This is a genomic window from Burkholderia catarinensis (genome assembly GCF_001883705.2).
GTDB classification, from domain to species: domain Bacteria; phylum Pseudomonadota; class Gammaproteobacteria; order Burkholderiales; family Burkholderiaceae; genus Burkholderia; species Burkholderia catarinensis.
This window is the reverse complement of record NZ_MDEQ02000004.1, coordinates 170437-399188: the sequence shown is the minus strand read 5'-3', so window position 1 is coordinate 399188 and position 228752 is coordinate 170437. Positions and strand designations below refer to the sequence as shown.

216 protein-coding genes, 3 tRNA genes and 2 pseudogenes (1 of these 221 running past the window's edge) are annotated in these 228752 nt (G+C 65.6%); 82 read left to right on the top strand and 139 right to left on the bottom strand.

Features of this window, described 5'->3' with window-relative positions; all coding sequences use genetic code 11:
* Positions 1-129: 129 nt before the first annotated feature.
* The 8 genes from BFF94_RS09095 to mltG form a co-directional block, all read right to left on the bottom strand.
* Entirely contained in the window at positions 130-1305 is a 1176-nt protein-coding gene (locus BFF94_RS09095) for an AAA family ATPase (RefSeq protein WP_219139224.1), read from the bottom strand.
* Positions 1306-1341: 36 nt separating this feature from the next.
* Entirely contained in the window at positions 1342-2514 is a 1173-nt protein-coding gene (locus BFF94_RS09090) for a mechanosensitive ion channel family protein (RefSeq protein ID WP_219139223.1), read from the bottom strand.
* Positions 2515-2603: 89 nt separating this feature from the next.
* Positions 2604-2960 carry a Rap1a/Tai family immunity protein gene (locus BFF94_RS09085; RefSeq protein ID WP_006485939.1) on the bottom strand — a complete coding sequence of 119 codons (357 nt, stop codon included), beginning with the start codon at positions 2958-2960 and terminating at the stop codon, positions 2604-2606.
* A 118-nt stretch (positions 2961-3078) separates the two neighbouring features.
* Entirely contained in the window at positions 3079-3786 is a 708-nt protein-coding gene (locus BFF94_RS09080) for an ankyrin repeat domain-containing protein (protein ID WP_128842005.1), read from the bottom strand.
* Between the two features lie 43 nt (positions 3787-3829).
* Positions 3830-4609, bottom strand: coding sequence for a TatD family hydrolase (locus BFF94_RS09075; protein WP_128842006.1), 780 nt, complete (start codon positions 4607-4609; stop codon positions 3830-3832).
* A gap of 141 nt (positions 4610-4750) precedes the next feature.
* Entirely contained in the window at positions 4751-5779 is a 1029-nt protein-coding gene (locus BFF94_RS09070) for a DNA polymerase III subunit delta' (RefSeq protein WP_219139222.1), read from the bottom strand.
* A gap of 20 nt (positions 5780-5799) precedes the next feature.
* On the bottom strand, positions 5800-6420 hold the full coding sequence (gene tmk, locus BFF94_RS09065; RefSeq protein WP_034181217.1) for a dTMP kinase: 621 nt from the start codon (positions 6418-6420) through the stop codon (positions 5800-5802).
* Entirely contained in the window at positions 6420-7439 is a 1020-nt protein-coding gene (gene mltG / locus BFF94_RS09060; RefSeq protein WP_128842831.1) for an endolytic transglycosylase MltG, read from the bottom strand. Before mltG ends, tmk begins: the two co-directional genes overlap by 1 nt.
* 77 nt (positions 7440-7516) lie before the next feature.
* Between mltG and ygfZ the strand changes: the two genes are divergently transcribed.
* Both ygfZ and BFF94_RS09050 read left to right on the top strand, forming a co-directional pair.
* The gene (ygfZ, locus tag BFF94_RS09055; protein WP_219139221.1) at positions 7517-8551 is read left to right on the top strand and encodes a CAF17-like 4Fe-4S cluster assembly/insertion protein YgfZ; all 1035 of its coding nucleotides are present in this window, start codon (positions 7517-7519) and stop codon (positions 8549-8551) included.
* A gap of 76 nt (positions 8552-8627) precedes the next feature.
* Positions 8628-9473, top strand: coding sequence for an NRDE family protein (locus BFF94_RS09050; protein ID WP_128842832.1), 846 nt, complete (start codon positions 8628-8630; stop codon positions 9471-9473).
* A 16-nt stretch (positions 9474-9489) separates the two neighbouring features.
* Here BFF94_RS09050 and BFF94_RS09045 read toward each other — a convergent pair whose 3' ends face one another.
* The 4 genes from BFF94_RS09045 to BFF94_RS09030 form a co-directional block, all read right to left on the bottom strand.
* Positions 9490-9930 (bottom strand): GNAT family N-acetyltransferase, encoded by a 441-nt coding sequence (locus BFF94_RS09045; RefSeq protein ID WP_128842833.1) that lies wholly within the window; start codon positions 9928-9930, stop codon positions 9490-9492.
* 42 nt (positions 9931-9972) lie between these two features.
* Positions 9973-10932 carry an alpha/beta hydrolase gene (locus BFF94_RS09040; protein ID WP_128842834.1) on the bottom strand — a complete coding sequence of 320 codons (960 nt, stop codon included), beginning with the start codon at positions 10930-10932 and terminating at the stop codon, positions 9973-9975.
* 153 nt (positions 10933-11085) lie between these two features.
* On the bottom strand, positions 11086-11565 hold the full coding sequence (locus BFF94_RS09035) for a PaaI family thioesterase (RefSeq protein WP_128842835.1): 480 nt from the start codon (positions 11563-11565) through the stop codon (positions 11086-11088).
* The gene (locus BFF94_RS09030; protein ID WP_128842836.1) at positions 11562-11876 is read right to left on the bottom strand and encodes a Dabb family protein; all 315 of its coding nucleotides are present in this window, start codon (positions 11874-11876) and stop codon (positions 11562-11564) included. The genes BFF94_RS09035 and BFF94_RS09030 overlap by 4 nt, the downstream gene beginning before the upstream one ends.
* 178 nt (positions 11877-12054) lie before the next feature.
* On the opposite strand from BFF94_RS09030, the gene BFF94_RS09025 reads away from it, so the two are divergent.
* The 4 genes from BFF94_RS09025 (at position 12055) to BFF94_RS09010 (ending at position 16268) form a co-directional block, all read left to right on the top strand.
* On the top strand, positions 12055-13287 hold the full coding sequence (locus BFF94_RS09025; RefSeq protein WP_128842837.1) for a tyrosine-type recombinase/integrase: 1233 nt from the start codon (positions 12055-12057) through the stop codon (positions 13285-13287).
* Between the two features lie 263 nt (positions 13288-13550).
* A complete protein-coding gene (locus BFF94_RS09020; RefSeq protein ID WP_128842838.1) occupies positions 13551-14378 on the top strand; it encodes a DNA adenine methylase in 828 nt (275 codons plus the stop codon).
* A 16-nt stretch (positions 14379-14394) separates the two neighbouring features.
* Positions 14395-15072, top strand: coding sequence for a hypothetical protein (locus tag BFF94_RS09015; protein WP_128842839.1), 678 nt, complete (start codon positions 14395-14397; stop codon positions 15070-15072).
* A gap of 17 nt (positions 15073-15089) precedes the next feature.
* A complete protein-coding gene (locus BFF94_RS09010) occupies positions 15090-16268 on the top strand; it encodes a DGQHR domain-containing protein (protein WP_128842840.1) in 1179 nt (392 codons plus the stop codon).
* 64 nt (positions 16269-16332) lie between these two features.
* Here BFF94_RS09010 and BFF94_RS09005 read toward each other — a convergent pair whose 3' ends face one another.
* Together BFF94_RS09005 and BFF94_RS09000 are read right to left on the bottom strand one after the other, a co-directional pair.
* The gene (locus tag BFF94_RS09005) at positions 16333-16989 is read right to left on the bottom strand and encodes an SOS response-associated peptidase family protein (protein ID WP_128842841.1); all 657 of its coding nucleotides are present in this window, start codon (positions 16987-16989) and stop codon (positions 16333-16335) included.
* A gap of 12 nt (positions 16990-17001) precedes the next feature.
* Complete coding sequence (locus tag BFF94_RS09000; protein WP_128842842.1) at positions 17002-17370, bottom strand: hypothetical protein; 369 nt, start codon at positions 17368-17370, stop codon at positions 17002-17004.
* A gap of 130 nt (positions 17371-17500) precedes the next feature.
* Between BFF94_RS09000 and BFF94_RS08995 the strand changes: the two genes are divergently transcribed.
* The 6 genes from BFF94_RS08995 (at position 17501) to BFF94_RS08970 (ending at position 20823) form a co-directional block, all read left to right on the top strand.
* A complete protein-coding gene (locus tag BFF94_RS08995) occupies positions 17501-18127 on the top strand; it encodes a hypothetical protein (RefSeq protein WP_219139220.1) in 627 nt (208 codons plus the stop codon).
* A gap of 90 nt (positions 18128-18217) precedes the next feature.
* Positions 18218-18634, top strand: coding sequence for a PAAR domain-containing protein (locus tag BFF94_RS08990; protein WP_128842844.1), 417 nt, complete (start codon positions 18218-18220; stop codon positions 18632-18634).
* A 3-nt stretch (positions 18635-18637) separates the two neighbouring features.
* Positions 18638-19141, top strand: coding sequence for a DUF4123 domain-containing protein (locus BFF94_RS08985; RefSeq protein WP_128842845.1), 504 nt, complete (start codon positions 18638-18640; stop codon positions 19139-19141).
* On the top strand, positions 19134-19610 hold the full coding sequence (locus BFF94_RS08980) for a hypothetical protein (RefSeq protein WP_246637253.1): 477 nt from the start codon (positions 19134-19136) through the stop codon (positions 19608-19610). Before BFF94_RS08985 ends, BFF94_RS08980 begins: the two co-directional genes overlap by 8 nt.
* On the top strand, positions 19567-20100 hold the full coding sequence (locus tag BFF94_RS08975; protein WP_246637252.1) for a restriction endonuclease fold toxin 5 domain-containing protein: 534 nt from the start codon (positions 19567-19569) through the stop codon (positions 20098-20100). Before BFF94_RS08980 ends, BFF94_RS08975 begins: the two co-directional genes overlap by 44 nt.
* A gap of 12 nt (positions 20101-20112) precedes the next feature.
* Entirely contained in the window at positions 20113-20823 is a 711-nt protein-coding gene (locus BFF94_RS08970) for an immunity 52 family protein (protein ID WP_128842846.1), read from the top strand.
* Between the two features lie 39 nt (positions 20824-20862).
* On the opposite strand, the gene BFF94_RS08965 is transcribed toward BFF94_RS08970, so the two are convergent.
* From BFF94_RS08965 to BFF94_RS37800, 28 genes are all read right to left on the bottom strand, one after another.
* On the bottom strand, positions 20863-21654 hold the full coding sequence (locus tag BFF94_RS08965; protein WP_128842847.1) for a DNA adenine methylase: 792 nt from the start codon (positions 21652-21654) through the stop codon (positions 20863-20865).
* A gap of 167 nt (positions 21655-21821) precedes the next feature.
* On the bottom strand, positions 21822-22316 hold the full coding sequence (locus BFF94_RS08960) for a DUF2514 family protein (protein ID WP_128842848.1): 495 nt from the start codon (positions 22314-22316) through the stop codon (positions 21822-21824).
* Complete coding sequence (locus BFF94_RS08955) at positions 22313-22807, bottom strand: glycoside hydrolase family 24 protein (protein ID WP_128842849.1); 495 nt, start codon at positions 22805-22807, stop codon at positions 22313-22315. Before BFF94_RS08955 ends, BFF94_RS08960 begins: the two co-directional genes overlap by 4 nt.
* 2 nt (positions 22808-22809) lie before the next feature.
* Entirely contained in the window at positions 22810-23094 is a 285-nt protein-coding gene (locus BFF94_RS08950) for a phage holin family protein (protein ID WP_124616770.1), read from the bottom strand.
* 75 nt (positions 23095-23169) lie between these two features.
* Positions 23170-24219, bottom strand: a complete 1050-nt coding sequence (locus BFF94_RS08945; protein WP_124647115.1) for a phage late control D family protein — start codon at positions 24217-24219, stop codon at positions 23170-23172.
* A gap of 9 nt (positions 24220-24228) precedes the next feature.
* Positions 24229-24435, bottom strand: coding sequence for a tail protein X (locus BFF94_RS08940; protein ID WP_124616774.1), 207 nt, complete (start codon positions 24433-24435; stop codon positions 24229-24231).
* On the bottom strand, positions 24410-25288 hold the full coding sequence (locus BFF94_RS08935; protein WP_128842850.1) for a phage tail protein: 879 nt from the start codon (positions 25286-25288) through the stop codon (positions 24410-24412). The genes BFF94_RS08940 and BFF94_RS08935 overlap by 26 nt, the downstream gene beginning before the upstream one ends.
* A 10-nt stretch (positions 25289-25298) precedes the next feature.
* Positions 25299-27746, bottom strand: a complete 2448-nt coding sequence (locus BFF94_RS08930; protein WP_219139218.1) for a phage tail tape measure protein — start codon at positions 27744-27746, stop codon at positions 25299-25301.
* 80 nt (positions 27747-27826) lie between these two features.
* Positions 27827-28129 carry a phage tail assembly protein gene (locus BFF94_RS08925; RefSeq protein WP_128842853.1) on the bottom strand — a complete coding sequence of 101 codons (303 nt, stop codon included), beginning with the start codon at positions 28127-28129 and terminating at the stop codon, positions 27827-27829.
* Positions 28130-28215: 86 nt separating this feature from the next.
* Positions 28216-28719, bottom strand: coding sequence for a phage major tail tube protein (locus BFF94_RS08920; RefSeq protein WP_128842854.1), 504 nt, complete (start codon positions 28717-28719; stop codon positions 28216-28218).
* Positions 28720-28729: 10 nt separating this feature from the next.
* Entirely contained in the window at positions 28730-29899 is a 1170-nt protein-coding gene (locus BFF94_RS08915; protein WP_219139217.1) for a phage tail sheath subtilisin-like domain-containing protein, read from the bottom strand.
* Between the two features lie 75 nt (positions 29900-29974).
* Positions 29975-30727 carry a tail fiber assembly protein gene (locus BFF94_RS08910; protein ID WP_128842855.1) on the bottom strand — a complete coding sequence of 251 codons (753 nt, stop codon included), beginning with the start codon at positions 30725-30727 and terminating at the stop codon, positions 29975-29977.
* 15 nt (positions 30728-30742) lie between these two features.
* Positions 30743-32689: a phage tail protein gene (locus BFF94_RS08905; protein ID WP_128842856.1), complete on the bottom strand. Its 1947-nt coding sequence runs from the start codon at positions 32687-32689 to the stop codon at positions 30743-30745.
* Positions 32677-33255 (bottom strand): phage tail protein I, encoded by a 579-nt coding sequence (locus BFF94_RS08900; protein WP_128842857.1) that lies wholly within the window; start codon positions 33253-33255, stop codon positions 32677-32679. The genes BFF94_RS08905 and BFF94_RS08900 overlap by 13 nt, the downstream gene beginning before the upstream one ends.
* Positions 33245-34141 carry a baseplate assembly protein gene (locus BFF94_RS08895; protein WP_128842858.1) on the bottom strand — a complete coding sequence of 299 codons (897 nt, stop codon included), beginning with the start codon at positions 34139-34141 and terminating at the stop codon, positions 33245-33247. The genes BFF94_RS08900 and BFF94_RS08895 overlap by 11 nt, the downstream gene beginning before the upstream one ends.
* Positions 34138-34473, bottom strand: coding sequence for a GPW/gp25 family protein (locus BFF94_RS08890; RefSeq protein WP_128842859.1), 336 nt, complete (start codon positions 34471-34473; stop codon positions 34138-34140). The genes BFF94_RS08895 and BFF94_RS08890 overlap by 4 nt, the downstream gene beginning before the upstream one ends.
* The gene (locus BFF94_RS08885) at positions 34473-34673 is read right to left on the bottom strand and encodes a hypothetical protein (protein ID WP_128842916.1); all 201 of its coding nucleotides are present in this window, start codon (positions 34671-34673) and stop codon (positions 34473-34475) included. The genes BFF94_RS08890 and BFF94_RS08885 overlap by 1 nt, the downstream gene beginning before the upstream one ends.
* A 60-nt stretch (positions 34674-34733) precedes the next feature.
* On the bottom strand, positions 34734-35414 hold the full coding sequence (locus BFF94_RS08880; RefSeq protein ID WP_128842860.1) for a phage baseplate assembly protein V: 681 nt from the start codon (positions 35412-35414) through the stop codon (positions 34734-34736).
* A 3-nt stretch (positions 35415-35417) separates the two neighbouring features.
* Entirely contained in the window at positions 35418-35942 is a 525-nt protein-coding gene (locus BFF94_RS08875; protein WP_128842861.1) for a hypothetical protein, read from the bottom strand.
* Positions 35932-36462: a phage tail protein gene (locus BFF94_RS08870; RefSeq protein ID WP_128842862.1), complete on the bottom strand. Its 531-nt coding sequence runs from the start codon at positions 36460-36462 to the stop codon at positions 35932-35934. Before BFF94_RS08870 ends, BFF94_RS08875 begins: the two co-directional genes overlap by 11 nt.
* Before the next feature lie 3 nt (positions 36463-36465).
* Complete coding sequence (locus BFF94_RS08865; RefSeq protein ID WP_128842863.1) at positions 36466-36753, bottom strand: head-tail joining protein; 288 nt, start codon at positions 36751-36753, stop codon at positions 36466-36468.
* Position 36754: 1 nt separating this feature from the next.
* The gene (locus BFF94_RS08860) at positions 36755-37750 is read right to left on the bottom strand and encodes a major capsid protein (RefSeq protein WP_128842864.1); all 996 of its coding nucleotides are present in this window, start codon (positions 37748-37750) and stop codon (positions 36755-36757) included.
* A gap of 73 nt (positions 37751-37823) precedes the next feature.
* Complete coding sequence (locus BFF94_RS08855) at positions 37824-38168, bottom strand: head decoration protein (protein WP_128842865.1); 345 nt, start codon at positions 38166-38168, stop codon at positions 37824-37826.
* A 29-nt stretch (positions 38169-38197) separates the two neighbouring features.
* Positions 38198-39274 carry a head maturation protease, ClpP-related gene (locus BFF94_RS08850; protein ID WP_128842866.1) on the bottom strand — a complete coding sequence of 359 codons (1077 nt, stop codon included), beginning with the start codon at positions 39272-39274 and terminating at the stop codon, positions 38198-38200.
* Entirely contained in the window at positions 39271-40764 is a 1494-nt protein-coding gene (locus BFF94_RS08845) for a phage portal protein (RefSeq protein WP_128842867.1), read from the bottom strand. Before BFF94_RS08845 ends, BFF94_RS08850 begins: the two co-directional genes overlap by 4 nt.
* Positions 40761-40967 carry a phage head-tail joining protein gene (locus BFF94_RS08840; protein WP_128842868.1) on the bottom strand — a complete coding sequence of 69 codons (207 nt, stop codon included), beginning with the start codon at positions 40965-40967 and terminating at the stop codon, positions 40761-40763. The genes BFF94_RS08845 and BFF94_RS08840 overlap by 4 nt, the downstream gene beginning before the upstream one ends.
* 13 nt (positions 40968-40980) lie before the next feature.
* Entirely contained in the window at positions 40981-43023 is a 2043-nt protein-coding gene (locus tag BFF94_RS08835; protein WP_246637255.1) for a phage terminase large subunit family protein, read from the bottom strand.
* Complete coding sequence (locus BFF94_RS37800) at positions 42968-43498, bottom strand: MarR family transcriptional regulator (protein ID WP_246637251.1); 531 nt, start codon at positions 43496-43498, stop codon at positions 42968-42970. The genes BFF94_RS08835 and BFF94_RS37800 overlap by 56 nt, the downstream gene beginning before the upstream one ends.
* A gap of 153 nt (positions 43499-43651) precedes the next feature.
* On the opposite strand from BFF94_RS37800, the gene BFF94_RS08830 reads away from it, so the two are divergent.
* Entirely contained in the window at positions 43652-43852 is a 201-nt protein-coding gene (locus tag BFF94_RS08830) for a hypothetical protein (RefSeq protein WP_128842870.1), read from the top strand.
* A 487-nt stretch (positions 43853-44339) separates the two neighbouring features.
* On the opposite strand, the gene BFF94_RS08825 is transcribed toward BFF94_RS08830, so the two are convergent.
* The 5 genes from BFF94_RS08825 to BFF94_RS08805 form a co-directional block, all read right to left on the bottom strand.
* Positions 44340-45113: a zinc finger-like domain-containing protein gene (locus BFF94_RS08825; protein ID WP_128842872.1), complete on the bottom strand. Its 774-nt coding sequence runs from the start codon at positions 45111-45113 to the stop codon at positions 44340-44342.
* 222 nt (positions 45114-45335) lie between these two features.
* Positions 45336-47843, bottom strand: coding sequence for a virulence-associated E family protein (locus tag BFF94_RS08820; protein WP_128842873.1), 2508 nt, complete (start codon positions 47841-47843; stop codon positions 45336-45338).
* A gap of 278 nt (positions 47844-48121) precedes the next feature.
* Positions 48122-48505, bottom strand: a complete 384-nt coding sequence (locus BFF94_RS08815; RefSeq protein ID WP_128842917.1) for a hypothetical protein — start codon at positions 48503-48505, stop codon at positions 48122-48124.
* Positions 48492-49034: a phage regulatory CII family protein gene (locus tag BFF94_RS08810; protein ID WP_128842874.1), complete on the bottom strand. Its 543-nt coding sequence runs from the start codon at positions 49032-49034 to the stop codon at positions 48492-48494. The genes BFF94_RS08815 and BFF94_RS08810 overlap by 14 nt, the downstream gene beginning before the upstream one ends.
* A gap of 85 nt (positions 49035-49119) precedes the next feature.
* Positions 49120-49323, bottom strand: coding sequence for a hypothetical protein (locus BFF94_RS08805; protein WP_246637250.1), 204 nt, complete (start codon positions 49321-49323; stop codon positions 49120-49122).
* A gap of 35 nt (positions 49324-49358) precedes the next feature.
* Between BFF94_RS08805 and BFF94_RS08800 the strand changes: the two genes are divergently transcribed.
* The 7 genes from BFF94_RS08800 to BFF94_RS38415 all read left to right on the top strand — a co-directional run bounded on the left by BFF94_RS08800 (position 49359) and on the right by BFF94_RS38415 (position 53099).
* Complete coding sequence (locus tag BFF94_RS08800; protein WP_246637249.1) at positions 49359-49970, top strand: helix-turn-helix domain-containing protein; 612 nt, start codon at positions 49359-49361, stop codon at positions 49968-49970.
* Positions 49915-50379, top strand: coding sequence for a hypothetical protein (locus tag BFF94_RS08795; protein ID WP_128842875.1), 465 nt, complete (start codon positions 49915-49917; stop codon positions 50377-50379). Before BFF94_RS08800 ends, BFF94_RS08795 begins: the two co-directional genes overlap by 56 nt.
* A 129-nt stretch (positions 50380-50508) precedes the next feature.
* Positions 50509-50727: a hypothetical protein gene (locus BFF94_RS08790; protein WP_128842876.1), complete on the top strand. Its 219-nt coding sequence runs from the start codon at positions 50509-50511 to the stop codon at positions 50725-50727.
* Positions 50728-50777: 50 nt separating this feature from the next.
* Positions 50778-51140 carry a beta-hexosaminidase gene (locus BFF94_RS08785; RefSeq protein ID WP_128842877.1) on the top strand — a complete coding sequence of 121 codons (363 nt, stop codon included), beginning with the start codon at positions 50778-50780 and terminating at the stop codon, positions 51138-51140.
* Complete coding sequence (locus tag BFF94_RS08780) at positions 51140-52438, top strand: pyridoxal phosphate biosynthetic protein PdxJ (RefSeq protein ID WP_128842878.1); 1299 nt, start codon at positions 51140-51142, stop codon at positions 52436-52438. Before BFF94_RS08785 ends, BFF94_RS08780 begins: the two co-directional genes overlap by 1 nt.
* Positions 52435-52881 (top strand): hypothetical protein, encoded by a 447-nt coding sequence (locus tag BFF94_RS08775; protein ID WP_128842879.1) that lies wholly within the window; start codon positions 52435-52437, stop codon positions 52879-52881. The genes BFF94_RS08780 and BFF94_RS08775 overlap by 4 nt, the downstream gene beginning before the upstream one ends.
* Before the next feature lie 14 nt (positions 52882-52895).
* Positions 52896-53099: a helix-turn-helix transcriptional regulator gene (locus tag BFF94_RS38415; protein ID WP_201260380.1), complete on the top strand. Its 204-nt coding sequence runs from the start codon at positions 52896-52898 to the stop codon at positions 53097-53099.
* A 663-nt stretch (positions 53100-53762) separates the two neighbouring features.
* On the opposite strand, the gene BFF94_RS08765 is transcribed toward BFF94_RS38415, so the two are convergent.
* Positions 53763-54677, bottom strand: a complete 915-nt coding sequence (locus BFF94_RS08765) for a hypothetical protein (protein WP_128842880.1) — start codon at positions 54675-54677, stop codon at positions 53763-53765.
* 544 nt (positions 54678-55221) lie between these two features.
* Complete coding sequence (locus BFF94_RS08760) at positions 55222-55497, bottom strand: hypothetical protein (RefSeq protein ID WP_219139216.1); 276 nt, start codon at positions 55495-55497, stop codon at positions 55222-55224.
* Positions 55498-56190: 693 nt separating this feature from the next.
* Here BFF94_RS08760 and BFF94_RS08755 point away from each other — a divergent pair.
* Both BFF94_RS08755 and BFF94_RS08750 read left to right on the top strand, forming a co-directional pair.
* Positions 56191-56520, top strand: a complete 330-nt coding sequence (locus tag BFF94_RS08755) for an Arm DNA-binding domain-containing protein (RefSeq protein ID WP_246637254.1) — start codon at positions 56191-56193, stop codon at positions 56518-56520.
* Positions 56521-56688: 168 nt separating this feature from the next.
* The gene (locus BFF94_RS08750) at positions 56689-57612 is read left to right on the top strand and encodes a recombination-associated protein RdgC (protein WP_128842882.1); all 924 of its coding nucleotides are present in this window, start codon (positions 56689-56691) and stop codon (positions 57610-57612) included.
* Between the two features lie 441 nt (positions 57613-58053).
* On the opposite strand, the gene BFF94_RS08745 is transcribed toward BFF94_RS08750, so the two are convergent.
* Positions 58054-58668 carry a trypsin-like peptidase domain-containing protein gene (locus tag BFF94_RS08745; protein ID WP_128842883.1) on the bottom strand — a complete coding sequence of 205 codons (615 nt, stop codon included), beginning with the start codon at positions 58666-58668 and terminating at the stop codon, positions 58054-58056.
* A gap of 44 nt (positions 58669-58712) precedes the next feature.
* Positions 58713-59012, bottom strand: a pseudogene (locus tag BFF94_RS08740) (VapE domain-containing protein); the annotation flags it as partial.
* Positions 59013-59658: 646 nt separating this feature from the next.
* Between BFF94_RS08740 and BFF94_RS08735 the strand changes: the two are divergent.
* Entirely contained in the window at positions 59659-61800 is a 2142-nt protein-coding gene (locus tag BFF94_RS08735; RefSeq protein ID WP_219139215.1) for a glucosidase family protein, read from the top strand.
* Positions 61801-61962: 162 nt separating this feature from the next.
* On the opposite strand, the gene BFF94_RS08730 is transcribed toward BFF94_RS08735, so the two are convergent.
* The 3 genes from BFF94_RS08730 to pncA all read right to left on the bottom strand — a co-directional run bounded on the left by BFF94_RS08730 (position 61963) and on the right by pncA (position 65493).
* A complete protein-coding gene (locus BFF94_RS08730; protein WP_128842884.1) occupies positions 61963-63363 on the bottom strand; it encodes a sensor domain-containing diguanylate cyclase in 1401 nt (466 codons plus the stop codon).
* 263 nt (positions 63364-63626) lie between these two features.
* Positions 63627-64805, bottom strand: a complete 1179-nt coding sequence (locus BFF94_RS08725) for an acetyl-CoA C-acyltransferase (protein WP_128842885.1) — start codon at positions 64803-64805, stop codon at positions 63627-63629.
* A 55-nt stretch (positions 64806-64860) separates the two neighbouring features.
* Complete coding sequence (gene pncA / locus BFF94_RS08720; protein ID WP_128842886.1) at positions 64861-65493, bottom strand: bifunctional nicotinamidase/pyrazinamidase; 633 nt, start codon at positions 65491-65493, stop codon at positions 64861-64863.
* 92 nt (positions 65494-65585) lie between these two features.
* On the opposite strand from pncA, the gene BFF94_RS08715 reads away from it, so the two are divergent.
* Positions 65586-66638: an RNA-guided endonuclease InsQ/TnpB family protein gene (locus BFF94_RS08715; RefSeq protein WP_128842887.1), complete on the top strand. Its 1053-nt coding sequence runs from the start codon at positions 65586-65588 to the stop codon at positions 66636-66638.
* A gap of 59 nt (positions 66639-66697) precedes the next feature.
* Here BFF94_RS08715 and BFF94_RS08710 read toward each other — a convergent pair whose 3' ends face one another.
* Entirely contained in the window at positions 66698-68782 is a 2085-nt protein-coding gene (locus BFF94_RS08710) for a 3-hydroxyacyl-CoA dehydrogenase NAD-binding domain-containing protein (RefSeq protein ID WP_128842888.1), read from the bottom strand.
* Positions 68783-68971: 189 nt separating this feature from the next.
* Positions 68972-70615 carry a 3-(methylthio)propionyl-CoA ligase gene (locus tag BFF94_RS08705; RefSeq protein WP_128842889.1) on the bottom strand — a complete coding sequence of 548 codons (1644 nt, stop codon included), beginning with the start codon at positions 70613-70615 and terminating at the stop codon, positions 68972-68974.
* Between the two features lie 149 nt (positions 70616-70764).
* Between BFF94_RS08705 and BFF94_RS08700 the strand changes: the two genes are divergently transcribed.
* The 6 genes from BFF94_RS08700 to BFF94_RS08675 all read left to right on the top strand — a co-directional run bounded on the left by BFF94_RS08700 (position 70765) and on the right by BFF94_RS08675 (position 75117).
* Complete coding sequence (locus BFF94_RS08700; protein ID WP_128842890.1) at positions 70765-72333, top strand: protein adenylyltransferase SelO; 1569 nt, start codon at positions 70765-70767, stop codon at positions 72331-72333.
* Between the two features lie 45 nt (positions 72334-72378).
* Positions 72379-72810, top strand: a complete 432-nt coding sequence (gene msrB / locus BFF94_RS08695) for a peptide-methionine (R)-S-oxide reductase MsrB (RefSeq protein WP_128842891.1) — start codon at positions 72379-72381, stop codon at positions 72808-72810.
* A gap of 129 nt (positions 72811-72939) precedes the next feature.
* Positions 72940-73470 (top strand): septation protein A, encoded by a 531-nt coding sequence (locus BFF94_RS08690; RefSeq protein ID WP_128842892.1) that lies wholly within the window; start codon positions 72940-72942, stop codon positions 73468-73470.
* Between the two features lies 1 nt (position 73471).
* Entirely contained in the window at positions 73472-73780 is a 309-nt protein-coding gene (locus BFF94_RS08685; RefSeq protein WP_219139214.1) for a BolA family protein, read from the top strand.
* Between the two features lie 18 nt (positions 73781-73798).
* Positions 73799-74581, top strand: a complete 783-nt coding sequence (locus BFF94_RS08680; protein ID WP_128842893.1) for a peptidylprolyl isomerase — start codon at positions 73799-73801, stop codon at positions 74579-74581.
* Positions 74582-74790: 209 nt separating this feature from the next.
* Positions 74791-75117, top strand: coding sequence for a hypothetical protein (locus tag BFF94_RS08675; protein ID WP_128842894.1), 327 nt, complete (start codon positions 74791-74793; stop codon positions 75115-75117).
* A gap of 271 nt (positions 75118-75388) precedes the next feature.
* On the opposite strand, the gene BFF94_RS08670 is transcribed toward BFF94_RS08675, so the two are convergent.
* From BFF94_RS08670 to BFF94_RS08660, 3 genes are all read right to left on the bottom strand, one after another.
* A complete protein-coding gene (locus BFF94_RS08670) occupies positions 75389-76135 on the bottom strand; it encodes an SDR family oxidoreductase (protein ID WP_128842895.1) in 747 nt (248 codons plus the stop codon).
* A 138-nt stretch (positions 76136-76273) separates the two neighbouring features.
* Positions 76274-77020 (bottom strand): SDR family NAD(P)-dependent oxidoreductase, encoded by a 747-nt coding sequence (locus tag BFF94_RS08665; RefSeq protein ID WP_128842896.1) that lies wholly within the window; start codon positions 77018-77020, stop codon positions 76274-76276.
* A gap of 48 nt (positions 77021-77068) precedes the next feature.
* Positions 77069-78031: an SDR family NAD(P)-dependent oxidoreductase gene (locus BFF94_RS08660; RefSeq protein WP_128842897.1), complete on the bottom strand. Its 963-nt coding sequence runs from the start codon at positions 78029-78031 to the stop codon at positions 77069-77071.
* 127 nt (positions 78032-78158) lie between these two features.
* Here BFF94_RS08660 and BFF94_RS08655 point away from each other — a divergent pair, with 127 nt between their 5' ends.
* On the top strand, positions 78159-78791 hold the full coding sequence (locus BFF94_RS08655; RefSeq protein WP_128842898.1) for a TetR/AcrR family transcriptional regulator: 633 nt from the start codon (positions 78159-78161) through the stop codon (positions 78789-78791).
* 536 nt (positions 78792-79327) lie between these two features.
* Here the strand turns inward: BFF94_RS08655 and BFF94_RS08650 are convergent.
* Both BFF94_RS08650 and purL read right to left on the bottom strand, forming a co-directional pair.
* Positions 79328-79873, bottom strand: a complete 546-nt coding sequence (locus tag BFF94_RS08650) for a GNAT family N-acetyltransferase (RefSeq protein ID WP_128842921.1) — start codon at positions 79871-79873, stop codon at positions 79328-79330.
* Positions 79874-79878: 5 nt separating this feature from the next.
* Positions 79879-83943 (bottom strand): phosphoribosylformylglycinamidine synthase, encoded by a 4065-nt coding sequence (gene purL / locus BFF94_RS08645; RefSeq protein WP_219139213.1) that lies wholly within the window; start codon positions 83941-83943, stop codon positions 79879-79881.
* A gap of 327 nt (positions 83944-84270) precedes the next feature.
* Here purL and BFF94_RS08640 point away from each other — a divergent pair, with 327 nt between their 5' ends.
* The 3 genes from BFF94_RS08640 to pgi all read left to right on the top strand — a co-directional run bounded on the left by BFF94_RS08640 (position 84271) and on the right by pgi (position 88903).
* A complete protein-coding gene (locus tag BFF94_RS08640) occupies positions 84271-85572 on the top strand; it encodes an FAD-dependent oxidoreductase (protein ID WP_128849140.1) in 1302 nt (433 codons plus the stop codon).
* Between the two features lie 52 nt (positions 85573-85624).
* The gene (locus BFF94_RS08635) at positions 85625-87169 is read left to right on the top strand and encodes an NAD(P)H-hydrate dehydratase (RefSeq protein ID WP_219139212.1); all 1545 of its coding nucleotides are present in this window, start codon (positions 85625-85627) and stop codon (positions 87167-87169) included.
* Positions 87170-87280: 111 nt separating this feature from the next.
* Positions 87281-88903: a glucose-6-phosphate isomerase gene (pgi, locus tag BFF94_RS08630; protein WP_128842791.1), complete on the top strand. Its 1623-nt coding sequence runs from the start codon at positions 87281-87283 to the stop codon at positions 88901-88903.
* Between the two features lie 76 nt (positions 88904-88979).
* On the opposite strand, the gene BFF94_RS08625 is transcribed toward pgi, so the two are convergent.
* Entirely contained in the window at positions 88980-89681 is a 702-nt protein-coding gene (locus BFF94_RS08625) for an ABC transporter ATP-binding protein (protein WP_128842792.1), read from the bottom strand.
* On the opposite strand from BFF94_RS08625, the gene BFF94_RS08620 reads away from it, so the two are divergent.
* Positions 89680-90354, top strand: coding sequence for an arylesterase (locus tag BFF94_RS08620; RefSeq protein ID WP_128842790.1), 675 nt, complete (start codon positions 89680-89682; stop codon positions 90352-90354). The two genes, BFF94_RS08625 and BFF94_RS08620, sit on opposite strands and share 2 nt — an antisense overlap.
* Before the next feature lie 79 nt (positions 90355-90433).
* Here the strand turns inward: BFF94_RS08620 and BFF94_RS08615 are convergent, their stop codons facing one another.
* The 7 genes from BFF94_RS08615 to tig form a co-directional block, all read right to left on the bottom strand.
* Positions 90434-92368 (bottom strand): SurA N-terminal domain-containing protein, encoded by a 1935-nt coding sequence (locus BFF94_RS08615; RefSeq protein WP_128842789.1) that lies wholly within the window; start codon positions 92366-92368, stop codon positions 90434-90436.
* A gap of 324 nt (positions 92369-92692) precedes the next feature.
* A tRNA-Asp gene (locus BFF94_RS08610) sits at positions 92693-92769 on the bottom strand.
* A 23-nt stretch (positions 92770-92792) separates the two neighbouring features.
* A tRNA-Val gene (locus BFF94_RS08605) sits at positions 92793-92868 on the bottom strand.
* A gap of 207 nt (positions 92869-93075) precedes the next feature.
* On the bottom strand, positions 93076-95499 hold the full coding sequence (gene lon / locus BFF94_RS08600; RefSeq protein WP_006489349.1) for an endopeptidase La: 2424 nt from the start codon (positions 95497-95499) through the stop codon (positions 93076-93078).
* A 197-nt stretch (positions 95500-95696) separates the two neighbouring features.
* Positions 95697-96968 carry an ATP-dependent Clp protease ATP-binding subunit ClpX gene (gene clpX / locus BFF94_RS08595; RefSeq protein WP_006489345.1) on the bottom strand — a complete coding sequence of 424 codons (1272 nt, stop codon included), beginning with the start codon at positions 96966-96968 and terminating at the stop codon, positions 95697-95699.
* Positions 96969-97132: 164 nt separating this feature from the next.
* The gene (gene clpP / locus BFF94_RS08590; protein ID WP_006496351.1) at positions 97133-97786 is read right to left on the bottom strand and encodes an ATP-dependent Clp endopeptidase proteolytic subunit ClpP; all 654 of its coding nucleotides are present in this window, start codon (positions 97784-97786) and stop codon (positions 97133-97135) included.
* Between the two features lie 140 nt (positions 97787-97926).
* Complete coding sequence (gene tig, locus BFF94_RS08585) at positions 97927-99273, bottom strand: trigger factor (protein WP_128842788.1); 1347 nt, start codon at positions 99271-99273, stop codon at positions 97927-97929.
* A gap of 390 nt (positions 99274-99663) precedes the next feature.
* On the opposite strand from tig, the gene BFF94_RS08580 reads away from it, so the two are divergent.
* Together BFF94_RS08580 and BFF94_RS08575 are read left to right on the top strand one after the other, a co-directional pair.
* The gene (locus BFF94_RS08580) at positions 99664-100833 is read left to right on the top strand and encodes a glycerate kinase (RefSeq protein ID WP_219139211.1); all 1170 of its coding nucleotides are present in this window, start codon (positions 99664-99666) and stop codon (positions 100831-100833) included.
* Between the two features lie 62 nt (positions 100834-100895).
* Positions 100896-101345: a MarR family winged helix-turn-helix transcriptional regulator gene (locus BFF94_RS08575; RefSeq protein WP_128845936.1), complete on the top strand. Its 450-nt coding sequence runs from the start codon at positions 100896-100898 to the stop codon at positions 101343-101345.
* 170 nt (positions 101346-101515) lie between these two features.
* Here BFF94_RS08575 and BFF94_RS08570 read toward each other — a convergent pair whose 3' ends face one another.
* Together BFF94_RS08570 and BFF94_RS08565 are read right to left on the bottom strand one after the other, a co-directional pair.
* Positions 101516-102514, bottom strand: coding sequence for a 2-dehydropantoate 2-reductase (locus tag BFF94_RS08570; RefSeq protein ID WP_128845939.1), 999 nt, complete (start codon positions 102512-102514; stop codon positions 101516-101518).
* Positions 102515-102614: 100 nt separating this feature from the next.
* Positions 102615-103760 carry a helix-turn-helix transcriptional regulator gene (locus BFF94_RS08565; protein ID WP_219139210.1) on the bottom strand — a complete coding sequence of 382 codons (1146 nt, stop codon included), beginning with the start codon at positions 103758-103760 and terminating at the stop codon, positions 102615-102617.
* Between the two features lie 302 nt (positions 103761-104062).
* Here BFF94_RS08565 and BFF94_RS08560 point away from each other — a divergent pair, with 302 nt between their 5' ends.
* The 4 genes from BFF94_RS08560 to BFF94_RS08545 all read left to right on the top strand — a co-directional run bounded on the left by BFF94_RS08560 (position 104063) and on the right by BFF94_RS08545 (position 107807).
* Positions 104063-105109, top strand: coding sequence for a porin (locus BFF94_RS08560; RefSeq protein WP_128845945.1), 1047 nt, complete (start codon positions 104063-104065; stop codon positions 105107-105109).
* 21 nt (positions 105110-105130) lie between these two features.
* Positions 105131-106339: an MFS transporter gene (locus BFF94_RS08555; protein WP_219139209.1), complete on the top strand. Its 1209-nt coding sequence runs from the start codon at positions 105131-105133 to the stop codon at positions 106337-106339.
* Between the two features lie 16 nt (positions 106340-106355).
* Positions 106356-107465: a histone deacetylase-like amidohydrolase gene (locus tag BFF94_RS08550; protein ID WP_128841816.1), complete on the top strand. Its 1110-nt coding sequence runs from the start codon at positions 106356-106358 to the stop codon at positions 107463-107465.
* A gap of 111 nt (positions 107466-107576) precedes the next feature.
* Positions 107577-107807 (top strand): hypothetical protein, encoded by a 231-nt coding sequence (locus BFF94_RS08545; protein WP_006487995.1) that lies wholly within the window; start codon positions 107577-107579, stop codon positions 107805-107807.
* A gap of 105 nt (positions 107808-107912) precedes the next feature.
* On the opposite strand, the gene BFF94_RS08540 is transcribed toward BFF94_RS08545, so the two are convergent.
* Entirely contained in the window at positions 107913-108206 is a 294-nt protein-coding gene (locus tag BFF94_RS08540; RefSeq protein ID WP_128841817.1) for a hypothetical protein, read from the bottom strand.
* A gap of 194 nt (positions 108207-108400) precedes the next feature.
* Positions 108401-108487, bottom strand: a tRNA-Leu gene (locus BFF94_RS08535).
* 237 nt (positions 108488-108724) lie between these two features.
* On the opposite strand from BFF94_RS08535, the gene hpnD reads away from it, so the two are divergent.
* Positions 108725-109558 (top strand): presqualene diphosphate synthase HpnD, encoded by an 834-nt coding sequence (gene hpnD / locus BFF94_RS08530; RefSeq protein ID WP_128841818.1) that lies wholly within the window; start codon positions 108725-108727, stop codon positions 109556-109558.
* 10 nt (positions 109559-109568) lie between these two features.
* Here the strand turns inward: hpnD and BFF94_RS08525 are convergent, their stop codons facing one another.
* From BFF94_RS08525 to BFF94_RS08515, 3 genes are all read right to left on the bottom strand, one after another.
* Complete coding sequence (locus BFF94_RS08525; protein ID WP_219139208.1) at positions 109569-110789, bottom strand: DUF1501 domain-containing protein; 1221 nt, start codon at positions 110787-110789, stop codon at positions 109569-109571.
* 67 nt (positions 110790-110856) lie between these two features.
* Positions 110857-112359: a DUF1800 domain-containing protein gene (locus BFF94_RS08520; RefSeq protein WP_219139207.1), complete on the bottom strand. Its 1503-nt coding sequence runs from the start codon at positions 112357-112359 to the stop codon at positions 110857-110859.
* 134 nt (positions 112360-112493) lie between these two features.
* Complete coding sequence (locus BFF94_RS08515; RefSeq protein ID WP_128842126.1) at positions 112494-112772, bottom strand: hypothetical protein; 279 nt, start codon at positions 112770-112772, stop codon at positions 112494-112496.
* 258 nt (positions 112773-113030) lie between these two features.
* Between BFF94_RS08515 and ompR the strand changes: the two genes are divergently transcribed.
* From ompR to BFF94_RS08495, 4 genes are all read left to right on the top strand, one after another.
* A complete protein-coding gene (gene ompR, locus BFF94_RS08510; protein ID WP_006478565.1) occupies positions 113031-113765 on the top strand; it encodes an osmolarity response regulator transcription factor OmpR in 735 nt (244 codons plus the stop codon).
* Positions 113766-113804: 39 nt separating this feature from the next.
* Positions 113805-115166: an ATP-binding protein gene (locus tag BFF94_RS08505; RefSeq protein ID WP_128842128.1), complete on the top strand. Its 1362-nt coding sequence runs from the start codon at positions 113805-113807 to the stop codon at positions 115164-115166.
* Positions 115167-115355: 189 nt separating this feature from the next.
* Complete coding sequence (locus tag BFF94_RS08500) at positions 115356-115904, top strand: peroxiredoxin (protein WP_096471153.1); 549 nt, start codon at positions 115356-115358, stop codon at positions 115902-115904.
* A 76-nt stretch (positions 115905-115980) separates the two neighbouring features.
* Positions 115981-116508, top strand: coding sequence for a carboxymuconolactone decarboxylase family protein (locus tag BFF94_RS08495; protein WP_128842129.1), 528 nt, complete (start codon positions 115981-115983; stop codon positions 116506-116508).
* Positions 116509-116643: 135 nt separating this feature from the next.
* Here BFF94_RS08495 and ispF read toward each other — a convergent pair whose 3' ends face one another.
* A complete protein-coding gene (ispF, locus tag BFF94_RS08490; protein ID WP_128842130.1) occupies positions 116644-117129 on the bottom strand; it encodes a 2-C-methyl-D-erythritol 2,4-cyclodiphosphate synthase in 486 nt (161 codons plus the stop codon).
* Between the two features lie 28 nt (positions 117130-117157).
* Positions 117158-117868 (bottom strand): 2-C-methyl-D-erythritol 4-phosphate cytidylyltransferase, encoded by a 711-nt coding sequence (gene ispD, locus BFF94_RS08485; protein WP_219139206.1) that lies wholly within the window; start codon positions 117866-117868, stop codon positions 117158-117160.
* A gap of 108 nt (positions 117869-117976) precedes the next feature.
* Between ispD and mfd the strand changes: the two genes are divergently transcribed.
* The 4 genes from mfd to BFF94_RS08465 all read left to right on the top strand — a co-directional run bounded on the left by mfd (position 117977) and on the right by BFF94_RS08465 (position 124700).
* On the top strand, positions 117977-121447 hold the full coding sequence (gene mfd / locus BFF94_RS08480) for a transcription-repair coupling factor (protein ID WP_128842131.1): 3471 nt from the start codon (positions 117977-117979) through the stop codon (positions 121445-121447).
* 94 nt (positions 121448-121541) lie between these two features.
* Positions 121542-122762, top strand: a complete 1221-nt coding sequence (gene argE / locus BFF94_RS08475) for an acetylornithine deacetylase (RefSeq protein WP_128842132.1) — start codon at positions 121542-121544, stop codon at positions 122760-122762.
* Positions 122763-122822: 60 nt separating this feature from the next.
* Positions 122823-123842, top strand: a complete 1020-nt coding sequence (locus tag BFF94_RS08470) for a threonine/serine dehydratase family protein (protein ID WP_128842133.1) — start codon at positions 122823-122825, stop codon at positions 123840-123842.
* Positions 123843-124271: 429 nt separating this feature from the next.
* On the top strand, positions 124272-124700 hold the full coding sequence (locus BFF94_RS08465; RefSeq protein WP_246637248.1) for a DUF3574 domain-containing protein: 429 nt from the start codon (positions 124272-124274) through the stop codon (positions 124698-124700).
* Between the two features lie 84 nt (positions 124701-124784).
* Here BFF94_RS08465 and BFF94_RS08460 read toward each other — a convergent pair whose 3' ends face one another.
* Positions 124785-127304, bottom strand: a complete 2520-nt coding sequence (locus tag BFF94_RS08460; RefSeq protein WP_162285556.1) for a penicillin-binding protein 1A — start codon at positions 127302-127304, stop codon at positions 124785-124787.
* A gap of 443 nt (positions 127305-127747) precedes the next feature.
* Here BFF94_RS08460 and BFF94_RS08455 point away from each other — a divergent pair, with 443 nt between their 5' ends.
* The 4 genes from BFF94_RS08455 (at position 127748) to BFF94_RS08440 (ending at position 131127) form a co-directional block, all read left to right on the top strand.
* Complete coding sequence (locus BFF94_RS08455; RefSeq protein ID WP_128844677.1) at positions 127748-128428, top strand: PspA/IM30 family protein; 681 nt, start codon at positions 127748-127750, stop codon at positions 128426-128428.
* Positions 128429-128508: 80 nt separating this feature from the next.
* The gene (locus BFF94_RS08450) at positions 128509-129678 is read left to right on the top strand and encodes a tetratricopeptide repeat protein (RefSeq protein WP_219139205.1); all 1170 of its coding nucleotides are present in this window, start codon (positions 128509-128511) and stop codon (positions 129676-129678) included.
* Between the two features lie 237 nt (positions 129679-129915).
* Complete coding sequence (mscL, locus tag BFF94_RS08445; RefSeq protein WP_128844683.1) at positions 129916-130347, top strand: large conductance mechanosensitive channel protein MscL; 432 nt, start codon at positions 129916-129918, stop codon at positions 130345-130347.
* A gap of 333 nt (positions 130348-130680) precedes the next feature.
* Entirely contained in the window at positions 130681-131127 is a 447-nt protein-coding gene (locus tag BFF94_RS08440) for a hypothetical protein (RefSeq protein ID WP_006402711.1), read from the top strand.
* A 66-nt stretch (positions 131128-131193) separates the two neighbouring features.
* Here BFF94_RS08440 and BFF94_RS08435 read toward each other — a convergent pair whose 3' ends face one another.
* Positions 131194-132087, bottom strand: coding sequence for an NAD(P)-dependent oxidoreductase (locus BFF94_RS08435; RefSeq protein WP_219139204.1), 894 nt, complete (start codon positions 132085-132087; stop codon positions 131194-131196).
* Positions 132088-132223: 136 nt separating this feature from the next.
* Here BFF94_RS08435 and BFF94_RS08430 point away from each other — a divergent pair, with 136 nt between their 5' ends.
* Together BFF94_RS08430 and BFF94_RS08425 are read left to right on the top strand one after the other, a co-directional pair.
* The gene (locus BFF94_RS08430; RefSeq protein WP_021160372.1) at positions 132224-132433 is read left to right on the top strand and encodes a dodecin; all 210 of its coding nucleotides are present in this window, start codon (positions 132224-132226) and stop codon (positions 132431-132433) included.
* Positions 132434-132654: 221 nt separating this feature from the next.
* Positions 132655-133584, top strand: coding sequence for a LysR substrate-binding domain-containing protein (locus tag BFF94_RS08425; protein WP_128843922.1), 930 nt, complete (start codon positions 132655-132657; stop codon positions 133582-133584).
* A gap of 82 nt (positions 133585-133666) precedes the next feature.
* Here the strand turns inward: BFF94_RS08425 and BFF94_RS08420 are convergent, their stop codons facing one another.
* Positions 133667-135079: an 8-oxoguanine deaminase gene (locus BFF94_RS08420; RefSeq protein WP_128843921.1), complete on the bottom strand. Its 1413-nt coding sequence runs from the start codon at positions 135077-135079 to the stop codon at positions 133667-133669.
* Between the two features lie 510 nt (positions 135080-135589).
* On the opposite strand from BFF94_RS08420, the gene uraH reads away from it, so the two are divergent.
* Both uraH and BFF94_RS08410 read left to right on the top strand, forming a co-directional pair.
* Positions 135590-135943: a hydroxyisourate hydrolase gene (gene uraH / locus BFF94_RS08415; RefSeq protein WP_047900958.1), complete on the top strand. Its 354-nt coding sequence runs from the start codon at positions 135590-135592 to the stop codon at positions 135941-135943.
* Between the two features lie 53 nt (positions 135944-135996).
* Positions 135997-137190 carry a urate hydroxylase PuuD gene (locus BFF94_RS08410; protein ID WP_128843919.1) on the top strand — a complete coding sequence of 398 codons (1194 nt, stop codon included), beginning with the start codon at positions 135997-135999 and terminating at the stop codon, positions 137188-137190.
* A 104-nt stretch (positions 137191-137294) separates the two neighbouring features.
* Here BFF94_RS08410 and BFF94_RS08405 read toward each other — a convergent pair whose 3' ends face one another.
* Entirely contained in the window at positions 137295-137705 is a 411-nt protein-coding gene (locus BFF94_RS08405) for an ACT domain-containing protein (protein ID WP_128843918.1), read from the bottom strand.
* A 120-nt stretch (positions 137706-137825) separates the two neighbouring features.
* Positions 137826-138230, bottom strand: coding sequence for a RidA family protein (locus BFF94_RS08400; RefSeq protein ID WP_128843917.1), 405 nt, complete (start codon positions 138228-138230; stop codon positions 137826-137828).
* A gap of 152 nt (positions 138231-138382) precedes the next feature.
* On the opposite strand from BFF94_RS08400, the gene BFF94_RS08395 reads away from it, so the two are divergent.
* Entirely contained in the window at positions 138383-139348 is a 966-nt protein-coding gene (locus BFF94_RS08395) for a LysR family transcriptional regulator (RefSeq protein ID WP_128843916.1), read from the top strand.
* An 81-nt stretch (positions 139349-139429) separates the two neighbouring features.
* Here the strand turns inward: BFF94_RS08395 and BFF94_RS08390 are convergent, their stop codons facing one another.
* From BFF94_RS08390 to BFF94_RS08340, 11 genes are all read right to left on the bottom strand, one after another.
* On the bottom strand, positions 139430-139942 hold the full coding sequence (locus BFF94_RS08390) for an ureidoglycolate lyase (RefSeq protein WP_128843915.1): 513 nt from the start codon (positions 139940-139942) through the stop codon (positions 139430-139432).
* Positions 139939-140952 (bottom strand): allantoicase, encoded by a 1014-nt coding sequence (gene alc, locus BFF94_RS08385; RefSeq protein ID WP_128843914.1) that lies wholly within the window; start codon positions 140950-140952, stop codon positions 139939-139941. The genes BFF94_RS08390 and alc overlap by 4 nt, the downstream gene beginning before the upstream one ends.
* 62 nt (positions 140953-141014) lie before the next feature.
* Positions 141015-141536: a 2-oxo-4-hydroxy-4-carboxy-5-ureidoimidazoline decarboxylase gene (gene uraD, locus BFF94_RS08380; protein ID WP_128843913.1), complete on the bottom strand. Its 522-nt coding sequence runs from the start codon at positions 141534-141536 to the stop codon at positions 141015-141017.
* Complete coding sequence (gene puuE, locus BFF94_RS08375) at positions 141533-142486, bottom strand: allantoinase PuuE (protein WP_128843912.1); 954 nt, start codon at positions 142484-142486, stop codon at positions 141533-141535. The genes uraD and puuE overlap by 4 nt, the downstream gene beginning before the upstream one ends.
* Before the next feature lie 149 nt (positions 142487-142635).
* Positions 142636-143427, bottom strand: coding sequence for an aspartate/glutamate racemase family protein (locus BFF94_RS08370; protein WP_128843911.1), 792 nt, complete (start codon positions 143425-143427; stop codon positions 142636-142638).
* 10 nt (positions 143428-143437) lie between these two features.
* On the bottom strand, positions 143438-144922 hold the full coding sequence (locus tag BFF94_RS08365; RefSeq protein WP_128843910.1) for an NCS1 family nucleobase:cation symporter-1: 1485 nt from the start codon (positions 144920-144922) through the stop codon (positions 143438-143440).
* A gap of 149 nt (positions 144923-145071) precedes the next feature.
* Positions 145072-145776 carry a GntR family transcriptional regulator gene (locus BFF94_RS08360; protein ID WP_128843909.1) on the bottom strand — a complete coding sequence of 235 codons (705 nt, stop codon included), beginning with the start codon at positions 145774-145776 and terminating at the stop codon, positions 145072-145074.
* Positions 145777-146084: 308 nt separating this feature from the next.
* On the bottom strand, positions 146085-147023 hold the full coding sequence (ldcA, locus tag BFF94_RS08355) for a muramoyltetrapeptide carboxypeptidase (protein ID WP_128843908.1): 939 nt from the start codon (positions 147021-147023) through the stop codon (positions 146085-146087).
* A gap of 107 nt (positions 147024-147130) precedes the next feature.
* Positions 147131-147727 carry a tRNA adenosine(34) deaminase TadA gene (gene tadA / locus BFF94_RS08350; RefSeq protein ID WP_128843907.1) on the bottom strand — a complete coding sequence of 199 codons (597 nt, stop codon included), beginning with the start codon at positions 147725-147727 and terminating at the stop codon, positions 147131-147133.
* On the bottom strand, positions 147724-148125 hold the full coding sequence (locus BFF94_RS08345) for a DnaJ family domain-containing protein (RefSeq protein ID WP_012328731.1): 402 nt from the start codon (positions 148123-148125) through the stop codon (positions 147724-147726). Before BFF94_RS08345 ends, tadA begins: the two co-directional genes overlap by 4 nt.
* 146 nt (positions 148126-148271) lie before the next feature.
* Complete coding sequence (locus BFF94_RS08340) at positions 148272-149177, bottom strand: LysR family transcriptional regulator (RefSeq protein WP_372454159.1); 906 nt, start codon at positions 149175-149177, stop codon at positions 148272-148274.
* 171 nt (positions 149178-149348) lie between these two features.
* Here BFF94_RS08340 and BFF94_RS08335 point away from each other — a divergent pair, with 171 nt between their 5' ends.
* Both BFF94_RS08335 and BFF94_RS08330 read left to right on the top strand, forming a co-directional pair.
* Entirely contained in the window at positions 149349-150581 is a 1233-nt protein-coding gene (locus BFF94_RS08335) for an MFS transporter (RefSeq protein WP_128843905.1), read from the top strand.
* Between the two features lie 152 nt (positions 150582-150733).
* The gene (locus BFF94_RS08330; RefSeq protein WP_128843904.1) at positions 150734-151066 is read left to right on the top strand and encodes a winged helix-turn-helix transcriptional regulator; all 333 of its coding nucleotides are present in this window, start codon (positions 150734-150736) and stop codon (positions 151064-151066) included.
* A 77-nt stretch (positions 151067-151143) separates the two neighbouring features.
* Here the strand turns inward: BFF94_RS08330 and BFF94_RS08325 are convergent, their stop codons facing one another.
* The 9 genes from BFF94_RS08325 to BFF94_RS08285 form a co-directional block, all read right to left on the bottom strand.
* Positions 151144-152841: a formyltransferase family protein gene (locus BFF94_RS08325; RefSeq protein WP_128843903.1), complete on the bottom strand. Its 1698-nt coding sequence runs from the start codon at positions 152839-152841 to the stop codon at positions 151144-151146.
* Positions 152842-152965: 124 nt separating this feature from the next.
* The gene (locus BFF94_RS08320; RefSeq protein ID WP_128843902.1) at positions 152966-155758 is read right to left on the bottom strand and encodes an amino acid adenylation domain-containing protein; all 2793 of its coding nucleotides are present in this window, start codon (positions 155756-155758) and stop codon (positions 152966-152968) included.
* A 130-nt stretch (positions 155759-155888) separates the two neighbouring features.
* Positions 155889-156755: a DMT family transporter gene (locus tag BFF94_RS08315; protein ID WP_128843901.1), complete on the bottom strand. Its 867-nt coding sequence runs from the start codon at positions 156753-156755 to the stop codon at positions 155889-155891.
* 102 nt (positions 156756-156857) lie between these two features.
* Positions 156858-158078 carry an ATP-grasp domain-containing protein gene (locus tag BFF94_RS08310; RefSeq protein ID WP_128843900.1) on the bottom strand — a complete coding sequence of 407 codons (1221 nt, stop codon included), beginning with the start codon at positions 158076-158078 and terminating at the stop codon, positions 156858-156860.
* Positions 158079-158162: 84 nt separating this feature from the next.
* Positions 158163-158504 carry a RidA family protein gene (locus BFF94_RS08305; RefSeq protein WP_372454163.1) on the bottom strand — a complete coding sequence of 114 codons (342 nt, stop codon included), beginning with the start codon at positions 158502-158504 and terminating at the stop codon, positions 158163-158165.
* 168 nt (positions 158505-158672) lie between these two features.
* Positions 158673-160208, bottom strand: coding sequence for an asparagine synthetase B family protein (locus BFF94_RS08300; RefSeq protein WP_128843898.1), 1536 nt, complete (start codon positions 160206-160208; stop codon positions 158673-158675).
* A gap of 46 nt (positions 160209-160254) precedes the next feature.
* Positions 160255-161610 (bottom strand): carboxyvinyltransferase, encoded by a 1356-nt coding sequence (locus BFF94_RS08295; RefSeq protein WP_128843897.1) that lies wholly within the window; start codon positions 161608-161610, stop codon positions 160255-160257.
* A 38-nt stretch (positions 161611-161648) separates the two neighbouring features.
* Positions 161649-162947 carry a carboxyvinyltransferase gene (locus BFF94_RS08290; RefSeq protein WP_128843896.1) on the bottom strand — a complete coding sequence of 433 codons (1299 nt, stop codon included), beginning with the start codon at positions 162945-162947 and terminating at the stop codon, positions 161649-161651.
* A gap of 1162 nt (positions 162948-164109) precedes the next feature.
* A complete protein-coding gene (locus BFF94_RS08285) occupies positions 164110-165321 on the bottom strand; it encodes an MFS transporter (protein WP_128843895.1) in 1212 nt (403 codons plus the stop codon).
* A gap of 330 nt (positions 165322-165651) precedes the next feature.
* Here BFF94_RS08285 and BFF94_RS08280 point away from each other — a divergent pair, with 330 nt between their 5' ends.
* Genes BFF94_RS08280 through BFF94_RS08260 form a run of 5 tightly spaced genes read left to right on the top strand, consistent with a single transcriptional unit; the run spans position 165652 to position 169738 of the window.
* Positions 165652-166422: a GntR family transcriptional regulator gene (locus tag BFF94_RS08280; RefSeq protein ID WP_128843893.1), complete on the top strand. Its 771-nt coding sequence runs from the start codon at positions 165652-165654 to the stop codon at positions 166420-166422.
* Positions 166419-168158, top strand: a complete 1740-nt coding sequence (locus tag BFF94_RS08275; protein WP_128843892.1) for a fumarate reductase/succinate dehydrogenase flavoprotein subunit — start codon at positions 166419-166421, stop codon at positions 168156-168158. The genes BFF94_RS08280 and BFF94_RS08275 overlap by 4 nt, the downstream gene beginning before the upstream one ends.
* Before the next feature lie 11 nt (positions 168159-168169).
* Entirely contained in the window at positions 168170-168415 is a 246-nt protein-coding gene (locus BFF94_RS08270; protein ID WP_128843891.1) for a 4Fe-4S dicluster domain-containing protein, read from the top strand.
* 43 nt (positions 168416-168458) lie between these two features.
* A complete protein-coding gene (locus tag BFF94_RS08265; RefSeq protein WP_219139203.1) occupies positions 168459-169463 on the top strand; it encodes a HEAT repeat domain-containing protein in 1005 nt (334 codons plus the stop codon).
* A complete protein-coding gene (locus BFF94_RS08260) occupies positions 169460-169738 on the top strand; it encodes a gamma-butyrobetaine hydroxylase-like domain-containing protein (protein ID WP_128843890.1) in 279 nt (92 codons plus the stop codon). Before BFF94_RS08265 ends, BFF94_RS08260 begins: the two co-directional genes overlap by 4 nt.
* A gap of 164 nt (positions 169739-169902) precedes the next feature.
* Here BFF94_RS08260 and BFF94_RS08255 read toward each other — a convergent pair.
* Positions 169903-170491, bottom strand: a pseudogene (locus BFF94_RS08255) (2'-5' RNA ligase family protein).
* 251 nt (positions 170492-170742) lie between these two features.
* Here BFF94_RS08255 and BFF94_RS08250 point away from each other — a divergent pair.
* Positions 170743-171360, top strand: a complete 618-nt coding sequence (locus tag BFF94_RS08250; protein ID WP_128843889.1) for a 3'-5' exonuclease — start codon at positions 170743-170745, stop codon at positions 171358-171360.
* 101 nt (positions 171361-171461) lie between these two features.
* On the opposite strand, the gene guaA is transcribed toward BFF94_RS08250, so the two are convergent.
* The 5 genes from guaA to BFF94_RS08225 all read right to left on the bottom strand — a co-directional run bounded on the left by guaA (position 171462) and on the right by BFF94_RS08225 (position 177135).
* The gene (gene guaA, locus BFF94_RS08245; protein ID WP_128843888.1) at positions 171462-173081 is read right to left on the bottom strand and encodes a glutamine-hydrolyzing GMP synthase; all 1620 of its coding nucleotides are present in this window, start codon (positions 173079-173081) and stop codon (positions 171462-171464) included.
* 107 nt (positions 173082-173188) lie between these two features.
* Entirely contained in the window at positions 173189-173788 is a 600-nt protein-coding gene (locus tag BFF94_RS08240; RefSeq protein WP_219139202.1) for an Asp23/Gls24 family envelope stress response protein, read from the bottom strand.
* A 6-nt stretch (positions 173789-173794) separates the two neighbouring features.
* Complete coding sequence (gene guaB / locus BFF94_RS08235; protein WP_128848600.1) at positions 173795-175255, bottom strand: IMP dehydrogenase; 1461 nt, start codon at positions 175253-175255, stop codon at positions 173795-173797.
* Between the two features lie 278 nt (positions 175256-175533).
* Entirely contained in the window at positions 175534-176340 is an 807-nt protein-coding gene (locus BFF94_RS08230) for a DUF2182 domain-containing protein (RefSeq protein WP_219139201.1), read from the bottom strand.
* 30 nt (positions 176341-176370) lie between these two features.
* On the bottom strand, positions 176371-177135 hold the full coding sequence (locus BFF94_RS08225) for a DUF899 domain-containing protein (protein WP_219139200.1): 765 nt from the start codon (positions 177133-177135) through the stop codon (positions 176371-176373).
* Positions 177136-177249: 114 nt separating this feature from the next.
* Here BFF94_RS08225 and BFF94_RS08220 point away from each other — a divergent pair, with 114 nt between their 5' ends.
* The 3 genes from BFF94_RS08220 to BFF94_RS08210 all read left to right on the top strand — a co-directional run bounded on the left by BFF94_RS08220 (position 177250) and on the right by BFF94_RS08210 (position 180311).
* Complete coding sequence (locus tag BFF94_RS08220) at positions 177250-178470, top strand: helix-turn-helix domain-containing protein (protein WP_219139199.1); 1221 nt, start codon at positions 177250-177252, stop codon at positions 178468-178470.
* A gap of 31 nt (positions 178471-178501) precedes the next feature.
* Complete coding sequence (locus BFF94_RS08215) at positions 178502-179188, top strand: Vgb family protein (protein WP_128848351.1); 687 nt, start codon at positions 178502-178504, stop codon at positions 179186-179188.
* 139 nt (positions 179189-179327) lie between these two features.
* Positions 179328-180311, top strand: a complete 984-nt coding sequence (locus BFF94_RS08210) for a DMT family transporter (RefSeq protein ID WP_128848354.1) — start codon at positions 179328-179330, stop codon at positions 180309-180311.
* A gap of 63 nt (positions 180312-180374) precedes the next feature.
* Here the strand turns inward: BFF94_RS08210 and BFF94_RS08205 are convergent, their stop codons facing one another.
* Together BFF94_RS08205 and BFF94_RS08200 are read right to left on the bottom strand one after the other, a co-directional pair.
* Positions 180375-180698: an RnfH family protein gene (locus BFF94_RS08205; protein ID WP_128848357.1), complete on the bottom strand. Its 324-nt coding sequence runs from the start codon at positions 180696-180698 to the stop codon at positions 180375-180377.
* A gap of 4 nt (positions 180699-180702) precedes the next feature.
* On the bottom strand, positions 180703-181140 hold the full coding sequence (locus BFF94_RS08200; RefSeq protein ID WP_114177364.1) for a type II toxin-antitoxin system RatA family toxin: 438 nt from the start codon (positions 181138-181140) through the stop codon (positions 180703-180705).
* 98 nt (positions 181141-181238) lie between these two features.
* On the opposite strand from BFF94_RS08200, the gene smpB reads away from it, so the two are divergent.
* A complete protein-coding gene (smpB, locus tag BFF94_RS08195; RefSeq protein WP_128848360.1) occupies positions 181239-181685 on the top strand; it encodes an SsrA-binding protein SmpB in 447 nt (148 codons plus the stop codon).
* A 259-nt stretch (positions 181686-181944) separates the two neighbouring features.
* Here smpB and BFF94_RS08190 read toward each other — a convergent pair whose 3' ends face one another.
* The 3 genes from BFF94_RS08190 to ppsA all read right to left on the bottom strand — a co-directional run bounded on the left by BFF94_RS08190 (position 181945) and on the right by ppsA (position 185870).
* Positions 181945-182880 carry an SPFH domain-containing protein gene (locus BFF94_RS08190; protein WP_128848364.1) on the bottom strand — a complete coding sequence of 312 codons (936 nt, stop codon included), beginning with the start codon at positions 182878-182880 and terminating at the stop codon, positions 181945-181947.
* A 33-nt stretch (positions 182881-182913) separates the two neighbouring features.
* The gene (locus tag BFF94_RS08185; RefSeq protein WP_069745078.1) at positions 182914-183348 is read right to left on the bottom strand and encodes an NfeD family protein; all 435 of its coding nucleotides are present in this window, start codon (positions 183346-183348) and stop codon (positions 182914-182916) included.
* A 122-nt stretch (positions 183349-183470) separates the two neighbouring features.
* Entirely contained in the window at positions 183471-185870 is a 2400-nt protein-coding gene (gene ppsA, locus BFF94_RS08180; protein ID WP_128848367.1) for a phosphoenolpyruvate synthase, read from the bottom strand.
* Positions 185871-186245: 375 nt separating this feature from the next.
* On the opposite strand from ppsA, the gene ppsR reads away from it, so the two are divergent.
* Positions 186246-187061, top strand: a complete 816-nt coding sequence (ppsR, locus tag BFF94_RS08175) for a posphoenolpyruvate synthetase regulatory kinase/phosphorylase PpsR (protein WP_128848370.1) — start codon at positions 186246-186248, stop codon at positions 187059-187061.
* Positions 187062-187154: 93 nt separating this feature from the next.
* On the opposite strand, the gene BFF94_RS08170 is transcribed toward ppsR, so the two are convergent.
* The 16 genes from BFF94_RS08170 to rpsB all read right to left on the bottom strand — a co-directional run bounded on the left by BFF94_RS08170 (position 187155) and on the right by rpsB (position 202795).
* Positions 187155-187937 carry a TrmH family RNA methyltransferase gene (locus BFF94_RS08170; protein ID WP_128848372.1) on the bottom strand — a complete coding sequence of 261 codons (783 nt, stop codon included), beginning with the start codon at positions 187935-187937 and terminating at the stop codon, positions 187155-187157.
* Positions 187934-188578 carry a ribonuclease HII gene (gene rnhB, locus BFF94_RS08165; protein WP_219139198.1) on the bottom strand — a complete coding sequence of 215 codons (645 nt, stop codon included), beginning with the start codon at positions 188576-188578 and terminating at the stop codon, positions 187934-187936. The genes BFF94_RS08170 and rnhB overlap by 4 nt, the downstream gene beginning before the upstream one ends.
* Entirely contained in the window at positions 188575-189744 is a 1170-nt protein-coding gene (lpxB, locus tag BFF94_RS08160) for a lipid-A-disaccharide synthase (protein WP_128848375.1), read from the bottom strand. The genes rnhB and lpxB overlap by 4 nt, the downstream gene beginning before the upstream one ends.
* A gap of 3 nt (positions 189745-189747) precedes the next feature.
* A complete protein-coding gene (gene lpxA, locus BFF94_RS08155; protein WP_128848377.1) occupies positions 189748-190536 on the bottom strand; it encodes an acyl-ACP--UDP-N-acetylglucosamine O-acyltransferase in 789 nt (262 codons plus the stop codon).
* Between the two features lie 58 nt (positions 190537-190594).
* A complete protein-coding gene (fabZ, locus tag BFF94_RS08150) occupies positions 190595-191062 on the bottom strand; it encodes a 3-hydroxyacyl-ACP dehydratase FabZ (RefSeq protein ID WP_128848380.1) in 468 nt (155 codons plus the stop codon).
* Positions 191063-191191: 129 nt separating this feature from the next.
* Positions 191192-192298: a UDP-3-O-(3-hydroxymyristoyl)glucosamine N-acyltransferase gene (lpxD, locus tag BFF94_RS08145; RefSeq protein WP_128848382.1), complete on the bottom strand. Its 1107-nt coding sequence runs from the start codon at positions 192296-192298 to the stop codon at positions 191192-191194.
* Between the two features lie 16 nt (positions 192299-192314).
* Entirely contained in the window at positions 192315-192812 is a 498-nt protein-coding gene (locus tag BFF94_RS08140; RefSeq protein WP_174390159.1) for an OmpH/Skp family outer membrane protein, read from the bottom strand.
* A 64-nt stretch (positions 192813-192876) separates the two neighbouring features.
* Positions 192877-195186 carry an outer membrane protein assembly factor BamA gene (gene bamA, locus BFF94_RS08135; protein WP_128848387.1) on the bottom strand — a complete coding sequence of 770 codons (2310 nt, stop codon included), beginning with the start codon at positions 195184-195186 and terminating at the stop codon, positions 192877-192879.
* A 61-nt stretch (positions 195187-195247) separates the two neighbouring features.
* A complete protein-coding gene (gene rseP, locus BFF94_RS08130) occupies positions 195248-196618 on the bottom strand; it encodes an RIP metalloprotease RseP (protein WP_128848389.1) in 1371 nt (456 codons plus the stop codon).
* Between the two features lie 11 nt (positions 196619-196629).
* The gene (locus BFF94_RS08125) at positions 196630-197826 is read right to left on the bottom strand and encodes a 1-deoxy-D-xylulose-5-phosphate reductoisomerase (protein WP_128848392.1); all 1197 of its coding nucleotides are present in this window, start codon (positions 197824-197826) and stop codon (positions 196630-196632) included.
* A 15-nt stretch (positions 197827-197841) separates the two neighbouring features.
* Entirely contained in the window at positions 197842-198663 is an 822-nt protein-coding gene (locus BFF94_RS08120; protein WP_219139197.1) for a phosphatidate cytidylyltransferase, read from the bottom strand.
* Positions 198657-199439, bottom strand: coding sequence for a polyprenyl diphosphate synthase (gene uppS / locus BFF94_RS08115; protein WP_048248626.1), 783 nt, complete (start codon positions 199437-199439; stop codon positions 198657-198659). The genes BFF94_RS08120 and uppS overlap by 7 nt, the downstream gene beginning before the upstream one ends.
* 49 nt (positions 199440-199488) lie before the next feature.
* The gene (gene frr, locus BFF94_RS08110; RefSeq protein WP_128848394.1) at positions 199489-200049 is read right to left on the bottom strand and encodes a ribosome recycling factor; all 561 of its coding nucleotides are present in this window, start codon (positions 200047-200049) and stop codon (positions 199489-199491) included.
* 91 nt (positions 200050-200140) lie between these two features.
* Complete coding sequence (gene pyrH / locus BFF94_RS08105) at positions 200141-200854, bottom strand: UMP kinase (RefSeq protein WP_128848396.1); 714 nt, start codon at positions 200852-200854, stop codon at positions 200141-200143.
* A 156-nt stretch (positions 200855-201010) separates the two neighbouring features.
* A complete protein-coding gene (tsf, locus tag BFF94_RS08100) occupies positions 201011-201892 on the bottom strand; it encodes a translation elongation factor Ts (protein ID WP_128848398.1) in 882 nt (293 codons plus the stop codon).
* A 162-nt stretch (positions 201893-202054) separates the two neighbouring features.
* Positions 202055-202795 (bottom strand): 30S ribosomal protein S2, encoded by a 741-nt coding sequence (gene rpsB, locus BFF94_RS08095; protein ID WP_128848401.1) that lies wholly within the window; start codon positions 202793-202795, stop codon positions 202055-202057.
* 378 nt (positions 202796-203173) lie between these two features.
* Here rpsB and map point away from each other — a divergent pair, with 378 nt between their 5' ends.
* From map to BFF94_RS08080, 3 genes are read left to right on the top strand one after another with little or no spacing between them, the layout of a single operon-like run.
* Positions 203174-203989 carry a type I methionyl aminopeptidase gene (map, locus tag BFF94_RS08090; RefSeq protein ID WP_014896732.1) on the top strand — a complete coding sequence of 272 codons (816 nt, stop codon included), beginning with the start codon at positions 203174-203176 and terminating at the stop codon, positions 203987-203989.
* Between the two features lie 45 nt (positions 203990-204034).
* A complete protein-coding gene (locus tag BFF94_RS08085) occupies positions 204035-206611 on the top strand; it encodes a [protein-PII] uridylyltransferase (protein WP_128848404.1) in 2577 nt (858 codons plus the stop codon).
* A 16-nt stretch (positions 206612-206627) separates the two neighbouring features.
* Positions 206628-208718 carry a pseudouridine synthase gene (locus tag BFF94_RS08080; RefSeq protein ID WP_219139196.1) on the top strand — a complete coding sequence of 697 codons (2091 nt, stop codon included), beginning with the start codon at positions 206628-206630 and terminating at the stop codon, positions 208716-208718.
* An 80-nt stretch (positions 208719-208798) separates the two neighbouring features.
* On the opposite strand, the gene def is transcribed toward BFF94_RS08080, so the two are convergent.
* The 5 genes from def to BFF94_RS08055 form a co-directional block, all read right to left on the bottom strand.
* Entirely contained in the window at positions 208799-209332 is a 534-nt protein-coding gene (gene def, locus BFF94_RS08075) for a peptide deformylase (protein ID WP_128845194.1), read from the bottom strand.
* Positions 209329-211404, bottom strand: coding sequence for an NAD-dependent DNA ligase LigA (gene ligA / locus BFF94_RS08070; RefSeq protein WP_128845196.1), 2076 nt, complete (start codon positions 211402-211404; stop codon positions 209329-209331). The genes def and ligA overlap by 4 nt, the downstream gene beginning before the upstream one ends.
* A 166-nt stretch (positions 211405-211570) precedes the next feature.
* Positions 211571-212845 carry a cell division protein ZipA C-terminal FtsZ-binding domain-containing protein gene (locus BFF94_RS08065; protein ID WP_128845199.1) on the bottom strand — a complete coding sequence of 425 codons (1275 nt, stop codon included), beginning with the start codon at positions 212843-212845 and terminating at the stop codon, positions 211571-211573.
* Between the two features lie 85 nt (positions 212846-212930).
* Complete coding sequence (smc, locus tag BFF94_RS08060; RefSeq protein WP_219139195.1) at positions 212931-216443, bottom strand: chromosome segregation protein SMC; 3513 nt, start codon at positions 216441-216443, stop codon at positions 212931-212933.
* 139 nt (positions 216444-216582) lie between these two features.
* The gene (locus BFF94_RS08055; RefSeq protein WP_128850743.1) at positions 216583-217524 is read right to left on the bottom strand and encodes a DMT family transporter; all 942 of its coding nucleotides are present in this window, start codon (positions 217522-217524) and stop codon (positions 216583-216585) included.
* A 159-nt stretch (positions 217525-217683) separates the two neighbouring features.
* Here BFF94_RS08055 and dapC point away from each other — a divergent pair, with 159 nt between their 5' ends.
* From dapC to cls, 6 genes are all read left to right on the top strand, one after another.
* Positions 217684-218916, top strand: a complete 1233-nt coding sequence (gene dapC / locus BFF94_RS08050) for a succinyldiaminopimelate transaminase (protein ID WP_128850746.1) — start codon at positions 217684-217686, stop codon at positions 218914-218916.
* A gap of 46 nt (positions 218917-218962) precedes the next feature.
* Positions 218963-219790: a 2,3,4,5-tetrahydropyridine-2,6-dicarboxylate N-succinyltransferase gene (gene dapD / locus BFF94_RS08045; protein ID WP_006759623.1), complete on the top strand. Its 828-nt coding sequence runs from the start codon at positions 218963-218965 to the stop codon at positions 219788-219790.
* Positions 219790-220158, top strand: a complete 369-nt coding sequence (locus tag BFF94_RS08040) for an ArsC family reductase (RefSeq protein WP_128850749.1) — start codon at positions 219790-219792, stop codon at positions 220156-220158. The genes dapD and BFF94_RS08040 overlap by 1 nt, the downstream gene beginning before the upstream one ends.
* 90 nt (positions 220159-220248) lie before the next feature.
* Positions 220249-221388, top strand: a complete 1140-nt coding sequence (dapE, locus tag BFF94_RS08035; protein WP_128850752.1) for a succinyl-diaminopimelate desuccinylase — start codon at positions 220249-220251, stop codon at positions 221386-221388.
* 11 nt (positions 221389-221399) lie between these two features.
* A complete protein-coding gene (prmB, locus tag BFF94_RS08030; RefSeq protein WP_128850755.1) occupies positions 221400-222308 on the top strand; it encodes a 50S ribosomal protein L3 N(5)-glutamine methyltransferase in 909 nt (302 codons plus the stop codon).
* A 106-nt stretch (positions 222309-222414) separates the two neighbouring features.
* Entirely contained in the window at positions 222415-223854 is a 1440-nt protein-coding gene (cls, locus tag BFF94_RS08025; RefSeq protein WP_219139194.1) for a cardiolipin synthase, read from the top strand.
* 63 nt (positions 223855-223917) lie between these two features.
* On the opposite strand, the gene BFF94_RS08020 is transcribed toward cls, so the two are convergent.
* Positions 223918-224397, bottom strand: a complete 480-nt coding sequence (locus tag BFF94_RS08020) for a glutathione peroxidase (RefSeq protein WP_128850757.1) — start codon at positions 224395-224397, stop codon at positions 223918-223920.
* Positions 224398-224533: 136 nt separating this feature from the next.
* On the opposite strand from BFF94_RS08020, the gene BFF94_RS08015 reads away from it, so the two are divergent.
* Entirely contained in the window at positions 224534-226465 is a 1932-nt protein-coding gene (locus tag BFF94_RS08015) for an ATP-binding cassette domain-containing protein (protein WP_219139193.1), read from the top strand.
* Positions 226466-226615: 150 nt separating this feature from the next.
* On the opposite strand, the gene BFF94_RS08010 is transcribed toward BFF94_RS08015, so the two are convergent.
* From BFF94_RS08010 to alr, 3 genes are all read right to left on the bottom strand, one after another.
* Entirely contained in the window at positions 226616-226882 is a 267-nt protein-coding gene (locus BFF94_RS08010; protein ID WP_128850760.1) for a DUF2866 domain-containing protein, read from the bottom strand.
* Positions 226883-227027: 145 nt separating this feature from the next.
* A complete protein-coding gene (radA, locus tag BFF94_RS08005; RefSeq protein ID WP_128850763.1) occupies positions 227028-228404 on the bottom strand; it encodes a DNA repair protein RadA in 1377 nt (458 codons plus the stop codon).
* A gap of 11 nt (positions 228405-228415) precedes the next feature.
* A protein-coding gene (gene alr / locus BFF94_RS08000; RefSeq protein WP_128850765.1) for an alanine racemase crosses the window boundary here: on the bottom strand, positions 228416-228752 show its final stretch. The gene runs 734 nt beyond the window's last position; 337 of the gene's 1071 nt are visible here — the last part of the coding sequence; the start codon falls outside the window, past its right edge; its stop codon occupies positions 228416-228418.

The window sequence follows — 228752 nt, the reverse complement described above, 5'->3', positions numbered from 1 at the left end:
ATTTTATGGGCGTTGTTACAGACAGGATACATTCCGCTCGCCGAATCCGATCGCACCGCGTCGGGCGCGGCCGGACCGATCCGGCCCGCCCAGGCGACGATTGCGGCCGAATGCACGCCACCCTGCCCGTCAACGCGACGGCCACTTCCATGCCGGCAAGTCGCGCGTGTCGGCATCGACGAGCGCGGTCGCGCCGAGCTGCTTGTCGAGCACCAGCGATTCGCAGCCGGCCTCGCGCTCGAGCGTTGCGATGAGCCGCGCCGCATGCGACACGACGAGCACCTGCGAACGCCGCGCGGCCTGCGCGATCAGGCGGCCGAGCGCCGGCAGCAGATCCGGATGCAGGCTCGTCTCCGGTTCGTTCAGCACCATCAGCGCCGGCGGCCGCGGCGTCAGCAGCGCGGCCGCGAGCAGCAGGTAGCGCAGCGTGCCGTCGGACAGCTCGGCCGCCGCGAGCGGCCGCAGCAGCCCCGGCTGGCGCATCAGCACGTCGAAGCGGCCGCGGCCGCCCGGATTGTCGATCTCGACCGACGCGCCGGGAAACGCGTCGTCGAGCGCCGCATCGAGCGCCGCGCCGTCGCCGATTTCGCGGATCGTCTGCAGCGCGGCGGCCAGGTCGGCACCGTCGTCCGCGAGCACCGGCGTATGGGTGCCGATGTGCGACTGGCGTGCCGGCGCCTGCGCATCGGTCCGGAAATGGTCGTAAAAGCGCCACGAGCGGATCCGTTCTCGCACCGCGATCATCTCGGGCGCGCCGGTCGGATCGGCGAATTCGGTCATCATGCTGTCGAAGCTGGCAACCGGCTGTGGAATCGTCTGCCAATCGCCCGACGCGGTGCGCGCGCGAATCTGCGCGCCCTGCCGGTCGACCAGCAGCGTCGACGGACGCAGCAGCGCGCCGCCCCAGATGCATTCGCGCTTGACCACCGGATCAAGCCCGAACTGCGAGCGGCTCGGGATCGGCAAACCGAGATCGATCGAATAGCCGAAATCGTCGCACGCGAAACCGAGCTTCAGGCTCACGGGCCCCTGGCGCACCGTGCCGGTGACCGGCGCGTCACCGGCCAGCATCGCGCGCGAGAAGCGCTCGGGGCCGGCCCACAGCGTCGACGGCAACCCGCCCTCGCGGGCGAGCGACGGGATCACGCGGCCCTGCGCGGTGTCGGCGAGCAGCCGCAGCGCGCGGTACACGCTCGACTTGCCGCTGCCGTTCGGCCCCGTGACGACGTTGAGCGCCGCGAGCGGCACGATCAGCTCGCGCAGCGAGCGGTAATTGGCGATGGCGAGCGTCTTCAGCGCGGTCATGGGGACAAGGAATGGCGGACAGGCACCGGGCCGCTGTCAGCGGCCTTCGGCGGCCTGCGGGTCGGCTGCGGTGTTGGCCGCCGTGCTGGCGGCGGGCGACCGCGCGTGCGGCCGTTCGGGATTCGGCGCGTCCGGCGCGGAGTGATGCGGATACAGCTCCGTCCGGCTGCGCGGCAGGCATTGCGGATAGCGGTCCTGCAGGTACGCGATCAGCCCTTCGCGCACGCGGCAGCGCAGATCCCAGCACGACGACGAATCGGCCGCGCTGACGAGCGCGCGCAACTGCATCGTGCGCTCCGTCGCGTCGGTCACCTGCAGCACCTGCACGCGACCGTCCCACTCGGGCGCCGCATGGACGAGCCGCGCGAGCTCCTCGCGCAGCGGCGCGAGCGGCGTGCGGTAGTCGACCGACAGGTAGACCGTGCCGATGATCTCCGAACTGCTGCGCGTCCAGTTCGTGAACGGGTTCTCGATGATCCACTGCAGCGGCACGACGAGGCGCCGCTGGTCCCACAGCCGCACCGACACGAACGAACCGGTGATTTCCTCGATACGCCCCCACTCGCCCTGGATCACGACCACGTCGTCGAGCCGGATCGGCTGCGTGAGCGCGATCTGCAGCCCGGCAATCAGGTTGCCGAGTACCGGCCGCGCGGCGATACCGGCGACCAGGCCCGCGACGCCGGCCGACGCCAGCAGGCTCGCGCCCACCTGGCGCACGTTCGGGAACGTCATCAGCGCGGCGCCGGTGCCGATGATCACGATCAGCACCATCACGGTCCGCACGAGCACCTTGGCCTGCGTATGGATGCGCCGCGCCTGGAGGTTGTCGGCCGTATCGATCGGATGCGCCCGGATGATCGCGTCGCCGACGCCGGCCGCGAGTCGCACCAGCAGCCAGGTGAGCGATACGATGGAGCCGACCGCCGCCGCGGTGCGCATGCCGCGCACGAACGACATGCCGTCGTCCGCCTGGACCCACAGGAATTCGAGCGCCAGCAGCGCGAGCACGACGAGCGACGGCTTGTCGATGTAGCGCAGGATCGCGCTCATCAGCGGATACGGCTGCGCGATGCGCTTGACGATGCGTGCGCCGAGACGGTGCGCGACCGTGACGACCAGCACGACGATGACCGACACGAACAGCGTGCCGAGCCACGAATGCAGCGGCGCATCGGTGATGCGCTGCAGTTCCTCGATTGAAATCATCGGCGCCCGTCGGTTATGAGGCACTCACGCCTCGTCCTGGATGCGTCGGCGACGTCCGGGCAATGCACGCGCCCGGACACGGCATCAGATCAGTTGCCGCTCCTGCAGGGAAACGCCTTGCCGAGGCCGAGCGACACCGCGGTGCTCGCGTTGTAGTCGGCCAGCTTCGGATTTTCCGCGATGTACTTGCGCACCGCGTCGGTCATCTGCTGCGCGCGGATATCGGGCGGCAGGCAAAAATACTGGCCGACACGCGGCCCCGTGGTGCCGCCGATCGCGTCGATGGTGTTGTAGACGCCGTCGGCGGCGCCTTCGATATAGGCCGCGCACGACGCTCGCGACTTGACGTCCGTCTTCGCGCACAGCCGGTCGAGATCCGCGCCCGTGAAAGCCGCCGCCGACAACGGCACGGCAAACGCCGCGGCACAAAACATTGCGCGCAACATGGTGTTCCTTATGTCAATGCGGCCCGAGACCGCCTGCTGCGTTGGCCGGCGCGGCGCCGGGCGCCCTGCTCCGGCCGGAATCCGGCCGGGCGGGCACCGTCTGCCGCACCAAAAACCGTCATTTTGCACTCTTTTGCGCGTCTGCCGGCGCCGACGCGCCGATGCGCACCGTCCGCTTGCTCAGGATCGCGATCGCGTCCGGCGCGTTGTAGTGCTTCGCGAACTCGAGCGCGGTGATGCCGAGCTGGTTCTTCACCTGCGGATCGGCACCCTGGTCGAGCAGCAGCGTGACCGTCGACGCATGGTTGCCGCGTGCTGCCATCATCAGCGGCGTCGTGCCGTTCGGCGATGCGGTATCGATATATGCGTCGTGATCGAGCAGCAGCTTGACGACCGCGTCCTGGCCGTTGGTTGCCGCGTAGTGCAGCGGCGCCCAGCCCTTCTTGCTGACTTCCGCACCCTTGTCGATCAGCAGCTTGGCAAGGCCGACATCGCCGTTCAGCGACGCGAGCATCAGCGCGTTCTCGCCGGCCTTGTCGGTCTTCTCGAGGTCGACGTTCGGCGTCGTGGCGATCGCCGCCGCGACCTTGTCGGACTTCTCGCGCGCGGCGATCACCAGCAGCGGGTCGCCGTTCGGTGCGAGCGTGTTCGGATCGAGGCCGTTCTTCAGTTGCTTGCCGATATCGGCGATGTCGTCGAACTTGACCGCCTTGACGATCGCGTCGAGCGACTCGGCATGCGCGCCGGCGGCGGCGAACAGGCCGCTCGCGACCAGCGCGGCGGCGACGAGTACGCGTTTGGGCAGATGATTGGTCGGCTTCGTCATTGTTGTGGGCTCCTTCCCTGGGTTGTCGGCTGTGTGCGCGTCGTTAGCGGGCGATCTTGAACAGCCGGAAAAAGTTCTGCGTCGTCGCATCGGCCAGCGCCTCGACGGCGATCCCGCGCTCGGATGCGATAAAGCGTCCGACATGGCTGACGTACGCAGGTTCATTCGGCTTGCCGCGATAAGGCACCGGCGCGAGGTACGGCGAATCGGTCTCGATCAGCAGCCGGTCGAGCGGCACGCGCCGCGCGACGTCCTGCACGTCGGTCGCACTCTTGAACGTGACGATGCCCGACAGCGAGATATGGAAGTTCTGCGCGAGCGCCTGCTCGGCGACGGGCCACGGCTCGGTGAAACAGTGCATCACGCCGCCCGGCACGTCCGCGCGCTCCTCGGCCATGATCCGCAGCGTGTCCTCCGACGACGAGCGCGTATGGATGATCAGCGGCTTCATCGTCGCGGTCGCCGCGCGGATGTGCGTGCGAAAGCGTTCGCGCTGCCATTCCATGTCGGCGATCGAGCGGCCTTCGAGGCGGTAGTAGTCGAGGCCCGTCTCGCCGATCGCGACGACCTTCGGGTGCGCGGCCAGCTCGACGAGCTCCGCGAGCGTCGGCTCGCGCGCGTCCTCGTGATCGGGATGCACGCCGACCGACGCATAGACGTTATCGTGCGCGCCCGCGATCGCCAGGACCTCCGGCAGCGTCTCGAAATCGACGGACACGCACAGCGCGTGCGTGACGTCGTGTTCGCGCATGTTCTCGAGAACGGCCGGCAGGCGGTCGGCCAGGCCCTTGAAATTGATATGGCAATGAGAGTCGACGAACATCGTGTTTCCTGAATACGTAAGGCGGGCGCTCATGCGCTCGCCGGCGTGCCGCAACGGGCGGCGTTCGCGGGCCGGCCGGCCACGGTCGCGTCGCGGCGTGAGCCGGTCATCGTTTCAAAACCCGCAAGAAACAATGCCGGATCACGCGAACATTTCCCGATATCCGAGAAACAATTCCTCGAATACGAGCCGCGCGTTGAGCGGATGGTTCTCGACTGTCCGCTGCCGCGTCACGGCCTTCATGAAGCGCGCGAACGCGTTCGCGTCGACCGATTCCGCGCAGCGCGCGAGCGCCGCCGCGTGCATCGGGAAGTAGCGCGGCGTGCCCGCCATCCGCTGTGCGAGCAGATCGTACAGCCAGCGCTGCAGCCAGCCGAGCACCAGCGGCACCGGCAGCTTCTGCAACGTCTCGCCGCACGCGAACGGGTCGCATGCCGCACCGGCCGCGAGCTGCCCGAGCGTGTAATCGCGCAGCGGGCGGTTCTCGTCGCTCGCGAGCGCCAGCGCGGCGAGCGGCGCGCCGCCGACTTCGGCGAGCAGCGCGCTCGCATGGTCGACGCCCTGCGCCGCGAGCCAGGCCGCGGCCGCGTCGGGCGCCGGCACGGTCATCGGCCACTGCCGGCAGCGGCTGATGATGGTCGGCAGCAGGCGGTCGATGCGTGCCGACACGAGCAGGAACACGACGCCGGACGGCGGCTCCTCCAGCGTTTTCAGCAACGCGTTCGACGCGGCGACGTTGAGCGCCTCGGCCGGATACAGCACGACGACGCGCGCGCCGCCGCGGTGCGAACCGACCCCGCAGAAGTCGAGCAGCGCGCGCACTTGCTCGATCTTGATTTCCTTGCTCGGCGCACGCGTCTTCTTGCCGCCTTCGTCCGCGTCGGCCGGCTTTGCATCGTCCGCGGCGCCCGGCGCCTCGCCCGCCAGCGCCTCGGGCAGCACGATCCGGTAATCCGGATGGTTGCCCTGCGAGAACCAGGTGCAGGCCGCGCAGGCGCCGCACGGCTCGCCGTTCGGCTGCGGCGATTCGCACAGGAAGCCTTGCGCGAGATGCTGCGCGAACTGCAGCTTGCCGATTCCGGCCTGGCCATGCAGCAGAAGCGCATGCGGCCATTGCGCGCGCAGTTGCTGCAGGCGGTTCCAGTCGTCGGTCTGCCACGGATAGATCATGTGGTGCGTTCCTTGCGAATTTACAGCGCGGCGAGCACGCGTTCGAGCTGCCGGCGGATCTCGGGAATCGACTGCGTCGCGTCGACGATCGCGAAGCGGTGCGGCGCTTCTTCCGCACGCCGCAGGTACTCGCCGCGCGTGCGCGTGAAGAACGCGTCGGACTCGCTTTCGAACTTGTCGGGCATGCGCGCGGCGCCGCGGCGCTCGCTCGCGACCTGCGGCGCGACATCGAACAGCACCGTGAGGTCGGGCTGGAAACCGCCCTGCACCCAGCGCTCGAGCGTCTCGAGCTTGTCGCGCGGCAGCCCGCGGCCGCCGCCCTGGTACGCGAACGTCGCGTCGGTAAAACGATCGGACACGACCCAGTCGCCGCGCGCGAGTGCCGGCTCGATCACGAGCGCGAGATGCTCGCGGCGCGCGGCGAACATCAGCAGCGCTTCCGTCTCGAGATCCATCGGCTGGTTCAGCAGGATCTCGCGCAGTTTCTCGCCGAGTTGCGTGCCGCCCGGCTCGCGGGTGACGACGACTTGCCGGCCGGCCGCGGCCAGCTTGCCCTGGAGGCGTTCGCAGAACCATTGCAGGTGGGTGGTCTTCCCCGCCCCGTCGATGCCTTCGAACGTGATGAATTTACCGCTCGCCATTATTGACCTCGTATGTACTTGTCCACGGCCTTGTTGTGGTCGCCGAGCGTGTCCGAGAACACGCTCGTGCCGTCGCCCTTCGCGACGAAATAGAGCGCGCTCGTCGGGGCCGGATTGATCGCCGCCTGCAGCGCGGCCACGCCCGGCAACGCGATCGGCGTCGGCGGCAGCCCGCGTCGGGTGTAGGTATTGTAAGGAGTGTCGGCCTGCAGGTCGCGCTTGCGCAGGCGCCCGTCGTACGCGTCGCCGAGCCCGTAGATCACCGACGGATCGGTCTGCAGCGGCATGCCGATGCGCAGCCGGTTCGCGAACACGGCCGCGACGAACGCGCGGTCGGCCGCGTGGCCCGTTTCCTTCTCGACGATCGATGCGATCGTCAGCATTTCGTAAGACGTCTTGTACGGCAGGCCCGGCACGCGCGCCGCCCAGGCCTCGTCGATGCGCGTCTGCATCAGATGGTACGCGCGGAGGTAGATGTTCAGGTCGCTCGTGCCCTTGTCGAACAGATACGTATCCGGGAAGAACAGCCCCTCGCCGCTGCCGCGCTGCACCGCGTTGTCCGGCGCGCCGATCGCGCGCAACAGCTCGGCGTCGCTCATGCCGGCCGTCGAGTGCGCAAGATCGGGGTTCGCGTCGAGTTCCGCGCGCATCCGCTTGAAGGTCCAGCCTTCGATGACCGTCGCGACGTACTCGTTCACGTCGCCGCGCGCGATCTTCTGCAGGATCTCGTAAGGCGTGATGCCGGTCTTGAATTCGTAGTTGCCGGACTTGAGCCGGCTCGACAGCCCGAGCACGCGCGTGATCGCGACGAAACCGAGCGGCTCGACCGGCACGCCGCCGCGCCGGAGCTGCAGCGCGACACTCTTCACGCTGCTGCGCGGCTTGATCGTGACGTCGAGCGATGCCGAGCCCAGCAACAGCGGCCGGTTTGCCCAGTAATACCCGCCGCCCGCGCCGGCAGCGGCCACGACGACGGCCAGCGCCACGATCGTCGCGGCGCATTTCTTCAGTAGGGACATGGAAACGTGACTCAGGTAAGACCCATATAATACTTGCTCGCCTCCGTCAAAGTCAGGGTTGACTGTTCCCTCATTCCATGAGCACACCGTTCGCTTCACCGGCTGCCCAGGCCGCATCTGCCTCGCTCCCCGTTTTCCCCCGCCCGTCCGATGCCGATTTCGACGCGCCGGGCGCCTGCATGCCGCTTCCGCAATTCGGCGTGATCGACGTGGCCGGCGACGACGCCGCGACGTTCCTGCACAGCCAGCTCACCAACGACATCGAGCACCTCGATGCCGCGAGCGCGCGGCTGTCCGGCTATTGCTCGGCGAAGGGGCGCCTCCTCGGCTCGTTCCTCACGTGGCGTGCCGGCCACGGCGTGCGCCTGCTCGTGTCGAAGGACGTACAGCCCGCCGTGCAGAAGCGGCTGTCGATGTTCGTGCTGCGCGCGAAGGCGAAGCTCACCGACGCGAGCGACGCGCTTGCGGTGGTCGGCTTCGCGGGCGACGTGCGCGACGCGCTGTCGGGCATTTTCGATGCGCTGCCGGACGGCGTGCACGTGAAGGTCGACGGGCCGGCCGGCGCGCTGATCCGCGTGCCCGATGCGGCCGGCCGCAAGCGCTACCTGTGGATCGGCCCGCGCGCGGAAGTCGACGCGCGCCTCGCTGCGCTCGCCGGCACGCTGCCGGTCGTGTCGCCGGCCGTGTGGGACTGGCTCGACGTTCGCGCGGGCGAGCCGCGCATCACGCAGCCGGCCGTCGAACAGTTCGTACCGCAGATGGTCAATTTCGACGTGATCGGCGCCGTTAACTTTCGCAAAGGGTGCTACCCGGGCCAGGAAGTGGTCGCGCGCAGCCAGTATCGCGGCACGATCAAGCGCCGCACCGCGCTCGCGCACGTCGCCGGCGAGACCGATACCGTGCATGCCGGCGTCGAGCTGTTCCACAGCGACGATCCCGGCCAGCCGTGCGGGATGATCGTCAACGCGGCGGCCGCGCCCGCGGGCGGCGTCGACGCGCTCGTCGAGATCAAGCTCGCCGCGCTCGACAACGGCACCGTGCACCTCGGTTCGGCCGACGGTCCGGTACTCGCGTTCGACGCGCTGCCGTACGCATGGCCGACGGAAGCGTGACGCACTGACAACCCGTTCGCGCGCCGGCTCGCGAGTCGCAGCCGGCGCCCGATGTTTCCTGCGAGAGATTCGCCCGATGTGTCTGATTGCCTTCGACTGGCAGCCCGATGTCGCCGCCGGTCCCGTCTTTACCCTCACCGCCAACCGCGACGAGTTCTTTCGCCGCACGAGCGCGCCGCTCACGTGGTGGGAGGACGTGCCGGGCGTACTGGCCGGCCGCGATCTCGAAGCGGGCGGCACGTGGCTCGGCGTATCGCGCGACGGCCGTTTCGCCGCGCTGACGAACTACCGTGCGCCGTTCGACATCCGTGCGGGCGCGCCGACCCGCGGCAAGCTCGTGTCCGATTTCCTCCGCGGTCCGTCCGTCGCGCCGCTCGATTATCTCGGGCAGCTTGCCGAGCACGCGGCCGTGTACAACGGCTTCAACCTGCTCGTCGGCGACTGGACGCGGCGCGAACTCGCGTGGTTCTGCAACCGCGCGCCCGAGGGCGAAAGCAGTGTCGCCGCGCCCGTCGCGATCACGCCCGGCGTGCATGCACTGTCGAATGCGCGACTCGATACGCCCTGGCCGAAAGTGGTGCGCAAGCGTGCGGAGCTCGGCACGCTGCTCACCGACAATCCGACCCCGTCGCTCGACGAACTGATCGCGCTGATGCGCGACCCGCATGTCGCGGACGACGACGCGCTGCCGCACACGGGCATTCCGGTCGAGCGCGAGCGCGCGCTGTCGGCCGCGTTCATCGAGACGCCCGAGTACGGCACGCGCGGCACGACCGCGCTGCGCGTCACGCTGAAGGAAGGCGTACGGCTGACGGTCGAGATCAAGGAGCGCTGCGACGACGACGGCTCGCACCGCACCGTCCGCCCGGGCAGTTTCGAACGCGCATTCACGTTCGACCTCGACACGACGCGGCCGCGCTGAACGCGCGTGCCCCGCGCTACGGCGCGCGCGTCATCTCGACGTGCGGCACGCCGGCTTCGACGAACGGTTCGCCGACCGCCGCGAAGCCGTGCCGCAGATAGAACGGCACCGCCGAACCCTGCGCGTAGAGCCGCACGGCGGTTTCGCCGCGACGCCGCGCGGCATCGAGCAGTGCGTTCAGCACGGCTGACCCGGCGCCCTGCCCGCGCACGTCGGCCAGCACCGCGACGCGGCCGATCGTGCCGGACGGCAGCAGCCTCCCCGTCGCGATCGCGCGGCGTATTCCTGTCGCCGCATCGACCCGGTATGCAACCGCATGGAGCGACAGCGGATCGTCGTCGTCGAGTTCCCATTCCGGCGGAATCTGCTGCTCGCGCACGAACACCGCGTCGCGGATCCGCGCAGCGTCGCCGCCCAGTACCGTCCAGTCGCCCGTTTCCACCACGCCGTCCGTCATCGCTGCCCTCCATGCGGCGCGCACGCCGTCAAGCACCCGCCGTCAAACGTCGTCGAATGCAGCCTTCAGCGCCGCGACCGCGTCGGCATGTGCGGCCCGTACCTCGGGCACGTAGCCGCCCATCTTGAAGAATTCGTGGATCATCCCCGGATAGCAGACCAGCGTGACCGCGTTGCCCGCCGCACGCAACTTGTCCGCATACGCGGCGCCCTCGTCGCTCAGCGGATCGTACTCGGCCGTCGCGATCCACGCCGGCGCGACGCCCGCGAACGACGGCGCACCGCGCGTGCCGTCGAGCGGCGCGAAGCGCCAGTCGTCGCGGTCCGCCCGATCGCGCACGTATTGCGTGAAGAACCACTGGATCGTGTCCTGCGACAGCAGGTAGCCGTTCGCGAGCCGCGCGTGCGAATCGGTGTCCTGGTAGCCCGTCACGCCCGGATAGATCAGCATCTGCAGCGCCAGGCGAATGCCCGCATCGCGCGCGAGCACCGCGCAGACGGTCGCGAGCGTGCCGCCCGCGCTGTCGCCGCCGACCGCCAGCCGCGCGGCGTCGATGCCGAACGCGGCGGCCTCCCGATACAGCCACCGCAATGCGTCGTCCGCGTCGTTCACCGCGGTCGGGAACCGGTGTTCGGGCGCGAGCCGATAGCCGACCGACAGCACCGCGCATTGCGCCTCGTGCGCAAACATCCGGCACAGCGCGTCGTGCGTGTCGACGCTGCCGACCGTGAAGCCGCCGCCATGGTAGTAGACGAGCGCGGGCAGCGGCTCCGCGAGGCTCGGCGCGACCGGCAGGTACAGCCGCGCGCCGATCGTGCGTCCGTCGCGCGTCGGCACGACGCATTCCTCGACCGAATGCATCGCCGCCGGCGCGACGTCGAGAATCGGCGCGCTCTTCTCGTACGCGGCACGCGCCTGCTGCGGCGTCTGGTGGTGATAGGACGGACGTTTCGCGCGCTCGATCATGTCGAGCACCTGGGCGATCTTCGGATTCAGCGGCATCGGTGAGGACGGCGCCGGTGCGGCGCCGTGAACGGACAAGCGGACATGATGCCACGCCCGCGTCGGGCGGGCGCGACGCGCGGTGCACCGGAATCCCGTGCCGAAAAACAAGACGGCCCTGCCTCGAAGAGACAGGGCCGCGCAGCCGGGCGCCTACGCGTCGCTCGGGCCGGGTTGCGCGTCCGGTGCCGTGCGCGAGCGTTGCCGCTTGATGTCGCGGCCCACCGCGAGCCGCCGCATGTACTTGAACGTGCCGAGCGCCTTCGCGACGAAGTTGCCGTCGCTGTCGCGCACTTCGCCTTCGCAATAGGCCATCGTCGTCGAGCGATGCATCACGCGACCGTAAGCGCGCAATTCGCCGCGGCCCGGCTGCATGAAGTTCACCTTCATCTCGACCGTGACGACACCGATGCCGTCGTCGGTCAGGCTGCGTGCCGCCATCGCGAGCGCGATGTCCGCAAGCGTCATCGTCACGCCGCCGTGCGCGATGCTCCACGTATTCATGTGCCGCTCTTCGAGCGGCAGCACGATCTCGCTCGCACCGTCCTTCGCGGACACGAGTTGCACGCCAAGCAGGTCGACGAACGGGCTTTCGATCGACGGGCCTTCCGTCGGGGATGCCGCGTCGCTCATCGTACGCTGTCGACGACGTAGTCGACGCACTCGCGCGATTCGGCCACCGCGACGACGAATTTCTTCACTTCCTGGTGAACCGGGTGCACCTGGTACGCGTCGAGCGCGGCCTTGTCCGTGAAATCGGACACGAGCACGATGTCGGAAGTCGCGTCGAGGCCCGGCGTCGCCAAGCCGACGTCGATCTGCAGGATGCCCGGCACGAGGTCGCGGCAGCCTTCGAGCTTTTCCTTCAGCTTCAGTGCATTCTGTGCGCGCGTCGCGCCTTCCGCCGATTCCTTCAACTTCCACATGACAATATGCCTAATCACTTCGTTCGCTCCAGTTCGTGTTGGTTCGTGAATTCTGCCGAAACCCTTACCAGTTGGGCGTTCTACGCCCTTCCACCGTTCGCTGACGTTCGCCGGAAATCGTGTCCAGCCGAGAAAAAAGGGGGTATAAAAGGGGGTATCATTTCGACCATCCAGAGACGATACCCCCTTTTTCACCGTGCCACTTACCGACATCAAGATCCGACAAGCGAAGGCAGGCAACAAGCCTACCAAACTTACCGACGGCAATGGACTGTATCTGTTGGTGAAGCCGTCCGGCTCCAAGCTCTGGCGATACAAGTACAGAATTGCTGGGAAGGAGAATCTCTTCGCGATCGGCGAATATCCCAACATCAGCCTTCAAGACGCCCGCGCGGTACGCGATGATGCCCGTGAACTCGTCAAGAAGGGACTGCACCCGTCCCATGCGCGACAGGAAGTCCTGTCGGCGCGTATCAACGAAGGCAAAGCAACTTTTCGAGCAGTCAGCGACGAGTGGTTGGAGAAGAAGCGGAAGACGTGGACTGAGCGACACTTTGGCGAGATTCTGCGCATGCTCGAAGCCGATGCGTACCCGTACATTGGGAACCGGCCCATGCGCTCTGTTACCGCTCACGATGTGCTTGCTTTGATGCGCCGGGTCGAAGAGCGTGGCTCCCCTTCCGTAGCAATCAAACTGCGCCAGTACGTATCCAACGTGTTCCAGTATGCGGTGATCACGCTCCGGGCAGATACTGACCCCGCGTCCGTGTTGCGTGGATCAGTCCTGAAGCCTCCGACAGAGAATGCACGACCGTTGAGTCGCGAAGAACTGAAGAGGCTCTTTCGACAGCTTCCGACCTACAAGAGCAGACGAACCGCGCTTGCGATTCGATTGCTGATGATGCTATTTCCGAGAACGATCGAGCTTTGCCGGGCGCGATGGGAAGAAATCGACCTAGGGACCGCAGAATGGAAGGTGCCCCCGGAAAAAATCAAATCTCGACGTCTACACATCGTTCCGCTTCCCAAGCAAGCGCTGGGACTGCTGCGCGAGTTGCAGGAGATGTATGGAAATCGCGGGTATATCTTGCCAATTCTTCATAGCAATCGAAAGCGTCCACACATGAGTCGCGCAACGATCAATCGGGCGATCGACTACATGGTTCCGGACAACCCCGAACCGATAACGGGCCATGACTTTCGAGCAACTGCGTCGACCAACCTCCATGAAATGGGATGGAAGGACGAGGTCGTTGAAATGCAGTTGTCGCATAAAGACAAGGACAGGACTCGTTCGACGTACAACCATGCCAAATACTTGCCGGAACGTCGGGAGATGATGCGAACGTGGGCAAACTGGCTCGAGGAAGTCGAGAAAGAGGCACTTCAAGAAGGAGGTACGGCAAGCGCACCTAGCAAGGACCGATGATGCTGCTGTACCCGCCGCACCGCAACAGCCCACGTAAGCGTTGAGTTCCTGATGTTACAAACGCCCCCGATCATCGCACCAGCTCACAACCGGTAGAGCTTGCGAACTCGGCTCGGTCGACATGATCCTGGGCGGATCGTCCGTCGTACGCACGACGACACACGACCTCCGAACACAAACAGTTCGATATCGCCTCCTGATTCGATATCATGCGTGGAATCCGAGGCACCGCCTCGTCAAACGAAGCTGAGAAAGCAAGCTGAATGCCAAATCAAAACGAACAATCTCTGGGCGCGGGGATCACGCCGTTTCTCAAGTGGGCCGGGGGTAAGCGCTGGCTGGCGCAGACGTGCCTAGAACTGTTTCCGCAGACTTACGGGACTTATTTCGAACCGTTCCTTGGCGGCGGCGCAATGTTCTTCAAGCTCCGTCCTCACAAGGCGGTGCTGGCTGACATGAACCGCGAGCTAATTGAAACATACTCAGCGATAGCCGAAAACTACCAATCTGTCCATCGGCGCATTCGCAAGTACCATGACATGCACTCAGTAGAACAATACTACTCGGTGCGCGCCCTAGCCCCACGCAATCGTAACGATTTGGCCGCCCGGTTTATTTATTTAAACCGCACCTGCTGGAATGGACTCTACAGAGTCAATAAGAATGGTCAGTTTAACGTTCCGATTGGGACGAAGAGCAACGTATTACTTGATACAGATGACTGGCCGACAGTCTCGGCAGCGCTAAGGCAGGCAAAATTACTTGTTTCAGATTTTGAGCCAATCATTGATCAAGCAAAAAGAAATGACATTGTGTTTGCCGATCCACCCTACACGGTAAAACACAACAACAACGGCTTTATCAAATACAACGAGAATATTTTTGCGTGGCAAGATCAAGTCCGTCTGCGAGACGCACTTTTGCGAGCCAAGAAGCGCGGGGCACATATTTTTTGCACGAATGCCGACCACAGTTCTATTCGAGAAATATATGAGGAGCAGTTCACCGTTACAAGCGTTGCGCGAGGAAGCGTAATTTCGGGGAAAGCAGATGGCCGAGGGAAAACTTCGGAATTGCTTATTACCGCCTGAACCTAATATCAAATATATGAGCACATCGACCAAAAATAAACTGGGGAAATTTCTCGAACTTAGAAAGAAAATTCCAATTTTCGGACATATCTTCGAGTGTCGACTGAAAGACTTCTGGGATTCCGTCGTCGAATATTCGAATACCCTCCTTTGGTCAACAATGCCATTTTGGTTAGGCGCACTCATACTTTTTTATCAAAAACAGAACGGCAATAGAAGTTTAATTGACACATTCACCGGCACATTCAGTAACGGCGAACTTCTGGTTTTCACCATCGGTGCAGTCACCCCGATTACATATCTAACATTACTAGAAGACCCGAAAGGCTCATTTCCGCATCGCCTCTCGCTCGGCACGCTTGCGATGTTTCTCATAGTAATTTGTGCATCGCTTTTTGCATTACAGAAAAGCCAAGTCGGCACAAAGGGAAATCTTGTCTACTATTCATCCCTCGTTTTTGCCGCAATAGCGATTACACTGCGATATGTGTCAATCCTCTACAATAAAACAAAATTTCCAGTAACCACGGAAAACGATCTTGTTGCAAATGGGCAAAAATTCGTTCACGATTTTATGATGGCCACAGACGTAACGGTATCGGAGCATCCGGTAGCTGCACCATCAACTGGTCAAGATGATTTCGACCGTCGGTTCGGGGATGCCACCGGCGGCAATCCCGCTAACGGTCGTTGACGCGAGAGGCTTGCCATATGATCACCGAATCCGAAAAAGAACTGGTCTTGCCTTGCCTCCGCCTAAAGCAACCCATGGGCGAATTCTATGTATGCAAAATTTCCGCTAAAGATCTTTGCGATATCACGTATTTCGATATTCGCCAGATGCTTGGCGATAGAGAAATGGACACTTACATCGGAATTCAACGGAAAATCGATCCATCACGAGTTGTTGGACTGCAGTCATACGTCAACACGATGGATGCATGTTTTCCGACGTCAATCGTTCTTTCGGTAGACGAACAGTGTGCCGTATATAACGATGGAACATCTACACTCACCCTCAAAAATGATCCAGATCCCGAAGACGAGGGTGGCCAAACTCTCTATCGAGGGATCGCAAAAGTAATTGATGGCCAACATCGGATCGAAGGACTGCGGGGGCTTGTCGACGGCCAATTTGAATTGACGGTTAGCATCTTTGTCGGCCTTGACGTCGAAGACCAGGCATATATATTCTCAACGGTTAATCTTGCACAAACAAAAGTAAACAAAAGCCTTGTTTACGATTTATTTGATTTTTCGAAATTCAGAAGCCCGCAACGCACTTGCCACAATATCGTAATCGCACTTGACCGGCGAGAGGGCGGGCCATTCTATCGTCGGATTAAACGGCTCGGTAGTGCTACGGCTGGTCGTCACGGCGAAACGTTGACGCAAGCTACGTTTGTTGAGGCGATTATGCCTTTCGTTTCGTCACAACCCGCACTTGATCGGGATCGAATAAAACGAAATCTTCCACTCCCACGTGCGGAAGGTACGGAAAACACGAAGCTTATATTTCGCAATCTCTTTGTGGATGAAAAAGATATCGATATTGGCGTAATTCTATTCAATTACTTTACCGCCGTGAGCTTACGCTGGCCCAATTCTTGGAATTCGACGGAACGTGGCAACATACTTAACAAGACAAACGGCTTCAAAGCACTTATGAGCTTCCTGAGACGAGTCTATGTTTCACTTCGTCACAAGAGCGTAGTTCCGACAGTGGAAATGTTCTCAGAAATTTTCGACAGAATGGATCTGCAAGATGGTGAATTCACCACCGAACACTATCCTCCGGGCACAAGCGGCGAAAGTGAGCTACGGAAAACACTCTTAGCTCAATCGAAATTGGACGAGAATTTTTCGCCACGTCAGCCAAACCTCATTTAACCAGGCCGACATCCGCTATACGCGTTCAGCAACTTGGGGCCCGACAATTACGTGGGGCCCCAAGTTACTTTGGCGCAGTCGTCATCAGTCGCGGAGGGAACAACTGCAGCATCGCGCGCGCGGCTTCAACGTTCTTCGTGTGTAGCCATTCGTCATAGTCGGCAGGCCGCAATATGACCACCGACCGCTTTTCGTCGCCGGGCTTGTGCATACGCCCCATGACAGCATGTCCGTCCGCGTTGACGGTCATCATGGTCATACCGACCAGAGTCCGGCCGTCATCACCATCGTAGCGCCGCCAGATGCCGGCGACGCAATACGATTGCCAATCTGTTAGTCCGATCCGTTGCCAGACATTCCGGCCGGTCTCGTAACAAGGCTCGTATATCCACCGGACCGGGATCAAGCAGCGCTGACCAGATCGCCACGCTTTGCCGTATAGCCGCGACTCGCCGACCGTTTCTGAACGCGCATTGACCGTGTCGAGCTTTCTCCGCTTCTTCCCATTGTCGTCGACACGCTCAGGTTGCATGAACTTCGGCCAGAACCCGAACACGGCCTTCACGACGCCAAAGCCGTCCCCGTCCGCCCATGCGATCGGCGCCGCATAGTCCGGGTACACATCCGGCTCCCAAGGGTCGCGACGGTACAGATCGCCGATACCGATCTTCAGCTCGTTGATGCCTGGATCTTCGTCTGGCGCTTTGTAGTTTGTGCACAAGGTTCACATCCTCTACTCGTTCGAGATGCCAGAGTTCGCCTCGTCAAAATCCGGGTCCGGCGGAAATGTAATCTGGTCCATCGGCATGACCGGGCCGCTCAACCACTCGTCCAGCGCCGTACAGATGATGCCGTAGTAAAAGTCGTCGAATCCGGAGCCTTCGGGCTGGCCCGCTGCGTCAGGGAACAAGCCTCGACCTACCTCGACCTGATGCTCGCAGAAGCCGTATTTCCCCATGACGACATCCTTGCTCAAATCACTGTAGCAACGGGCGCTATACGACACGACGCTGATCGACATGAGGCTGATGATCTCGTATTTGGCATCCGCGATACACATCTCAACGAATGCCCTTTGCACCGCTGTCATGGGTCGTGACATGCCCCCTCCATCCGATGGACTGGCTTCTACCGATCTTACTGCGCTGTCCGTCGCTCCCTATTTTTGAGACTTGACGGCACCATCTTGGCACGCGATAAACTGTATATCCATACAGTGTTACCCGCGCATCATGATACTGCCCCCATTCGATCCGCCACAGTTCGACGCGATGTCGACGTGGTGGCGCACGTGCACGTATGCCGACGTCCACCGGCTGATTCTCGAAGTGCTACACCTGCGAATCACGCTGCGCGAGATGGGCACCCTTACCGGCGATGCTACGCGCATGATCGCGTACCTCGAACGGGCCGACGAGTTGAAATACGCGGCACCGTTGCGCCGCTTGTCGATCAAGATCGACAAGGAGATCACGCGAGCAGGCAGGATGGGGAACCCGCGCGCATCCGTTGCACCGTTCTCCGACGAGTGGCGCGCCCGCGAAGCCATGAAATGCCAGCTCCATGACGCCCCCGGAGAACCAGATCCCGGCTCCGACAAGGCAACGAAGTTGCCTGAGTTCCAGCGACTGACATGGGAGGAATTGCGCGACGCGTGGAGCGTGGCCAACTTCAAGAAAAGTCGCACGCTGACGCTTGAACAGCGCTTTGTGCTGGAAGTCGTGCATGTCCGCCGAACGCTGCGACTCATGGAGAAAATGGTCTGCGCTGCCGAACTGGAATTGAAGAAGAACGGCTATCCCGACTCGTTCGCGCTCGACCAGCTCCGCCGCATGATCGACGGCGCTCGCTTCGATTGACAATAGTTGACTGACTGCCAGTGAGCCAACGGTCAGCCGTTCTCCCGGAAATGGTAAATTCATACGAAAACCACACCTACGAGAGAACATATGGCCCGAGCCATGATCTGCGTCGGCGACACGACGACGCACGGTGGCCGCGTGCTGGAGGGCAGCGCGACCGCGACCATTGACGGAAAGCCCATTGCCGGTGTCGGGCACAAGGTACTTTGCCCGCAGTGCAAGGGGGTCTTTCCGATCCTGCCCGCCACCGGACGACAATACTCGAACACCTTTGATGGGCGAGAAACAGCCATCGAGGGCATGAAGACCGCGTGCGGGGCGACACTGATCGCCTCGCAGTCGTCCGCGACGCTCGACGACGTCGGATCTGGAGAAGCGTCGACTGGCGGCGCAGTTGCTGCCGTCGCTGCCACTGCAGCAGCGCTCGCACCCTCGCCGACGCTCTGTCTCGAATGCCTGAAAGCTGCGGCCGAGAACGCCGCGACGATGATCGCGCGCGGGTAGTACATGACAGAAAACTCGATCGAAGCGTTCTTCTTCAAGCGGCAACAGCAGTTGACCATGCAGGTGCATCTCTACGCACTTGTCGACGGTCTGCTTTACGCGGACGCGGCCAATGGGTCAACGCCTCAACGATCACGGTCGGCTGTAGCCGTATTCGACAGCACGCCTGACGCGTCGCTCGCCGACGCAGGGCCTTGGCTTTTCGACTACGCAGGTGCGGCCGGCAACACCCGGCGGATTCTTTCCGCAATGGCCAGCAGGCCGACGGGCGTGTCCTGGCTGATCAGCGCCTATCCGATTGAATCGCTCGCTGACGAGCTGCGCAGCCGCCTCGACGTACGCTTGCCGGACGGAAGCACAGCCCTGCTCCGCTTCTACGATGCCCGCATCATGGCCGACATGGCGTCGCTGATGGAATCCACGCAGCGCATGCGGTTCTTCGTCTCGACATTCGACTGGCTCGTCGAAGTGAATGGAAAACTGAAGGGAGTGCACCCGCATGCTTGAACTGACAAGCGAACAGGTCGCTGGCCTTGCCGAGATCGACGCGCGCGGGTACGTCGAGCGCGTCCGACAGGATCTCGTCAAAGCCGATCCGAAACTTGCCGATGACAGCACGCTGTCCGCGCGGCTCTGGAACGCATACGTTGCAGCTCGACAGCTTGGCATTCGCGTCGACGAAAACGTCGAAGCGTTTCTCCACGTCGAAGCATATGCACCGAGTTTCTATACGAAGCCGGCGACACGTACATGGCTCACCCGCCCTGGACGATCGCCAGACGAACGCTTTCACGACTATTTCCGCGTCATGAAATGGCGCATCGAACATCCGGAATACGACAGGAGATCACCCGATGGCGGGATTCGCGGTACCGATAATCGAAGCAGCAGCGGCGGAGCTTGGGCCGGTATTGGCGCGAGCTGGCGTCGCCTTGTTGGGCGGACTGGGGCTGGCGGGGACGGCGAGCCTGTCTAGCGATACGCCGAAGGACGAGAGCAAGGCCAAGACGGACGCCAAGGCCGTGCCGCGTACCGGAGAGAAATGCAAGAAGTGTCCGCCGGAAGAATCTGGACAGCCTTTACGAAGAAACCATCACATGTCGGCACATGCTCGCACGTACCAAGGCCGCATCACCGGGCGGCCGTATAACGTCGACGAGGGGTGGAGCGAGGAATGGGTGTGGCTCGGAACTGATTTCGACGGATTCGTGCCCGCCGAGTGCTTGCTGCAAGAAGCAAAATCACTTTACGCCAAGTTTTTAGAGCGCAACAAATACGGCGAACTTCAGCCGCGTGAATGGTTCGACGGTCACGAAGACCTTCAGAATGCCTTGATCCGGCAAGCGAAAAAGGTGAACGCAAACCCTCCAGCTCGCCTGAAATGGTACTTTGAAGAAGCTGATACGCAGGAGTTCATGCTTCCCTACTTGACCACCTACCGAGTACAGTCGGTCGTGCAACCGTAATCCGAGACGAATATGGACTTCAGGCTTCAATTCAAGGACGCAACGCTCGATCCGATGAACTTCGAGCTGGCACTATCACGCATTCAAGTCGTGACGACCGAGCTGGCCCAGATCGACCCAAAGTTTAGCCGCTGGTACGCACGCGGGAAAAGCCGCGACGAGGCGTTGCTCTACCCCGCGTTCGAAGACGGGGCACCATCAACCGCAATCCAAGCCGTACTGAAGCATAAGTTCGCAGCAGATCCAACGACAACATATGTGGCGTTATGGGACGGCAACGAAGGCGACGCGCGCGGCGCGACCCTCGCATGCCATCTCAATGAGGCAGGCACTTATAATTCGTTTGAGCTATCGATGTCGGACTCGGCAGTCCTCGACAATCTCGATGTGGTGCTCAGAATCGTTCGCTCCATCGTTACGGCGTTCGACCCGGCCTACGTCACGGTCTCCCCGCGAAGCTACGTGGCAAAGCAAGTTTTCGACGACAAACCCGGCGTCGGCTGGATGCTTTACCTGCCAACTGTCATAACACAGCAGCAGGTTCCTGAGGCCCGCGAGATTGTTCCAGTCCCGGAGGCCGGCAAGGCCCAGACTGGCACAATCATCGTCAGCACAATCGATGCTCCGTTCTCGATGCAGAATCCCGAGCACATCGAGACGGCAAATCGCATCGAGGTCCGGCTCGTCGACCAAGATCTCCTGCCAGCATTCGCCGACTTGTAAGCGCGATGCCGGCGCAATAGTCCGCGCCGGCATCATCGGTTAGAACAGCCCCACAGGCTGCGCAGCGTCATCCCAACTGAAGATGATCAGCTCGTTTCGTTCGGCAGCCCTCCCTCCCCCGCCTACGGTGTACTGGATCGGCACGGTCTCGATGTGAAACCCGTCGAACACACGCCGAATATCGGGATGGTCGTTGAGGCTCACGATCGCGCGCCCCTTGATCGACCGCAGACGCTGCGCCATCTTCTCGTACTCCGAGAACGGAAACGCCACGCCGTACCCTTCCGTCTCGTAATACGGCGGATCCAAATAGAACAGCGTGTGCGGCCGATCATAGCGATCGATGCACGCAGCCCAATCCAGACGCTCGATGAACGAGTTTGCGAGCCGCAGGTGGGCCGCTGACAGATCCTCCTCAATGCGCAGCAGGTTCAGACCGGGCGGCGTTGTCGTCGCCGTGCCGAACGACTGCCCCTCCAGCTTCGCCCCAAAGCAACTTTTCTGAAGGTAGTAGAACCGTGCCGCACGCTGGATATCGGTGAGCGTTTCCGGGATCGTGTGCTTGAGCCATTCGAACACCTGCCGGCTCGTCAGCGCCCACTTGAATTGCCGCACGAACTCCTCCAGGTGGTGCTGCACGACGCGGTATAGGTTGATCAGCTCGCCGTTCACGTCGTTGACGACTTCGACCTTTGCCGGCGGACGCATGAAATACAGCGCGGCCCCGCCCGCGAACACCTCGACATAGCAGTCGTGCGCAGGAAAACGCGGGATGATGTGATCTGCCAGACGGCGCTTGCCGCCGATCCAAGGAATGATGGGATTTGCCATTGTGAAAGCCGTTTTTAAACTTGGTGTAGAATCCGGCCCGCCTACGTAGGTAAGCAGGGCCTTGGCTGATTCACTGGCGTAGACAGTGGAAAGGCGACCGGGTCAATGCGCGAACATTTCCCCGGTCGCCCTGTTTCTTTCGAGACCACCCGGCCTCGATCGCCGCTCTATCGCGGCGGATTGGTTTGTGTGTCGGCGGTCAACGCGTCGTAACTACGCTCGCACTGCTGGCCGGCGATACCTCGCTCGTCAGCGATCCTCGCCAGCTCTCCCGCGCGCTCGTCAGCCCGGCCGAACACGTCGGCAAGCAGATCGAGGGCGTCGCCGGCTGTCGTGCTTCCGGCCGAAGCGCCGGCACGCCGGACGTCGGCAACGAGCGCGGCGACTTGCCGGCGCAACCCATCAGCAGCTCCATCAGCAGCAGCGGCATCAGCCACCGCTTGATCACGTTCTTTCGCAGCATCGGTTGCGATCTCCTGTTGTGCCCCCAATCGGCGGCGAAACTCGTTACGCTCGTTCACAAGGTCGTCGATCTGCCTCGCCTGATCCGCAACCTTCGCGGACTGGTCAGCGTCACGATGCCCCTTGAAATATCCGCAGGCCGAGCCGGCAATGACGCCGGCAACGACGAGCAGCCAGATACGCGGATCGATCCAGGTCATGCGATCACCTCCCCGCCGGCCGCGCGATACGCGGTCAGCAAATGCTCGATGTCGTTCTCATGCTGACCGTACCCGGCCCCCGGCAGACTGGCCCACACCTTCGACACCTTCGCGACGGCTTCTCGAAACCGCCCGACATCGATCAACGGTAACGCTCCATGCTCGCGAAGCTGCTGCAGCGCGTACCGATCCTGCGACACCGGCGCGAAGTCCGGCAGCTTCATTTGCGCCTGATAGATCCGCCACCAGCGCGTGAGGATCTGGTAACGGCCGGCCGCCGTCGACGGAACGCGGATCTGCCGGTTGAGGACGTTCGGATGCGTCGCGTAGCTCGAAAACAGCAGAGGCCGCGATGCAGTCGACCCGACCAGCACGTTGTACCCGTCGTCCGACTTCGCGAGCAGCGCCGAGCTGATCTCGCTTACCGCGATTGCATCGAGAAACGCCACGCGGTTCTTTCCGCCTGCGGCGGCAACACTGATTCGCGCCATCGTCACTTCCCCCCAAACACACGCTTTGCATTTCGACGCAGCAGCACCTCGAGGTACTGCGACCCCACAATGCCGAGCGCGCTCCCCAGACCGAGCAGCGCAATCGGCGGCAGATCCGGGATCTGCAGCAGCGCAATGCCGGCCACCATCGACGTCGCCGATCCGAGCATGGCCCGGCCTGCAACGAGCCGAAAAGTCAGTTGCTCCCCGCCTACCAACACCTTCGCGATGCCGATCAATCCGCCCATGATGATCAGCTCCAGAATCGTCTTTTCGTGGTCTTGCATCGGTTCCCCTTCCCGATAAAAAGAAAGGCCGCCACGGTTGCCCGTGAGCGGCCTGTAAATAGGATGCGCGACGCGTTACTGCGGCGCCGGCACCACCAGAGTGATTTTCTTGCCCGACTTCTTCTTGTGCCCGACCTTCGCCTTCCCCTTGTTCCCTCCGTTCAATGAGACGACCGTGATCCACCCGCGCGACGCGAACGTGTGTTCGACCGACTCGATCAGAAACTCGCCGTCCACACCGGTCTTGAACCCCTTCAGCGCGACCGTCTTTTCCGCCGACAGATCTGCTCGGCCGCGCATCGTCAGCCGACTCGTCGACGTATGGCGGTTGAGCGTCGCCAGTCGCGACGTCGCACCGGCCTTCGCGGCTTCCGGACTGGCGAACGCATGCCGTTCGGTATGCACCGCGGACGCACCTGGCGGGGCATCCGGATTCGGGATCGTCAGATCGATCTTCTTCCCCGTCTTGCGGTCGTGCACCTTCGTGCGAACGGCCGCAAAGCTCGCGCGATCCGGGAAGTTGATGTCGTAGTCGAGCAGATCGCCGGGCGTGAGCGTTACGATCGGCAGCGGCTTGCCGCTCGCGCTCTTACCAGCGCCGCGAGGCAGCACGATCAGCTTGCCGGCCTTGACCGTCGCCGTCGCGCCGTAGAGGCGAGCAACGCGCGTGATGAAGTGCAGATCGCTTTCGCCAAACTGGTCGATACGCGGCACGACGACGTCGACGTCACACGCGGCCGACCACTTGTTGCGACGCGCAACGTCGCCAACGATGTCGGCCAGCTTCGCATTCGACCAGCTCCCATTTCGCTGCGTTTTCGACGTCGCGCGCATGTTCGCCGGCTTGCCCTTGATCACAACGCTGGCCGGCGGCCCACGCACACCGACCTCGTCGACGGCATACTCGCCGAGCATCGACAGCCCCTGCCCCTCCCATCCGATCGACACCTTCAACGTCGCGCCCTTCGGAGGAAACTCGATGCGGCCGTCGCGATCGTCGAGCGTGATCGTGCATTCATCTGCGTCTAGACCGGGTTTGTCGATCGCCCGAATCTCGAGCACGCGATCCTGAATGACCTTGGTCACGTCCGAGCCGTTCGCGACGACCTGAAAGATCGCTTCCATCGCACCTCCCTACGTCCATAGCTGGACTGACTCGACGCGCGGCGCGTCGAGATCCGGCATCAGGATCTCGACGCCGGACGGGAAAGGCTGCGGTCGATTCGCCAGCCCCGGATTCGCGTCATAGACGGCCTCGACGGTGCCCTGCAGCGTTCCATAGAAGCGATAGCAAAGCGTGTCGAGCACGTCACCGTCAGACGTTCTTAAAGTCTTCGCCATAGCGGCCGAACTCCACCGAGAATGTTTGTTTGCGCGGCATGCCATCGGCGAGCAGCGCGTCCTGCTCCTCCTCGATCGCCTGCAACAGCCAGCGGCCGAGCACTTCGCCGTCGCCGGTCGTGAGCTGCACGGGCTTCATCCGGCCGCCGATCGCTCGCAAGCGGGTGATCTGCTTCGTGCCGGCCCCGAGCGCCGGGAATACGACACCCGACAGCGTGATCGTCTCGCCCCCTTCGCTGACAGGCTGCAGCGCCTCCTGACGATTCAGCCGCTCCTGAGACGCCACGCGATACCGCGTCGCCCGCCGCAGCTTGTCGTGAGCGGCCGTCGACAGGTTGAAGTGGAACGCGTCGCCGGCATCGGTCGTCATCGTCATCAGGTGCGGCGTGCTCGACGAGGCACCGTCGACCAGACCCGACAACATCGAGCCGACGCCCGTCGACTTGATCACGTCGAGCACCGCCGAGTCCTTCAGGCCGACAGCCGCATTGAATTGATTCCACGCCCCACCAAGCGCCGACTTCACGCTGTCGGCGGCAGCCCGCACAAGGGGAAAATTCGATCCGTCGACAGCCTTCAAAATCGAGCCGATCGACGCCTGCGTCGCGTTGAAGCTGCGCACGACAGCGCCGACCTGTGGAAACAGATCGGACGCGACGGACAGCGCGCTCGTCGCGCCTGTCAGCAGCTCGGCTGCGCTGCTCAGATTGCCGGTTGCGAGACGCTGCAGCATGTCGACCGTCGCCATGCTGGCCGCACGGTTCCGATCGAATATGCGAACCATCTGCCGCACGCGCTCTGTCGCGATCCCCGCCTGCGTTGCCGCCCCCGTGATCTGTCGAATCACGTCCATAGCACCTCCCTTACATATGCGGCGCGTCGAACATTGCCGTTCGACTGTTCGTCTTGCGCTGCTGCTCCTCCATCATCCGCGTCAACTGCGGACTGACCTGCGCGAGAAACTTGTTAGCCATGTCGGTATCGCTCGCTTCGATCTTCACGTTGAAGACTGGCGCAAACGTGTTCTTTTGATCGATACGCGGCCCGAAGCGGGCATCTGCCGCCGGAGTCTCTGCAGCCTTCGCCGCCTTGGCAGCCGCTTCGGCGTTCGCGGGCGTCTCATCGGGCTTCTGGCCCAGAAACTTGCTCGCGATGGCGCTCAGTGCCTTGTCGCCCACAAACGTCCCGAGTGCCCCGCCAAGCACGCCGACGACGGCCGATCCGATCGGCCCGCCGAGCGCTCCGATCGTCGCCCCGACCTTCGCGCCGATCACGCCACCCGCGAGACTGCCGGCGATGCCGGCGAACCGGGTGGCCTTCCGCTCATTCGTATCGGTGCTCGACGCGACGGCGTACGCTTCGCGAGCCGCAAGGCCAAACTTCAGCACGGTCCCCGCCACGGCCAGCTTCCCTGCCCACGGCGCAACCCGACCGAATAAAGCACGTCCCGCGTTGAAGATCCTCCCGATTCGCCCCGCCCGAGCTGCCGCACGACGCGCAGCTCGACGCGCGGCTCGCCCACCCCCCCCCAGGTCGCCAAGCCCACCACCATCGAAGCCACCGCCGGGCATGTTCACGACGAACACGCGCTGCACGCCACCAGCGGCACCGGCAGCACCGGCCGCCCCGCCAAGCGCATCCAACGCACGCCCGACCGCCCCACCCGCAGCCCCCGTCCTCCCTGCGGCCCCTCGACCACCACCACGCGCCAGCAGCGTGCCGCGCGCGATATCGAACAAGCCACGCCCGATGCCCCAAAGTGCCTTTGCTCCGCGCACCGCGAGAACCGTGCCGGCAATGCCGACGACAGCAGCTGTCGCCTTCGGAGCGCTATCCGCTGCGGACCGAATACCGCTCCCGGCCCCCTTCGCAGCATCGCCAACGCGATCCGTGATCGGACGCAGCGCGTCGCCGATGCTGCGCATCGCGTCGTCCCATTGCTGCCCGACCTCGCTCCAGACCTGTTTGGACGTCTCGCGCCGCGCCTCCAGATCCTTCTGGATTTCACCGCTCGCCTGCTGCGCGTTTCGCTTCAGGCTCGAATACAGCTCGGCGTTCTGCATGTAGGCCGTCAGCGCCGCCTTGACCTGCATGTCATTGAACAGATCGCCCGTCTTCATTGTCTCGGCGAACGCGGCCATCTGCGTCTGACGCTTGGCCGGGTCCATCTCCGAATTGAACTGCTTCGCCGCTGTCGCGAGCTGCTTCGCCTTGGCCGGGTCGACCCGCTCGATGTACGCGCGGGCGAGCACGAATGACGCCTCCAGCGTCGACCACCCCTTGCCGATCGCCTCGCGCATCTTGGCCTGATAGTCGACGCCGGCCTTCGCATAGTTGCGCTCGGTCTCTCCGGAACCGATCTTCGAGAACCAGTTTTTCAGGTTGTTCGCCGCTTCGTCGGAGCTGCCGGCCGTCTTCATCTGCACCTGCAGCATGGCCCCGAGCTGCGTCACCGAGTCCTGCCCCGTAATGCCGATCTTCTTCATCTCCGCGAGCAGCACCGGGAACCACCGCGCCATGTCGACGGACTCGAACGACCCTTCCTTGCCCAGATACGCGATCGCTTCGAGCGCCTTCGACATCTGGCGCGGGTCGACGATCTCCGCGTTTTGCTGCAGCGCTTGGATCATCTTCGCGGTCTCGACCGTCGTCGCCCCTTGGCCGATCGAGAATTTCGCGACCAGCGGCGCGAAGTTGAGCGCCTTCCCGAGATCCATACCGCCCGCGACCATCTGGTTGACGGCATCAGCCAGCTCGTTGCGGCCGATGCCGTTCGCCCCGGCGTCGCGTCGAATACGCGCGCCCATCGCCGCCTCTTCCTGCGTGCGCGCGATGCCGGCCTTGATCGCGATGTCGCGGATGATCGCCTGATAGTTCGCAGCGATCGTCGCTGGCACCGCGACCGCCGCCGTCAGCTTCATCGCGTCACCGATCACGCCACGCCCGGCTTCTTGCCCGGCAGCCAGCCGCTCGTGTCCGGATGCCTTCAAATCCAGCCCCCGAGCCGTCCGGCCGAGCCGCGCATACGCGCGATCGAGCCGGTCGACCTCGATGCCGGCGTCACGCAGCGCTTTCAGATTGGCCTCCAGCTTGCGACGGATACCATCTGCCGCGCTGTCGCCCGCCAAGTGCAGCCGGCGGAACTCGTCCTGCAGGCGCATCGTCTCGCCGATCTGGCGCTGCCAGAGCCGCGAGTCGCTCGCCCGCTTCTTCATCGCATCGATCTTCGACGACGTATCGGTGATCGCCTTCCCGAACGTCGCCGACACGGCACCGCCGATCACGATGCCAAGCGCTAAGTCTTTCGCCATCTCGGCTCCCTCAATCCGTCAACCACCAGAGCATGTCGTCGACCGTCATCTCGTCGATCGACGTCGGCGACATGCCGTATTCACGCACCAGCCGATTCGCCAGCGCCTTCAGCGTTTTTCGGTCCAGTTTTGCGTACGGGTCGAAAGGAGTAGTAGGCGTCCTGCACGCGCTCGTAATCGGCCATATCCATCGCATCGAGATCGCTCGGCGCAACTTCGGCGAGCGATGCGAACAGGATCAGCTCCTGCTCCTCCGTATCGTTCGGCGCGAGCTTCTGCGCACCGCGCATGTCGCGCACCTTCGGGCGGCGCATCGTGAAGGTGTCGCACTGGACGCCGTTGAGATTGATCGGATAGTCGAGCTTGATCGTGACCTTTTCCATTGCGAATCCTGAAATGAAAAATGGCGAGCCGTCGGCTCGCCATTGATTGAATAAAGTAACTTTGCTGCGTGTCCGTCGAATGACGGTTACATGCCGAGTCCCTTACGGACTTCGGCGAGCTGATCAACGCCGTTGATCACGCGCTTGCACGCGAAGACGTCGATCTCATGCACGATCGCGCCGTCGATCTCCAGCTTGTAGTAATCGCACGACACGCTAAATTTTGCTTCGACCTTGTCGCCCGGCTTCCAGTCGCCCGGATCGACTTCGTACAGCATGCCACGCAGGTAGACAGCAACTTTCTTCGTCTTGCCACGGCGGTCCATGAAGACCGAGCGAAATACGCCATTGAACGCGCCCTGATCGACCAGCCCGAAGAACCGCAGCACCTCATACTCCATCGTCGCCATAGCAAACGACGCGTCGAGCGCTTCCATACCCTGATCGACCTTGACCGTCGCGTCCATCCCGCCCGCGCGGTAGTCGTCAGTCTTGATTTTCAGCTTCGGGGGCGTCATGCTCGTCGCGCGCCCCGCGTAGCTACGTCCGTCGACGAACGTGTTGCAGTTGTACAGAGTTTCCGGAATCATCGCCCCTCCCTTAGATCTGGTTATCCAACACTTCGGTCAGCCACTGGTTCGTGACTTCGAAGCGGAAAATCGGGTTCTCGGCCGGCGGGACATCCGTGAAGCGAATGTTCCAGTACACCTTGCCGTCTTCGAGCTGGCTCGCCGTGTTCAGCTCCGGGTCCGGGTAGACCTCGAAGTTGATCACTGCACCCTGTCGCTTCAGGTCGCGCATGAAATCCCGCAGCCCCTCGGTCACGTCGCTAACGTACGTCGTCGTGATGCCGCGATCGACCGCCCACTTGTGGCCGGCCTGCACCGCGTCCATCACGATGTCGAGCGTGCGCACGCGCGTGACGAACTTCCATTTCGGATCGGCCGACAGCGTGCGGTTCCCCCACAGGCGGAACCCGCCGTCACGAATGATCGTCGTGATGTTCGCGTTGTTCAGCAGGTTCGCGCGACACGTCTCGTCACCGTCGAGGTATTCGATCGGCCGGCCCGTGCCCGTGATCTCGACGATCTCCTTGTTCGACGGCGACGCCCAGAAGCCGATCTTCGCGTCGGTCTGACAGAACAGCCCTGCGGCATACGTCGACGCCGGCAGCGAGATCTCGCCGTTCGTCGCGTTGTCCCATGCCTTCGCGCCGGGGTCGACCATGTAGAGGCGCTTGCTGCCGAAATTCTTCGCGTACGCGATCGCTGCCTCGTCGTCTGCGTTCGGGCCATCGATCACTGCAACCGCACGCAGTTTGCCGGCGAGCGAATCCGCCGCCGTTGCGACGGGTTGCTTCGACGTGTGGCCGGGCGCGATCAGAAGGCGCGGCTGCGCATTGAAGCGAGACTTCGCATCGAGCAGCGCCTGCATGCCGGTGCGTGCGCCGCCGGCCGAGACGCCGCCGATGATCGCCGACGTGAGCTGCGCCGCGTCGGCCGCTGCCGGCACACCGACCGCGATGACGACCGCGCTGCTCTGCGCGTAGATCGCGCGGGCCGCTCGCGCGATCGGACTGCTTTCGCCGAACGCCTGCACCGCCTCGCGATAGCTCGTCAACTGCACCGGCACGTTCGGCTGCGCAAGCTCGGGACCGGGCGTGTAAGTGTCGGTCATGCCAACGACCGACGACGACGGCACCGCGATCGTGCGCGGGCCACTGTCGACGATGGTCGTCGTGATGCCGTGAAAAAAGGAAGTCGCTGCCATGCGGATCTCCGGAAATAAAAAAAGCCGCTCATCGGAGCGGCTGGAATTGAAACGACGCGGGCTGCGTCGGCAAAGTTACTTTTCGACAGGCTTGTCCGAGTCAGGCGGCGGCTCCGCTTCGACGACACGATCCGGCGTCGCGGCCTCGGCCGCAGCGCGATCCGCTTCCGCCTGCTTCGCCGCAGCCTCGCGCTGCGCTGCCTCCTCAGCCTCACGCGCCGCTTTCTCGGCGCGTTCGGTCTCGACTTTCACGAGAATCGCCTGCGGGTCGGGTTCGGCCGGCCAGACGATGTCATTCGGAAACGCCGGAGAATCGACGACGCCGGACAGGGCCATCTGGTAGTCGGCCCACGCGTCGAACGTCGCGGCCTCGAGATCGGACAGTCGCCCCGTGATCCGGGCATCCGATTTGCCAAGGTTCTGCCGCCGGGCTTTCTCCAGCCGCGCGAAGAAGTCATTCATGGCAGCTTCGCGCGCCTTGTCTGCGACGATCTGCTCGTCGATAGTCCATGTGCCGTCTCGCCACACGTGCGCATCGGACGGGCGTGGCACTTCGGTCAGCCCCACGTCTTCCGGCGTCACGCCGGCGACAGTGATCTCAGCGGTAGCGCCCGACTCGGTGCGATAGAGGCGAATGCCACGATAGTCCGGCAACATCTGCCATTTTTCGTCACGCCAGAACGGCCAGGTGCACGGCGCACGCTCGGGCAGCGGTTCGAGCGTGCAGAAGGCGGGAATCAGATACCGGCCGGAATTCATCGGGTCGATATCCGCGAGAAAGCTCACGACGTATTGCCCGGTCAGGCTATCGAATTGATTGCAAAGCATCCTGTACCTCGTCAGTTAGAAAGCGCGGATCATGGCGAGAACCGCGACGTTGCGCATGCGCGCTTCTGCGCCACCATCGGCTGCAATGCTGATCGTGTGGGCGTGTGCACCACCGCCACCGATGCCGACGTTGTGGGCGTGGTTACCCGACCCGTCGGTATCGAAAACGTGCGCATGATTGCCGGCAGGTCTCGTATTCGGCTGCGCCGTGTTGTCGATGGAGAAAAGGCTCGAAGCACCGCCACGGTCAGTGTCACCACCATATTGCGGGACGATGTAATCCAGTTGGTGGGCGTGCTCGCCCGCGCCTGCGGTCGAGCCATGGTGGCCGTGCCAGCCCTGTGTGTCTGTCCAGGCGCCGTGCACATGATCTCCGACCGCACTTGCCGAAGCACCGTGCGCGTGCGAGCGGTTCTGGCTGTCCTGCCACGTCCCGACTCGCCGGCCGGGATCGGCACCGCGCCCCGCATCCGCACACCGAATACCCTCACCGCGAAACTCGGGGATACGGAACGTCGTTGCCCCATCTCCGTTCGAATATGATCCGAAGTTCCCGTTCGCCCAATCCTTGTCCTCGACCAGTGCGCCGCTACCTTGGGCATACGCCCACAACGCTGGATAGTCGGCACGATTCAGGACCGCACCGTTCAGGACAAGGCAGCCTGCGCGCGGCGCAGTTCGTGATTCGAAAATGATCTGCCCGATCGACGCCGATGCGATCGCGTCCACGACGAAAGCCGTCGACGCCGCATTGCTCGACCGGTCGCCGGCCGCAGGCGTCGGAACCTGCACTGAACGATCGAAGATCGTGCCTTTGTTGGCCGTGAACCGTACGTTGACCAATCCATTGCAGCTCACGCCGAACTCACCATCGGTGATGTGATACATGCCCGTGTCAGGTGCACCGTCCTTGTCGAACGTCAGCGACGGATTCTGAGGCGTGCCCTCCGACAGGTAAATCCGGGCCCCTGCAGCCAGCCAAAGCGCCCCCTTGAGGGTCCCGCCACTGTTCAGATCCAGTGGCGTCAGGTTGCCTGAATGCCATGCAGGCTTGCCGTTGATGCGGAACGATCCGTCTGCCGCGTAGTACTGGAACGACCCGGCGTTGCCTCCCCACCAACCTGCCGAATCGGCATTGCCGTAGAAGTAGCCGCTCGCCGCCCCCACCCGGATTCGCCCTTCGGCGGCCTGCGGTGCCACGGACAGATCCCCACCGACCTTCGTACCGAGACCAGTCCCGTCGATCGTGACGACACCCGTGTCCAGTGACCACGCAAACGGACGGTACGTGTTCCAGGTGCCCAGCGGATCGCCCTTCTTCGTCTGCAGCCAGTACGCGGATGTGCCGTCATGGCGCAGCAGCACCCCATAATCGCCATCCGTCGCACGGAGATGCCCACCATCGGGCCCTTCCATCCCGGTAATTTGAACGCCGTTCGCAAACGAAGCGCGGTAGGCAACCTGCAAACCATCCCGACCATTGTCAGCCGTCGTGCCGAGAAGCAATCGCCCCTCGGGCGTGAAGCGGCCACGTTCCTTACCGCCCGAGATCAGCGAAAGCCAACCGCCTGCGCCAAGCGTCAGGTTGTTGCCGAGCATGACAACGTAGGGCACGCCGTTCGCGCCGAGCTGAAGATGACCATCTGCCGGCGAGAACATGCCCGTATCGGGATCAGCGTCGAACGCATACCCGACGTTCTTCGGATTGTTTCCCGTGATCGCGCCGGGCTTCCCAAGCAACGCCCCCGACACCGCACCACCCGACTTATCCAGCTTATCGCTGCCGAGTCCCGCGACGACCTTGTCGGCCGCGTCCGCGCGATCCTTGAGGTAGCGCGTGCGATTCCCAAGTTGCTTTGTCGGCAGGTTGTCGACCCCATCGGGACCACCCTGTACGGGGTCCGACGTCTCGAACTGATAGACCCCGTCCTCCCACTTACTTTCTTCTTTCAGATTGGCCATGTACCGATCACCCCTCGCGTAAATTGACCATTGCGCGTCGCGACACCGTTGTGTCGGATCGCAACCTCAGAAAAGTCGAGCCATGCGAGCCGGCTGCGGGCCGGTGCGTAGCGCTCGATTGCCCGCTTCAGGTTCTCGCCCTGATCTCGCGTCACCGGCCGCCGCAGCGTCACGATGTACTCGGCCCACGCCGTCGAGCCGCCATGCAGATACCGACCGTTACGCTTGAACGACCCGTCCCGGCGTTTGATCTGCCGCCCCTCCTGAATGTCGATCTCGCCGAAGCCGAGCCGCCGCACGATCTCGCGGATCGCCCACGGCGTGCCCTTCTTCTGATAGATCGCTAGAGACGACTTGATCAGCGCGCGGCGAGCGTCTTCGGATTCGGCCAACTCCCACCCGTCGACCGCGAGCGACCAAGCAAGCCACGGCAGGAATGCGGCCGGGCAGCGGTCCGCATCCCAGAGCGTACGGATCACGTCCGGATCGACGCTCGGCCGCATCACCTGTGCGAGCGCCGCTTCGAGCGTCGTCTGGTTTGTTGGCAGCAGCGCTTCAGTCGTCATCGTTCACCTTCGGGTTCAGCACGATCGACGTGCACCGCGCGAACTGATCGATTGCGCACACAACGTCGGCTGCCGGCAGCTTCAGATCGACACGCACAACGCCCGATTCCTTCGGATGCAGCGCCCCGGTAACTGCCGATCGCGGCATGCCTACACGCAGGCCTTCGCCGGCAGCAATGGCGATGTCGAGATCCTTCCGACGCGCGGCGAGCACAACGCCCGGATCTGGCCCGCGACCGACGTATACGTCCGCGACGATCGAATAATTGACCGGTCGAGCGGCCACGACCAGCAGCGTGTCGTTGAGCGGCCGGCGATCTTCCGGCGAAAGCGCACGGCGCACCGTGTCGAGCAATGCAGCACTCGCGATCCCGTCGTTCGAATACGACTTCACCACCACGCGCACGACGCCCGGCTCAGGACGGTCGACGCGCACGTCGGCGACGTCCCCTGACGCATCCATTGCGAACGACCGATACGAGCCGAACGGCCCGGCCGTCGACGCGCGCTCGATACCCATCTGCGTGCGCAACCGCAAGCGATCATCGCGCTCGACTGTCGCGGGAACCGGCGGATGCGCCTCCGGATCACCGGGGTCCACGATCTCCCGCTGCAAATTCCAGAGCACCGCCAGGTGTTCAAGATCCCCGCCCGTCGAATACGCCAGCAGCACGGCACGACCTGCGTCATTGACGCGCGCTCGAAACCGAACGTCCTCGTACGCGGCCAGCTCCAGCACCTTGACGACCGGATCGGATTCGAGCGCAGCCGTCCAATCCGGATAGATGCGCTTGAAGTGCTCCAACTTGCGCTGGTACAGCTCCTCGAAGTCGAGCGTTTCGACGAGATCCGGCGGATCAAGCGCCGACAGATCAATCACTGTCATATCGTCACCTCGAATACAACATCGTCGCCTTCGTACTGCCCGGCGATTCGAAAAGTTACTTTGCCGTCCACAACCGACAGCGCGTTGACGCGATCCAGCGCAATGCGCGGCTCCCACCGTCCGATTGCGCGTGCGGCTTCGGCCTGTGCAGCAGAGATCCAACCGCGTGTCACGGGCAGATCGACCATCGCCGGGAGATCCGAGCCGTAATCGGGACGCTCGCGGCGAGTTCCCTTGCGCGTGCTGAGAATGTCCGCGATGCTCTGCACGAGATGATCGAGACCGCCGATCAGTCGGCCCGTACGGCGACACATACCGACCAGCGCAACCATCAGATCACCTTCGCGTCAACGCGCCTGAAGTCTGCGCGGTCGTCCATGTACCGGATGTGCGCCGGGTCCGTCACAGTCGCCTTGCCCGCCAACACCGCGACGTAAGAGCCATCCGGAAACACGATCACGCGACTGCGAAACTCGGTATCGATGTACGTCACGGGCGCTACCGCCCCGCCTTGCTGCGCGTCTTTCGCCATAACCACCCCCACAAACGAAAAACCCCGCACGGGGCGGGGTCCAAAGTTACTTTGCTGCGCTCACACTGGCGGGCCAACAAGCTCGCCGTCACCTTGCTCACGGTGACTGTGCTTCGTGAGCGACTTACCGCCGGCAACAACGTCTTCGGTATATTCGGCACTGCCCGCGATCTTCATCGCGATAACGCCGCCCTCGCCCGCCTTGCCCTGCATACCGCCGTTGAACGTGAGCATTTGCTCGGTCGTCGTGTTGCCTGTGAACGTCGAGTCCGGAATGTCCGCCAGCAGCTTCGCGCTGCGCAGCGTCGCACCGTCCGCCTTCAGCTCGAACTCCGTCCCGCCGATGCGAAACACGATCCGACCACCGGCCGGCACCGACAGCACATATTCATGGCTCGCATGGTTGTACTGCTCGAATGCGCCGTCCGGGAAGTCGGTCGCGGTCTCGTCTGGACTCGACCGACCGGACCCGCCGTGCTGCGCCGTGTAGTACCCCGGTGCGACGAACGCCCCCGCTAGATCTCCGGACGGTGCCCACAGCGCGACCTCTTCGTCGACGGACGGCGGACGCCACTGCCGGACCTTGCCGGCCGCACCCGCCTGCCATTTGATCCAGTCGCTCACCCAATCACCGACACGCACCTTCACGCGCGGCGGGTCGTACGTGATCGCCTCGACGACCGCGGACTGCGTCAGACACGCCATGCGGCGATCCATCTCGCCAAGCTCGAAGTCGCTCACACGTCACCCCGCTCCCTGATCCGCCGAATTCCAGTAACGGTCTTCGTGCCCCGGTCCGGTCTCCGGATCGACGCCCCACAACACCGCGCGCCCCTTCGTCGGCGGCTCGTACGCGTCGCCCAGGTCGAATTCGTGCACCCACTCGACGAGCCAAACGAGATACGTGTCCAGCTCGGGCCGGAACGGATCTTCACCGGCCGAGCCGACCTGTTTGCCGGGCGTCACGGGCAGCCCCCACGTTGCGCCGTGCACTTTCTGCAACACGCGGGCGGACAGCTCGCGCACCTGGACGTCAGCATCCTCGACCAACGGGTCGACGATCACGCGGGCCTGCATACGCGCGATCAGCGGCACACGCCCCGTTCCGTCATCGTGCCCCGGCTCCAGCTCCGACAGCTCGATCGCAACGAACGGCGTGTCGATCGCCTTGCCGATCTTCGGATACGCATGGATGCGTTCCAGATCCGGCAGCCGTTCGCGCAGGCCGGCCTCAATGCCGTCGTGCAGTTGTTTCAGGTTATCGAGCACGGTTCATCGCCTTTTGCAGTTCATAGTTGACCTCTTGCCGCAACACCGTCATCAGTCGCGCTTCGCACGCGCGGGCGGCCCGTCGAAACGCCGGGTCGCCCGTTTGCGACCACTCGACCGTCACGACCTCGAACGGCGTTCGCGCCTTCCCGGTCCGACGGAAGATCGGCCCGTCCGGCTGACGCGTCGTCTTGCGCCATGCGCCCTCGAACAGCGATTTACCGGCCCGGATGCCCTTCTTCGTGCGTCGGACCGCACCGAGTCGATGCGCCTCGATCGGGTTCAACCCGAGCCACACCTTCCCGGTATCGGCCGATCGCATGAAGAAGTACATCCGCTGCCGTAGCAGCTTTTGCTGGATGCCCGTCGCGTTGCCGACCTCCTTCGCGGTCTGGCTCCTGATCCATGCGCCGGTCTTCCGCAGCGTCCGACGCCATGCCGCCTGCATTGCTGCAGGCGGCAGGCCCGCGAGCGCTTCGAGCGCCCCCTTCACATCGATCTCGATCTTCAGCAGATCCACGCGTCACCTCAGAATCAGGATTGTCCAGCCCGTACCTGCCGGGCGGATCTCGAGGACACGGAAGCGCTCGCCACCCGCTTCGACGATGCTGCCTTCGCGTACGCGGGCCGCGTCGTCGTCCGTGATGTCGAGGATCGGCGCAACGAGCTGCGTGCGTTGCGTCCCGAGATCAGGGCCGAGCCACGGCGCCTTGAACATGCCTTGCAGCGGTTTGCCGTCGATCTTCACATCGTCCGACAGGTCTCGCTTCACGGCCGTGTCGACGTCGGCCATCAGATCCCGGAACGCCATGTCACGCCTTCAGCTTGATCAGCGCCTTCGGGCGCGTGCACAGGTGGATCGGGTTCGACTGCGCCTCGATCTCGACACCCTTGCCGAAGTCCATCAGCTCCTGTTTCGCGTAGTACGGAATGCCGGTCGTGTTGACCGACTCGACGTAGTCGGCCGGCGCGAAGCGCGAGATGAACAGGTCCGGAACACCTTCCGGAATCGCATGTGCCTCGTCGTCCGCCACATAGCCAACGTCACCGACGCGGCCACGATAGCGCTCGAACGTGCAACCGCCGAAGTCGAACGCTTCGCGCGCGTCGCCCCGCAATTGCGCCGCCATCACCGAAGCCAGATACGTCTCCTTGACCGACTTCGCGCTGATCAGCTTGTTCCAGAACACTCGACCGCAGAGCACGCGCACACCCGTGTACGTCGTCGCGCCAAGCGCATCTTCGATCGCGTCCTGCACCTCGATGCACTTCGTGCGAAGCTCCGTATCGGCCTTGCCCAGCTCGAACGGAATCACCGTCTGCTCGATGTCGAAGTACTTCCACAGGTCGATCAGCACCCGCTTGCCGTCCGCATCCAGCACCGCCCCCTTGATCGCACCGATGCGATGGAATTCATGCGTCGCATCGAGCTGGCGACGCATCTTCGCGAGCCGGCGATTCACGACGGTCTGCAGCGCCTCCAGCTCGGTCTCCGAACCGAACGCGCGCAGATTCTGGATCTCGTCCGCCTTGATCACTGCACGCTGCGGCAGGTGGACGGCGTTGATCGGAATCATGCTGCGCTTGCTGCCGCCCACCACGGCGGCCGGCGAACCGCGCTCGCCGGCCGCTACGAGTGCGAGCGTGTCGCCGTCGCGCTCGATCTGGATCGTCGTCGTGGTGATGCCGTCCTCTTCGAACAGCCCGAGCGTGCCGATACGGCCGGGCACATACGGCTGCTCGTTGATCGCGGCACTCAGGGACGACAGCGAGAACGCATCGTCTTGAAACAGGGCGATATCCGCCATACAACCTCCGACATGAAAATGGATACAAAAAAGGCCACGCGGTCGGCGTGGCCTTGAATGGGGTACGTTGTGATCAGCGGACGATCACGTGTCGCTCGGCGAGATCGCCACGACCGGCCGCGTCGAGGCCCGTCAGAAGCCCGCCAACGACTTCGGCGAGCCGGACGACACCCGTCGCCGGTCGTGGCGCTTCGGACGCCGCCAGCGGCGCATAGAGGATCGCTGCGGCGACTTCCGAACCGTCGTTTGCTGCGTTGTCGTACGGCGCATATTCGCCGGTACTCGTCACCCCGAGCACCTGGCCAGACGACAGCGCCGCACCCGCCTTCACGACGATCCGCTCGCGCGAAATCTGCCCGTTACCCTCCGACACGAGAAATTCGGCCGGGAGATTTGCCTGTACCTTCCAGTTCGACATGTGTTTCCCCTCCTCGGGTTACGTCAAAGTTACTTGCCGCTCTTGCGAGCCGCGTAGATGGACGCCGCACGCGGCGCATTCGCGACCACGGGCGCGTCTTGCGACGCAACCGGGGCAGCACGATGGTTGATCGGCTTCTGCGAGGCCGTCACACGCTCGAACAACCGCGCGCGCACCTGATCGGCCGTCAGCCCGTCTGCAACGAAGCCGGCCGTCAGCTCGGTCAGGCTCGCGGCCAGACAGATACCTGCGATGTCCTGTGCGCTGCGGATCGCCGCGTCGACAGTCGCGCGATCGCGCAGGCCGGTCGCCAGCACGATGCCTTCGGCGCAGTGCTCGATCCGCGCATCACGACATGCTGCGTACACGTGCGACGCCAATGCGGTCACGTCCGGCGTTGCCGGCGGCTGCGGCGCAGGATCAGCCGGCGGATTCGGCTTCGGATCGGACGGCGGCACCTCGCCGTCGTCCTCCAGCACCGCGCGGATCTCGGCCGGCACGGCCGAGAAGCGAGCGGCGAGTCGCGCCGCGCCCGCGTACGCCGCGATGCGGATCGGGTCGACAACTGCATCGCAGAAGCCTTGCTCCTTCGCCTGCGCCGCCGTGAGCCAGGTCTCCGCGTCCATGATCACGCGAACCTCCTCTTCGGTCCGGCCGCTGCGCTCAACGTAGGCCGCCAACATGCTGTCGGACGTGCTATCGAGTAGGTCAGCGAGCTTGCGCAGATCCCCGGCCTCGCCGGCCGCGACCGTATGCGGGTTGTGAATCATCAGCCTCGCGTTCGACGGCATCTCGATCGTGTCGCATGCCATCAGAATCAACGATGCGGCCGACGCGGCGACGCCGTCGACGCGCCCCGTCACCTTGCCAGCATGTCGACGCAGGGCGTTGTAGATCGTGAACGCGTCGAACACGTCCCCACCCATCGAGTTGATCGCAACGACGATCGACGCTGCCGTCACCGCTACCTCGTCGAGCTTCGCGACAAACAGATCGGCATCGGTGCCCCAGAATCCGATGTCGCCGTAGAGCCGAATCTCGACCTCCTGCTCGCCACCCGCGTTCGCTTGCGCGCGGATGTCCCACCAGCGCTTCTTCCCTTTCATTCGCCATCCCCATTAGAAAGATCGCTCGCCCCGTTGACCGGATCGAGCGTGTCATATCGAATCCCGAGCCGGCGCTCGCGAGCGAGATCGTCCGCGTTCTCCCGGTCGACCTGCTCCGGATCATCACCACGCGAGAGCACCGCACCTGTCCGGCTCGCCAGCCCGGAGCGAATCTCCATCCGCTTCGCCGTGACGTCCTGCACCGGATGGATATACGGCCAGCCCTGCGGCACCCACCGCACCCGCAAATAGTCGCGACGGCGTCGGTAGTAGTCCGGCATCGGCATCGCACCCGACAACGCACACGCATCGACCCACCAGCGCCAGACCTTCCGGCAAAACTGATGAATGAACACGTTCCACTGGATCTGCTCGATCGACCGCCGGAACTCGTTCAAGATCACCCGCAGCACGCGATCGCTCACATCGCGCAGATCGCCGGTCATGACCTCGTACGGCATGCCCACCGACGCCGCAGCGGCCATCAGTTGCTGACGCATGAACGGACCGTAGTCCGTCCCCGCTCCCGGCGGCTCTGCAAACGTGACGCTTTCACCCGGAGCCAGCTCCTGCATGCTTCCCGGTTCGAGCGATACGACTGGCGAAAAGCCGTCGACGTCGTACTCCATCGCAGCGCCTGTAACTGGATCGCCCATCAGGCCCGGCTCGGCAGGCGGCTTCGTGATGAAGCCGGCAAAGAGGTTGCTGACCTCCTGCCGGAACAGCACTGCGTCGTCGAAGTTGTCCAGCGACTTGAGCCGCAACAGCACGGTCGACAGCTCGGGGACGCCGCGCACCTGGCCGGGCCGAAGCGCGAGGAAAACGTGCGCGATCTCGTCGGCCGGCACGCGCACGGTCTGCATGCTGGTCGTCGATGCGCGTCCGTACTCGCCGGGATGACGCTGCAACAGGTGATACGCGACACGTCGGCCGTCCGCATTGAACTCGACGCCGTTGATGATCTCGCCACCGCCCGGCACGATCTCGTTCTTCTCCATCGGCAGCAGATCCCCTTCGAGAAGCCGGATCTGCATCGGGACCGCCAAGCCCTCGCTCGGGCTGCGCAACTGGCGACGCACCAGCACCTCGCCGTCGCCGAAGAACGCACGTGCAGCGAGCGTCTGCACGCCCCCCATGTCGAACAGATCGTCCGCGTCGATCTCCTCGCAGCTATCCTCCCAAAGTTGCTTTTGCATCTTGCGCACCGCGTCGGTCGGATGCTGCGGGTGCGCTTGGATACCGTTCCCGATCGTGTTCGATACGAGTCGAGCGATCGCCGTCTTCGCCCACGGATCGTTGCGGATCGCGTCGCGAGCGCGCGACCGCAACAGCGGCAGGTTTTGCACCGCCGCCGCATTCGGTCCCGCGCCCGACGCCCGCCACGACTTCGCCCGTGCGCCCGACGTGCTCGCCGACTCGTAGGCCGCCGCCTTCAGCCGCGTCGGCACCACGAACCCGCGCCGTGCGAGTGACGGATAGCCCGACTTCATCGCACCCCCTTGCCTGCGTGACGAATCCGGACGATCGACGAACGTCCGGCCGCACCGTTCAGGTCCCGAATGATCTCGGTGCGGGCTTCGCGCAGCTCGCCGATTGAGCGATATTTAACTCGCCGGTCGGCATACTGGACTTCCAGCTCGCCCTTCGCGATTGCCGACTGGATGCGCTCCAGATCCTGCCTTGTGTATCCCATGCGATTCCCTCGTTTAGCGGCGCTTCAGGTACGTCGACCGACCAACACGACGGCCCTGAATGCGCGAAACCCCGCTCGGCGGCGGGGTTTCGGCGGGTTTTACTGTAGGCGGCGACGGCCGCGGCGTCACGATAATCTCGGGCGCGTCCGGCGGATCGGGCGGCACCTCGGCAGGCAGCGCCGAGGGTAACGCCTCCAGCACCGGAACCGCATCGAATAGCGAGACCTGCGACGCACGATGCTGCTCGACCTGCCAGTGCGCCTCGGTCATCAGGTGTACCTTCACGCTGCGGGCCGCGTGCAACGCGTACCCTTCGCAGTCCAGCGCCTCGTTTCTCGGGCTGATTTTCTTCCACACGCGCTTACCGCCACGTGGACCCGGCACCTTTACCTCTGCGGTGAGCTGCGACAGGTAGTCGCTGCGGACCCCGCTGTACCAGTGCATGCGACCCGGCCCGTCGCCTTCGAGCTTCAGCCGGTTTTCGAGGATCAGATCCTTCGCCCGGCTCACGCCGACCATGTATGGGCGCAGCCCATATTTCGCCGCCTTGCTGTTATTGCGCGTCGAGTCGATCGACGCCTTCGGAACGCTGAAGATCTCCGCGTCGACGTTGCTACTGCCCTTGACGGCCATCACGTTGTAACCGGCCTGCTGCGCCGCGCGCACGTACTTGTATACCGCGTCCGACGTCGAGCCGTCCGACGAGTCGATCGACGTTGCACGTACGCGCAGCATCCAGCCGTTCTCATGCCGGTACGCGTGCGACAGCAGCATCGTCAACGCGCCCCATACACCGCCCGTCATCGGGTCTTGCTGCTGCTCCGTCACGTTGCCGTAGATCTCGCCCCACAAAACGAGCCAGCTTTCCTCTCCGCGCCCCCACGCACGCAAGACGATCGCGAGGCGGTCGTGCTGCACGTCGACGCCAAGCGTCAACAACAGACCGCCGACCGGCACCGTCAGCTCCGCGTACGGCAGCGCACGTTGCGCGAGCACGTCCAGCTCGGGCAAATCGGTCTTGTACTTGTACGCCCGGCCCTGCGAGTTGTTCACGAACGAACGCATCTTCGTATCGTCGCCCTCGCGCAGCGCCTTGTCGGCCGTCAGCCACTTCTTGACCAGCTCGGCCATGTTCGAGCCGGGGAACGGCGACACCAGCTCGTTGATGCGGAAGCCGGCGACGCCATGAAACGGTGCCGTCGCAACCCATCGCCCGCGACGCACAGCGCGAATACGCGTTGCGTCATCCCACAACGAGCCGCAATGCGGGCAGGTGTAACGGGCCGACTCCGGTTGTGCGCGGCCGTAGACCTCATGCGCGACGTCGGCGCCTTCGCTCCAGGTGACGTTTTCCCACGCCAGCTCATGCTCCTCGTCACAATCAGGGCACGGCACCAGATACACGCGCTGATCTGACGCTGCATAGCCCTGCTGAATACGCGACAGGCCGTCGACGGTCGGCGTGCCGCCCAAGATCATCTTGCGTCGCCGGTCCGAATAGCTCTTGTTGCGCTCCTCCAGCAGCGTGATCGAATCGCCTTGCTCGCGCACGTTCGTGTTCGCGTCGTCCGGCTCCTCGACGGCGACGACCGGGGCCGGCGTCGACTTCACATCGTCCGGCGCATTCGACGTGATGAACTTCAGGAAGCCGCGCGCGAACGTCTTGTGATCCCACAAATTGTTTTTGTCGCGGGCCGCGTGAACCGGCAGCTTCGCCGACAGGCGAGGCGTCACCTCGACCATCGGTTCGAACTTCTCCAGATTGAACTTCTTCGCCGTCTTCTCTTTCGGGAACATGATGATCATCGGACACGGGTCGACGTCGATCCGTTTGCCGATGTAGTTCAACAGCACGCCGTCCGTCCACGCAACCTGCGCCGACTTCATGCACACGACCTTCTGCACGGTCGGATCGTCCAGCGCTTCGTGCATGCCGAACACCCACGGCGTGATGTTCGGGTTGTACCGGCCGGGGCTGGCCGATCCCTTCGCGCTTAACCTACGTCGTTTGCGCGCCCACTCCGTCGTCCCAATCTTCTCCGGCGGGCGCAGCATCGTCGCGATCCGGCGAATCACCGCGTGGACTGTCTGGGTCGTATTCAGAAAGCTGCTCAAGGCATCCATATATGTGCTCGTTCAACCATTCGACGTCTACCTCAACGCCGTATAGCGTGTGCAGCTCCAGCACCAGCTTGTCGGACAGCGACAGCAGCTCGGTTTGAAATGCGCCGACCATCAGGCCGTACGCCTGTTCGAGCTGCGCCGCATTGACGAGCTGCCCCTTCTTCTCGGCCAGCGTCAGCAGCTTGATCTCACGATCGACGCGCTCCGTCATCGCGCGCTCCGCGACGAGATCGATCCCGGTCTCGCTGGAGCGGCCAGCCGCAACCTCACGCAAGTGCCGAATGTAGGCGATGCGGATCTCGTCGATTGACACCGCGCGGTAATCGAGCCGGACCTTGTCGACGAACCGCGAAACGGCCGACTGATCAAGGTCGAGATGGTCGGCGATCTGCTGCTGAGTCGGCATGAATATGACCCCCTATGGAAACTCGCCAGTAGAGAAAAAACGCGGGTGCGAGCCCCCGCGTACCGGGCCCCCCTCAGGGTCCCCATTCTTTCGGCACGCGACACGTTAGCGTCTGATACGATTGATCGCTCATCCACTTAGAAGGAGACCAGTATGACCACAAGCTTCGCGCGCTCGGACGCTTCAAGCCATGCAGTAGCACTCGTGAAAGCGGCTCTCGAAAGCGGTGCAATCAAGCTGAATGGACCGATGGGGTTGGACGGTCCTGCGCATTACGCCGCGCAAGATGCTCAGTACCTCGCCACTCTGATCAATGACCTGGCAGAGAAAATCAAATCGCCGAACTTCAACTAAGCCGAGCAATCGGGAGCCCTGCGTGCAGCGTCCCGCAGGGCTTCGTCACGTCGAACCGTAAAATCTCCACGCAGCCGTATCCGCTGCTTCACGATGACCTGCCCGGTCCATCACCCACACGACGCGGTCCATTACATCTTCAAACACGAAGCACCGCGCCGTAACGCGCCCCATGCTTCGATCTTCATCCCACGTCGACCAGACCTCGCTCGGCCCGGCGCTCGTCGACTCGATTCGCATTTCAGCGCCCCAATGCAAAAAGCCCTGAGGGCTTTCGCACTCAGGGCTTCAATATTCATTTCGCAAGGGCGAACGCCCTCCCAACAGATCCCGACTGACAGTTATCGTTGTTGGTCGCGGCGCTCCCGCGATTCAGTACGCCTGTCGGGCGATTGTTGCGACACGAGTGTGCGGTCGCTCACGTATCCAGTGACGCGGTAAAGGATGTGCAAAGTTTACGCGATCCGCTCTTGAAATGGAATACGTTTCATCCTCGCAATTGCCGACGCAATGTGTCGTACACCGATCCATCTACCGTATCCAACAGCGCGAGCATGTCGTGAAAGCGCCACGACCAATTCTTCCTGTACTCATCGAGCGATACACCGAGCGCGTGCGCCCGGCCAGCATCGTCAACCTGCCGCTTACCGGAACCGGAACAGACGGGGCAGATGTGCCGTCCCTTCGCATCCGAAACCGGCGACGCGGCGATCCGCCCCATCCCGCCGCAGTCGTCGCATGGTTCGTACTCCCGGAAGACCAGCGGCCCGTTACGCCCTTCGAAGAACGGAATCCGCTCCTCCGAAACACACACCTTCCCGCTGCCCCCACATACATCGCACGCGTGCGTTGCTGTCGTGACTGGTCGTGCACGACGCACAACACCACGCCCCTCGCACTCGACGCACTGATCGTTCACCCACTCGTCCAGCAACCGCAGCGCGAACCGCTCGACGATGTCGACGTTCGATCGCTCGACAGCATGCCCCGCACGTTGATCGCGACGCTCGTCGCGCGAGAGGCCCGTGAACCGCGCACGCTTGAATCGGCCCGACGTCCGGATCATCTGCGCCAACAGCAACGTTGCACGTCGAACCATCGCAGGCGTCGGCAGCGGCCCGGCCTTGATTCGGGCCAGCGAGCTACCGAGATCGTTCGCAAAGGCGAGCGCGCCCAAAGTAACTTTAGGATCGGCAATCGGGTCGGTGAACTGACCACGAACGCTCATAGCAACGCCTACCCGCTCTTTCAAATCGATCATCACTCTCTCCTATTCGTCCTAATGTCCTAATGTCCCAAGGGATAAGGCTTGCGGGGGTGCGCGCCTGCGACATGCGCGACATGCGCCGCTCACGTCGCGCATGTCGCGCCCCTGCACCCGCGCCCGAGACCGCGCCTTGGGACATTGGGACATGGGACGTCCGCAGCGCGCCACGACGGGGCAAGTGGCGCGCTTACCGTGCAGGCACAGCGCGCCAAGCGGTCACAGCGGACTGTCGTCATCACCCGCCGCGACCAGTTCGCGTTCCGCTTCCAGCTCTTGCTCTTCCTTCACGTAGTACCAGCCGCGCGATCCGGTCGACTCACGCTTGCGCACCCAACCTAGCGACTTCAACGCCTTGCCGATACGGCGCTGTTCCGCCAACGTCCACTTCGACGTATCAAGCTTCAGGATGTCCGCGAGGATCTCTTCCATCGTCGTGCGCGACACGAATTCCAGGGCCTTCGCGATCTTGTCCTCGTACACGTCGCCTTCGTAGCGCTCTGCCTGCTCGATCTCGAACAGCGGGCGTTCATGCTCTTCGACGTGCCACACGACGCCCGAGCGATACAGGTGTACGGCTTCCGCCCAAAGCTGTTCACGAACGGCCACAATGCCGTCAATGTCGACCAGGCCGCCGACACGCAGCGGCCAGTAGCGCCGGTTGCCCGACTCGTCCTTCAGGTACGTGTCGAAGTTGACCGAGCCAGCGAACACGCATTGACGCGGGACGTCGGTCGCACGCTTGCCGTAGAAGTTGCGGAACCGGTCGACAGCCGTCGCGAAGAAGCTCTTCACCGCCGACGAGTCGGCCTTGTTCAGCGAGTCCAGCTCGGCCAGCTCGATCACCCACTTGCCGGCCAGCACCGCGTACGTGTCTTTGTTGCCGATCTGGATCGGCGTATCGGTGAACCACGGTGCGCCGGCCAGCACCTTCAGCGCGGTCGATTTACGATGCCCCTGCTTGCCTTCGAGGATCAGGACGTTGTCGACCTTGCAGCCCGGCTCCATCACGCGCGCGACGGCCGCGATCATCCACTTCATGAACGCGAGCTGCACATACTCGCTGTCGGCCACGCGCAGGTATGTCGACGGCATCGATCGCACGCGCGACACGCCGTCCCATTTCAGCCCTTCGAGGTATTCGCGCACGTCATGGAAGTGGGTCGCGTCCGCCACCAACAGGACCGCGTTCATCACGATATCGGTACGCACCGAGAGGCCGTAGCGCTGCGACAACCAGAGAACGCAGCGCTGATCGTCCATGTCGGTCCACTCGCCGATCACACCCTGCGGGAACGGCGGCGCTTTGCGCTTCATCACGCGGCCACCGAAGTCGTCCTGCTCGATGACGCCCTGCCATGCCTTGTGGTTCGACAGGATCAGGTGCACGTTGCCGAGCGTCGGCAGCAGCGTGCCCTTGTCCGACCGCGCCAGATCCTGCTCCCACGTGTGTGCGCCGTTCTCTGCGTCACGGCCATCCCATTCCGGCTGTTTCGCGGCAGCGGACGTCGCGACGAGTTTCGTCGGCGTGACGTCCGCGGTCGACACGTCGACTGTCGCCGGCCGGATCTCTTCGTTCGCTGGCGCGATGACGCGCAAGATTGCCGCCTGTACCTGCGCCCCGACAGCGTCCGAGCCTTCTTCAACGTGCAGGTCGTTGAAGTCGGTCAGCTTGCGCTCGCCGCGATTCGCGAATGCCGGATAGACGACGCTGACGTCGTCGACCGTCGCTGCCGCCTCATACGCACGCTTCAGGCCCGTGTTCTCGAACCGCTTACGGCGCTGCGGCATCACGTCGTTGCCGTAGCTCACTTCGACGTACGGAACGCCGTTGTCGTCACGACGTCGCGACACGGCGATCATGTACCACGTATTCTTCGCCTCGATCCGCACCGGGTCGGCACCAAACACCAGCTCGCCACGGAAAGCGAATTCGTCGGCGAGCCAGTCGCGAACGCGCTGCTCGATCTTCCAGTCGTCGTCGGCGCAGACCAGCACGTGCACATCCGGATACGTCGCTCGCAGGTAGCGCACGGCCGGGAGGATGCCGCCCGCATCGAAGCAGATATCGACGGCGAACGCATCGTCGATCGCCATGCGGATCGCACGCGCGGTTGCATAGCCTTCGGCGACCAGCACGATCTGGTCGTCTGCGCCGACCTCACCGAGTAGGTACGAAGCACCCTTCTTTTCCATGCCCTTGTTGAAGCGCTTCGCGCCGTCCGGCGTGATCTTCTGCAGGCCGACGAGACGGGCGTCGTCGCCATACTGATACATCGGCACGAAGATCGTGCCGTCCGCGTCGAAACGCACGCCTTCGGCCGTGATGCGCTTGCGGCCCAGGTACGCGGATTCGCCATGCTCGGCTGCACGGCTCCACTGATCCCGCGCGCGGTTCGCGGCGAGCTGCGCCTGTCGTGCATCTCGTTCGGCCTGCTCGCGCTCGGCGGCTTCCTGCCGTCGACGCGTCTCCGCGAGCACTTCCTCGCTCATCGGTGCGCCACTCCACTCGAATCGCTCGGTGCCCGGATCGTCGCCCGAGAAATGGCCGAACGTACCGCCGTAACCGATCACCGCGCCCTTGCTGATGACCTCTCGCAGCTGATACCAGTATTTCTTGCGCGGCCCGTACCGATGATGTTTGCCGTCAGCGACCGGATGGCCGGCGGGCAGGTCAGGATGCCCCGCCGCACGCAATTGCTGAGTGATCTGGTCCAGTGTTGCCATACAATAATTCCCTCCATCAAAGTCACTTTGGCCGCATGTCGCGGCCAGATCACGATTCGTTGAGCTGCGCCGGCAATCGACGCAGCGCCCTGTTAGCTCGCACGCCGAGCCGCATCCAGCTCAAGGAGGCGGCGGTCGCGCTCGACCTTGTGTGAAAAGCTTCGCCATACGCTTCGCCCGGCCACATAGCACTGCCGTCCACTCGGCGAGCGGCTGTACTGCGATGTGCCGCGTCGCAACGCGCTGCTGATTCCGTTCACGTTCACAGGGGTCTCCGGTTATTTGCCGCGCAGTCGACACCACTCGGCCGACATGGAATCGTCGAACGCAGTAAGGTCCAGCGCGCAGAGACGATCGGTAAGCTGGTCGCGGAACGCATGTCGTTCCGCTTTGGTTGCGAGCGCGGCGCATGCGCGCGCGGCTCGCTCGACGAACAAATGCACGCGCCCCGCTGCGCTCGCTTCCGCAAGAATCGGATCAAGGCGATCGGGGAACGTGGCGATCAGTTCGGATAGCAAGCGCCCCGCTTCGGCGGGGGCGTATTCGAATCGGGATGCGAGTGTCGTTACAGCACATGCCAATTGCTGCTCAGGCGAGCAGCAGAGGCCGATCTGTTCACGCGCGGGCCGACAGCACCCCATGCCGGGCTTAAACCGCTCCATGACGACGACGGCGACGTGCAGCGAGGTTGCGAGCAGCATGAATCAGGCGCTGGAACAGGCGCTGGCCCTTGCGGCCCGTCGCGATGATCTTCTCCGCGTCGTGATCGTCGATCCGCTGATCCGCCAACGCGCGCGTGACGCCATCAGCGACGAGTCCGACATGCGCCTGCAGGTGCAACGCTGTCGAAACGAGATGCAACGTGCCGGGCTCACCGGCATCGTCCGCGGCGTGGTCGTCGACGTGTTCAGCAACCAGCCCGAAGCGCGCGTTCAACGCATGCAGCGCGTCGAGCGCATACACCTCGCCCTCGGCCTTTTCCTGCATCCATTCAATCAGCAGCTCGAACATCTCCATCGACAAGCGGCTGTCGCCGACGCCACGCAAACGCAGACGAAGCGATTCCGAGGTGATGTTCTTACCGCGTCGGATCGTGAGGTGGTTAGCCGCGTCGGCGACACCGCCGGGCGTGTTTCGAACGGACGTATAGAGCACGTCCAGCCATTCGGTACTGTCGTATCGGCAGGTCATTTCGGATATTGAGCTGAAGCGGCTTTCATCCTGTCGCAGATCACATCCCGCGATTACGATTCGGCCAATGGATAGGTGGACGATGTCAATGCACCGCAGGCTGCGCAGCGCCCGCGACCGGATGGTCGGAAAAGTGGTCGTAGAGGATCTGGACCGTCGAAACGCGCGGATCGCGATGGATGCGCAGCGCGATCTTTGTCAGCGTCTGATAGGGGATGCCGCACTGGCGGGAAATGTCCGGCCACGCACCTTTGGCTGCGTCAAGGTTGCGCAGCACGGTAGCGAGCATCGGTTCTTTGTTGTTCCGCATTGGACGATCCTTGGATGATGGCCGCCCAAATAATATCCCATTCGGGATATTCACTCAACACCTACCGCCCACGCAATATCTCGCAAGGGATTGACCTTTCCCGGCAATATGCAGCCATGAATAAGATGCCGCTTCGGAAAATCTTGGCGCGGAACATTCGCCGGCACATGGCGGCGAACGAAGACATCCGCACGCAAGTGCAGCTCGCCAAAGCCGCTGGCGTGGCGCAGAGCAGCGTTGCTCGCGTGCTTAAGGGCGAAGTAGACACCCAACTTTTTGTTATTGAAGCGCTTGCGGACGCCATCGGCGTGCCACCTGGGTCGCTCCTTATGGACGACGAAGTCGAGCAGGAATTGCTGCGATTCAATCGATCGCTCGTGGCCGCACTGCCCGCCCCAGAGAAAGCCAAGATCGAGAGTTACATCGAGTTCGTTTTAAGCCAGTCGGAAGCCGTTCACACTGAAAGCGACGGCTCGCTCAGCATCTCGGAAGAAGTCCCCGCAACAAACGAGTCTAGGCGCCGCGCGGGTGTGGCTGCTCAACGTCCATTATCAAATGAAACGGTGAGCAATGAGAAACCACGCCGCGAAACAGCATTCCGAGAGACCAAAAAGCACCGCCGATAACGTCTACCATCTTCCGAATCACGACCTCAATCTTCGGCACCGGGCAATTCGCGAGCACCTTCGTGACCAGTTAGCTCGGCACACCGAAGAGTCGATCGTCGCAATCGCCTGCGTGACAATGCAGGCCGACGGAACGATCAGCATCTCCGCCAAAGGAATCGAAGCCGATCTCGCCGACGACATGCTCGACGGACTGGGACACCTGTCGGCCCGCATTCGCCACCACACCAAGGGAAAGCCAAAGCCCGGCAGCCGGCAAGGCGGGTATGCCGCAGTCGCCCTAATGGCAGCTATTGCGCTGCTCGCCTTCGCATACGTCAACGAGATACCGTGGCTCGACTGCGCCACCGTACTCGCCGGCCAGCTACTCGCCCCGTTTAGCGGCCGAAAGCACACCCCACGCCAGTAATCCCGTCACCCCGCCATCCCCTGCGGGGTATTCTTCGCGCAAAATATCCCTATAGGGATTGACATAGAAATATCCTAACGGGGATACTTCGGCTGTCGCGTCGCTCGACGCTCAACCGGAGATCCCACCATGAAACCTACCGATCTGAACGCGGAAGCCCGTCACGACTGGCTCCGCGACGAGCAAACACCCCGCTTTACCCCGTCCGAACCTGCCCGCCAAAGCAACTTTGAAAAGTCGCCGATCTTCCGTTGGACGGTCGTCGCCGCCCTCCTGTTTGTTGCCGTGAACGTGTTCCAAGACGATCCGGTCGTCGTCCCGACGACCGCGTACCACGTCGCCGTCTAATCCGCCCCGACCCTGCCGGGGCAAGCGCCCCCGGCGTCATGGAGACAACCATGCCGCGCAAGAAGCTCCAATCCCTTCCCTTCGCCGACGTCGAACGCCGCGACACCCTGTCCCTTCGCACGATCGTCCGCTACGACCCGAAAGCTCGACGCCCCTCAACGCCGATTCTCGTCGGCAAATACGTTGTTGGTCGCCGCCCCTTGGCGGACAGCGTACATACGGAGTATTTGATCCTCGACGGCACTGAGATCGCCGGCAAGCAGATCTCGATCCCGGACGAAGGCAACTGCGCCGACGCAATCAAGCGTCTCCGTGACGCGAAGCGGGCAGCGGATATCGAGGCATCGAAGGCGATCAACAAGGCGAAGAAGCCCGGGAAGGCTCGCACAGCAGCGACGCGCGAGGTTGCGTAATGGACGATCGCACGCAACAACTCGACCTGGCCGCGCCGATCCCAACCGGAAACACGAAGGCTGCAGCAGCGCAGGCCGGTGCCAAGTCCGCCGATCTCTGGATGGTGCCGTACGACCAAATTCACTATGACCCGGCCGACAACATTCGTGCCGTCGACCTTGCGTGGGTACACGAACTCGCGGTTCTGATGATCCAGCATGGGTACGACAAGGGTTCACCGCTGCACTGCTACGTGCGCAAAGTCGGCGGAAAGGATTTGTTCTACGTCTACAAGGGGCAACACCGCTATCTCGCAGCCGGCAAGGCAATCGAGGCGGGAAAGGATCTCGGCAAGATCCCCTTGGTAGTGCGCGACAGCCGCGAAGTCGACCGCGCGAAGATGGTCGTCGACGGCTACTTGAGCAATCGTTCAAAGCCATCGTCGCCGCTCGATCTCGCCACCTCGATTGCGGAACTCCGCGATGTTCACAAAATGAACGCGGAAGCCATCTGCGCCCAGTTGCACATTTCCGAGCAGTCGATCCGTGATGCCGCACTGCTTGAAAAGGCACCAGCCGAGCTGCACGCTATCGTACGCAATGGCTCGATCGCCGGCACACTCGCGATCGAAGTGATCCGCACACACGGCGGCGACAAGGCACTCGAACGCATCGTGTCCGGGCTGGCGAAAGCGCAGGAAGCCGGCAAGAGCAAGGTTACGAAGAAGCACCTGGCCGGCGGCACGTCGACCTCCAAGCCGGTTGCGCCCAAAGCGACGAAGATCAACGAAGCGCGTGCAAAGCAACTTTTTCAGGCCCTGCAGTCTGTCTTGCACGACCCCGGCTTCGGGAATCTCTCGCCGGGGACCATCGAAGGCGTCCATCGATCCCTGACGGGCCTTGAAGATCTGCTCGACCTGCCGGCCCGCCCGCAGAAGCATCCGATTCACTCCCCGAACGAGAACGGCGTGTTCGCGCAATGCGAGACCATCAAGGCCCCGAAGTCAAAGCGCGCCGGGTCTGAGCCGGCCGAAATTCATCTTGCTCATATTGACGACGGTGCGTGGATTTATACGACGACCCTTCGCGCCGGACGAGGCATGTCGTCTGCCCTCCCGTCGATGCGGACGTTTGCCGCTACATATCCGACCCGCGTCCAAGCCATCCGGGCCGCTGTCAGCGACATCACCCGTGCTATGCAGCAGCACGATCGGGCAACCGACAAGAGCGCACCGTCGATTCACGCGTGGCTCGACAAGCTGTACGTCATGCCCGACCCCGACTGGACGCCCGAAATAGCGCAGGAGGCCGCTCAATGACCTCGCGCCCGGCCCTTTCTACCCCACGTCCGCTGCCGCGAAAGCGGGAACACGCGAAACAGCGTCCAGCTATCGCGCTCGCGAGCGTCAACGGCTCTTCAACGCAGTCGAACAGCAGCGGGCTGACGCCCGCAACAGCGATCCAGAACAACGATGCGCCGCTCGCGCGGCGTAAAGCAATCCAGACAAACGAAGCCTTGGCGGATACCCGCCAAGGCAGGCTCACGCAGCTCGACGACCTACGCATCAAAATCCGCTCGCTGATCGCTGACATCTCGCACACGGCCGACATCGAGCTGCTGGACCTGATGGCCGACGAGATCGGCTCGTTCGCTCGCCACAAGGCGGCGCAAGATGCGCGCACCTGGGCCGCGACCGCCGCAATCACGCTCGAAACGGGGCTCATGCAGCTCGCTCGTGCAACTCAGCCCATCATCGAATAACGAGGGACAGAGAATTGAACATCACAACCGAACGACTGTTGCGACTGCCAACCGTTCTCGACATGGTCGGCTTGGGCAAGACGACGATCTACGACATGATGAAGGAAGGTAGTTTCCCGAGACCACGACGAGTTCGCAATCTCTCACTATGGGCAGAGACAGAAGTACAAGCATGGATTCGTTCCATCACATCACGCGAAACGTCCACCGCCCAATAACGTGTTTAAGTCTAGACCTGATCCCTCAGCCAGCATCTGATCAGGTCCGAAATGACTTGGATGTGACCTCTTCAACGGCTGTGATCGACCCTCAACTGTCGTCCGGGCCGCGGCGACCACGACGGCAGTTCACGAAGTCCCAACGGTCATTCGCGAACAGAACCTTCTGCTCGCTAGGCACCCACATGACCAATTGAGAAGGCGTTGCTCAATGGACTAACTGCGGCAGAGTCCGGGGCGGGCCACGCGAACTCGCGTGAGTTGGTGGACTGCCATAATCTGCCAGACATTCCGTAACCTCTATTTCGCGTCGCGCCAAAAATAACCTTGCCTTTCACAACGGAAAACCTAATGTTTATGGGAAGACGGGGGGGGGTGCCATGAAACTGAACAGGATTCTATTTGCGCTCTTTGCGGCCGCGCTATCTTGTCAAGTATATGCAGAAGAACCGCCGACCTATCAAAGTCCATGCGGCGGCCCGTCTCCGGATGGCCAACCGGTTGGGCATGCTAATCGAGCCTACTGTTACGCCGATGGACACTGTGAAATTAGCGGCTGGGATCCTGTGTCGGGACAGCCAGCCTGTCCGTCGCCCTAACGCTGGCTGCACTGTCAGCAGTGCAATTGGAATTCAAGCAATATGCTATTAGGTGTAAGCCTAGCTACCGCACTTTACTGGATCTCCACAGAGTCGTCCACGTTGAGGAGCCAGACCGTTGATAGTCGATCGGGCCGCCGCTATAGATCGGAACACGATATTCCTCGTTTCCTTGCCTAAGGAAATAAAGGAACGTTTCGTCCTGTCCGGTGTAGTAAAGAGGATACGCGTCTTCGTACCTATTATCGTCCACCGAATACGGCCTCCAAGTACCGTTCGGCTGGCGAGTGAACTGCATATTGTTATTAGTTGGTCCGGTCGGTCCGGTATCGATTTCGTTTGCTTCAATTTCGATGGGCAGTAAGCAAGCGGACAGGAGCCACCGTCTAGGAGACGTTTCGGTGCCAACCTGTACTTCATACATTCTTGTCTCAAGCAGGTAAGGTTTAAAGCCAACCGGACCCGGACGGAAAGATAGCTCTACCCTGATTTTTCCTCCCTCAGTAATGAAGTCCAAAAGTCGATCAGCATTTGTCACCTTTGCATCTAAGTAAGTCTTCAGCCAGTCCATCAGCTTTCCTGGGCCGACGCCGACGGCATCAGTTAACTGGGTCACATCACCAGCAATGCTCAAGGCTATAGAGCTAGCCTGCGGTCCGGTACGTTGCGATTGGATGTTACCCTTGAAGCTCGCTATATCTGAATCTGAAAGCGTGGACTCGTCAAATAATGCCCCGCCTGGAGTTGAGAGGATTTTATCGAAAAGTGATTTTTTGATTTCAAAATATTGCCCCCCGTTATTCGTATTCTTCCGAATCAAGGCGGTCGCAAGCATCGTCGTCGACGGTATTGATGTGGCAGACGAGGAAATGAAGTCACACTCCCTGGTCTCGCTATCGAACCAGTTTTTTCCAGAGGCATGAATTGAAATCAATGCAACTGAAATCGCCGCGGAAAGCAGCCTTTTTAAGTTACTCATCTTTTCCTGCCGACGAGCACAAAATATTTATGCGGGACACATGTTGTCAGTGACCGGTTTGCAAACTTGTCCGCCATCGTCAATTCCGATACATTTGTCTCGTGAGTGTCCGTGCTCGTTGCATGGCATGGTCGTTGGGTAGTTTTGAGGGGGAATCTGTTCAGCCTCTGCCTGAGTGAGGGCGTTGGCGGTCTTTGCGGCGAGAGCCGCAATAAACAATACAGTGAGTATGAAAACGATCTTCATGCGACACCTCGCAAGGTTTTCTATGAAGGGTAGTTGCTCAACGCAGAATGTCCAGGCGAAGTTACTGAAACACGGAGCAAGCAATAGTCGCCTCCCGACAATTGCTTGCACAACGGTCGTTTGTACGCGTGCTCGTGAAACGCCCGATGAGGGTAGCTGCTACAAACACAGTCGTCAGGGGCGCTACCTGGGGTGATTGGGACGCTCGAATGTTCTGGTGACCGTTTTGGCGAGCGGCCGTAAATGGCCGTCTGCCGACCAATACGACAGGAGCCATTCCGAGGCGGCGGTAACCACCTCAATCCTCGTCTTCGACCCAGAGACACCCGGACTGCAAGGCACCGATCACGAGGACCCCCGTGTCGAACGTGGCTTCGGTAACCGAATATCCGTTATGGGTGAAGTACCGAGCTTGAGCGCCGAATTGCTCAAGAAATTCAGCTGTCAACTGTTCCGCCTGAGCCGCGGTCATTAGCTCAGCGCGGTACGCTTGGTCGCGATGTAGCACCTCAGCGATAATCCAACGCGCCTCACTTTCATCGATTTCGCGGTAACAAGCGTCGTCATCGCGCAACTCGAACGCTTTCGCTACGGCAGCGGGACTCGGCGCCGGAAATGGTAAAACTCCACAGCGTACAACGCCGCAACCGCGTAAGTCCCAGATGTCTTCGCCTATTCCCAAGGTAATCCTCTTCGCTTCAAACAACTCGTCGACGATCTGCGCTGGCCTGTCGACTGACCGCAACTGGCCGAGGCTGTGTAAAAGCAGCAGCGTGGGGCACTGGAGTACCGGTCGGCGTCAGCAACATCCGGCCGGATGGCGACAAATCCAGTCGAACGGTTCAACGTCCATGGTCGCGCTTTCGCCAGTCGTTCCAGCACATGAAAAAGGGGGTATTAGAGGGGGTATCAAACGCCAACCTCTTGACACGATTCTTTATTAATCAACAAATTACGATCAAGAATGTCAATGCAACTTCCACATGACGATATGTCGGATCACTTCGGTTGCTCCTGTTCGTGTTGATTCGGCGATCTGCCTGTAACCCTTGTCAGTCGGGCATTCTACGCCCTTCCACCGTTCGCTCGCGTTCGCCGGGAAACGCGCTCGGTCGAGGGAAAAGCGGGTAATAAAGCGTGGCTCGTTTCGAACATACAAAGACGATACCCGCTTTTTCACCGTGCCACTTACCGACGTCAGGATCCGACAAGCGAAGGCAGGCGACAAGCCTACCAAACTTGCCGACGGCAACGGACTGCATCTTTGGTGAGCCCGTCCGGCTCCAGGCTCTGGCGATACCGATACAGAATTGCCGGGAAGGAGAATCTCTTCGCGATCGGCGAATACCCGGCCGTCAGTCTCCAAGACGCACGCGTGGCACGTGACGATGCCCGCTTGCTCGTCACGAGCGGGACTGCATCCATCGTCGAGCGCATCGTGCATGCCGAACACCCACGGCGTGATGTTCGGGTTATAGCGGCCGGGACTCGCCAACGCCTTCGCGCTCAACCTACGATGCTTGCGTGCCCATGGGTCGAGTCCGAGGTACAAGGATGGATCAGAGATATTTCATCGCCCTCTGCATCGGCTACCTAATTGACTGGAGCGCCAGTAGAAGAACAGACGGACATCCATCCGTTCTGTTTGATTCGTAGCGCAAGGTGGAGCGACAACCGTCAACGATTTGGACCGTCACGTCGAGCGACCGAATCTGCACGGGAAGCGTCACCGTCATATAGAATGACGCGTTTTGCCCGTACTCCTATGTGGTTCAAAAACCTTCAGCTTCATCGTCTTCCGGCACCTTGGGCCGTTACCCCCGATCAGATGGAAAAATGGCTGGCGCCCCACGCGTTTCAGCCGGGCAACAGCGTCGAGATGCAGAGCCTCGGATGGGCGTCGCCGCGTGACGACGGCGCACTGGTGTATTCGATCAACCGGCAAATGTTGCTGGTGTTTCGTGCCGAAAAGAAGCTGCTGCCGGCGTCGGTCGTCAATCAGGTAACCAAGGCACGGGCGCTTGAAGTCGAGGAGCAGCAGGGCTTCAAGGTGGGTCGAAAACAGCTGCGCGAACTCAAGGAGCAGGTTACCGACGAACTGCTCCCGCGCGCGTTCACCATTCGCCGCGATACCCGCGTGTGGATCGATACGGCGAACGGCTGGCTCGTCATCGATGCAGCCGCACAGGCTCTTGCCGACGACGTTCGCGGCCTGCTCGTCAAGTCGATCGATCAGTTGCCGCTCGCCAACGTTCATGTGGCGCTTTCGCCGGTCGCCGCGATGACGGATTGGCTGTTGTCCGGCGAGGCGCCGGGCGGATTCACCGTGGACCAGGACGCCGAGTTGCGCTCGAGCGGCGAAGGCGGCGCCACGGTGCGATACGTCGGCCACGCGCTGGAAGCGAACGACATGCGCCGGCACATCGAGGCCGGCAAACAATGCATGCGCCTTGCGATGACCTGGGATAACCGGATCTCCTTCGTGCTGACGCCGTCGCTGACGATCAAGCGCGTTACGCCGCTCGACGTGATCAAGGAGGCGGCTGATCCGACCGCGCAGAACGATGCTGAACGCTTCGACTCGGATGTCACGCTGATGACGGGTGAATTGGGGCGGATGTTGACCAATCTTGTCGATATCTTGGGCGGTGATCAGCACGACTCGAGTCATCAGGCGGCAGCAGCCTGAACTCCGCCGGCTGTCTAGAATCATCCCCCCCGCGACGGCGAGATTTCTCGCCGACGCGGCAGTGCAAGGAGGACCGTCGTCGCCCTGGCGGTGGGTCGCGACTGGGCGCTCGCGACCCTTAGGAGACTTCCGCCCGATCCCAAAGGGAGCGCTCATGAATTCGCCAGTAGGCGATGCCACTCTCTACAGGTGGAATAGGAAGGCCAACATAGTGACAGTAAAGAACGCCAGCCCCGCGTCGACCAGACCTCACTCGGCCCGGTGATCGTCGACTCGGTTCGCGTTTCGGTGCCTCAACGCAAAAGCCCTGAGGGCTTTCGCACTCAGGGCTTTGACATTGTCACGTTCGATGACCAACGCTTGGGTGTGCCTCAATCTCCCCGCACAACACATCATTGGATTCGAGCCACGCTCATCGTGTTCAATACGCCGTCTGCCGAACTAATCCCACACCAGGTTCTCGAACGGAGTGAACCATCCATACGTTTTTGAGTTGACCACTACTTTCCCTCCGTACACACCGTAGCAGACGTCCTTGTCGTTGATTTTTCCCACCACGGGTGCGCCACTGTCACCAGGTTGCGTCTGAGCATCGCCGTCCAAGTTAAGCAGGACGACGTGGTTAACTTTATCGGGAGTATCCGGCACCGTGATATCAACCTCTGGCTCAGAAACCGAGCAATTCACGAGACCGGATAACGCACCCTGCAACCACAAACGCTGGTGCTTTACGGGACGAACATTTGAGCCAAACCCCACCTGCTTGTTACCGCTATCTGTCCAAATCTCATTGGGAGTTGCCTTGACTTCAGGCGACACCTTCACGATAGCGATATCTTGATTGTGCTCCAGGAAACTTTCGAACAGAGCACCCACCTGATTTGCGTCGTCAGGCTGACCCACGTTCTCATCCCCTTTTCCCAACACATGGCCCGCCGTCGCAAAGCACATGTCCCCGTCATATTTCACAACCAGACCTAAAGTGCCAATCTTGCTGCGGGTCACAATTTTGATACCGCCGACCAAAGGACGAACCGTGAGATTGTTTGCAGGCATCACAGGCTCCACTAAGAAGTGAACAAACCGATTGATAATTGCCGGTCGATGTCGACCAGATCGCCGACACGCAGCGGCCAGTAACGCCGGTTGCCCGCTTCGTCCTTCAGGTACGTGTCGAAGTTGACCGCGCCAGCGAACACGCACTGACGCGGGACGTCGGTTGCCCGCTTGCCGTAGAAGTTGCGGAACCGGTCGACGGCCGTCGCAAAGAAGCGCTTCGCCGCCGACGAGTCGGCCTTGTTCAACGAATCCAGTTCGGCCAGCTCGATCACCCACTTGCCGGCCAGCACCGCGTACGTGTCTTGGTTGCCGATCTGGATCGGCGTATCGGTGATCGACTGCAGAAAGGCGCAGCGACAGCCGCCGCGTCCGGCAAGGTGACGGCTCCGACGAAACGATCGCGCGGTCTTCGGTTGAATTGCGGGAACGCGGATTGCTCTGCGCATTCCGACATTCTCCGACACCGGCCGGCACAAATGCGGCGATTCAATTCCTGACGGCATCAATCATCGAAATGAAACGTCATTGCCAATCGTTTCGTCGTTCGATATCCGGATTCCATCACCCATCCCCGTTAAATCGCATAATTTACCGACCCGACGAGTAATAATTGCGATCGCCTTTTCAATCCATCATTCGAAATCGCAAAACATCGTTGACTTCGACTTTCCCGAAAATTTAGAATCCCCTACGACGGCTTACGTTTCATTTTCTTCCGTCGCTCACGCGTCGCCATTCGTCCACGCGAAGGCCTCCGCATAGTCTTTTCCCGTTCCACACCGGGGTGACGCCCCTTGTCATTTCAGTTTTCGGTATTTATCAGGCGCCCGCATATTTTCTGCCCGATTCGCATACCGAAAAAGCATCACATCCAGATTAATACCGGGAATTCACCCGAATACCTGCAACCCAGGACCACGCGGACAGAAGATCCGTTCATTCGATCATTCCGATAAGAAACCACCAGTCATCAGGAGGGACATCAACATGCATCGCCTTGCGAAGTCGCTGTGTCTCGGGTTGGTCTGCGCCGGCCTGCTTGCGGCCTGCAACGACGACGACGTCCAGTCGAGCGGCACGCCGTCGCACAACGCCGCGCTGTCGTTCCGCATGGACACCGGCGGCCAGATCAACGCGTTCTACCGGCAGGACAAGGTCGCCGCGCACCTGCTGGCCCGGTCATCGACGAAACCCCGCCTGCTCGTGGTTTTCCCCGCCGGCAACAGCGGCACCGGGCTGTGGTTCGACGACACCGCGCAGCCCGTGAACTGGAGCCTCGACACGCCGCCGTCCGCGCTGTCGGCCCCCGACCCGCACGGCCGCCCGCTGTACGGCATCGGCGCCGACGTATCGGTGGACACCAGCACGCTGACGATCCGCCAGGGCGTGCTCAGCAACGTGCGCTTCCTGCGCGACTTCAACGGCGGTGCGACGATCCCGCAGCAGGTCGTCACTGCGCCGACGGTCCAGGGCAGCGCCGCGCAATGGCAACGCGACCGGATCGACGGCGCGCCCGGCTATGCGCTGCGCATCACGCTGCGCGACGGCGGCAGCATCGCGCCGGCAGCGGGCGGCAAGCTCGTGCTGAGCGCGCCGGCGGGCTCGCACACGCTGAAGTTGCATGTCGATGCGCTGTCGGGCGAGACGCCTTTGTCGCCGATCACGCGCGCCGATCTGCTCGCGCCGTCCGTGAACCCCGACCCGGTGAGCCAGAACGTGCTCGAATTCCTGAGCTTCCACGACAAGCTGCTGGCCGGCTCGTGGCAGTACGACACGTACTTCGGCCGCGATACGCTGATCTCGGTCCGCATGCTGATGCCCGTGCTCGAACCTGCGGCGATCGAGGCCGGCCTGTCGTCGGTACTGAGCCGGCTGTCGGCCGACGGCAAGGTCGCGCACGAGGAAGGCATCGGCGAATTCGCGCTGATCGACAACCAGAAGAACGGGCGGCCGAACGATCCGACACCGACCTACGACTACAAGATGATCGACAGCGACTACCTGCTCGCGCCGATCGCGGCCGCTTGGCTGATCGACGATACGCGCGGCCAGGCCCGCGCAGCTGCGTATCTGGCGCAGCGCGGCAGCGACGGGCAGACCAACGGCAGCCGCCTGGTCGTCAACCTGCTGCACGTCGCGACGACCGCGCAGCCGTTCGCGCAGCAGCCGTCGGTCGCGAACCTGATCCACCTGCGGCCCGGCGAGATCGTCGGCAACTGGCGCGACAGTACCGACGGGCTCGGCGGCGGCGTCTACCCGTACGACGTGAACGCGGTGCTCGTGCCGGCCGCGTTGCGCGCGGCGAACGCGTTCCTCACGCGCGGCCTGCTCGATCCGTACCTGGATGCCGCACAGCGCGCGACGCTCACCAGCACGGCAAGCCAGGCCGCCACGTGGGAAACGCAGGCGCCGCCGCTGTTCCAGGTCAGCGTGCCGGCCGCACAGGCGGCCACCGACGTGTCGGCCTATGCGCCGTCCGCCGGCGTGCCGGCCGGCGCCGCGCCCGGCGCACCGCTGGCGTTCTACGCGCTGTCGCTCGATCAGCAGGGCAATCCCGTTCCGGTGATGAATTCGGACGGCGGCTTCGCGCTGCTGTTCGGCACGCCACCGGACGACCAGCTCCAGCGGATCGTCACCGACGTCACGCGGCCGTTCCCGGCCGGGCTCGTGACCGATGCCGGGATGCTGATCGCGAACCCGGCGTATGCGAACCCGTCGCTGTGGCCCAAGTTCACGAGCTCCGCGTATCACGGCACGGTGATCTGGTCTTGGCAGCAGGCGATGTGGGTGGCCGGGCTCGATCGCCAGCTCGCGCGCCAGGACCTGTCGACCACGACACGCACGCTGCTCACGCAGGCGCGGCAGACGATCTGGCAGGTGATCTCGAACGGACGCGACATGCGGACGTCGGAAATGTGGACGTGGTCCTACGTGAACGGCCAGTACCAGACCGATGCGTTCGGCACGCGCAGCGCGGATGCGACCGAAGCCAATGCGGCGCAGCTCTGGAGTACGACGTATCTCGCGATCCGCGATCCGCAGCAGCGCGCGGGCAAATACTGGTGGCAGGCGTCGCAGCGCATGCAGGACGCGCAGCCGAAGAACGCGGCGGCCGTGGCATCGCCATAGCACATCGCCCGGCGCGGGCCGGCCGAGCATGCCAAAGCCCCGGGGGCGCTGCCGCCTCCGGGGTTTCGGTCGGATTGAATCGATCGGCGCTTCTTCCGCACGACCGCGTTGCCGAACCCACCGCAACCGATCACTGGCGCCGGCGTGCCGCCCGAACCCTCTTCACCGCGACACGACCCGGTTCCGCCCTTCCCGCTTCGCCTGGTACAACCGATCGTCGACCACGCGCAGCAACGCATCGACCGTGCTGCCGTCCACTCCATATTGCGCGACGCCGACGCTGACCGTCACCTGCACGCGCTTGAAGTCCAGCCCGAACGGCGAACTCGCGATCGACGAGCGCACGCGCTCGGCCGTCATCCGCGCGCCTTCGAGCGGCATTTCCGGCAGCAGCGCCATGAACTCCTCGCCGCCGACCCGCGCGAGCCCGCCCGCCGGCCGGATCGCGTCGAGGCACTGGCGCACGACGCCGCGCAGCACCTCGTCGCCGATCTGGTGCCCGTATGCATCGTTGATGTTCTTGAAATTGTCGAGATCGAGCGCGAGCAGGCAAAACGGCGTGCCGTCGCGCTCGGCCCGCACCATCTCGCGCTCGACCTGCGCGATGAACTGCCGGCGGTTCGACGCGCCCGTCATCGGATCGGTCGCGGCCATGTATTCGAGCTTCTGGTTCGTACGCCGCAGTTCCTGCAGCGCGCTCTCGGCGCGCGCCATCGATTCCGACAGCCGGCTCATCAGGTCTTCCTGGCTGTAGATCGCCGAGAACGAGCGCGTCGTCTGCAGCGCCTGCACGACGCCGTAGCTGAGCAGGAAGAAGCCGCCGGCGAAAATCGCGTGCGCGAGCCACCACATGTGATTCCACGGCTTGCCGAGAATGAACGCGAGCGACGACAGCGCGAACGCCATGATCGACATGCCATAGATCACCATCAGCGGCGAGCGGATCCGCCGCGCGAGCAGCACGCCGACGTTCAGCAGCGAGAACACGAGCGCGCCGCCTTCCATCGACAGTCGCGTGCCCGGCGCACCGGCAACCGGCGAATACGCAATGTACGCAACGGCCACGTTGACGATCACGAAGAACACGATCCACGGCAGCCACGTCCACACACTCGTGCGCTTCTCGATGCGATCAGGCGGGCGCGAATACGACAGCAGGCCGGTGAGCAGCAGGATCGACATCACGAGCCGCGACGCGGGACCGTACAACAGGAACAGCCAGATATTGTGGTGCGCCATCCCGGTGAAGGCACCGTGCAGCGCATAGATCATCGCGAAGCCGAGAAAGCCGAGCGTCAGCCAGCGCAGCAGCGGCTCGCCGGACGACCGGTAGCACACCCACGTCACGTAGGTGACGAACGCGCCCTCGAGGGTCGCGGCCGCGATCGCGAGTTCATGGAACGCGTGGTTCTCGAACACGACGTGCGGGTCGCCGAAAACCCACAGATAGGCGATCAGATAGGCGGGCAGCAACGCGAATCCGATCAGCAGGCATCTCGCGTAGAGCCTCGCGGCCGCGCTGACGACACGCGGCGGTTCCCCGGCTGCATAGGTCGTACTCATTCGGTCCCCGGTCGGTCTGCTGCGTTGGTTCGAATCTTCGCGGCACGGATCGTGCAATGCACGATCCGGCCCATCATGCCGAAAGGCAAATGTCAGAGCAAGTATAGGTGGGGCAATTCGTTTGACAAGTAAGGGGAAACGGCATTGCCGGGTGCCTGCCTTTTGTTTCCCGTTCGTTCCGAATCACCCGCCCCTGCCGCGCCGATTCAAGCCGCGGCCGCCGGCATCGCCGAAGCGGAACCGCGGCCGCCGCCCGACAAAGGTCAGATGATTTCGAACAGGCCGGCCGCGCCCTGACCGCCGCCGATGCACATCGTGACGACCACATACTTCACGCCGCGCCGCTTGCCTTCGATCAGCGCATGGCCCGTCAGGCGCGCGCCCGACACGCCGTACGGATGGCCGACCGCGATCGCGCCGCCGTTCACGTTCAGGCGATCCTCAGGAATCCCGAGCGTGTCGCGGCAGTACAGCACCTGCACAGCGAACGCTTCGTTCAGCTCCCACAGGCCGATGTCGTCGACCTTCAGCCCCGCCTGCTTCAGCAGCTTGGGCACCGCGAACACGGGGCCGATGCCCATCTCGTCCGGTTCGCAGCCGGCCACCGCGAAGCCGCGGAACACGCCCAGCGGCTGCAGCCCTTCGCGCTGCGCCGCATCGGCGCTCATCACGACGCATGCCGACGCGCCGTCCGAGAACTGGCTCGCATTGCCGGCGGTGATCACGCCGCCCGGCACGGCCGAACGGATCTTCGACACGCCTTCGAGCGTCGTGTCGGGGCGAATGCCTTCGTCGGCCGATACCGTCACTTCCTTCGTGAACAGGCGGCCCGTCGCCTTGTCGGCGATGCCCGCGAGCACGGTGATCGGCACGATCTCGTCGCGAAAGCGCCCGGCTTCCTGGGCAGCCGCGGCCCGCAGTTGCGACTGCACGCCATACTCGTCCTGCCGCTCCTTCGCGATCCCGTAGCGCTTCGCGACGTTCTCGGCCGTCTGCAGCATGTTCCAGTAGATCTCGGGCTTGTGCTCGACGAGCCAGCCTTCCCGGATCATGTGCTGGTTCATCTCGTTCTGCACGCACGAGATCGATTCGACGCCGCCCGCGACATACACGTCGCCTTCGCCCGCGATGATCCGCTGCGCAGCCAACGCGATGGTCTGCAGCCCCGACGAGCAGAAACGGTTCACCGTCATCCCCGGCACGGTCACCGGCAGCCCGGCGCGCAGCGCGATCTGCCGCGCGATGTTCGCGCCGGTCGCCCCTTCGGGGTTCGCGCAGCCCATGATCACATCCTCGACGCGTGCGGGGTCGAGTTTCGCGCGTTCGAGCGCGGCCGCGACCGCGTGGCCGCCGAGGGTCGCGCCGTGCGTCATGTTGAATGCGCCGCGCCAGGATTTCGCCAGCGGCGTGCGTGCGGTCGATACGATTACGGCTTCGGTCATGCGAGTCTCCTTCGGTCCTGCTTCATGTCAGGGTCTGTTTCGGATGGGAAATGCGCTACGCCGCCGGGCGTGCGCCCGCGGACGTCACATGCGCGACGCCCGCTGCCTGCATCTGCTGCCATGCGTGCGCGAGCGACCCGTTCAGGTCGATGGCGCGGCACGCGTCGTTGATCACCGCGGCTTCGAAACCGGCCGCGCGTGCATCGAGCGCCGACCACGCAACGCAATAGTCGGTCGCGAGCCCGCAGCACCACACGCGCTTCGCACCGAGCTCGCGCAGATAGCCCGCGAGCCCCGTGCGCGTCGTGCGGTCGGCTTCGACGAACGCGGAGTAGCTGTCGACCTGCGCGTCGCCGCCCTTGCGGATCACGAGCCGCGCCTGCGGGATGTCGAGATCGCGATGCAGCGCCGCGCCGTTGGTGTCCTGCACGCAGTGCACGGGCCACAACACCTGCTCGCCATACGGCAGCGCGAGCGTGGAGAACGGCTCGCGGCCCGGATGGTTCGCCGCGAACGACACGTGCTCGCGCGGGTGCCAGTCCTGCGTCAGCACGACCTGGTCGAAGCGTTGCGCCAGCGCGTTGATCACCGGCACGACCGCGTCGCCGTCCGGCACCGCGAGCGCGCCGCCCGGCATGAAGTCGTATTGCACGTCGATCACGAGCAGTACGTCGTCGGTGCGTTTCATCAGAATTTGCTCCGAGAAACCCCGCCATTGATGGCGGGAATGAAAGGCGTGCTGTTGACAGGGAGCTTCTTCCCCGGGTTAGGATCACCGGCATGATTCTTGTCTACCGCTACCGCGTGAAGTCGCTCAACGGACTGCTTAACAAGCAGAGCCGTGCGGTGAACTACGTCTGGAACTTCTGCAACGACACGCAGAAGCACGCGCTCAAGTGGAGCAAGAAGTGGCCGACGGGATTCGATCTGAACGTGCTGACGACGGGGAGCAGCAAGGCGCTCGGCATCCACTCCGGCACGATCAACGCGACGTGCGAGCAATACGCGAAGTCGCGCAGTCAGCACCGTCGGCCTTACCTGCGCTATCGCGGCAGGAAATCGCTGGGCTGGGTGCCGCTGAAGGGCCGAGACCTGAAGCGCGAAGGCGACGCGTTCCGCTTCGCCGGCAACACCTTCCGCGTGTTCAGTAGCCGGCCACTTCCCGACGGCAAGATCAAGGACGGAACCAACTTTGCGCAGGATGCGCGCGGCAACTGGTTTCTCAACATCGTGATCGAGATGCTCGATGTTCAGGCTCGCCCGATCCGTTCCGGTGTCGGCATCGATCTCGGCCTGAAAGACTTCGCCACACTTTCGACTGGCGAGAAGCTGCCCAACGACCGGTTCGGACGGCGCGCGGCCGAGAAGCTCGCGAAAGCTCAGCGAGCGCGTAAGCACAAGCGGCATATCGCGACGCTGTACGCCAAGGTCGCGAATGCGCGCGCCGATTTCCAGCACAAGCTCGCGCTTGAACTGGTACGGCGCTTCGACTACATCGCAGTCGGCAACGTGTCGGCGGCGAAACTCGCCAGAACCAGGATGGCGAAGAGCGCCTACGACGCATCCTGGTCGTCCTTCCGAAACAAGCTCCGTTACAAAGCGATGGCGCACGGGGCCACGTTCGAGGAAGTCGACGAAAGCGGTTCCACCCAGTCCTGTTCGGCGTGCGGGTCGAAAGACAGCACGACGCGACCGAAAGGTATCGCGGGACTGCGAGTAAGAGAGTGGGCCTGCAGTAGCTGTGGTGTCGCACATGATCGTGATATCAACGCTGCGCTGAACATTCTCCGATGCGGACGTGCATCGCCTGGTGTGGGAATCCGCAGCCTTTAGGCGGCGGAGGACGTCAATGCGTTTCTCCTGCAATATCGGTCGTGCCGCGATCCGGCACGTCAGCCGTTGAATCCTCGGCCGGCCGACGCCCGCTCGGCGATCGACGGCGCAAGCTGCCATGCGTCGCCGTTCGGCGCGGCCGCGTAACGGCGAATCGCGCGCTCGACGTTGTAGAGGCCGACCACGTCCGCGTACAGCATCGGGCCGCCGCGCCACAGCGGGAAGCCATAGCCGGTCAGGTAGACCATATCGATGTCGGACGCTTTCGACGCGATCTTCTCTTCGAGGATCTTCGCGCCTTCGTTGACGAGCGCAAATACCAGCCGCTCGACGATCTCGTCGTCGCCGATCTTGCGCCGCTCGACGCCGCGCTCCTTCGAATACGCGACGACCATCTCGTCGACGAGCGACGACGGCTTCGCCTTGCGCTCGCCCGGCACGTAGTCGTACCAGCCGGCGCCTGTCTTCTGGCCGAAGCGGCCCTGTTCGCACAGCCGGTCGGCGATCTTCGAGTACTGCAGATCGGGCTTCTCGACGTAGCGGCGCTTGCGGATCGCCCAGCCGATGTCGTTGCCGGCGAGGTCGCTCATCCGGAACGGCCCCATCGCGAAACCGAATTTCTCGATCGCGCGGTCGACCTGCGCGGGCAACGCGCCTTCCTCGAGCATGAAGAGCGCCTGGCGGATGTACTGCTCGATCATCCGGTTGCCGATGAAGCCGTCGCACACGCCCGACACGACCGCCGTCTTGCGGATCTTCTTCGCGACGGCCATCACGGTCGCGAGCACGTCCTTCGCGGTTTGCGCGCCGCGCACGACCTCGAGCAGCTTCATCACGTTCGCCGGGCTGAAGAAGTGCATGCCGACGACGTCCTGCGGACGCTTCGTGAACGCCGCGATCTTGTCGACGTCCAGCGTCGACGTGTTCGACGCGAGGATCGCGCCCGCCTTCGCGACTTCGTCGAGCTTCGTGAACACCTGCTCCTTCACGCCGAGTTCCTCGAACACGGCTTCGACGATCAGGTCGGCGTCCTTCAGGTCGTCATAGGACAGCGTCGGCGTGATCAGCGCCATGCGCGCGTCGAGCTTCTCCTGCGTGAGCTTGCCCTTTTTCACCTGCGCGTCGTAGTTCTTGCGGATCGTCGCGACCCCGCGCTCGAGCGCCTCCTGTTTCGTCTCGAGCAGCGTGACGGGCAGGCCCGCGTTGACGAAGTTCATCGCGATCCCGCCGCCCATCGTGCCCGCGCCGATCACGCCGACGCGGCGGATCTCGCGCAGCGGCGTATCGGCCGGCACGTCGGGAATCTTGCTCGCCGCGCGCTCGCCGAAGAACGCATGGCGCAGCGCGCGGCTTTCCGGCGTCATCATCAGCGCGACGAAACCCTCGCGCTCGGCGACGCTACCCTTGTCGAAGCCGTGCAGCACGCCGGCCTCGATCGCATCGATGCACTTGTGCGGCGCGGGAAAATTCGGCGCGGCGGCCTGCGCGGAATTGCGCGCGAACTGGATGAAGCCCGCCGCGTTCTCGTGGACGATCTTGCGATCGCGCACGCGCGGATGCGGCCCCTTCTGCGCGCCGACCTTGCGTGCGAACGCGACGGCCGCGTCGAGCAGGTCGCCGTCGGCCATTTCGTCGAACAGTCCGCTCTTCGCGAGCTGCTCCGACGGCACGGGCGCGCCCGACACGATCATGTTCAGCGCGGTTTCGAGCCCCACCGCGCGCGGCAGGCGCTGCGTGCCGCCCGCGCCCGGCAGCAGGCCGAGCTTCACTTCGGGCAGCGCAACCTGCGCGCCGGGCGCCGCGACGCGGTAGTGCGCGCCGAGCGCAAGCTCGAGGCCGCCGCCCATCACGACGCTGTGCAGCGCCGCGACGACGGGCTTCGCGTTCGCTTCCACCGCACGGATCACGGTGTGCAGCGTCGGCTCCTGCAGCGCCTTCGGTGTATTGAATTCGGTGATGTCCGCGCCGCCCGAGAACGCACGGCCCGCGCCGGTCAGCACGATCGCCGTGACCGACGGATCCTGCGCGGCGCGATCGAGCGCGTCCATGACGCCCTGGCGGGTCGACAAGCCGAGCCCGTTGACGGGCGGATTGTTGAGCGTGATGACGGCTACGCCGTCGCGAGTCGAGTAATCCACTGCCATCTGCCTGCCTCCATGCATCGCGCGCCGGGGTGGCTACGCGTCATTGTGCGCGGTCGAACAGCCGCGTGTCCGGATGAACTGAGGCAGCATACAACGAAAAAGCACGGTCGTTCAATTTGAATTTTGTTCCCGATCCGGGGACGGATCGGGCGACCGGATCGCGGGCCGTCAACGGCCCGGGCGCCGGCCTTACGGCTCGCACACCGCCGTCGGCAACACGTAATCGCGGAACGTCTCGCGCAGCTTCAGCTTCTGCAGCTTGCCGGTCGCGGTGTGCGGCAGCGATTCGACGAATACGACGTCGTCGGGGATCCACCATTTCGCGACCTTGCCTTCGTAGAACGCGAGCAGCGTCTCGCGGCTCAGGTTCGCCCCTTCGCGCGGCACCACGACGAGCAGCGGGCGCTCGGTCCATTTCGGGTGCGCACAGGCGATGCAGGCGGCTTCGGCCACGCCCGGGTGCGCGATCGCGACGTTCTCGAGGTCGATCGAGCTGATCCACTCGCCGCCCGACTTGATCACGTCCTTGCTGCGGTCGGTGATCTGCAGGAAGCCGTCGGGGTCGATCGTCGCGACGTCGCCGGTCGGGAACCAGCCGTCCGACAGCGGCGACGCATCGCCGCGAAAATAGTGGTCGATCACCCACGGTCCGCGCACCTGCAGTTCGCCGAACGCGACGCCGTCCCACGGCAGCTCATGGCCGTCCTCGCCGACGATGCGCATGTCGACGCCGCAGATCACGCGCCCCTGCTTCTCGAGCAGCCGGCGTTGCGCGTCGAGCGGCCGCTGCGACTGCGCCCAGTTGAGCTTCGCGAGCGTGCCGAGCGGCGACAGTTCGGTCATCCCCCACGCATGGATCACGCGCACGCCGTATTCGTCCTCGAACGTGCGCAGCATCGCGGGCGGGCATGCAGAGCCGCCGATCACCGTGCGGTTCAGCGTCGAGAAACGCACGCCGGCTTCGCGCATGTAGTTGAGCAGGCCGAGCCACACGGTCGGCACGCCCGCGGAAAACGTCACGCGCTCGGCCTCCATCAACTCGTACAGCGACTTCCCGTCGAGACCCTTGCCGGGCAGCACGAGCTTGCCGCCCGTGAGCGGCACCGCGTACGGCAACCCCCACGCATTGACGTGGAACATCGGCACGACAGGCAGCACCGCGTCCATCGCGGACAGGTTCATCGCGTCGGGCAGCGCGGCGCCGTACGCGTGCAGCACGGTCGAGCGATTCGAATACAGCACGCCCTTCGGGTTGCCGGTCGTGCCCGACGTGTAGCAGAGCCCCGACGCCTGCTGCTCGTCGAGGCGCGGCCAGTCGTAGCGGCCGTCCTCGGCTTCGACGAGCGTTTCGTAGCAGAGGAACGGCGTCGCGCCGGACGGCAGGTGCGCGGCATCCGTCATCGCGATCCAGCCCTTCACGTGCGGGCACTGCGGCGCGATCGCGTCGACGAGCGGCGCGAAATTGATGTCGAAGAGGACGTAGCAGTCTTCCGCGTGATTGACGATGTACGCGATCTGCTCGGGGAAGAGGCGCGGGTTGATCGTGTGGCACACGGCGCCCATGCCGCCGATCCCGTAGTAGGCCTCCAGATGCCGGTAGCCGTTCCACGCCAGCGTGCCGACGCGGTCGCCGGTTTCGACGCCGAGCCGCGCAAGCGCCTGAGCAAGCCGCTTCGCGCGGCGTTCGCAATCGCGGTACGTGTAGCGATGCAGGTCGCCTTCCACGCGCTTCGACACGATCTCCGTGTCGCCGGCATGCCGCGCGGCATGCGCGATCAGCGAGGACACCAGCAACGGCATGTCCATCATCTGGCCCAGCAACGGCTTACCCATCGTCTTGTTCTCCCTGGAGGACGCGAATCGGTGACCAGCCCGGCGTACGCCCGTCAGCGGCCCGGACGGGCGTGGCGCACGGTGCGCGGGCCGCCATGCGGGCGGCGCGGCGCCGCCTTACAATATCGGCTTACCCAGAGGCGCTCAACATGTCGTTTTCCCGAAGCGCAGCCGATACGGCTGACACCCTCCCCGACCTCGCCGCCACGCTCGGCGCGCCAGCCGTTGGCGCGTTCGTCCAGCTTGGCGACGCGTTTCATACGCGGCTGCCGGCCGCGCCGCTTGCCGCGCCGTATGTCGTCGGCTTGTCCGGCGAAGTCGCGCAGTTGCTCGACCTGCCGCCATCGATCGCCGCGCAGCCCGGCTTCGCCGAGCTGTTCGCCGGCAATCCGACACGCGACTGGCCCGCGAACGCGATGCCGTATGCATCGGTATATTCCGGCCACCAGTTCGGCGTGTGGGCCGGCCAGCTCGGCGACGGCCGCGCGCTGACGATCGGCGAGCGCACCGGCACCGACGGCCGCCGCTACGAGCTGCAACTGAAAGGCAGCGGCCGCACGCCGTACTCGCGAATGGGCGACGGCCGCGCGGTGCTGCGCTCGTCGATCCGCGAATTCCTGTGCTCGGAAGCGATGCATCATCTCGGCATCCCGACCACGCGCGCGCTGACGGTGATCGGCTCCGACCAGCCGGTGGTGCGCGAGGAGATCGAAACATCGGCCGTCGTCACGCGCGTGTCGGAGAGCTTCGTGCGCTTCGGCCACTTCGAGCACTTCTTCTCGAACGATCGCCCCGACCTGCTGCGCCAGCTCGCCGATCACGTGATCGACCGCTTCTATCCGGCGTGCCGTGACGCGGACGATCCCTACCTCGCGCTGCTCGAAGCCGCGACGCTGCGCACGGCCGACCTCGTCGCGCAGTGGCAGGCCGTCGGCTTCTGCCATGGCGTGATGAACACCGACAACATGTCGATCCTCGGCGTGACGATCGACTACGGCCCGTTCGGCTTCGTCGATGCGTTCGACGCGAACCACATCTGCAACCATTCGGACACGAGCGGCCGCTACGCGTACCGGATGCAGCCGCGCATCGCGCACTGGAACTGCTACTGCCTCGCGCAGGCGCTGCTGCCGCTGATCGGGCTGCAGCACGGCATCGCGGACGACGATGCGCGCGCCGAGCGCGCGGTGGACGACGCGCAGGCCGTGCTCGCGAAGTTCCCGGAACGTTTCGGCCCCGCGCTCGAACGCGCGATGCGCGCGAAGCTCGGCCTCGAGCTCGAACGCGAGAACGATGCCGAACTCGCCAACAAGCTGCTCGAGACGATGCATGCGAGCCACGCAGATTTCACGCTGACGTTCCGCCGGCTCGCGCAGATCTCGAAGCACGACGCGAGCCGCGACGCACCCGTGCGCGACCTGTTCATCGACCGCGACGCATTCGATGCGTGGGCGAACCTCTACCGCGCGCGGCTGTCCGAGGAAACGCGCGACGACGCGGCACGCGCGGCCGCGATGAACCGCGCGAACCCGAAATACGTGCTTCGCAACCATCTGGCCGAAGTCGCGATCCGGCGCGCGAAGGAAAAGGATTTTTCGGAAGTCGAACGGCTCGCACAGGTACTGCGCCGGCCGTTCGACGAACAACCGGAGCATGAAGCGTACGCAGCATTGCCGCCCGACTGGGCCGGGTCGCTCGAAGTGAGCTGCTCGTCCTGAAGCGCCAACCCGCGCGTATCGACCGACCCATCAGGAGAACCCCACATGTCCCACGATTCCGACGACAAGACCTTCCCGTATGAGAAGGACGATGCCGAGCTGCGCCGCCGGCTCACGCCGATGCAGTACGAGGTCACGCAGCATGCGGCGACCGAGCGCGCGTTCACCGGCGAATACACCGACACCGAAGACGCCGGCATCTACAAATGCGTCGTCTGCAGCACGCCGCTGTTCGAATCCGGTTCCAAATTCCACTCGGGCTGCGGCTGGCCCAGCTACTTCAAGCCACTCAACGGCGAGGTGATCGACGAAAAGGTCGACCGCTCGCACGGGATGGTGCGCGTCGAGGTTCGCTGCAACCACTGCGGTGCGCATCTCGGCCACGTCTTCGAGGACGGACCGCGCGACACGACCGGTTTGCGGTACTGCATCAATTCGGCTGCGTTAAACTTCGAGTCCCGACCCGAAAACGAATAAGCGGCGCCGGGCGGATCTGCCGGGCGGCCAGCCTCGGGCCGGCCGCCCTGATCCGCGACGACGGTGCCTGGCGGGTCCCTACAACGGTGAAAGGCCGCGCAAGCGGCCTGTCACGCAGCTGCGAGCGCCATGAAATTCCTGTTCGATCTGTTTCCGATCATCCTGTTTTTTGTCGCCTTCAAGGTCTGGGGCATCTTCACCGCCACCGCCGTCGCGATCGTCGCGACGCTGGCCCAGGTCGCGTGGGTCGCCTTCCGGCACCGGAAGGTCGACACGATGCTGTGGGTCAGCCTCGGCGTGATCGTCGTCTTCGGCGGGGCCACCCTCGTCCTGCATGACGAGAAATTCATTCAATGGAAACCGACTGTGCTGTACTGGTTGTTTGCGATCGGGCTGCTCGCCGCGCGCTATGCGTTCGGCAACAACCTGATCGAGAAGATGATGGGCAAGCAGCTCACGCTGCCGCACCCGGTGTGGGACAAGCTGAACGCCGCATGGGCGCTGTTCTTCGCGGTGCTCGGCGTCGCGAACCTGTACGTGGTGCACAACTTCACCGAATCGCAATGGGTGAACTTCAAGCTGTTCGGCACGACGGGCGCGATGGTCGTGTTCATCATTCTGCAGAGCCTGTGGCTCACGAAGTACCTGAAGGACGAGTGACATGACGGACGCCTTTCTCCACGCATCGCCCGACGAACGCATCGCGCTGATCGAAGCGCGTCTCACCGCGTCGCTCGCGCCGCTGTCGCTCGCCGTGCGCGACGACAGCGCGCAGCACGCGGGCCACGCCGGCGCGGCCTCCGGCGGCCACTACACGGTCACGATCGTGTCGGCCGCCTTCACGGGCAAGCCGCGCGTCGCGCGGCACCGGCTGGTGTATGATGCGCTCGCTGATGCGATGCAGCGCGGCATTCACGCGCTCGCGATCGTGGCTTATACGCCCGAAGAATTCAACGAATCTTCTATCTAGTCTCATTAGGAATTCCCGATGATCCTGAAATCCCCCCGCCTGTGGGTCGCGGCGGCTGCTTTCGCAGCGGCACCGGCATTTGCCCAGAACATCGCCGTCGTCAACGGCACGCCGATTCCGAAGTCGCGCGCCGACGCGATGGTCGCGCAGCTCGTCCAGCAAGGCCAGACCGACGGCCCGCAACTGCAGCAGGCCGTTCGCCAGGAACTCGTGAACCGCGAAATCCTGATGCAGGAAGCGATCCGGGAAGGCATCCCGAACCGTCCGGACGTGAAGGCGCAGGTCGCCGTCGCTCAACAGACCGTCGTGCTGCGTTCGATGATCGAGAGCTTCCTGAAGAAGAACCAGCCGACCGACGCCGAAGTGAAGGCGCGCTACGACGACCTCGTCAAGGGCGCCGGCGGCAATCGCGAGTACCACCTGCACCACATCCTCGTCGACAACGAGCAGCAAGCGAAGGACCTGATCGCGAAGATCAAGGCCGGCGCGAAGTTCGAGGATCTCGCGAAGCAATACTCGAAGGATCCGGGTTCGGGCAAGAACGGCGGCGATCTCGACTGGTCCGACCCGAAGGCGTACGTGCCGGAATTCGCGGCGGCCGCGCAGAAGCTGCAGAAAGGCCAGATGACCGACGCGCCGGTGAAGACGCAGTTCGGCTGGCACATCATCCGCGTCGACGACATCCGCGACATCGCGCCGCCGCCGCTCGAGCAGGTGAAGGCACAGATCGCGCAGCAGATCGTGCAGCAGAAGCTGCAGGCGTTCGAGGAAGGCCTGCGCCAGCAGGCGAAGATCCAGTAACGCCGGCGCTCGTCGCCAGCGCAATCGAAAGGCCGCTCTCCATCATCGGGAGCGGCTTTTTCTTTTGGCGCGCGCATCGCAAGGTGCCGGCAGTCAGCCGGCGTGCAAAAAAAGGTTCATCGCAGATTACCGGGGAACGCGGGGAGGACTGTCGGCATTCGGGTTTAAATTGCCGACAATCGAGCACGTCCGACCTAAAGAGAACTCATATGCCGGCTGATCGCGATTTCCACTCGAGCTGGAGCAGAACCTCGGAGTATCTTCGCGAGGCGCGAGCCCACCTCTCGGAAGCTGCCGAGGGCGTTTGCGCGGATGAGATCGCAGAGTTTGAGGGGTTCTTGAAGCACAACGAGTTGGAACTGGCGTTGGACGCAATCGAAGCCTCTTTCAGGAAAGGCGACGATGCGAACTGGCGCGTGCTGGAGTATATGGCCATGGCAGCGCAGAGCATGGACCTGGTAGATCGCCAAGTGATGTACGATCAATGGCTAACACAAGCGCGAGGCTGGAATTACAGGACGGTTCTACCACGATAGGTTGCAAGACGAATGGCCGCCATCGAATTGATGGCCGCTCCGGATCGGGTTGCGTCAGCCCGATCTACAACTTCATCGCCGGAAAGCGGCCAGCGGAATTCCGCTTCCCAGAATCGACCAGTCGGCAGTGCGTCTCCCGACCCGATAGCTGCCATCGGCCTGGCCACACCAAGCGCCCGGACGCGGACGTTCATCCGGTCGAGTAGCGGACGGCTGCCAACCTATTCATCGTGAAGCCCCCGTCTGATGACGCGTGCAGTCTGTACCGCGTTCAAAGCTGCGACCACCCGCCGTCAACCGGCAGTTCCGCACCGGTAGTGAAGGTCGCGTCGAACGCAAGGAATAGGACGGCCTTGGCGATTTCCTCCGACGTCCCGAAGCGCTTCATGGGAATAATGCCGACGGTGTGCCCCTTGACCTGTGTACGCATCTCTTCCGTAGGGAACACCTTTTCGAGGATGCCCGTGTCGATGGGGCCGGGCGACACCGCGTTTACGCGGATCTCCTGAGGAAGCAGCTCGGCGGCAAGCACGCGGGCGAATGACCGCAGCGCAGCCTTGGCGGCTCCATATGTGGCTTGGCCCGGCAGTCCCTTGACGTTGGCGACGGAGGTCGTGAGGACGACAGCGCCTCCCCGATTGATCAGCGGCGTGAGCTTCTGTACCGCAAAAAAGGGGCCCTTGGCGTTCAGGCTGAACACCTCGTCGTAGACGGCCTCCGTCACGTTCGCGACAGGCGTTGGAATGCTGAACCCGGCGTTGACGAAAAGCAGGTCGATGGTGTCGAACTCGGCCTTTACCTGAGCGGCGAGGGTGTCGATGTCTGTCAACGATCGTGCGTCGCCCGAAACCACGACGGCGTTCTGTCCAATCTCTTTCTGCGCCGATTCCAGGCCGGCCTTCGAGAGACCCGTCACCAGTACGCGCGCGCCTCCATCAAGGAGCATCTTCGCCGTCGCGAGCCCCATGCCGCTCGTGCCGCCAATAATGACCACCTTTTTATCTTGATACCGTTTCATGTGTTTTCTCTTTGCGAGGTTGGGGTTGGTGTGCGATTTGTGAACTATTTGGTAAAAAATTAGACGCGACGACCGTGTCAAGGAAATTTGAAACCTAAGTCAAACTACTGTAATTGCCGTGTGGCTTCTGTTTTTTGCTCAAACTGCTGTTAATCCGCCATCGACCGGAAGGTCAATACCCGCGATGAAGCTGCTTTCGTCCGAGGCAAGAAACAGCGCAGCGGCGGCGATCTCTTCTGGGCGGCCCAGGCGGTTGAGCGGGGTCATCAAAGTGATCTGCTTGCGGGCTTCGGCGGCGGCATCCTGAGAGGGGTATTGTTCGTTGAACATCGGCGTTTCAACGGCGCCAGGGCTTAACACGTTGGTTCTGATCTTTCGTTCTTTAAGCTCGCTGGTCCACGTCCGGGCTAATGACCTCAGCGCCGCCTTGGTGGCGCTGTAGGTGCTGCGGCCCGGTAAGCCTTTGTTCTTTCCGGCGGACGCCACGAGGATGATGGAGGCTCCGTCATTCAAGTGAGGCAAAGCCTTTTGAACGGTGAAATAAGTGCCGCGAGCGTTGGTGTTGAATGTATTGTCGAAATGCTCGGGCGTCGCGTCGGCGGTCATCGCTTTTTCAACGAAGGCCGCGCTCGCAAAAATCACGTCGATCTTGCCCTTCTTCGCGACGGTCTCGTAGAAGCGGTCGAGGTCATCGAGCTTTGAGATGTCGGTCTTTACCCCGGTGACGTTCTTGCCGATCTCCGCGACGGCCTTTTCGAGTTCCGCCTGACGGCGACCGGCGATGAAGACAAAGGCCCCCTCTTCAACGAACCTCCTGGCAGTCGCGAGGCCGATACCGCTGGTGCCGCCCGTGACGACCGCAATCTTGTTTTTCAATAGTGACATTTAGGTTTCCTTCGCGTTTGAGCGCAGAGCCCCGGCTCCCGTGATCGCTTAAGACAAGTTGACGACAGGGAGGTTGACGCCAGAGATGTTGACGACGGCCTGCCACGCGGCTTCTTGAAAAGCGCCATCGTGTAGGTGTGGGTGGCGCTGCGCCTCAATTGGGCCTGAGAACTTCCCTTCAGCCGAGGCGAAGAATTGCCCTGAGACGTCGGTTCCGAACTTCGAGGCCTGGATATACCGGCCCGCCGCCGTCTCCGGCGTCTGATTCATGCCGGGAAGGAGGTTCGCGATTGGGATAAACAGATACTTCACGGCCAGGCTAGCTTGTCGCGAAACCTTAGTAGAGGTCGCCGCACCGGGCGAGACAGCGTACACGGCCATGTCGGAAGGTAGCCGACGCGCCAGCGCCGCAGCCCACCAAGCAACGATGAGCTTCGCGTCGGCATACGCATTGTTGGGCACATACCTCACGTTCGGCCCATTCCGAAGCAGGGCTTCCATAGCAGCGGTCAGGTCGCCTCCGTGGTATTTGGCAGCGAGTGCGTCGACGTCGGTGTACTTGAACATGGGTACGCCCCCTCGGGCAGGTTCCGCGCTGGCGATAACAATCCGTGCGTTGGGGCTCAGCAGGTTGGCGCGGAGCAATCCGACAGTCAATTGATGATGGCCGATGAGCGGGGCCTGAGAAGCCTCGACGCCCGCCGTAGTAATCACCCGCTGCTTACCTGGGACCATCCCGGCATTGAGCAGCAGGAAATCGATCGGCCGACCTCGCTTGACAAGCGCGGCGAGGGCGGACTGAACGCTGGCGGGCGTGTTCAGGTCCAGCTCGAGCGGCGTGAAGATCTGTCTTTTGGTCTCCGCTGCAAGCTGTGCGGCCGTTTCCCGGGTTCGAGCCAGGCTGCGCCCGGTGATGATGATCTCGCGCCAGCCCTCTCCGGCAAGGAGGCGGGCTGCAGCATGACCGAGCCCGGAGGTGGTGCCGGTTACGAGAGCGATCGAATGTTCCAAGGGCGTCTCCCTGGTAAAGGGTTAAGGTCGAGCCGTATGGTCCCGCGAGGCTGGGGCCAACTTGCTAATTTAGAACTATTCGGTTATATATTGATGCAAGAACAGGTGTCAAGGAGTTTTAAACTAAATGGTTCAGAATTCACCCGCGCCGCGTGGACGGCCCCGCAGTTTCGACGAGATAGACGCGCTGGAAAAGGCAACTCAGGTGTTTTGGTCGAAAGGCTATGATGGCGTCACGATCGACGACCTTGTCGCGGGGATGGGCGTGGGACGGCCGAGCCTGTATTCCGTCTTCGGCGACAAGCGGGCGATATTCTTGCGCGTCCTTAAGGCGTATGCAGAACGGAAAGGCGCAAAAGCCGCGAAGGCGCTCCTCTCGCCAGAGAGTCTTCGCGACTCTATCGCGGGCTTTTTGAGGTTCGCCGTCGAGAGTGCGACCGAGAAAGGGTCCGCCCGGGGCTGCCTTATGGTGTGCGTCGCGCCGCTTGTGAACGACGCCGAGGTTCAGCGGTTTCTGCAGAGCGCCGTCGCGGGTGGCACGGCGCTAGTGGAGCGCCGTTTCCGGGACGGGATCAGTGCGGGAGAAATCGCATCTGACTTCCCCGTAGTCGCGCGCGCAACGCAAGTCACGGATTTTGCTCGTGGGCTGACAATGCGTGCGCAGATAGGCACGCCGCGCAAGACGCTCCTTAAAGATGCTGACGAAGCGGCCGACCTGGTGCTCTTGCCGCGACGCGGAAACGCGGGGCCAGAAAGTTGACGCCGACGTTAAGGCGCGTTGCGGGGCAGTAGACTTTGGTAGTTGCCGCTCCGCGCGCCCCTCAAACCCGATCAATCGTTTCCCGTTTCGGATAGGATGGATCCCTTGATTTGGAAATCGAAGCCCGTAAGCCAGTTGACCCCAAGCGCGGTCCCTGTCGGGTGCCTACGTGGCGTGGATACGCTATGCGAAGCTCGCGCTACAGAATCTCGCGCACAGCTGAACAGCACCTACCGATCTGCTCCAAACAGCCTTGAAAGCTAGGGATTGTCGCGAGCCGATCCCAACGAGGACATGGTTGCCGTTAGATTGTGTCCATTCGATCCGAAGCGGCACAAAGGACGCCGCTGGGGCGAAAGGCTCGTTGGTGGCGAATGGCTGCTTGACCCTCGGCAACCGTCGCCTGCTTAGTGGCTCGACCGCCGTCTGCTCTGGGTCGACAAGCGACCTCCACGGAAATCTACGAAGAACCAAAAAAAAGCCGCTCCGAAGAGCGGCCTTTCCAGTACCAGACCTCACCCGCACCGCAGCATTCGCTACGCGGGATAAAACACGTCGTGATAGCGAACGTCACCCGACGGCCGCGGCGCCGACTCGTCGAACGACAGCGCGAGGCAATACCCGGGCGGCACGTGCGGAAACATGATGTCGCCGGACGGCGTGAACCCGAAGCGCGCGTAATACGCGGGCTCGCCGAGCACGACGCAGCCGCGCGCGCCGAGCCGGCGCAACGCGTCGAGCCCCGTGCGCACCAACCCCGCACCGATACTCTGCCGCTGGCATTCGGGCAGCACCGCGAGCGGCGCAAGTCCGTACCAGCCCTGGCTGCCGGACGGTTCGCCACCGATCGACACCGGCGAGAACGCGACGTGCCCGATGACGCGGCCGTCGCGCTCCGCGACGAGCGATACGCTCAATGCTCCGTCCGCACGCAGCGCGTCGACGATCCGCCGTTCGAATTGGCCGCCCTGCGGCTCGCCGGCGAACGCCGCGACGATCACGCGGCCGATCGCGTCGGCCTCGCTCGCACGCTCGTCGCGCAGCGTGACGACCTCGACCGGCGCGTTCGGGTCGAACATCATCCGGATCAGCCGATCCAGCGGCGCGCGTTGCGGAACACACGCATCCACGGGCTCGCTTCACCCCAGCTTTCCGGGTGCCAGCTCATCGCGACCGTACGGTGCACGCGCTCCATGTGCGGCATCAGCACCGAGAAGCGGCCGTCGGCCGTCGTGACCGACGTGATGCCGGCCGGCGAGCCGTTCGGGTTGAACGGGTAGCGCTCGGTCGCTTCGCCGCGGTGGTCGATGAAACGCATCGCGACCGCGACGCGATCGATGTCGCCCTGCTGCGAGAAGTCCGCATAGCCTTCGCCGTGCGCGACCGCGACCGGGATCCGCGAGCCTTCCATCCCCGCGAAGAAGATCGACGGCGATTTCTCCACCTCGACGAACGAGAAGCGCGCCTCGAACTGCTCGGACTTGTTGCGCGTGAACTTCGGCCACGCTTCCGCGCCCGGGATCATCGACGCGAGGCTCGACAGCATCTGGCAGCCATTGCAGATGCCGAGTGCGAACGTGTCGGGACGCGCGAAGAATGCCGAGAACATGTCGGCGAGATTCGCGTTGAAACGGACCGTCTTCGCCCAGCCTTCGCCCGCGCCCAGCACGTCGCCGTACGAGAAGCCGCCGCACGCGACCGCGCCCGCGAAATCGGCGAGCGTTGCACGGCCCGCGAGCAGGTCGCTCATGTGCACGTCGTGCGCATCGAAGCCCGCGCGGTCGAACGCGTAGGCCGTTTCCAGATGCGAGTTCACGCCCTGCTCGCGCAGGATCGCGACGCGCGGCCGTGCACCCGTCGCGATGAACGGCGCGGCGATGTCGTCGGCCGGATCGAAGCTCAGCACCGGCGAGATGCCCGGATCGGCCGCATCGAGCAGCGCGTCGTATTCGGCATCCGCGCATGCGGGGTTGTCGCGCAGGCGTGCGATGCGCCAGCTCACTTCGCCCCACGCGCGATGGAGTTCGGTGCGCGGTGCGTCGAAGATCTTCTTCGCGTCGCGGTACACCTCGATCACGTCGCGATCGTTGACCGAGCCGATCACGTGCGAGCACGTCGACAGGCCGAATTCGCGCAGCGCGCCGAGCACCGCGTCACGGTCGGCCGTGCGCACCTGCACGACGGCGCCGAGTTCTTCGGAGAACAGCGCGCGCAGCGTGCGATCGTCGCGACGGCCGCTCGTCTGCTTTGCCCAGTCCTTCGCATCGCCGTAATCGGATTCGTGATTCGGGTCGAGCGTCAGCATGTCGACGTTCAGCGACACGCCCGCGTGGCCCGCGAACGCCATTTCGCACACCGTCGCCCACAGGCCGCCGTCCGAGCGGTCGTGGTACGCGAGCAGCTTGTCTTGCGCATTGAGCGACTGGATCGCGTTGAAGAAGCGTTTCAGGTCTTCCGCATCGTCGACGTCCGGCGTCGTGTCGCCGACCTGCTGCGTGACCTGCGCGAAGATGCTGCCGCCCATCCGGTTCTTGCCGCGGCCGAGATCGATCGCGATCAGCACGCTGTCGCCCGCGTCGGCGACGCGGCGCAGTTGCGGCGTCAGGTGCCGGCGCACGTCCTCGACCGGCGCGAACGCGGAGATGATCAGCGACACCGGCGAGACCACTTCCTTCGCGACGCCCTGCTCGTCCCACTTCGTCTTCATCGACAGCGAATCCTTGCCGACCGGGATGCCGATCCCGAGCGCCGGGCACAGCTCCATGCCGATCGCCTTGACCGTGTCGAACAGCGCGGCGTCCTCGCCGGCCGTGCCGCACGCAGCCATCCAGTTCGCCGACAGTTTCAGCTTGTCGAGCGACGCGATCGGTGCGCTCGCGATGTTCGTGATCGCCTCGCCGACCGCCATGCGGCCCGATGCCGGCGCGTCGATCACCGCGAGCGGCGTGCGCTCGGCCATCGTCATCGCCTCGCCCTTGAAGCCCGCGTAGTCGAGCGCCGTGACCGCGCAGTCGGCCACTGGAACCTGCCACGGGCCAACCATCTGGTCGCGCACCGACGTGCCGCCGACCGACCGGTCGCCGATCGTGATCAGGAACGACTTGCTGCCGACCGTCGGGTGCTTCAGCACGTCGACCGCGACTTCCGACAGCGCGATGCCCGTCACGTCGACCGGTACGCGCTCGGTCGCCATACGTGCGACGTCGCGGTGCATGCGCGGCGGCTTGCCGAGCAGCACTTCCATCGGCATGTCGACCGGGTATTCGTCCGTGCCCGTCGCTTCGTCGTCGACGAGCTGCAGCTGGCGCTCGTCGGTCGCGACACCGACCACCGCGAACGGGCAGCGCTCGCGCGCGCAGATTGCCTCGAAGCGCGGCAGGTCGGCCGGTGCGATCGCGAGCACGTAGCGCTCCTGCGCCTCGTTCGACCAGATTTCGCGTGGCGACAGGCCCGATTCCTCGAGCGCGACCTTGCGCAACTCGAAGCGCGCGCCCTTGCCTGCGCCGTCGACGATTTCGGGGAATGCATTCGACAGGCCGCCCGCGCCGACGTCGTGGATGCTCAGGATCGGGTTTTCCGCGCCGAGCTGCCAGCAGCCGTTGATCACTTCCTGCGCGCGACGCTCGATTTCGGGGTTGCCGCGCTGCACCGAGTCGAAGTCGAGTTCGGCCGTGTTCGCGCCGGTCGCCATCGAGCTCGCGGCGCCGCCGCCCATCCCGATTCGCATGCCGGGGCCGCCGATCTGGATCAGCAGGGAGCCGGCCGGCACGTCGTGCTTGTGCGTGTGCTGGTCGGCGATGTTGCCGAGGCCGCCCGCGATCATGATCGGCTTGTGATAGCCGCGCACCTGACCGCCGACGTTCTGCTCGTACACGCGGAAGTAGCCGCCGAGGTTCGGGCGGCCGAATTCGTTGTTGAACGCGGCGCCGCCGAGCGGGCCGTCGATCATGATCTGCAGCGGCGACGCGATGCGGTCCGGACGGCCGTACGGGCCGTGCGCATCGCCCGGGTTGCGCTCACCGACCGGCTGTGCCGCGTCGCGCGCGTTTTCCCATGACTGACGCGCGCCGGGCAGGTCGAGGTTCGAGACGGTGAAGCCCGTGAGGCCGGCCTTCGGACGCGCGCCGCGGCCCGTCGCGCCTTCGTCGCGGATCTCGCCGCCCGCGCCGGTCGCCGCGCCCGGGAACGGCGAGATCGCCGTCGGGTGGTTGTGCGTCTCGACCTTCATCAGCGTGTGCGTGAGCTCGGTGTGGCGGCCATAGCGCTCACCAGGCTCGCCGGCCGCGCCCGCGTTGCGCGGGAACCAGCGTTCGGCTTCGGCGCCGACCATGATCGACGAGTTGTCCGAATACGCGACGATCGTGCCCTGCGGGTTCAGCTTCTCGGTGTTGCGGATCATCGCGAACAGCGACATGTCCTGCGCTTCGCCGTCGATCGTCCATTGCGCGTTGAAGATCTTGTGGCGGCAGTGTTCGCTGTTCGCCTGCGCGAACATCATCAGCTCCACGTCGGTCGGGTTGCGTTCGAGCTTGCGGAACGCGTCGACCAGGTAGTCGATCTCGTCGTCGGCAAGCGCGAGGCCCAGCTCGACGTTCGCGCGTTCGAGCGCGCCGCGGCCGACGCCCAGCACGTCGACGCTCGCAAGCGGCTTGGCCGGCAGTTCGTCGAACAGATGCTTCGCGTCGTCGCGCGCCGCGACCACGCTTTCGGTCATCCGGTCATGCAGCGCGGCCGCAACGGCCGCGCGCGCGTCGTCGGACAGCGCCTTCTTGCCGCCAAGCAAGCCCGACTTCAGCGTGACCGTGAATTCGACGCCGCGCTCGATGCGGCGCACATGCGTGAGGCCGCAGTGCTGCGCGATGTCGGTCGCCTTGCTCGCCCACGGCGAGACCGTGCCGAAACGCGGCAGGACGACGAAGGTCTCGGCCGCGCCCTTCTCGGCCGCCGGTTCGAACGGCGCGCCGTAGTGCATCAGCGCGTCGATGCGCGCGCTGTCGTCCGCCGACAGCGGCTCGGCCGCATTGACGAAGTGCAGGAACCGGCCGCGCACCGCGACGATGTTGGCGTCGATTTGCCTGAGCGTGTCGAGCAGACGGGTTTGACGGAAATCGGAGAGGGCCGAAGCGCCGGGAAAACACGAGAAGTGAGCCATGGGCTGGACTGACGTCGATGAGTCGCGCGAGGTGGCGACGTGGGGCGAAAGGAAGGCCGTAATTATACCCGGAAGTCGGCCGCCCACGACCGGCCGATCGGCAGTCCGCATGCACCGCCACAGTGCCCCGGCGCGCGGCGCGCACGGCCGCCCGCCGGGCCGGCCCCGCGGGCGCGGCAGCCGGCGGCCAAGGCGCGGCCGCACGGTACGCGCTCGCCCGACGCCGGTTCCCGCGATTTTGGCGCTATCATTCCGGGTTCACCGGGCCGGGGCCCTCAGCGAATTCTCACCGGGCGGCGTGCGCGCCACCCGTCATCGAAGCAATCCATGGATGTCATCGTCATCGGCGGCGGAATCAGCGGCGTCGCCACCGCCTACCAGTTGCGCGCGGCCGGCCATCGCGTGTGCGTGGTCGAACGCCACGCGACCGTCGCGCAGGGTGCGACCTACGGCGACGGCGGCGCACTGCTGCCGAGCCCGCTCGACGTCTGGTTCGGCCCGACCTTCATGCGTCAGCGCCAGCCGCGCGACAGCGGCATCGTCTACAAGCCGGGCTTCAACGGCGGCGTGCGCCGCTTCGTCAAGCAGCTCGGCACGCTGCGCGAACCCGACGCGTTCGCCGCGCAGTACGCGCGGCTGCGGCCGCTGATCGATGCGTCGCGCGACATGCTCGCCGACATCGAGGCGCACCTCGAACTCGAGTTCGAGCAGAAGCCCGGCATCCTGCATGTCGTGCGCGATCCGCGCGACTGGGAAGCAATGCAGCCCGCGCTCGACCTGCTGCGCACGCTCGACCAGCCGTATCGCACGCTGAACGCCGACGAATGCGCGGCGCTCGAGCCGTCGGTGCCGGCCGAGCCCGGCTTCGCCGGCGGCGTGCTGCTCGAGACCGAACGCACCGGGAACTGCCCGCTGTTCGCGAAACTGGTCAAGCAGACGCTCGACGAGCACGGCGTGCAGTTTCGCTTCGGCGCGGACGTCGCCGCGATCCGCGCCGACACCGGCCGCGCCGCAGTCGAGCTCGTCCCGCCCGGCAACCGGAATGCGGCGAACGCACGCGAAGTCGACGTGATCTCCGCCGACGCGATCGTGGTCGCCGCCGGCGCCGGCAGCCTGCCGCTGCTCGAACGGCTCGGCTGGCACCTGCCGCTGCACCCGGTGCGCGTTCATACGCTCACCGCGCCGGTCGCGTACGAAGAACACGCGCCGCACCTGAGCGTCGTCGACTCGATCAAGCGGATCTCGATCACGCGCACCCACCAGCGGCTGCGCGTCGGCGGCGCCGCCGTGCTGCAAAGCCTGCCCGACACCGCGAAGCCGCTCGCCGAGCCGCTGTCCGAGGCCGCGCTCGCGCTGCTCGGCCAGGCCGTACACGACTGGGTGCCCGGCGCCGCCAGGATCTCGGCCGCATTGTCATGGCAAGGCACGCAACTGCTGTCGCCGGACGGCCTGCCGGTCGTGGGTCCGACCCCGCATCCGCGCGTGTTCGTCAATTTCGGGCACGGCCCGGCCGGCTGGGGGCTCGCGTGCGGGTCTGCTAAAGTGGTGACCGACTATCTGGGCGGCGACGTGCAGCACTGGCCCGCCGACACGCTCGCCGCGCTGCGCGCCGGGCGCTTCACGACCTGACCGCCGCGGGCTCGTCCCGGGCGGCATCCTTGCCACCCGCCACGATCCCGCGATGACCGTTACCCGCCCGCTTCCCGATTCCGATCCGATCGCGCTGCTGCGCGTCGCCGACCTGCGTGCGGCCGAAGCCGACGCAACCGCGGCGCTGCCGCCGCACACGCTGATGGGCCGCGCGGGCGCCGCCGCCGCGCGCTGGCTGTCCGAGCGCGTCTCCGGGGACGATCGCCCCGTATGGTTCGCGGTCGGCCCCGGCAACAACGGCGGCGACGCGCTGGTTGCCGCCGCGCACCTTCAGCAGCTCGGCGTCGCGATCCAGGCGTGGATGCCGGTGCCGGTGAAGCCGGACGACGCGCAATGGGCGCTCGGCCTCGCGCGCGCAGCCGGCGTCCCGCTGTCGGCCACGCCGCCCGCTTCGCTGGACGGCTATGCGTGGGTCGTCGACGGGCTGTTCGGCATCGGTCTCGGCCGCGCGCTCGACGGCGCATTCGCCGAGCAGGCCGCGCGCATCGCCGCGCATGCGCGCAGCGGCGGCCACGTGCTCGCGCTCGACGTGCCGAGCGGGCTCGACAGCGATACGGGCCGGATCGTCGGCGCGGGCGTCGCCGTCGCGGCCACCCACACGCTCACCTTCATCGGCGCGAAGCCGGGCCTCTACACGGGCGACGGCCGCGATCTCGCCGGCGAGATCGACGTCGCGTCGCTCGACGTCGCGCCGCCCGCCGTGCCGGCCATCGTGCTGAACGCGCCGGCGCGGTTCGCCGCAGCGCTGCCCGCGCGCGCGTTCGCGTCCCACAAGGGCACGTTCGGCAGCCTCGCGGTGCTCGGCGGCGACACGGGCATGTGCGGCGCGCCGATCCTGGCCGCGCGCGCCGCGCTGTTCGCGGGCGCCGGCAAGGTGCACGTCGGCTTTCTCGGCACCGGCGCGCCGCCGTACGACCCACCGTTCCCCGAACTGATGCTGCATCCGGCCGACAACCTCGATCTCGGCGCGATGACCGCGATCGCGGCCGGCTGCGGGCTCGGTACGCGCGAGGCCGCGGCCACGCTCGTGCGCGACGTGCTGACGCACGACGCCGCGACGCTGCTCGATGCCGACGCACTGAACCTCGTCGCGACGCACGCGGATCTCGCGGCCGCCGTCGCCACGCGCGGCGCGCGCGGCAATCCGTGCGTGCTGACGCCGCATCCGCTCGAGGCCGCGCGGCTGCTCGGCAGCGACACGGCGACGGTGCAGCGCGACCGCGTCGCGGCCGCGCAGGCGCTCGCCGCGCGCCATGCGGCCATCGTCGTGCTGAAAGGCTCGGGCACGGTGATGGCGGCCCCCGACGGCCGCGTGACGATCAATCCGACCGGCAATGCGGCGCTCGCCACGGGCGGCACCGGCGACGTGCTCGGCGGCCTGATCGGCGCGCTGCTCGCGCAGCGCGTCGCGCCATACGAAGCGGCGCTCGCAGGCGTCTACCTGCACGGCCTCGCGGCCGACACGCTGACCGCGAACGGCACCGGGCCGGCCGGGCTCACCGCGGGCGAACTCGCGCCGATGGTACGCACGTTGATCAATCGCCATTTTTATCCGTCGCCGCGCGCAGACACGTAACGCCGCTATACTGACTGCCCCGCCGCACGGCGGGCCTTCTCGTCCGCCGGCCTTCCGATCCCGATGAGCCGGCGCGGCATTCCTCCCGATTCACGCTTCACTCGAACCGCCATGACGCTGAATTCGCTCCCCGCCTGGACTGCCCTTCAATCCCACTTCGAACAGATCCGCCACGCCCGGCTGCGCGACTGGTTCGCGCCGGAAAACGACCGCGCGCCGACTCGCGCCGAACGCTTCACGATCCCGGGCGGCGGTCTCGCGGCCGATTTCTCGAAGAACCGCATCAATGACGAAACGCTGCGCCTGCTCGTGCAGCTCGCGCGCGACGCCGGCGTCGAAGCGCGCCGCGACGCGATGTTCGCGGGCGAGATCGTCAACCCGACCGAAGGCCGCGCCGCGTTGCACACCGCGTTGCGCGCAACCGACCCGCAAGCGCCGTTCCACGCGCAGGTGAGCGCCGAGCGCGCGAAGATGGCGACCTTCGCGCGCGCCGTGCGCAGCGGCACGTGGACGGGCTACACGGGCAAGCGTATCCGCCACGTGATCAACATCGGCATCGGCGGCTCCGATCTCGGGCCGAAGATGGTCGTCCATGCGCTGCACCACGTCGCGACACCCGACATCTCGACCCACTTCGTGTCGAACGTCGACGGCGCCGATCTCGCGCGCGTGCTCGAACAGGTCGATCCCGAGGAAACGCTCGCGATCATCGTGTCGAAGACCTTCACGACGCTCGAGACGATGACGAACGCACGCTCGCTGCGCGACTGGTTCGTCACGCGCGGCTGCCCCGAGGACGCGCTCGCGAAACATTTCGTCGGCGTGTCGGCGAACCCGGCCGAAGTCGTGAAGTTCGGCATCGCCGCGGACAACGTATTCGAAATGTGGGATTGGGTCGGCGGCCGCTATTCGCTGTGGTCGGCGGTCGGGCTGTCGATCATGATCGCGATCGGCCCCGAGCAATTCGACGAGCTGCTGGCGGGCGCGAACGACATGGATCGCCATTTCCGCGAAGCGCCGCTCGAGCGCAACCTGCCGGTGCTGCTCGGCCTGATCGGCATCTGGTACCGGAATTTCTTCGGCTCGCAGAGCTATCTCGTCGCACCGTATTCGGAAGCGCTGCACTACCTGCCGTCGTACCTGCAGCAGCTCGAAATGGAGAGCAACGGCAAATCCGCGCGCCTGGACGGCACCTTCGTCGATTACCCGACCTCGGCCGTCACGTGGGGCGAGCCGGGCACCAACGGCCAGCATGCGTTCTTCCAGATGCTGCACCAGGGGCCGACGATCGTGCCGATCGACTTCATCGCGGTGCTGACGCCCGAGCATCCGCTCGCGAGCCATCATCCGAAGCTGCTCGCGAACTGCTTCGCGCAGAGCGAGGCACTGATGCTCGGCCGCACGCTCGAAGAAGCGCGCAAGGTCGCCGGGCCCGGCAAGGAGGCGCTCGCGCCGCACCTGACGTTCCCGGGCAACCGCCCGACCACGACGCTGCTCGTCGATGCGCTGACGCCGCGCACGCTCGGCGCGCTGATCGCGCTTTACGAACATAAGGTGCTCGTGCAGGCGACGGTGTGGGACATCAACCCGTTCGACCAGTGGGGCGTCGAGCTCGGCAAGATTCTCGGCAAGGTGGTCGAAGCCGACCTGACGGCCGAGTCGATCGATCCGGCAAAGCACGATTCGTCGACGACCGCGCTGATCGAGCGCGCGCGTGCCGCGCTCGGGCGCTGACGCAACGCATCATGCACATGCCGGCCACACCGGGCGATTCCGCCCGTTGCGGCCGGCAAGAATATTCAGCGTCGCGCTACACCGCGTGCGGTGCGACGATGCGTCCGGCGTCGATCGTCACCGTCGTCGCGCAACGCCGCGCGAGTTCGGCATCGTGCGTGACGAGCACGAGCGTCGCGCCGTGCGCGCGGTTCAGCTCGAACATCAGGTCGATGACCGCGTGGCCGGTGGCCGCATCGAGACTGCCGGTCGGCTCGTCCGCAAACAGGATCGCCGGGCGCGTGACGAACGCGCGTGCCAGCGCGACGCGCTGCTGCTCGCCGCCCGACAGCAGCTTCGGATAATGCGCGGTGCGTTCGCCGAGACCGACCTGCACGAGCAGCGCCCGTGCCCGGTCGGCCGCGTCGCGCGCGCTGATGCCGCCCTGCAGTTCGAGCGGCAGCATCACGTTCTCGAGCGCCGTCAGGTGCGGCATCAGCTGGAACGACTGGAATACGAACCCGACCGCGCCGTTGCGCAGCGCGGCGCGCGCATCCTCGTCGAGCTGGTCGAGCGCGCGTCCGAGCAAGCGAACCGTGCCGCTCGTCGCGCTGTCCAACCCCGCAAGCAGGCCGAGCAGCGTCGATTTGCCCGACCCCGACGCGCCGACGATCGCGAGGCTGCTGCCCGGCCGCACGGCGAGCGTGATGCTGTCGAGAATCGTCAGCTCGCCCGTTGCGTCGGCAACCCGTTTGCACACGTCACGGACTTCGATGATCGGATCGGTAATCTTGAACATGGACACGACATTTCGCTGGAAAAGACGCACGGCGGTCGCCGCGCTGCTGGGCACCCTGCTGGCCGTCACCGCGCCCGCACGCGCCGTGACGGCGCCGGCCCCGACATCGGGCCAGCCCGTGATCGTCGTGCTCGGCGACAGCCTGTCGGCCGAATACGGGCTGCCGCGCGACACCGGCTGGGTGGCATTGCTGCGGCAACGACTCACGACCGAGCGAATCGATTATAGCGTCGCGAACGCCAGCGTCAGCGGCGACACCACGAGCGGCGGCCGTGCGCGGCTGCCCGCGGTGCTGCAGCGGCTCAAGCCGTCGATCGTCGTCGTCGAGCTCGGTTCGAACGATGCGCTGCGCGGCGTGCCGCTCGCGACAACCGAGCAGAACCTGCGCGACATCATCGCCGGCGCGCGGCATGCGCGGGCGCAGGTCGTGCTGGTCGGCATGTATGTGCCGCCCAATTACGGCCCCGATTACACGCAGAAGTTCCACGCCGTCTATACGCGGCTGTCGAAGGATCTCGGCGTGCCGCTCGTGCCGTTCCTGCTGGCCGGCATCGAGAACAAGCCCGAGATGTTCCAGTCCGACCAGATGCATCCCGCGCAGCGGGCTCAGGGCATTCTGCTCGACAATGTCTGGCCGGCGTTGAAGCCGCTGCTCGGCAAGCCGCGCGGCTGACGACGCAGCCCCGCCGGAAAACCAAAAGCCCCGCTCGAAGCGGGGCTTTTGGTTGTTGCGTACGAAACGATGCTCAGGCTCAGTTGCCGCCATCCTGCGACTGGCCGGTCGTCGCCCCGTACAGCTTCACCTTCGAGCGATCGCGCAGCGCGGCGAGATACGCCTCGCCTTCGCTCTGCGCGTCGACCTGCGCCATCTGCTGCTGCGCGGCCGCCAGTTGCTGTGGATCGACCGCCGAACCCGGGATCACCGCATTCACGCGGTAGATCGCATAGCCGTCCGCGTCGAGATCGACACCGACGTAGGCCGGCAGCGCCTTCCCGTCGACCTTGTAGACGGCGCTGAGCGCAGCCGGCGTCAGGCCCTGCGACTGCGTGCGCGCCACCTTCTGCGCGGGCGCGAACCCGTCGGCCGACTTCGACTTCTGCAGTTCGGCGAGCTTCGCCGCGCCGTCCTTCTTCGCGAGTTCCGCGGCCTGCTCGGCGACGACCTTCTGGCGCACGACATTCTTGATCGCGTCGAGCGCGGGCACGGCGGCCGGCTTGTAGTCGGTCACGCGTGCCGAGATCAGCGTGTTGTTGCCGACGTCGATCGCCTGCGTGTTGTTCTGGCTCTTCACCGAGTCGCTTGCAAACACGGCGGCCAGGAACTTCGGATTGTTCAGCGGGCTCGTCGGCGGCAGTTGCGGATTCGGCGTCGGCGTGACGGTGGCCGTCTGGATCGTCAGCTTGTACTTGTCCGCGGCCGGCTGCAGCGTCTTCGCCTTTTCGTAGACGGTCGACGTGAATCCTTCCGCGTTGTCCGTGAACGCCTTCGATGCGTATTGCTGCTTCAGCTCGGTCGCGATCTGGTCCTTCACTTCCGCGAACGGCTTGACGGCCGCCGGCTTCACTTCGGTCGCCTTCAGGATGTGGAAGCCGAGATCCGATTGCACGATACCGCTCACGTCGCCCTGCTTGAGCGCGAACGCGGCATCGTCGAACGCCTTGCCGCCTGCCGTCGAACCGCGCGTGATGAAGCCGAGGTCGCCGCCCTTCGCGGCCGACGGCGCGTCCTGCGAGTCCTTCTGCGCGATCTGCGCGAACTGGTCCGGATGCGCTTTCACATCGGCGAGCAGTTGCTCCGCCTTCGTCTTCGCTGCGGCCTTGTCGGCCGCGCTTGCGCTGCCAGCCGCGGCGATGAAGATGTGGCTCACGCGAACCTGCGCTTCGGTGCGGAAGTGCGTCGGGTTGTCGTCGTAAAACTTCTTGATGTCCGCATCGGTCGGCTGCGCACTCGCGGCCGCCGCGGCCGGCGAATAGACGAGGTACTGGATCGTCGCGGTCTCCGGCGTCGCGAAGCCCTGCTTGTGCGCGTCATAGTATGCGGTGAGCTGCGCGTCGGTCGGCTGGACCTTCGCTGCGTAGTCGCTCGTCTTCAGCACGAGCGCCTGCACTTCGCGCTGCTGCGCGGCGAGTTCGGACAGGCGTTGCGCGAGGCTCTTCGGCGTGAATGCGCTCGACACGATGCTGGCCGGAATCTGCTGCAGCGACAGGCTGTAGCGCACGCGCTCCTGGTACTGCTCGGGCGTCATCCCCTGGAACGACAGCAGTTGCGCATAGCGCTCGACGTCGATCGAACCGTCGGGTTTCTTCAGCGACGCGATCATCGGGTCGCTCATCAGTGCGTCGCGCACGGCATTGTCGGACGCAGTAAGGTGCAGGCGTTGGGTCTCGTCGGCCAGCACGCGTTGCTGGATCAGGCCGTCGAGCACTTGCTTGCGGTGTTCGGGCGTATCGAACATCTTGATGTCGAACTGCCCGCCGAGCGCCTGACGCGCCTGGTCGATCTGCTGGCGGAACGCGCCGTCGAATTCGACCCGCGTGATCTTGTGCCCGTTGACTGCCGCGACGTTCGCGCTATCGTCGAAGAAACCGCGGAAGCCTTGGATCCCGACGAAACCCAGCCCCGGCAACACGATCAGGAGCAGGAGCGCCATCATCAGGCGCTGGTGATTACGGAAGAAATCGAGCATGCGTGACGGGAAAATTGGACAAAACGACCGATATTACAACATACGGGGTGGGACGGGAGAAAAGCAGACGTGCTGCGTGCGGGCGCAATCGGAAATACAAACGAAAATGCCCGCACAGGGCGGGCATTTTCATTTGCTTGGCGGAGCGGACAGGACTCGCCTACCTCCCGCAGGCCGCGGATGCGCGTGCACGCGCATCCCTTCGAGTCCCGCCGGAAGCCGCGCAGGCGGCTTCCTCCGCGCCGCAGTCACGCGCCCGAGAACGGGCGCAACAACTGGACGTACAAATGAAAAAGCCCGCACAAGGCGGGCTTCTTCATTTTCTGGCGGAGCGGACGGGACTCGAACCCGCGACCCCCGGCGTGACAGGCCGGTATTCTAACCAACTGAACTACCGCTCCTGGGTCTGGCTGAATCGGGAAACTGGTGGGTGCTGAGGGGTTCGAACCCCCGACCTACGCCTTGTAAGGGCGCCGCTCTACCAGCTGAGCTAAGCACCCGTTTCCGATTCGTTCTGACTGCGATCTGCGTTTCCGCATCAACAATCAGCGAGCCCGCAAGTTTAATTCATCCCCGATCATTTTGCCAAGCCCCGACGCGATTTTTTTGGATCGCTCGCGCACACGCTTCCGATGCACATAAAAAAAACCCGCGGACATCGCCGCGGGTTTCGTGAACAACCGTCAGGAAGGACGGCGTTCAGGGTCTCAGTGCTTGACGACTTCCGTCGAGCCGGCATCCTTCGCCGCCTCGCCGACCGGCGCCGCTGCCTTCGCTTCTTCTTCCGGCGGCAGCGGAGTCGGCGAACGCTCGAGCGCGAGCTCCAGCACCTTGTCGATCCAGCGGACCGGCACGATCTCGATCGCGTTCTTCACGTTGTCCGGAATGTCCGCGAGATCCTTCACGTTCTCTTCCGGGATCAGCACGAGCTTGATGCCGCCGCGATGCGCGGCCAGCAGCTTTTCCTTCAGCCCGCCGATCGGCAGCACTTCGCCACGCAACGTGATTTCGCCCGTCATTGCGACGTCGGCACGCACGGGAATACCCGTCAGCACCGACACCAGCGCGGTCGTCATCGCACCGCCGGCGGACGGACCGTCCTTCGGCGTCGCACCTTCCGGCACGTGGATGTGGATGTCCTGCTTCTCGAACGCCTCGTCCTTGATGCCCAGACGGCGCGAACGCGAGCGCACGACCGAACGCGCCGCCTCGACCGACTCCTTCATCACGTCGCCGAGCGAACCCGTACGGATCACGTTGCCCTTGCCCGGCATCACCGCGGCTTCGATCGTCAGCAGATCGCCGCCCACTTCCGTCCACGCGAGGCCCGTCACCTGACCGACCTGGTTTTCCTTCGCCGCGAGGCCGAAGTCGTACTTGCGCACGCCGAGGAACGTGTCGAGGTTCTCGCCGTCGACCTTGATCGCGCCCGATGCCTTCTTCAGCAGCAGCATCTTCACGACCTTGCGGCAGATCTTCGACACTTCCCGCTCGAGCGAACGCACACCGGCTTCGCGCGTGTAGTAGCGGATGATGTCGCGGATCGCCTGCTCGGTGACGTCGATCTCGCCTTCCTTCAGCCCGTTGTTCTTCTTCTGCTTCGGCAGCAGGTAACGCTGGGCAATGCTGACCTTCTCGTCTTCCGTGTAGCCCGACAGACGGATCACTTCCATCCGGTCGAGCAGCGGCGGCGGGATGTTCAGCGAGTTCGACGTCGCGACGAACATCACGTCCGACAGGTCGAAGTCGACCTCGATGTAGTGGTCGGCGAACGTGTGGTTCTGTTCGGGATCGAGCACCTCGAGCAGCGCCGACGACGGATCGCCGCGGAAATCCATGCCCATCTTGTCAACTTCGTCGAGCAGGAAGAGCGGATTGCGCACGCCGACCTTCGCGAGGCTTTGCAGGATCTTGCCCGGCATCGAGCCGATATACGTACGGCGGTGGCCGCGGATCTCGGCTTCGTCACGCACGCCGCCGAGCGCCATCCGGACGAACTTGCGGTTCGTCGCACGGGCGATCGACTGGCCGAGCGAGGTCTTGCCGACGCCCGGGGGCCCGACGAGGCACAGGATCGGCGCCTTGACCTTGTCGACACGCTGTTGGACCGCGAGATACTCGAGGATGCGTTCCTTGACCTTCTCGAGGCCGAAGTGATCCTCGTCGAGCACCTGCTCGGCGTTCGACAGGTCGTTGTTGACCTTGCTCTTCTTGCGCCACGGCAAGCCGATCAGCGTGTCGATGTAGTTGCGCACGACGGTGGCTTCCGCCGACATCGGCGACATCAGCTTCAGCTTCTTCAGCTCGGCATCGGCCTTCTTCTTGGCTTCCTTCGGCATGCGCGCGGCGTTGATGCGCTTCTCGAGTTCCTCGAGATCGGCGCCTTCCTCGCCCTCGCCCAGTTCCTTCTGGATCGCCTTGACCTGCTCGTTCAGGTAGTACTCGCGCTGGCTCTTTTCCATCTGGCGCTTCACGCGCCCGCGGATGCGCTTTTCGACCTGCAGGATGTCGATCTCGGCTTCGAGTTGCGCGAGCAGGTGCTCGAGGCGCTCGATGACCGGGAACATCTCGAGGATGTGCTGCTTCTGGTCGAGCTTCAGCGGCAGGCGCTCGGCGATCATGTCGGCGAGACGGCCGGCCTCGTCGATACCCGACAGCGACGTGAGAATCTCCGGCGGGATCTTCTTGTTCAGCTTCACGTACTGGTCGAACTGCGACACGATCGCGCGGCGCAGCGCTTCCGTTTCAGCGCTGTCGGCATGATCGGGCTCGAGCGGCATCACTTCGCAGGAGAACTGCGTCTCCTGTTCTTCGATCGACAACGCCTTCGCGCGCTGCAGGCCCTCGACGAGCACCTTCACGGTGCCGTCCGGCAGCTTCAGCATCTGCAGGATGTTGGCGATACAACCGACCTCGTACATGTCCTTTTCGGTCGGCTCGTCCTTGGCCGCGGTTTTCTGGGCGACGAGCATGATGTGCTTGCCGCCTTCCATCGCTGCTTCGAGGGCCTTGATCGATTTCGGCCGGCCAACGAAGAGCGGAATCACCATGTGCGGGAAAACGACGACGTCCCGCAGCGGCAGCAGCGGGAGCGTGATGCGTTCCGGCGGGAGAAGTTGGGTGCCTGACATTTCATTTCCCCATGAGTGGAATCAATTGTTCGGTAATTGAGGCCGCCACAACGAATTGCAAGCCTTCAAGTGCGGGAAATATTCGGTAAGAAAGTAACCACCGCGTGTCGAGTCAGAGTTACCCACAAGATAAACGAAAAAAAGCCGCCCACGGACTCATGAACGGCCTTTTTCGCAGAACATCGTCGGCCAGCCGGTCAGTTCGAACCCGCCACCTTCGGCGTGTCCTCGTAGATCAGCAAGGGCTTGCCGTCTCCATCGATGACGTTCTCGTCGATGATGACCTTGCTGACCCCTTTCATCGTCGGCAGCTCGTACATCACGTCGAGCAACGCCTGTTCGATGATCGAACGCAAACCGCGCGCGCCGGTCTTGCGGCGGATCGCCTTGCGGGCGACTGCCTGCAGTGCGCCCGGCCGGATCTCCAGCTCGACGCGCTCCATCGCGAACAGCTTGTGATACTGCTTGACGAGCGCGTTCTTCGGCTCGACCAGGATCTTCATCAGCGCGGCTTCGTCGAGCTTGCCGAGCGTCGCGACCACCGGCAGACGGCCGATCAATTCGGGGATCAGACCGAATTTGATCAGATCTTCCGGTTCCGTCTCGCGCAGTACTTCGCCCGCGTCGCGCTCCTGCTTGCTCTTGACCGTCGCGCCGAAGCCGATGCCGGTTTTCTCGGTACGATCGGTGATCACCTTTTCGAGGCCGTCGAACGCGCCGCCGCAGATGAACAGGATGTTGGTCGTGTCGACCTGGATGAAATCCTGGTTCGGGTGCTTGCGGCCGCCCTGCGGCGGCACCGACGCCATCGTGCCCTCGACGAGCTTCAGCAGTGCCTGCTGGACGCCCTCGCCCGACACGTCGCGCGTGATCGACGGGTTGTCCGACTTGCGGCTGATCTTGTCGATTTCGTCGATGTAGACGATCCCGCGCTGGGCCTTGTCGACCTCGTAGTTGCAGTTCTGCAACAGCTTCTGGATGATGTTCTCGACGTCTTCGCCGACGTAGCCGGCTTCGGTCAGCGTCGTCGCATCGGCGATCACGAACGGCACGTTCAGCAACCGCGCGAGCGTCTGTGCGAGCAGCGTCTTGCCGGAGCCCGTCGGGCCGATCAGCAGGATGTTGCTCTTCGACAGCTCGACGTCGTCCTTCTTGTCGAGATGCTTCAGGCGCTTGTAGTGGTTGTACACGGCCACCGCGAGGATCTTCTTCGCGCGCTCCTGGCCGATCACGTACTGATCGAGGATGTCGCGAATTTCCTGCGGGCTCGGCAGATCCGACCGGGACAGGCTGGCCTCGACGCCGGCGGCAGCCGCCTCGTCGCGAATGATTTCGTTGCAGAGGTCGATACATTCATCGCAGATGAACACCGACGGGCCCGCGATGAGTTTTTTCACCTCATGCTGACTCTTTCCGCAAAACGAGCAATACAACAGCTTTTCGCTGTTCGAACCTTTTTTGTCCGCCATGAATGTAGAGCCTCCGGACAGGTAAATGACATGATACGCCGAATGCTCCGAACGCCGCGCCTAGGGCGCGACCGGAGCCGGCCGGATGCGCTTGCCGCAGATGCCCGGGGCGTTCGGGACGTCGCAGGGGCGCCGCGCAAATCGGGGCGGCACCCCACTTAAGCTCACGGGCGCTTCAGCAGCACCTGATCGATCAGCCCGTACGCCTTCGCGTCTTCGCTCGACATGAAGTTATCACGGTCGGTGTCGCGCGCGATGCGCTCGACGTCCTGGCCCGTGTGTTGCGCGAGCAGATTGTTCAGCCGCTCCTTCAGGTAGAGGATTTCGCGCGCCTGGATCTCGATGTCGGACGCCTGGCCGCGCGCGCCGCCGAGCGGCTGGTGAATCATCACGCGCGAGTTCGGCAGCGCGAAGCGCTTGCCCTTCGCGCCCGACGCGAGCAGGAACGCGCCCATGCTGGCCGCGAGCCCCATGCACAGCGTCGACACGTCCGGCTTGATGAACTGCATCGTGTCGTAGATCGCCATGCCGGCCGACACCGACCCGCCCGGGCTGTTGATGTACAGGCTGATGTCCTTGTCGGGATTCTCGCTCTCGAGGAACAGCAATTGCGCCACCACGAGGTTGGCGGTCTGGTCGTTCACTTCGCCGACCATGAACACCAGGCGCTCCTTCAGGAGACGCGAATAAATATCGTACGAACGCTCGCCGCGGCCGCTCGTTTCGACGACGATCGGCACCAGCCCCAGTGCTTGCGCCTCGAACCCCTGCGGCGCGTTCGAAGCAAGCATGTCCAGCAATTCAGCGCGAGTGATCATTCAATGAACCTTGTTCGAATGGAAAATTGAACGGAAGGAAGCCGCCCGCTCAATCGCCATATTAATGGCAACCGTGCGCTTGACGTAAAAACGGCGTGCGGGCCGTCGCTCCGACAGCCGGCACGCCGCTAGAGCGACACTTACGCTTGCGCCGATGCGCTCGCGAGTGCCTCGAAGCTCACTTCCTTGTCCGTCACCTTCGCCTTGCCCAGCACGAAATCGACGACGTTGCTTTCAACGACGAACGCTTCCATCTCGGCGAGGCGCTGCTGGTTCGAATAATACCAGCGGACCACTTCCTTCGGGTCTTCGTAGCTCTTGGCGAACTCGTCGACTTCCGCGCGGATCTGCTCCGGCTTCGCTTCGAGGTTGTTCGACTTCACGAGCTCGGCCAGCACGAGGCCCAGCTTCACGCGACGCTCGGCCTGCTCGGCGAACATCTCGGCCGGGATCGGTGCGTCCTTCGCGTTCGGCACGCCGCGCTGCGCCAGATCCTGGCGAGCCATTTCGACGAGGCGTTGCTGGTCCTGCTCGATCAGCGCCTTCGGCACGTCGAGTTCGGAAATCTTCAGCAGTGCGTCCATCACCTGGTTCTTGACGATCGACTGCGTGCGGCGCTTCGCTTCACGCTCGAGGTTTTCCTTGATCTCGCCGCGCATCTTCGTGAGGTCGCCGTCTTCGATGCCGAGCGACTTCGCGAATTCGCCGTCGATTTCCGGCAGGTGCGGCCACTCGATCTTCTTCATCGTGACCGTGAATTGCGCGGTCTTGCCCGCGACGTCGGCACCGTGGTAATCGTCCGGGAACTTCAGATCGAACGTACGCGCTTCGCCGACCTTCAGGCCCAGCGCCGCGGTTTCGAATTCCGGCAGCATGCGGCCTTCGCCGAGCACGAACGGGAAATCTTCGGCCGTGCCGCCCTGGAACGCGACGTCGTCGATCTTGCCGACGAAGTCGACCGTCACGCGGTCGCCGTTCTTGGCTGCGGTATCCGCGCCGCCGTCGCCGTGTTCGCCGGCTTCGCCGCGTGCGTGGAAGTGCACGCGCTGCTTGCGCAGGATGTCCAGCGTACGGTCGATTTCGGCGTCGCCGATCGACGTCGTCGAGCGCTCGACTTCAGCCGTCGCCAGGTCGCCGATCTTCACTTCCGGGTAGACCTCGAACGTCGCGTCGAACGCGTATGCATCTTCAGCCTGTTCCTGCTTCGGCTCGAAGCTCGGCTGGCCGGCGACGCGCAGGTTTTCCGCGCGGCTGATCGTGAAGAACTCCTGGCCGATCTTGTCGCTCAGCACTTCCGCCTCGACCTGACCCGCGTACTGTTGCGCGACCATCTTCAGCGGCACCTTGCCCGGGCGGAAACCCGGCATGCGCACGTTCTTCGCGAGTTTGTGGATACGGGCGTCGATTTCCTTCTGCACGGTGTCTTTCGGCAGGGAAATCGTCACGCGGCGTTCAAGCTTGCCGAGGTTCTCAACAACGTTAGCCATGGCTTCAATCGTCCTAAAATTATTCGAGCGAATCGGGTTTTCCTTGCCGTACCTGCCTGCAGCGTGATGTGCGTCACATGGTCACGCCGCGCCGGAGCGCCACGCCATCCCTGCACGCGCCGAATGGCTAGCGCAAGCGGCTCGGAGCACGGCTTTGGCCGGAAGAATCGACTATTCTAGCAAACAATTTTCCTCGCACCGCCAGATCGGGCTCGACGCAGGTGCGTCCCCGCCGCGTCGGCAGCCCCCGTGCACGGCAACGCGTGCGGATCGCCGCTATGCCGAACGCCGTATCCACTGCGGGCCCGCCATCCTGTAAGCTCCGATTGAGGGTGCGCCGCCGTCGCGGCGCCATCATTCCTCACACCAATCACGCCTTCCGGAGACACCATGCCGCAACACCCGTCCGCGCCTGTCGTCGTCGTCGCGCCCGATTCGTTCAAAGGCTCGCTTTCCGCGGAGCAGGTCGCGGACGCGATCGCCACCGGCATCCGCCGCGCCCGGCCCGACGCGGTCGTGCGCGGCTGCCCGATGGCCGACGGCGGCGAAGGCACGCTCGACGCGATGCTGGCAGGCGGCGGCACGCGGCGCTCGCTGCGGGTGGCCGGCGCGTCGCTCGCGGCACGCGACGCGGCGGTCGGCGTGATCGATGCGCGCACCGCGATCGTCGAGACGGCCGAGGTCGTCGGCATTACCGATCCGGTCGGCATGAGCGTGCCGGTCGACGCGCGCAGCACGCGCGGGATGGGCGAGGCGATCCGCATGCTGCTCGACGACGGCGTGCGCCGCTTCTTCGTCGCGCTCGGCGGCAGCAGCACCAACGACGCGGGCGCCGGGCTGCTCGCGGGCCTCGGCCTGCAGTGCTTCGACGCCGACGGCCAGCCGGTCGAGCCCGTGCCGTCGCGGCTCGCCGACATCGCGCGTATCGATGCGTCGGGGCTCGACCCGCGCCTGAAGGAAACGGAATTCGTCGGCATGTCCGACGTCGACAACCCGCTGACGGGCGCGCACGGCGCGACCGCCGTGTTCGGCCCGCAAAAGGGCGTGACGCCCGAGCAGGTTGCGACCCTCGACGCCGCCCTCGGCCGCTTCGCCGATCTGCTCGAAGCCGCGCTCGACCGGCGTCCCACCGGGACTTCCGTTGGTCGTAGCCGCGACCTGCCGGGCGCCGGCGCCGCGGGCGGCCTCGGTTTCGCGCTGCACATGCTCGGCGCGCAGTTCGAAGCCGGCGCCGAGGTGGTCGCGCGGCAGGTCGGGCTCGACGCGGCGCTCGCCGGCGCCGACTGGCTGATCACCGGCGAAGGCCGCTCCGACGTGCAGACGCTGCACGGCAAGGCGCCGTTCATCGCGTGCCGGCACGCTCAGGCCGCCGGCGTGCCCGCGTCGCTGCTGTCGGGTGCGGTCGACCCGGCCGCGCTGCCGCGCCTGTCCGAACATTTTTCCGGCTGCTTCTCGCCGGCTCCCGGGCCGATCACGCTCGACGTCGCGATCCGCGACGCGGCGAACCTGCTCGCGAACGAAGCGGAGCAATTGACGCGCCTGAAGTACGGCGCACTCTGACCGTTGACCCGAGCGCGCGATACAGGAACAATCGGGCCCGCCCTTTTTCTTCAGGATTCGACATGAAAGGCCGTCAAGCCGGGCTCGATCAGTTTCTGACCTATCGCCTCCACGCGCTCACGAAGCGATCCGACCGCGGGATCGGCGAGGTGTACCGGCACAAGCTCGACATCTCGCTGCCCGAGGCGCGCGTGATCGCCGCCGTCGGCGCCTTCGGTCCGTTCTCGATCATGGATCTCGCACGCCACACCAACCTCGACAAGAGCCAGGCGAGCCGTGCGGCCGAGGCGCTGCTGCGCCAAGGTCTGCTCGAGCGCAGCGCGAGCGACGAGGATGGCCGGATCGTGCTGATCGCGCTGACCGCCGACGGCCGCGCGCTGCATCGCAAGATCATGCCGATCGTGCGCAAGTGGAACGACGGCTTGCTCACGTGCCTGTCCGACAGCGAACGCCAGACGTTCGAGCGGCTGCTCGACAAGGTCGTCGCGCACGCAACCGAGCGGGACGACTGAGCCGCAGCACGGGCTCGGCACCGGCAGTATCGATCCGGCGAATTCGAAGGGCTGCCCGGGCCGCCTGACCAGCGACGCGGGCGGCCCGCTTCGCTTCATGCAGCGTGCATGGCGAACGGATCGCCGTTCGCCGCCGGCCCGAGGCCGCGCATGCAGCGGCCCCGCACGCGCTACAGCCCGCTGTTCGTCGCGCGCTGGCGCAGCAGCCCGAGCACCGCGTCGCAATACGGGGTCGGCACGCCGAGCTTGCGCCCGAGTTCCGGAAACACGCCGAGAATCGGCCCGATCTCGAGCGAGCGCCCCGCTTCGAAATCCTGCAGCATCGACGTCCTGAACGCACCGAGCTTGCGCGTGACCGCGATCCGCTCGGGCCCGCTCATCCCCGTGGACAGGCCGAGCTTCGCACCGATCGCGGCAGCCTCCTCCATCATCCGCAGCGCGAGACCCTGCGTGTACGGATCGTCGAGCAACTGCTCGGCTGTCGACCCCGTCAGCGCGCTCAGCGGATTCATGTTCATGTTGCCCCACAGCTTCGTCCAGATCTCGGCGCGGATCGCGGGCGTCGACTCGACGTCGAAACCGCCCGCCGCGAGCGCTGCGGCGAACCGTGCGGTGGCCATGTCGAGCCGCGGATCGGGCGCACCGACGATCAGCCGGTTGCCGCGCCCGCGGCGCACGACGCCCGGCGCATCGGTGCTCGACGACAGGTGCACGACGCAGCCGATCGCCTGCGCGGGCGGCAACGCCGCCGATACCGCGCCGGCCGGATCGACCGCATCGAGCGGCACGCCGTCGATCGGCCCTTCGAGCCCGTGCGTGAACCACCACGGCAGCCCGTTCATCGCCGCGACGATCACGGTGTCCGGCCCGACCAGCGGCGCAATGCGCGCGGCCAGCGCCGGCAGCGCCTGCGCCTTCAGCGCGATCACCACGTAGTCCTGCACGCCGAGTGCGGCCGCATCGTCGCTCGCACGCACCGGAACCGACGATGTCGCGCCCGCCTCGTCGATCACGCGCACGCCGTGCGCGTTCAGCGCGTCGAGCGTCGCGCCGCGCGCGTACGCGCTTACGGTCATGCCGGCCCGCGACAGCGCGGCCGCGAGCAATCCGCCGATCGCGCCGACACCGACCACCGCCGCGCGCACCGACCCTGAATTCGTGTCGTTCATGATGGAATTCCGTCTCCTGGGAGCTGACGAGCATAACGCTCAATGGTTGCGGGCACAACCATTCTCGCGGCGGCGCGCGACGCGCCCGCATGCACGCGATTCAGTGCGGCTCGCCGCCGGCTTCCACCGGCTCGTCGTCGGCCGCGCCGCCCGTCGCGCCGAGGACGCCTGCGATCTGGCTCTTGTCGTGCATGCCGAGCTTGCGGTACGCGCAGCGCAGATAGTGGCGCACGGTCGTCGGCGAAATCGCCATCTGTTGCGCGACTTCCTTGTGCGAACGCCCGGCGCCGTAATAGCGGATCGCCGCGAGTTCGCGCGGGCTCAGCCGGTCGAGCAGCGAGCGCGGCCGCGCCTCGATCTGGAACAGCCCAGCGACGGGCACGCACTGGATGCGCAGCGCGTCGCCGACGAACGGCTGGCCCGACTGGCGCCGCAGGTGCGCGACGAGCGGCTCCGGCACGCGCGCGCCGGCCCACGCCGGCCATTCGGCACGCAGCACATCGTCGAAGCCGTGATCGGCGTGGTGGAGCACGCCGAAGTTGTCGCACAGCGCGCGCGCCGCCGGTGCAACCGTCTCGCCGCGCTCGCGCGTGAGCTGTACGGCGCGATTGATCGTCAGCGCGGCCGCAAGATGCGGAATCACTTCCTCGAAACGGCGTGCATCGTCGTCGCTGAACGGGCGATTCAGGCCCTGGCGGTAGATCGACATGAACGTCGTCAGGCCGAAGCGGCGATCGAGCGTACACACGCACATCAGTTGCGCGAGGCCGTACTTCACGCACCAGTCGCGAAACCGTGCATCGAGCCCCGGCTCGACGACCGACAGCCGCACCGCGCGACCGTGCGCGCCGTGCGACGTGCGGTGCGCAAGCGGGTCGCAATCGCGCACGCGCTTCCAGTCGCTGAAAAACGCATGCGGCAAACGGTACAGGAAGCTGTTGTGCATCACGGGGCCGGTCGGCACATGGGTCGCGACACCGGTCCATGCGGCATCGAACGGAACGAGTGCCTGCAGCAGCGAAAAGAAGCGGCATTCGAATTCGCCGATGGCGGACCGCGCGGCCACCGCGTACAGGTCGAGCAGCATCAGCCCGAGTTCGCGCTGCGACGCGTCGCCACGCGTGACGCCGTCGAAATCGGCGCGCCGGGACGGCTGCGGCGGCCACGCGAATTCGTCGAGCACGATGGCGGCCGGCACGGCGCGCAGTGCCTCGAGATCCTGCCCGATATCGGTCGTGATCCTCACCTTCCGCTCCCCTGCCCGATCGGGCTGCTGATGTGCGCAACGACACCGGCCGATTATAGCGATCGGCTTTTTTGACGGGCCACGGCGCCGGAACGGGCGCCAACCCCATCCATTTGAACGGTGCACGGCACGTTGCTGCTCCGCAGCACGGCGCGCAGCGGCATCGTGCCGCGTCCATGCCGTGCACCGCGGGTTTTCCGCACCGTTCATCTGTACGACTGTTCGAAGGTTTTACCGCTGCGGACACTGCGTCGCGACAACACCAACGACAAACCGGTGCAGGACGGTATGGAGAACCCCACGTGACGAAACCCCGCTTCATCCGCACGGCCGCGGCCGTCGCGACGCTTGCCGCGTGCAGCGCCGCCGCGCACGCGCAGTCGACTCTCACGCTGTACGGCGCGCTCGACGCCGGCGTGCAATACCTGACGCACGCCGACGGGCGCCGCTCGGCCGTGCAGTTGCAGAACTACGGCATCCTGCCTTCGCAGATCGGGCTGAAGGGCAACGAGGATCTCGGCGGCGGCTGGCGCGCGCTGTTCAAGCTCGAACAGGGCCTCAACCTCAACGACGGCACCCCGACCGTGCCCGGCTATGCATTCTTCCGCGGCGCGTACGCGGGCATCGCGGGGCCTGTCGGCACCGTCACGCTCGGCCGGCAGTTCAGCGTGCTGTTCGACAAGACGCTGTTCTACGACCCGCTCTGGTATGCGTCGTACAGCGGCCAGGGCGTGATCGTGCCGATGAACGCGAACTTCATCGACCACTCGGTCAAGTACCAGTCGCCGACGTTCGCGGGCTTCGACGTCGAGGCACTCGCCGCGACGGCCGGCGTCGCCGGCAATACGCGCGCCGGACGCGTGCTCGAACTCGGCGGCCAGTACACGAGCAACGGGCTGTCGGTCAGCGCGGTGCTGCATCAGGCGCACGGCGACGTGTCGGGGGCCGACGATGCGTCGGCGCGGCGCCGCGAACTCGGCACGCTCGCCGCGCGCTATGCGTTCGCCGCGTTGCCGCTGACCGTCTATGCGGGCGTCGAACGACTGACAGGCGACCTCGACGCGGCGCGCACGATCGTCTGGGGCGGTGCGCGCTATCTGACACCGAACGGGATCGGCCTGAATGCGGGCGTCTACCACACCGACTCGCACACGCCGGCGATCGGCCACCCGACGCTGTTCATCGCGAGCACCACCTACGCGCTGTCGAAACGCACCGTCGCGTACGTGAACCTCGGCTACGCACGCAACAGCGGCCAGAGCTCGCAGACCGTCTACGAATACGACCCGACGCCGCTCGCCGGCGCATCGCAGTTCGGCGCGATGGTCGGCATGTACCACCTGTTCTGATCCCCCAAACGAGATCCCGCCATGAAAACCCTGTCCCCGGATGCCGCACTATCGCCCGACGGCCGCACGTCGACCTTCGCGCGCTCGACGCTCGTCGCGCTCGTCGTGTTCGCGGCCATCACGCCGCTGCTATTGCTCGTGGCGCCGGCCGTCGCTGGCCAGCTCGCGACGCAGCTCGGGCTGTCCGCGTCGCAGATCGGCACCTACTTCTTCGTCGAACTCGGCGCGTTCAGCCTCGCGACCGTGCCGTCGTACCTGTGGCTCGGCCGGGTCGACGCGCGCCGCGTCGCCGCATTCGCGATCGCGCTGTTCGGCGCCGGCAACCTGCTGACCGCGCTGTGGATGCCGGGTTTTGCCGCGCTGCTCGCGCTGCGCGCCGTCACCGCGCTCGGCGGCGGCTCGCTGATGGTGCTCTGCATGACGAGCGCGGCGACGAGCAAGAACAGCGACCGCGTGTACGGCCTGTGGGTCGTCGGCCAGTTGATCGCGGGCGCGATCGGCCTGTTCGTGCTGCCGCATGTGTTCGCCGCGTTCGGGCTGCGCGCGCTGTATGTCGCGCTTGCCGTGCTCGCGCTGCTCGCGGCGCCGCTGTCGCGCGGCTTTCCGTCGTCGCTCGGCGCGCGAACGGCACCCGCGCAAACCGCGCGCGGCGACGCGACGCAGACGCCACGGCGGTTCAGCGTGCTCGCGATCGGCGCAGTGCTGACGTTCTATCTCGCGATCGGCAGCGTATGGACGTTCGCGAGCCGTGCCGCAGCCGAGGCCGGGCTCGATCCGCAGTCGACCGGCAACGTGCTCGCGATCGCGAGCGCGATGGGGATTGCCGGCGCGGCGCTCGCGTCGTGCGCGGGCGGCCGGCTTGCACGGCGCGCGATGCTGGCGGCCGGCTACGCGCTGCTCGCGGCCTCGCTCGTCGCGCTCGCCGCGATGCGGCATGCCGGCGGCTACAGCACGGCGATCTTCGTGTTCAAGTTCGCGTGGACGTTCGTGCTCCCGTTCATCCTCGCGACCGTCGCGCAGATCGACACGTCGGGCCGCCTCGTCGCGACGCTCAATTTCGTGATCGGCGCCGGCCTCGCGGCCGGCCCGCTGCTCGCCGGGCTGATGCTCGACGCCGGCGGCACGATGCACGCGCTGTTCGCGGCCGCGACGGCCGTCGCGATCGTCTCGTTCGCCACGCTGCGCCATGTCGATCGCCGCGCACACCCTTCCGCTTCCTCCCAACCGTGACAGCTCACGCACATCCATGAATCGCACTGCCTTCTTCACCGACGAACGCACTTTCTGGCATACCGGCGGCACGCACGCGCTGTTCTTCCCGGTCGGCGGGTGGGTCCAGCCGCCGTCGAGCGCGGGCTACGCGGAATCGCCCGATTCGAAGCGCCGCTTCCTGTCGCTCGTGCAAGCCTCGGGCCTGGCCGCACAGCTCGACCTGCGCGGTGCCGCGCCGGCCTCGACGGCCGACCTGCTGCGCATTCATCCGGCGCACTATCTCGACGCGTTCCGCGCCCTCAGCGACGCGAACGGCGGCGACCTCGGCGATCTCGCGCCGTTCGGCAAGGGCAGCTACGAGATCGCCGCACTGTCGGCCGGCCTCGCGATCGCGGCGATCGATACGGTCGTCGGCGAGCGCGCGGCCAATGCGTTCTCGCTGTCGCGGCCGCCCGGCCATCACTGCCTGCGCGACCGCCCGATGGGCTTCTGCATGCTGGCGAACATCCCGATCGCGATCGAGGCCGCCCGCGCGAAGCACGGCATCGAACGCGTCGCGGTGATCGACTGGGACGTCCATCACGGCAACGGCACGCAGTCGATCTACTACGACGATCCGGACACGCTGACCATCTCGCTGCACCAGGACCGCTGCTTCCCGCCCGGCTACAGCGGCGCGGACGATCGCGGCGAAGGCGCGGGTGTCGGCGCGAACCTGAACGTGCCGCTGCTCGCGGGCAGCGGCGACGACGCGTATCGCTACGCGTTCGAGCGGATCGTGCTGCCGGCGCTGGTGCGTTTCCGGCCCGAGCTGATCGTCGTCGCAAGCGGCCTCGACGCGAGCGCGGTCGATCCGCTCGCGCGCATGCAGCTGCATACCGACAGCTACCGGTCCATGACGCGCGCGGTGAAGGAGGCCGCACAGCGCCATTGCGGCGGGCGGCTCGCGATCGTTCACGAAGGCGGCTATTCGGAGGCCTATGTACCGTTCTGCGGGCTCGCGATCGTCGAGGAACTGGCCGGCATTCGCACCGACGTCGCCGATCCGATGCTCGACCTCGCGATCTCGCAGCAGCCGGGCGAGCGGTTCGTCGCGTTCCAGCGCGAACTGCTCGACGAACTGGCGGCATCGTTCGGGTTGTAACGCGCGGGAAGCGATGAAACCGGGCCGGCCCGCGCCGGCCCTTGCGCGATCCGTGCGGATGGGGTTTCCTGTGCTTTTACCCCTGTTCCGGCCCACGGCCGCACTCTTCCGATGAAATCGTCCCCGCGCGATAACAACGACAACGCCAAAACGCGCCGCCAGCCTTCGAAGCTGGCCCTGAACATCGCCGCCGTGACGGTCGGCCTCATCACGTTCGCGATCGGCGCGGCGTGGGTGATCTATAGCTGGGTCGTCGATCGCGAAGCGCAGTATTTCGCGATTCCGCTGGTGTTCTCGGTGCCGGTGATCGTGGCGGTCGCGATCCGGAGCTTCTGGGAGTAAACGCGCCGGAAACGACAAAGCGCCGCGGTCGGGCGACGCGCGGCGCTTGTCATCGAACTTGTTTTCAGGTGAAGCGGTGAGCCCAGCGGTTCGCTTGCGAGCCGGTCACAGGCCGGGACGCGGGCACGGATTGGGGGCTGCGCCCTGATATCCGCCGGCGACGGCGCCCAGCGCGGCGCCGGCCAGCGACGTACCGAGCGCTTTCAGCACGCTCTCGGTCGACAGCGGCTCGCCGCTCGACGCCACCCGCCCCGAGTACGCGGAGCACGCCGACGGCGATGCAACCGTCTGCACGGATTTGGCACTCCATGCGATGTTGTCGGCAGGCGTATTGGCAAATACCGGCGCAACCAGCATCAGCGTCAGGACGGAAATCGGGATACGTACGGTGTTTTTCATCGGCGGCCCCGCGGTGTGATTGTGCTTCTTCTATGAAAAGTGAGCACGATATTACACGCGGCTCGATCCTTCGTGTACGGGCTTGTGCGCGGTCTGCATACCCGGCGGAGCCGGCATCAACAAAAAAGCGCTGCGGTCAGCCGACCGGCAGCGCTTTTTCGTGAACGGCCCCGGGCAGGGGCGCGTCCGACTTCTGGTGCGTGAGGCCGGACTCGAACCGGCACACCCTTGCGGGCGTCAGGACCTAAACCTGGTGCGTCTACCAATTTCGCCACTCACGCGTATTTTCTGTCGCCTGACCGCGCGGCACGCAAGATACGTTCTCCACGCGCCCGGGACATCGTGCTGGCCTGAAAACCGGCACACCCGATCAGGCGAGCGCGAGATTCTACCCGATCCGTACGGCCTTGTCTCGCCCTGCCGGCACCCGTCGTGCAGCGGTGCTAGAATGCCGCGCTCGACGTTTCGGCACCACGCCGCCGCGTGTCCCCCGAACCCGCCCCCACACGATTCCGCCCGTGAACTTCGACGACTACTGTCAGCAAAAGGCCGCCCCCGCGGGCTCCAGCGTCTACTACGCGCTGCGCCAGGCGCCGCTTGCCACGCAGCCGCGCCTGACGGCGCTGTTCGCGCTGCGCCGCGAACTCGAGGAAACCGTCAAGGAAACCAGCGACCCGACCATCGGCCACACGAAGCTCGCGTGGTGGCACAAGGAACTCGCGGCGCTGGCCGACGGGCAGCCGTCGCACCCGGTCACGAAGGCGCTCGCACAGCATCATCCGGCGATCGCCGCCGAGACCGACGCGTTGCGCACGCTCGTCAACGGTTACGGGATGGACCTCGAACAGGCGCGCTACCTCGATTTCGCGAACCTGCAGCGCTACGTCGCGCAGGTCGGCGGCACCTTCGCGTCGCTGGTCGCGCGCGCAAGCGCGGCGAACCCGGCCGACCCGCAGCCATGGGCCGCGGACGCCGGCCGCGCGCTGATGCTCGCGCAATTCGTGCAGGAACTCGGCAACGACGCGCGCCACGGCCGCATCTATCTGCCGATCGATGAACTGCAGCGCTACAACGTGACCGCGGCCGATCTGCTGAACCGCCGCTACAGCCCGGCCTTCACCGAACTGCTGCAATTCCAGACGGCCCGTGCGCGCGAAGCGCTTGCGGCCGCCGCAGCGGCGATCCCCGCATCCGAACGCCGAGCGCAGCGCACGCTGCGCGCGCAGATCGCACTGGCCGGCTCGCTGCTCGACGAAATCGAGCGCGACGGCTACCAGGTGCTGCACCAGCGCATCGCGCTGACGCCGATCCGCAAGCTGTGGGTCACGTGGCGTGGCGCGCGCCGGCGCTGACCCTGACGCATCACGCCTTCAACAACGGCAGCGTGTCGAAGCGCTGCTGCAGCACGTGCGTCGCGTCGAGGCCCCACCACGGCCCGAGCACGGTCGCGTAAAGCTGGCGGAAATCGACGGCGACCGGCAGGTTGCCGTTGCCGTCGAGCCGCCCGAGCGCCGGCGGCGCACCGTACAGCCCGCCGGCCACGCGGCCGCCCATCACGAAATGCGGCGCGGCCGTGCCGTGATCGGTGCCGTTGCTCTGGTTCTCGCGCACGCGCCGCCCGAATTCCGCATACGTCATCACGAGCGTCTGGTTCCAGCGCCCGAGTTCGATCAATGCGCCGCGCATCGCGCTCATCCCTTCCGCGAACTGCTTGAGCAGCGCGGCCTGCTGCCCCGGCTGGTTCTGGTGCGTGTCGAAACCGTTGAGCGTCAGGCGCAACACCGCGACGCCATCCTGCGTGCCGGGCCCGGACGCCTCGCAGGCGGCCAGCACCTGCATCGCGGTCTTGACTGACGTGCCGAACGCGCCGGCCGGAAATACCGTCTTGAATTCGCGCATCCCGCCGCGCGGACGCAGCCGGTCGGCCGCCTTCACGATATCGTTCTCGACGTCGATGATGTGCGCGAGCGCCGGGTTCTGCTCGCGCAGCGACGACGGCTCGGCGAGCCGGGCCGCCCGGATGAACTGCGCGGGATTGACGAGCGCGATCGCGCGCGCGCCGTTCGCGAGCGGCCCCATCTCGGCGCTGCCGAGCACGACGCCGTCCGCCGCGAAACCGGGCGGCACGGGCGCCTGCGCGAACGTGCGCGTGAGCCAGCCTTCGTGCAGATACTGGTCCGAGCGCGACGCGGTATCCCAGATCTCGATCGAGCGGAAATGCGACAGGTTCGGCTGCGGATAGCCGACGCCCTGCACGACCGCGACCTGCCCGTCGCGCCACAACGGCATCAGCGGCGCGAGCGACGGGTGCAGCCCCGTGTGCGCGTCGAGCTGCAGCACCTGCTCGCGCTTGATGCCGATGCTGCGCCGGAACTGGTAGTACAACGGGTCCGCGTACGGCACCACCGTGTTGAGGCCGTCGTTGCCGCCCTTCAGCTCGACGAGAATCAGCACGTTCGCATACCCGGCCGCCGCTTGCCGTCCCGCCTGCGTCGCGGCAGCCGCCATCGCGGGCGCTTGCCACAGCGACACGCCGGCGGCGGCCGCAGCGCCCGTCAGCGCCAGAAAATCACGTCGGTTCATCGCGCATCCTTTGGTTCGCCGCCCGGCACCTTTGCCGCAGCGACTTCCCGCGTCGTCGTCGTTTGCATCATTTCAGTTGATAGGCCGGATCCATCAGCAGCGCCTCGAGATACGCGCTGCCGGTCGAATCCGTATCGATCGCCGCGACCGGCGAAAGCTGCAGCACCGCGTGCTGCAGCTGGAGCTCGGTCGACAATCCCGCGATCGCCTGCGGCCGCGCACGATACTGTGCAAGCCAGCGTTCGAGGTCGAAACGCAAGCCGCCGCGCACCGGCTTCGCGGGCGTGCCGCGCGTGCCGGCGGCGGACGCCGTGTCGACCACCGGCATCGCGTGCGCACGCGCGTTCGGCGGCGGCGCCGCCGCACGGGCAGGCGAGCGCATGCCGGCCGTCTCGGTCGCGCGGAAAAGTTGCTCGACGAACTGCTTGCGCGCGAGCAGCGTGGTGCTGTTGATCCACAGTGCGCCGCCCGGCCAGCCCTTCACGTTCGGCGGGTAGAACAGGTTTTGCCCGAGCGTGCGCACGGTGTTCGCGAGCATCTGCGGATCGCCGTACGCGACGTCGAACAGCCGCACCGACCCGACGACGAATTCCACCGGCGACTTGACAAGCACGCCGCGGTTGCGCGGATCCCAGAACGCGTCGGTCGACCACAGCGCGGCGAGCGCCACGCGAATGTCGTAGCCGCTCGCGCGAAACCGTTCGGCCACGCTATCGAGTGCGCCCGGGTCGGGCGTATCGGACACGAACTCGCGCCACAGCTTGCCGACGATGAAGCGCGCGGTGCCCGGCCGCTTCAGCAGGATGTCGAGAAAGCCGTCGCCGTCGAACGGCCCCGTTTCGCCGAGGATCGTCTTGTCGCCCGCATCGTGCCATTCCGGCCGCGCTTCGAAGCGCAGCGTATCGGGATCGATCGTCCAGCCCGTCATCGCCCGCGCGGCTTCGGTCACGTCGTACTGCGTGTAATGCCCTTCGCCGAGCGTGAACAGCTCCATCACCTCGCGCGCGAAATTCTCGTTCGGGCGCCCCTTGCGATTGCTCGCGCCGTCGAGATACTGCAGCATCGCCGGATCCTTCGCGACCGCGTGCAGCAGCGTGCCGAAGTTGCCGAGCGCCTCGCGGCGAAACAGCGCGTTCTGCGCGGCCATCGTCTGCGGGTAAGGCACCTTGTCCTGCCCCGACGTGAAGTGCCCGTGCCAGAACAGCGTCATGCGCTCGGTCAGCGGCGACGGCGTGACGACCATCTCGTTGACCCAGGCCGCGCGCAGCGCATCGTAGCGGCGATTGCGTTCGCGCTGCTCGTCGCTCCGCATGTCGGGTGTCAGCGCCTGCCGCTGCGCGCGCGTCGGCGGCAGCTCGCCGAGCCAGTCGGGCCACGTCGTGACGGGTTCGCGGCGCACACTGCCGAGCGTGTCGGCCACGACCTGCGCGCGCGTCATGCCGACGACGCGCGCGACATCGGCGGGCGCGGGAGAAAAACCGGTGCGACTCAGGAAAAACAGCGCATCATCGGCGTCGAGCGGCGACTGCATGGTGGGCGACGGCGCCGGTACGGCAGCGTTCGCTTTCATCGTCATGGACTCCCGGAACGCACCGGCGGTGCGGATGCCGGTACAACGGCATTCGGCAGGCGAAAGTTGACGGAAAAAGTGCTACGAATTCTTTCCGCGCGGTGTGTTCCGCGCAGCGCGAAAGACGGCGCGCGTCAGCGCTTGTACAGCTCGCGAACGGCGTCTTCGATGTGCTGGCGCAACAGGTGCCGCTCCTCGAGCGTCATGTGCCCGTCGCGGCGGCGCTGTTCGAGATCGGGGGGCACGGCGGAACGGACCGTCGTCTCGGCGGCATGATCGGACTGCGGCGCTTTGCCGCGCGGCAGCTTGCGCGACGGTGCGCCCTGCTCGGAGCGCTGCGCATACGCGAAGTTCGACGCATATGGACCGGCAAGCGCGATCGTCAGCATCAGTGCAATCCGTGCAGATCGCATGACCGTCCTCGCTTCTTTGGTCGATTTGTTCCCTTCGTCACGCGGCAACCGGCTACCTCTGGTACTTGAAAAACCCTGCGGAATTCGGGTGTGCAAAGATGAAAGATGGAGTGCAGGGGAGTATCTACCGAATTTCGGCTTCGAGTAAAGGAATCTATATAGCCTGCCTTTACTCGGCGCGACACTACGGGTAAATTTTGTAACTGACTGTAACGCACGAAAATACGTAGCCGTGCGCCAATTCCCATTCGCGATAAGATGCCGATCATGGAAACGAAAAACCCCTCCAAGATTCTCGTCGTCGACGACGACCCGCGCCTGCGCGACCTGCTGCGCCGCTATCTCGGCGAGCAGGGTTTCAACGTATATGTCGCGGAAAACGCGACCGCGATGAACAAGCTCTGGGTACGCGAGCGTTTCGACCTGCTCGTGCTCGACCTGATGCTCCCGGGTGAAGACGGCCTGTCGATCTGCCGCCGCCTGCGCGGCAGCAACGACCGCACGCCGATCATCATGCTCACCGCGAAGGGCGAGGACGTCGATCGCATCGTGGGCCTCGAGATGGGTGCCGACGATTACCTGCCGAAGCCGTTCAACCCGCGCGAGCTCGTCGCGCGCATTCATGCAGTGCTGCGCCGCCAGGCTCCGGCCGAACTGCCGGGCGCGCCGTCGGAAACCACCGAGGTGTTCGAGTTCGGCGAGTTCTCGCTGAACCTCGCCACGCGCACGCTGACGAAGTCCGGCCAGGAAATTCCGCTGACGACCGGCGAATTCTCGGTGCTGAAGGTGTTCGCACGTCATCCGCGCCAGCCGCTGTCGCGCGAGAAGCTGATGGAGCTCGCACGCGGCCGTGAATATGAAGTGTTCGACCGCAGCCTCGACGTGCAGATCTCGCGCCTGCGCAAGCTGATCGAACCGGATCCGGGCAGCCCGCGCTTCATCCAGACCGTCTGGGGCCTCGGCTACGTGTTCATCCCGGACGGCGCCGCCTGACCTTTTCCCTCCCGGTTTCGCCCGTCCACGGCCCGTCCCATGCGTATTGACCGGCGCCTCCTGCAGCTCGCGTTCGGCGGGCTGTTCTGGCGCACCTTCTTGCTGATCGCGCTGCTGATCTCGGTCAGTCTCGCCGCGTGGTTCCAGAGCTTTCGCGTAATCGAACGCGAGCCGCGTGCGCAGCGCGTCGCGCTGCAGCTCGTCGCGGTCGTGAAGCTCACGCGCACCGCCCTGCTCTATTCCGATCCCGATCTGCGGCGCGCGCTGCTCCAGGATCTCGAGAGCAACGAGGGCGTGCGCGTTTACCCGCGCGAGAAAACCGACAAGTTCAAGCTGCAGCCCGACGAATCGCTGAACCGCCTGATCGAACACGATATCCGCAGCCGCCTCGGCGACGATACCGTGATCGCGCAGTCGGTCAACGACATTCCCGGCGTGTGGATCAGCTTCAAGATCGACGACGACGATTACTGGGTCGCGCTCGACCGCGACCAGCTCGACAACGTCACGGGCCTGCAGTGGGCCGGCTGGGGGCTGTTCGCGCTCGCGCTGTCGTTGTTCGGCTCCGCGTTCATCACGAGCCTCGTGAACCGGCCGTTCTCGCGGCTCGCGCTCGCCGCGCGCCAGGTCGGTTCGGGCCAGGCGCCCGAACTGCTGCCCGAACGCGGGATGGGCGTCGCGGCCGACACCAACCGCAGCTTCAACCAGATGGTGCGCGACCTCGAACAGCTCGAGGCCGACCGCGCGCTGATGCTCGCGGGCATCTCGCACGACCTGCGCACGCCGCTCGCGCGGCTGCGGCTCGAAACCGAGATGAGCCCGTCCGACCAGGCGACCAAGGACGCGATGGTCGACGACATCGAGCAGATGGACCGCATCATCGCGGCCTTCATCGATTACGCGCGCCCGTCTCAGCGCAAGCCCGAACCCGTCGACCTGTCGTCGATCGCGCAGGAAGTCGCCGCGCGCGTATCGGGCGAGGACAGCGTCGAGATCCGCACGCGGCTCGCGCCGAGCGCGATCATCGAAGCCGACGAGACCGACATGCGCCGCGTGATCGGCAACCTCGTCGAGAACGCGCGCAAGTACGGCCAGAGCAAGCAGGACGGCGTCTCGCGCATCACGCTCGAGACGCGCGTGTCGCACGCGCGCGTCGAGCTGTCGGTGAGCGACGAAGGCCCCGGCATCCCCGAGGATCAACTGCCGCTCGTGATGCGGCCGTTCTACCGCGTCGACACCGCGCGCACCAAGGCGGACGGCACGGGCCTCGGGATGGCGATCGTGTTGCGTCTGGTCGGCCGCTATCGCGGCGCGCTGCGCCTGCGCAACCGCAACCCCGACGCGGGCCTCGAAGTCACGGTCGAATTCCCCGGCGCCGGCAAGGCGCGTGCGACTGCGTGACGCGCTCGCGCACGCTTCCCGCACTTCACACTATCGATCCGGTTGAAAAAAACTATGAAGATCGTTAGTCAAAATCTATTGAAGCGCTTTATTAATAGTGTTATAGTTTGCCCCATGCTGTCACACCATCGTTGCAGCACCGAGGTAGCTTGACTCAGTCTTCTTCCCAACTCATACAGGAGTATCCGCATGAAAACCGTGGGCGATAAACTCGAAGCATTCACCGTCGTAGCCGCGAAGCCGGGCTTCAACAATCACGAGGAAAACGGCCAGTCGGCGTTCGAGACCGTCACCGAAGCGTCGTTCCCGGGCAAGTGGAAGATCATCTACTTCTATCCGAAGGATTTCACGTTCGTGTGCCCGACGGAAATCGTCGAGTTCGCGAAGCTCACGAAGCAGTTCGAAGAGCGCGACGCCATCCTGCTGGGCGGCAGCTCGGACAACGAATTCGTCAAGCTCGCATGGCGCCGTGAGCACAAGGACCTCGACAAGCTGAACCACTACTCGTTCGGCGACGTCAAGGGCGAGCTGATCGACCAGCTCGGCGTGCGCGACAAGGAAGCCGGCGTGGCCCTGCGTGCAACGTTCATCGTCGATCCGGACAACACGATCCAGCACGTTTCGGTGAACAACCTGAACGTCGGCCGTAGCCCGGCAGAAGTCCTGCGTATTCTGGACGGCCTGCAAACGGACGAACTGTGCCCGTGCAACCGTGCAGTCGGCGGCGCAACGCTGTAAGCGCATCGATGCACGAAGCCCGCGGCGCACGTCTTGCCTGCGGGCTTTTTTAACGGCCAACCCATAGGAGATATCAATGGAATTCATCGAATCGATTAAGGCACGTATTCCCGACTACGCGAAGGACATTCGCCTGAACCTCGACGGCACGATCTCGCGCTCGTCGCTCGAAGGCACCGACGCGGTCGGCGTCGCGCTGGCGGCGGCGATCGCGGCGAAGAGCACCGTGCTCGTGAAGACGATCCGCGAAGCCGGCGTGCTGTCGCCCGAAGAGACGAACGCCGTGCTGACGGCGGCCGCGCTGATGGGGATGAACAACACCTGGTATCCGTATGTCGAGATGGCCGACGACGCCGACCTGAAGACGCAGCGCGCCGAGCTGCGGATGGGCGCGTATGCGACGCACGGTGGCGTCGACAAGCGCAAGTTCGAGATGTACGCGCTCGCCGCGTCGATCGTCGGCAAGTGCCACTTCTGCGTTAAGTCGCACTACGCGCTGCTGAAGAACGAGCAGGGAATGACCGTCACGCAGCTGCGCGACGTCGGCCGCATCGTGTCGGTGATCAACGCCGCCGCGCAGGTCATCGCCGCCGAAGGCGAATAAGCGGTTGCGTCGCGCTCCCGGCAGCGATGCCGGGCGCACCGCTCGCTTCCAACGAAAATGCCACGCATCCGCGTGGCATTTTTCATTTCGGCGGCATGACGTGCGGCGCGAACCGCGCGCCGCAACGGCCGGGCGTCAGCCGCCCTGCTTCACCAGCAGCGCGGCGGCCTGCGCCTCGATGCCGTCGCCACGGCCGAGATAGCCGAGCTTTTCGTTGGTCTTCGCCTTCACGTTCACGCGATCTAGCGGCAGCCCGAGATCGGCTGCGATGTTCGCGCGCATCCCGTCGATATGCGGCGCGAGCTTCGGCGCCTGCGCGATCACGGTGCTGTCGACGTTCTGGATCGCGAAGCCGGCCGCCTGCACGCGTGCGACGCACGCGCGCAGCAGCACGCGGCTGTCGGCGCCCTTGAATGCCGCGTCCGTGTCGGAGAAATGGCGGCCGATGTCGCCGAGCGCCGCCGCGCCGAACAGCGCGTCGGTGATCGCGTGCAGCAGCACGTCCGCGTCCGAGTGGCCGAGCAGGCCGCGCTCGTACGGAATCGTCACGCCGCCGATGATGAGGGGGCGCCCCGGGACGAGCTGGTGCACGTCGTAGCCTTGTCCGATTCTGAAATCCATGCGTGTTCCGATTGAGATGGGGTGAAAGTCAGGAAGCACTCGCGGGGCGCGCGAGGATCGCTTCCGCGAGCGCGAAATCTTCCGGGTACGTGACCTTGAAATTGCGCAGGCTGCCCTGCACGACGCGCGGCGTATGGCCAGCCCATTCGATCGCGCTCGCCTCGTCGGTCAGGTCGTGCCCTTCGCGCTGCGCGCGCAGGATCGCCTCGCGCAGCATGCCGATGCGGAACATCTGCGGCGTCTGCGCCTGCCACAGCGCGTCGCGCGACTCGGTGCGGATGATCGCGTCGCCGCCGGCCGGCACGCGCTTGAGCGTATCGGCAACCGGCAGCGCGACGATGCCGCCGACCGGGTCGTCCTTCAGCGTCGCGACGAGCGTGCGGATCAGCTCCGGCGTGATACCCGGGCGCGCGGCGTCGTGCACGAGCACCCAGTCGTGGTCGGTCGCGCCGAATTCGGCCAGCTCGAGCAGCCCGTTCAGCACCGACGCCTGCCGCGAGCCGCCGCCGCAGCGGCGCACCGCGAAGCGCAGGCCCGCGAAGCGGCGCGCGTCGAAATGGGAATCGTCGGGCGCGAGGACGACGAGCGTCTGCGCGAATTCGCTGCACGCGTCGAACGCGGCAAGCGTGTAATGCAGGAGCGCGCGGCCGGCCAGCGTACGATATTGCTTCGGCACGGCCGAGCCGGAACGGCTGCCCGTGCCGGCACAGGGAATCAGGGCGAAAAGTCGGGAAGTCACGAAGGGAAAACGCCGGAAAGATGAAATCGAGAAGCGGATTTTATAATAGGTCTTTCGTCTCGACCGGCGCACCGCGCTGCGCCCGTGCACGCCACCCCTGTCGTCCCTATGCCAGATAACGCTTCCACCCCGTTCGCCTCGCCCGTTGCCTACGTCAAACCCGGCCAGCGTTTCGCCTTCGACGGCGCGCATGGCTCCGCCGACGCGCTCGCCATCGCCCGTTATCTCGCCGACAACCGCCAGGAGGTGCCGCTCCTCGCGGTGATCTGCGCGAATGCGGTCGACGCGCAGCGGCTCTCGCAGGAAATCCGCTACTTCTCGCCCGATGCGCGCGTGCGCCTGCTGCCGGACTGGGAAACGCTGCCGTACGACACGTTCTCGCCGCACCAGGACCTCGTGTCCGAGCGTCTCGCGACGCTGCACGATCTCGGCGAGGGCCGCTGCGACATCCTGCTCGTGCCCGCGACCACCGCGCTGTACCGGATGCCGCCCGCGTCGTTCATGGCCGCGTACACGTTCGCGTTCGCGCAGGGCGAGCGGCTCGACGAGGCGAAGCTGAAGGCGCAGCTCACGCTGGCCGGCTACGAGCACGTCAGCCAGGTCGTGCGGCCCGGCGAGTATTGCGTGCGCGGCTCGCTGATCGACCTGTACCCGATGGGCTCGCCGTTGCCGTACCGGATCGACCTGTTCGACGACCAGGTCGACTCGATCCGCGCGTTCGACCCCGACACGCAGCGCAGCCTCTACCCGGTGCGCGACGTGCGGCTGCTGCCGGGCCGCGAGTTTCCGTTCGACGAAGCCGCGCGCACGGCGTTCCGCAGCCGCTGGCGCGAGACCTTCGAAGGCGACCCGAGCCGCGCGCCGATCTACAAGGACATCGGCAACGGCGTGCCGTCGGCCGGCATCGAGTATTACCTGCCGCTCTTCTTCGACGAGACGGCCACGCTGTTCCACTACCTGCCGCAGGACGCGCACCTGGTGTTCACCGGCGATCTCGAAGCGTCGATCCGCCGCTTCACGGCCGATACCAAGCAGCGCCACGCGTTCCTGTCGCACGATCGCGAGCGGCCGATCCTCGAGCCGCAGCGGCTGTTCCTGTCCGACGAGGATTTCTTCGCGTTCGCGAAGCCGTTCGCGCGCGTCGTGTTGCCCGCGCAGCCGGCCGGCGGCTGGGCGACGGCGCTGCCCGAACTCGCCGTCGACCGCCATTCCGACGATCCGCTCGCGTCGCTGCGCGCATTCGTCGAAACTTCGGCCAAGCGTGTGCTGCTGACGGTCGAATCGGCCGGCCGCCGCGAAACGATCCTGCAACTGCTCGCCGAACACCATCTGCGCCCCGCGTCGAACGACCACTTCGCGGGCTGGCTCGCGAGCGACGAGCGCTTCGCGCTCGGTGTCGCGCCGCTGTCGAACGGCTTCGCGGTGCCGGGCGAAGGTTACGCGGTCGTCACCGAAACCGAGCTGTACGGCGCGCTCGGCCGCCGCGCGGGACGCCGCCGCCAGGAACAGGCCAGCAACGTCGACGCGATGGTGCGCGACCTGTCGGAGCTGAAGATCGGCGACCCGGTCGTCCACGCGCAGCACGGCATCGGCCGCTACATGGGCCTCGTGTCGATGGATCTCGGCGAAGGCGAGACCGAATTCCTGCATCTCGAATACTCGGGCGACAGCAAGCTCTACGTACCGGTCGCGCAATTGCACGTGATCTCGCGCTACAGCGGCGCCGATCCCGACAGCGCGCCGCTGCACGCGCTCGGTTCCGGCCAGTGGGAGCGCGCAAAGCGCAAGGCCGCGCAGCAGATCCGCGATACGGCCGCCGAGCTGCTGAACCTGTACGCGCGCCGCGCGGCCCGCGAGGGCCACGCGTTCTCGCTCGACCCGCGCGACTACGTGAAATTCGCGGAAAGCTTCGGCTTCGAGGAGACGCCCGACCAGGCCGCGGCGATCGCGGCCGTGATCGGCGACATGACGAGCGGCAAGCCGATGGACCGCCTGGTGTGCGGCGACGTCGGCTTCGGCAAGACCGAGGTCGCGCTGCGCGCCGCATTCATCGCGGTGCTGGGCGGCAAGCAGGTCGCGCTGCTGTCGCCCACGACGCTGCTCGCCGAGCAGCACACGCAGACCTTCGCCGACCGCTTCGCGGACTGGCCGGTGCGGATCGTCGAGCTGTCGCGCTTCAAGACCACGAAGGAAGTGAACGCGGCGATCGCGCAGATCAACGAAGGCAGCGTCGACATCGTGATCGGCACGCACAAGCTGCTGTCGTCGGACGTGCAGTTCAAGCGCCTCGGCCTCGTGATCATCGACGAGGAACACCGCTTCGGCGTGCGCCAGAAGGAAGCGCTGAAGGCGCTGCGCGCGGAAGTCGACGTGCTGACGCTCACCGCGACGCCGATCCCGCGCACGCTCGGGATGGCGCTCGAAGGGCTGCGCGATTTCTCGGTGATCGCGACTGCACCGCAGAAGCGCCTCGCGATCAAGACCTTCGTGCGCCGCGAGGAAGAAAGCGTGATCCGCGAGGCGATGCTGCGCGAGCTGAAGCGCGGCGGCCAGGTGTATTTCCTGCACAACGAGGTCGAGACGATCGAGAACCGCAAGGCGAAGCTCGAGGTGCTCGTGCCCGAGGCGCGCATCGTGATCGCGCACGGCCAGATGCACGAGCGCGAACTCGAGCGCGTGATGCGCGATTTCGTCGCGCAGCGCGCGAACGTGCTGCTGTGCACGACCATCATCGAGACCGGCATCGACGTGCCGAGCGCGAACACGATCATCATGCACCGCTCGGACAAGTTCGGCCTCGCACAGCTCCACCAGTTGCGCGGTCGCGTCGGCCGCTCGCATCACCAGGCCTATGCATACCTGCTGGTCCACGATCCGCAGGCGCTGACCAAGCAGGCGCAGCGCCGGCTGGAGGCGATCCAGCAGATGGAGGAGCTCGGCTCGGGCTTCTATCTCGCGATGCACGACCTCGAGATCCGCGGCACAGGCGAAGTGCTCGGCGACAAGCAGTCGGGCGAGATCCACGAGATCGGCTTCCAGCTGTATACGGACATGCTGAACGACGCGGTGAAGGCGCTGAAGAACGGCAAGGAGCCCGACCTCACCGCCCCGCTCGCCGCGACGACGGAAATCAATCTGCATGCACCCGCGATCCTGCCGGCCGATTACTGCGCGGACGTGCAGGAGCGGCTGTCGCTGTACAAGCGGCTCGCGAACTGCGAGCACGGCGACGCGATCGACGGCATCCAGGAGGAACTGATCGACCGCTTCGGCAAGCTGCCGCCGCAGGCCCACGCGCTCGTCGAGACGCACCGGCTGCGGATCGCCGCGAAGCCGCTCGGCATCGTGAAGATCGACGCGAGCGAGGTCGCGATCGGGCTGCAGTTCGAGCCGAATCCGCCGATCGATCCGATGCGGATCATCGAGATGGTGCAGAAGCACCGGCACATCAAGCTCGCGGGACAGGACAAGCTGCGTATCGAGACGCGCTCGCCCGATCTCGCGATCCGCGTGTCGACGATCAAGGAAACGCTGCGCGCGCTCGGCCCGAAGCAGGGAGCGGTGGCCGCGGCGCGCTGACGGCCGCGGCAATGCTGCACCGCATCGCGCCCGGCGAAGGCGGGCCGACGCGTTTTTGAGTATGATTTTCCCATTCATCAGACGGAGTTTTGCCATGTCCACTCTCGACGCGACGGCGCCGTCCGCCGCAACCGAAGGCGACGCGTCGCTCGTCGGCCTGCCCTGGATCAAGCAACTGGTGTCGATGGACACGACGAGCCGCGTGCCGAATCTCGGCCTGATCGAAACGGTGCGCGACGCGCTCGCCGCGAAGGGCATCGCATCGACGATCACGCACGATCCGCGCGAAGGCTGGGCGAACCTGTTCGCGACCGTTCCCGCGCACGACGGCTCGACGAACGGCGGCATCGTGCTGTCGGGGCACACCGACGTCGTGCCGGTCGACGGCCAGCAATGGGACAGCAACCCGTTCGCGCCGGAAATCCGCGACGGCCGCCTGTACGGCCGCGGCACCTGCGACATGAAGGGCTTCATCGGCACGGCGCTCGCGCTGTTGCCCGAGATGCAGGCGACGAAGCTTGCGAAGCCGATCCATTTCGCGCTGTCCTACGACGAGGAAATCGGCTGCGCGGGCGCGCCGCTGATGATCGCCGACCTCGTCAGGCGCGGCGTGCAGCCGTCCGGCTGCATCGTCGGCGAGCCGACCAGCATGCGGCCGATCATCGCGCACAAGGGCATCAACGCGTACCGCTGCTGTGTGCGCGGCCACGCGGCGCATTCGTCGCTGACGCCGAAGGGGCTGAACGCGATCGAGTATGCGGCGCGCCTCATCTGCCACATCCGCGACATCGCCGACCGCTTCCGCGCCGAAGGCCCGTTCGACGAGCTGTACGACGTGCCGTTCACGACCGCGCAGACGAGCACGATCCAGGGCGGCAACGCGATCAACACCGTGCCGGCCGAATGCCGCTTCGACTTCGAGTTCCGCAACCTGCCGACGCTCGATCCCGAGCAGATCTTCACGCGCATCGAAGCGTATGCGCAGGAAACGCTGCTGCCGCAGATGCGCCGCGAGCATCCGAATGCCGCGATCGAGTTCTCGAAGATCGCCGCGGCGCCCGGGCTCGACGCCACCGAACAGGCCGCGATCACGCAGCTCGTGCGCGCGCTGACGGCCGACCAGGACAAGCGCAAGGTCGCGTACGGCACCGAGGCCGGCCTGTTCGAACGCGCGGGCATTCCGAGCGTCGTATGCGGGCCCGGCAACATCGAGCAGGCTCACAAGCCGAACGAATATGTCGAGCTCGCGCAGCTCGCCGGCTGCGAGCAGTTCCTGCGCAAGTTCATCCGCAGCATGTCGGTCGACGCGCACTGACTGCCTCCCGCCACGCCGGCCCGCGTGTGCGGGCCGGCCCACTCCGCCACCCGCCACGTCATGCCGACTGAACAACAGGGCACTGCCCATACGACGATCGACGGCGAGCCGATTCCGACGCTCGACGAAATTGCCGCGCAGCATTTCGCGTTGTCACCCTGGGTCGCGCGCACGCCCGTGTTCGAACGCGCCGACCTGCCGTCCCTCGAGGGCACGCACGTCAACTTCAAGTTCGAGCTGCTGCAGGCGAGCGGCAGCTTCAAGGCGCGCGGCGCATTCACGCACCTGCTCGCGCTCGACCAGGCGCGCAAGAATGCCGGCGTCACCTGCGTGTCGGCCGGCAATCACGCGGCGGCCGTCGCGTATGCGGCGATGCGGCTCGGCAGCAGCGCGAAGGTCGTGATGTTCCATACCGCGAGCCCGACGCGCATCGCGCAGTGCAAGCAGTACCGCGCGGAAGTCGTGCTCGCGGGCAGCGCATCGCAGGCGTTCGATCTCGTACGGCGGATCGAAGCCGAGGAAGGCCGCTTCTTCATCCATCCGTTCAACGGCTATCACACGATACTCGGCACCGCGACGCTCGGCTACGAATGGGCGACGCAGACACCCGACCTCGACGCGGTGATCGTGCCGATCGGCGGCGGCGGGCTCGCGGCGGGCATGGCGACCGCGCTGCGGCTCGCGAATCCGCGCGTGCACGTGTATGGCGTCGAGCCGGAAGGCGCCGACGCGATGAGCCGCAGCTTCGCGGCGAATCACACGATCAAGATGAGCGCGATGCAGACGATCGCCGATTCGCTGATGGCGCCGCATACCGAGGAATACAGCTACCAGCTGTGCCGGCGCCACGTCGATCGCATCGTCACCGTGTCCGACGCCGCGCTGCGCGCGGCGATGCTGTTCCTGTTCTCGCACCTGAAACTGTCGGTCGAACCGGCGTGCGCGGCCGCGCTCGCCGCGCTGCTCGGCCCGCTGCGCGAAACGCTGCAGGGCAAGCGCGTCGGCGTGCTGCTGTCGGGCACGAATACCGACCCCGGCACGCTCGGCATGCATCTCGCGCACGCGAAACTGCAGCACTGACCCCGCACCGGGCACCGGCGAACAAACCTAGGGTCTGTTTACATATGGAACGCACATGCGAATGCCCGAAATCGCTCGGAGGGCAAGAAGTGAGGAGCGCCGTTTGGCCGTGCCAAACAAGCGACGAGCGACGCCGCCATACGGGCGATTTCGGGCATTCCCGTGACTTGATTTTTTAATTTGGGGTTGCCACGAGAACGGCCGCTCGCCGCGTTGCGCTCCTTGCGAATACGTCAGTATTCGCGGCGTCACGCGCCTCGCGAGCGGCCGTTCTCGTGGCAACGCATGCGCGTTCCATATGTAAACAGACCCTAGGGTTATCCCCAGATTATGTTGACAGCCCTGTTGATAACCCGCCGCACACGCACGCAAGTGGTTGAGCGCGCAGCGTTTTGCCCGCGCGGGGGTCGATCGACGCGAAATGGGCAGATGCGGCCGCTGATCGGCGCCATCGCGATCGCGCTGCTCGCCGGTTGCGCAACCCCGCCCTCGCCCATGGTCAACGCGCCGCCGGCCTGCACGCGGCCGGGCGAGAACCGCATGCTGCAGGCCGATCTGCTGTTCGGGCGCGACATCGCCGGGCGCGGCCCCGTCACCGATGCGGAACGCGCGGCGTTCCTCGCCGACACCGTCACGCCGCGTTTCCCCGACGGTCTCACCTACTGGGACACGCACGGCCAGTGGCGCGACCGCGCAAGCGGCGGGATCACACGCGAAGACAGCTTCGTGATCCGTATCATCGCCGGCGATACGCCCGATACGCGCACACGGCTCGCCGCAATCCGGCAAGCGTACGCGGAGCGATTCCGGCAGCAATCGGTCGGCATGACGCTCGTGCCGGCCTGCGCGTCGTTCTGATTCCATTTCCCCCGCTGTCGGCGACGCGCAAAAAAAACGGGCGCCCGAAGGCGCCCGTCGCATGCATGAACAGCGGCGTACCGCTTACTTGTTCTCGAACATGTCCATGATCTGCTGCTTCTCCTGCGGCGTGACGGGCGGCGGTGCGAGCCCTGCCGCGCCGGCCGAACCGAGCGCGTCGTTCGCGCTGATCGCATTCTCGGCCGGGTTGATGTCGACGTTCGCGACGAAGCCGTTGCCCGGCGTGCGATCGGCGTAGTACAGCTCGCCGTCGATCGAGGTCAGGCCGTCCGCCATCGGCATCTGCTGCTCGGGCACGCCGTTCAGCGCGGTGCGCATGTAGTTCACCCAGATCGGCAACGCGAGCTGCGCGCCGAATTCACGGCTGCCGAGGCTCTTCGGCTGGTCGAAGCCCATCCACGCGACCGCGACGATCGACTGCTGGTAGCCGGCGAACCAGCCGTCCTTCGCGTCGTTCGTCGTACCCGTCTTGCCCTGCAGGTCGCCGCGGCCCAGCGCGTTGGTGCCCGCGCCCGTGCCGGCCGTCGCGACCGAATGCAGCAGGCTGTTCATCACGTATGCGTTGCGGCCTTCGATCGTGCGCGGCGCCGTGCTGCCCGCGATCACCGGCTGCGACTTCTGCAGCGGCTGGCCGCGCGCGTCGTCGACTTCGGCGATCAGGTACGGATCGACCTTGTAGCCGCCGTTCGCGAACACCGCATAGCCGCTCGCGAGCTGCAGCGGCGTCACGAGGCCCGCGCCGAGCGCCATCGGCAGGTACGGCGGCGTCTTCGCGGGATCGAAGCCGAAGCGCTGCGTCACGTACTGCTGCGCATACTGCGTGCCGATCGATGCGAGGATCCGGATCGACACGAGGTTCTTCGAACGCTGCAGGCCGGTGCGCATCGTCATCGGGCCGTCCGGCTGGTCGTCGTCCTTCGGCTCCCACGCGGTGCCGCCGGGTACGCTCGGCGGGAAGTACAGCGGCGCGTCGTTGATCATCGTCGCCGGCCCCATGCCCTTGTCGAGCGAGGCCGAGTAGATGAACGGCTTGAACGACGAGCCCGGCTGCCGCCATGCCTGCGTCACGTGGTTGAACTTGCTCTTGTTGAAGTCGAAGCCGCCGACGAGCGAGCGGATCGCGCCGTCCTGCGGCGCGATCGCGACGAGCGCGCCTTCGACCTGCGGCAGCTGTACGACCTGCCAGCCCGCCTTGCCGTCCTTCAGCACGCGCACGACCGAGCCCGGCTTGATGCGCAGCGCATTGTTCGCGCGGGGCCCGAGCGCGGCCGACACGAAGCGCAGCCCGGCCGGGCCGATCGTCGTGGTCGCGCCGCCGACGAACTGCACCTCGACCGCGTTCGGCGCGGCCGACAGCACGACCGCCGACTGCAGGTCGCCGTTGTCCGGGTGATCGGCGAGCGCGTCGTCGATCGCCTCGTCGCGTTCGTCGCCGGCCGCGGGCAGGTTGATCGACGCTTCCGGCCCACGATAGCCGTGGCGGCGCTCGTAGTCGAGAATGCCGCGACGCACGGCCTGGTATGCGGCCTCCTGGTCGGCCGAGTTGATCGTCGTCGTGACGGTCAGCCCGCGCGTGTAGGTTTCGTCCTTGTACTGCTGGTACATCATCTGCCGCACCATCTCGGCGACGTATTCGCCGTGCACCGCGTACTGGTTGCCCGGCGTGCGCACGTGGATTTCTTCCTTCACGGCCTCGTCGTACTGCGGCTGCGTGATGTAGCCGACCTCGAGCATGCGCTTCAGGATGTATTCCTGGCGCACCTTCGCGCGCTTCGGATTGACGACCGGGTTATACGCGGACGGCGCCTTCGGCAGCCCCGCGAGCATCGCCGCTTCCGCGAGCGTGACGTCCTTCAGGTCCTTGCCGAAGTACACGCGCGCGGCGGCCGCGAAGCCGTACGAGCGCTGGCCGAGATAAATCTGGTTCATGTACAGCTCGAGGATCTGGTCCTTCGTCAGGGCCTTCTCGATCTTGTACGCGAGCAGCATTTCGTAGATCTTGCGCGTGTAGGTTTTTTCACTCGACAGGAAGAAGTTGCGCGCGACCTGCATCGTGATCGTGCTCGCACCCTGGCGCGCGCCGCCGTGCATCAGGTCGGCGACGCCCGCCCGCAGGATGCCGACGAAGTCGACGCCGCCGTGCTCGTAGAAGCGGTAGTCCTCGATCGCGAGCACGGCCTTCTTCATCACGTCGGGAATGTCCTGGAAGCGCACGAGGCTGCGGCGCTCCTCGCCGAACTCGCCGATCAGCACGTGATCGGCCGAAAACACTCGCAGCGGCACCTTCGGCTGGTAGTTGGTCAGCGCATCGAGCGACGGCAGTTGCGGCGCCATCACGACCAGCGCGTAGCCGACGATCAGCGCGCCGACGATCGCCAGCGTCGCGAACAGCCCGGCGAACCACAACGCGACGCGCGAGCCGAACGTGCGACGGTGCCCTCCGCTGCCGTCGCTGCGCTGTGCGCGGCGGCCGTCGTCGCGATCGTCGTCATCGGGGTAATAGGCTCCGGACGGTGAACGGCGCAACGTGTAGTGGGGTTCGTTCCTGTCGGAAGAAGAAGGCGGTCGTTTGATAATTGGCATGTCGGAATGGCGGGCGTACATCGCGCCCTCGAACGCATGCGGAAATGCAAGCGGATGAATCAGAGTGGGTGCATCGTGATGCGGCTGTCACGTCGACAGACCCCGCCGCGCGGCGATCCGTTCCCGCGACGTGACAGCGCATTTTAATGAAATCGACCGGGTGCCTTCGCGATTTTTTGTAAAAATTCCCGCAACGCCGTGATTTGCGGAACGTATTGTCGGCATCCTCGGCCTATCATGGACACGCAATCCGGCGCGCACGGCCGATTTTCTTTCAATCGCGAAAGGTTCGACATCCTGATGCGCAAGCCGCTTGAACTCGCGCGTTTAAGCCGTATTTAAGTGAACCGGTGGTGTAATATCCGCCGGCTCACGCGGGTCGGAACCGGCTCGCAACGGGTACTGCCGCGGTCACGCGGCGCCTTTCAACCACGGAGGATTTCATGTCGCTTTTCGACTCTGTTTCGCGCACGATCAAAGGCCTGCTGAACGATGCGGCCGATTCGGTACAGGATCCGTCGCGCGACGCACGGCAGATCGTGCGGGAGCTCGACGACAGCATCGGCCGTGCCGAGAATTCGCTGATCGAGATCGAGGCACAGGTCGCGACCCAGCGCAGCAAACGCGATGCGGCCGACGACAAGGTGAAGAAGTACGAGGACGGCGCGAAGCGCGCGCTGCAGTCCGGCGACGAAGCGCTCGCGCGCGAGGCACTCGCTGCGCAGTCGAACGCGGAAGCCGAGCGCGATGCGCTCGCAGCCGAACTGACGACGCTCGAGCCGTCGGTCGACAAGCTGAAGGGGCAGATCGCCGACATGCGCCGGCGCCGCAACGACCTGAATGCGCGCTCGAACATCCTGCAGGCCAAGCAGGAAATCGCACAGGCGAAGGACGTCGCGGCCGGCGCGTTGGGCGGCATCGGCGGCAAGAACCTGTCCGAGGATTTCCAGAAGCTCGAGGACAAGGTCGCGCTGCAGAACGCACGCTCGGACGCGCGCCTCAATTCCGCCGACACGTCGAGCGGCAAGGCGCTCGACGACAAGCTCGCCGCGCTGAACAAGGGCCCGTCGGTCGAGGATCGCCTCGCCGCGCTGAAGAAGCAGCTCGACACGCCCGCGCAGTAACGGCAACCGCGCCGCGGCCCGGCCCGGGCACGCGGCGCGAACCGATCGTCAGGAGACGGGCGCCTGCGCCCGGTTCGACCATGAAGAAATCTCTCGCCGCACTCGGCCTCTCGCTGATGTTGCTGTCGTCCGCCGCGTTTGCGGTACCGTCGCTGCAGCAGGTCGAGCAGTCGATCGCGCAGCGCGACTGGCAACGCGCCGACACGCAGCTGTCGCAAGTCATCGACGCCCATCCCAACAACGCGCACGCGCACTACCTGTATGCGCAGGTGCTGGACCGCGAAGGCCGCGCGTCCGATGCGCTCGCGCAACTGCAGCGCGCGAAATCGCTCGATCCGCAACTGAAGTTCACCGACGCGTCGCGTTTCGCGCAGACGGAGTCGCGCATCCGCGCCGACGCCGCGCGCGTGAGCGGCACCGCGCCGTCGGCCACGCAGGCCGGTACGCTGCAGCCGTCGCTCGCGCCCGCCGTCGCCCCGGCCGAAAAACACGGCCCGTCGACCGGGATGTGGATCGGCCTCGGGCTGATCGTCGCGGTGATCGCGCTGGTGCTGCGCTGGACGCTGCGGCGCGCACGCACGACCGACGACAGCCGCGCCGACGACGAACGCCGCACGCAGCTCAAGCGTGCCACCGACGTGCTGAACGACATCCGCCCGCTGAAGCTCGACGCGAAGCTGTCGACGGCGCCCGGCGTCGCGGCGCTCACGGGCGAACTCGAAGCGATCGAGACCGACGCGCGCACGCTCGTCGAGGCGCTGTCGAACGGCAAGAACCCGGTGCCGCCGTATCGCGTCGATGAACTCGAACAGCGCCATGCCAGCGTGAAGGCACGCGTCGAAGGCCGTCCCGACCCGGCCGCGCAACCCGCGGCACCGGCGAACGGCAGCGGCTCCGTGTACGCGCAGGAAGCCGATCGCATGACGGGCGCGCCGGGCCAGCCGTATCCGCAACAGCCTTACCCGCAACAGCAGCCGCCCGTCGTGATCCAGCAAGGCGGCGGTGGTTTCGGCGGCGGGATGGGCGGGCTGCTGACCGGCGTACTGCTCGGCGAGGCGATGTCGGGCGGCCGCGAGCGCGTGGTCGAACGCGACGTGATCGTCGACGGCGAGCACCGCCGGCAGGACGCCGGCCCGGGCTTCGACGTCGGCCGCGGCGACGATTCCAGCTGGAGCGACGGCAGTGGCGGCGGTGGCGGCGGCATGGATCTCGGCAGCAACGACGACGGCTGGACGGACGACAACACCTGACCCTGCGCAGCGCGTCGACGCACCGCGCGACACGCTGCAACGCACGCTACGCTCCCCTGCATGACCCGCCGCGCCGACGCGCGGATTTGTCAATCATTTCAAGATGGGCTACCGGCAATGGGGAGCGTTCGCTATCATGCGGCCATCGGCGTGCCACCGACCCTCATTCGACGCAATGCATCCCTGCGCGTCGCGGCACGCCTCCCCTCGCCCCAATCAGGAAGGAGAAAGCCGCTCATGAGCATCATCAAGGAATTCAAGGAGTTTGCCGTCAAGGGCAACGTGATGGATCTCGCCGTCGGCGTGATCATCGGCGGTGCGTTTTCGAAGATCGTCGACTCGATCGTGAAAGACCTCATCATGCCGGTCATCGGCTTGCTGACGGGCGGCCTGGATTTCTCGAACAAGTTCGTTCTGCTCGGCACCATCCCCCCGACGTTCAAGGGTAATCCCGATTCGTTCAAGGACCTGCAGGCCGCCGGTGTCGCCGCGTTCGGTTACGGCTCGTTCATCACGGTGGCGATCAATTTCGTCATCCTCGCATTCATCATTTTCCTGATGGTGAAATTCATCAACAAGCTGCGCAAGCCGGAAGAAGCCGCGGCGGCCGCGACGCCGGAAGATACCGTGCTGCTGCGCGAGATCCGCGATTCGCTCAAGCAGCGCTGATCGCCGAGCGCCTCGCCTGCCAGGCCCGCCCCGTGCGGGCCTTTTTATTGCGCGCGCCGTGCACTGCCGCATGCGGCCTATCTCACTTTTTTGTGACGGGCGAATGCACGCGCGGGGAAAGCAGGTCTATGATGGAGACTAAACGACAGTACGGGCGCCAAGACGCTGGCTGTGTCGATCATGGCGAGCAGGTCGACGGGAGACATTGATCGTCGTACTGCACGAATGCAGCATTTTCGTGTGCTATAAAGGATCGACATGCGGCGTACATAGCCGGGAGTGGGTCGCATGAAAGTGCCGCATTTCTTGCAATTGTTTTTGAGGCGAGTGTTTATGTCCTTCCCGAAAAAACGTCGGCGTGCCCAACAGGATGGCCAGGAGTCATTCCTCGCGGTTTTGCGCCACTCGAAACCGTTTGCCCAGCTCGACACCAAGATTGCCCGCGCCCGTGCGCAGGACGAACCCGTCCTCTACGCGCATGTGCTGCCCGGTCTCGATGTGCTCCTGTGCAGCGTGCGCGGCGCCCAGCCGCCCTATCCGGCCATCGCCGATCTGCGCAAGCGCTGCATCGAATCGATCGCCAACGCGCTCGAGCAGCCGCTGGACGGCCTCGAAAACGGCGGATACTGGTACGAAGCGAACGGCTTCGGCTTCCTCGTGTTCGCCAGCCGTGCGCGTGCGCGCATCCTGCCCGAGTTTGGTGCAGGTACGAAAGCGAGCCTGCGCGGCGGGCTCGGTCGCCAGAACGCCGGCGACACGACACCTCGCTCGCTCGGCTGATCCGCCAGCCATTCGATGGGCCGCCTCCGGGCGGCCCATCTGCCATTCACGCGCCCCGCTTGCTCGTCACGATGCCTGCTGGCGGCCGTTGCCCGGCCGCACGATGTCGATGAACGCGGCGAAATCGGCGCCAGCGAGCCCCTGCGCGGCACCAAGCCGCAGCACCTGCTGCACGGTGGCCGACACGGGCATCACCGCGCCCGTGTCGCGCGCCGCGTCGGCGATAGCGTCGACATCCTTCTGGAACGTACTGAGCGCGCCAATCGGCGGATGACCGCCCGACGTCATGCGCGGCACGAACGTCTGCAACAGCACCGAATCAGCCCAGCCGCCGGCCAGTGCCTCGGCCAGGCGCGCGGCGTCGATGCCGCTCGCCTGCGCCAGACCGACGGCCTCGGCGATCGCGGTCACCGTCGCGGTGACGATCGCCTGGTTGCACAGCTTCGCCGTCTGGCCCGCGCCCGCGTCGCCCATGTGCGTGATGCGCGACGCATATGTGTCGATCAACGGCCGCACCGCGTCGAGATCGGCCGCGCGGCCGCCGGCCATCACCGCGAGCGTGCCGGCCTGCGCGCCCGGCACGCCGCCCGACACCGGCGCATCGACCCAGCCGACGCCGAGTGCGGCCGCGCGCGCCGCGTAGTCGCGCGTCGCGGCGGGCGCAATGCTCGAATGATCGACGATGCGCTGCAGGCGGCGCGCAGCAGCGTCGCCGGAAAGCAGCCCGTGCTCGCCGAACACGACGTCGCCGACCGCACGGCCGTCGAGCACGCACACGAATACCGTGTCGACGCGTTCCGCCAGTTCGCGCGGCGTGCCGACCACCTGCGCGCCGTCCTTCACGAGCGCCTCGGCCTTGTCGCGCGAGCGATTCCACACGCTGACCCGATGCCCGGCCGCCAGCAAATGCCGAATCATCGGCGCGCCCATCAATCCCGGTCCGCAAAATCCGACTTCCACGATATGCCCCGTCTCCGATATGGGTTGAACTTGCAGCCCATCATACCTATCACTCAAAGAAGCCGGGCACGCGCGGCGCCGCTTCGGGACCACGGCTTGCGCCGGCGAACCATACCGATATCCCAGGGAGCGCATCATGAGCGACCACGTGTACAAGATGATCGAGCTGACCGGTTCGTCGCAGCAATCGAGCGACGACGCCATCCGCAACGCAATCTCGAAAGCCGGCAAGACGCTGCACAACCTGCACTGGTTCCAGGTGACCGAAACACGCGGCCACATCGAAGGCGACCAGGTCGTGCACTGGCAGGTCACGTTGAAGGTCGGCATGCGCATCGACGACTGACGCGCCCGTCCCCTCACCCGCCGCGTCGCGATCCGGATCCGTGCAATACGGACCCGCGCGGCGCCGCGCGTCCCGCATTTCACCTCGTTCGGTCCCCTGGTCGAGCCCCCGCCGGCGGGTAGCCGCGGGTATCCATCTCTTGACGCTGATTTTCGTTCATATTAAAAACGATATACCCACCCCACCCCTCGATCAGCCGAGCCATATAAACCGGAGATAACATGAGTCAGCAACGCGAGGCGATCGACACGTACCTCTTGCGCGTCTTGCACACCTTGTTGATGGAGCGCAGCGTCACGCGCGCGGCCGTCAAACTGAACCAGTCGCAACCGGCGATCAGCGCCGCGCTGCGGCGCCTGCGCGACATCACCGGCGATCCGCTGCTGGTGCGCGGCAAGTCCGGCATGGTGCCGACCGAATACGGGCTGCGCCTGCTCGAGCCCGTACAGAACGCATTGCGTGAAATCGAGCGCATCAAGTTCCAGCAGCACAACTTCGACCCAGCCACGTCGATCCGCTGCTACCGGATCGGCTGCCCCGACTACCTGAACGTGCTGTTCGTGCCCACCGTCGTCGAGCGCTTCCGCCTGGCCGCGCCGAACGCGACGCTCGAGTTCCACTCGCTCGGCCCCGCGTTCGACTACGAGCTCGCGCTGGAGGACGGCAAGCTCGACATCGTCGTCGGCAACTGGCCCGAACCGCCCGAGCAACTGCACCTGTCGAACCTGTTCGTCGACGAAATCGTCTGCCTGATGAGCAACACGCATCCGTTCGCGAAGCGCGGCGGGCTCACGCTCGACCAGTACCTGAACGCGCCGCATCTTGCGCCGACGCCGTACTCGGTCGGCCAGCGCGGCGCGATCGACGTGCATCTCGCGCGCGAACGGCTCAAGCGCCACGTGGTCGTCACGCTGCCGTACTTCAACCTTGCACCTTACGTGCTCGTGAAGTCCGACCTGATCTTCACGACAACGCGCCTGTTCGCCGATCACTACGCGAAGTTCCTGCCGCTGTCGGTCGTGCCGGCGCCGCTCGACTTCCCGCCGATGCAGTACTACCAGCTGTGGCACGAGCGCTGCCATTACTCCGACGAAGTGCGCTGGTTGCGCAGCCTCGTCGCCGAAGCCACCCGCACGCTGATCGAGCAGTAACGGTACGCGCCGCCCGTGCCGGCGCGGCGCGGCGACCGCGGCACGCCCGGCAAGGCGGCCGCCGCGCGGCTTCAGCGTTTCTTCAGCGCGATGCTTCGACGAGTGCGTGCGCGAGTGCGTTATGACGCTCGATGACGGGCGGCAGATCGAGCGTCGCCAACCGCCCTTCCCGTACCACCACCTTCCCGTTCACCACCGTATACGCCGTCTGCGACGGTGCGCAGAACACGAGCGCCGCGACCGGATCGTGCAGCGCGCCCGCGAACAGCGGCTGGCGCAGGTCGAATACGGCGAAGTCCGCGGCCATGCCGGGTTTCAGCGCGCCGATATCGTCGCGGTTCAGCACCTTCGCACCGCCGAGCGTCGCGATTTCCAGCGCTTCGCGCGCGGTCATCGCATCGGGTCCGAAACCGACCCGCTGCAGCAGCAGCGCCTGCCTCACTTCCGCGACCATCTGCGCGCCGTCGTTCGACGCGGAGCCGTCGACGCCGAGGCCGACCGGCACGCCCGCGAGACGCATCTTCTTCACCGGCGCGATGCCCGATGCGAGCCGCATGTTCGAGCACGGACAGTGCGCGACGCCCGTGCCGGTGCGCGCGAACAGGCCGATGCCCGCATCGTCGAGCTGCACGCAGTGCGCATGCCACACGTCGTGGCCGACCCAGCCGAGATCCTCCGCATATTCGGCGGGCGTCATCCCGAACTTCTCGCGGCTGTACGCGATGTCGTTGACGTTCTCGGCCAGGTGCGTGTGCAACGACACGCCGTATTCGCGCGCGAGCACGGCCGCGTCGCGCATCAGCTCGCGGCTCACCGAGAACGGCGAGCACGGCGCCACCACCACGCGCAGCATCGCGTAGCGGCCTTCGTCGTGATAGGTCTCGATCAGGCGCTGCGCGTCGCGCAGGATGTCGGGCTCGCGTTCGACGACCGAATCGGGCGGCAGCCCGCCGTCGCGCTGGCCGACGCTCATCGCGCCGCGGCTCGCGTGAAAACGCATGCCGATCCGCTGCGCGGCGCCGATGCTGTCGTCGAGCCGGCTGCCGTTCGGGTAGATGTACAGGTGGTCGCTCGACGTCGTGCAGCCCGACTGCAACAGCTCGGCCATCGCGGTCAGCGTCGACACCTCGATCATCTCGGGCGTCAGGTGCGCCCAGATCCGGTACAGGTTCGTGAGCCAGCCGAACAGCTCGGCGTTCTGCGCGGCCGGCACCGCGCGCGTGAGGCTCTGGTACATGTGGTGATGCGTGTTCACGAGCCCCGGGATCACGAGGTGGCCGCGCAGGTCGAGCACCTCGTCGGCCGTGTCGGGCAGCTCGCCGGTCGGGCCGACCGCGACGATCCGGTTGTCTTCGATGTAGAGCCCCGCGTCACGCAGCTCGCGGCGCGTGTCGTCCATGGTCACGAGCACGTCGGCGTGCTTGACCAGCAGGGTTTTCGGGCGGGATGGGGATGCGTTCGGCGCGCGTGCGCCGGCGTGCTGCTCGAGGTTCATGCGTTCTCCGCGTCGGTCAGCCCCCAGGGGCTGATCCTGGAGGCGGTCACAAAGCCGTTCGAACGCTGAATCGCGGCACGCCCCGGTGCCTGCGTCCGTTCGAACGCCCTGGCCCGGTTACCCGGCGTGCTCGCCGTCTTCGGGGTGCGCGCGGGCCACGGGCCGACGCGCACGGCGGGAGGATCGCCCAAGCGCGCGCGGCGCACAATGCGCGATCCGGAATACCGTGTTTCACGGTTTCGATATGGTACGCCGCACGAGGCCCCGCCGGACGCCCGAAACATACGCTGAAAACCGTATCCGGCGTGCCGTCGACAGCCGCTCATGCGCGGCGCATTATCTTCGATATCGCGCCCGTATTTGCACGGGGAACCTTTTTACAATGCCTGCACGGCGCTCGCTTCAATTTCGCCGACGGGTATGTAGCCACGTGACGTGGAGCCTCGATCCGCCGCACGGTCAATGGATCGAGTCGCCGCCGAACCTCGCATTCACACAAGGACACAACGAATGGGAAAGCTCACTACCCACGTACTCGATACGGCGCACGGTCGTCCCGGCGCCGCACTCAAGGTGGACCTCTACGCGCTGGACGGCGAATCGCGCCGCGCGATCAAGACCGTGCTGACCAATAGCGACGGCCGCTGCGACGAACCCCTGCTCGAAGGCGCCGCGCTCGCCGCCGGCGAATACGAACTCGTGTTCCATGCCGGCGACTACTTCGCGTCGCTCGGCGTGAAGGTTCCCGAACCCCGTTTCGTCGACCGCGTCGTGCTCCGCTTCGGCATCGCCGACACCGGCTCGCACTACCACGTGCCGCTGCTCGTGTCGCCGTGGTCGTACAGCACCTATCGCGGCAGCTGACACACGCATCAGCGCCCGTATCAAGACAAACGATCTGAGTCTGGAGGAGTTTCATGGAAGGCTTCATCACCGACTGGCTGAACCTCGCGCTGCGATGGCTGCACGTCATCGTCGCCATTGCGTGGATCGGCGAGTCGTTCTATTTCGTCGCGCTCGACAACAGCCTGAAACCGCCGACCGACCCGAACCAGCGCAAGCGCGGTGTGTTCGGCGAGCTGTGGCACGTCCACGGCGGCGGTTTCTACAACATGCAGAAGTACACGGTCGCCCCGCCGGAAATGCCGGATGACCTGCACTGGTCGAAGTGGCCGTCGTACACGACCTGGCTGTCGGGCTTCTCGCTGTTCTTCGTGCTGTACCTGCTCGCACCGAACACGTACCTGATCGACAAGAGCGTGCTCGACATGGGCCCGGTGGTCGCCGTCGCATCCGCGCTCGGCTTCCTCGCGGCCGGCTGGATCGTCTACGACTCGCTGTGCCGCATCCTCGGCACCAACGACCGCGTGCTCGGCATTTGCGTCGGCCTCTACGTCGTCGTCGCGGCGTACCTCGCGTGCCACATCTTCTCGGGCCGTGCCGCCTACCTGATCGTCGGCGCGATGCTCGCGACGATCATGTCGGCGAACGTGTTCTACGTGATCATCCCCGGCCAGCGCAAGATGGTCGACAAGATGCTCAAGGGCGAAGAGCCGGACCCGATCTACGGCAAGCGCGGCAAGCAACGCTCGGTGCACAACACGTACTTCACGCTGCCGGTCGTGTTCGCGATGCTGTCGAACCACTATGCGATGACGTACACGAACAAGTTCAACTGGGTCGTGCTCGTGCTGATCATGCTGGCCGGCGCGCTGATCCGCCAGTTCTTCGTGATGCGTCACCGCGGCAAGCAGCTGTGGTATCTGCCGATCGGCGGCGTCGCGCTGCTGTCGGGCGCACTGGTGTGGACGATGCCGAAGCCGGTCGCGCCGGAAGCGCAGGCCGCGAACGCGCCGAAGATCGTGATCAACGACATCATGCCGATCCTGCAGCAACGCTGCGTCGAGTGCCACTCGTCGAAGCCGACGCTGATGGGCAGCGCACCCGCGGGCGTGATGTTCGACACGCCGGACGAAGTGTCGAAGAACGCGCAGCGCATCTACGAACAGGCCGTGCGCCTGAAGGCAATGCCGATCGGCAACGTCACGCACATGACCGACGACGAGCGTATGAAGCTCGCCGCCTGGTTCGAGGGTGGCGCGGTCAAGTAAGCCGCCGTGCGCCGGTTGCCGGGTATCGGTCGCCGGCGCGATCCTCTCCGTTCGCGAGCCCGGTGACGGGCCCGTCTTTTTGCGTGTTCCGAAGGCGCCGCCCGCTAGCCGCGCATCGCGTCGCGCTGCAGCGCGACGAGCGCATCGAGCGCACGGGGGCCGTCGTCGAACGGCACGAAGATGTGATCGTGGTATGCGGCGGCCATCACGTTGCAGCTGATGCCTGCCGCGCCGAGCGCGCGCGCGAATGCGGCCGTGAGGCCGACGGCCGCGAGGTCGGAATGCACGGTCAGCGTGATCCACGCGGCGCGCAACAGCACGGGCCAGCCGCGACGCGCGGCCGTCTCCTCGTCGACCACGACCGTCAGCCCTTCCGTTTCGCGGAACGTCGCAATCGTTTCGGATAACGATACTTCCGCATCGGCCGGCAGCGCCACGAACGCGAATGCGCCCGGATGCAGTTCGGGTTGCATCGTGCGCAACAGGATCGCAAGGTCGTTTTCAGGCTGGCTCATCGGAAGAACACGTCCTGAACCGGACGTCGTGCGGTGGCGATGCGGGCACGATAGCACGCGCGATACCGGCGCGAAACGCGGGGGCGCGGGGGTTCACGCCGGACATCTGGCGGGCACGGCTTACCCGTCGACAGCCTCCGGCAGCCGCGCGATCGCCTTGATCTCGAACTGGAACCCGTACAGCCAGGTCACGCCGACGGCGGTCAGCGTCGGATGCGGCGCATCGCCCCAGTATTCGGGGACGATCTCCCAGACCCGCTCGAACGTCGCTTCGGGATCGACGAGGAAGACCGTCACGTCGACGACATCGTCGAACGTGCAGCCGGCCGCGCGCAGCACCGCATTCAGGTTGTCGAACGCGCGGCGGACCTGCGCGCCCAGTTCCGGTTCGGGCGAACCGTCCTCGCGGCTGCCGACCTGCCCGGACACGAACAGGAAACCGTTCGAGCGCAGCGCCGGCGAATAGCGGTTGCGGTCGTACAGCGCCTGGCGACCGGGCGGAAAAACTACGCTACGCTTTGCCATCCAACACCTCCATCTGTCAGTGGGGCGAAGCCGCCCCCGCATCAACGATGAAGGCACTTTATGGCGCGTTGCGCGGCGGATAAACGGGCAACCCTGTCCAACACTGTTTGCGCGCCCCAAACAATTTCCGACCGACGCGGAGCCCTGACCCGATGGATCGATTCGACGCAATGCAGGCGTTCGCCCGCGTGGTGGAAGCCGGAAGCTTCACGAAGGCGGCCGAGACGCTGCACATGAGCCGCACCACCGTCACGCAACTGGTGCAGCAGCTCGAAGCGCGGCTGCGCGTGAAGCTGTTCAACCGCACGACACGCAAGGTCGTCGTCACGGCCGACGGCGCCGCGTACTACGACCGCGTGGTGCGACTGCTGGCCGACATGGACGATGCCGAAACGAGCCTGTCCGCTGCGTCGGCCGCGCCCAGGGGACGGCTGCGCGTGGACGTGCCGAGCCCGTTCGCGCGCCTGATCCTGATTCCCGCGCTGCCGGCGTTCCACGCGCGCTATCCGGACATCCAGCTCGACATGGGCGTGAGCGACCGTGTAGTGGACGTGATCGGCGAGAACGTCGACTGCGTCGTGCGCGGCGGCGAACCGGCCGACCGGTCGCTGGTCGCGCGCCGCGTCGGCGACCTGCGGCTCGGCGTGTACGCGTCGCCGGCCTATCTCGCGCGCGCCGGCATGCCGGCGCATCCGGGCGAACTGGAAGACACGCATCACCGGATCGTCGGCTTTCTTTGGGCGCGCACCGGCAAGGCGCTGCCGTTTGCGATGGAATGCGACGGCGAGCAAATCAACGTGCGCGGACGCTACGTCCTGGCGGTCGACGACGGCAATGCCTACCTCGAGGCCGGCCTCGCCGGGCTGGGCATTCTGTGGCTGCCCGACTACATGGCCGCCGCGTATCGCGCCCGTGGCGAACTGGTGCCGCTGTTCGAACGATGGCGGCTCGAACCGATGCCGATGTACGTCGCGTTCCCGCCGCACCGGCACGTCAGCGCGAAGCTGCGCGTCTTCGTCGACTGGATCGCCGACCTGATGGCGCAGCATGCGCCGGTCGCGAACCGGCGGCGCGGCGGCCACGGTTCGCGGGATACGCGCAAAGCCGTGACGACCTGAATCGCACGACGACGGCCGCACATAAAAAAACCCGCGCAAAACGCGCGGGCTTCGACAGGCGCCGGCAGAAACGCCGGCGACTCAGGCGGTCAGCGCGTGCAGCGCCTCGTCGGTGAGCCACAGCGATTCCTGAAGGTCCTGCTCGTTGAGGTTCAGGCCGTCGCCGCCGCGATCGACGACGATGAAGTCGCTGACGCCGCCGAGCGCGATCAGCGGGTGATGCCACACGCCCTTCGCATAGTTGACGCCCTGCCACCCGCTCGTCACGAACGCGCGGATCTGCGCCGGATCGAGATCGCCCGCGGGCGCCACGACGACGAGATACGGCTGGTCGTTCAGCGGCACGAAGGCCTGGCTGCCGAGCGGATGCCGCTCCAGCATCTTCACTTCGAACGGCAGCGTGCGCGGCTGGCCGCGGAACAGGTTGACGAGCGTGCGGCCGTCGTCATCGGTCACGTCGACTTTCGCGAGATCGTGAAAGCGGATCGTCGTGCCGAGATTGATCGGGATCTGCTTCGCCCCTGCCGTCTCGATCACGTCGCCGAACGGCGCGAAGGCTTCCTTGGTCAGCGGTTCGATTGCAAGCGTCTTCATTTGTCGAGCGTCCCCCACAAACGCAGGCGCGACACGCCGCCGTCCGGAATGATGTTCAGTCGCACGTGCGTGACGGGGCCGAGCGATGCGATGTCGTGTTCGAAGTAGTGCTGCTTGTCCATCTGCAGCTTCTGCTCGCCGAGCAGCACCGGCCAGAACATCGACTGCGTGACCAGCGAGCTGTCGGTGCCGCCCGACACGTACGCGGCCTGGATCGAGCAGCGGTCCGGATAGTTGCCCTTGAAGAACGCCGTATCGACTTCGATCTTGCGGATCACGCCCGGCTGCGCGAGCGCGATGATCGCCCAGTCGTTGCCCGGTTCGCGGCGGCGGCGGGTTTCCCAGCCGTCGCCCATGTTCACGCCGCGGCCCGGCAGCAGCAGGTTCGACGCGACGCCGAAGTGCTGGTTGTTCGCGGCCACGACATAGCCGCCGTTTTCCATCGCCGCGAGATCGAACTGCTCGGTCGTGCTCGCGCCGGCCCAGTCGAGTTGCGGCTGGCCGTACACGCGCAGGCGCGCGATGCCGCCGTCCGGGTAGATGTTCACGCGCAGGTGCGTGAACGCGCGGGCGTCGCTCGCTTCGACGTAGTGATGGCTGTTGCCCTGCAGCGTCGTCGACGGCACGATCTCGACCCACTCGGCCGCATGCGTCGGCGCGCCGTCTGCCACGAATGCGGCCTCGATCGATGCGGCCGGCGGGAAATTGCCGGTGAAATGGCTCGTGTCGATGTCGAAGCCCTTGATCACGCCCGGGCGCGCGAGCTTGACGATGCACCAGTCGTAGCCCGTCGTGCGCTTGCGGCGCGTCTCCCAGCCGTCCATCCACTTGCCGTGGTCGTCGTACTTGCCGGGGATGAAGACGGCCGGCTCGGGGTTCAGCATCCGGTCCTTCGGCGCGAAGAAATCGTCGCTGGCTTCGAGCGCCTGCGCACCGAGACGCGGGTCGGCAAGATTCACGTAGCGCCGCGTGAAATCGGGGGCGTTGGGATCGAGAAGCGGAACAGCCATGATGTTTCCTTGTTTCAGTGATGCGATCGGGCCGCTGCGACGCAGCAGGCCGTATTGCGGTGTCAGGCGTCGATCAGGTCGTCGAGGCGGAAACGCGCGATCCGGTAGATCTGGTCGAGGCTCGCGCGCAGCTCTTCGGTGCGCGAATGATTCACGCGCGACTCGAAGTTCGCGATGATGCCGTGCCGGTCATAGCCGCGCACCGCGAGGATGAACGGGAAGCCGAACTTCTCGCGATACGTGCGGTTCAGCGTCAGCAGCTTGTCGAACTCTTCCTGCGTGCACTGGCCGAGGCCCGCGCCGCTCTGCTCGCGCGTCGACTCGGCGGTCAGCTCGCCGCGCACGGCAGCCTTGCCGGCCAGCTCCGGGTGAGCGTTGATCAGTGCGAGCTGGCGCGCTTCGCCGCCCGTTTCCACCGCACCCGACATCGTCTTGTGCAGCGCGTCGATGCTCGCGAACGGCCGCTCGCCCGCGGCGACTTCGGCCACCCACGGCGAGTGTTCGAAGATCCCCGACAGCGCCGCGACAAATGCGCTCGGCGCCATCGTGTTCAGTTGATCCAACGTGTAGCGCATCGCCTTCATGCTTTCCCTTCGTTTCGATGATTGGGCTGATACGGATGATGTTCACGCCAGTGACGCGCGATATCGACACGGCGCGTCACCCATACGCGATCGTGCTTCTCGATGTGGTCGAGAAAACGCTGCAGCCCGCGGAAACGTCCCGGCCGGCCGAGCAGGCGGCAGTGCATGCCGATCGACAGCATCTTCGGCGCCTCGTCGCCCTCTGCGTACAGCACGTCGAACGCGTCGCGCAGGTAGTCGAAGAAGTGATCGCCGGTGTTGAAGCCCTGCGGCGTCGCGAAGCGCATGTCGTTCGTGTCGAGCGTGTACGGCACGATCAGTTGCGGCGACGTGCCGCCGCCCGACACTTCGACGTCCATCCAGAACGGCAGGTCGTCGCCGTAGTTGTCGGAGTCGTACAGGAAGCCGCCGTATTCCGCGACGAGGCGGTGCGTATTGGGGCTGTCGCGGCCGGTATACCAGCCGAGCGGGCGCTCGCCCGTCACGCGCTCGATCGCTTCCATCCCGAGGCGCATGTGCTCGGCCTCGAGCTCGGGCGTCATGGCCTGGTAGTGGATCCAGCGCCAGCCGTGGCACGCGATCTCATGGCCGAGCTCGACGAATGCGCGCGCCAGCTCCGGGTGACGTTCGATCGCCATGCCGACGCCGAATACCGTCAGCGGCATCCCGCGCTTCTCGAATTCGCGCAGGATGCGCCACACGCCAGCCCGCGACCCGTATTCGTAGATCGACTCCATGCTCATGTGACGGTCCGGATACGCGGCCGCGCCGACGATTTCGGACAGGAACTGCTCGGAGCCCGGATCGCCGTGCAGCACGCAGTTCTCGCCGCCCTCCTCATAGTTCAGCACGAATTGCACGGCGACGCGGGCGCGCCCCGGCCAGTTCGCCTGAACGGGATGGCGGCCGTAGCCGATCAGGTCGCGAGGATAGTTGGGATCGAGTGGCATGGTTCGAAGTGCGACGAAAGCGGGCTGAAATAATGGGTTCGCATCGACCCGCGCGAATGCCGGAGGCTGGCCGCGCACGCCGATGCGATGACGGCCCAGTGTAGCGAAAACGTCCATACGCGCCCATACAGCGGCGCAGATAGTGCATGTCAGACGGTGTGTATGTGCGGTTGCGGCAAATTCGGGACCGGTTCCGCCACATCCCCGTCCGGCGGGCTGAAGCGGGCAAAAGCGCCGTCGTAGCGCTTCGGCAGCGGCCGCGCGTAATCGCCGCGCTTCGCCGTCGCGAGGCGCAGCGCAACGAGCGCCTCGGCCCACTTGACGGCCGCCGTGACGCCCTCGACCACCGGCGCGCCGATCTGCTGCTCGATCTCGTGCGCGAACTCGGCCATTCCCGCGCAGCCGAGCACGATCGCGTCGGCGCCGTCCTCGTCGAGCGCGCGCCGGCACTCGTCGACGATGATCCGGCGCGCGGCCGATCCCGGCCGGTCGAGTTCGAGCACCGCGACGTCGGTCGCGCGCACGTTGCGGCAGAACCGCTTCATCCCGTAGCGCTCCGCGAGGTGCCACGCCATCCCGCACGTGCGCGCGAGCGTGGTGACGACCGAGAAGCCCGGCGCGAGCACGCTCGCCGCATGCATCGCGGCCTCGGCGATGCCGATCACCGGCCCGCGCGCGAGCTCGCGCGCCGCGTACAGGCCCGGATCGCCGAAACACGCGATCACGTATGCGTCGCAGCCGTCGCGCTCGCCCTGCGCGATCTCGGCGAGTAGCCCCGGCGTCGCGAGCGCCTCGTCGTAATAACCTTCGATCGACGGCGGCCCCATCGGCGGGCTCACGGCCACGATCTCGGTGCCCGCCGCCGCGACGTCGCGCGCGCAGCGGCCCATCGCATCGGTCATCCGCTGCGTCGTATTCGGATTGATCAGTCGGATCTTCATCGCACGCTCCTCAGGCCTTCGCGCTCACGAGCAACCGGTAGAACACGAACGCGAGCCCGGCGCCGATGAACCACGAGAAGTTCGCGACGCCCTCCCAACCCGGCACCATCACGCACACGATCGCGATCACCGCGGCCGGCAGCAGCGCGGCGAGCGCGCGGCGGTTCACGCCGCCCGTGTACCAGTAGGTGCCGCGTTCCGACATCGTGTACAGGTCGTCGCGCACGAGCCGGCCGCGCTTGACGAAGTAGAAGTCGGCGATCAGCACGCCGTACAGCGGCCCGATGAACGCGCCGAGCACGTCGAGCGTGTAGTGGATCACGGCCGGGTTGTTGAACAGGTTCCACGGCGTGATGAAGATCGACGCGACGGCCGCGAGCATCCCGCCCGCGCGCCAGCTGATCAGCCGCGGCGCGACGTTCGAGAAGTCGAACGCCGGCGACACGAAGTTCGCGACGATGTTGATGCCGATCGTCGCGATCGTGAACGTCAGCGCGCCGAGGATCACCGCGGTCGGATGGTCGATGCGGCCGACCGTCGCGACGGGATCGGTGATGAGTTCGCCGAACACGGGCAGCGTCGCGGCCGTCGTGATCACCGTGACGAGCGAGAACGCGAGGAAGTTGACGGGCAGCCCCCAGAAATTGCCGCGCTTCACATCGCCGAACGAGCGGCAGTAGCGCGAGAAATCGCCGAAGTTCAGCATCGGGCCGGAGAAGTACGACACGACGAGCGACACGGCCGTGATCATCACCGGGATCACTTCCGCGCCGTGGTACTTGACGCCGCCCAGGTTGATGCCGATGTTGCGCCAGCCCGCGCGCCACACCATGTAGCCGGCGAGGATGAACATCACGACATAGACGGCCGGGCCCGCGAAGTCGATGAACTTCTTGATCGTCTCCATCCCGTTCCAGAATACGAACGCCTGGAGCACCCACAGCAGCATGAAGCCGGCCCAGCCGACCGCCGACAACCCGAGGAAGCCGTAGCGATGGACGTCCGCGTAAGGCAGCCATTGCGGGAAGAACTTCAGCACGACGATCACGAGCGCGCTCGACGCGAGATAGGTCTGGATGCCGTACCACGCGATCGCGATCAGCCCGCGGATCACGGCCGGCACGTTCGCGCCGAGCACGCCGAACGTCGCGCGGCACGCGACCGGATACGGCACGCCGATCTGCTGGCTCGGCCGCGCGATCAGGTTGCACAGCAGGTTCACGATGCCGATCCCGACGATCAGCGCGATCAGCACCTGCCAGCTCGTCAGCCCGAGCGCGAACAGGCTGCCTGCGAACACGTAACCGCCGACGCTGTGCACGTCCGACATCCAGAACGCGAAGATGTTGTACGAACCCCATGTCTGATTTTTTAGGGGTGCCAAATCTTCGTTGTACAGACGTTTGCTATAACCACCCGGCAGCGTCGGATCGCCGCCCTCGCCGCCTTCTTCCACCGGATAGGCGCTGTCGTGCGCCACACTGAACTGAGCCATGACCTCTCCTTGACGCGGCCGGATGGCCGCTCCACCGTCATCGATATCGCTCCGGATCATCGCCCGGAGTCGGACCAGCGGCCCGCGGCAAACACCGCAGGCCAGCATTGCTCTCGTTCTGTGGCGCGCGGCCAGGTTCGCGTCGCCGGTCAGGCGCCGCCGAACACTTCGCGCAAATCGACCTGCCCTTGCGCGGGCCGATCCAGCATCTTCAATTCGACATGCTGCAGGTGGTGCGCCATCAGCGTCACCGCCCGCTTCGGGTCTCCCGCCTCCAGCGCGGCGAGAATCTCGTCGTGGTCGTCGCACGAGCACGGGCTGCGCCCGTGCGATTCATACAGCGCCGACATCAGCGTCGAGCGTGCGACGAGCCCCTCGAGGCACTCGCTGAGCGTCGCATTGCCCATCAGCGTGGCGAGCGCCGTATGGAATTCGCCCGACAGCCGGATCCATGCCGCGAAGTCGTGCCGCTCGAACGCCTTGCGTTCCTTGTCGATCAGCGCGGCGACGCCCTTCAGCCGCTTCGCGCCGGGCCCGGTCGCGAGCCGCTCGACGACGGCGAGCTCGATGATCCGGCGCATCTCGAATACCTCGTGCACGTCCTGCAGCGTCGGACTCGCGACAAACGCGCCGCGGTTCGGCTCGAGCTCGACCAGCTTGTCGGTCGCGAGCTGCGCGAGCGCCTGGCGGATCGTCCCGCGCTTCACGCCGAACACGTCGCAGAGCTGCGCCTCCGTCAGCTTCGCGCCGGGCGCGAGCCGATGCTCGAGGATCGCCATGCGGATCCGCTCGGCGATCGCTTCGGGGCCGGCTGCGCCGGACGGGTGGGAATCGGGCTCGTTCATGTTCTGCATCGTGTGATGGTCCTCATCCTAGGACGGACATAAAGATTGTCAACAATTCTTTTCCTGAATTTCGCACAATCGGCGTGCACAGGCTCGACTCCAATCGGTGCACGATGCGCGAAATCCATGCATATCAAGCCTGAACGCCTTGACAGAGGCTGCTCTCGTCGCATGCCATCCCGGTCATTTTGTTGACAAAACTGGTGCAAGATTCGATGACGATTCTGTCGATGTGCGTCGAAATATTTGACCGTTAGTTGCGCATTCACATAAAGAAAAAGGCGGGAAAACCCGCCTTTCGATCGTTCGCGCCGGCATCAGCCGAGATGCGGATAGTCCGACAGCGTGAGCCGGAAACCGTGCGCATTCGCGACCAGTTGCACCTGCGCGCCGAACGGCAGCGTCAGCAGGTCGGGCACGTGGCCGAACTGCAGCCCCGTGACGACCGGAATGCCGACCACCGCGCGCACCTGGTCGATCATCGCCTGCATGTCGTAGCCGTTGTCGTATTCGAACGGCCGCGCGCCGGTGAACTGGCCGAGCACGAGCGCCTGCTGGCGCGCGAGCAGCCCCGACAGGTGCAACTGGTAGATCATCCGCTCGATCCGGAACGGCTGCTCGTTGACGTCCTCGATGAACAGGATGCCGCCCTCGATGTCCGGCATGTACGGCGTGCCGATGAGCGACGTGAGGATCGCGAGGTTGCCGCCCCACAGCGTGCCCGTCACGTTCACGGTCTGCACCTGCGGCGCCTCGGCGATGATCGTCGTGCTCGGCTGCGTCAGCGTCTGCCAGAAGTGCTGCATCGTGAAATCGCTCGGCGTCTCCGCGCCGAAGTCGGCGGACAGCATCGGGCCGCCGAACGTCTTGATGCGGGCCTTCGCGTACAACGCGAGCTGGATCGCCGTGAAGTCGCTGTGGCCGACGAGCGCGACCGGCTGGTCGCGCAGCCTGCGTTCGAGCCCGCGATAGTCGAGCCCGTGCAAAATGCGTGCGGCGCCGTAGCCGCCGCGCACCGCAAGCGCAATGTCCGGCAGCGGCCGCTCGGGATCGGCGAGACGGTTCAGGTCGCCTGCCCGCTCGCCGTCGGTGCCGCCGAAACGCTGGAAGCGCCGCTGCGTCGCTTCGATGTTCTCGATGCGATGCTCCGCGGTGCCGAGGCGCTCAAGCGCGCGGTTGATCGCGTCGGGGTCGTGCGGATAGCCGGACGGCGCCAGCAGGCGGATGGTGTAGGACGCGGCGGGCTGGAAGGACATGGCGAAAGGTGTCGGGTCGTCAAACCTGCTTAGAGGGTCCGAACCGTCTCCGGTTCAAGGAAACGTGCGCGCCCGCTCGGTCCGGGCGGCCGGCGCGGCAGGCGCGCCTATGACGCGCCGGATTCGGCGTCGGGGGCGAGCCGTGCTTCGCGCAGCGCACGACGACGCTCGGCGAAGAACGACTTCAGCGCGGCGCCGCACTCGTCGGCGAGCACGCCGCCGAGCACTTCGGTATGGTGGTTGAGCTGCGGATTCGCGAACGCGTCGATCACGCTGCCGCACGCACCCGTCTTCGGGTCGGTGGCGCCGTAGACGACCCGCGCGATGCGCGCATGCATGATCGCGCCCGCACACATCAGGCACGGCTCGAGCGTCACGTACAGCTCGCAGCCGGGCATCCGGTAATTCTGCAGATGCTGCGCGGCCATGCGCAGCGCGGCCATTTCCGCATGGGCCGACGGGTCGTGCCCGCCGATCGGATGGTTGAACCCGCGTGCGATCACTTCGTCGCCGCGCACCAGCACCGCGCCGACCGGCACTTCGCCGGCCGCGCGCGCCTCTTCGGCGGCGGCCTGCGCGAGACGCATGAAATGCAGGTCGCGCGCCGATACGGGCGCGGCTTCGGGAGCAGGAGCATGGGCGACGGGTTCGGCCGCCGGGGCGGCTGCCGATGGGGCTGCGTCGTGCAGCGTGTCGGACGTCACATCGGCCCCGCTTCGGCGGGCGCTTCGTCGAGCCCGCGCTCGCACAGGCGTTCCGCGATGCGCCGGCAGTAGTCGCGCGGCATCACCATCGGGCCGCCGCGCAGCGATTCGAGCGCCATGTCGAGCGCGAGGATCTTCGCCTGCAGCCGGCAGCGCGCGGCGCGGTCGCTGACCGCCTGCACTTCGTCGTGCAGGTTGCGCAGCGCGCGCAATTGCTCGACGGCCGGCGGCACGAAGCCCGCGTTCTTCAGGATACGGTTGGCCACCCGCACCTCCTCGGGCACGAGCAGGTCGTCATCAAGCGCCTGCGGCGCGCCGGTACCCGGCAAATCGTCGAACTCGCCCCGCGCGGCGGCGGCGGCAATACGTTGTTCGACCAGGGCGTCAAGCAATCTCATCAGTCAATGGGAACAATGCGGCAGGCCGAATTCTAGCAGGGTGACGCGGGTATGACAGGCCCTTTGAATATATGCTCGATATTGGTTTTTTAGGGGCCGAATCGCCGGGCGCAGACGGGGTCGCGTCTCTTTTTTTGGGCGACTGGTCAGAGCGGAAACAGGTGGTCGACGAGATAGTCGACAAACACGCGCAGTTTCGGCGACAGCTGGCGGCTGGAAGGCCACATGATCCGGAAGGTCGTGACGTCCTGGTTGTAGCGGTCGAGCACGCTGATCAGCGTGCCACGGGCCAGTTGCTCCCGAATCGCGATATCGGGAATGCAGGCCACGCCAAGCCCCTGCTCGGCAAAGCACACCAGCGGGTTCAGCGTATTGGTCACCATGCTGACCGGCAGCTCGGCGCTGATGGTGCGCGCGTCCTTGCCGAGCGGCCAGACATCGAGCTTGCCGGTGGTCGGGTAACGATAGAGCAGGCAGGCATGCCGGATGAGATCCTCGGGCCGCTCGGGCAACCCGACGCGCTCGAAATACGCCGGCGTCCCGACGATCACGCGCCGGTAGCTGCCGATGGTACGCGCCATTAGGCGCGAATCGGTCGGCTCGCCGGTACGGATCACGACGTCGAAGCCCTCCTCGATCATGTCCACGAGCCGGTCACTGTAGTCGATATCGAGTTCGATCTCGCCATAGAGCGCCTTGAAGGCGGCGATCTTCTCGATGAACACCATGCTGATCGACGGCAGGCTGATCCGCAACTTGCCGCGCGGGCTGTTCTGCAAGTGCAGCAGTTCGTTTTCCGCCGCCTCCACCTCGCCAAGAATGCGCCGGCAACGCTCGAGGAACAGCGCCCCCTCCGGCGTCAGCGTCACGGTGCGCGTCGAGCGGTGGAAAAGCCGCACGCCGACGCGTTCCTCGAGCCGGACGATAGCCTTGCTGACGGCCGACGACGACAGACCGAGCTGCTGGGCTGCGGCCGTAAAACTGCGCGCCTCGGCAGCACGCACGAAGACGCCCAGCGATCCGAGATGATGTTCCATGGGTTCACCCGCCATCTATGACATCTGTGTCATAAATATTGTGAACTTTATCCTATTTTTCATGGATTCGTTTTCGGCCAACCTATACCGGATGGCGGCATCAGCCAACGGGGCGCAGGCCGAGTCCGGCTGCGCCACCTATCCGATCCGGCTCCGTCTCCGGAAGGCCTCAACAAAAGGAACACCATGACGACACCCAACACCGCCGAGGTCGCCGGCACAAGCACCGTGCATCACCTCGATGCCGCGCCCGCGAGCCTACCCGTCTCCGCGCTACTCGCGCTGGCGACCACCGGCTTCCTCGCGTTGCTCACCGAGACCTTTCCTGCCGGCATGCTGGCCCATATCAGCGCCAGCTTCTCGATTACCGAAGCGCTGGCCGGCCAGTTCGTCACGCTCTACGCGATCGGCTCCCTGGTGGCCGCGATTCCTTTGATTGCCGCCACCCGCGGCTGGCGGCGCCGCAAGCTGATGCTCGCCACACTGGCCGGCCTACTGGCCTTCAACACCCTCACCGCCGTGACCACCAGTTACGTCGTCGCGCTCGCCGCCCGCTTCCTGGCCGGCATGGCCGGAGGCCTGATCTGGGGCATGCTCGCCGGCTACGCGCGCCGCATGGTGCCCGATCCGCTCAAGGGCCGCGCACTGGCGCTGGCCGGCGTCGGCGCTCCGCTCGCGCTGTCGCTGGGCGTGCCGATCGGCACCTTCCTCGGCGCCAGCTTCGGCTGGCGGCCCACTGTCGGGCTGGTCTCTGCGCTGACCGTCGTCGCCATCGTCTGGGTGCTCGCCCGCGTGCCCGACTACCCTGGCCAGTCCGTCGAGCAGCGCGACCCGATCCTCAAGGTGTTCACGACGCCCGGCGTGCGGTCGGTGCTGGCCGTGCTGGTCTGCTGGGTGCTCGCACACAGCATTCTCTACACCTATCTCGTGCCGTTCATCGCCCCCGCGGGGCTCGCGAGCCGCATCGACGTGGTGCTGTTCGTATTCGGCGTGGCCTCGCTCGCCAGCATCTGGCTGAGCGGCCTGCTGATCGATCGCATGCTGCGTTCGCTGGTGCTCGCCGGGCTGGCCCTGTTCGCGCTGGCATCACTCGCGCTTGCCTTCGGCGGCCGCGAGCCGGTGGTCATCTACCTTGCGGTGGCCGTGTGGGGGCTGACCTTCGGCGGCTCCGCCGCGCTCTTGCAGACGGCCTCCGCCGAGGCGGCCGGCGCCGGCGCGGACGTGGCGCAATCGATCCTGGTCACCGCATGGAACGTCGCAATCGCAGCCGGCGGCGCGATCGGCGGCGTGCTGCTGCAGACCTGGCAGGCCAGCTCGTTTCCGTGGGCGCTGATCGCACTCCTGCTACTGGCGATCCTGATTGCATGGCGCGCCAACGTGCACGGCTTCCCGCCGCGCAACGCGGCACGTGCGACCTGACGGCCACCGGTGTCGCGGCACGCGAATGCCGCGGCGGACGCCACGCTCCCCTCAACGGCAAACCGCCGTGACGCACAATCGCATCGGGCCCCGCGCGGGCCTCGCCATGCGGCGGCCGTCACCTGCTTCTCCGAACTCTCCAGGAGCCATCGATGAAAAAACAACGGCTGCTACCCGTTTCGCCCCACCCAATCGTTCGTGCGGAACGTCTCATCGGTGATCGATGGTCACTGTCGATCCTCTACGACATCTTCCTCGGGATCCGCCGCTTCTGCCTGCTACAAAAGGACCTCGGCATCGCCAGCAATATCCTCTCGAATCGGCTGCAACAACTGGTCGAGGGCGGACTGCTCCAGCCCGCAGCGCCGACATGCGGCGCCACGCATGCCGAATATGTGCTGACCCGCCGCGGCGCAGCCTTGCAGCCCGTGATCGTCGCACTCGGGCGCTGGGCGGAGGAGAACCCGCCCGTGCAACCGGAATAGCGGCCGTTCCGCATGCCCGATGCGTGCCGACTGCAAGCGTCCCGCCACAGGCCGGACCATCCGCCGACGGCCGGCGGTCAGCGTGACGGTCCCGCCCAGGCGTCGAATTCGCGACGTTCGCGATTTTCGCGAACGCGCCCGATCGCCCGATCCGCCTGCTCCGGGCGGCCCAGCGCGATCATCGATTCGACCAGCTCGGACATCATCGAATTCAGCTCGGCATGCGCGACGCCCGACGCCTCGGCCACGAGTCGAAACTTGCGGCCGAGCGCATCGATCTGCAGCCATAGCATCCGGCCTGGCGCAATGCCGGACCGGACGGCGCCGTCGCTTACCTCACCGGCTTCACACGTGATCGCGATGCCGAAGGGCCAAGGCTGACGCGCATGCAGCAACGGCACCGCACGCAGCGAAGGAAACCGCGCGACGAGGTCGAGCGCATGGGTCCGGTGCCGAGCCAGGCGGTCGTGCTCGGCCGCCACCCGCTCGATCAGTTCCGCCGGCGTCCACGTGCAATCGAGATCGATGTCGGTCGGCACGATCGGGGCGAAGCAAGCGGCACCGCCTGCCTCAATATCGAGGTCGTCCTGCCCGGCGACCGACCAACCCAGCTGCAAATGCGTCGTGCCCGCCAGGTCCGCAACGTGGAGCAGCCACGCGCCCCAGGCCAACTCGATCGCGGCATCGGACGCGCGCACCGCTACCCCCGGCAATGGTCGCCACGCACTTGCCTTCGCCCCCGTCGCGGTGGAATCCTGCCGGGCCACGAACGGCAGCGACGACGCCTCGAAGCGCTCAAGCCGTCCCACCCAGAATGCTTCATCGAGTGCCACCGCTTCATGGACGCGTTCCAGGCGCCGCGCTTCGGCATCGCCGAGGATCGGAAAGCGCTCGCCCTCCAGCACGCCATGCTCGGCAGCGAGATCGAACGAATCGAGCTGTGTCCCGTCGGGTGCCGAGAATTCGACGGCAACGTCCTCGCTGCCGGTCGCGATGCGCCAGTGATCCGGCGCGACATCAACGAGCGTACCCGGCAACAGGCCCGAACGCTCGGGCAACACGTGGAGCCGGCTCACCCACAGATGCCGGCCGTCGATCCGCATCTTCGGCAGGGCCATCGGGTTGGCATGGTAGGGCCCGAAAGTCAGCGCACGCACCATCGCCGACAGGGCCTGCGCAGGCTGGTCCCAGCGCAGGCAACCGGCCGCCTCGGGACGCCGCCGCTTCGCAAAGAAGGACCGTCGCGACGGATCCTGCGGCCGACAAACGAGCGTGTCGGCCGCCAGCTCGGCGAGCAGCCGGCCAAACCCGTCGGCAGCCGCCTGGTAACACTTGAGATTGAGCGACAGCGCCGATTCGGCCGGCTCGATCTCGACCTCGCATTGCACCGCGATGTCGCCCGCATCGACCGCGGCGGCGATGCGGTGCCAGGTGATCGCATGCCGGGTCTCCTGCGCGAGCAGCGCCCACGTGGTCGCATGCGTTCCACCATAGCGCGGCAACGGTGCATCGTGATAATTGAAGCCTCCCCGACGAAAACGCGCCAGCAACGACGCAGGCAGCACGAGCGGATTGACGATCGAAAACAGCCATTCGGTCTCGCGATGGGCAAGCCACGCCTCTAGGTTGGCGAGCGTATCGAAGCACGGCAGTGCCTGCCCGGCCGCCCACGTTGCGAGTGTCGGCTCGGTCGGCAGCACGGCCGCGACGACGTATCCCGCCTCGCGCAGCATCGCGATGCAGCGCATCGCCAGCGTGCTGCCGCCGATCACCACGCAACGGCGCGTGGGCCCGATGGACGTACTTGACGGCGCAGATTCGGCACGGCCCGTGCCAGCTGTATCGATCGGTGTTGAAAGGGTCACGACAGTCCTTCGATGAGGGGCAGCCCTGCTCGCTTCAGGAGGCAGACCACTGGTGCAGATGGATCAGCTCGATCAACTGGTCAAGATGCGGAGGTTTCAGCACATCGAAATGGGTGGCGTCGAGGTCGTGCACGCACGGCGTAGACGGATAGTCGCCGCATCGCTCGATGAAGGACACCCCGTCGTCACGCGCGTTGAAGATCGTGATCGGCGCACCAATCACGCGCGCGCGCACCTGTGCGTCCGTGTAGTTGAGCGCAAACGTCCGGACCACGATGGTGGCGATGCGCCGGATCTGATCGATCGAGAGCCCGGGGTGCCGGCTGCGGATAAAGTCGGCGAAGCTCGCTTCGTCGCGCGTGAACGCCAGGCACTCGGCGAGATCGGCATCGCCGGCACCACGCGCGAACACCGAGAACAGCAGCGCGACCAGTGCCGGATCGCCATACACGGGATAGTCATCGTCGAGCGCCGACGGCGAGAGCCCGATCTGCGCCCGGCCGGGTGCGATCAGGACCAGGCTCTCGACCTGTTCGCCCTGCTGCTCGAGCTGATGCGCCGCCTCGAACGCGACGCCCGCGCCGAACGAATAACCCCACAAGGTGTACGGCCCGACCGGCTGGATACACCGGATGGCCGCGATATCATGGCGGGCCATCGCCTCGACCGTGCGGCACCGCACCTCGCCGTCGCCGATGCCGAGCGCCTGAATCCCGTAGAACGGCCGGTCGATCGACAGCTTGCCGGCCAGTATGCGCAGGTTCATCGGATACCCGCCGAGCCCCGGCCAGCAGAATACCGGCGACAGAGTGCCCTTCGCCTTCAGACGAATCAGCCGCGAAGAACCGCCATCCGGCACCCCGCCCTCGACAAGCTGCGCCAGCTTCTCGATGGTTGGCGCACGAAACAACGCATGCAGCTGCAGGCACGTACCAAACGCCGCATTGATCTTCTCGATCAGCTCGACCGCGACCAGCGAATCACCACCGTAGGCAAAAAAATCGTCCTGGATCGACACGTCGACGCGTTTCATCGTCTGCATCCAGATCGCGCCGATCCGCTTTTCCGCCGCCGTGCGCGGCAGCACGACGGGCCGTACCTGATCCGACTCGCTCCACGCCGCCAGCGCCCGGAAGTCGATCTTGCCGCTGACAGTCAGCGGCAGGCGGTCGACCACCCGGAACTCGCCCGGCACCATGTAATCGGGCAAGCGCTCGCTCAGCGCCGCGCGCAGCGACGCCGCCACTTCGCCGGCCGGGCGGCTGCCCACGTCGCGCGCGGCATCGGCGTTCAACTCAACGCACGCCAGCAATTGCTGCGCTCCGCTATGCCGGTTGGCATGCGTCAACACCGCCGCGCTCTTCACGGGCGCGAGTCCTTCCAGCGCCAGCTTGATCTCCTCGAGCTCGATGCGCATACCGCGAAACTTGATCTGGCTGTCCTTGCGCCCCGCGAACTGAGCACTACCGTCCGCGTTCCAGCTGGCGAGATCGCCGGTGCGGTACAGACGCGAACCGTAACGTTCGCGCAACATCGGCGTGTCGAGAAACCGTTCGGCCGTCAGCTCGGGCAGATTCAGGTAGCCACGCGCCAGCTGGATGCCGCCGACATACAGCTCGCCGATCTCGCCGGCGGCCACCGGCGAAAGCCCTTCGTCGAGAATATGGAGCGTCGTGTTACGCACCGGGCGGCCGATCGAAATGCCGTTGGTGCTGCTGGCGATCCGTTCGCGCGTCACCGTGACCGCCGACGCATTGATCGTGCACTCGGCCGGCCCATACATGTTGATCAGCTCGCATTGCGGCAGCGTGTCGAGGCATTGGCCGGCCAGCTTGGTTGACAGGCTTTCCGCACCGCTCAGGATCTGTCGCAGCGACCGGCAGGCGGCAAAGCGGCCACTGTCGAGCAAGGCCTGCAACAGCGTGGGCACGCATTGCAGCGTGGTCACCTGATAACGCACGAGAGTGTCGATCAGTTCGTCGACGCTGCGATGCACGCCAGGGCGACCGACCACCAGCGTCGCGCCGGAGGCCGGCGCAAGGATTTCCCACTGTGCCGCGTCGAAGCTGATCGGTGTCTTGTGCAGCAGCGTCTTGCCGGGCCCGAGCCCGCAGGACTCGGCAAGCCAACGCATCTGGTTGACGATGCTGCGATGCTCGATCATCACGCCCTTGGGCTTGCCCGTGCTGCCGGAGGTATAGATCACGTAGGCCAGCTGTGCGGGCCGCACCCGATCCGCATACGCCGACGGATCGATGGCGACAGCGTGGCTGCGCAGGTAGGCTGCGACATCCTCGATGACGACGATCCGCGTGCCGGGCGGCACGATCGCCGCGAGCCGCTCGCGGAACCGGCGCTGCGTGACCACGATCGCCACCTTCGCGTCGGCCATCATGTATCGCAAGCGCTCCTCCGGATACTCGAGCGACAACGCCAGGTAGGCGCTGCCGGCGAACAGCACGCCCCAGGCCAGCAAGATCTGTTCGATCGACGGCTCCACATACATGCCGATGCAGTCGTCCGCCGCACAACCGAGATGCCGCAGATGCGCGGCCACCTGCAGGCTGGCTGCCGTGAACTCGCGGTAGGACAAGCGCTCGTCGCCGAATACCACCGCCGTCCCCTCGGGCTGGCGCCGCGCTTGCGCAAGCAGCAGGTGCGGCAGGCCGAGATCGTCGGGCCGCAGGCTCGCCGCGTCGCGCTCGATCACGGCGACGTCGGCACCCACGGAGGCCTCGCTGCCCGGCGCCGCCCGGGCCACGCGCCCTGCCGCGCCCGCTACGTCCAACAAGGCTTTCCAGCCCGATACCTGCTCCTCGGATCGCATGATCTTCTCCGTCCTCACGGCGTTGTCCATCCCGGCGGCGCAAACGCTCGCCAGACTGCCTTCTTCGACGACGGCCCCCGCCGGCCGCCCGATGACCCGCGCGCGTCGCCGCGCAGAACCGGCCGGGCGCTCAGCCGGCCAGCAACTGCGGCGTCACCTTCAACATCACCACCCCGACGATGATCGCGACGATACCGCCCCACTGCGCGTAGCTGGGTCGCTCGTGCCGAATGAAAAAACCGAGCAGCACGGTCACGCCGCTGGCAAGCGAACTGAGCACGGTGACGATCGCGACGTGGCCGGTGGTGGCGCCGAAAGCCAGCGAAAAGAAGCCGAGCAGGCTGAACAGGCTGATCGACATCAGCAATACGACGATCGAGCCCGGCGGCACCGAGATGTTGCGCTTGCTGGCCAGAACGAGGAACAGGATCACCACGGCGGTCAGGTAGTAGACCCACAGCGCGCTGACCACGCCAAGGCTCTTGACGGCAAACGCCCCCTGCAGCCAGAAGCCGAGTCCGAACATCACCGCGGAAAGCAGCGCGAAGCCGATCGAGGCCGGCGACTCTGCCTCGCCGCCGCTCGACTTCGCCATGCTGGCCAGGCTGGCGCCGACGATGCAGATCACGAGGCCCGCCACCGTCATGCCCGTGACGGATTGCCCGCCGAGCACGGCCAGCACGGTCGTGATAGCGCCGTACAGCGAGACGATCGGCGCCACCACCGACGCCTTGCCGATCGACAACGCCTTGAGCAGCGCGGCCATCGCCACGAGGTTACAGATCGCCGCGACAATACCGATCAGCAGGTCCGCATCGAGGGCCGCGATATGCAGCAACGACGGATGAAACGCCAGTGCGATCGTCAACAACAGGAAACCGAACGACTGGCTGTAGAACAGCGAACGCGTCACGCCGACCTGCCGCGCGGCCTGCCCGGCCATGAAGTCAGTACTGCCCCAGCACAAGGCCGATATCAGGCCCATCAGAATTGCCATGTCGTCTCTCTCACCTGGATAAGGGAATGCGGCGGGGTCGTCACGCCGCCTGAACCGTCATTGTGACGGGGACGCCTTTGCGGGCCGGCCGTGCACCGCGTCTCATTCGACCTCGACATGCACGCTGTCGGCCAGCGACCGGGCACGCTTCATCGCCTCCTCGCAGCTCGCGCCATGCGCCATCACGTAACCGATCACGGCGCCGAAATTGCGCGAGCCCGTGGTCGAGACAAGCGGCAAATGCCGGAAGCCGCTATCGACATAATGCGGATCCGACGGCGCAAAGGCGATCTCGCGGATGACGCCGGCCTTCGGGCTGAACACGAACGCATCGGCCACGTAAGCATGGCTACGCTCGCGGCTCGGCACAACCGGCCCCGAGCGCCCGAGGCAGAAGTCGATCAGGTGACGGATCATGTCGACGCCCGAGGTCAGCGCGATCTGCCGGACCGCGCGCGCTCCCGCGACGCGCAGGTTGATCTCGACCAGCATCGGCCCGCGCGCGGTCACGATGAACTCGACATTGAGCGCGCCGCCGTGCAGGCCGAGCGCGTCGACCCAGTCGAGCACGACGGCGCCCAGCGCATCGGCATCGGCCGACGACAGATCGGACGGATGCGAAATCCCCGTCATGCACAGGCTGTCCTCCGGGGCCACAAAGATCCGGTTGATGCCGAGAATCCGCCACACGCCGGCCGCATGGATCAGCTCGGCGCCATAGAAACGCCCCTCCAGAAATTCCTCCGCGAGATAAGTCGCATGCGTCCCGCCCAGCATCGGCGTATCGTGGCCGGCCTGGATACGCGCCACCACCGCCGCATAGTCGCGCAGATCGCGGCACAGGCTCACGTTGTAGGCACCGGCATCGCGCAGCGGCTTGATCACGCACGGAAAGCCGATACCCGGCCGCGCCGGCAGATCGTCCGCCGACAGCAGCTCATACGCCGGCTGCTCGAAACCGCGGCTGATCAACACGTCACGCATGCGCTTCTTGCTGAACGCATTGCTCAATCCTTCGAGCGACGGATGCGGCAGGCCCAGTGCCGCCGCGACTCGCGCCGCCGGAATCACGAACGCGTCGAAACAGCCCAGCACCCCCGCGACGTCCAGGCCCAACGTCTCGACGCGCGTCAGGATCGCCGCGACATCGTGCGTATCGACGTCGTGGACCGCATCAAACAGCGACAGGTCGAGATCGTCGTAGAGCTGCTGGTTCATGCGGTTCAGCGAGGTCATCAGCACCGGAGAAAAACCCGATGCGCGCAGGTATTCGATGCCGGCGGATTCAACCGGACGCGCCTCGATGAACAGAAATGTCTTCATGCTTGCCGTTCCTCTTGACTTGGAATGCCGCACCGGATCACGCGGCGACCGGCCCTGCCGCGCCGATCGCCCAAGGCCGCGGTATCAGTCGTCGACGATCGCGATCGCGGTGATCTCGACGAAATGCCCGGGATCGACGAGCGACGCCACCGCCACCGTCGTATTGACAGGTCGGATCTCGCCGAAGCGTTCGCTGAATGCGCGGCAGTAGCCGTCGAAATGATCGAAGCCGGTCAAGTGCGTCGTCGTACTGACGACGTCGTCGAGCTCCGCACCCAGTTCGTTCAGGTACCTTTCGATCTTGTCGATGATGAAGCGGGTCTGGTCGTAGGCATTGCTGCCGATCACCTCGGCACTGCCGTCCGAGGCCACGCAACCGGCGATGAAAACGTGATTGCCGACGCGCTTTCCGCGGGCGTAGCCCATCTTATCTTCCCAGAAAGACGGGCTGAACACGGTGCTTCTTGCCGAATCGAGACGGGTGGACATGCTGGTTTCACCTCATGGGTCGTGGAGTGGGGAAACGGAAGACGGGCGCCGCGCGTCGCGATCGACCCGCGGATTCACGCGATCGGCGCGACGCGTGCAACTCGCTCAGGACACGAAGTTGAAGTACCCCGATTCGGAGTAGTCCCTGCCGGCTTCCTTGAAGCGCCGGGTCGGAAACGGGTAGCCGCTCGACAGGTACTTTTGCGCGAAGTACAAGGCCGGACGATCGGTCAGGCCGATTTCCCTGAGCCGGTCCACCACCACGATGTCGCCGGACACGGCCGTGTCGAGCCCTTCGATGTGGTCGATGATGGTGTTCTTCACGCCGCTGCCGTCGGGCATGCGAATCTTCGGCCGATCGATGATGTAGTCGGGCAGCGCATCGCGGAATGCCTCGCGCAGGATGTATTTCTCGATGCCGTCATGCAGCTTGTACGAGAAATCCAGGCCGAGCACGTAGCTGATCAGGGCCGAATCCATGAACGGCACGCGCGCTTCCACGGTATTGCGCATGCTGGCGCGATCGACGCGCTGCAGGTCGGTGCGGTGCAGGTTGTTGAGGCGATACAGCGACAGGTCGCCCGGCGACGCATGCGTCTTGAAGAGGTCGTAGCCGGCGAAAATCTCGTCGCTCCCCTCGCCGCACAGCGCGACCTTGAAGCCGAGCCGGTTCGCGATGTAGTAGCCGAAATGCGCAATGGTCGAATCGATTGCGTCGATCTTCTCGAAGAACTCGCCGTAGTACACCGCATCGTCGATGTTGGCGATCAGGTCCTGCTTGGTGAAGGTGTAGGTGACGAGCCGGATGTCGTGTTCGGCGCAGTAGCGCTGCGCGACCTCGGTATCCTTCGAGCCTGGCAGGCCGAAGGTGATCGCAGTGACGTCGTGGTGATACAGCTTGGCCAGATACAGCACGATCGCGCTGTCGATACCGCCGCTGAACATCACCGCGATCGGCAGATCGGTGTCGACGCGCCGCCGCACCGATTCCTCGAGCAGCGTGCGCACGCGCGCCCTGGCGACTTCGAAGCTGTCGTGGTTGACGGGATGATGTTCGTTGTACTCCGCGTAGCGGTACATCGTCTCGCCGTCGAACAGGGTGCCCGGTTCGAGGGTATGAACCTGCGCGTCGAGATTGATCAGCGACTTGATCTCGGAAGCGACGTACCAGATACCGTCACGGCTCGCGTAATAGAGCGGCTTGATGCCGACATGATCGCGGCCGATCAGAAAGCGGCCGTTACGATTGTCGTAGATCACAAAGCTGAACATGCCGTCAAGCTTCGCCGCGAATTCCGGGCCGTACTCGATGTAGGCTTTCAGCAGCACTTCCGCGTCGCCGCCCTGGAACTGATGGCCGCGCGCCTTCAACGCATCGCGCAGCTCCTTGTAGTTGTAGATCTGTCCGTTCAGCACAGCATGAATGTCGCGCGCGTGATCGGAGGCCGGCTGGCGGGCGTGCTCGCGTTCGAGGATCGCAAGCCGGTTGGTCGACAGGCCGAAGCGCGCGTTGACCAGGTTCTCGTTGAAGCGCGACGCGTCGCCGCGATGCGCGATCTTCTTCATCAGTGCGGTGAGCGATTGTTCAAGACCGTCGATTGACGAACGCTCCGTGGTGAAAATGGCGCCGATTCCACACATGGCTTTCTCTCAGTAATGGAGTTTTTGTCAGAGCAGGCCGATCCGCTTACGCACGCTCGAGGGCCGCGATCGGATAGACGAGTTCGGCAACGTTCGCGCCTAGCGAAGCGATGTCGGCGAAATACTCGGGATAGGTCTGGCCGACGTGGAACGGCTCCTTGATCAGCACCGGTTCCCGGCAATGCAGGCCGATCGTGGTCAGCCCCATGATCAGGCCGTGATCGAAGTGGCCATCGAGCACCACGCCGCCCGCATAGCCGCGCGGATTGCCGTGGATGATCAGCTGGTCGACTTTTTCATCGGAGCGCACGCCGAGCTTGTCAAGCTCGCGTCGGAAATCGGAAATCCTGTCGGATTCCTTGTAGCGAATGTGCTCGATGTTGTAGAACACGCTCGTGCCGTTCGCGAAGGCCGCGCGGGCAGCCAGCGCCGGCACCGCGTCGGGCGCGAGCGCCCCGTCGAAATCGCGCGCCCGGATCTCGGTGTCGCCCTCGATGTGAATCCGGTTGTGTTCGAGGTGCGTGATCTTCGTGCCGGTGTCCGTCAGGTACTGGATCACCGCGCCATTGCCGAGCTCCTCCTCGAAAAATCCGTTCAGCGTCACATCGGTCGACAGCGAGCCGCACAGCGCGAGGATCGCGGCCGTGCTTGCCGGATCGGCGCCCACCGTGAAGCTGCTGGCGTTGAAGCGGCTCGCGCCCTTCACGAAGAAGCGGCGAAACGCCTGGTCGTACTCGACCGGCACACCCGCGTGCTTGAGATTGTTGATGGTCGTGTGAACCATCGACGGCGCCGTGATGTGGTCGACCACCTGGATCTCGAGATCGCTGTCGCTGACGGCGCCGAGGTACAGCAGCCCGCTCAGGAATTGCGAACTCTTGCGGCACGACACCTCGGTGCGGCCGCCCAGGCGCCGATCTGAGCGGATGCGAATCGGCAGCCGCGCATCGTCGCCCACCGCGTCGCACTGCACGTTCAACCGGCGCAGCGCATCAACCATCTCGACCTGCGAACGCACGCCGAGCGAGTAACGATACTGCGTGACGAACTCCGTATCCGGGAGATAGCCGGCCACGCCCATCAGCAGACGCAGCACCACGCCCGAGTTGCCCGGATCGAAGCTGATCTTGCGATCGACATGGCGCACGTCGACGCCCTTGACGGTGGTATGGCTGCCGTCGCTGCCGAACACCGCGCCCAAGCGTTCGCAGTTGTGCTTCATCGCCGTCGCATTGAAGCCCGAGGCCAGGTTGCGGATCGAACTGATGCCAGGCGTCAGCGACGCCGTCAACAGCGCGCGCGTCGACGAACTCTTCGAGGCAGGCAGATCGATAGTCCCGCCGAGCTTCAACGTGTGACTGATTTCGAAGAAACTCGGCGACTGATTGCTTCGTGTTGTCATGGCTGTTCCATTGGCAGGTGGGTGAATGACACTCGAGGTCATGCAAGCTCGGCGCCCAGGGCACGCAGCGTCTCGATGAAGCGGGGAAAGCCATCGTCCAATTTGTCGACGTCGTGGACGAGCGTTTTCTGCTTCGCCCCCAGCGCGGCGATGATGTTCGCCGCGCAAATCCGGTGATCCTTGTAGCTCGGCAGCGCCGCCCCGCCGGCGAGCGGCCCGCGCCCCTCGATCTCGATACGATCGAACATGCCGATGCCGTTGAAGAGCAGCGAGCTCCGGCCGCCCATCGCGCGGATGTTCTCGCTGATCACCAACGCACGCTGACACTTGTGATTGTTGATACCGCTCACGCCGCTGAAGCGAATTCGCTCGCCGAGGTTCGAGGTTGCCGCAATCAGGTTCGCCGCCACCGACGGCAGTTCGCTGAGCGAGATCTCCGCACTCGCCTCGCTCACGCCCTCCTCGCGCGACACCTTCAGCGTATGGCCCTGTTCGTCGCAGCGAAGCGCGAGGCCGAACTGCCGATACAGACCGAACAGCGTCTGCTCGTTCAGCGTGCGGCCGGGATAGTAGTCGCGAATCGTCACGCCGCCGGGCTTGCCGATGCTCAGCACCGACGAGGCGATATAGCTGAGCGATGTGAAGTCGGACGGAATATCGATCGCGATGTCGCCGGCCCGATAGGCGCTCGCGATCATGCGGCCGGGCTCGCGTATCACGGTGCTGCCGAGCAGCGCCATCGACTGGATCGTCATGTCGATGTAGCCGGCCTGCCCCGCCTCCGGCTCGACCAGAATCGACGGTTCGCCGAACGGGGCCACGAACAGTGCGAAGGACGCGAATTGCGTGCTCTTGTGCGTGGTCATGGGAAGCCGCGCCGGATACGACTTGCGCGCAATCTCGACAAGATTGCGTTCGCGGCGCCTCACCTGCACGCCGAGATGGGAAAAGAAGGCTTCGTCGAACACGCTGTCGCGACTGAACAGCGAATCGTTGCAGCGAATGCGCACCACGCCGTTCGCCAGCGACGCGAGCGCGGTGCTGATCCGGAACAGCATGCCGGAGCCCTCCGCCTCGATCGGTTCGCCGACTTCTACGTCCCGCCCCACCCCCTGCAACAGCAACGCATTCGATTCACGCGCCAGCACCTTCATGCCGAATTGCGTCAGCGCAGTGAGTAATTTCTCGGTTTCCGTACACCACGAGACATTATTAATGCGTGTTTTCCCGGAATTCAATAAAGCCAACAGCAATGCCCGTTGCATATGCGGCTTTGACGAGGGGATCGAAACTTCCCCCGCGAGCCGGCCGCCCGGATAGACGGTTACTGTTTTCAAAATCGTACTCCCACACGGAGATTTAATGACCGCAGAAAATGCCTGCAATAATCTGGCAGACGGATCTCGCACCCGGCACGGCGCCAACTCCGATATTTCACGGTTCACACTAGCAAGGAAGTTCACCGTCAGGATTCGAGACGATGCAATGCCGAAACTTCCGATCGAAGACCGCAAGACACGAATTCGATGACGAATCGATTATCCGCTCGGCTCACGCCGCGGCTTGCCTCGCTCGATCGGAGCAGGCCAACGCTTGGCGGAACAGACCGCCGGCGTCGAAGGATCGGATTGATGAATCGATAACCGCTGCATGTTTGCTCCTCGATGTTTTCGACAGCACAATGCACCACGCCACGCGCGTTCCGACCGCGACTCCTCATAGGATCGGGTCGGATTTTAATTCGACTGTGGATTCACGACGATAAATCAAGGCCGAAAAAGTATGATCAAAAAACGAGCGGCCAATATTTTATTTAAATTTATTATCCAACCAAAATTCAATAACCGATCACCACAAAACAACAACCTTCGCAAAAAAAAAACGCCGATCCGATATATGAAGCATGCGATTTTTCAAAAAATCCAGCACAACCCCGACCTCGGCAACCAGTATCACATCACACACTTTCCGATTGCAAGTCTCTATTGGTGAAAATCCTTCACAATATTAATTCCAGCATGGAATCTATTTTTTAGTGATATCCATTTTCAAAATCATGCCCTATAAAAAATTTAGTGAAAATATGGTTCGTCACGATGAATCAGAGATTTTCCGGAGACGATTGGTAATCCGACACCGTCGGAAAATCATCCCGTCCGAGCATCCGTTCAGCGCCGCCTGAAACCGGGATGTCTTGGTACGGCGTGGCACCTGCGACTGGCAAACTCGCGAGACAACGGGACAACGAACGTGGCATCGGCCGCCATTCGGCTATCGCGGGTACGGTGTGTACCGTTTAGCGGATACGGGCCGATCGGCGCCAGATGCCCGTCTGCTGCTGCGCAGCGAGGAACGGGAAGATGGGCGCAAAGGTTTGTGTCGACCGTGTCCGGCCCCGTTTTTGTTTTTCGATGGGAGCGATCCGTCGATCGTCGACCCGTCACGACGTTCGACCCGCCGCCCCGCTACGTTCGCCGCCCGCCGTCTGTCGACGGCGCGTCACACCGCGACCGTGCCGGATTGCACTTTCGGAAACGGGCGGAACAGCGTCGCGATCAGGAACGCGCCGACGCCGATCGCAAACGAGCCGAGATAAAGCCAACCGTAGCTGCCGAACGTATCGACGATCAGGCCGCCCGCGACCGGCCCGGCGGCCATCCCGAGGCTGCCGGCCATCGCGCAGCCGCCGATCACCGTGCCCATCATCCGCAGCGGGAAATTCTCGCGCGCAAGCACCGAATACAGCGGCATCACGCCCGCATAGATGAAGCCGAACAGCGTCGCGACCGCGTAGAACCCGTCGAGCGTGCGCACGAAGTAGTAGCCGAGCGCGCCGAGCGCCTGCGCAAGCAGCCCCGCCACCAGCATGCGCTTCGCGCCGACGCGGTCGCCGAGGAGCCCGAACGCGATCCGGCCGCCCATGCCGGCGAGCCCTTCGACGCTGTAGATCGACACCGCGGCGATCAGCGGGATCCCGCAAGTCACCGCATAGCTGACCGTATGGAAGATCGGGCCCGAGTGCGTCGCGCAGCAGAAGAAGTTGGTCAGCAGCAGCACCACGAACTGCGGCGAACGCAATGCGTCCGCGACCGACATCGCCGCGGGTGCGCCGGCCGGCGGAGGTGCCGCGTGCGCGCCGTCGAGCGCGGGCGCCCCGCGCACCAGCAGCGACACCGGAATCATCACGACGGCCGCCAGCGCGGCAATGAGCAGCATCGACGTGCGCCAGTCGCGCACCGACACGAGCCACGCGGCCAGCGGCGCCATCGTCATCGGCGCCATCCCCATTCCGGCCGACACGAGAGACACCGCCAGGCTGCGGTGCGTGTCGAACCAGCCCGTCACGCACGCCATCATCGGCGCGAATATCGCGGCCGTCGCGCTGCCGACCGCGAGGCCGAAGGTCAGCTGGAACGCGAGCAGCGACGGCGCGCGGCTCGCCAGCGCCAGGCTCGCCGACAGCAGTACCGCGCCCGTCATGACGACCGGGCGCGTGCCGATGCGATCCGACAGGCTGCCCCACGCCATGCTCGCGAACGCCATCGCGATGAAGCCGAGCGTCATCGCGCCGGAAATGCCGGTCATCGACCAGCCCGTGTCGCGCGCAATCGACCGCAGGAACACGGGCAGCGAAAACATCGCGCCGATCGCGATGCAGCCCATCAGGCCGCCCGCGGTGACGATCACCCAGCGGTATCGGGAATCCGGCATGTGTCGTCTCCTTTCTCGTTTCGGCAACGCCTGGAAACCGGGCTCCTGCGGCGCCGCGAGCCCGGTCGACATGGATACGACGGGCGACGCGTCGGGAAATCGACATGCGCGACGCAAGCATTGGCGAATTTTTTCATTGTCGGCGCTTCCGCGCGGCCGGCAAGGGGTGGATCGGGTCGCCTCCGGATGCCGAATCGCCGGTTCGGTCCGCCGCGTGCCGCCCACCCATCCCGCTTTTCCGGAATCGGAAAGTCGAAATCAGAAATGGTTGGTTTGAGTGCGTGATCGAGCTGACTACACTCGACCCACCTTGTCATAACAAGTTGACCGATGCCAACGTCCAACGTCGTTCCGCTGTCGCCGCCCCCGCTCTACGTGCAGATCAAGGACACGCTGCGCGCGCGCATTCTCGACGGCACTCATGCACCGCACAGCAGGATGCCTTCCGAGCACGAACTCTGCGCGATGTTCGACGTCAGCCGCATCACGGTGCGCCAAGCGCTCGGCGACCTGCAGAAGGAAGGACTGCTGTTCAAGCTGCACGGCAAGGGTACCTTCGTGTCGAAACCGAAGGCGTTCCAGAACGTGACCTCGCTGCAGGGTTTCGCGGAGGCGATGTCGTCGATGGGCTACGAGATCGTCAACCAGTTGCGCAGTTTCCGCACCGTGAAGGCCGATCGCCATCTCGCCACGAAGCTGAACGTGCCGGAAGGCGCGCCGCTCGTCGAGATCCACCGCGTGCGGCTGCTGAACCGCGAGCCCGTGTCGCTCGAACAGACCTGGGTGCCCGCAGCGCTCGGCAAGCGTCTCGCGAACGCGGATCTCGTCACCCGCGACATCTTCCTGATCCTCGAGAACGACTGCGGCGTGCCGCTCGGCCACGCCGACGTCGCGATCGACGCGATCCTCGCCGACGACGAGATCGTCGACGCGCTGCGCGTCGAGGAAGGCAGCCCCGTGCTGCGCATCGAGCGCCTCACGCACGACGCAACGGGCACGCCGATCGACTACGAACATCTCTACTTCCGCGGCGACGCGTTCCAGTACCGGCTGCGCGTCGACCGGCAGAAAGCCCGCAAACCCGCAAGGAATCCGCAATGAATACCCAGGTACTCGAATACGACGTCGTCGTGGTCGGCGGCGGCACGGCCGGCCCGATGGCGGCAATCAAGGCGAAGGAGCGCGACCCGTCCCTGCGCGTGCTGCTGCTCGAAAAGGCCAACGTGAAGCGCAGCGGCGCGATCTCGATGGGGATGGACGGCCTGAACAACGCGGTGATCCCCGGGCATGCGACGCCCGAGCAGTACACGCGCGAGATCACGATCGCCAACGACGGCATCGTCGACCAGGAAGCCGTGTACGCGTATGCGACGCACAGCTTTGCGACGATCGAGCAGCTCGACCGCTGGGGCGTGAAGTTCGAGAAGGACGGCACCGGCGACTACGCGGTGAAGAAGGTCCATCACATGGGCTCGTACGTACTGCCGATGCCCGAAGGACACGACATCAAGAAGGTGCTGTACCGGCAGCTGAAGCGCGCGCGCATCGCGATCACGAACCGGATCGTCGCGACGCGCGTGCTGACCGACGCGCAGGGCCGCGCGAGCGGCGTGCTCGGCTTCGACTGCCGCACCGCGGATTTCCACGTGATCCGCGCGAAGGCCGTGATTCTCTGCTGCGGCGCGGCCGGCCGCCTCGGCCTGCCGGCATCGGGCTACCTGATGGGCACCTACGAGAACCCGACCAACGCGGGAGACGGCTACGCGATGGCCTATCACGCGGGCGCCGCGCTCGCGAATCTCGAATGCTTCCAGATCAACCCGCTGATCAAGGACTACAACGGTCCCGCGTGCGCATACGTGACGGGCCCGCTCGGCGGCTTCACCGCGAACGGCAAGGGCGAACGCTTCATCGAATGTGATTACTGGAGCGGCCAGATGATGTGGGAGTTCTACCAGGAACTGCAAAGCGGCAACGGCCCCGTGTTCCTGAAGCTCGACCATCTCGCGGAAGAAACGATCCAGACCATCGAGCAGATCCTGCATACGAACGAGCGGCCGAGCCGCGGCCGCTTCCATGCGGGGCGCGGCACCGACTACCGGCAGCAGATGGTCGAGATGCACATCTCCGAGATCGGCTTCTGCAGCGGGCACAGTGCGTCCGGCGTGTACGTGAACGCCCGCGCGGAAACGACCGTGCCGGGGCTCTATGCAGCCGGTGACATGGCGGCCGTCCCGCACAACTACATGCTCGGCGCGTTCACGTACGGCTGGTTCGCCGGGCAGAACGCGGCCGACTACGTGGCCGGCCGCGAGCATGCGCCGGTGGACGACGAACAGGTCGAAGCCGAGCGTGCACGCGTGCTGGCCCCGCTCGCGCGCGAGCAGGGCCTCGCGCCCGCGCAGGTCGAATACAAGCTGCGCCGCATGGTGAACGACTATCTGCAGCCGCCGAAGGTGACGCGCAAGATGGAGATCGGGCTGCAACGCTTTGCCGAGATTGCTGAGGATATCGAATCGATCAGCGTGACCCATCCACACGAACTGATGCGCGCCGCCGAAGTACGCGCGATCCGCGACTGCGCCGAGATGGCCGCACGCGCGTCGCTGTTCCGCACCGAGAGCCGCTGGGGGCTGTACCACCATCGCATCGACTTCCCGCAGCGCAACGACGCCGAGTGGTTCTGCCACACGTGGCTGCGCAAGGACGCCGACGGCGCGATGCGCAGCGACAAGCGAGCGGTCGAGCCCTACGTCGTGCCGCTCGCCGACGACGAGCGCAGCGCTTACGCGCATCTGCGCATCCGCGAACCGGCCGCGCTCGCGGCCGCCCTCTGAGGAACCCAACCGTGCCCCATACCCCGCACGACATTTTCCTGCGCAGCAACGCGCCCGTCACGATCGACGAGGATCTGTGCATCGCCGACAAGGGCTGCACCGTCTGCGTCGACGTGTGCCCGCTCGACCTGCTCGCGATCGACGTGACGAAAGGCAAGGCTTATATGCAGTTCGACGAATGCTGGTACTGCATGCCGTGCGAGCGCGACTGCCCGACAGGCGCGGTCAAGGTCGACATCCCGTACCTGCTGCGCTGATCGTGCGCGCGACAGGCTCTCTCCCTCCCCCGACCTTTCACCCATGACCGCCTCTGCCTTCGCCTCCCCGCTGCCCGGCACGCACGATCCCGACCAGGCCGCGCTCGTCGTCCGCCTCGCCGCGCCCGACGCCTCCGTGCGCCGCATCGCGCTGCTCAATCTCGCCGATCTCGCCGATCTCGAGGATCCCGACTTCGTGCCCGCGTTCGTCGCGGCGCTGCGCGACGATCCGTCCGCCGACGTGCGCGGCGAAGCCGCCCGCGTACTCGGCGCGTGGGAGCAACCCGACGTCGTCGACGCACTGTGCGGCGCGCTGCTCGATCCCGACGACGGCGTGCGCGCCACCGCCGCGCAAAGCCTGTCCGAACTGAAGGACGCGGCATCGGGCGCCGTGCTGTGCCGCTGGGCTCACCGGCGCGAGCCGTTCGTGCGCAGCGCCGTACTGCGCGGCTTGCGCGAGCTGCGCGACCCCGATGCGTTCGCGCCCGCGCTGCACGCGCTAGATGCCGAACACGCTGCCGTGCGCGCCGAAACCGTTGCGGTGCTCGGCTGGCTCAAGGATCCGCGTGCGCTGCCGCCGCTCGCGCGCGTCGCGACAGCCGATGCCGATGCGGACGTGCGGCGCGCCGCGGTCGGCGCGATCGGGTTCGCCGCGCCCGACGATGCAGTCGTCATCGAAGCGCTGCTTACCGCGCTGCGCGACCGTGCATGGCAGGTCCGCGAGGAAGCGGCAACCACACTCGGCAAGCTGCGCGTCGCCGTCGCGCGCGAACCGCTCGTCGCCGCGCTCGACGACGATTACTGGCAGGTGCGCTTGCGTGCCGCACGCGCGCTCGGGCAGCTACGCGATGCTGCCGCGGCACCGGCCGTCGTCGCGCTGCTCTCGCATGCGATCAGCAATCTGCGCAAGGAAGCCGCGCTTGCGCTCGGCGAATTGCGCGACCGCTTGGCGCTGTCTGCACTGAACCATGCGCTGGAGGATCGAGATCCGGAAGTACGCAAGGCCGTGCGGATCGCGATCCGGCAAATCGACGAGGCTCCGCGATGATCTCGCCGACCGAAATCGTACTCGATCATCCGGCACGCACGTTGACGCTCCGCTGGCCGGACGGCGACACGCAGCGCATCGGCTATGCGCAGTTGCGCGGCAATTGCCCGTGTGCGGAATGCCGACGGATTCGACACGACGGCAGCCGGGTCGATGCGCGGCCCGACCTGACGCTTGCGGGCGTGGAAGCGGCCGGTTACGGCATCCGCCTCGTATTCGGCGACGGCCACGCGCGCGGCATCTATCCGTGGCCGTATCTGGCGGATATGGCATAGCCGCGGCCGCCGGGCCGTCTGCCGACACGGCGACGCAACCCCGGCCAGCCGGGCAGCGGGAGATTGACGAAGACCTGATCGAATTCAGCATCAGGCAGGGTGCCGGACAAACCACAGGTTGGGTCCGAATGGTCGCAGGCAAGCACGCGCTGGCGACATGAAGATCATTCAGACGGACTGCCGACCGTCAACGGCCAGCGCCCTATTACGTCGTAGTGCGACCTGCCGAGCCAACTGTGAATCAGAACGAAGTCGAGTACGGTCCAGGTAACCTGGCTCGATCTTGTACTGATCCGGCCTGCGTTTGCCATACAGCAACGTCACGTGCGGATTGAAACGCGCACCTGACGCACGCAGGCCTGCCCTTTTCAGTGCCTCTCGAAGTTGCAGTTGAAAGTCGATCAAGACCTCCAGCCCCGCGCTCCCCGCCAGCCCCAGCGGCTGATCGTCAAGCCGCCCATTGAAGCTGACGAGCTTGTCGAAGGTCACTCGGAAAGATCGCGCCTCGATGCGATCCGCCGCGGCACATGCACGTGCGATAGCGGCACCCGGCACATAAGCAAAGTCGCCCGGAACATACAGCGTGACATGCAGGCGCTCGGTGCGCAGCGTCCTTTCCTTCCCTGACTGCAAACTTTCGGCCATCCCGGCAATGCGCACAGCCGTGGCCGGATCCGGCATCGCCGCGAAGAAGAAACGATGCTCGGGAACCGGTGGCGGCACGTCGAAGCCGGGTAGCGTCAGTTGGGTCACGGCAGCATGGCAGGCAGGCAGGCAGGCCAATAGTGAAGTCTATTATCGTCAATCGGACGTCGGCCCGCTCGCACTCGAGGCCCCATTGCGGGGTGGGACGTTAGCGGCAATCGCATGGCGACAGACCGCAAAACGGTGACATGGCGACGACGATCGAGCGTTTCTCGGGCTGAACAAGTCTTTCGCAGGCTCGAAGATGCTAACCTCTCGGCCAAACTAAACGCCACCGCATGAAGCAATAGGATTCAACCATGCAAACCGTTGCGGTACTGGACTTTGAAACAACGGGCCTTTCGCCGAATCTGGGCGACCGTGCCACCGAAATTGCCGTCATCCTGCTCCGTGACGGGCAAATCGTCGATCGTTTCCAGAGTTTGATGAATGCGGGCAGACGCATACCGTCCGATGTCGTCGCGCTAACCGGCATCACGAACGACATGATTGCGTCGGCGCCCCCGGCATCGACCGTCATGAAGGAAGCGGCCGCGTTCGTCGGCAAGCATGCCGTCGTGGCTCACAACGCCGGTTTCGACAAACGGTTCTGGCAGGCGGAGCTCGAGCTGCTGGGTCTGTCAGCCGAGCATGCCTTTGCTTGCACGATGCTTGTCGCGCGACGTATCTACCCGCACGCGCTGAGTCACCGCCTGTCGAACCTGGCAGACATGCTGCAGTTGCCGAAAACGGGCCGTGCGCACCGGGCAATGGTCGACGCCGAGATGGCCAGCCATCTGTGGTGCCGGTTGCAGCACGACATTACGCGGACTTACGGACTGGACCGCATCGATCACGCACTGATGACGCGTGTCCAGACGACGGCCAAGGCGAAAGTGCCGATGTATCTGCGTTCGCTCGTGCGCCCGCACGCATAAGGCCATGCGTTAACGCAAAAACGGCCTGGCAAAAGCCAGGCCGTTTTCTTGTCCGGATCCGGGCAGCGGACGGACTGAACCAGCCGCCCGCTTCACGAGACTCACTCCCACTCGATCGTCGCCGGCGGCTTCCCCGAGATGTCGTACACCACACGGTTGATCCCGCGCACCTCGTTGATGATCCGGTTCGACGCGCGGCCGAGCAGCGCGTACGGCAGGTGCGCCCAGTGCGCGGTCATGAAGTCGGTCGTCTGCACCGCGCGCAGCGACGTCACGTAGTCGTACGTGCGGCCATCGCCCATCACGCCCACCGACTTCACCGGCAGGAACACCGCGAACGCCTGGCTCGTCAGGTCGTACCAGCTCTTGCCGACGTCGGCCTCGCCGCACAGGCCCGCAGCCGCATCCTGCGCGGTCGCGGTCGTGTTGCGCAGTTCCTCGATGAAAATCGCGTCCGCGCGGCGCAGCAGGTCCGCGAACTCGCGCTTCACTTCGCCGAGAATCCGCACGCCGAGGCCCGGGCCCGGGAACGGATGGCGGTACACCATCTCCGGCGGCAGGCCGAGCGCCACGCCCAGCTCGCGCACCTCGTCCTTGAACAGGTCGCGCAGCGGCTCGAGCAGCTTCAGGCCGAGCGTTTCCGGCAGGCCGCCGACGTTGTGGTGGCTCTTGATCGTCGTCGCCTTCTTCGTCTTCGTGCCGCCCGATTCGACCACGTCCGGATAGATCGTGCCCTGCGCGAGCCACTTCGCCTTCGACAGCTTCTTCGCCTCGGCCTGGAACACCTCGACGAACTCACGGCCGATGATCTTGCGCTTCGCTTCCGGATCGGTCACGCCGGCCAGATGGCCGAGGAACTGATCGGCCGCGTCGACGTGCACGACCTTCGCATGCAGGCGGCCCTCGAACATGTCGAGCACCATCTTGCCTTCGTTCAGGCGCAGCAGGCCGTGGTCGACGAACACGCAGGTAAGCTGGTCGCCGATCGCGCGATGGATCAGCGCGGCCGCGACGCTCGAATCGACGCCGCCCGACAGGCCGAGAATCACTTCCTCGTCACCCACCTGCTCGCGAATCTTCGCGACGGCTTCCTCGATGTGGTCGCGCATGACCCAGTCGGGTTTCGCGCCGGCGATCTGCAGCACGAAACGCTCGATGATCTGGCGGCCCTTCACCGTGTGCGTGACTTCCGGGTGGAACTGCACCGCGTAGTAGCCGCGCGCCTCGTCGGCCATGCCGGCAATCGGGCAGCTCGGCGTCGACGCCATCAGCGCGAAGCCCGGCGGCAGCTCGGCGACCTTGTCGCCGTGGCTCATCCAGACCTTCAGCATCCCGTGGCCTTCGGCCGTCGTGAAATCCTCGATGCCGTCGAGCAGGCGCGTATGGCCGTGCGCGCGCATTTCCGCATAGCCGAATTCGCGGTGGTCGCTCCACTCGACCTTGCCGCCGAGCTGCACGGCCATCGTCTGCATGCCGTAGCAGATGCCGAGCACCGGTACGCCGAGATCCCACACGGCCTGCGGCGCGCGCAGCTGATGGTCTTCGTACGTGCTCGCGTGGCTGCCCGACAGGATCACCGCCTTCGGCGCGAACTCGCGGACGAAGTCGTCGGACACATCGTTCGGATGGATTTCGCAGTAGACGTGCGCTTCGCGCACGCGCCGCGCAATCAGTTGGGTGACTTGCGAACCGAAGTCGAGAATCAGGATTTTGTCGTGCATGGCTGCGGACGGGATGAAGAGAATAAGAAAAGCAGCGCATCATGCGCTGCATCAATAGCATGGACAGCTGCGTCGGGCGGTAGGCGGCACGCGCGACGCATGGCCGGTCAATCCTGCATCGGCGGGCGCTCGTCGAGTGCGACGGTGCCTGACGAATGGCTGGATGCGGCCGGGGACTGTGCAGCGGGTGCCGCGGGGCGGCTGACGACAGGTTCGACACGCTGCGATGCGGGCGACGACGCCGGCGTCATCGCCGGCTCGGCCGGACGCTGCGCCGGCGCGCGCGCCTCGAGCGCCTGCGCTTTCTCGCGCCGCCGCACGGCCGATGCGAGCCGCACGCCGCCGAGGCCGAGCACGATCAGCGCGACACCGGCCACGGCCGACAGCACCCTGCCGGCGGCCGCGAGCGCGGGACCGCTGCCGGTGCCGATCGACCAGACGATCGTCAGCACGCCGGTCAGCCAGTACACGTGGCCGACCGACCGCGCGACCGGTGCCGTGAGATCGCCGTTGAACGCCGCATGAAACGCGAGCCACGCGAGCCCGAGCAATGCGATGCCGAACGCCTGACCGAGCATCGCCGGCTGGATGTTCGCCAGCTGCAGCGCGTTGAACAGCGACTGCCAGGGCGTCAGCACGAACAGCACGCCGAACGCCAGCAGCAGCACGGCATCGATGATCAGCACGGCTCGCAGCAGCGGTTTCATCGGCGATCAGTCCACGTGGTAGTTGGGTGCTTCCTTCGTGATCTGCACGTCGTGCACGTGCGACTCGCGCATGCCCGCCGCGGTGATCTGGACGAATTCGGCCTTGTCGTGCAGCTCGTCGATCGTCTTGCAGCCGCAGTAGCCCATGCTGGCACGCACGCCGCCGACCAGCTGGAACAGGATCGCGTTGACCGAGCCCTTGTAGGCGACGCGGCCTTCGATGCCTTCCGGCACGAGCTTGTCGATGTTCGCCGAGTTGTCCTGGAAGTAGCGGTCAGCCGCACCGTCCTTCATCGCACCGACCGACCCCATGCCGCGGTACGCCTTGTACTGGCGGCCCTGGTACAGGAACACGTCGCCCGGCGACTCTTCGGTGCCCGCCAACATGCTGCCCATCATCACCGCGTTCGCGCCGGCCGCGAGGGCCTTCGACACGTCGCCCGAGAAGCGCACGCCGCCGTCGGCGATGCACGGCACGCCCGTGCCCTTCAGCGCGTCCGCGACGTTCGCGATCGCGCTGATCTGCGGCACGCCGACACCCGCGACGATCCGCGTCGTGCAGATCGAGCCCGGGCCGATACCGACCTTGACCGCGTCCGCGCCGTATTCGACCAGCGCCTTCGCGGCGGCGGCCGTCGCGATGTTGCCGCCGATCACTTCGACGTGCGGGAAGTTCTGCTTGACCCAGCGGACACGCTCGAGCACGCCCTTGCTGTGACCGTGCGCGGTATCGACGACGATCACGTCGACGCCGGCCTGCACCAGCAGCTCGACGCGCTCTTCGTTGTCGGCACCGACACCGACCGCCGCGCCTGCGCGCAGCTTGCCGTGTTCGTCCTTGCAGGCGTCCGGGTGCTCGGTCTGCTTCGTGATGTCCTTGACGGTCATCAGGCCACGCAGTTCGAACGCGTCGTTGACGACCAGCACGCGCTCGAGGCGGTGGCTGTGCATCAGCGCCTTCGCCTCGGCGAGCGGCGTGCCTTCCTTGACCGTGACGAGGCGCTCGCGCGGCGTCATGATCGACTTGACCGGCTCATCGAGGCGCGTTTCGAAACGCAGGTCGCGGTTCGTGACGATGCCGACGAGCTGCGGGCCTTCGACGACCGGGAAACCCGAGATGCCATGCTGGCGCGACAGCGCGATCACGTCGCGCACCTTCATTTGCGGCGGCACCGTGATCGGATCGCGGACGACACCCGATTCGAAACGCTTGACCTTCGCGACCTCGCGGGCCTGTTCGGCCGGCGTGAGGTTCTTGTGGACGATGCCGACGCCACCCTGCTGCGCCATCGCGATCGCGAGGCGGCCTTCGGTGACCGTGTCCATGGCGGCGGACACGAGCGGCATGTTCAGGGAAATGTTGCGGGTCAGCTTGGTCTTGAGGCTGGTGTCGCGCGGCAGAACGTCGGAGAAGGCGGGAACGAGGAGCACGTCATCGAAAGTGAGTGCTTTTTGGATCAGACGCATGGCAAATCCTATGGGCGCAAAAGCGAATTATACGCGAAGCGCTGCGAATTTTCACAACACGAACAACGGCTTAGCCGTTTCCAGGCGTTCGGGGGCCGAATCGTTCGGATCGCCGTTCGGTTCGTTTTCGATCGTCTTTCGTTTCACTGCTGCATCGAGCCATTCGCGCAATGGGCTGCGAAGCGGCAACGGCGCCCGTCGCGGCCGGGCCGCGTGGCGGTGACGGCCGCGGTCGCACGCGGCCCGGCAACGTGCCGCATCGGCTCGCCTCCCCGGTCTTACAGCAGCCCGGCCGCGCGCACGATCATGACGATGCCGCCCGCGATCGCGACGCCGCCGGCGATCCGCGCAACGCGCTCACCAGCCGGCGCCAGGCGCTCGGCGGCAATCGCGACCGTCACGGCGGCCATCACGCGCAGATCCATCACGCCGGCCGCCAGCGCGACCACCATCAGGTTCCCGCAACAGGCGCTGCAACGCATCGCAGCTCGCACGCCGTACCGCCACGCGGCGCCGGCAGCCGTTCGCGGCCGGCGTGCGTCCTCCGCCGCGTACCGGCAGCAAATCAGCCGTCGCGCCTTCCATGCCGAAAACTGCAGCACGCCGGCACCGCATACGACCGCGCCGGCCGCGAACGGCACCGCGCGGGCCAACGCCGGCAGCCGTGCCGCGGCGGCCGTCAGCGCGCCGCCGGCCGGAAACGCAAGCGCCCCGAGCGCCATCCATACCGCGAAATACCCGGCGCCCGCGACAACGACGAGCCAGGTCGAACGCGCTGTGGCCAGCGGACCGACGCGCTGCCGGTATCGCCAGAGTGCCGGCGCCAGAACGGGCAGCATCATCGTCGCCGTCATCGCGCCCCACATGCCGGCGAACGCCGCGAACGCGCGGCCGGCACCCCATCCGCACGGCCGCAGCCATGCGGCCGAAGTCATCCAGCCGCCGGGCATCGGTTCGCCGCCCATCGCGGCCATCGACGCGTGCTGCGCCAGCGTCGCCATCGCGGCAACGGCGAACATGGCCGCGAACGCCGCCCCGAATGCCCGCGGATCGGGGCCCGTCCCGCCGGCTGCCGGCCGTGTCATCGCGCGCTCCCGTCCGTCGCCGGCCCACGCTCAGCCGCGCGCGTACTCGTCATGGCGGCGCCACCAGACGCCCGCCTCGTTGCGCCCGCGCGGCGCACGATCGAGCCACTGATACATCCCCCACAGCCCGTCGAGCCCGCGCGCATAGGTCGAGTACGTGTGATAGACGGCGCCATCCTCGCGCACGAACGCGCTCATCCCGGGCCGATCGAGCGAATACGTGGCCGCGTCGGTGCCGCAGGTCGCCGCGAACTGCACGACGGGTGCCGGCGGCGGATCCATGTCCATCGCATGGCCCGCCCGCGCGTAGTTGTATTCGATGTCGCCCGCGCGCTGCTGCGTTTCGGTGAACGACACGTTGAAGTCGAAGTTGAAATCGCTGCCGACCGACGACGCCCACGGGAAGGTCCACCCCATCCGCTGCCGGTAGGCGAGCAGCTTCGCAAGCGGCGCGCGCGACACGGCCGCGAGCGTCACGTCGTGGTTCGCCAGGTGCACGGCAAAGCCGTCGAAACCGTCGGCGAGCGCCGAGCACGACGGGCAGCCGGCCTTGTAGTCGGGGCCGAACATGAAGTGATAGACGAGCAGTTGCGAACGGCCGCGAAACAGGTCGTCGAGCGTCGCCTGCCCGTCTTCGGTGTCGAACCGGTAGGTCTTGTCGATCCGCACCCACGGCAGCGCCTGGCGCCGTCGCGCGAGTTCGTCGCTTTGCCGCGTCAGCGCCTTTTCGGCATCGAGCAGCGCCTTGCGTTCGGCCAGCCATTCGTCGCGCGTTCCGGTGAGATGAGTCGTCATTGCGGGTTCCTCCTTCCGATGGGTATCCGGGCACGGCGTACGGGGCCGTGTGCGTGGTGCTAGATTAGTGCCGGGCAACGGACCGGAGGGAGTGACAAGTGTGTCGGGATTCGGATGGATTCGCTGATCACGGCGGCCGCGCGCGCGCTCGCGGCCGGTGACGCGCTCGGCGCGCTGAACCGCGTCGCGCTGCGCGACGATGCGCCGGCGCTCGCGCTGCGGGGCATCGCGATGGCGCAGCTCGGCGATTTCGAACGTGCGCGCGCACTCGTACGCGGCGCCGCGCGCGCCTTCGGTGCGAAAGAAGGCGTGGCGCGTGCGCGCTGCGTCGTCGCGGAAGCCGAGATCGCGCTCGCGTCGCGCGACCTCCGCTGGCCGACGCGCGCGCTCGATGCCGCCTGCGTGACGCTCGACGCGCACGGCGACCGCGCGAACGCCGCGCACGCCCGCTATCTCGGCGTGCGCCGGCTGCTGCTGATCGGTCACATCGACGAAGCCGAACGGATGCTCGCGAATCTCGATCCGGCGCCGCTGCCGGCCGCATCGCGCGCCGCCCATGAGCTGATCGCGGCCGGCATCGCGATGCGCCGCATCCGCACGCACGCGGCCCGCGCTGCGCTCGCCCGTGCGCGCGCAGCCGCCCGCGACGCCGGCATCGCCGCGCTGACGGCCGAGGTCGACACCGCGGCACGCGTGCTCGACGCACCGGCCGCGCGACTCATCGCGCGCGGCACGTCGCGGCTCGTGCAGCTCGACGAAGTCGAGACACTGTTCGCGTCGAATACGCTCGTCGTCGATGCGTGCCGCCACACGGTGCGCGATGCCCGCACGACCGTGTCGCTCGCGCGGCGCCCCGTGCTGTTCGTGCTCGCCCGCGCGCTCGGCGAGGCATGGCCGGCCGACGTGTCGAGAAACGCGCTCGTCGCCGCCGCGTTCCGCGCGAAACAGGCAGACGAATCGCATCGCGCGCGCCTGCGCGTCGAGATCGGCCGGCTGCGCGCGGTGCTGCGGCCGCTCGCGAACGTCATCGCGACGCCGCGCGGCTTCGCACTCGAGCCGCTCGGCGTGCGCGAGACCGTCGTCCTCGCGCGCCCGGTCGACGATCGCCACGCGGCCGTGCTCGCGCTCCTCGCCGACGGCGAAGCGTGGTCGAGCTCGGCGCTGGCGCTCGCGCTCGGCGCGAGCCAGCGCACCGTGCAGCGCGCGCTCGACACGCTCGCCGAAGCGGACAAGGTACAGGCGCTCGGCCGCGGCCGCGCACGCCGCTGGATGACACCGCCGTTGCCCGGATTCGCGACGACCTTGTTACTCCCTGCCCCGCTGCCGGGAGATTAGGATGGCTTCACCGAACGACGAGGTGACGAACATGAAACGCTCCAGTGCAGACATCATTCGCGAATACGGCCCGTTTCCGGGCGTCGACGGCGTGCACGGCGTCACGTTCGACGGGCAGCACGTGTGGTACGCGTCCGGCGACAAGCTGAATGCGCTCGATCCGGAACGCGGCACGACCGTCCGCTCGCTCGACATCTCCGCCCATGCGGGCACGGCGTTCGACGGACGCCACCTGTTCCAGATCGTCGACGATCGCATCGAGAAGATCGATCCGGAATCGGGCCGCGTGCTCGCGACGATCCCGGCCCCCGGCGGCGGCGCCGACTCCGGGCTCGCATGGGCCGAAGGCACGCTGTGGGTCGGCCAGTACCGCGAACGCAAGATTCATCAGGTGGATCCGCAATCGGGCGCCGTGCTGCGCACGATCGAATCGAACCGCTTCGTCACCGGCGTGACGTGGGTCGACGGGGAGCTGTGGCACGGCACCTGGGAAGCCGACCAGAGCGACCTGCGGCGCATCGATCCGCGCACGGGCCAGGTGCTCGAGCAGGTCGACATGCCGCCCGGCGTCGGCGTATCGGGGCTCGAATCCGACGGCCACGACCGCTTCTACTGCGGCGGCGGCAACAGCGGCAAGCTGCGCGTCGTGCGTCGTCCCGTGCGTACGCGTGCGTGGGGCGACAGCGCGGGGGCAACGCCCGATCCGGCGGACGGCTGATCCGCCGCCTGTCGCGACCGCTCGCGCGTGCCGCGCGCCGAAGCCCGCCCTGCCTGCGCCGAGTGCAGGAATGAACAAGACGACGCCGGGACGGCGTCGTTAAGATGCGCGCTCGTCAGTCATTTGTTTGGAGCGGTCGATGCAGCGCGGTGTGGTCTATGGTGTCCTGGCGGGTGCCCTGTGGGGCATGGTATTTCTCGTTCCGCGATTGCTGACCGACTTCTCGCCCGTGCTGCTGAGCGCCGGCCGCTACGCGATGTACGGTCTCGTCTCGCTCGCGGCCGCGCTGCCGGCCGCCCGCTCGCTGCTCGCGCGGCTGACCCGCGACGATCTTGTCGCGCTCGTGAAGCTCGCCGTCGTCGGCAACGTCGCGTACTACATGCTGCTGTCCGGCGCCGTGCACCTGATCGGCATCGCACCCAGCTCACTGATCGTCGGCGTGCTGCCCGTCACCGTCACGCTCGCGGGCCTCGGCGACCACGGCGCCGTACCGCTGCGGCGGCTCGCCGCCCCGCTCGCGCTGGTGATCGCGGGCATCGTCTGCATCAACGTCGACCTGTTCACGTCCGAGGCCGCGCACACGACGACGCTCGGCCAAAAGCTCGCCGGCATTGCCTGCGCGGCGGGCGCGCTCGCGAGCTGGACCTGGTATGCGGTCGCAAACGCGCGCTACCTGCAGCGCCATCATCATTTCGGCGGCAACGAGTGGTCGGTACTGTGGGGCGTCGTGACGGGCCTGATCGGCGGCCTCTGCTGGATCGCGATCCTCGCGCTGCCGGCCGGCACGATGCAGGCGGGCGTACCGGCGGCGCGCTGGCAGTTGTTCTGGCTGCTGAACCTCGGGCTCGCGATCGGCGCGTCGTGGCTCGGCAACGGGCTGTGGAATGCCGCGTCGAAGCGGCTGCCGCTTACGCTGTCGGGCCAGCTGATCGTGTTCGAAACCGTATTCGCGATGCTTTACGCGTTCGTGTACGACCAGCGGATGCCGCACGCGCTCGAGATCGCCGCGCTCGTGCTGCTGCTCGCAGGCGTGTACGGCTCGGTGCGACAGCACGGCGACACACCCGCCGGCGGCGATACGCCGGGCAGCGCAACGGCAAACGCGAACGTCGCGGCCCACTGAGCGCCGCGGCGTTAAATCAGACAAATCGGGAAGATCGGGACGGGACGCGCGAAACCGCGTACGTCAGCGCGCGTCCTTGTGCATCCACTTGCGGCCCTCGACAGAGCCATCGCGGCGCGACTTGTCGACGCGCCGCTGGCGCGCGAGCTTCGGATCGACGATCAACGGGCGGTAAATCTCGACACGGTCGTGGTCGGCGAGCGGCGCGTCGAGCGGCGCGACCTTGCCGTGCACGCCCGTCTTCGCGTGCGCGAGGTCGATTTCCGGGTGCAGCGCGAGCACGCCGCTCGCGTCGATCGCCGAGCGAACGGTCGCCCCTTCGGGCAGCGACAGCGGAATCAGCGTCTGGCGGTCCGGCAGCGCGTAACAGACTTCGATCGACAGCATCGCGTCACCCCTTCCCGTAGCGCTGGTCCGCGCGCTTCACGAACGAATCGACGAACGTGTTCGCGATATGGCTGAATACGGGCCCGATGATCTTCTCGAGCAGGATGCTCGAAAACTCGTAGTGCAGCGCGAATTCGATCTTGCACGCATCCGCACGCAGTGCCGTGAAGCGCCAGGTGCCCGTGAACTTCTTGAACGGGCCGTCCGTGAACTCCATGTCGATCCGCGTCGGGCGCTGCTGCGTGTTACGCGTCGCGAAATGCTGCTTGATGCCCTTGAAGTTGATGTCGATACGCGCTTCCATCCCGCTCTCGTCCTGACGGCGAATTTCGACGCCGCCACACCAGGGCAGGAAATTGGGGTAGTCGGCCACGTCGGTGACAAGGTCGAACATCTGTTCCGCCGAATGACGGATCAATACGGTTTTCTGGACATCTGCCATAAATCGCGCGGCATCGCTCAAGGTGGGAACGCAAGCCGGGCGATTCCCGCCCTGCTTTGCTAAAATCGTGATTTTAAACGAGTTGGCCCGATCCTTTCATGAGCATCATCGACAACAGGAAAGCGCACTTCGATTATCACATCGAGGAACGCTACGAGGCGGGGCTCGTGCTAGAGGGCTGGGAAGTCAAGGCGCTGCGCGCCGGGCGCGGCCAGATCAGGGAAGGTTACGTCGTGATCAAGCACGACGAGATCTTCCTGATCGGCACCCATATCAGCCCGCTGCCCGAGGCCTCGACGCACATCACGCCCGACCCGGTTCGCACGCGCAAGCTGCTGCTGCACCGCGACGAAATCAAGAAACTGATCGGCAAGGTCGAGCAGCGCGGCTACACGCTCGTGCCGCTGAACTTCCACTACAAGGGCGGCCGCGTAAAGTGCGACATCGCGCTCGCGAAGGGCAAGAAGCTGCACGACAAGCGCGAAACCGAGAAGAAGCGCGACTGGGAACGCGAAAAGGCACGCATCATGCGCGCCGGCACCTGACGCGCGCGACGCGCATCGCAAACGACACGGCCCGCTCGAAGCGGGCCGTGTCGTCTTGAACTCCATGAATCGTCGATACCGGTCGACCGGCGCAGCCTGCCGGCTGGATTCCACGCGCAACGCCGCTTGCTTCGGCTGAAGATACGCGCCAGCGGCATCCCGCAAGCTTCACCCGAACCGGCCCGACTGCGCGACCATGCGACCATGCGCCGCACGCCGACCGCACGCGGCAACCGCCCGCGCATCGGGCAATTCCGGCTCAGCCCTTCCCGCCCGCGGCCGGCGACGCGCGTTTGACGATCGACATCGCCGATGCGATCGCACTGCCGAGATCCGACAGGTTCGACGGCACGATCAGCGTGTTGCCCTGCTTCGCGAGATTCGCGAACGCGCCGACATACTGCTCGGCGACCTTCAGGTTCACCGCATCCATCCCGCCCTGCGACTGCATCGCGTTCGCGATCTTCTGGATCGCCTGCGCGTTCGCCTCGGCTACGGCCAGAATCGCGGCGGCCTCGCCCTGCGCCTGGTTGATCGCGGCCTGCCGCTCGCCTTCGGACTTCTGGATCGCCGCTTCGCGCGCACCCGACGCGAGGTTGATCTGTTCCTGCTTGCGGCCCTCGGATGCCGCGATCAGCGCGCGCTTTTCGCGCTCCGCGGTGATCTGTGCCTGCATCGCGTGCAGGATTTCCTTCGGCGGCGTCAGGTCCTTGATCTCGTAACGCAGCACCTTCACGCCCCAGTTCGCGGCGGCCTCGTCAAGCGCCGACACGATGCTGTGGTTGATGAAGTCGCGCTCCTCGAAGGTCTTGTCGAGCTCGAGCTTGCCGATCACCGAGCGCAGCATCGTTTGCGACAGCTGCGTGATCGCGAACACGAAGTTGCTCGACCCGTACGACGCCTTCATCGGGTCCATCACCTGGAAATACAGTACGCCGTCGACCTGAAGCTGCGTGTTGTCGCGCGTGATGCAGATCTGGCTCGGCACGTCGAGCGGAATTTCCTTCAGCACGTGCCGGTATGCGATGCGATCGACGAACGGCAGCACGATATTGAGACCCGGAGACAGCGTCGCGTGATAGCGCCCGAAGCGCTCGAGCACCCACGCATGCTGCTGCGGCACGATCTTCACCGTCTTCGACACGATCACGATCGCGATGACGAGCAGGACAACCCAGATGATCAGCGAATCCATGAAATATTCCCTCCTTGTTATATCAGCAGACGATCAGCCCGCGGGTTTCGCCACGACCACGAGACAGTTGCCGCGCACGGCGCTCACCTGATACACGCGCGCATCGTCGCGCTCGCCGTTCGCGAGTTCGACGTCCCAGTCGGCACCACGATACTGCACGCGCGCGCGGCCGTCACGCCACGCGTCGACCGTGACGGTCGAGCCGATATCGAGATTGACGTCGGGATTCGTCGACGTGTCGCGTTTCTGCTTGCGCCCGAGCCCCGAGCGGCGCAGCACGATCATCGCGACGATTGCGACCGCGGCGGCCGCACCGAACTGCACGTGCGGCGCGAAACCGGCCAGCTGCAGCAGTCCGCCGGCGAGAAAGCCGAGCGCGATCATCAGCAGATAGAACGTGCCCGTCAGCAACTCGGCCACGACCAGCACGCCCACCGCGACCCACCAGAACAGATGCCCCGACATCATGTGGTCTCCTGCAAACGAAAACACCCCGGTGTTACCGGGGTGTTTATATCATGAACCTTGCATTTTGCCTTCAACGAAAGCGCGGACGCGCCGCCCTTTCGCCGAAGGCACATGACCGACCGTTACTTCCGGTTGGCCAGCGCTTGCCACGTTGCGATGATCGTGTCGGGGTTCAGCGAGATCGACACGATGCCTTCGTCGGTCAGCCATTGCGCGAAGTCCGGGTGATCGGACGGGCCCTGGCCGCAGATGCCGACGTACTTGCCCATCTTGCGGCAGGTGTCGATCGCGCGCTTCAGCAGGAACTTGACGGCCGGGTCGCGCTCGTCGAAGTCGGCAGCCAGCAGTTCCATACCCGAGTCGCGGTCGAGGCCGAGCGTGAGCTGCGTGAGGTCGTTCGAGCCGATCGAGAAACCGTCGAAGTGCTCCAGGAACTCTTCGGCAAGGATCGCATTGGTCGGGACTTCGCACATCATCACGAGGCGCAGGCCGTTTTCGCCGCGCTTCAGGCCGAACTTGTCGAGCAGGCCGACGACGCGCTCCGCCTGCTTCACGGTACGCACGAACGGCACCATGATCTCGACGTTGGTCAGGCCCATCTCGTCGCGCACGCGCTTCAGTGCACGGCACTCCATCTCGAACGCCTGTGCGAAGTCTTCGGCGATGTAGCGCGACGCGCCGCGGAAGCCCAGCATCGGGTTTTCCTCGTCCGGCTCGTAACGCGAACCGCCGATCAGCTTCTTGTACTCGTTCGACTTGAAGTCGGACAGACGCACGATCACGGGCTTCGGATAGAACGCCGCAGCGATCGTCGCGACGCCTTCCGTCAGCTTGTCGACGTAGAACTGACGCGGCGACGCGTGGCCGCGCGCAACGCTCTCGACCGCCTTCTTCAGGTCCTGGTCGATGTTCGGGTACTCGAGAATCGCCTTCGGGTGAACGCCGATGTTGTTGTTGATGATGAACTCGAGACGCGCGAGACCCACGCCGCCGTTCGGCAGTTGCGAGAAGTCGAACGCGAGCTGCGGGTTGCCGACGTTCATCATGATCTTGACCGGGATTTCCGGCAGTTCGCCGCGCAGCACTTCCGTGACTTCCGTCTCGAGCAGCCCGTCGTAGATCTTGCCTTCGTCGCCTTCAGCGCACGACACGGTGACGAGCGCGCCGTCCTTCAGCACGTCGGTTGCGTCGCCGCAGCCGACGACCGCCGGCACGCCGAGCTCACGCGCGATGATCGCCGCGTGGCAGGTCCGGCCGCCACGGTTCGTGACGATCGCGGCCGCGCGCTTCATCACCGGCTCCCAGTTCGGGTCGGTCATGTCGGCCACCAGCACGTCGCCCGGCTGCACGCGTTCCATTTCCGACGGATCCTGGATCACGCGCACGGGGCCCGCGCCGATCTTCTGGCCGATCGCACGGCCCGTCGCCAGCACCTGCGACTGGCCCTTCAGCTTGAAGCGCTGCTCGGCCTTGCCGGTCGCCTGGCTTTTCACCGTTTCCGGGCGTGCCTGCAGGATGAAGATCTTGCCGTCGCGGCCGTCCTTGCCCCACTCGATGTCCATCGGACGCTGGTAGTGCTTCTCGATGATGACCGCGTACTTCGCCAGCTCGATCACGTCCTCGTCGGTGATCGAGTAGCGGTTGCGCTGTTCGTGCGGCACGTCGACCGTCTTCACGCGGCCCGGCTCGCCCGGTTGCGTGAATTCCATCTTGATCAGCTTCGAGCCGATCGAGCGGCGGATGATCGGGTACTTGTCCTGTGCGAGCGTCGTCTTGAACACATAGAACTCGTCCGGGTTCACCGCGCCCTGCACGACGGTTTCGCCCAGGCCGTAGCTCGACGTGATGAACACGGCGTCCTTGAAGCCCGATTCGGTGTCGATCGTGAACATCACGCCGGCCGCGCCGACGTCCGAGCGGACCATGCGCTGCACGCCGGCCGACAGGGCGACCTCGGCGTGCGTGAAGCCCTTGTGCACGCGGTACGAGATCGCGCGGTCGTTATACAGCGACGCGAACACGTGCTTCATGCGGTCGAGCACGTCTTCGATGCCGACGACGTTCAGGTACGACTCCTGCTGGCCGGCGAACGATGCGTCGGGCAGGTCTTCCGCGGTCGCGGACGAGCGCACGGCGAACGACAGTTCAGCCGGCGAGCCGTTCTTCAGGACTTCGAACTGCGCGCGGATTTCCTGCTCGAGGCGCGCCTGCATCGGTGCGTCGACGATCCACTTGCGGATTTCGGCACCGGCTTCGGCGAGCGCCTTCACGTCGTCGATGTCGAGCGACTCGAGACGCTTGGCGATGCGATCGGTAAGGTCGTTGTGCGTGAGGAAATCACGGAACGCGAGCGCGGTCGTGGCGAAACCGGTGGGTACGCGAACGCCTGCTTCGGAAAGCTGGCTGATCATCTCGCCGAGCGACGCATTCTTGCCGCCCACGATTTCCACATCGGTCATCCGCAACTGCTCGAACGGAATTACATACGCCTGGTCCTTTGCGACGTTTGCTGCGTTAGTCATACAAGCCCCTAAGTGTGAAGAAAATGCTCGATCGCGCAAGTGGGCTTGGACGCGGGCGCCTGCAAAAAGGCGCGGCGCGTCTTGCGCAACCTGTTAGATAAACAATCGCAGTGGCGAAAAATCTTCCGACCCGATTTGCAAAAATCCCGGCCGAAGGCGAAATTTGCAGACAAATCGCCAAACTTGCCGGGAATTTTGGAATCGAGCGGCCAAGCCGGGGGCGCCGTTCGCGCCCTGCCCCCGCAATTGCTTATCCAACAGGTTGCCGCTATTCTACCGTGCCGGCTGCCGGATGTGGCGCGACCTTGTCACTGCGTCTGGAGGCGAACCTCCAGCCGCCCGCGCAACCGCCTTTCACGTTCGACATCCAGATTCATGCTGCCTACCGTATTCATCGTCTCCGACGGCACCGGGATCACTGCCGAGACCTTCGCGCACTCGATCCTCTCCCAGTTCGACCAGAAATTCCGTCTCGTGCGCGTGCCGTTCGTCGACTCGCCCGACAAGGCCTACGCGACCGTCGAGAAGATCAACGAGGCCGCCGTACACGACGGGCGCCGCGCGATCGTGTTCACGACGCTCGTCGACAGCGAGTCGAACGACATCGTCAAGCGCTCGAACGCGCTCGTGCTCGACATGTTCCAGCGCTTCGTCGAACCGCTCGAGCAGGAGCTGGAGCTCAAGTCGAGCCATGCGATGGGCCGCGGCCACCAGAACGCGGACACCGAGGAATACAAGACGCGGATCGAGGCGATCAACTTCTCGCTCGCGCACGACGACGGCCAGTCGAACCGCAACCTGTCGGAAGCCGACGTGATCCTCGTCGGCGTGTCGCGCAGCGGCAAGACGCCGACGAGCCTGTATCTCGCGATGCAGTACGGCGTGAAGGCCGCGAACTATCCGCTGATCCCGGAGGATTTCGAACGCGGCAAGCTGCCGTCGGCGCTCGCCGCGCACCGCGAGAAGCTGTTCGGCCTGTCGATCGACCCGCAGCGCCTGTCGGAGATCCGCAACGAGCGGCGTCCGGGCAGCAAGTACGCGGCGCCCGAGAACTGCCGCTACGAGATCAACGAGGCCGAGGCGATGATGCGCCGCGAAGGGATCAAGTGGCTGTCGTCGACGCACAAGTCGATCGAGGAAATCGCGACGACGATCCTGCAGGAAATCCGTCTCGACCGGCAGTCGTACTGAACACCTGCGCACTGGGCGGCCGCGTGGCCGCCGGAAACAAAAAGGCCGCGTCGAACGCGGCCTTTTTTCGTTGTGCGGAATGCGCGTGCGACGTCATGCGGGCCGCTGCTGCCGCACCTGCTCGAACAGACATACCGCGGCGGCGGCCGCGACATTCAGCGACTCCATCCCGCCCGGCTGAGGAATCGTCACGCGATGCGTGGCCGCATCGCGCCAGTACGCCGACACGCCCGCGCCCTCGTTGCCGAACACCCATGCAACGGGCCCCGACAGGTCGCAATCGTAGATCGCCTGCGCGCCGTGCGAGTCGGTCAGCGCGACCGGCACATCGAGGCGTTCGGCGAGCGCGCCGGCTTCAACGTCCTCGTGGATCGACAGCAGGAAATGCGCGCCCATTCCCGAGCGCAGCACCTTCGACGACCATGCGTAAGCCGTCCCCGGCGCACAGAACACGTGGCGCACACCCGCGGCCGCCGCGCTGCGCAGGATCGAGCCGACGTTGCCGGCGTCCTGCACGCCGTCGAGCACGACCGACGTGTGCGTCACGCGCGTCGGCAGCGGCTGCACCGGCCGGTCGACGAGCAGCAGGAAACCGACGCCGCTGACGACGCTCGACAACTGTCCGAACAGCGCGTCGGGCAGCGTGACGACACGCTGCGCATCGATGCGTGCGACGATCGCCAGGGCCTCGGCGTGGCCGAGCGCGCCCTCGGTCGCCACGCACAGCTCGGGCGTCGCGCCGGTATCGAGGTACGCGCTCGCGAGATGGAATCCTTCGAGCAGCGCCTGGCCGCTGCGACGCTGATGGGGCGTCGAACCCGCGAGCGCCTTCAGGCGCTTGTACAACGGGTTGTCGCGAGAAGTAATGCTTTTCATCGAATCAGGTCAAGTGCCGCGCGAACGGGTGCGAACGAGCGTCGATGCACTTCGCACGGGCCGTGCTCGCGCAGTGCGGCAAGGTGTTTCGCGGTGCCGTAGCCCGCATGCACGTTGAAGCCGTACACCGGGAAGCGTTCGTGCAGGTCGACCAGCATGCGATCGCGCGTGACCTTCGCGAGGATCGACGCGGCCGAGATGCTCGGTACGAGCGCGTCGCCACTGACGATCGCCTCGGCGCGCACCGTCAGCGTCGGGCAGCGGTTGCCGTCGATCTGCGCGAGCGTCGGCAGGACCGACAGGCCCTCGACGGCCCGCTTCATCGCGAGCATCGTCGCGTGCAGGATGTTCAGCGTATCGATTTCGTCGACCGTTGCCGACGCGACGCAATACGCGCGCGAACGCGCGACGATCAGGTCGTACAGTGCGTCGCGCTTCTTCGCGGACAGCGCCTTCGAATCGTCGAGCCCGTCGATCGGCTGCGCCGGATCGAGGATCACCGCGGCGGCCACCACCGGCCCCGCGAGCGGGCCGCGGCCCGCTTCGTCGACGCCGCAGACGATCTCGTCGGGGCGGCTGAAGTCGAAGCCGCCCTGCACGTCGCTCGACGCGCGGCGGCGCGGTGCGCGTACTGCCGTCATGCGCGCCCCTTGCGTTGTTCGAGCACGCGCACGACCGCTTCGGCCGCCTTCGCGGCCGTGTCCTGCCGCAGCGAAAGATGCATTTCAGTGAACACTTCAGTGAGCGTGCGGCGGTTCGCGTCGTCGCGCAACTGCGTGAGCGTCGCATCGGCGAGCGCCTCGGGCGTCGCGAAATGCTGCAGCAGTTCGGGCACGACGAAACGTCCCGCCAGGATGTTCGGCAAGCCGACATACGGCAGGTAGCCCTGCCGGCGCATGATCTGCCCGGTCAGCCAGGGCACCTTGTACGAGATCACCATCGGCTTTTTCAGCAGCGCGGCTTCCAGCGTGACCGTGCCGCTCTTCACGAGGATCGCGTCGGCGGCCGTCATCGCGACCTGCGAGCGGCCGTCGGTGATCGTCAGCGCGAGCTGCGGATGCGCATCGACGAGCGGCTGCAGCAACTCGCGCAGCGCGGGCGTCGCCGCCGGCATCACGAACCGCACGCCGGGTTCGCGCTGCTGCATCAGCGCCATCGCTGCGAAGAACGTCGGTCCGATCAGCGCGATTTCCGAGCGCCGGCTGCCCGGCAGCACCGCAATCACGGGGCCGTCAGCCGGCAGTCCCAGCGCGATTCGCGCCCCGTGCGTGTCGGGCTCGAGCGGAATCTCGTCGGCGAGCGGATGGCCGACGTAGGTCGATGCGACGCCTGCCTTGTCGAGAATCGCCGGCTCGAACGGGAACAGGCACAGCATGTGATCGACGGACTTGGCGACCTTCTTGATCCGGCCGCCGCGCCATGCCCAGATCGACGGGCACACGAAGTGGATCGACGGGATGCCCGCGTCGCGCGCGGCCTGCTCGACATTGAAGTTGAAGTCGGGCGCGTCGATGCCGATGAACGCGTCCGGCCGCTCGGCGAGCAACTGGCGCTTCAGCTCGCCGCGAATCCGCAGGATCTCGGGAATCTGGCCCAGCGCCTCGACATAGCCGCGCACGGTCAGCTTGTCCATCTGCCAGTGCGAGTCGAAGCCGTGCGCGATCATCCGCTGGCCGCCGATCCCGTAGTACTGCGTCGATTCGGGCAGCCGCTCGCGCAGCCCGCCGAGCAGCGACGCCGCGAGCAAGTCGCCCGACGGCTCGCCGGCCACCATCGCGAGCCGGAGCTGATTGGTCGAAAGCGACATCGCTTAGCGGACGATGCCGCGCTGGGACGCGTCGATGAACTCGACGAGCGCCTTCACGGGCGCGTCGCCCTCGCCGCCCGCCTCCGCCAGCTCGCGCAACTGCACTTTCGCCTCCTCGAGCGACAGGCCGTTCTTGTACAACAGGCGGTACGCGCTGCGCAGCGCCGAGATCGCGTCGGCCGAGAAGCCGCGCCGGCGCAGCCCTTCGACGTTGATCCCGTGCGGCTCGGCCTTGTTGCCTGCCGCGATCACGAACGGCGGAATGTCCTGCACGAGCGCCGACGCGCCGCCCAGCATCGAGTGCGCGCCGATGCGCACGAACTGGTGAACGCCCGACATCCCGCCGACGATCGCCCAATCGCCGATCTCGACGTGGCCGGCCATCTGCGCGTTGCTCGACAGGATCACGTGGCTGCCGACGCTGCAGTCATGGCCGATGTGCACGTAGGCCATGATCCAGTTGTCGTCGCCGAGCGTCGTCACGCCGACATCCTGCACGGTGCCCGTGTGGATCGTCGTGAATTCGCGGATCGTGTTGCGATTACCGATCACGAGCTTCGTCGGCTCGTCCTTGTACTTCATGTCCTGCGGACGGCCGCCGACCGACGCGTAATGGCCGATGCGGTTGTCCTCGCCGAGCGTCGTATGGCCTTCGATCACGCTGTGCGAGCCGATCGTCGTGCGCGCGCCGATCGTGACGTGCGGACCGACAATCGCGTACGGGCCGATCTCGACCGATTCGTCGATCTGCGCGCCCGGCTCGACAATCGCGGTGGGATGAATCCTGGTCATGCGCCGTTGCCTCTCGATATGATGTGTCGCGTTGCGTTGCCCATGCGTGCCGCGTCGCTCAGGGCGCCGCGTCGGTCGTCTTGACCGTGCACATCAGTTCAGCTTCCGCCGCCACCTTGCCGTCCACTTCCGCCACCGCCTTGAACTTCCAGATACCGCGGATGTAGCGTTCGAACGTCACGTTCAGAATCAGTTGGTCGCCCGGCTCGACCGGGCGCTTGAAGCGCGCGCGGTCGATCCCGACGAAGTAGTACAGCGTGTTCTCCGGATCCTTCGGCTGCTCTTCCGAGAAGGTCAGCAGCGCCGCGGCCTGCGCGAGCGCCTCGAGGATCAGCACACCCGGCATCACCGGCCGCTTCGGGAAATGCCCCTGGAAAAACGGCTCGTTGATCGACACGTTCTTCAGCGCTTTGATCCCTTTGTGCGGCTCGAGTTCGAGCACGCGATCGACGAGCAGAATCGGGTAGCGATGCGGCAGCAGCGTGAGGATCTTGTGGATGTCGAGATTGATTTTTTCAGTGCTCATGATGGTTCGTCTCACGCAGAGGCTGCGCGGTGGTGATGCAAAGGCTGAAGCGGGCCGCCGCGCGGCCCAGTCTGGCAAACCGGGCCGGTTGCGCTGGCCGTGCCCGGTTCGTGGTCTCGCATGGTGTGCTCAGGCGTCCGTGCCGCCCTGGGCGGCGAGCACGGCTTCAAGCGCCTTGATGCGGTCGCGCAGCTTGTCGAGGTTGCGCACGAGCGCGGCGCTCTTGTTCCATTCGCCGTGGTCGACGGCAGGGAACGCGCTGGTATAGATGCCGGCCTTCGGCAGCGACTTCGATACACCCGACTTCGCGGTGATGATGACATAGTCGCCGAGCGTCACGTGGCCGGCGATCCCGGCCGCGCCGCCGATCATGCAGTGGCGGCCGATCGTCGTGCTGCCCGCGATGCCCGCGCTGCCGGCGATCACCGTATAGGCGCCGATCCGGCAGTTGTGGCCGATCTGGACCTGGTTGTCGATCTTCACGCATTCCTCGATGACGGTATCCGCCATCGCGCCGCGATCGATCGTCGTGTTCGCGCCGATCTCGACGTCCGGGCCGATCGATACGCCGCCGACCTGCGGGATCTTGACCCAGCTTCCGGTACGCGCGTCGCCGTCGCCGACGAAATCCGGCGCGAAGCCGAAGCCGTCGGAGCCGATCACCGCGCCCGAATGGATGATCGCGCGCGGGCCGACCTTGCAGCCGTGGTACACCGATGCGTTCGGATAAACGTGCGAGCCCGCGCCGATCGTCGTGCCGCGGCCGACGAATACGCCCGCATCGAGCTGCACGCCGTCTTCGATCACCGCGCCGGCCTCGACCGTTGCGTGCGGGCCGATCACCGCGCTCGCGGCGACCTTCGCGGCCGGATCGATCGCCGCGCTCGGATGCACGCCGGCGGCGCGCGGCGGCGCGGCCAGATCGATGAACATCTGCGCGACGCGCGCGAAGTACGCGTACGGATTCGGCGTCACGATGAAATTGCGGGGGGTCGCCTGGGGGTCAGCCGCCCGGCCGCTAGCGGCCGCGCCCAGCTTTTCCAGATCCTTCGGTGTGATCAGCACCGCGCCCGCGCGGGTCGACTCGACCTGCGACAGGTACTTCGGATTCGCGAGGAACGCGAGCTGCTGAGGGCCGGCCTGGTCGAGCGGCGCGAGCCCGCTCACCTTGCACTGTGCGTCACCGGCGATCTCGCCGCCGAACCGCTTTACGAGTTCCTCAAGCGTCAATGCCATTCGTCGTCTGCTCCGTTCAGTTCGTCGAGCCGGACGCGAGCGCCTTGAGCACCTTGTCGGTGATGTCGATGCGCGGGCTGACGTACACGGCTTCCTGCACGATCAGGTCGTAATTCTGCTGCTCGGCGATCTGCTTGATGACCTTGTTCGCCCTCTCGAGCACGGCTGCCAGTTCCTCGTTGCGACGCTGGTTGAGGTCTTCGCGGAACTCGCGCTGCTTGCGCTGGAAGTCGGTATCGAGCTGGGCGAGATCGCGCTGCTTCTGCGCGCGGTCGGCCGCCGACAGCGACGTGCCGCTCTTGTCCAGCGAATCGGACATCGACTTCAGGCGTGCCGCCAGATCCTGCAGATCCTTGTCACGCTTCGCGAACTCGGCTTCGAGCTTCGTCTGCGCCGCCTTCGCGGGCACCGACTCGCGCAGGATCCGATCCGAATTGACCGCCGCGATGCGGGCGACGTCCTGTGCGTGCACCGTCGCCGCGCCCAAGGCCAGCGCAACGGTCAGCGCGCACATCACTCGTTTCGAAAACTTACCGGTTAGCAAAATTACCCTCTCGTTGCTGTTGTCATGCGTTCGGTCAGAACGCCGTCCCGATCTGGAACTGGAATTTCTGGTACTGGTCGCCTTCGTGCTTCTGCAGCGGGAAGCCGAGGCTCAGCTTCAGCGGGCCGATCGGCGAGATCCACGCGAGACCCACGCCGTAGCCGTAACGCAGGCCGTTGGCGCCCGTACTCGTACCGCCCGGCGCGTTGCCCCACACGTTACCGCCGTCGAGGAACGTGAACACGCGCAGCGTGCGGTCGTAGCCCGTGCCCGGCAGCGGGAACGTCAGTTCGATGTTGCCGACGAGCATCTTCGAACCGCCGATCGGGTCGTTCGTCTTCGTGTCGCGCGGGCCCAGCGAGCTCGGCTCGTAGCCACGCACGGAGCCGATACCGCCCGCGTAGTAGTTCTTGAAGATCGGGTACGGGTTGCCGATGCCGTTACCGTAGCCGCCCTGCAGGTTCATGCCCAGGATGAAGCCGCGCGAGAACGAATAGTAGTACTGGGCCTGCAAGTCGGCCTTGTAGTACTGGATCTTGCCGACCGGTACGCCGTACTCCATGTTCGCCTGCGTGAAGTAGCCGCGGCTCGGAATCAGCGCGCTGTCACGCGCATCGCGCGACCACGCGATGGTCAACGGCACCGTGTTCGACACGCGGCCGAACTGGTTCACGTAATCCTGGTAGCTCTGCGGCGTGTTCGAATCGACGTCGAGGCGGTTCTGCTCGAAGCCCGCGCCGAAGTAGACGGTGTCGACTTCCGAGAACGGAATGCCGAACTTCAGGTTGCCGCCCGCGCTGATGATCCGGAAGCTCGAGCTCGTCGAATAATAGAGCGGCTGGTAGGTGCGGTAGTAGACGTCCGTGATCCGCTTGATGCCGTCGACCGTGAAGTACGGGTCGACCTGCGTGACGGTCAGCGTGCGGTAGCTCTTCGCGGTGTTGACGTTCACCGACAGGCTCGTGCCCGAACCGAACACGTTGTCCTGCGACACGCCGGCCGACAGCACGACCTTGTCCGTCGACGAGAAACCGGCGCCCAGCGTGATCGCGCCGGTCGGCTTTTCGTCGACCTTCACGTTCACGTCGACCTGGTCGTTCGTGCCCTCGACCGGCACCGTCGTCACGTCGACGTTGGTGAAGTAGCCGAGACGATTCACGCGATCCTTCGACAGCGCGAGGCGGTTCGAATCGAACCACGAGCTTTCGAGCTGGCGCATTTCGCGGCGCACCACTTCGTCGCGCGTGCGCGTGTTGCCGACGACGTTGATGCGGCGCACGTACACGCGGCGGCTCGGATCGACGACGAGGTTCAGGTTCACCTTGTGGTTCGCCTGGTCGATGTCCGGCTGCGCATTGACGGCCGCGAACGCGTAGCCGTATTCGCCGAGCTTGTCGACGATCGACTTGGTGGTCTGCTGCAGCTTCTCGGCCGAGAAACGGTCGCCCGGCTTGATCTTGATCAGCTTGGTGAGTTCGGCTTCGCGATCAAGCAGGTTGCCCGACAGCTTGATGCCCGACACCGTGTACGGCTCGCCTTCGTGCAGCGTGACCGTCAGGTACATGTCCTTCTTGTCGGGCGAGATCGACACCTGGGTCGACTCGATGTTGAACTCGAGGTAGCCGCGGTTCAGGTAGTACGAGCGCACGGCCTCGAGGTCGCCCGTCAGTTTTTCCTTCGAGTACAGGTCGTTCTTCGTGTACCAGGAGAACCAGTTCGGCGTCGACAGCTGCATCTCGTCGCGCAGCGTGCTCGTCTTGAACGCCTTGTTGCCGATGAAGTTGATCTGGCGGATCTTCGCGCTCGGACCTTCGGCCACCGCGAACAGGATCGACACGCGGTTCGCGTCGACCGGCGTGACCGTCGTCTTGACCTCGGCCGCGTAGAAGCCGCGCGTCAGGTACTGGCGCTTGAGCTCCTGCTCCGCCTTGTCGACGAGCGCCTTGTCGTAGTAGCGGCCGTCGGCGAGACCGACTGCGCGCAGCGCCTTCGTCAGGTTGTCCTTGTCGAATTCCTTCGTGCCGGTGAAGTCGATCGACGCGATGGCCGGACGCTCCTGCACCTGCACGATCACGACGTTGCCCTGCGTGGCGATGCGCACGTCGTTGAAAAAGCCCGTCGCGTACAGCGAGCGAATTGCTTCGGATGCCTTGTCGTCCGTGAAGGTATCGCCCTGCTTGATCGGCAGATAGGCGAACACCGAACCCGCTTCGACGCGCTGCAGCCCCTCGATCTTGATGTCTTGCACCACGAACGGTGCCGCTGCATGCGCCGCGAGGCCGTGAGCGGCGAGCGCGGCCGCTGCAACTGTCTTAGGTACAAAGCGATGAGGTTTGAACAACATGCATCCCCAATATTTAGCTGCATCAAATCGGGCGGCTGCCCAGCGGCGGCCGCCTGACGCTTCAGAAATGGATTAACCGAGCCAGGTCGTTGAACAACGCGATCGCCGACAATGCGACGATGCAGATCAACCCGGCTCTTTGCAGAATCAGCTGCCAGCGCTCCGAGACGGCTTTCCCGGTCGCGGCTTCAACCGCATAATATAACAGATGCCCCCCGTCCAAAACGGGAATCGGCAACAAGTTCAGGACGCCAAGGCTAATGCTGACAAGGGCGAGGAACGACAGGAACGCCGACGGACCGAGCCGCGCGCTCTTGCCCGCGTAGTCGGCAATCGTCACGGGGCCGGACAGGTTCTTCAGCGACGCGTTGCCCGTGATCATCCGCCCGAACATCCGCAGCGAATACACGGAGATGTCCCAAGTGCGGTGCACGCCGAGCTGCAGGCTCTCGATCGGCCCGTAGCGCACGTCGACGGACGGCGCGTGCATCGACAGCGCCGCGCCGATGCGGCCGACCTGCTGCCCCGATTCGTCGTCGCGCTGCATCTGCGGCACGATCGATACCGTCTGCGCGGCACCGTCGCGCTCGAGCTGCAGGTCGAGCGCCTTGCCCCCATGGTGCTTCACCGAATCGATGAAGCGTGACGCACCGCCGATCGGCTTGCCGTCGAGCGCGACCAGCTTGTCGCCGGCCTTCAGTCCCGCCTGCTCCGCCGCGCTGCCGGGCTGCACCGACGCGACCGACAGCGTGCCGCCGCCGGCTTCGAAGCCCAGATGGGCCATGAAATCGTCGTCGAGCTGACTTTCGGGAACATTGCGGAGGTCGACGCGGAAATCGAACGTCGCGTTGCCGTCGCGCGCGCCGAGCACGATCTCGCGGTGATCGAACGCGGCCGCCAACAGCTTCCAGCGCAGGTCCGACCACGACCGCACCTGCTCCGACTCGCCGCCCTGCGCGTTGCGGATCGACACGATCGTCTCGCTGCCGTCGAAGCCCGCGCGCGCCGCCACCGTGCCGGCGGGCGGCGGTGCGACGATCGCGGCCGGCTCGGTCACGCCGCTGGCGAATACGACGGAAAACAGCACGATTGCCAACAAGAAATTGGCAATCGGCCCGGCTGCGACGATCGCGATGCGCTTGTAGACCGATTGCCGGTTGAACGCCTGCCCGAGCTCCTCGGGCTTGATGCCGGGGCCCGGATCGCGCTCGTCGAGCATCTTCACGTAGCCGCCGAGCGGCAGCGCGGACAGCGTCCACTCGGTGCCCGTCCTGCGGCTGACCCAGCGCGCAACGGGCTGGCCGAAGCCGATCGAGAAACGCAACACCTTCACGCCGCACCAGCGCGCGACACGATAATGTCCGTACTCATGCACGACGACCAGCACCCCGATCGCCACCGCAAACGCGATCAGTTCGACCAGCACGTTCATGAGCACCCCATTCAGACAGTACGCTCGACGCGTGGCGCAGGCGCTTTTGCAATGATCGCGGCGGCGAGGCGGCGTGCCTCGGCATCCGCCGCCAGGACGTCGTCGAGCCCGTCGGGCGTACGGTTCGGCAGCGCGTTGAGCACTGCGTCGACCGTCGCCGCGATCGCCATGAAGCCGATCCGGCGCTCGAGAAACGCTTCGACCGCAATCTCGTTCGCCGCGTTCAATGCAGCGCTCGCGATGCCGCCTTCCTCGAGCGCCTTCAGCGCGAGCGCGAGGCACGGGAAGCGCGCGTAATCGGGCTGCTCGAACGACAACTGGGCGATCTGCGCAAGGTCGAGCTGGTCGACACCCGCATCGACACGCTCGGGGAACGCGAGCGCGTGCGCGATCGGCGTGCGCATGTCGGGGTTGCCCAGCTGCGCGAGCACCGAGCCGTCGCGGTACGACACGAGCGAGTGAATCACGCTCTGCGGGTGGATCAGCACATCGATCCGGTCGCCCGGCAACCCGAAGATCCAGTGCGCCTCGATCACCTCGAGACCCTTGTTCATCATCGTCGCGGAATCGACCGAGATCTTGCGGCCCATCACCCAGTTCGGGTGCTTGCACGCCTCGTCCGGCGTCACGTCGACGAGCGTGGCCGGCTCGCGCGTGCGGAACGGGCCGCCCGACGCGGTCAGTATGATCTTCGAGATCCCGCCGTGCTCGGCCGCATCGCGCGGCATGCACTGGAAGATCGCGTTGTGTTCGCTGTCGACCGGCAGCAGGATCGCGCCATGGTCGCGCACGGCGTCCATGAAGATCGCGCCCGACATCACGAGCGCTTCCTTGTTCGCAAGCAGGATCCGCTTGCCCGCGCGCGCGGCCGCGAGGCTCGGCACCAGGCCGGCCGCACCGACGATCGCCGCGACCACCGTGTCGCAGCCGTCGCTCTTCGACACGTCGACGAGCGCCTGCGGCCCGTGCAGCACGGTCGTCTTGCTGCCCGCCGCGCGCAGTTTCGCGTCGACGTGCGCGGCCGTCGCGGCATCGCCGACCACCGCCACTTCGGGCGCGAAGCGCAGGCACTGCTCGACGAGCTTGTCGCCGTTGCGGTGTGCGGTCAGCGCGTAGACCGAGAAGCGCTCGGGATGGCGCGCGACCACATCGAGCGTGCTGTCTCCGATCGAGCCCGTGGAACCGAGCAATGTCAGACGTTTTTGCATAACAGAAATAATGGTTTAACCAAGCAGCAGCATCGCGAGCGGCAGCACCGGCAGCAGCGCGTCGACACGGTCGAGCACGCCTCCATGGCCAGGCAGCAGTCCGCTCGAATCCTTCACGCCCGCCTGCCGCTTCAGCAGCGACTCGAACAGGTCGCCGATCACGCTGTACGCGACCAGCAGCGTCAGCGCGGCCAACGCACCGGGCATCTCGTAGCGCACGGCGAACGCGGAAAACAGGGTCGGCTCGAACGCATGCGCAGCCATCGCGACACCGGCGACGACCATCACCGCGACCCAGCCGCCGATCGCGCCTTCCCAGCTCTTCCCGGGGCTGATCGTGATGGCCAGTTTACGCTTTCCGAAGGCCTTGCCCGCGAAGTATGCGCCGATATCGGCCAGCCAGACGACCAGAAGCAGCGACAGCACGAACGGCACGCCCTGCGCGCGCGCCGCGACGAGCGCATGCCAGCAGGCCGCAAACACCACGAGGCCGGCCGCCAGCAGGAACGGCCGCCATACGCCGCCGGCGAGTTCGGGCTTGCGCCGCAGCGCGAACGGGCCGACCAGCAGCCAGAACACACCGGCCGCCATGAAAAGGGGACGGGACGAAGCCGCATCGATGCCGAGCGGCGTGGTTGCCGCGAGCGCCAGCGCCGCGACGACCGCATAGACGACCGGGCCGGCGCCGCCGAGCTTCAGCAGGCGCGCCCACTCCCACGCGGCGCACACGAGCACGGCGCCGATCAGCGCGCCGAACGCGGCGAGCGGCGCGAACAGCGTCACCGGCAGCAGCACTGCCAGCATCACGAGCGCCGTGATCACACGGGTTTTCAGCATGAAAGGGAATCGGCGTTCTGCGATTGCGGCTCGAGCTGCGCGCTCGTACGCCCGAAACGGCGCTCGCGCTCGGTATACGACGCGATCGCGTCGGCCAGCGCCGCGCCGTCGAAATCCGGCCAGTATTTGTCGGTGAAATAGAATTCGGCGTACGCGAGTTGCCACAGCAGGAAGTTGCTGACGCGCTGCTCGCCGCCCGTCCGGATGAAAAGATCGGGCTCCGGCGCATAGGCCATCGCCAGGTGCGGCGCGAATGCGTCCTCGGTCACTTCGACCTCGCGACCCTCGCGCACGGCCTGCTCGACGAGCTTCTTCGTCGCCTGCAGGATGTCCCACCGGCCGCCGTAGTTGGCAGCGATGGTGAGCGTAAGACGCGTATTGCGCGCCGTCTTGGTTTCGGCGCGGCGAATCAGTTCGCGGATGCGCGGCTCGAAGCGGTCGAGATCGCCGACGACACGCAGGCGGATCCCGTTCGCATGCAGCTTGCCGACCTCGCGCTCGAGCGCGGTGATGAACAGCCGCATCAGGAACGACACTTCGTCGTTCGGCCGGCGCCAGTTTTCCGAACTGAACGCGAACAGCGTCAGGTATTCGACGCCGGCGCGCGCGCAGCCTTCGACCACCGCCCGCACGGCATCGACGCCGCGGGTATGCCCCGCGACGCGCGGCAAGCGGCGTTCGGTCGCCCAACGGCCGTTGCCGTCCATGATGATCGCGATATGACGCGGCACGACGCCGACGTCAGGCACGCGAACGGTAGAGCTGGTATAGGTCATGGCCGTTGAGACAGTAATGCGGGAAGAAGGCGGCGCGCGAGGACGGTCGTCAAACCGTCATGATCTCGGCTTCCTTGCTCTGCACGAGCTTGTCGATTTCGGTGACGTGCTTGTCGGTCAGCTTCTGCACGTCATCGCTCGCACGGCGCTCGTCGTCTTCCGAGATTTCCTTGTCCTTCACGAGCTTCTTGAGCGCTTCGTTCGCGTCGCGGCGCAGGTTGCGGATCGCGACCTTGGCCGTTTCGCCTTCGCTCTTGACGACCTTGGTCAGCTCGCGGCGGCGCTCTTCCGTCAGCGCGGGCATCGGCACGCGGATCTGGTCGCCGGACGTTGCCGGGTTCAGGCCGAGATCGGCTTCGCGAATGGCCTTCTCGACCTTCGCGACCATGTTCTTTTCCCACGGCTGCACACCGATCGTGCGCGCGTCGACGAGCGTCAGGTTCGCGACCTGCGAGATCGGCACCATCGACCCGTAGTAGTCGACCTGCACGTGATCGAGCAGACCGGCGTGTGCACGGCCCGTACGGATCTTTGCCAGATCGTTCTTGAACGCTTCGATCGAGCGCTGCATCTTTTGCTCGACGCCCTTCTTGGTATCAGCGACACTCATTTCAACCTCCGAACCTTCAAACCTTCAAAGAACGCGGGCCCCGCCCGGCGCATCTTGCGCGCCGCGGCCGATGACCCGCACCCGCGGGAGTTTACACGTGGACGAGCGTACCTTCGTCCTCGCCCAGCACGATGCGCTTGAGCGCGCCCGGCTTGTTGATCGAAAACACGCGAATCGGCAGCTTCTGGTCGCGGCACAGCGCAAAGGCCGTCGCGTCCATCACCTGCAGGTTGCGGCTGATCGCCTCGTCGAAGCTGATCGTCGTGTAGCGCGTGGCCGCCGGATCCTTCTTCGGATCGGCAGAATATACGCCATCGACCTTGGTCGCCTTCAGCACGACCTCGGCGCCCACTTCCGAACCGCGCAGCGCGGCGGCCGTGTCCGTCGTGAAGAACGGGTTGCCCGTGCCCGCCGCGAAGATCACGACGCGGCCTTCCTCGAGCTGGCGGATCGCGCGGGGCCGGATGTACGGCTCGACGACCTGGTCCATCCGCAGCGCGGACTGCACGCGCGCCTCGATGCCGGCGTGGCGCATCGCGTCCTGCAGCGCCAGCGCGTTCATCATCGTCGCGAGCATCCCCATGTAGTCGGCGGTCGCGCGGTCCATGCCGGCCGCGCCACCCGCGACACCGCGGAAAATATTACCGCCACCGATCACGACCGCGAGCTGCGTACCGAGCCGCACGACCTCGGCGATATCGGCCACCATCCGTTCGATCGTCGCGCGATTGATGCCGAAGGCATCGTCGCCCATCAGCGCTTCGCCGGAGAGTTTGAGGAGGACGCGTTTATAGGCATTGGACATAGGGGCTTCCGAGCGACGAGAGGATGACAACCACGAACTGTAGGGGCGAAATACTGATTCGGGCAAGCGCCGACGGTCGGACCGGGGTTCCCGGCCGGCCGGCGGCGGCGCCGACCGCGGCGGAGCGGGCGCCCGCCGCGGATACTGCCTGACTGCTTACTGCTGCTTTGCTGCTGCGACTTGCGCGGCCACTTCGGCGGCGAAATCGTCCTGGCGCTTTTCGATGCCTTCGCCGACGACGAACAGCGCGAACTTCTGCACTGCGGCATCCGCTGCCTTCAGCATCTGCTCGATCGTCTGCTTGTCGTTCTTCACGAACGTCTGGTTCAGCAGCGACACTTCCTTCAGGAACTTCTGGACGCTGCCGTCGACCATCTTCGCGACGATCTCGGCCGGCTTGCCCGATTCCGCAGCCTTCTGCTCGGCCACGCGGCGTTCCGTCTCGATCAGCTCGGCCGGCACGTCGGCCGACGACAGCGCGACCGGCTTCATTGCCGCGATGTGCATCGCGACATCCTTGCCGACCTGCTCTTCCGCGCCCGTGTACTCGACGATCACGCCGATACGCGCGCCGTGCAGGTACGTAGCGATCTTGTTCGCGGTTTCGAAGCGGACGAAACGGCGGATCGACACGTTCTCGCCGATCTTGCCGACCAGCGCCAGACGCACTGCGTCGACCGTCGAGCCGTCGAGCGGCAGCGCCGACAGCGCGGCCACGTCGGCCGGGTTCTGCGTCGCGACGAGTTCTGCAACCGTCTTCGAGAACGCGAGGAAGTCGTCGTTCTTCGCGACGAAGTCGGTTTCGCAGTTCAGTTCGACCAGCGCGCCTGCGTTGCCGCCGACGAACGATGCGACGACGCCTTCGGCCGTCACGCGCGATGCCGCCTTGCTCGCCTTGTTGCCGAGCTTGACGCGCAGCAACTCTTCAGCCTTGGCCAGATCGCCGTCGGCTTCCGTCAGCGCCTTCTTGCACTCCATCATCGGTGCGTCGGTCTTTGCGCGCAGTTCTGCCACCATGCTTGCGGTAATTGCCGCCATCATTCGCTCCTTGAGTCTGTATTCACAACGCCGCCCGCTTTGACGCGAACGGCCGAGATTCGTTTCCGGACCTGCGCCGATTGGGCGCGATCAGGTCCGGCGCACAAGCTTAAAAAAAGGGGGCCTGTTGAGAGCCCCCTTTTTGCGCCGGCTCGGGGCCAGTTACGCGTTTTCCTCGACGTACTCGTCGTCGCCGCGTGCGGCCTGGACCACTTCGTTGACCGCGTTCGCACGGCCTTCGAGGATCGCGTCGGCCACGCCTTCAGCGTACAGCGCGACTGCCTTGCTCGAGTCGTCGTTGCCCGGGATCACGTAATCCACACCTTCCGGCGAGTGGTTCGTATCGACCACGGCGATGACCGGCACGCCCAGCTTGTTCGCTTCGGTAACGGCGATCTTGTGGTAGCCGACGTCGACGACGAAGATTGCGTCCGGAATGCCGCCCATGTCCTTCACGCCGCCGATCGACTTCTGCAGCTTGGCGATTTCGCGCTCGAACAGCAGCGCTTCCTTCTTGCTCATCTTCTCGGTTTCGCCCGATTCGACGGCCGCTTCCATGTCCTTCAAGCGCTTGATCGATACCTTCAGCGTCTTGAAGTTGGTCATCATGCCGCCGAGCCAGCGTGCGTTGACGAACGGCATGCCTGCGCGCTGCGCTTCCTGGGCGATCGTGTCACGCGACTGACGCTTCGTGCCGACGAACAGGATCGTGCCGCGGTTCGCTGCCAGCTGACGCACGTACTTCTGTGCGTCCGTGAACATCGGCAGCGTCTTTTCGAGGTTGATGATGTGAATCTTGTTGCGGTGACCGAAAATGAACGGAGCCATCTTCGGGTTCCAGAAGCGCGTCTGGTGACCGAAGTGGACACCCGCTTCCAGCATTTGGCGCATCGTAACTGCCATGTAAATTCTCCACGAGGGTTGGGTCTTAAGCCGGCTGCCGTACCGCCGCGCGAACCTGCCCCGAAGGGCGTCGAATTCTGCGCGGCCGGCACCCTGGTTGCGCCGGCTTGCGATTCGACACGTGCGAAATGCCCGTGCCGTAAGCCTTCCACCGCGATGCCGCCCCAAGACGGAGCGCATCGGCATTTGGATATCGACTTAGCCAAAGAGTATAGCACGCCGATTTGTCCGCTCTCAAGTCGCCCGCCACTTTCGCCAGCCGTGCGGCAGCCGGCCGGACAATCCGCGAAAACCCGCATCCGCGCGGGCGGCAGGGGCTGCGATACCCGCCATAAGGTGCGATAATCCGTCAATTCACCGTATTCCAGGCACACCTCGATGGCTATTACGCTCAAAAACGAACACGATATCGCCGAGATGCGCGTCGCCTGCCGTCTCGCGAGCGAAGTGCTCGACTTCATCACGCCGCACGTCGTCGCGGGCGTCACGACCGCCGAACTCGATCGCCTCTGCCACGAGTTCATGCTCAACGAACAGGGCACGGTCCCGGCGCCGCTGAACTACCAGCCGCCCGGCTACCCGCCGTACCCGAAGGCCACCTGCATCTCGGTCAACGACGTGATCTGTCACGGCATTCCCGGCGAGAAGGTGATCAAGAACGGCGACGCGCTGAACATCGACATCACCGTGATCAAGAACGGCTACTTCGGCGACACGAGCCGGATGTTCATCGTCGGCGAGGGTTCGATCCTCGCGAAGCGCCTCGTGCAGACCACCTATGAGTGCATGTGGCTCGGCATCGACCAGGTCAAGCCCGGCGCGCACCTCGGCGACATCGGCTACGCGATCCAGAAGCACGCGGAAGCGCAGGGCTACAGCGTCGTGCGCGAGTACTGCGGCCACGGCATCGGCACGGTGTTCCACGAGGATCCGCAGGTCGTCCACTACGGCCGTCCGGGCACGGGCATCGAACTGAAGGCCGGGATGATCTTCACGATCGAGCCGATGATCAACGCCGGCAAGCGCGACATCCGCACGATGCCCGACCAGTGGACGGTCAAGACGCGCGACCGCAGCCTGTCCGCGCAGTGGGAGCATACGGTGCTCGTCACCGAAACCGGCTACGAGGTGCTGACCGTGTCGGCCGGCACGCCGGCGCGCCCCGTGTTCGCGCAACCGGCCGCCGCGGTCTGAGCGCCGTCGCGCCAGCCCGCCCCGCCCGCACCTGACCGGCCGCCCATGAACGCTCACGCAGCCCCCTCGCCCGAAGCGCTGTCGCGGCGCGCCGAATTCAAGGCCGCCAAGACGGAGATGCTCGAGCGCTTTCGCCGCGCGACGAACGTCGCGGCGCTGATGCACGCGCTGTCGAAACTCACCGACGACGCACTCAAGCGCGTGTGGGACGACTGCGGGCTGCCCGCGACGCTGGCGCTCGTCGCCGTCGGCGGCTACGGGCGCGGCGAACTCGCGCCCCATTCCGACGTCGACATCCTCGTCTTGCTGCCCGATGCGCACGACCCGGCGCTCGACCCGCGCATCGAGCGCTTCATCGGGATGGCGTGGGATCTCGGCGTCGAGATCGGCAGCAGCGTGCGCACGGTCGCGCAGTGCATCGAGGAGGCGTCGCAGGACGTCACGGTGCAAACGTCGCTGCTGGAAGCACGCCGCATCGTCGGCAGCACCGCGCTGTTCGAGCGTTTCACGGTGCGCTACCACGAGGCACTCGACGCCCGCGCGTTCTTCACCGCGAAGGTGCTCGAGATGCGCCAGCGCCACGCGAAGTTCCAGGACACGCCGTACAGCCTCGAACCGAACGTGAAGGAAAGCCCCGGCGGGCTGCGCGACCTGCAGACGATCCTGTGGATTGCGCGCGCGGCCGGCTTCGGCAGCAGCTGGCGCGAACTCGACACGCGCGGTCTCATCACCGAGCGCGAAGCGCGCGAGCTGCGCCGCAACGAAGGCTTCCTGAAGACGCTGCGCGCGCGGCTGCACGTGATCGCCGGCCGCCGCCAGGACATGCTCGTCTTCGACCTGCAGACTCAGGCCGCCGAAAGCTTCGGCTACCAGCCGACGCAGGCCAAGCGCGCGAGCGAACAGCTGATGCGCCGCTATTACTGGGCCGCGAAAGCCGTCACGCAGCTCGCGACGATCCTGATCCAGAACATCGAGGCGCAGCTCTTCCCCGCGACGAGCGGCATCACGCGCGTGCTGTCGCCCGACCGCTTCGTCGAGAAGCAGGGGATGCTCGAGATCGTCGACGACGGCGTGTTCGAACGGCATCCCGATGCGATCCTCGAAGCGTTCCTGCTGTACGAGACGACCCGCGGCGTGAAGGGCCTGTCCGCACGCACGCTGCGCGCGCTGTACAACTCGCGCGAAATCATGAACAACGTGTGGCGCCGCGATCCGCAGAACCGCCGCACGTTCATGATGATCCTGCAGCAGCCCGAAGGAATCACGCACGCGTTCCGGCTGATGAACCAGACGAGCGTGCTCGGCCGCTACCTGCTGAATTTCCGCCGCATCGTGGGCCAGATGCAGCACGACCTGTACCACGTGTACACGGTCGACCAGCACATCCTGATGGTGTTGCGCAACATCCGCCGCTTCGCGGTGGCCGAGCATGCGCACGAATACCCGTTCTGCAGCCAGTTGATCGGCAACTTCGAGCGCCCGTGGGTACTGTATGTCGCGGCACTGTTCCACGATATCGCGAAGGGCCGCGGCGGCGACCACTCGACGCTCGGGATGGCCGACGCGCGGCGCTTCTGCCGCGAACACGCGATCGCCGGCGACGACGCAGCGCTGATCGTGTGGCTCGTCCAGCATCACCTGACGATGAGCCAGGTCGCGCAGAAGCAGGACACGAGCGACCCCGAAGTCATCAAGCGCTTCGCCGAGCTCGTCGGCAACGAACGGCGCCTCACCGCGCTCTACCTGCTGACCGTCGCCGATATCCGCGGCACGAGCCCGAAAGTGTGGAACACGTGGAAGGGCAAGCTGCTCGAGGATCTGTACCGCGTCACGCTCGCGGTGCTCGGCGGCGCCAACCCCGACGCGCATTCGGAGCTGAAGTCGCGGCAGGAGCAGGCGCTCGCGCTGCTGCGCCTCGAGACCGTGCCCGACGATGCGCACCGCGCGCTGTGGGATCAACTCGACATCGGCTTCTTCCTGCGTCACGATGCAGCCGACATCGCATGGCAGACGCGTGTGCTGCACCGGCACGTGAACGCCGAAACCGCGATCGTCCGCGCGCGGCCGTCGCCGATCGGCGACGCGCTGCAGGTGCTCGTGTACGTGAAGGACCGCCCCGACCTGTTCGCGGGCATCTGCGCGTATTTCGACCGCAACGGGCTGTCGGTGCTCGACGCGCGCGTCAGCACGACGCGGCATGGCTATGCGCTCGACAACTTCATCGTCACGCAGACCGAACGCGACGTGCAGTACCGCGACATCGCGAATCTCGTCGAACAGCAGCTCGCGATGCGGCTCGCCGAAACCGCGCCGCTGCCGGAGCCGTCCAAGGGCCGCCTGTCCAGGCTGTCCCGAACGTTTCCGATCACGCCGCGCGTCGACCTGCGGGCCGACGAGCGAGGCCAGTACTACATCCTGTCCGTGTCCGCCAACGACCGGCCGGGCCTTCTCTATTCGATCGCGCGCGTGCTCGCCGAGCATCGGATCGGCGTCCATGCGGCGCGGATCAATACACTCGGCGAACGCGTCGAGGATATCTTCCTGCTCGCGGGCGCCGGCTTGTCCGACAACCGCCTGCAGATCCAGCTCGAAACCGAGTTGCTGCGTGCGATCGCAGTCTGAATGAATTCCAGCGTTTATGCGCACCAAATTGACCGTCAAGAATCCGCAGCCGGCGTCGCCGACCCGCGCACCTGTCCGCTCCGGCAGCCACGTCGCCCGCAAGGCGGTGCGCCCCGTCGGGCCGCCCGCAGGAGAAAAGCCGGCCCGCCCGAAGAAGGCGTCCCCGGCAGCCGCCGGCGAACGCACGTTCAAGCCGCGCGGTGCCGCGGGCGCCGAGCGCCCGGGCGCGGATCGTGCAACGGCCAAGCGTGCGCCGCGTGACGGCGGTGCCGAACGCAGCTATCGCGGCACCGACGGCAAACCTGCGGCACGTGGCGAGCGCGGCGAGTCCCGCCCGTATCGCGGCGCCGATGCCGGGCCGGCGGGCGATCGCCGCAGCGGCGACAAGCCGTTCAGCCGCGGCAAGCCCGACGCGCGACCGCCCCGTCGTGGCGACGACGATGCGCGACCGCGCCGTGCGGGTGCCGAAGGCGGCCCGCGCGCACCCTATCGCGACAACGCAGCCGGCGAAGGTGCGAAGCGCAGCTTCGGCGACCGCCGTACGTCGTCGGATCGCCCGCCCCGCCATAGCGATGACGATGCGCGACCGCGCCGTGCCGGTGCAGAAGGCGGCGCACGCGCGCCCTATCGTGACAACGCAGCCGGCGAAGGCGCGAAGCGCAGCTTCGGCGACCGCCGTACGTCGTCCGACCGCCCGCCCCGCCGTAGCGATGACGATGCACGACCGCGCCGTGCCGGTGCAGAAGGCGGCGCACGCGCACCCTATCGCGACAAGGCAGCCGGCGAAGGCGCGAAGGGCAGCTTCGGTGACCGCCGTACGTCGTCGGATCGCCCGCCCCGCCGTAGCGATGACGATACGCGACCGCGCCGTGCGGGTGCCGAAAGCGGCGCACGCGCACCCTACCGCGACAAGGCAGCCGGCGAAGGCGCGAAGGGCAGCTTCGGCGACCGCCGTACGTCGCCCGACCGCCCGCCCCGCCGTAGCGATGACGATGCGCGACCGCGCCGCTCAGGTGCTGAAGGCGGCGCACGCGCGCCCTATCGTGACAACGCAGCCGGCGAAGGCGCGAAGCGCAGCTTCGGTGACCGCCGTACATCGTCGGATCGCCCGCCCCGCCGTAGCGATGACGATGCACGACCGCGCCGCGCAGGTGCAGAAGGCGGCGCCCGCGCACCCTACCGCGACAAGGCAGCCGGCGAAGGCGCGAAGCGCAGCTTCGGCGACCGTCCGGCTCGCCCCGCACGCGACGGCGAGCGTGGCAGCACCGAGCGCCGCTCGTCCGGCGCGGGCCTGAAGGCCGCGCAACCCGTCAAGCGCCAGGCAGCCGACATCGATTACGGCGACGAAACGGGCCTGATGCGCCTGTCGAAACGGATGTCCGAGCTCGGTATGTGCTCGCGCCGCGAAGCCGACGAATGGATCGAAAAGGGCTGGGTGCTCGTCGACGGCGAACGCATCGATACGCTCGGCACCAAGGTACGCGCCGACCAGAAAATCGAGATCGACGAGCGCGCGAGCGCCGAGCAGGCCGCGCAGGTGACGATCCTGCTGCACAAGCCGGTCGGCTATGTGTCGGGTCAGGCGGAGGACGGCTATGAGCCCGCGGCCGTGCTGGTCACGCGCGCGAACCGCTGGAGCGGCGACCATTCGCCGCTGCGCTTCTCGCCGCAGCACCTGCACGCGCTCGCGCCGGCCGGCCGGCTCGATATCGATTCCACCGGCATGCTCGTGCTGACGCAGAACGGCCGGATCGCGAAGCAGCTGATCGGCGAGCAATCGGACATCGACAAGGAGTACCTGGTACGGGTGCGCTTCGGCGAACAGCTCATCGATATCGACCAGCACTTCCCCGCGGAATCGCTCGCGAAGCTGCGCCACGGCCTCGAGCTCGACGGCGTCGCACTGAAGCCCGCGATGGTGAGCTGGCAGAACGGCGAACAGCTGCGCTTCGTGCTGCGCGAAGGCAAGAAGCGCCAGATCCGCCGCATGTGCGAACTGGTCGGCCTCGAAGTGATCGGCCTCAAGCGCGTACGGATGGGCCGCGTGATGCTCGGCGCACTGCCGCAGGGGCAATGGCGCTATCTGTCGGCCGACGAGACGTTCTGACCGCGGGCACGTCACGTCCGCCACGCAATGAAAAAGCCCGCGCGAGCGGGCTTTTTTGCTTTCTGCGAGAAGCCGGGCAGTCAGTCGTCGGCAGCCGGATCGAGCCCCGGGAACAGCACCTCGGTGAAGCCGAAGCGCGTGAAGTCGGTGATCCGCATCGGATACAGCTTGCCGATCAGGTGATCGTATTCGTGCTGGACGACGCGTGCGTGAAAGCCGTCGGCGACGCGATCGATCTTCGCGCCGAACTGGTCGAAGCCGCTGTAGCGCACCTTCGCGTAGCGGCTGACGACGCCGCGCATGCCCGGCACCGACAGGCAGCCTTCCCAGCCCTCTTCCATGTCCGGCGGCAGGTACTCGATCTTCGGATTGATCAGTACGGTCTCGGGCACCGGCGGTGCATCCGGGTAGCGGTTGTTGTTGCCGAAGCCGAAGATGATGATCTGCAGCCCGATGCCGATCTGCGGCGCGGCCAGCCCGGCGCCGTTCGCATGGTGCATCGTCTCGAACATGTCCGCGACGATCTCGTGCAGTTCAGGTGTATCGAACCGCTCGACCGGTTCGGCGACTTCGAGCAGGCGCGGGTCGCCCATCTTCAGGATCTCGCGAATCATGGCGTATTGCCCTCCAGGAGTTGGTGCAGACCGTCTTCGTCCAGCACGGGGATGCCGAGTTCCTCGGCCTTCGCGAGCTTGCTGCCGGCTTCGGCGCCCGCGACCACGTAATCCGTCTTCTTCGATACCGAGCCGGCCACCTTCGCGCCCGCCGCTTCGAGCATCTCCTTCGCGGCATCGCGCGTGAGCGTCGGCAACGTGCCCGTCAGCACGACCGTCTTGCCGGCCAGCACGCCCTGCGGCGCCTTCGGCGCGGGCGGCCCTTCCGCCCAAGTGACCTTGCCCGGCGCGCGCAACTGCTCGATCACGGTCCGGTTGTGCTCCTCCGCGAAAAACTGGTGAAGCGACTCGGCGACGATCGGCCCGACATCGTTGACTTCGAGCAGTTCTTCGATCGACGCGTCCATGATCGGCGTCAGAGAGCCGAAATGCTTCGCGAGATCCTTCGCGGTCGATTCGCCGACATGACGGATGCCGAGCCCGTAGATGAAGCGCGCGAGCGTCGTGTGCTTCGCCTTCTCGAGCGAGTCGAGCAGATTCTGTGCGGACTTCTCGGCGAACCGGTCGAGCTCGGCGAGCGTCGCGAAGCCGAGATTGAACAGGTCGGCCGGCGTGCGCACGAGATTCAGCTCGACGAGCTGGTCGATGATCTTCTCGCCGAGCCCGTCGATGTCGAGCGCGCGGCGCTGCGCGAAGTGCCACAGCGCCTGCTTGCGCTGCGCCGGGCAGAACAGGCCGCCCGTGCAACGGGCGATCGCCTCGTCCGGCAGGCGCTCGATCTTCGAGCCGCACACCGGGCATTCGGTCGGCATCACGAATTCGGCCGCATCGGCCGGGCGTCGGTCGAGCAGCGCGCCGACGACCTCCGGAATCACGTCGCCCGCGCGCCGCACGATTACGGTGTCGCCGATCCGGATGTCCTTGCGGCGCACCTCGTCCTCGTTGTGCAGCGTCGCATTGGTCACGGTCGCGCCGCCGACGAACACGGGCTCGAGGCGCGCGACCGGCGTGATCGCGCCGGTTCGGCCGACCTGCACATCGATCGCGACGAGCTTCGTCAGCGCCTCCCGCGCGGGGAACTTGTGCGCGAGCGCGAAGCGCGGCGCGCGCGACACGAAGCCGAGCCGCTCCTGCTCGTCGCGCCGGTTGACCTTGTAGACGACGCCGTCGATGTCGTACGGCAGCGACTCGCGCTTCTCGCCGACCGTGCGGAAGAAGCCAAGCAGGCCTTCGGCGCCGTGCACGACCGCGCGCTCGCGGTTCACGGGCAGACCGAGCGACTCGTACCAGTCGAGCAGCGCGCTGTGCGTGTCGGGCATCGGCATCCCGTCGAGCACGCCGATCCCGTACGCGAAGAACGACAGCGGACGCTGCGCGGTAATCTTCGAGTCGAGCTGGCGCAGGCTGCCGGCCGCCGCGTTGCGCGGGTTCGCGAATTCGCGCTGCTCGGCCGCGCGCTGGCGTTCGTTCAGGCGTGCGAAATCGCGCTTGAACATCAGCACCTCGCCGCGCACGTCGAGCATGGCCGGCACGTTCTTGCCCTTCAGCTTCAGCGGAATCGAGCGGATCGTGCGCACGTTCTCGGTCACGTCCTCACCCGTCGTCCCGTCACCGCGCGTCGACGCCTGCACGAACACGCCTTGCTCGTAGCGCAGCGAGATCGCGAGGCCGTCGAACTTCAGTTCGCACGCGTATTCGACGGGTTCCGTCACCGAGCCGGCGAGATCGGTCGTCTTGTCGAGCGCGTCGGCAACGCGCTTGTCGAACGCGGCGATGTCCTCGTCGGCGAAGCCGTTGTTCAGCGACAGCATCGGCGCGTCGTGGACAACCGGCGTGAAACCGCCGGCCGCCTCGCCGCCGACGCGCTGCGTCGGCGAATCGGGCGTCACGAGTTCGGGATGGTCGGTTTCGAGCTGCTGCAGTTCGCGGAACAGCCGGTCGTATTCGGCGTCGGGCAGATCCGGCTGGTCGAGCACGTAATAGGCGTAGTTCGCCCGCTCGAGTTGGTCGCGCAGCCACGCGGCGCGCGCGTCGGGCTGGCTGGCTGGCGGTTCGGCTTGGGTTCGGGCCATGCTGGCGGCAGATTCGTTCTGAGAAAATCGGATGCCCGATTATCTCAGTTTGACGCCGCGGCGGGGCGTGCAATGCGTGCCCGATGAGCGTGCTGCAGCGCACCCGGAAAGGTGTGCGCTGCAGCGATGAACGGCGGCGCCGAAGCCCGCCGCCCGCTCCTTCGCGTTACTGGCTGAAGAGGCGGCGCGTGACCGGCGAACCGGCCGGAATGCCGGCTTCCTCGAGCTTCGCGTACAGCTTCATCAACTGCTGCTCGATCGCCAGCAGCGTCGACTCCGGCAGCGGCCGGCGCGAATCGTCGACGACCCGTGCGCCGATCCGTTCCGACAGCGACTTCGCGTAATCGCACATCAGCCGGAACGGCAGGATGTCCTCTTCGGCGACCGGCACGTCGAGCACCAGCGTGATCATGTTGCCGCCCTTGTACGTGAGGTCGTCACGCAGGAAGTTCGTGTCGCCGAACTGCAGCATGAACACGGGGTTCTGCTTCGCGTCGAGCTTCACGAAGCGCGTGCCGTCGCGCGACAGCAGCAACCCGTCCTGCGACGCGACCGCCTGCACGTAGTTCGCCGACCACGGTGCGCCGTCCGACATCACGTTGATCGACAGTTGTGCGTCGCACTGCGCGGCGAACGCGTCGAGCTCGCGCGCCATCGCCACCGTCTCCATCATGTCCGGAAATTCCGGCGCGCCGTCGATCGCGTCGGCGAACTGCTGGACGCCCGTCACGAATTCGGAGAACTCGAGCTCGTTCAGCGCACCGCCGCGGTTCGCGAGCTGCGCGGCCGCGCGCAGTTCGTCGTAGCGCACGCCGTTCTGCAGCAGCTCCCATTGGCCGCCTTCCGGCTTGCCTTCGATATGCACGGGCTTGCTGCCCGCGCGGCGCAGCCGCTGCGCGACCGGCAGGATCTTGTCGCCCGGCAGCGGCCCGGCGAGACGGATCGGCACGATGCAGTCGATCCGGCGATCGACGATCGCGGGCGGCGCCGACGAGATCGTCGTCGCGGCCGGCAGCACGGGTTCGGTCGGCTCGGCCGCCTCGGCGGGCGCTTCGTGCACGGCGGCAGTCACCGTGCCTTCACCGGCAGCCGGCTCCGTCGACTCGGGCGGCATATCGACGCCGGTCGCCTCGGCCTGCAGATCGGCCGGCATATCGGCAGGCGCCGCGCCGCCGAACGTCGGCTCGACGCGCGAAACTTCAGCCGGCGTGGCAGTCGCCGCGGCCGGTGCCGCGGGCTCGCGACGCACCGGCTGACGCACCGGCTCGATGAACGGCAACTCTTCGTCGCGCTCGGGGCGGTTCATCGCCTCGGCCGCTTCCTCCGGCATCGGACGCGGCATCCTGCGCCGCACCTTCGCGCCCTGCCATGCGTTGTAGACCACGACGCCGCCCACCACGACAGCGCCCGCGCCGATCAAACCGAGTGTCAACTCGTCCATGCATGCTCCATCAGCAATTCTTTTTCGTCGGGACCGCGAACGGGCGCCCATGCGCCGCGCGAACGCGATCCGGTTTCGTCAAACGTCAATTCTGGGCAAAACCCGCGGCGGTTTCCATGTCCACCGCAACGATCCGCGACACGCCCTGCTCCTGCATCGTCACGCCGATCAGTTGCTGCGCCATCTCCATCGCGATCTTGTTGTGCGAGATGAACAGGAACTGCGTCTTTTCGGACATCGCGCGCACGAGATTCGCGAACCGTTCGGTGTTCGCGTCGTCGAGCGGCGCGTCGACCTCGTCGAGCAGACAGAACGGCGCCGGGTTCAGCTGGAACATCGCGAACACCAGCGCGGTCGCGGTCAGCGCCTTCTCGCCGCCCGACAGCAGGTGGATCGTCGCGTTCTTCTTGCCGGGCGGCTGCGCCATCACCTGTACGCCGGCATCGAGGATCTCGTCGCCCGTCATGATCAGCCTCGCCTGGCCACCGCCGAACAGGCGCGGGAACAGGTCGCTGAAATGACGGTTGACCTCGTCGAAGGTGCCCTGCAGCAGCGTGCGGGTTTCCTGGTCGATCTTGTGGATCGCGTCCTCGAGCGTCGTGATCGCATCGATCAGGTCGGCCGACTGCGCGTCGAGGAACACCTTGCGCTCGCTCGCGGCCTTCAGCTCGTCGAGCGCGGCCATGTTCACCGGGCCGAGCGCGTTGATCGCGTTGTTGAGCCGCGTGACCTCGCCCTGCAGGTACGACGGTTTCAGGTCCGGCGTCAGCTTCGCGGACAGCGCGGCCTCGTCGACCTCGGCCGTCGCGAGCTGCTCGGCAAACTGCTCGACGGACAGGCGCGCGGCCTGCTCCTTCAACTGCAATTCGGTGATGCGGTCGCGCAGCGGCTGCAGCGAGCGCTCGGCGACGAGGCGCTGCTCGTCCGACGCGCGCAGCTTCGCGGTCAGGTCGTCGAGCTCGATCCGCGCGGCCTGCAGCGCTTCTTCCTTCACCGCGCGAATCTCGAGCGCGTCCTGCAGGCCCGTGTGCGCGGTCTGCTCGTTGATCGTCTCGAGTTCGGCGCGCACGTCTTCCAGCGACGCGGCGACGCGCTCGCTCTGCTCGTGCGCGACCTGGATGCTGCGCTTGAGCTCGTCGATCCGGGTCACCGCGTTGCGCGCGGCGAAACGCGCGTCGTTCGCGCCGCGCTCCAGGTCACGCGCTTCCTGACGCGCCTGCGTCAGCGATTCGTCGAGCGATTCGAACGCGAGCTGGTTGTCCTCGAAGCGCGCCTGCAGTTCCGCGAGTTCGCCGTCGAAGCGCTCGAAATTCGCTTCCGACTCCGCGCGCAGCGCGCGCTGCTCCTCGATCTGCGCGCCGATTTCCTCGAGTTCCTCGCGGATCTGCGTGCTGCGCTGCGTGTAACGTTCATGCGCCTGCGCGAGCTTCAGCACGTCCATCTGCAGCGCGTGCACGCGCTGCGTCGCGCGCTCGGCCTGCGCGCGCACGTCGCCGAGCGCCTGCGTGGCCTGCGTGTGCGCGGCTTCCGCGCGCACGGCGGCCGTACGCGCCTCGTCGGCGAGCAGCGCCTGCGCACGCACCTGGCGCGTCAGGTTTTCGATTTCCTGCTGGCGGGCCAGCATCCCGGCCTGCTCCGAATCGGCCGCATAAAGCTGCACGCCGACACGCGTGACGATATGGCCGGCCTTGACGACGAACGCGCCGCCCGCCGGCAACTGCGTGCGCGTCGCGAGCGCCTGCGCGACGTCGTCGGCGACATACACGTTGCCGAGCCAGTCGTTCAGCACCGCGCGAATGCCGGCGTCGTCGATACGCACGAGCGACAGCACGGGGCGCAGCCCGGCCAAGGCCGCCGGCGGTTCGCCGGCCGGGGGCGGCGCGTAGAACGCGAGCTTCGCGGGCGGCGCATCGGTCGCGAACGCCTTCACCCAGTCGAGATTCGACACTTCGAGCGCGGCGAGGCGCTCGCGCAACACGGCCTCGAGCGCCGCTTCCCAACCCGCTTCGACGTGCAGCTTCTTCCACAGGCGCGGCAGCGCGCCAAGCTCGTGCTTGTCGAGCCACGGCTGCACCTTGCCTTCCGTCTGCACGTTTTCCTGCAACTGCTTCAGCGCGGCAAGGCGCGCCTCGAGCTGGTGGATCTGCGCGGCTTCGGCCTGCACGCGCTCCTGCGCGGCGCGGCGCTCGCCATCGAGACGCGGCACCGTTTCCTGCGCGTCGGCGAGGCGCGCCTGCGCTTCGGCGAGGATCTCTTCCTGCTCGGCGAGCTGCATGCGCAGCTCTTCGAGCTGGACTTCGTCCGGCGCGTCGAGCCCGCCCGCTTCGCTCTTCAGGCGCTCATGGCGCTGCTGAAGCTGCTGGAGCTGCTGGTCGGCGTTGCGCTGGTGCGCGGCTTCGAGCTTCAGCGACTGTTCGGTCTGCGCGATCCGCGCGCGCTCGTCGTTGAGCTGCGCCTGCGCGTCGCGCCACTTCGCTTCGAGCGCCGGCAGCGCGTCGTGCTTCGCGGCTGCGTTGTCGTCGGCGAGCGCGGCCTTCTCGTCGGCCATCGCGCGCGCCTCTTCGGCGTCCTCGAGCTCGTCCTGCGATTTCTCGGCCTGCGCGCGCCATTGCTCGCGCTGCGCGTTCAGCGCGGCGATCTGCGCCTGCACGCGATTGCGCGATTCGACGATGAACTTGATCTCGGCTTCAAGGCGGCTCACTTCGGCATTCGCCTCGTAGAGCGAACCCTGCGCGCCCTGCATCGCATCGCTCGCCGAGTAATGCGCGACGCGCAGCGTCTCGAGCTGCGACTCGACCTCGCGCAGCTTCGCCGTCTGCGCCTCGAGGTCGATCTGCCCCTGTTCGATCGCGCGCTGCTGCCTCTGCTGTTCGCCGGCGGCCTCGTTCTTGCGCAGCAGCCACAACAGGCGCTGCTTCTCCTCGCCGTCGGCGACGAGTTCCTTGTACTTGGTCGCGACGACGGCCTGCGCCTCGAGCTTCTCGAGGTTCGCACCGAGTTCGCGAACGATGTCCTCGACGCGCGTCAGGTTCTCGCGCGTGTCGTGCAGGCGGTTCTCGGTCTCGCGGCGGCGTTCCTTGTACTTCGATACGCCCGCGGCTTCCTCGAGGAACACGCGCAGCTCTTCCGGCTTCGCCTCGATGATCCGCGCGATCATGCCCTGCCCGATGATCGCGTACGCACGCGGCCCGAGGCCCGTGCCGAGGAAGATGTCCTGGATGTCGCGGCGGCGCGCCGGCAGGTTGTTGATGTAGTAGCTCGACGTGCCGTCGCGCGTCAGCACGCGCTTCACGGCGATCTCGCCGTACTGGCCCCACTGCCCGGCCGCACGGCCGTCGGAGTTGTCGAAGATCAGTTCGACGCTTGCCCGGCTGCCGGGCTTGCGGGCGGTCGAGCCGTTGAAGATCACGTCCTGCATCGACTCGCCGCGCAGCTCGGAGGCGCGCGACTCGCCGAGCACCCAGCGCACGGCATCGATGATGTTGGACTTGCCGCACCCGTTCGGGCCCACCACGCCGACAAGCTGGCCCGGAACCTGGAAATGCGTGGGATCGACAAAGGATTTGAAGCCAGCGAGTTTGATCGAGCTCAGACGCACGGCGGTATCGGATGTGAAGAAGGTGTGAAACGGACGGGGCCGCGCTGCGCGGGGCCGGACGGCCCATGCGCGCGACGCGCCCCGGAATTCAAAAACGGGGCCGCGCGCATACAGCGTTGGGCCCCGCAAACGGCTTCCATCATACCATCGCGCGTGCGCCGTCCCGACCGTCGCCGGGTTTGTCCGGTGCCGGCGCGGCACGATGGACCCGGCTCGACAGCAGCGTCGCCAGCACGATGCACACGCCGCCCGCCCACTCGCGCGCGGTCGGCAGCTCGTTCGCGAACACCCACGCCGACAGCGCGGTGATCACGATCTCGAACAGCATGATGATCGACGCGCGGTTCGCCGGCACGCGCGCCAGGCCGTATTGCACGAGCAGGTTGTTCACCGCCATCGTCACGCCGATCGCGCCGATGATCAGCGCGGCGACCCCGAGCTGGCCGCCCGCCGGCACGGCCGGCAGCCCTTCGAACAGCGACGCGATCGCGCCGAACACCGCGGCGCCGCCGAACAGCGTCGCGGTACGCATCTCCGCGCGCATCCCGGGCAGCTCGCGGCTCGCCTTGATCACGAGCACGTTGCTCATCGCGAAGCTCAGCCCGGCCGCGAGACCGGCCCATTCGGCCGGATTGGCCGGCAGCGGCAAGCCGAGCTTCGGCGACCACAGCATCAGCATCGCGCCGCCGATCGACAGCGCCGCCAGCCCCGCACCGGCCCAGGTCAGCCGCTCGCGCAGCAGGAAATGCGCGTAGATCGCGGTCCAGGCGGGGGTCAGGTAGAACAACAGCATCACGCGCAGCACCTCGCCGTGGATCGTGCCCCACACGAACCCGAGGTTCGTCACGCCGGCCGTCACCGCGATGCCGGGCAGCACCCAGTGCCAGCGCAGCGTCGCGATCGTGCGGTGCCGCGCGACGATCACGAACAGGAACGCGACGAGGCTCGTCAGCGCGCTCGCCAGCGTGCCCGTCACGCCGAGCGACGCGAGGATCCGCAACGGATACCAGATCAGGCCCCATACCGATGCGCCGATCAGGATCGCCAGCGTCGGCAGGCTGCCGCGTACCGCGTTATTCATTTGGTTCAATACCCTTTATTCGACCGGCCCGGCCGCCGCTCCGGCGGGCCGTGACCGCAGTCCATCACGCTATAATCATCCGTTGCGACCCGCGCGCCGTCGGCGCCCGTTCGCAGCCGCGCGGCGCGCCCGCCGCTTCTTTCGCTCCAACCGGCCGCGATGGCCGCTTCGCCCGTGAACCCTCGACTCGACTCGCTCCAGCCCTATCCCTTCGAAAAGCTGCGCGCCCTGTTCAAGGACGTGACGCCCACCGGCGCCCTCAAACCGATCAGCTTCGGCATCGGCGAGCCCAAGCACCCGACCCCGGCGCTGATCCGCGACGCCGTGGTGGCCGCGCTCGACGGCCTCGCGTCGTATCCGGCCACCGCCGGCTCGGACGCGCTGCGCACGTCGATCGCGCACTGGCTCGAGCGCCGCTACGGGCTGCCGGCGATCGACCCGGCCACGCAGGTGCTGCCCGTGTCGGGGTCGCGCGAGGCGCTGTTCTCGCTCGCGCAGACCGTGATCGACGCGCGTCCGTCCGAGCTGGGCGAGAAGGCGATCGTACTCTGTCCGAATCCTTTCTATCAAATTTACGAAGGCGCGGCGCTGCTGGCCGGTGCCGAACCCTATTTCGCGAACAGCGACCCGGCCCGCAACTTCGCGTGCGACTACGCGGCCGTGCCCGACGAAGTCTGGGCGCGCACGCAACTGCTATACGTGTGCTCGCCGGGCAACCCGACGGGCGCCGTGCTGACGCTCGACGACTGGCGCGAGCTGTTCGCGCTGTCCGACCGCCACGGTTTCGTGATCGCATCCGACGAGTGCTATTCGGAAATCTATTTCGACGAAGCGGCGCCGCCGCTCGGCGGTCTCGAGGCCGCGCACCGCCTCGGCCGCGGCTTCGAGCGCCTCGTGATGCTGTCGAGCCTGTCGAAGCGCTCGAACGTGCCCGGCATGCGCTCGGGTTTCGTCGCCGGCGACGCGGCGCTGCTGAAGAAATTCCTGCTGTACCGCACGTACCACGGCGCGGCGCTGTCGCCGGTCTGGCAGCACGCGAGCATCGCCGCGTGGAACGACGAGGCGCACGTGCGCGAGAACCGTGCGCTGTACCTGCAGAAGTTCAAGACGGTCACGCCGATGCTCGCCGACGTGATCGACGTGAAACTGCCCGATGCCGCGTTCTACCTGTGGGCCAACGTGTCGCGCACCGGGCTGTCGGACACCGAGTTCGCCCGCCGCCTGTACGCCGACTATAATGTGACGGTTCTGCCCGGCTCGTACCTGGCGCGCGACGCGCACGGCACCAACCCGGGCCGCGATTTCATCCGGATCGCGCTCGTCGCGGGCACCCCCGAATGCGTCGAGGGCGCGCAACGCATCGTCGATTTCTGCCGGGCTCTCGCGCGGTAAAACGTCCATCCCGATCAATTCCACCCCATCTCCTGCGAAAACGAACATGTCGCAACAACTTCAGCAAATCATCGATACCGCCTGGGAAAACCGCGCCGAGCTGTCGCCGAAGGCCGCACCGGCCGACGTCCGCGAAGCCGTTGCTCACGCGATCGAGCAGCTCGACCGCGGCGCGCTGCGCGTCGCCGAGAAAATCGACGGCAACTGGACCGTGCACCAGTGGCTGAAGAAGGCCGTGCTGCTGTCGTTCCGCCTGGAAGACAACGCACCGATGCCGGCCGGCGGCTACTCGCAGTTCTACGACAAGGTGCCGTCGAAGTTCGCGAACTACACGGCCGAAGACTTCGCCGCGGGCGGCTTCCGCGTCGTCCCGCCGGCCATCGCTCGCCGCGGCTCGTTCATCGCGAAGAACGTCGTGCTGATGCCGTCGTACACCAACATCGGCGCGTACGTCGACGAAGGCACGATGGTCGACACGTGGGCCACGGTCGGTTCGTGCGCGCAGATCGGCAAGAACGTGCACCTGTCGGGCGGCGTCGGCATCGGCGGCGTGCTCGAGCCGCTGCAGGCGAACCCCGTCATCATCGAAGACAACTGCTTCATCGGCGCGCGCTCGGAAGTCGTCGAAGGCGTGATCGTCGAGGAAAACTCGGTGATCTCGATGGGCGTGTACCTCGGCCAGAGCACGAAGATCTACGACCGCGAGACGGGCGAAGTCAGCTACGGCCGCATCCCGGCCGGCTCGGTCGTCGTCGCCGGCAACCTGCCGTCGAAGGACGGCTCGCACAGCCTGTACTGCGCGGTCATCGTCAAGAAGGTCGATGCAAAGACGCGCGCGAAGGTCGGCCTGAACGAGCTGCTGCGAGGCGACTGATGGCGAAGCCGCACACCGTGGTCGTCTACGGCATCCCGAACTGCGACACCGTGAAGAAGGCCCGCGTGTGGCTCGACGATCACGGCGTCGAATTCGAGTTTCACGATTTCAAGAAGCTCGGCGTCAGCGCGCCGCTGCTTGAAGACTGGCTGAAGGACGTGTCGCTCGACGCGCTCGTGAACAAGCGCGGCACCACGTGGCGCGGCCTGGGCGATGCGATGAAGGCGGCCGCCGAAACGAAGGCCGGCGCCGTCGCGCTGATGATCCACAAGCCGTCGGTCATCAAGCGTCCCGTGCTCGTCGTCAACGGCCGCGTGAAATCGCTCGGCTTCGCGGCTGATCAATACGCGTCGCTGTTTGCCGCATAGGGCCGCCCGCGCTGCGCCTGTCGGCGCAGCCCGACGTCTTGTCGCTGCCGGCCACCGTGCCGGCATTTTTTATCGAAAGTGGTCCGAACCATGTCCGCCACCCTAGCCCTTACCGAACAGCTGATCGCCCGCGCGTCCGTGACGCCCGACGACCAGCATTGCCAGCAGATCATGACCGAGCGCCTCACCGCGCTCGGCTTCGAATGCGAGACCATCGCGTCGCACGGCGTGACCAACCTGTGGGCCGTCAAGCGCGGCGCCGACGGCCGCGACGGCAAGCTGCTCGCGTTCGCGGGTCACACCGACGTCGTGCCGACCGGCCCGCTCGAGCAGTGGACCTCGCCGCCGTTCATTCCCGCCCATCGCGACGGCAAGCTATACGGCCGCGGCGCGGCCGACATGAAGACGTCGCTCGCGGCGTTCGTCGTCGCGGCCGAGGAATTCGTCGCGGCCCATCCCGGCCACCGCGGCGCGATCGCGTTCCTGATCACGAGCGACGAGGAAGGCCCGGCCACCGACGGCACCGTGAAGGTCGTCGAACTGCTGCAGGCGCGCGGCGAACGCGTCGACTTCTGCATCGTCGGCGAGCCGACGTCGACCGCCGAGCTCGGCGACGTCGTCAAGAACGGCCGCCGCGGATCGATGTCGGGCGAACTGGTCGTCAAGGGCGTGCAGGGCCACATCGCGTATCCGCACCTCGCGAAGAACCCGATCCACTTGCTCGCGCCGGCGCTCGCCGAGCTCGCGGCCGAGCAGTGGGACGAAGGCAACGAATACTTCCCGCCGACCACCTGGCAGGTGTCGAACCTGCACGCCGGCACCGGCGCGACCAACGTGATCCCCGGCCACGCCGACCTGCTGTTCAACTTCCGTTTCTCGACCGCCAGCACGGTCGAGGGCCTGCAGGCACGCGTGCACGCGATCCTCGACAAGCATGGCCTCGAATACACGCTGAAGTGGTCGGTGAGCGGCCTGCCGTTCCTCACGCCGCGCGGCGAGTTGTCGGGCGCGCTGGAAAACGCGATCCATACCGAGACCGGCATCACGACCGAGCTGTCGACGACGGGCGGCACGTCGGACGGCCGCTTCATCGCGCGCATCTGTCCGCAGGTGATCGAGTTCGGCCCGCCGAACGGCAGCATCCACAAGATCGACGAGCACATCGAGGTGCGCTTCGTCGACCCGCTGAAGAACGTGTACCGCCGCGTGCTCGAACAACTGATCGCCTGATGGAGCCTCGCATGACGACACCTTTTGTAACTGTTCGCGACCTGCTGCGCTACGCAGTCACGCGCTTCTCGAAGGCGAAACTCGCGTTCGGCCACGGCTCCGACAACGCGTACGACGAAGCGGCCTACCTCGTGCTGCGCACGCTCGAGCTGCCGCTCGACACGCTCGAGCCGTTCCTCGACGCACGGCTGCTGCCCGACGAAATCGCGGCCGTGCTCGCGGTGATCGAGCGGCGCGCGACCGACCGCGTGCCGGCCGCGTACCTCACGCATGAAGCCTGGATGCATGGCCACCGCTTCTACGTCGACGAACGCGTGATCGTGCCGCGCTCGTTCATCGGCGAACTGCTCGACGACGGGTTGCAGCCGTATGTCGCCGATCCCGAGCAGGTTGGCGCGGTGCTCGAACTGTGCACGGGCTCCGGCTGCCTCGCGATCCTGGCGGCGAGCGCGTTCCCGAACGCCGAGATCGACGCAGTCGACCTGTCCGACAAGGCACTCGAGGTGGCCGAGATCAACGTGCGCGACTACGGCCTCGAAGACCGCGTCGCACTGCACCGCGGCGACCTCTACGCGCCGCTGCCCGCGTTCCGCACCGATCCCGGCGCACGCTACGACGTGATCCTGACGAACCCGCCGTACGTGAACGCGTCGTCGATGGCCGCGCTGCCGCCCGAATACCGGCACGAGCCGGAAATGGCACTCGCAGGCGGCGACGACGGGATGGACATCGTGCGACGCATCGTCGCCGAAGCGCATCGCTGGCTGCATGACGACGGCGTGCTCGTCGTCGAGATCGGCAACGAGCGCGAGCACGTCGAAGCCGCGTTCGGCGGCCTCGAACTCACGTGGCTGCCCACCAGCGCGGGCGACGACACCGTGTTCCTGATCCAGGCATCGGACCTGCCGCGCAAGGCCTGAGCCCCCGGCTCCCCAACCGTGCGGCGCACCGCTGCGCCGCACGGTTGGGTAAGATGCGCGTAGGCGGCCGTCGCGCCGCACGACCTCAGGAGTCCGTCACGCGCCCATGACCCTCGACTGGCTACATCTCGGCACCCTGATCCTGACCATCCACGTGCTCGGGATCGTCGCGGCGTGCCACGCGATCATGAACACGCGCACGTCGCAAGGCGCGATCGCATGGGCCGTCTCGCTCGCGGCCATGCCGTACCTGACGCTCATTCCGTACCTGTTCCTCGGCCGCAGCAAGTTCTCCGGCTACGTCGACGCGCGGCGCCACGAGCTGGAAATGTTGCGCATGCACACACCGCGCTCTCCCTGGCCCAGCACCGATGCGACCGACGGGCCGGCCGCCGACGCGCTCGGCCAGGCTGCCGTGCTCGCGCTCACGCGGCTCGGCGGCATGCCGTTCCTCGGCGGCAATTCGGTGCGCACGCTCGTGAACGGCGACGCGACGTTCTCGGCGATCCTGTCGGCGATCGACGCCGCGCGCGACTACGTGGTCGTCCAGTTCTTCATCGTGCGCGACGATGCGCTCGGCCAGATGCTGCGCGACTCGCTGCTCGCACGCGCGGCGGCCGGCGTGCGCTGCTGCCTGCTGTACGACAGCATCGGCAGCTTCGACCTGCCGCACAGCTACGTCGACACGCTGCGCCGGGGCGGCGTCGAGGTTCATCCGTTCGCGACCAACCGGACGTTCGTCAACCGCTTCCAGCTGAACTTCCGCAACCATCGCAAGATCGTCGTCGTCGACGGCAATCGCGCGTTCGTCGGCGGGCACAACGTCGGCGTCGAATATCTCGGCGCGAAGCCGCGCCTGTCGCCCTGGCGCGATACGCACATCGAGATACGCGGCCCCGTGGTCGCGAGCATCCAGTACGTGTTCGCCGAAGACTGGCACTGGGCGACGCAGAAGCTGCCGCCGCTCGCGCTGCCGCCGCCCGCGCAGCCCGGCGACAACATGCATTGCCTCGCGGTGCCGATGGGGCCGGCCGACAAGCAGGAAACCGGCTCGCTGTTCTTCGTCGAGGCGATCAACGCCGCGCGCGAGCGGGTCTGGATCACCACGCCCTACCTCGTCCCCGACGAAGCCGTGATCGCCGCGCTGAAGCTCGCCGTGATGCGCGGCGTCGACGTGCGCATCCTGATCCCGAGCCGGCGCGATCACTACGTGGTATTCGAGGCATCGAGGCTGTACGCACGCGACCTGGTCGATGCAGGCGTCAAGGTGTTCCGCTACCGGCCGGGCTTCCTGCACCAGAAGGTCGTACTGATCGACCGCATCGCGGCAGCGATCGGCAGCGCGAATCTCGACAACCGCTCGTTTCGCCTCAATTTCGAGATCATGGTGCTGACCGTCGACCGCGCATTCGCCGACGAGGTCGAGACGATGCTCGATGCCGACTTCGCGCAAGCGTACGAGGTCGATGCGAACGAATACCGCCAGTCGCCCGCATGGCGGCGCATCGCGATGCACGTCGCGCGGCTGTTCGCGCCGATCCTGTAACGGCCGGGACGACGGCGGCGTCCGTGCAATCGGCACCGACGCCGCGAACGCCGTCGGCAGCCGTCACAACAGCTTGTCGATATCCGCGGCGATTTCGTCGGGTTTGGTCGACGGCGCGTAGCGCTTGACGATGCGCCCTTCGCGGTCGATCAGGAATTTCGTGAAATTCCACTTGATCGCCTTGAGGCCGAGAATGCCGGGCGCCTCGTCGGTCAGGTAGCGGTACAGCGGATGCGCATGGTCGCCCTTCACGTCGATCTTCGCGAACATCGGGAACGTGACGCCGTAATTGCGCTCGCAGAACGTGCCGATCTGCGCGGCGTCGCCGGGCTCCTGCTTGCCGAACTGGTTGCACGGGAAGCCGAGCACGAAGAAGCCGCGCGCGGCGTACTGGTCGTACAGCTTCTGCAGGCCCGCGTACTGCGGCGTGAAACCGCACTCGCTGGCGGTGTTGACGATCAGCAGCACCTTGCCGCGATACGCGTCGAGCGAGGCCGGCGCACCGGCGAGCGTCTCTGCGCTGAACGAATACAGGGTGGACATCGGGCACTCCTTTTACGAAACCGGATCGACGTGGAGTCTAGGCGAAATTTCACCGTTGCGGCATCCGCCGAGCGGCCGATGTCCGGTGCGGGCGGCGCGCAGTCTAGAATAGCGGTTTTGGCCAGTCATTTCCGCCGTGATCCGTTTCAATCAGTTCAGCCTTGCGCGCGGCACCAAGCCGCTGTTCGACTCGACCTCGTTCGTGCTCAATCCCGGCGAGAAAGCCGGCCTGATCGGCGCGAACGGCGCCGGCAAGTCGACGCTGTTCGCGGTTCTGCGCGGCGAGCTGCACTCGGACGCCGGCGATTTCTCGATGCCGCCGTCGTGGCGGATCGCCCATGTGTCGCAGGAAACGCCCGCCGTCGATCGCTCGGCGCTCGACTACACGCTCGACGGTGATGCCGCGCTGCGCGAGATCGAGGCACGCATCGCCGCCGCTTCCGCCGCGCATGACGGCGCCGCCGAAGCCCACGCGCACGCGGCATTCGCCGACGCCGACGGCTACACCGCGCCCGCCCGCGCCGAGGCGCTGCTGCTCGGCCTCGGCTTCACGCTTGCACAGACGCGCGAATCCGTCGCCAGCTTCTCCGGCGGCTGGCGCATGCGCCTGAACCTCGCGCAAGCGCTGATGTGCCGCTCCGACCTGCTGCTGCTCGACGAACCGACGAACCACCTCGACCTCGACGCGATCGTCTGGCTCGAAGACTGGCTGCACCGCTATCCCGGCACGCTCGTCGTGATTTCGCACGACCGCGAATTCCTCGATTCGATCTGTAACGTCACGCTGCATCTGGAAAACCGCCAGGTGAAGCGCTACGGCGGCAACTACTCGCAATTCGAAGTGCTGCGCGCGCAGCAACTGGCGCTGCAGCAAAACGCATACGAAAAGCAGCAGAAGACGATCGAGCACCTGCAGAGCTTCGTCGACCGCTTCAAGGCCAAGGCCACCAAGGCCAAGCAGGCACAAAGCCGGATGAAGGCGCTCGAGAAGATGGAGCTGATCGCGCCCGCGCACATCGCGTCGCCGTTCACGTTCGAATTCCGCACGCCCGACGCCGCGCCGAACCCGATGATGGTGATGGAAGACGTCCGCTGCGGCTACCACGCCGACGACGGCGCGGAAATCCCGATCGTCGAGCGCGTGGCGCTGTCGATCCAGAACGGGCAGCGCATCGGCCTGCTCGGCGCGAACGGACAGGGCAAGTCGACGCTGATCAAGACGCTCGCCGGCACGCTCGCGCCGCTGTCGGGCCACGTCCGCGACGGCAAGGGGCTGACGATCGGCTATTTCGCGCAGCACCAGCTCGAAACGCTGCGCGAGGACGATTCTCCGCTCGCTCATCTGGCGCGGCTCGCGCCCGACACGCGCGAGCAGGAGCTGCGCGACTTCCTCGGCGGCTTCAATTTCTCGGGGGACATGGCGACGAGTGCCGTCGGCCCGTTCTCGGGCGGCGAGAAAGCGCGCCTCGCGCTCGCGCTGATCATCTGGCAGAAGCCGAACCTGCTGCTGCTCGACGAGCCGACCAACCACCTCGACCTCGAAACGCGCCACGCACTGACGATGGCGCTCGCGCAGTTCGAAGGCACGCTGATCCTCGTATCGCACGACCGCCACCTGCTGCGCGCGACGACCGACCAGTTCATGCTGGTCGCGAAGCACCGGCTGCAGCCGTTCGACGGCGACCTCGACGACTATCGCGACTGGCTGCTGCAGCACGCGGCCGAGCAGCGCGCGGCCGCGAAGGCCGACGGTGCGGCTTCGCCGGGCGCGGGTGCGGCGGCCAACCGCAAGGACCAGAAGCGTCAGGCCGCCGAGGAGCGGCAGCGCCTGTCGGTGTTGAAAAAGCCGCTGCAGACGCGCATCACGAAGCTCGAAAAGGAAATGGAGACGCTGCACGCGGAGAAGGCGCGACTCGATGCGTTCGTCGCCGATCCGGCGAGCTACGAGGCCGCGCGCAAGACGGAACTGACCGACGCGATCCGCAAGCTCGGAGACGTCAACACACGTCTCGAAACGATCGAGGCCGACTGGCTCGCCGCGCACGAGGAGCTCGAGCAGATCGGCTGAACGCGGCCGCGTGCCGGCCGGCCGATCGCCGGCCCGGCACGCCAGTGCCCATGGTGCCTCGATAACCCACTGGGCCCTCGCCGGGCCCGGATGCGACAAGGCCGGGCGCGCCGGCCCGGCCTGTTAGTTTCTTGCCGTCGCGCTTCCGGCTCAGCGTCGCGGCAACGTGTCGCGCGGCATCTGCTCGTCGTCGCCCATCAGGTACCGGCGCCCTTCGGCCGGCCGCCTGATCGCCGCGGCAACCTCCGCTTCCGTCACGTCCTCGGACACGACCTTGCGCGCCAGGCGCCCTTCCTCGTCGATCCATTCGACGATCCGGCATCCGCCGCCCCAGGGCTGGCGAATCGGCTCCGACACGCGGCAGCCGCGCAGGTTGTAAAGGCGTCCGCCCGGCGCTTCCCCATACGATTTCAACATAGGTTCCCTTCGCATTGCTGGTTCGGCAATCCGGCAAAGGATAGGGAAAAGCGATGTCCGGCGGGTTACAGGCGCCTACATATTCTTTACAGCGAATTACGCGACAGTTCGCCGGCAGGCACAGCCCGTGCGCCTGCCAGGCCGGTCACTCGAGATCGCGCACGCGGTCGATCGCCTGCTCGATCCGCTCGACGGCCATCACGTTCAGCCCTTCGATCGCCTGTTTCGGCGCGTTCGCCTTCGGGATCAGCGCGGACGTGAAGCCGAGCTTCGCCGCCTCGCGCAGCCGTTCCTGCCCGCGCGGGGACGGCCGGATCTCGCCCGCCAGCCCCACTTCGCCGAACACGACCAGCCCCTTCGGCAGTGCCTTGTTGCGCATCGACGAATGGATCGAGAGCAACACCGCGAGATCGGCGGCCGGCTCGGTGATCTTCACGCCGCCGACTGCATTGAGGAAGACGTCCTGGTCGAAACATGCGATGCCCGCGTGCCGGTGCAGCACCGCGAGCAGCATCGCGAGCCGGTTCTGCTCGAGGCCGACCGCAAGCCGGCGCGGGTTCGGCACATGCGCCGTATCGACGAGCGCCTGGACTTCGACGAGCAGCGGGCGCGTGCCTTCCTGCGTGACGAGCACGCACGAGCCGGGCACGACCTGCTCGTGCTGCGACAGGAACAGCGCGGACGGATTCGCGACGCCGCGCAGCCCGCGCTCGGTCATCGCGAACACGCCGAGTTCGTTGACCGCACCGAAGCGGTTCTTGAACGCACGCACGAGCCGGAACGACGAATGCGTGTCGCCCTCGAAATACAGCACCGTGTCGACGATGTGCTCGAGCACGCGCGGGCCGGCGAGGTTACCCTCCTTCGTCACGTGCCCGACCATGATGATCGCGGTGCCCGACTGTTTCGCGATGCGCGTGAGCTGCGCCGCGCATTCGCGCACCTGCGCGACCGAGCCCGGCGCCGACGTGAGCGCCTCCGAATAGACGGTCTGGATCGAATCGATGACGGCCACGTCCGGCCGCTCCGCGTCGATCGCGGCCTGGATCTTTTCGAGCTGGATCTCGGCGAGCAGCTGCAGCTCGGCCGCCGGCGTACCGCCGTCGAGCAGCGCAAGCCGTTGCGCGCGCAACGCGATCTGCGCGGCCGATTCCTCGCCGCTGATATAGAGCGCGCGCCGCTCGTTCGCGATGTCCGCGAGCGACTGCAGCAGCAGCGTCGACTTGCCGATGCCCGGATCGCCGCCGATCAGCACGACACCGCCCGGGACCAGCCCGCCGCCGAGCACGCGATCGAATTCACCGATGCCGGTCGAGAAGCGCGGTACGTCGGCGGCTTCGATGTCGACGAGGCGCTGCACGGGCGCCCGCTTCGCGAGCGACTGGAAACGATGGGCGGCCGGCGTCTCGGCGACCGATTCGACGAGTGTGTTCCAGGCCTGGCACGACGGGCACTGCCCCTGCCACTTCGGGGTCTGCCCGCCGCATTCGCTGCAGACATAAACGGTTTTCTGTTTGGCCACGCGTGACGCCCTTATTCCGCGCGCACGGGCACGCGGCCGGCGACCGCGCACATCAGCTCGTAACCGATCGTGCCGCAATGGCGGGCGACGTCGTCGATCGGCAGTGCGTTGCCCCACAGCTCGACGCGCGCACCGACGCCGGCCTGCGGGCACGGAGTCAGGTCGACGGTAATCATGTCCATCGACACGCGGCCGACGATCCGCGTGCGGATGCCGTCGACGATCACGGGCGTGCCTTCGGGCGCGACGCGCGGATAGCCGTCCGCGTAGCCGCATGCGACCACGCCGACCCGCATCTGCGCCTGCGCGGAGAACGTCGAGCCATAGCCGACGGCCTGGCCCTTCGCG

Bases quoted from the DNA above. Each gene is read 5' to 3' on its own strand.
- BFF94_RS08995 (WP_219139220.1), top strand. From the start codon at position 17,501: ATGATACTGCCCCCATTCGATCCGCCACAGTTCGACGCGATGTCGACG.
- rnhB (WP_219139198.1), bottom strand. From the start codon at position 188,578: ATGACGGCAGTACGCGCACCGCGCCGCCGCGCGTCGAGCGACGTGCAG.
- BFF94_RS08650 (WP_128842921.1), bottom strand. From the start codon at position 79,873: ATGATGTTCGACCCGAACGCGCCGGTCGAGGTCGTCACGCTGCGCGAC.
- BFF94_RS08295 (WP_128843897.1), bottom strand. From the start codon at position 161,610: ATGACAACACGAAGCAATCAGTCGCCGAGTTTCTTCGAAATCAGTCAC.
- BFF94_RS08920 (WP_128842854.1), bottom strand. From the start codon at position 28,719: ATGATTCCGGAAACTCTGTACAACTGCAACACGTTCGTCGACGGACGT.
- rpsB (WP_128848401.1), bottom strand. From the start codon at position 202,795: ATGGCAGTTACGATGCGCCAAATGCTGGAAGCGGGTGTCCACTTCGGT.
- BFF94_RS37800 (WP_246637251.1), bottom strand. From the start codon at position 43,498: ATGCCGACTCAGCAGCAGATCGCCGACCATCTCGACCTTGATCAGTCG.
- tig (WP_128842788.1), bottom strand. From the start codon at position 99,273: ATGGCTAACGTTGTTGAGAACCTCGGCAAGCTTGAACGCCGCGTGACG.
- BFF94_RS08425 (WP_128843922.1), top strand. From the start codon at position 132,655: ATGAGTCAGCAACGCGAGGCGATCGACACGTACCTCTTGCGCGTCTTG.
- alc (WP_128843914.1), bottom strand. From the start codon at position 140,952: ATGGCTGTTCCGCTTCTCGATCCCAACGCCCCCGATTTCACGCGGCGC.
- BFF94_RS08410 (WP_128843919.1), top strand. From the start codon at position 135,997: ATGGAAGGCTTCATCACCGACTGGCTGAACCTCGCGCTGCGATGGCTG.
- pgi (WP_128842791.1), top strand. From the start codon at position 87,281: ATGACGCTGAATTCGCTCCCCGCCTGGACTGCCCTTCAATCCCACTTC.
- BFF94_RS08830 (WP_128842870.1), top strand. From the start codon at position 43,652: ATGACCACAAGCTTCGCGCGCTCGGACGCTTCAAGCCATGCAGTAGCA.
- BFF94_RS08835 (WP_246637255.1), bottom strand. From the start codon at position 43,023: ATGCTGCGCCCGCCGGAGAAGATTGGGACGACGGAGTGGGCGCGCAAA.
- lpxD (WP_128848382.1), bottom strand. From the start codon at position 192,298: ATGGCATTGACGCTTGAGGAACTCGTAAAGCGGTTCGGCGGCGAGATC.
- BFF94_RS09040 (WP_128842834.1), bottom strand. From the start codon at position 10,932: ATGCCGCTGAATCCGAAGATCGCCCAGGTGCTCGACATGATCGAGCGC.
- BFF94_RS08365 (WP_128843910.1), bottom strand. From the start codon at position 144,922: ATGGCTCAGTTCAGTGTGGCGCACGACAGCGCCTATCCGGTGGAAGAA.
- BFF94_RS08125 (WP_128848392.1), bottom strand. From the start codon at position 197,826: ATGCAAAAACGTCTGACATTGCTCGGTTCCACGGGCTCGATCGGAGAC.
- BFF94_RS08390 (WP_128843915.1), bottom strand. From the start codon at position 139,942: ATGAAGACGCTTGCAATCGAACCGCTGACCAAGGAAGCCTTCGCGCCG.
- BFF94_RS08320 (WP_128843902.1), bottom strand. From the start codon at position 155,758: ATGCGATCCGAGGAGCAGGTATCGGGCTGGAAAGCCTTGTTGGACGTA.
- BFF94_RS08700 (WP_128842890.1), top strand. From the start codon at position 70,765: ATGTCGTTTTCCCGAAGCGCAGCCGATACGGCTGACACCCTCCCCGAC.
- BFF94_RS08215 (WP_128848351.1), top strand. From the start codon at position 178,502: ATGAAACGCTCCAGTGCAGACATCATTCGCGAATACGGCCCGTTTCCG.
- uraD (WP_128843913.1), bottom strand. From the start codon at position 141,536: ATGAAGGCGATGCGCTACACGTTGGATCAACTGAACACGATGGCGCCG.
- BFF94_RS08285 (WP_128843895.1), bottom strand. From the start codon at position 165,321: ATGCCGGATTCCCGATACCGCTGGGTGATCGTCACCGCGGGCGGCCTG.
- BFF94_RS08405 (WP_128843918.1), bottom strand. From the start codon at position 137,705: ATGAGCCAGCCTGAAAACGACCTTGCGATCCTGTTGCGCACGATGCAA.
- BFF94_RS08825 (WP_128842872.1), bottom strand. From the start codon at position 45,113: ATGATCGATTTGAAAGAGCGGGTAGGCGTTGCTATGAGCGTTCGTGGT.
- BFF94_RS08805 (WP_246637250.1), bottom strand. From the start codon at position 49,323: ATGCTCGCTACCGTGCTGCGCAACCTTGACGCAGCCAAAGGTGCGTGG.
- BFF94_RS08210 (WP_128848354.1), top strand. From the start codon at position 179,328: ATGCAGCGCGGTGTGGTCTATGGTGTCCTGGCGGGTGCCCTGTGGGGC.
- lpxA (WP_128848377.1), bottom strand. From the start codon at position 190,536: ATGACCAGGATTCATCCCACCGCGATTGTCGAGCCGGGCGCGCAGATC.
- BFF94_RS08965 (WP_128842847.1), bottom strand. From the start codon at position 21,654: ATGGCAAATCCCATCATTCCTTGGATCGGCGGCAAGCGCCGTCTGGCA.
- ppsR (WP_128848370.1), top strand. From the start codon at position 186,246: ATGCTGCCTACCGTATTCATCGTCTCCGACGGCACCGGGATCACTGCC.
- BFF94_RS08520 (WP_219139207.1), bottom strand. From the start codon at position 112,359: ATGAAAGCGAACGCTGCCGTACCGGCGCCGTCGCCCACCATGCAGTCG.
- BFF94_RS08200 (WP_114177364.1), bottom strand. From the start codon at position 181,140: ATGGCAGATGTCCAGAAAACCGTATTGATCCGTCATTCGGCGGAACAG.
- BFF94_RS08725 (WP_128842885.1), bottom strand. From the start codon at position 64,805: ATGACCGAAGCCGTAATCGTATCGACCGCACGCACGCCGCTGGCGAAA.
- frr (WP_128848394.1), bottom strand. From the start codon at position 200,049: ATGAGTGTCGCTGATACCAAGAAGGGCGTCGAGCAAAAGATGCAGCGC.
- BFF94_RS08780 (WP_128842878.1), top strand. From the start codon at position 51,140: ATGGACGATCGCACGCAACAACTCGACCTGGCCGCGCCGATCCCAACC.
- BFF94_RS09050 (WP_128842832.1), top strand. From the start codon at position 8,628: ATGTGTCTGATTGCCTTCGACTGGCAGCCCGATGTCGCCGCCGGTCCC.
- pncA (WP_128842886.1), bottom strand. From the start codon at position 65,493: ATGAAACGCACCGACGACGTACTGCTCGTGATCGACGTGCAATACGAC.
- BFF94_RS08855 (WP_128842865.1), bottom strand. From the start codon at position 38,168: ATGTCGAACTGGAAGGTACAGGCAAATCTCCCGGCCGAATTTCTCGTG.
- BFF94_RS08460 (WP_162285556.1), bottom strand. From the start codon at position 127,304: ATGCCAATTATCAAACGACCGCCTTCTTCTTCCGACAGGAACGAACCC.
- BFF94_RS08840 (WP_128842868.1), bottom strand. From the start codon at position 40,967: ATGGGATACACAAGGCAGGATCTGGAGCGCATCCAGTCGGCAATCGCG.
- rseP (WP_128848389.1), bottom strand. From the start codon at position 196,618: ATGAACGTGCTGGTCGAACTGATCGCGTTTGCGGTGGCGATCGGGGTG.
- BFF94_RS08705 (WP_128842889.1), bottom strand. From the start codon at position 70,615: ATGGGTAAGCCGTTGCTGGGCCAGATGATGGACATGCCGTTGCTGGTG.
- BFF94_RS08980 (WP_246637253.1), top strand. From the start codon at position 19,134: ATGCTTGAACTGACAAGCGAACAGGTCGCTGGCCTTGCCGAGATCGAC.
- BFF94_RS09020 (WP_128842838.1), top strand. From the start codon at position 13,551: ATGCCAAATCAAAACGAACAATCTCTGGGCGCGGGGATCACGCCGTTT.
- BFF94_RS08640 (WP_128849140.1), top strand. From the start codon at position 84,271: ATGGATGTCATCGTCATCGGCGGCGGAATCAGCGGCGTCGCCACCGCC.
- BFF94_RS08540 (WP_128841817.1), bottom strand. From the start codon at position 108,206: ATGAAAAACACCGTACGTATCCCGATTTCCGTCCTGACGCTGATGCTG.
- BFF94_RS08955 (WP_128842849.1), bottom strand. From the start codon at position 22,807: ATGGCGCGAATCAGTGTTGCCGCCGCAGGCGGAAAGAACCGCGTGGCG.
- BFF94_RS08185 (WP_069745078.1), bottom strand. From the start codon at position 183,348: ATGATGTCGGGGCATCTGTTCTGGTGGGTCGCGGTGGGCGTGCTGGTC.
- BFF94_RS08745 (WP_128842883.1), bottom strand. From the start codon at position 58,668: ATGCCTGCAAACAATCTCACGGTTCGTCCTTTGGTCGGCGGTATCAAA.
- BFF94_RS08905 (WP_128842856.1), bottom strand. From the start codon at position 32,689: ATGGCCAATCTGAAAGAAGAAAGTAAGTGGGAGGACGGGGTCTATCAG.
- BFF94_RS08580 (WP_219139211.1), top strand. From the start codon at position 99,664: ATGCCGCAACACCCGTCCGCGCCTGTCGTCGTCGTCGCGCCCGATTCG.
- BFF94_RS08680 (WP_128842893.1), top strand. From the start codon at position 73,799: ATGATCCTGAAATCCCCCCGCCTGTGGGTCGCGGCGGCTGCTTTCGCA.
- BFF94_RS08785 (WP_128842877.1), top strand. From the start codon at position 50,778: ATGCCGCGCAAGAAGCTCCAATCCCTTCCCTTCGCCGACGTCGAACGC.
- BFF94_RS08575 (WP_128845936.1), top strand. From the start codon at position 100,896: ATGAAAGGCCGTCAAGCCGGGCTCGATCAGTTTCTGACCTATCGCCTC.
- BFF94_RS08205 (WP_128848357.1), bottom strand. From the start codon at position 180,698: ATGCTGTCGATCGAAGTCTGTTACGCGCTGCCGGACCGCCAGACGCTG.
- BFF94_RS08895 (WP_128842858.1), bottom strand. From the start codon at position 34,141: ATGACAGTGATTGATCTGTCGGCGCTTGATCCGCCGGATCTCGTCGAA.
- BFF94_RS08440 (WP_006402711.1), top strand. From the start codon at position 130,681: ATGTCCTTCCCGAAAAAACGTCGGCGTGCCCAACAGGATGGCCAGGAG.
- BFF94_RS08335 (WP_128843905.1), top strand. From the start codon at position 149,349: ATGACGACACCCAACACCGCCGAGGTCGCCGGCACAAGCACCGTGCAT.
- BFF94_RS09095 (WP_219139224.1), bottom strand. From the start codon at position 1,305: ATGACCGCGCTGAAGACGCTCGCCATCGCCAATTACCGCTCGCTGCGC.
- msrB (WP_128842891.1), top strand. From the start codon at position 72,379: ATGTCCCACGATTCCGACGACAAGACCTTCCCGTATGAGAAGGACGAT.
- BFF94_RS08800 (WP_246637249.1), top strand. From the start codon at position 49,359: ATGATGGCCGCCCAAATAATATCCCATTCGGGATATTCACTCAACACC.
- BFF94_RS08670 (WP_128842895.1), bottom strand. From the start codon at position 76,135: ATGAAACGGTATCAAGATAAAAAGGTGGTCATTATTGGCGGCACGAGC.
- BFF94_RS08910 (WP_128842855.1), bottom strand. From the start codon at position 30,727: ATGCTTTGCAATCAATTCGATAGCCTGACCGGGCAATACGTCGTGAGC.
- BFF94_RS09010 (WP_128842840.1), top strand. From the start codon at position 15,090: ATGATCACCGAATCCGAAAAAGAACTGGTCTTGCCTTGCCTCCGCCTA.
- lpxB (WP_128848375.1), bottom strand. From the start codon at position 189,744: ATGTCGCTTTCGACCAATCAGCTCCGGCTCGCGATGGTGGCCGGCGAG.
- ompR (WP_006478565.1), top strand. From the start codon at position 113,031: ATGCCGATCATGGAAACGAAAAACCCCTCCAAGATTCTCGTCGTCGAC.
- BFF94_RS08280 (WP_128843893.1), top strand. From the start codon at position 165,652: ATGCCAACGTCCAACGTCGTTCCGCTGTCGCCGCCCCCGCTCTACGTG.
- BFF94_RS08345 (WP_012328731.1), bottom strand. From the start codon at position 148,125: ATGAGATTGCTTGACGCCCTGGTCGAACAACGTATTGCCGCCGCCGCC.
- BFF94_RS08765 (WP_128842880.1), bottom strand. From the start codon at position 54,677: ATGAGTAACTTAAAAAGGCTGCTTTCCGCGGCGATTTCAGTTGCATTG.
- BFF94_RS08505 (WP_128842128.1), top strand. From the start codon at position 113,805: ATGCGTATTGACCGGCGCCTCCTGCAGCTCGCGTTCGGCGGGCTGTTC.
- BFF94_RS08820 (WP_128842873.1), bottom strand. From the start codon at position 47,843: ATGGCAACACTGGACCAGATCACTCAGCAATTGCGTGCGGCGGGGCAT.
- BFF94_RS08395 (WP_128843916.1), top strand. From the start codon at position 138,383: ATGGATCGATTCGACGCAATGCAGGCGTTCGCCCGCGTGGTGGAAGCC.
- BFF94_RS08655 (WP_128842898.1), top strand. From the start codon at position 78,159: ATGGTTCAGAATTCACCCGCGCCGCGTGGACGGCCCCGCAGTTTCGAC.
- tmk (WP_034181217.1), bottom strand. From the start codon at position 6,420: ATGGCGAGCGGTAAATTCATCACGTTCGAAGGCATCGACGGGGCGGGG.
- BFF94_RS08065 (WP_128845199.1), bottom strand. From the start codon at position 212,845: ATGGACGAGTTGACACTCGGTTTGATCGGCGCGGGCGCTGTCGTGGTG.
- BFF94_RS08940 (WP_124616774.1), bottom strand. From the start codon at position 24,435: ATGGCGAAGACTTTAAGAACGTCTGACGGTGACGTGCTCGACACGCTT.
- fabZ (WP_128848380.1), bottom strand. From the start codon at position 191,062: ATGAGCACTGAAAAAATCAATCTCGACATCCACAAGATCCTCACGCTG.
- clpX (WP_006489345.1), bottom strand. From the start codon at position 96,968: ATGGCGGACAAAAAAGGTTCGAACAGCGAAAAGCTGTTGTATTGCTCG.
- BFF94_RS08950 (WP_124616770.1), bottom strand. From the start codon at position 23,094: ATGCAAGACCACGAAAAGACGATTCTGGAGCTGATCATCATGGGCGGA.
- BFF94_RS08220 (WP_219139199.1), top strand. From the start codon at position 177,250: ATGGATTCGCTGATCACGGCGGCCGCGCGCGCGCTCGCGGCCGGTGAC.
- BFF94_RS08010 (WP_128850760.1), bottom strand. From the start codon at position 226,882: ATGTTGAAATCGTATGGGGAAGCGCCGGGCGGACGCCTTTACAACCTG.
- BFF94_RS08080 (WP_219139196.1), top strand. From the start codon at position 206,628: ATGCGCACCAAATTGACCGTCAAGAATCCGCAGCCGGCGTCGCCGACC.
- BFF94_RS08790 (WP_128842876.1), top strand. From the start codon at position 50,509: ATGAAACCTACCGATCTGAACGCGGAAGCCCGTCACGACTGGCTCCGC.
- ldcA (WP_128843908.1), bottom strand. From the start codon at position 147,023: ATGTCCTTCCAGCCCGCCGCGTCCTACACCATCCGCCTGCTGGCGCCG.
- BFF94_RS08930 (WP_219139218.1), bottom strand. From the start codon at position 27,746: ATGGCGAAAGACTTAGCGCTTGGCATCGTGATCGGCGGTGCCGTGTCG.
- BFF94_RS08340 (WP_372454159.1), bottom strand. From the start codon at position 149,177: ATGGCGGGTGAACCCATGGAACATCATCTCGGATCGCTGGGCGTCTTC.
- BFF94_RS08935 (WP_128842850.1), bottom strand. From the start codon at position 25,288: ATGGACGTGATTCGACAGATCACGGGGGCGGCAACGCAGGCGGGGATC.
- BFF94_RS08450 (WP_219139205.1), top strand. From the start codon at position 128,509: ATGAAGAAATCTCTCGCCGCACTCGGCCTCTCGCTGATGTTGCTGTCG.
- BFF94_RS08570 (WP_128845939.1), bottom strand. From the start codon at position 102,514: ATGAACGACACGAATTCAGGGTCGGTGCGCGCGGCGGTGGTCGGTGTC.
- BFF94_RS08265 (WP_219139203.1), top strand. From the start codon at position 168,459: ATGACCGCCTCTGCCTTCGCCTCCCCGCTGCCCGGCACGCACGATCCC.
- BFF94_RS08810 (WP_128842874.1), bottom strand. From the start codon at position 49,034: ATGACCTGCCGATACGACAGTACCGAATGGCTGGACGTGCTCTATACG.
- guaA (WP_128843888.1), bottom strand. From the start codon at position 173,081: ATGCACGACAAAATCCTGATTCTCGACTTCGGTTCGCAAGTCACCCAA.
- BFF94_RS08860 (WP_128842864.1), bottom strand. From the start codon at position 37,750: ATGGCGGATATCGCCCTGTTTCAAGACGATGCGTTCTCGCTGTCGTCC.
- BFF94_RS08170 (WP_128848372.1), bottom strand. From the start codon at position 187,937: ATGAAAAGCATTACTTCTCGCGACAACCCGTTGTACAAGCGCCTGAAG.
- BFF94_RS08685 (WP_219139214.1), top strand. From the start codon at position 73,472: ATGACGGACGCCTTTCTCCACGCATCGCCCGACGAACGCATCGCGCTG.
- BFF94_RS08735 (WP_219139215.1), top strand. From the start codon at position 59,659: ATGCATCGCCTTGCGAAGTCGCTGTGTCTCGGGTTGGTCTGCGCCGGC.
- BFF94_RS08275 (WP_128843892.1), top strand. From the start codon at position 166,419: ATGAATACCCAGGTACTCGAATACGACGTCGTCGTGGTCGGCGGCGGC.
- uppS (WP_048248626.1), bottom strand. From the start codon at position 199,439: ATGACCTATACCAGCTCTACCGTTCGCGTGCCTGACGTCGGCGTCGTG.
- BFF94_RS08970 (WP_128842846.1), top strand. From the start codon at position 20,113: ATGGACTTCAGGCTTCAATTCAAGGACGCAACGCTCGATCCGATGAAC.
- BFF94_RS08370 (WP_128843911.1), bottom strand. From the start codon at position 143,427: ATGAAGATCCGACTGATCAATCCGAATACGACGCAGCGGATGACCGAT.
- BFF94_RS08465 (WP_246637248.1), top strand. From the start codon at position 124,272: ATGCGGCCGCTGATCGGCGCCATCGCGATCGCGCTGCTCGCCGGTTGC.
- mscL (WP_128844683.1), top strand. From the start codon at position 129,916: ATGAGCATCATCAAGGAATTCAAGGAGTTTGCCGTCAAGGGCAACGTG.
- BFF94_RS09090 (WP_219139223.1), bottom strand. From the start codon at position 2,514: ATGATTTCAATCGAGGAACTGCAGCGCATCACCGATGCGCCGCTGCAT.
- ispF (WP_128842130.1), bottom strand. From the start codon at position 117,129: ATGGATTTCAGAATCGGACAAGGCTACGACGTGCACCAGCTCGTCCCG.
- smpB (WP_128848360.1), top strand. From the start codon at position 181,239: ATGAGCATCATCGACAACAGGAAAGCGCACTTCGATTATCACATCGAG.
- map (WP_014896732.1), top strand. From the start codon at position 203,174: ATGGCTATTACGCTCAAAAACGAACACGATATCGCCGAGATGCGCGTC.
- BFF94_RS08990 (WP_128842844.1), top strand. From the start codon at position 18,218: ATGGCCCGAGCCATGATCTGCGTCGGCGACACGACGACGCACGGTGGC.
- BFF94_RS08775 (WP_128842879.1), top strand. From the start codon at position 52,435: ATGACCTCGCGCCCGGCCCTTTCTACCCCACGTCCGCTGCCGCGAAAG.
- BFF94_RS08190 (WP_128848364.1), bottom strand. From the start codon at position 182,880: ATGGATTCGCTGATCATCTGGGTTGTCCTGCTCGTCATCGCGATCGTG.
- BFF94_RS08400 (WP_128843917.1), bottom strand. From the start codon at position 138,230: ATGGCAAAGCGTAGCGTAGTTTTTCCGCCCGGTCGCCAGGCGCTGTAC.
- BFF94_RS08240 (WP_219139202.1), bottom strand. From the start codon at position 173,788: ATGAAACCGCTGCTGCGAGCCGTGCTGATCATCGATGCCGTGCTGCTG.
- BFF94_RS08430 (WP_021160372.1), top strand. From the start codon at position 132,224: ATGAGCGACCACGTGTACAAGATGATCGAGCTGACCGGTTCGTCGCAG.
- BFF94_RS08225 (WP_219139200.1), bottom strand. From the start codon at position 177,135: ATGACGACTCATCTCACCGGAACGCGCGACGAATGGCTGGCCGAACGC.
- ligA (WP_128845196.1), bottom strand. From the start codon at position 211,404: ATGGCCCGAACCCAAGCCGAACCGCCAGCCAGCCAGCCCGACGCGCGC.
- BFF94_RS08635 (WP_219139212.1), top strand. From the start codon at position 85,625: ATGACCGTTACCCGCCCGCTTCCCGATTCCGATCCGATCGCGCTGCTG.
- BFF94_RS08360 (WP_128843909.1), bottom strand. From the start codon at position 145,776: ATGCAGAACATGAACGAGCCCGATTCCCACCCGTCCGGCGCAGCCGGC.
- uraH (WP_047900958.1), top strand. From the start codon at position 135,590: ATGGGAAAGCTCACTACCCACGTACTCGATACGGCGCACGGTCGTCCC.
- prmB (WP_128850755.1), top strand. From the start codon at position 221,400: ATGACGACACCTTTTGTAACTGTTCGCGACCTGCTGCGCTACGCAGTC.
- purL (WP_219139213.1), bottom strand. From the start codon at position 83,943: ATGGCTCACTTCTCGTGTTTTCCCGGCGCTTCGGCCCTCTCCGATTTC.
- BFF94_RS09085 (WP_006485939.1), bottom strand. From the start codon at position 2,960: ATGTTGCGCGCAATGTTTTGTGCCGCGGCGTTTGCCGTGCCGTTGTCG.
- BFF94_RS08305 (WP_372454163.1), bottom strand. From the start codon at position 158,504: ATGGGCTACGCCCGCGGAAAGCGCGTCGGCAATCACGTTTTCATCGCC.
- tsf (WP_128848398.1), bottom strand. From the start codon at position 201,892: ATGGCGGCAATTACCGCAAGCATGGTGGCAGAACTGCGCGCAAAGACC.
- BFF94_RS08865 (WP_128842863.1), bottom strand. From the start codon at position 36,753: ATGGCGTTCCGGGATCTGATGGCCGACGTCGACACGGCCGTGAAGCGA.
- BFF94_RS09080 (WP_128842005.1), bottom strand. From the start codon at position 3,786: ATGACGAAGCCGACCAATCATCTGCCCAAACGCGTACTCGTCGCCGCC.
- argE (WP_128842132.1), top strand. From the start codon at position 121,542: ATGTCCACTCTCGACGCGACGGCGCCGTCCGCCGCAACCGAAGGCGAC.
- ppsA (WP_128848367.1), bottom strand. From the start codon at position 185,870: ATGACTAACGCAGCAAACGTCGCAAAGGACCAGGCGTATGTAATTCCG.
- BFF94_RS09070 (WP_219139222.1), bottom strand. From the start codon at position 5,779: ATGATCTATCCGTGGCAGACCGACGACTGGAACCGCCTGCAGCAACTG.
- BFF94_RS08615 (WP_128842789.1), bottom strand. From the start codon at position 92,368: ATGCTCGATTTCTTCCGTAATCACCAGCGCCTGATGATGGCGCTCCTG.
- BFF94_RS08515 (WP_128842126.1), bottom strand. From the start codon at position 112,772: ATGCGATCTGCACGGATTGCACTGATGCTGACGATCGCGCTTGCCGGT.
- BFF94_RS08985 (WP_128842845.1), top strand. From the start codon at position 18,638: ATGACAGAAAACTCGATCGAAGCGTTCTTCTTCAAGCGGCAACAGCAG.
- BFF94_RS08710 (WP_128842888.1), bottom strand. From the start codon at position 68,782: ATGGCAGTGGATTACTCGACTCGCGACGGCGTAGCCGTCATCACGCTC.
- BFF94_RS08500 (WP_096471153.1), top strand. From the start codon at position 115,356: ATGAAAACCGTGGGCGATAAACTCGAAGCATTCACCGTCGTAGCCGCG.
- BFF94_RS09015 (WP_128842839.1), top strand. From the start codon at position 14,395: ATGAGCACATCGACCAAAAATAAACTGGGGAAATTTCTCGAACTTAGA.
- BFF94_RS08675 (WP_128842894.1), top strand. From the start codon at position 74,791: ATGCCGGCTGATCGCGATTTCCACTCGAGCTGGAGCAGAACCTCGGAG.
- def (WP_128845194.1), bottom strand. From the start codon at position 209,332: ATGATTCGCGAGATCCTGAAGATGGGCGACCCGCGCCTGCTCGAAGTC.
- dapD (WP_006759623.1), top strand. From the start codon at position 218,963: ATGTCGCAACAACTTCAGCAAATCATCGATACCGCCTGGGAAAACCGC.
- lon (WP_006489349.1), bottom strand. From the start codon at position 95,499: ATGTCAGGCACCCAACTTCTCCCGCCGGAACGCATCACGCTCCCGCTG.
- BFF94_RS08555 (WP_219139209.1), top strand. From the start codon at position 105,131: ATGAAAACCCTGTCCCCGGATGCCGCACTATCGCCCGACGGCCGCACG.
- BFF94_RS08310 (WP_128843900.1), bottom strand. From the start codon at position 158,078: ATGAAGACATTTCTGTTCATCGAGGCGCGTCCGGTTGAATCCGCCGGC.
- guaB (WP_128848600.1), bottom strand. From the start codon at position 175,255: ATGCGTCTGATCCAAAAAGCACTCACTTTCGATGACGTGCTCCTCGTT.
- BFF94_RS08890 (WP_128842859.1), bottom strand. From the start codon at position 34,473: ATGGTTGCGCTGGTCGGTATGTGTCGCCGTACGGGCCGACTGATCGGC.
- BFF94_RS08850 (WP_128842866.1), bottom strand. From the start codon at position 39,274: ATGAAAGGGAAGAAGCGCTGGTGGGACATCCGCGCGCAAGCGAACGCG.
- BFF94_RS08455 (WP_128844677.1), top strand. From the start codon at position 127,748: ATGTCGCTTTTCGACTCTGTTTCGCGCACGATCAAAGGCCTGCTGAAC.
- ygfZ (WP_219139221.1), top strand. From the start codon at position 7,517: ATGAGCACACCGTTCGCTTCACCGGCTGCCCAGGCCGCATCTGCCTCG.
- clpP (WP_006496351.1), bottom strand. From the start codon at position 97,786: ATGATCACTCGCGCTGAATTGCTGGACATGCTTGCTTCGAACGCGCCG.
- BFF94_RS08750 (WP_128842882.1), top strand. From the start codon at position 56,689: ATGTGGTTCAAAAACCTTCAGCTTCATCGTCTTCCGGCACCTTGGGCC.
- BFF94_RS08620 (WP_128842790.1), top strand. From the start codon at position 89,680: ATGGACACGACATTTCGCTGGAAAAGACGCACGGCGGTCGCCGCGCTG.
- mltG (WP_128842831.1), bottom strand. From the start codon at position 7,439: ATGTCCCTACTGAAGAAATGCGCCGCGACGATCGTGGCGCTGGCCGTC.
- BFF94_RS08020 (WP_128850757.1), bottom strand. From the start codon at position 224,397: ATGTCCACCCTGTATTCGTTCAGCGCAGAGACGCTCGCCGGTGCGCCG.
- puuE (WP_128843912.1), bottom strand. From the start codon at position 142,486: ATGCCACTCGATCCCAACTATCCTCGCGACCTGATCGGCTACGGCCGC.
- BFF94_RS08120 (WP_219139197.1), bottom strand. From the start codon at position 198,663: ATGCTGAAAACCCGTGTGATCACGGCGCTCGTGATGCTGGCAGTGCTG.
- BFF94_RS08525 (WP_219139208.1), bottom strand. From the start codon at position 110,789: ATGAACCGACGTGATTTTCTGGCGCTGACGGGCGCTGCGGCCGCCGCC.
- pyrH (WP_128848396.1), bottom strand. From the start codon at position 200,854: ATGTCCAATGCCTATAAACGCGTCCTCCTCAAACTCTCCGGCGAAGCG.
- BFF94_RS08420 (WP_128843921.1), bottom strand. From the start codon at position 135,079: ATGAACCTCGAGCAGCACGCCGGCGCACGCGCGCCGAACGCATCCCCA.
- BFF94_RS09045 (WP_128842833.1), bottom strand. From the start codon at position 9,930: ATGACGGACGGCGTGGTGGAAACGGGCGACTGGACGGTACTGGGCGGC.
- BFF94_RS08885 (WP_128842916.1), bottom strand. From the start codon at position 34,673: ATGGCGAAAGACGCGCAGCAAGGCGGGGCGGTAGCGCCCGTGACGTAC.
- BFF94_RS08690 (WP_128842892.1), top strand. From the start codon at position 72,940: ATGAAATTCCTGTTCGATCTGTTTCCGATCATCCTGTTTTTTGTCGCC.
- BFF94_RS08055 (WP_128850743.1), bottom strand. From the start codon at position 217,524: ATGAATAACGCGGTACGCGGCAGCCTGCCGACGCTGGCGATCCTGATC.
- bamA (WP_128848387.1), bottom strand. From the start codon at position 195,186: ATGTTGTTCAAACCTCATCGCTTTGTACCTAAGACAGTTGCAGCGGCC.
- BFF94_RS08550 (WP_128841816.1), top strand. From the start codon at position 106,356: ATGAATCGCACTGCCTTCTTCACCGACGAACGCACTTTCTGGCATACC.
- BFF94_RS08470 (WP_128842133.1), top strand. From the start codon at position 122,823: ATGCCGACTGAACAACAGGGCACTGCCCATACGACGATCGACGGCGAG.
- BFF94_RS08795 (WP_128842875.1), top strand. From the start codon at position 49,915: ATGAGAAACCACGCCGCGAAACAGCATTCCGAGAGACCAAAAAGCACC.
- BFF94_RS08330 (WP_128843904.1), top strand. From the start codon at position 150,734: ATGAAAAAACAACGGCTGCTACCCGTTTCGCCCCACCCAATCGTTCGT.
- BFF94_RS09075 (WP_128842006.1), bottom strand. From the start codon at position 4,609: ATGTTCGTCGACTCTCATTGCCATATCAATTTCAAGGGCCTGGCCGAC.
- BFF94_RS08140 (WP_174390159.1), bottom strand. From the start codon at position 192,812: ATGTGCGCGCTGACCGTTGCGCTGGCCTTGGGCGCGGCGACGGTGCAC.
- BFF94_RS08945 (WP_124647115.1), bottom strand. From the start codon at position 24,219: ATGGAAGCGATCTTTCAGGTCGTCGCGAACGGCTCGGACGTGACCAAG.
- BFF94_RS08915 (WP_219139217.1), bottom strand. From the start codon at position 29,899: ATGGCAGCGACTTCCTTTTTTCACGGCATCACGACGACCATCGTCGAC.
- BFF94_RS08665 (WP_128842896.1), bottom strand. From the start codon at position 77,020: ATGTCACTATTGAAAAACAAGATTGCGGTCGTCACGGGCGGCACCAGC.
- BFF94_RS08730 (WP_128842884.1), bottom strand. From the start codon at position 63,363: ATGAGTACGACCTATGCAGCCGGGGAACCGCCGCGTGTCGTCAGCGCG.
- BFF94_RS08085 (WP_128848404.1), top strand. From the start codon at position 204,035: ATGAACGCTCACGCAGCCCCCTCGCCCGAAGCGCTGTCGCGGCGCGCC.
- dapE (WP_128850752.1), top strand. From the start codon at position 220,249: ATGTCCGCCACCCTAGCCCTTACCGAACAGCTGATCGCCCGCGCGTCC.
- BFF94_RS08250 (WP_128843889.1), top strand. From the start codon at position 170,743: ATGCAAACCGTTGCGGTACTGGACTTTGAAACAACGGGCCTTTCGCCG.
- BFF94_RS08900 (WP_128842857.1), bottom strand. From the start codon at position 33,255: ATGACGACTGAAGCGCTGCTGCCAACAAACCAGACGACGCTCGAAGCG.
- BFF94_RS08960 (WP_128842848.1), bottom strand. From the start codon at position 22,316: ATGACCTGGATCGATCCGCGTATCTGGCTGCTCGTCGTTGCCGGCGTC.
- BFF94_RS08300 (WP_128843898.1), bottom strand. From the start codon at position 160,208: ATGTGTGGAATCGGCGCCATTTTCACCACGGAGCGTTCGTCAATCGAC.
- BFF94_RS09000 (WP_128842842.1), bottom strand. From the start codon at position 17,370: ATGTCACGACCCATGACAGCGGTGCAAAGGGCATTCGTTGAGATGTGT.
- BFF94_RS08040 (WP_128850749.1), top strand. From the start codon at position 219,790: ATGGCGAAGCCGCACACCGTGGTCGTCTACGGCATCCCGAACTGCGAC.
- BFF94_RS08625 (WP_128842792.1), bottom strand. From the start codon at position 89,681: ATGTTCAAGATTACCGATCCGATCATCGAAGTCCGTGACGTGTGCAAA.
- mfd (WP_128842131.1), top strand. From the start codon at position 117,977: ATGCCAGATAACGCTTCCACCCCGTTCGCCTCGCCCGTTGCCTACGTC.
- BFF94_RS08545 (WP_006487995.1), top strand. From the start codon at position 107,577: ATGAAATCGTCCCCGCGCGATAACAACGACAACGCCAAAACGCGCCGC.
- BFF94_RS08495 (WP_128842129.1), top strand. From the start codon at position 115,981: ATGGAATTCATCGAATCGATTAAGGCACGTATTCCCGACTACGCGAAG.
- dapC (WP_128850746.1), top strand. From the start codon at position 217,684: ATGGCCGCTTCGCCCGTGAACCCTCGACTCGACTCGCTCCAGCCCTAT.
- BFF94_RS08925 (WP_128842853.1), bottom strand. From the start codon at position 28,129: ATGGAAAAGGTCACGATCAAGCTCGACTATCCGATCAATCTCAACGGC.
- BFF94_RS08230 (WP_219139201.1), bottom strand. From the start codon at position 176,340: ATGACACGGCCGGCAGCCGGCGGGACGGGCCCCGATCCGCGGGCATTC.
- BFF94_RS08815 (WP_128842917.1), bottom strand. From the start codon at position 48,505: ATGGAGCGGTTTAAGCCCGGCATGGGGTGCTGTCGGCCCGCGCGTGAA.
- cls (WP_219139194.1), top strand. From the start codon at position 222,415: ATGACCCTCGACTGGCTACATCTCGGCACCCTGATCCTGACCATCCAC.
- BFF94_RS09035 (WP_128842835.1), bottom strand. From the start codon at position 11,565: ATGAGCGACGCGGCATCCCCGACGGAAGGCCCGTCGATCGAAAGCCCG.
- BFF94_RS08715 (WP_128842887.1), top strand. From the start codon at position 65,586: ATGATTCTTGTCTACCGCTACCGCGTGAAGTCGCTCAACGGACTGCTT.
- BFF94_RS08315 (WP_128843901.1), bottom strand. From the start codon at position 156,755: ATGGCAATTCTGATGGGCCTGATATCGGCCTTGTGCTGGGGCAGTACT.
- BFF94_RS08845 (WP_128842867.1), bottom strand. From the start codon at position 40,764: ATGAAGTCGGGCTATCCGTCACTCGCACGGCGCGGGTTCGTGGTGCCG.
- BFF94_RS08260 (WP_128843890.1), top strand. From the start codon at position 169,460: ATGATCTCGCCGACCGAAATCGTACTCGATCATCCGGCACGCACGTTG.